Annotated in this window: 213 protein-coding genes, 1 tRNA gene and 2 riboswitches (2 of these 216 running past the window's edge); of the genes, 117 read left to right on the top strand and 97 right to left on the bottom strand. The window is 64.5% G+C overall.

The window, feature by feature from the left end:
* The 5 genes from panC to ML540_RS01310 all read left to right on the top strand — a co-directional run.
* A protein-coding gene (panC, locus tag ML540_RS01330; RefSeq protein WP_243359622.1) for a pantoate--beta-alanine ligase crosses the window boundary here: on the top strand, positions 1-11 show its 3' end. 835 nt of this gene lie to the left of the window's left edge; only the last 11 of its 846 coding nucleotides appear in the window; its start codon lies off the left edge, out of view; its stop codon occupies positions 9-11.
* A gap of 224 nt (positions 12-235) precedes the next feature.
* Positions 236-1408: a methionine adenosyltransferase gene (gene metK, locus ML540_RS01325; RefSeq protein WP_243358027.1), complete on the top strand. Its 1173-nt coding sequence runs from the start codon at positions 236-238 to the stop codon at positions 1406-1408.
* An 89-nt stretch (positions 1409-1497) separates the two neighbouring features.
* Entirely contained in the window at positions 1498-2007 is a 510-nt protein-coding gene (locus ML540_RS01320; protein ID WP_243358025.1) for a nucleoside/nucleotide kinase family protein, read from the top strand.
* Positions 2007-2444: a DciA family protein gene (locus ML540_RS01315; protein WP_243358022.1), complete on the top strand. Its 438-nt coding sequence runs from the start codon at positions 2007-2009 to the stop codon at positions 2442-2444. The genes ML540_RS01320 and ML540_RS01315 overlap by 1 nt, the downstream gene beginning before the upstream one ends.
* 27 nt (positions 2445-2471) lie before the next feature.
* Entirely contained in the window at positions 2472-2810 is a 339-nt protein-coding gene (locus ML540_RS01310) for a hypothetical protein (protein ID WP_243358020.1), read from the top strand.
* A 91-nt stretch (positions 2811-2901) separates the two neighbouring features.
* On the opposite strand, the gene ML540_RS01305 is transcribed toward ML540_RS01310, so the two are convergent.
* The 4 genes from ML540_RS01305 to ML540_RS01290 form a co-directional block, all read right to left on the bottom strand.
* Entirely contained in the window at positions 2902-3687 is a 786-nt protein-coding gene (locus ML540_RS01305) for a substrate-binding periplasmic protein (RefSeq protein WP_243358018.1), read from the bottom strand.
* A 153-nt stretch (positions 3688-3840) separates the two neighbouring features.
* Positions 3841-4659: a class D beta-lactamase gene (gene blaOXA, locus ML540_RS01300; RefSeq protein ID WP_243358016.1), complete on the bottom strand. Its 819-nt coding sequence runs from the start codon at positions 4657-4659 to the stop codon at positions 3841-3843.
* Between the two features lie 196 nt (positions 4660-4855).
* On the bottom strand, positions 4856-7237 hold the full coding sequence (pbpC, locus tag ML540_RS01295) for a penicillin-binding protein 1C (protein ID WP_243358014.1): 2382 nt from the start codon (positions 7235-7237) through the stop codon (positions 4856-4858).
* Between the two features lie 144 nt (positions 7238-7381).
* Positions 7382-12904, bottom strand: a complete 5523-nt coding sequence (locus tag ML540_RS01290) for an alpha-2-macroglobulin family protein (RefSeq protein ID WP_243358011.1) — start codon at positions 12902-12904, stop codon at positions 7382-7384.
* 131 nt (positions 12905-13035) lie between these two features.
* Here ML540_RS01290 and ML540_RS01285 point away from each other — a divergent pair, with 131 nt between their 5' ends.
* The 7 genes from ML540_RS01285 to aroE all read left to right on the top strand — a co-directional run bounded on the left by ML540_RS01285 (position 13036) and on the right by aroE (position 18397).
* On the top strand, positions 13036-13734 hold the full coding sequence (locus ML540_RS01285) for a glycosyltransferase family 2 protein (protein ID WP_243358009.1): 699 nt from the start codon (positions 13036-13038) through the stop codon (positions 13732-13734).
* A 13-nt stretch (positions 13735-13747) separates the two neighbouring features.
* Positions 13748-14830 carry a tRNA preQ1(34) S-adenosylmethionine ribosyltransferase-isomerase QueA gene (gene queA / locus ML540_RS01280; protein WP_243358007.1) on the top strand — a complete coding sequence of 361 codons (1083 nt, stop codon included), beginning with the start codon at positions 13748-13750 and terminating at the stop codon, positions 14828-14830.
* A 33-nt stretch (positions 14831-14863) separates the two neighbouring features.
* The gene (locus ML540_RS01275) at positions 14864-15100 is read left to right on the top strand and encodes a 4Fe-4S binding protein (RefSeq protein ID WP_243358005.1); all 237 of its coding nucleotides are present in this window, start codon (positions 14864-14866) and stop codon (positions 15098-15100) included.
* Positions 15100-16167, top strand: a complete 1068-nt coding sequence (locus ML540_RS01270; protein WP_243358004.1) for a 3-methyl-2-oxobutanoate dehydrogenase subunit VorB — start codon at positions 15100-15102, stop codon at positions 16165-16167. The genes ML540_RS01275 and ML540_RS01270 overlap by 1 nt, the downstream gene beginning before the upstream one ends.
* Positions 16164-16922, top strand: coding sequence for a thiamine pyrophosphate-dependent enzyme (locus ML540_RS01265; protein WP_243358003.1), 759 nt, complete (start codon positions 16164-16166; stop codon positions 16920-16922). The genes ML540_RS01270 and ML540_RS01265 overlap by 4 nt, the downstream gene beginning before the upstream one ends.
* Positions 16916-17458 (top strand): 2-oxoacid:acceptor oxidoreductase family protein, encoded by a 543-nt coding sequence (locus ML540_RS01260; RefSeq protein ID WP_243359621.1) that lies wholly within the window; start codon positions 16916-16918, stop codon positions 17456-17458. The genes ML540_RS01265 and ML540_RS01260 overlap by 7 nt, the downstream gene beginning before the upstream one ends.
* Positions 17459-17527: 69 nt before the next feature.
* Entirely contained in the window at positions 17528-18397 is an 870-nt protein-coding gene (gene aroE / locus ML540_RS01255; protein WP_243358002.1) for a shikimate dehydrogenase, read from the top strand.
* A 13-nt stretch (positions 18398-18410) separates the two neighbouring features.
* On the opposite strand, the gene ML540_RS01250 is transcribed toward aroE, so the two are convergent.
* From ML540_RS01250 to ML540_RS01230, 5 genes are all read right to left on the bottom strand, one after another.
* Complete coding sequence (locus tag ML540_RS01250) at positions 18411-20030, bottom strand: serine hydrolase domain-containing protein (RefSeq protein ID WP_243358001.1); 1620 nt, start codon at positions 20028-20030, stop codon at positions 18411-18413.
* A gap of 229 nt (positions 20031-20259) precedes the next feature.
* The gene (locus ML540_RS01245; protein WP_243358000.1) at positions 20260-21849 is read right to left on the bottom strand and encodes a lytic transglycosylase domain-containing protein; all 1590 of its coding nucleotides are present in this window, start codon (positions 21847-21849) and stop codon (positions 20260-20262) included.
* 180 nt (positions 21850-22029) lie between these two features.
* The gene (locus tag ML540_RS01240) at positions 22030-22716 is read right to left on the bottom strand and encodes a hypothetical protein (RefSeq protein ID WP_243357999.1); all 687 of its coding nucleotides are present in this window, start codon (positions 22714-22716) and stop codon (positions 22030-22032) included.
* Positions 22717-22767: 51 nt separating this feature from the next.
* Positions 22768-24513, bottom strand: coding sequence for an aldehyde ferredoxin oxidoreductase N-terminal domain-containing protein (locus tag ML540_RS01235; RefSeq protein WP_243357998.1), 1746 nt, complete (start codon positions 24511-24513; stop codon positions 22768-22770).
* Entirely contained in the window at positions 24503-24979 is a 477-nt protein-coding gene (locus tag ML540_RS01230; RefSeq protein ID WP_243357997.1) for a 4Fe-4S binding protein, read from the bottom strand. Before ML540_RS01230 ends, ML540_RS01235 begins: the two co-directional genes overlap by 11 nt.
* Positions 24980-25114: 135 nt before the next feature.
* Between ML540_RS01230 and ML540_RS01225 the strand changes: the two genes are divergently transcribed.
* The 3 genes from ML540_RS01225 (at position 25115) to ML540_RS01215 (ending at position 27246) form a co-directional block, all read left to right on the top strand.
* Positions 25115-25354 carry a hypothetical protein gene (locus tag ML540_RS01225; RefSeq protein WP_243357996.1) on the top strand — a complete coding sequence of 80 codons (240 nt, stop codon included), beginning with the start codon at positions 25115-25117 and terminating at the stop codon, positions 25352-25354.
* Positions 25355-25513: 159 nt separating this feature from the next.
* Entirely contained in the window at positions 25514-27154 is a 1641-nt protein-coding gene (gene hflX, locus ML540_RS01220) for a GTPase HflX (protein ID WP_243357994.1), read from the top strand.
* Positions 27155-27170: 16 nt separating this feature from the next.
* A tRNA-Phe gene (locus tag ML540_RS01215) sits at positions 27171-27246 on the top strand.
* A gap of 41 nt (positions 27247-27287) precedes the next feature.
* Here the strand turns inward: ML540_RS01215 and ML540_RS01210 are convergent.
* Complete coding sequence (locus ML540_RS01210) at positions 27288-28361, bottom strand: tyrosine-type recombinase/integrase (RefSeq protein ID WP_243357993.1); 1074 nt, start codon at positions 28359-28361, stop codon at positions 27288-27290.
* A 296-nt stretch (positions 28362-28657) separates the two neighbouring features.
* Here ML540_RS01210 and ML540_RS01205 point away from each other — a divergent pair, with 296 nt between their 5' ends.
* The 5 genes from ML540_RS01205 (at position 28658) to ML540_RS01185 (ending at position 35730) form a co-directional block, all read left to right on the top strand.
* Complete coding sequence (locus tag ML540_RS01205; protein WP_243357992.1) at positions 28658-29872, top strand: hypothetical protein; 1215 nt, start codon at positions 28658-28660, stop codon at positions 29870-29872.
* A 196-nt stretch (positions 29873-30068) separates the two neighbouring features.
* Positions 30069-31124, top strand: coding sequence for a helix-turn-helix transcriptional regulator (locus ML540_RS01200; protein WP_243357991.1), 1056 nt, complete (start codon positions 30069-30071; stop codon positions 31122-31124).
* A gap of 124 nt (positions 31125-31248) precedes the next feature.
* On the top strand, positions 31249-32334 hold the full coding sequence (locus ML540_RS01195; RefSeq protein WP_243357990.1) for an AAA family ATPase: 1086 nt from the start codon (positions 31249-31251) through the stop codon (positions 32332-32334).
* Positions 32335-33003: 669 nt separating this feature from the next.
* A complete protein-coding gene (locus ML540_RS01190) occupies positions 33004-33627 on the top strand; it encodes a bifunctional DNA primase/polymerase (RefSeq protein ID WP_243357989.1) in 624 nt (207 codons plus the stop codon).
* A gap of 171 nt (positions 33628-33798) precedes the next feature.
* Positions 33799-35730: an AAA family ATPase gene (locus tag ML540_RS01185; protein WP_243357988.1), complete on the top strand. Its 1932-nt coding sequence runs from the start codon at positions 33799-33801 to the stop codon at positions 35728-35730.
* Between the two features lie 469 nt (positions 35731-36199).
* On the opposite strand, the gene ML540_RS01180 is transcribed toward ML540_RS01185, so the two are convergent.
* Together ML540_RS01180 and ML540_RS01175 are read right to left on the bottom strand one after the other, a co-directional pair.
* Entirely contained in the window at positions 36200-36571 is a 372-nt protein-coding gene (locus ML540_RS01180) for a DUF423 domain-containing protein (protein ID WP_243357986.1), read from the bottom strand.
* A 67-nt stretch (positions 36572-36638) separates the two neighbouring features.
* Positions 36639-37175, bottom strand: a complete 537-nt coding sequence (locus tag ML540_RS01175; RefSeq protein ID WP_243357983.1) for a plasmid pRiA4b ORF-3 family protein — start codon at positions 37173-37175, stop codon at positions 36639-36641.
* 397 nt (positions 37176-37572) lie between these two features.
* Here ML540_RS01175 and ML540_RS01170 point away from each other — a divergent pair, with 397 nt between their 5' ends.
* The 15 genes from ML540_RS01170 (at position 37573) to ML540_RS01100 (ending at position 56743) form a co-directional block, all read left to right on the top strand.
* A complete protein-coding gene (locus tag ML540_RS01170; protein WP_243357982.1) occupies positions 37573-39006 on the top strand; it encodes an AAA family ATPase in 1434 nt (477 codons plus the stop codon).
* 13 nt (positions 39007-39019) lie between these two features.
* Positions 39020-39442 (top strand): DUF1257 domain-containing protein, encoded by a 423-nt coding sequence (locus ML540_RS01165; protein ID WP_243357980.1) that lies wholly within the window; start codon positions 39020-39022, stop codon positions 39440-39442.
* 105 nt (positions 39443-39547) lie between these two features.
* Positions 39548-39748, top strand: a complete 201-nt coding sequence (locus ML540_RS01160; RefSeq protein WP_243357978.1) for a DUF2997 domain-containing protein — start codon at positions 39548-39550, stop codon at positions 39746-39748.
* A 262-nt stretch (positions 39749-40010) separates the two neighbouring features.
* Entirely contained in the window at positions 40011-40919 is a 909-nt protein-coding gene (locus ML540_RS01155) for a DUF3150 domain-containing protein (RefSeq protein ID WP_243357977.1), read from the top strand.
* Between the two features lie 128 nt (positions 40920-41047).
* A complete protein-coding gene (locus ML540_RS01150) occupies positions 41048-41932 on the top strand; it encodes a PD-(D/E)XK nuclease family protein (protein ID WP_243357976.1) in 885 nt (294 codons plus the stop codon).
* Positions 41933-42011: 79 nt separating this feature from the next.
* Entirely contained in the window at positions 42012-43025 is a 1014-nt protein-coding gene (locus ML540_RS01145; RefSeq protein ID WP_243357975.1) for an ATP-binding protein, read from the top strand.
* A gap of 106 nt (positions 43026-43131) precedes the next feature.
* Positions 43132-45399 carry a site-specific DNA-methyltransferase gene (locus ML540_RS01140; protein ID WP_243357974.1) on the top strand — a complete coding sequence of 756 codons (2268 nt, stop codon included), beginning with the start codon at positions 43132-43134 and terminating at the stop codon, positions 45397-45399.
* Positions 45399-48122, top strand: a complete 2724-nt coding sequence (locus ML540_RS01135; RefSeq protein ID WP_243357973.1) for a DEAD/DEAH box helicase family protein — start codon at positions 45399-45401, stop codon at positions 48120-48122. Before ML540_RS01140 ends, ML540_RS01135 begins: the two co-directional genes overlap by 1 nt.
* Before the next feature lie 112 nt (positions 48123-48234).
* The gene (locus tag ML540_RS01130) at positions 48235-49386 is read left to right on the top strand and encodes an SIR2 family protein (RefSeq protein ID WP_243357972.1); all 1152 of its coding nucleotides are present in this window, start codon (positions 48235-48237) and stop codon (positions 49384-49386) included.
* Positions 49383-51140: an ATP-binding protein gene (locus tag ML540_RS01125; protein WP_243357971.1), complete on the top strand. Its 1758-nt coding sequence runs from the start codon at positions 49383-49385 to the stop codon at positions 51138-51140. The genes ML540_RS01130 and ML540_RS01125 overlap by 4 nt, the downstream gene beginning before the upstream one ends.
* Before the next feature lie 502 nt (positions 51141-51642).
* Positions 51643-53325, top strand: coding sequence for a polysaccharide deacetylase family protein (locus tag ML540_RS01120; protein ID WP_243357970.1), 1683 nt, complete (start codon positions 51643-51645; stop codon positions 53323-53325).
* A gap of 152 nt (positions 53326-53477) precedes the next feature.
* Entirely contained in the window at positions 53478-53744 is a 267-nt protein-coding gene (locus tag ML540_RS01115) for a hypothetical protein (RefSeq protein ID WP_243357969.1), read from the top strand.
* Positions 53745-53864: 120 nt separating this feature from the next.
* Positions 53865-55535, top strand: coding sequence for a PAS domain-containing sensor histidine kinase (locus ML540_RS01110; protein ID WP_243357968.1), 1671 nt, complete (start codon positions 53865-53867; stop codon positions 55533-55535).
* Between the two features lie 153 nt (positions 55536-55688).
* Positions 55689-56054, top strand: a complete 366-nt coding sequence (locus tag ML540_RS01105) for a CidA/LrgA family protein (RefSeq protein WP_243357967.1) — start codon at positions 55689-55691, stop codon at positions 56052-56054.
* Positions 56055-56056: 2 nt separating this feature from the next.
* Complete coding sequence (locus ML540_RS01100) at positions 56057-56743, top strand: LrgB family protein (RefSeq protein ID WP_243357966.1); 687 nt, start codon at positions 56057-56059, stop codon at positions 56741-56743.
* Between the two features lie 18 nt (positions 56744-56761).
* On the opposite strand, the gene ML540_RS01095 is transcribed toward ML540_RS01100, so the two are convergent.
* The 5 genes from ML540_RS01095 to mscL all read right to left on the bottom strand — a co-directional run bounded on the left by ML540_RS01095 (position 56762) and on the right by mscL (position 60853).
* On the bottom strand, positions 56762-56995 hold the full coding sequence (locus ML540_RS01095; protein ID WP_243357965.1) for a hypothetical protein: 234 nt from the start codon (positions 56993-56995) through the stop codon (positions 56762-56764).
* Positions 56996-57029: 34 nt separating this feature from the next.
* Positions 57030-58046, bottom strand: coding sequence for a polysaccharide deacetylase family protein (locus tag ML540_RS01090; protein ID WP_243357964.1), 1017 nt, complete (start codon positions 58044-58046; stop codon positions 57030-57032).
* Between the two features lie 167 nt (positions 58047-58213).
* The gene (locus ML540_RS01085; RefSeq protein WP_243357963.1) at positions 58214-58975 is read right to left on the bottom strand and encodes a hypothetical protein; all 762 of its coding nucleotides are present in this window, start codon (positions 58973-58975) and stop codon (positions 58214-58216) included.
* 222 nt (positions 58976-59197) lie between these two features.
* Positions 59198-60322 carry an adenine nucleotide alpha hydrolase family protein gene (locus tag ML540_RS01080; protein WP_243357962.1) on the bottom strand — a complete coding sequence of 375 codons (1125 nt, stop codon included), beginning with the start codon at positions 60320-60322 and terminating at the stop codon, positions 59198-59200.
* Between the two features lie 117 nt (positions 60323-60439).
* Positions 60440-60853, bottom strand: coding sequence for a large-conductance mechanosensitive channel protein MscL (gene mscL / locus ML540_RS01075; protein WP_243357961.1), 414 nt, complete (start codon positions 60851-60853; stop codon positions 60440-60442).
* A 170-nt stretch (positions 60854-61023) separates the two neighbouring features.
* On the opposite strand from mscL, the gene recA reads away from it, so the two are divergent.
* The 3 genes from recA (at position 61024) to ML540_RS01060 (ending at position 65440) form a co-directional block, all read left to right on the top strand.
* A complete protein-coding gene (recA, locus tag ML540_RS01070) occupies positions 61024-62064 on the top strand; it encodes a recombinase RecA (RefSeq protein WP_243357960.1) in 1041 nt (346 codons plus the stop codon).
* Between the two features lie 107 nt (positions 62065-62171).
* The gene (gene alaS / locus ML540_RS01065; protein WP_243357959.1) at positions 62172-64817 is read left to right on the top strand and encodes an alanine--tRNA ligase; all 2646 of its coding nucleotides are present in this window, start codon (positions 62172-62174) and stop codon (positions 64815-64817) included.
* Positions 64817-65440 (top strand): hypothetical protein, encoded by a 624-nt coding sequence (locus ML540_RS01060; RefSeq protein ID WP_243357957.1) that lies wholly within the window; start codon positions 64817-64819, stop codon positions 65438-65440. Before alaS ends, ML540_RS01060 begins: the two co-directional genes overlap by 1 nt.
* A gap of 78 nt (positions 65441-65518) precedes the next feature.
* On the opposite strand, the gene ML540_RS18000 is transcribed toward ML540_RS01060, so the two are convergent.
* Together ML540_RS18000 and ML540_RS01055 are read right to left on the bottom strand one after the other, a co-directional pair.
* Positions 65519-65821, bottom strand: coding sequence for an HNH endonuclease (locus ML540_RS18000; protein ID WP_423747882.1), 303 nt, complete (start codon positions 65819-65821; stop codon positions 65519-65521).
* Positions 65822-66075: 254 nt separating this feature from the next.
* Positions 66076-66612 carry a hemerythrin domain-containing protein gene (locus ML540_RS01055; protein ID WP_243357955.1) on the bottom strand — a complete coding sequence of 179 codons (537 nt, stop codon included), beginning with the start codon at positions 66610-66612 and terminating at the stop codon, positions 66076-66078.
* Positions 66613-66771: 159 nt separating this feature from the next.
* Here ML540_RS01055 and hemL point away from each other — a divergent pair, with 159 nt between their 5' ends.
* The 6 genes from hemL (at position 66772) to ML540_RS01025 (ending at position 76037) form a co-directional block, all read left to right on the top strand.
* The gene (hemL, locus tag ML540_RS01050; protein ID WP_243357953.1) at positions 66772-68040 is read left to right on the top strand and encodes a glutamate-1-semialdehyde 2,1-aminomutase; all 1269 of its coding nucleotides are present in this window, start codon (positions 66772-66774) and stop codon (positions 68038-68040) included.
* Between the two features lie 34 nt (positions 68041-68074).
* Complete coding sequence (locus tag ML540_RS01045) at positions 68075-69103, top strand: cobalt-precorrin 5A hydrolase (RefSeq protein WP_243357952.1); 1029 nt, start codon at positions 68075-68077, stop codon at positions 69101-69103.
* A 2-nt stretch (positions 69104-69105) separates the two neighbouring features.
* Positions 69106-69846 carry a precorrin-3B C(17)-methyltransferase gene (gene cobJ / locus ML540_RS01040; protein ID WP_423747872.1) on the top strand — a complete coding sequence of 247 codons (741 nt, stop codon included), beginning with the start codon at positions 69106-69108 and terminating at the stop codon, positions 69844-69846.
* 107 nt (positions 69847-69953) lie between these two features.
* The gene (locus ML540_RS01035; protein ID WP_243357950.1) at positions 69954-70352 is read left to right on the top strand and encodes a cytochrome c3 family protein; all 399 of its coding nucleotides are present in this window, start codon (positions 69954-69956) and stop codon (positions 70350-70352) included.
* Between the two features lie 66 nt (positions 70353-70418).
* Positions 70419-71690: a hypothetical protein gene (locus ML540_RS01030; RefSeq protein ID WP_243357949.1), complete on the top strand. Its 1272-nt coding sequence runs from the start codon at positions 70419-70421 to the stop codon at positions 71688-71690.
* Positions 71691-71732: 42 nt separating this feature from the next.
* Entirely contained in the window at positions 71733-76037 is a 4305-nt protein-coding gene (locus tag ML540_RS01025) for a BadF/BadG/BcrA/BcrD ATPase family protein (protein ID WP_243357948.1), read from the top strand.
* Here ML540_RS01025 and ML540_RS01020 read toward each other — a convergent pair.
* Positions 76034-76822, bottom strand: a complete 789-nt coding sequence (locus ML540_RS01020) for an SDR family NAD(P)-dependent oxidoreductase (RefSeq protein ID WP_243357947.1) — start codon at positions 76820-76822, stop codon at positions 76034-76036. The genes ML540_RS01025 and ML540_RS01020 overlap by 4 nt on opposite strands.
* 317 nt (positions 76823-77139) lie before the next feature.
* Between ML540_RS01020 and ML540_RS01015 the strand changes: the two genes are divergently transcribed.
* The 4 genes from ML540_RS01015 (at position 77140) to phoU (ending at position 80779) form a co-directional block, all read left to right on the top strand.
* Positions 77140-77823, top strand: coding sequence for a response regulator (locus ML540_RS01015; protein ID WP_243357945.1), 684 nt, complete (start codon positions 77140-77142; stop codon positions 77821-77823).
* An 11-nt stretch (positions 77824-77834) separates the two neighbouring features.
* The gene (locus ML540_RS01010) at positions 77835-79214 is read left to right on the top strand and encodes a sensor histidine kinase (protein WP_243357944.1); all 1380 of its coding nucleotides are present in this window, start codon (positions 77835-77837) and stop codon (positions 79212-79214) included.
* A gap of 27 nt (positions 79215-79241) precedes the next feature.
* On the top strand, positions 79242-80003 hold the full coding sequence (pstB, locus tag ML540_RS01005; RefSeq protein ID WP_243357943.1) for a phosphate ABC transporter ATP-binding protein PstB: 762 nt from the start codon (positions 79242-79244) through the stop codon (positions 80001-80003).
* Between the two features lie 107 nt (positions 80004-80110).
* Complete coding sequence (phoU, locus tag ML540_RS01000) at positions 80111-80779, top strand: phosphate signaling complex protein PhoU (RefSeq protein ID WP_243357942.1); 669 nt, start codon at positions 80111-80113, stop codon at positions 80777-80779.
* A gap of 6 nt (positions 80780-80785) precedes the next feature.
* On the opposite strand, the gene fumC is transcribed toward phoU, so the two are convergent.
* Positions 80786-82192: a class II fumarate hydratase gene (gene fumC / locus ML540_RS00995; protein ID WP_243357941.1), complete on the bottom strand. Its 1407-nt coding sequence runs from the start codon at positions 82190-82192 to the stop codon at positions 80786-80788.
* A 179-nt stretch (positions 82193-82371) separates the two neighbouring features.
* On the opposite strand from fumC, the gene cls reads away from it, so the two are divergent.
* The 7 genes from cls to ML540_RS00960 all read left to right on the top strand — a co-directional run bounded on the left by cls (position 82372) and on the right by ML540_RS00960 (position 91053).
* Complete coding sequence (cls, locus tag ML540_RS00990) at positions 82372-83829, top strand: cardiolipin synthase (RefSeq protein ID WP_243357940.1); 1458 nt, start codon at positions 82372-82374, stop codon at positions 83827-83829.
* Positions 83830-83938: 109 nt separating this feature from the next.
* A complete protein-coding gene (locus ML540_RS00985; protein ID WP_243357939.1) occupies positions 83939-85090 on the top strand; it encodes an ABC transporter substrate-binding protein in 1152 nt (383 codons plus the stop codon).
* 52 nt (positions 85091-85142) lie between these two features.
* A complete protein-coding gene (locus tag ML540_RS00980; RefSeq protein WP_243357938.1) occupies positions 85143-87725 on the top strand; it encodes an ATP-binding protein in 2583 nt (860 codons plus the stop codon).
* Positions 87726-87834: 109 nt separating this feature from the next.
* Entirely contained in the window at positions 87835-89058 is a 1224-nt protein-coding gene (locus tag ML540_RS00975) for an aminotransferase-like domain-containing protein (protein ID WP_243357936.1), read from the top strand.
* Positions 89059-89148: 90 nt separating this feature from the next.
* A complete protein-coding gene (locus ML540_RS00970; protein ID WP_243357934.1) occupies positions 89149-89793 on the top strand; it encodes a DUF4412 domain-containing protein in 645 nt (214 codons plus the stop codon).
* 196 nt (positions 89794-89989) lie between these two features.
* Positions 89990-90421, top strand: a complete 432-nt coding sequence (locus tag ML540_RS00965) for a MarR family winged helix-turn-helix transcriptional regulator (RefSeq protein ID WP_243357933.1) — start codon at positions 89990-89992, stop codon at positions 90419-90421.
* 62 nt (positions 90422-90483) lie between these two features.
* A complete protein-coding gene (locus ML540_RS00960; RefSeq protein WP_243357932.1) occupies positions 90484-91053 on the top strand; it encodes a flavin reductase family protein in 570 nt (189 codons plus the stop codon).
* Here ML540_RS00960 and ML540_RS00955 read toward each other — a convergent pair.
* Entirely contained in the window at positions 91040-91204 is a 165-nt protein-coding gene (locus ML540_RS00955; protein ID WP_243357931.1) for a hypothetical protein, read from the bottom strand. The two genes, ML540_RS00960 and ML540_RS00955, sit on opposite strands and share 14 nt — an antisense overlap.
* A 9-nt stretch (positions 91205-91213) precedes the next feature.
* Between ML540_RS00955 and ML540_RS00950 the strand changes: the two genes are divergently transcribed.
* Together ML540_RS00950 and ML540_RS00945 are read left to right on the top strand one after the other, a co-directional pair.
* A complete protein-coding gene (locus tag ML540_RS00950; protein WP_243357930.1) occupies positions 91214-91627 on the top strand; it encodes a hypothetical protein in 414 nt (137 codons plus the stop codon).
* 8 nt (positions 91628-91635) lie between these two features.
* Positions 91636-91992, top strand: a complete 357-nt coding sequence (locus ML540_RS00945; RefSeq protein ID WP_243357929.1) for a DUF488 domain-containing protein — start codon at positions 91636-91638, stop codon at positions 91990-91992.
* 17 nt (positions 91993-92009) lie between these two features.
* Here ML540_RS00945 and ML540_RS00940 read toward each other — a convergent pair whose 3' ends face one another.
* A complete protein-coding gene (locus ML540_RS00940; RefSeq protein ID WP_243357928.1) occupies positions 92010-92426 on the bottom strand; it encodes a winged helix-turn-helix transcriptional regulator in 417 nt (138 codons plus the stop codon).
* Positions 92427-92553: 127 nt separating this feature from the next.
* On the opposite strand from ML540_RS00940, the gene ML540_RS00935 reads away from it, so the two are divergent.
* Positions 92554-93171, top strand: coding sequence for a flavodoxin family protein (locus ML540_RS00935; RefSeq protein ID WP_243357927.1), 618 nt, complete (start codon positions 92554-92556; stop codon positions 93169-93171).
* A gap of 15 nt (positions 93172-93186) precedes the next feature.
* A complete protein-coding gene (locus ML540_RS00930) occupies positions 93187-93474 on the top strand; it encodes a putative quinol monooxygenase (RefSeq protein ID WP_243357926.1) in 288 nt (95 codons plus the stop codon).
* A gap of 44 nt (positions 93475-93518) precedes the next feature.
* Here the strand turns inward: ML540_RS00930 and ML540_RS00925 are convergent, their stop codons facing one another.
* Positions 93519-95438 carry a potassium transporter Kup gene (locus ML540_RS00925; RefSeq protein ID WP_243357925.1) on the bottom strand — a complete coding sequence of 640 codons (1920 nt, stop codon included), beginning with the start codon at positions 95436-95438 and terminating at the stop codon, positions 93519-93521.
* A gap of 48 nt (positions 95439-95486) precedes the next feature.
* Positions 95487-95620: riboswitch (cyclic di-AMP (ydaO/yuaA leader) on the bottom strand.
* A gap of 112 nt (positions 95621-95732) precedes the next feature.
* Between ML540_RS00925 and wrbA the strand changes: the two genes are divergently transcribed.
* Positions 95733-96344 carry an NAD(P)H:quinone oxidoreductase gene (gene wrbA, locus ML540_RS00920; RefSeq protein WP_243357923.1) on the top strand — a complete coding sequence of 204 codons (612 nt, stop codon included), beginning with the start codon at positions 95733-95735 and terminating at the stop codon, positions 96342-96344.
* Positions 96345-96435: 91 nt separating this feature from the next.
* Here wrbA and ML540_RS00915 read toward each other — a convergent pair whose 3' ends face one another.
* Positions 96436-96723, bottom strand: coding sequence for a helix-hairpin-helix domain-containing protein (locus ML540_RS00915; RefSeq protein WP_243357921.1), 288 nt, complete (start codon positions 96721-96723; stop codon positions 96436-96438).
* Between the two features lie 30 nt (positions 96724-96753).
* Between ML540_RS00915 and ML540_RS00910 the strand changes: the two genes are divergently transcribed.
* Positions 96754-98121 carry a cobyrinic acid a,c-diamide synthase CobB gene (locus tag ML540_RS00910; protein ID WP_243357919.1) on the top strand — a complete coding sequence of 456 codons (1368 nt, stop codon included), beginning with the start codon at positions 96754-96756 and terminating at the stop codon, positions 98119-98121.
* Positions 98118-99224, top strand: coding sequence for a cobalt-precorrin-5B (C(1))-methyltransferase CbiD (gene cbiD / locus ML540_RS00905; RefSeq protein WP_243357917.1), 1107 nt, complete (start codon positions 98118-98120; stop codon positions 99222-99224). Before ML540_RS00910 ends, cbiD begins: the two co-directional genes overlap by 4 nt.
* Here cbiD and ML540_RS00900 read toward each other — a convergent pair.
* Entirely contained in the window at positions 99212-99517 is a 306-nt protein-coding gene (locus tag ML540_RS00900) for a Dabb family protein (protein WP_243357916.1), read from the bottom strand. The two genes, cbiD and ML540_RS00900, sit on opposite strands and share 13 nt — an antisense overlap.
* 89 nt (positions 99518-99606) lie before the next feature.
* Between ML540_RS00900 and cbiE the strand changes: the two genes are divergently transcribed.
* Genes cbiE through ML540_RS00880 form a run of 4 tightly spaced genes read left to right on the top strand, consistent with a single transcriptional unit; the run spans position 99607 to position 102924 of the window.
* Positions 99607-100845 (top strand): precorrin-6y C5,15-methyltransferase (decarboxylating) subunit CbiE, encoded by a 1239-nt coding sequence (gene cbiE, locus ML540_RS00895; protein ID WP_243357915.1) that lies wholly within the window; start codon positions 99607-99609, stop codon positions 100843-100845.
* A 19-nt stretch (positions 100846-100864) separates the two neighbouring features.
* Complete coding sequence (locus tag ML540_RS00890) at positions 100865-101737, top strand: hypothetical protein (protein WP_243357914.1); 873 nt, start codon at positions 100865-100867, stop codon at positions 101735-101737.
* Entirely contained in the window at positions 101734-102504 is a 771-nt protein-coding gene (gene cobM / locus ML540_RS00885) for a precorrin-4 C(11)-methyltransferase (protein ID WP_243357913.1), read from the top strand. The genes ML540_RS00890 and cobM overlap by 4 nt, the downstream gene beginning before the upstream one ends.
* Positions 102505-102522: 18 nt before the next feature.
* Complete coding sequence (locus tag ML540_RS00880; protein WP_243357912.1) at positions 102523-102924, top strand: secondary thiamine-phosphate synthase enzyme YjbQ; 402 nt, start codon at positions 102523-102525, stop codon at positions 102922-102924.
* A 145-nt stretch (positions 102925-103069) separates the two neighbouring features.
* On the opposite strand, the gene ML540_RS00875 is transcribed toward ML540_RS00880, so the two are convergent.
* Complete coding sequence (locus tag ML540_RS00875; protein WP_243357911.1) at positions 103070-104062, bottom strand: NAD(P)H-dependent glycerol-3-phosphate dehydrogenase; 993 nt, start codon at positions 104060-104062, stop codon at positions 103070-103072.
* A gap of 127 nt (positions 104063-104189) precedes the next feature.
* Here ML540_RS00875 and ahbB point away from each other — a divergent pair, with 127 nt between their 5' ends.
* From ahbB to ML540_RS00855, 4 genes are all read left to right on the top strand, one after another.
* Entirely contained in the window at positions 104190-104669 is a 480-nt protein-coding gene (gene ahbB / locus ML540_RS00870; protein WP_243357910.1) for a siroheme decarboxylase subunit beta, read from the top strand.
* A 2-nt stretch (positions 104670-104671) separates the two neighbouring features.
* Positions 104672-105775 carry an AAA family ATPase gene (locus ML540_RS00865; RefSeq protein ID WP_243357907.1) on the top strand — a complete coding sequence of 368 codons (1104 nt, stop codon included), beginning with the start codon at positions 104672-104674 and terminating at the stop codon, positions 105773-105775.
* Between the two features lie 75 nt (positions 105776-105850).
* The gene (locus ML540_RS00860) at positions 105851-106675 is read left to right on the top strand and encodes an AraC family transcriptional regulator (RefSeq protein ID WP_243357905.1); all 825 of its coding nucleotides are present in this window, start codon (positions 105851-105853) and stop codon (positions 106673-106675) included.
* Positions 106676-106726: 51 nt separating this feature from the next.
* Positions 106727-107686: a DMT family transporter gene (locus ML540_RS00855; protein WP_243357903.1), complete on the top strand. Its 960-nt coding sequence runs from the start codon at positions 106727-106729 to the stop codon at positions 107684-107686.
* A 19-nt stretch (positions 107687-107705) separates the two neighbouring features.
* Here the strand turns inward: ML540_RS00855 and ML540_RS00850 are convergent, their stop codons facing one another.
* Positions 107706-108056 (bottom strand): hypothetical protein, encoded by a 351-nt coding sequence (locus ML540_RS00850; protein ID WP_243357902.1) that lies wholly within the window; start codon positions 108054-108056, stop codon positions 107706-107708.
* A 243-nt stretch (positions 108057-108299) separates the two neighbouring features.
* Here ML540_RS00850 and ML540_RS00845 point away from each other — a divergent pair, with 243 nt between their 5' ends.
* Together ML540_RS00845 and ML540_RS00840 are read left to right on the top strand one after the other, a co-directional pair.
* Positions 108300-109517, top strand: a complete 1218-nt coding sequence (locus ML540_RS00845) for an MFS transporter (RefSeq protein ID WP_243357901.1) — start codon at positions 108300-108302, stop codon at positions 109515-109517.
* A 44-nt stretch (positions 109518-109561) separates the two neighbouring features.
* Positions 109562-111232 (top strand): putative transporter, encoded by a 1671-nt coding sequence (locus ML540_RS00840; protein ID WP_243357898.1) that lies wholly within the window; start codon positions 109562-109564, stop codon positions 111230-111232.
* Positions 111233-111457: 225 nt separating this feature from the next.
* Here ML540_RS00840 and garR read toward each other — a convergent pair whose 3' ends face one another.
* Genes garR through ML540_RS00825 form a run of 3 tightly spaced genes read right to left on the bottom strand, consistent with a single transcriptional unit; the run spans position 111458 to position 113892 of the window.
* Positions 111458-112345: a 2-hydroxy-3-oxopropionate reductase gene (garR, locus tag ML540_RS00835; protein ID WP_243357896.1), complete on the bottom strand. Its 888-nt coding sequence runs from the start codon at positions 112343-112345 to the stop codon at positions 111458-111460.
* A 19-nt stretch (positions 112346-112364) separates the two neighbouring features.
* On the bottom strand, positions 112365-113153 hold the full coding sequence (gene hyi / locus ML540_RS00830) for a hydroxypyruvate isomerase (protein ID WP_243357895.1): 789 nt from the start codon (positions 113151-113153) through the stop codon (positions 112365-112367).
* 4 nt (positions 113154-113157) lie between these two features.
* Positions 113158-113892 (bottom strand): GntR family transcriptional regulator, encoded by a 735-nt coding sequence (locus ML540_RS00825; protein WP_243357893.1) that lies wholly within the window; start codon positions 113890-113892, stop codon positions 113158-113160.
* Between the two features lie 190 nt (positions 113893-114082).
* On the opposite strand from ML540_RS00825, the gene ML540_RS00820 reads away from it, so the two are divergent.
* From ML540_RS00820 to ML540_RS00810, 3 genes are all read left to right on the top strand, one after another.
* Entirely contained in the window at positions 114083-114844 is a 762-nt protein-coding gene (locus tag ML540_RS00820) for a hypothetical protein (protein WP_243357891.1), read from the top strand.
* A gap of 87 nt (positions 114845-114931) precedes the next feature.
* Positions 114932-115699 carry a DUF4198 domain-containing protein gene (locus ML540_RS00815; protein ID WP_243357888.1) on the top strand — a complete coding sequence of 256 codons (768 nt, stop codon included), beginning with the start codon at positions 114932-114934 and terminating at the stop codon, positions 115697-115699.
* A 16-nt stretch (positions 115700-115715) separates the two neighbouring features.
* Positions 115716-116360 (top strand): Ig-like domain-containing protein, encoded by a 645-nt coding sequence (locus ML540_RS00810; RefSeq protein WP_243357887.1) that lies wholly within the window; start codon positions 115716-115718, stop codon positions 116358-116360.
* A 154-nt stretch (positions 116361-116514) separates the two neighbouring features.
* On the opposite strand, the gene ML540_RS00805 is transcribed toward ML540_RS00810, so the two are convergent.
* The 4 genes from ML540_RS00805 to ML540_RS00790 form a co-directional block, all read right to left on the bottom strand.
* On the bottom strand, positions 116515-117699 hold the full coding sequence (locus ML540_RS00805) for a glycosyltransferase family 4 protein (protein WP_243357885.1): 1185 nt from the start codon (positions 117697-117699) through the stop codon (positions 116515-116517).
* A 69-nt stretch (positions 117700-117768) separates the two neighbouring features.
* Positions 117769-118644 carry an EamA family transporter gene (locus ML540_RS00800; RefSeq protein ID WP_243357882.1) on the bottom strand — a complete coding sequence of 292 codons (876 nt, stop codon included), beginning with the start codon at positions 118642-118644 and terminating at the stop codon, positions 117769-117771.
* Between the two features lie 18 nt (positions 118645-118662).
* Positions 118663-119832 carry a glycosyltransferase family 4 protein gene (locus ML540_RS00795; RefSeq protein ID WP_243357880.1) on the bottom strand — a complete coding sequence of 390 codons (1170 nt, stop codon included), beginning with the start codon at positions 119830-119832 and terminating at the stop codon, positions 118663-118665.
* Entirely contained in the window at positions 119832-121994 is a 2163-nt protein-coding gene (locus ML540_RS00790; RefSeq protein ID WP_243357878.1) for an SDR family oxidoreductase, read from the bottom strand. The genes ML540_RS00795 and ML540_RS00790 overlap by 1 nt, the downstream gene beginning before the upstream one ends.
* 281 nt (positions 121995-122275) lie before the next feature.
* On the opposite strand from ML540_RS00790, the gene ML540_RS00785 reads away from it, so the two are divergent.
* Positions 122276-124771 carry an ATP-binding protein gene (locus ML540_RS00785; protein WP_243357875.1) on the top strand — a complete coding sequence of 832 codons (2496 nt, stop codon included), beginning with the start codon at positions 122276-122278 and terminating at the stop codon, positions 124769-124771.
* Between the two features lie 109 nt (positions 124772-124880).
* Here ML540_RS00785 and ML540_RS00780 read toward each other — a convergent pair whose 3' ends face one another.
* The 13 genes from ML540_RS00780 to ML540_RS00720 form a co-directional block, all read right to left on the bottom strand.
* Positions 124881-126014, bottom strand: coding sequence for a DegT/DnrJ/EryC1/StrS family aminotransferase (locus ML540_RS00780; RefSeq protein WP_243357873.1), 1134 nt, complete (start codon positions 126012-126014; stop codon positions 124881-124883).
* Positions 126015-126071: 57 nt separating this feature from the next.
* Positions 126072-126959: a decaprenyl-phosphate phosphoribosyltransferase gene (locus ML540_RS00775; RefSeq protein ID WP_243357871.1), complete on the bottom strand. Its 888-nt coding sequence runs from the start codon at positions 126957-126959 to the stop codon at positions 126072-126074.
* Positions 126960-127013: 54 nt separating this feature from the next.
* Positions 127014-127754, bottom strand: coding sequence for an HAD family hydrolase (locus ML540_RS00770; protein ID WP_243357869.1), 741 nt, complete (start codon positions 127752-127754; stop codon positions 127014-127016).
* On the bottom strand, positions 127751-128755 hold the full coding sequence (locus ML540_RS00765) for a phosphotransferase family protein (protein WP_243357867.1): 1005 nt from the start codon (positions 128753-128755) through the stop codon (positions 127751-127753). The genes ML540_RS00770 and ML540_RS00765 overlap by 4 nt, the downstream gene beginning before the upstream one ends.
* Before the next feature lie 259 nt (positions 128756-129014).
* A complete protein-coding gene (locus tag ML540_RS00760; protein ID WP_243357865.1) occupies positions 129015-130067 on the bottom strand; it encodes a DsbA family protein in 1053 nt (350 codons plus the stop codon).
* A 197-nt stretch (positions 130068-130264) separates the two neighbouring features.
* Positions 130265-132070 (bottom strand): methyl-accepting chemotaxis protein, encoded by a 1806-nt coding sequence (locus tag ML540_RS00755; RefSeq protein ID WP_243357863.1) that lies wholly within the window; start codon positions 132068-132070, stop codon positions 130265-130267.
* Between the two features lie 547 nt (positions 132071-132617).
* Positions 132618-133325: a hypothetical protein gene (locus ML540_RS00750; protein WP_243357860.1), complete on the bottom strand. Its 708-nt coding sequence runs from the start codon at positions 133323-133325 to the stop codon at positions 132618-132620.
* Positions 133326-133392: 67 nt separating this feature from the next.
* Positions 133393-133695: a hypothetical protein gene (locus ML540_RS00745; RefSeq protein WP_243357858.1), complete on the bottom strand. Its 303-nt coding sequence runs from the start codon at positions 133693-133695 to the stop codon at positions 133393-133395.
* A complete protein-coding gene (locus ML540_RS00740; RefSeq protein ID WP_243357856.1) occupies positions 133692-134291 on the bottom strand; it encodes a hypothetical protein in 600 nt (199 codons plus the stop codon). Before ML540_RS00740 ends, ML540_RS00745 begins: the two co-directional genes overlap by 4 nt.
* A 205-nt stretch (positions 134292-134496) precedes the next feature.
* The gene (gene nifB / locus ML540_RS00735; RefSeq protein WP_243357853.1) at positions 134497-135768 is read right to left on the bottom strand and encodes a nitrogenase cofactor biosynthesis protein NifB; all 1272 of its coding nucleotides are present in this window, start codon (positions 135766-135768) and stop codon (positions 134497-134499) included.
* A gap of 10 nt (positions 135769-135778) precedes the next feature.
* Complete coding sequence (locus tag ML540_RS00730; protein ID WP_243357851.1) at positions 135779-137206, bottom strand: nitrogenase component 1; 1428 nt, start codon at positions 137204-137206, stop codon at positions 135779-135781.
* Positions 137203-138600 carry a nitrogenase iron-molybdenum cofactor biosynthesis protein NifE gene (gene nifE / locus ML540_RS00725; protein WP_243357849.1) on the bottom strand — a complete coding sequence of 466 codons (1398 nt, stop codon included), beginning with the start codon at positions 138598-138600 and terminating at the stop codon, positions 137203-137205. The genes ML540_RS00730 and nifE overlap by 4 nt, the downstream gene beginning before the upstream one ends.
* 963 nt (positions 138601-139563) lie before the next feature.
* Positions 139564-140304, bottom strand: a complete 741-nt coding sequence (locus ML540_RS00720) for a diguanylate cyclase (RefSeq protein ID WP_243357847.1) — start codon at positions 140302-140304, stop codon at positions 139564-139566.
* Between the two features lie 443 nt (positions 140305-140747).
* On the opposite strand from ML540_RS00720, the gene ML540_RS00715 reads away from it, so the two are divergent.
* Positions 140748-141095, top strand: coding sequence for a hypothetical protein (locus tag ML540_RS00715; RefSeq protein WP_243357845.1), 348 nt, complete (start codon positions 140748-140750; stop codon positions 141093-141095).
* Between the two features lie 236 nt (positions 141096-141331).
* Here the strand turns inward: ML540_RS00715 and ML540_RS00710 are convergent, their stop codons facing one another.
* The 9 genes from ML540_RS00710 to nifH all read right to left on the bottom strand — a co-directional run bounded on the left by ML540_RS00710 (position 141332) and on the right by nifH (position 148008).
* A complete protein-coding gene (locus tag ML540_RS00710) occupies positions 141332-141562 on the bottom strand; it encodes a helix-turn-helix domain-containing protein (protein ID WP_243357843.1) in 231 nt (76 codons plus the stop codon).
* 8 nt (positions 141563-141570) lie between these two features.
* Positions 141571-142077: a DUF2975 domain-containing protein gene (locus ML540_RS00705; RefSeq protein ID WP_243357841.1), complete on the bottom strand. Its 507-nt coding sequence runs from the start codon at positions 142075-142077 to the stop codon at positions 141571-141573.
* Between the two features lie 48 nt (positions 142078-142125).
* A complete protein-coding gene (locus ML540_RS00700) occupies positions 142126-142740 on the bottom strand; it encodes a hypothetical protein (RefSeq protein ID WP_243357839.1) in 615 nt (204 codons plus the stop codon).
* 208 nt (positions 142741-142948) lie between these two features.
* On the bottom strand, positions 142949-143251 hold the full coding sequence (locus ML540_RS00695) for a (2Fe-2S) ferredoxin domain-containing protein (RefSeq protein ID WP_243357837.1): 303 nt from the start codon (positions 143249-143251) through the stop codon (positions 142949-142951).
* A gap of 69 nt (positions 143252-143320) precedes the next feature.
* Positions 143321-144709, bottom strand: coding sequence for a nitrogenase molybdenum-iron protein subunit beta (nifK, locus tag ML540_RS00690; protein WP_243357835.1), 1389 nt, complete (start codon positions 144707-144709; stop codon positions 143321-143323).
* 12 nt (positions 144710-144721) lie between these two features.
* Positions 144722-146371, bottom strand: a complete 1650-nt coding sequence (gene nifD, locus ML540_RS00685) for a nitrogenase molybdenum-iron protein alpha chain (protein ID WP_243357834.1) — start codon at positions 146369-146371, stop codon at positions 144722-144724.
* A 37-nt stretch (positions 146372-146408) separates the two neighbouring features.
* A complete protein-coding gene (locus ML540_RS00680; RefSeq protein ID WP_243357832.1) occupies positions 146409-146783 on the bottom strand; it encodes a P-II family nitrogen regulator in 375 nt (124 codons plus the stop codon).
* Positions 146780-147142 carry a P-II family nitrogen regulator gene (locus ML540_RS00675; protein WP_243357830.1) on the bottom strand — a complete coding sequence of 121 codons (363 nt, stop codon included), beginning with the start codon at positions 147140-147142 and terminating at the stop codon, positions 146780-146782. Before ML540_RS00675 ends, ML540_RS00680 begins: the two co-directional genes overlap by 4 nt.
* A 41-nt stretch (positions 147143-147183) precedes the next feature.
* Entirely contained in the window at positions 147184-148008 is an 825-nt protein-coding gene (gene nifH, locus ML540_RS00670) for a nitrogenase iron protein (protein WP_243357828.1), read from the bottom strand.
* Positions 148009-148311: 303 nt separating this feature from the next.
* On the opposite strand from nifH, the gene ML540_RS00665 reads away from it, so the two are divergent.
* Genes ML540_RS00665 through ML540_RS00655 form a run of 3 tightly spaced genes read left to right on the top strand, consistent with a single transcriptional unit; the run spans position 148312 to position 151991 of the window.
* Positions 148312-149109 carry a sulfite exporter TauE/SafE family protein gene (locus ML540_RS00665; protein ID WP_243359620.1) on the top strand — a complete coding sequence of 266 codons (798 nt, stop codon included), beginning with the start codon at positions 148312-148314 and terminating at the stop codon, positions 149107-149109.
* Between the two features lie 36 nt (positions 149110-149145).
* On the top strand, positions 149146-150879 hold the full coding sequence (locus tag ML540_RS00660; protein WP_279343189.1) for a putative bifunctional diguanylate cyclase/phosphodiesterase: 1734 nt from the start codon (positions 149146-149148) through the stop codon (positions 150877-150879).
* Positions 150876-151991, top strand: a complete 1116-nt coding sequence (locus tag ML540_RS00655; protein ID WP_243357825.1) for a LeuA family protein — start codon at positions 150876-150878, stop codon at positions 151989-151991. The genes ML540_RS00660 and ML540_RS00655 overlap by 4 nt, the downstream gene beginning before the upstream one ends.
* Before the next feature lie 76 nt (positions 151992-152067).
* On the opposite strand, the gene ML540_RS00650 is transcribed toward ML540_RS00655, so the two are convergent.
* Positions 152068-152739, bottom strand: coding sequence for a phosphatase PAP2 family protein (locus ML540_RS00650; protein ID WP_243357822.1), 672 nt, complete (start codon positions 152737-152739; stop codon positions 152068-152070).
* A 594-nt stretch (positions 152740-153333) separates the two neighbouring features.
* Between ML540_RS00650 and pta the strand changes: the two genes are divergently transcribed.
* From pta to ML540_RS00610, 8 genes are all read left to right on the top strand, one after another.
* On the top strand, positions 153334-155427 hold the full coding sequence (gene pta, locus ML540_RS00645; RefSeq protein WP_243357821.1) for a phosphate acetyltransferase: 2094 nt from the start codon (positions 153334-153336) through the stop codon (positions 155425-155427).
* A gap of 24 nt (positions 155428-155451) precedes the next feature.
* The gene (locus tag ML540_RS00640) at positions 155452-156663 is read left to right on the top strand and encodes an acetate kinase (RefSeq protein ID WP_243357819.1); all 1212 of its coding nucleotides are present in this window, start codon (positions 155452-155454) and stop codon (positions 156661-156663) included.
* 147 nt (positions 156664-156810) lie between these two features.
* On the top strand, positions 156811-157239 hold the full coding sequence (locus tag ML540_RS00635; protein ID WP_243357817.1) for a hypothetical protein: 429 nt from the start codon (positions 156811-156813) through the stop codon (positions 157237-157239).
* A gap of 140 nt (positions 157240-157379) precedes the next feature.
* Positions 157380-157703, top strand: coding sequence for a cupin domain-containing protein (locus ML540_RS00630; RefSeq protein ID WP_243357814.1), 324 nt, complete (start codon positions 157380-157382; stop codon positions 157701-157703).
* 269 nt (positions 157704-157972) lie between these two features.
* Positions 157973-158611, top strand: coding sequence for a DUF2491 family protein (locus ML540_RS00625; RefSeq protein ID WP_243357812.1), 639 nt, complete (start codon positions 157973-157975; stop codon positions 158609-158611).
* Positions 158612-158695: 84 nt separating this feature from the next.
* On the top strand, positions 158696-159679 hold the full coding sequence (locus ML540_RS00620) for a coiled-coil domain-containing protein (protein WP_243357811.1): 984 nt from the start codon (positions 158696-158698) through the stop codon (positions 159677-159679).
* A gap of 20 nt (positions 159680-159699) precedes the next feature.
* Complete coding sequence (locus ML540_RS00615; RefSeq protein WP_243357809.1) at positions 159700-160461, top strand: hypothetical protein; 762 nt, start codon at positions 159700-159702, stop codon at positions 160459-160461.
* 265 nt (positions 160462-160726) lie between these two features.
* Positions 160727-161497 carry a TSUP family transporter gene (locus ML540_RS00610; RefSeq protein WP_243357806.1) on the top strand — a complete coding sequence of 257 codons (771 nt, stop codon included), beginning with the start codon at positions 160727-160729 and terminating at the stop codon, positions 161495-161497.
* Between the two features lie 78 nt (positions 161498-161575).
* Here ML540_RS00610 and hmcD read toward each other — a convergent pair whose 3' ends face one another.
* From hmcD to ML540_RS00545, 13 genes are all read right to left on the bottom strand, one after another.
* A complete protein-coding gene (gene hmcD / locus ML540_RS00605) occupies positions 161576-161716 on the bottom strand; it encodes a sulfate respiration complex protein HmcD (protein WP_243357804.1) in 141 nt (46 codons plus the stop codon).
* Between the two features lie 15 nt (positions 161717-161731).
* On the bottom strand, positions 161732-162973 hold the full coding sequence (gene hmcC, locus ML540_RS00600) for a sulfate respiration complex protein HmcC (RefSeq protein WP_243357802.1): 1242 nt from the start codon (positions 162971-162973) through the stop codon (positions 161732-161734).
* 11 nt (positions 162974-162984) lie between these two features.
* On the bottom strand, positions 162985-163956 hold the full coding sequence (hmcB, locus tag ML540_RS00595; RefSeq protein ID WP_243357800.1) for a sulfate respiration complex iron-sulfur protein HmcB: 972 nt from the start codon (positions 163954-163956) through the stop codon (positions 162985-162987).
* 10 nt (positions 163957-163966) lie between these two features.
* Positions 163967-164815: a cytochrome c3 family protein gene (locus ML540_RS00590; protein ID WP_243357797.1), complete on the bottom strand. Its 849-nt coding sequence runs from the start codon at positions 164813-164815 to the stop codon at positions 163967-163969.
* A 556-nt stretch (positions 164816-165371) separates the two neighbouring features.
* A complete protein-coding gene (locus ML540_RS00585; protein WP_243357796.1) occupies positions 165372-165782 on the bottom strand; it encodes a cytochrome c3 family protein in 411 nt (136 codons plus the stop codon).
* Positions 165782-167077 (bottom strand): (Fe-S)-binding protein, encoded by a 1296-nt coding sequence (locus ML540_RS00580; protein ID WP_243357794.1) that lies wholly within the window; start codon positions 167075-167077, stop codon positions 165782-165784. The genes ML540_RS00585 and ML540_RS00580 overlap by 1 nt, the downstream gene beginning before the upstream one ends.
* A gap of 10 nt (positions 167078-167087) precedes the next feature.
* Positions 167088-167738, bottom strand: a complete 651-nt coding sequence (locus ML540_RS00575) for a respiratory nitrate reductase subunit gamma (protein ID WP_243357793.1) — start codon at positions 167736-167738, stop codon at positions 167088-167090.
* Positions 167739-168492: 754 nt separating this feature from the next.
* On the bottom strand, positions 168493-168942 hold the full coding sequence (locus tag ML540_RS00570; RefSeq protein WP_243357790.1) for an RrF2 family transcriptional regulator: 450 nt from the start codon (positions 168940-168942) through the stop codon (positions 168493-168495).
* Between the two features lie 103 nt (positions 168943-169045).
* Positions 169046-172117: a DEAD/DEAH box helicase gene (locus tag ML540_RS00565; RefSeq protein WP_243357789.1), complete on the bottom strand. Its 3072-nt coding sequence runs from the start codon at positions 172115-172117 to the stop codon at positions 169046-169048.
* Positions 172104-173477, bottom strand: a complete 1374-nt coding sequence (locus ML540_RS00560) for a sigma-54-dependent transcriptional regulator (protein ID WP_243357786.1) — start codon at positions 173475-173477, stop codon at positions 172104-172106. Before ML540_RS00560 ends, ML540_RS00565 begins: the two co-directional genes overlap by 14 nt.
* Before the next feature lie 12 nt (positions 173478-173489).
* A complete protein-coding gene (locus ML540_RS00555; RefSeq protein WP_243357784.1) occupies positions 173490-175190 on the bottom strand; it encodes a sensor histidine kinase in 1701 nt (566 codons plus the stop codon).
* 101 nt (positions 175191-175291) lie between these two features.
* Entirely contained in the window at positions 175292-176641 is a 1350-nt protein-coding gene (locus ML540_RS00550; protein ID WP_243357781.1) for a glucose-6-phosphate isomerase, read from the bottom strand.
* Between the two features lie 117 nt (positions 176642-176758).
* Positions 176759-177931, bottom strand: coding sequence for a pyridoxal phosphate-dependent aminotransferase (locus ML540_RS00545; protein ID WP_243357779.1), 1173 nt, complete (start codon positions 177929-177931; stop codon positions 176759-176761).
* 63 nt (positions 177932-177994) lie between these two features.
* On the opposite strand from ML540_RS00545, the gene sfsA reads away from it, so the two are divergent.
* On the top strand, positions 177995-178759 hold the full coding sequence (gene sfsA, locus ML540_RS00540) for a DNA/RNA nuclease SfsA (RefSeq protein WP_279343188.1): 765 nt from the start codon (positions 177995-177997) through the stop codon (positions 178757-178759).
* Positions 178760-178837: 78 nt separating this feature from the next.
* Here the strand turns inward: sfsA and ML540_RS00535 are convergent, their stop codons facing one another.
* Complete coding sequence (locus tag ML540_RS00535) at positions 178838-179113, bottom strand: hypothetical protein (RefSeq protein WP_243357776.1); 276 nt, start codon at positions 179111-179113, stop codon at positions 178838-178840.
* Between the two features lie 113 nt (positions 179114-179226).
* Between ML540_RS00535 and ML540_RS00530 the strand changes: the two genes are divergently transcribed.
* Together ML540_RS00530 and ML540_RS00525 are read left to right on the top strand one after the other, a co-directional pair.
* Positions 179227-180318 carry an AMIN domain-containing protein gene (locus ML540_RS00530; protein ID WP_243357774.1) on the top strand — a complete coding sequence of 364 codons (1092 nt, stop codon included), beginning with the start codon at positions 179227-179229 and terminating at the stop codon, positions 180316-180318.
* A 26-nt stretch (positions 180319-180344) separates the two neighbouring features.
* Positions 180345-181217, top strand: a complete 873-nt coding sequence (locus ML540_RS00525) for a DUF1134 domain-containing protein (RefSeq protein ID WP_243357771.1) — start codon at positions 180345-180347, stop codon at positions 181215-181217.
* 57 nt (positions 181218-181274) lie between these two features.
* On the opposite strand, the gene ML540_RS00520 is transcribed toward ML540_RS00525, so the two are convergent.
* A complete protein-coding gene (locus ML540_RS00520) occupies positions 181275-183560 on the bottom strand; it encodes a glycosyltransferase family 39 protein (protein WP_243357769.1) in 2286 nt (761 codons plus the stop codon).
* A 169-nt stretch (positions 183561-183729) separates the two neighbouring features.
* Positions 183730-184269 (bottom strand): HD domain-containing protein, encoded by a 540-nt coding sequence (locus ML540_RS00515; RefSeq protein WP_243357766.1) that lies wholly within the window; start codon positions 184267-184269, stop codon positions 183730-183732.
* Positions 184270-184309: 40 nt separating this feature from the next.
* Between ML540_RS00515 and ML540_RS00510 the strand changes: the two genes are divergently transcribed.
* Positions 184310-185137, top strand: coding sequence for a WcbI family polysaccharide biosynthesis putative acetyltransferase (locus ML540_RS00510; RefSeq protein ID WP_243357764.1), 828 nt, complete (start codon positions 184310-184312; stop codon positions 185135-185137).
* A 93-nt stretch (positions 185138-185230) separates the two neighbouring features.
* Entirely contained in the window at positions 185231-185530 is a 300-nt protein-coding gene (locus ML540_RS00505; RefSeq protein WP_243357762.1) for a hypothetical protein, read from the top strand.
* On the opposite strand, the gene ML540_RS00500 is transcribed toward ML540_RS00505, so the two are convergent.
* The 10 genes from ML540_RS00500 to ML540_RS00455 all read right to left on the bottom strand — a co-directional run bounded on the left by ML540_RS00500 (position 185520) and on the right by ML540_RS00455 (position 193123).
* Positions 185520-185798, bottom strand: a complete 279-nt coding sequence (locus ML540_RS00500) for a hypothetical protein (protein WP_243357761.1) — start codon at positions 185796-185798, stop codon at positions 185520-185522. The genes ML540_RS00505 and ML540_RS00500 overlap by 11 nt on opposite strands.
* Positions 185795-186061 carry a hypothetical protein gene (locus tag ML540_RS00495; RefSeq protein ID WP_243357759.1) on the bottom strand — a complete coding sequence of 89 codons (267 nt, stop codon included), beginning with the start codon at positions 186059-186061 and terminating at the stop codon, positions 185795-185797. Before ML540_RS00495 ends, ML540_RS00500 begins: the two co-directional genes overlap by 4 nt.
* 132 nt (positions 186062-186193) lie before the next feature.
* Entirely contained in the window at positions 186194-186511 is a 318-nt protein-coding gene (locus ML540_RS00490; protein WP_243357757.1) for a DUF190 domain-containing protein, read from the bottom strand.
* Positions 186512-186523: 12 nt separating this feature from the next.
* On the bottom strand, positions 186524-186907 hold the full coding sequence (gene crcB / locus ML540_RS00485; RefSeq protein ID WP_243357754.1) for a fluoride efflux transporter CrcB: 384 nt from the start codon (positions 186905-186907) through the stop codon (positions 186524-186526).
* Between the two features lie 66 nt (positions 186908-186973).
* Positions 186974-187041, bottom strand: a riboswitch (Fluoride riboswitch).
* 26 nt (positions 187042-187067) lie between these two features.
* Positions 187068-188759 carry a M99 family carboxypeptidase catalytic domain-containing protein gene (locus ML540_RS00480; protein WP_243357753.1) on the bottom strand — a complete coding sequence of 564 codons (1692 nt, stop codon included), beginning with the start codon at positions 188757-188759 and terminating at the stop codon, positions 187068-187070.
* Positions 188760-188790: 31 nt separating this feature from the next.
* Positions 188791-189570: a hypothetical protein gene (locus ML540_RS00475; protein WP_243357751.1), complete on the bottom strand. Its 780-nt coding sequence runs from the start codon at positions 189568-189570 to the stop codon at positions 188791-188793.
* Complete coding sequence (locus tag ML540_RS00470) at positions 189571-190866, bottom strand: L,D-transpeptidase family protein (protein ID WP_243357750.1); 1296 nt, start codon at positions 190864-190866, stop codon at positions 189571-189573.
* A 40-nt stretch (positions 190867-190906) separates the two neighbouring features.
* Positions 190907-191458, bottom strand: a complete 552-nt coding sequence (gene pyrE, locus ML540_RS00465) for an orotate phosphoribosyltransferase (RefSeq protein ID WP_243357748.1) — start codon at positions 191456-191458, stop codon at positions 190907-190909.
* Positions 191455-192753: an adenylosuccinate lyase gene (gene purB / locus ML540_RS00460; RefSeq protein WP_243357747.1), complete on the bottom strand. Its 1299-nt coding sequence runs from the start codon at positions 192751-192753 to the stop codon at positions 191455-191457. The genes pyrE and purB overlap by 4 nt, the downstream gene beginning before the upstream one ends.
* 85 nt (positions 192754-192838) lie before the next feature.
* Positions 192839-193123 carry an FmdB family zinc ribbon protein gene (locus ML540_RS00455; RefSeq protein WP_243357744.1) on the bottom strand — a complete coding sequence of 95 codons (285 nt, stop codon included), beginning with the start codon at positions 193121-193123 and terminating at the stop codon, positions 192839-192841.
* 291 nt (positions 193124-193414) lie between these two features.
* On the opposite strand from ML540_RS00455, the gene ML540_RS00450 reads away from it, so the two are divergent.
* Both ML540_RS00450 and ML540_RS00445 read left to right on the top strand, forming a co-directional pair.
* A complete protein-coding gene (locus tag ML540_RS00450) occupies positions 193415-196234 on the top strand; it encodes a glycosyltransferase family 39 protein (RefSeq protein WP_243357742.1) in 2820 nt (939 codons plus the stop codon).
* A 185-nt stretch (positions 196235-196419) separates the two neighbouring features.
* Positions 196420-196833 (top strand): tetratricopeptide repeat protein, encoded by a 414-nt coding sequence (locus ML540_RS00445; protein WP_243357739.1) that lies wholly within the window; start codon positions 196420-196422, stop codon positions 196831-196833.
* 22 nt (positions 196834-196855) lie between these two features.
* On the opposite strand, the gene ML540_RS00440 is transcribed toward ML540_RS00445, so the two are convergent.
* Positions 196856-197986, bottom strand: a complete 1131-nt coding sequence (locus ML540_RS00440) for an aminotransferase class V-fold PLP-dependent enzyme (RefSeq protein WP_243357737.1) — start codon at positions 197984-197986, stop codon at positions 196856-196858.
* Positions 197987-198238: 252 nt separating this feature from the next.
* On the opposite strand from ML540_RS00440, the gene ML540_RS00435 reads away from it, so the two are divergent.
* The 3 genes from ML540_RS00435 (at position 198239) to ML540_RS00425 (ending at position 200676) form a co-directional block, all read left to right on the top strand.
* On the top strand, positions 198239-198877 hold the full coding sequence (locus tag ML540_RS00435; RefSeq protein ID WP_243357734.1) for a hypothetical protein: 639 nt from the start codon (positions 198239-198241) through the stop codon (positions 198875-198877).
* Between the two features lie 90 nt (positions 198878-198967).
* The gene (locus ML540_RS00430; RefSeq protein WP_243357732.1) at positions 198968-199486 is read left to right on the top strand and encodes a hypothetical protein; all 519 of its coding nucleotides are present in this window, start codon (positions 198968-198970) and stop codon (positions 199484-199486) included.
* A gap of 641 nt (positions 199487-200127) precedes the next feature.
* The gene (locus ML540_RS00425) at positions 200128-200676 is read left to right on the top strand and encodes a hypothetical protein (RefSeq protein ID WP_243357729.1); all 549 of its coding nucleotides are present in this window, start codon (positions 200128-200130) and stop codon (positions 200674-200676) included.
* 389 nt (positions 200677-201065) lie between these two features.
* Here ML540_RS00425 and ML540_RS00420 read toward each other — a convergent pair whose 3' ends face one another.
* From ML540_RS00420 to era, 5 genes are all read right to left on the bottom strand, one after another.
* Complete coding sequence (locus ML540_RS00420) at positions 201066-202403, bottom strand: glutamine synthetase family protein (protein ID WP_243357727.1); 1338 nt, start codon at positions 202401-202403, stop codon at positions 201066-201068.
* A 168-nt stretch (positions 202404-202571) separates the two neighbouring features.
* Positions 202572-203618, bottom strand: a complete 1047-nt coding sequence (locus tag ML540_RS00415; RefSeq protein ID WP_341482611.1) for a radical SAM protein — start codon at positions 203616-203618, stop codon at positions 202572-202574.
* Between the two features lie 515 nt (positions 203619-204133).
* On the bottom strand, positions 204134-205888 hold the full coding sequence (locus tag ML540_RS00410) for a glycosyltransferase family 39 protein (protein ID WP_243357726.1): 1755 nt from the start codon (positions 205886-205888) through the stop codon (positions 204134-204136).
* Positions 205889-205982: 94 nt separating this feature from the next.
* On the bottom strand, positions 205983-206861 hold the full coding sequence (hisG, locus tag ML540_RS00405) for an ATP phosphoribosyltransferase (RefSeq protein ID WP_243357724.1): 879 nt from the start codon (positions 206859-206861) through the stop codon (positions 205983-205985).
* Between the two features lie 97 nt (positions 206862-206958).
* Positions 206959-207876: a GTPase Era gene (era, locus tag ML540_RS00400; protein WP_243357722.1), complete on the bottom strand. Its 918-nt coding sequence runs from the start codon at positions 207874-207876 to the stop codon at positions 206959-206961.
* An 89-nt stretch (positions 207877-207965) separates the two neighbouring features.
* On the opposite strand from era, the gene topA reads away from it, so the two are divergent.
* From topA to lepB, 4 genes are all read left to right on the top strand, one after another.
* Positions 207966-210215 (top strand): type I DNA topoisomerase, encoded by a 2250-nt coding sequence (topA, locus tag ML540_RS00395; protein WP_243357720.1) that lies wholly within the window; start codon positions 207966-207968, stop codon positions 210213-210215.
* A 289-nt stretch (positions 210216-210504) separates the two neighbouring features.
* Positions 210505-211071 carry an RNA polymerase sigma factor gene (locus tag ML540_RS00390; RefSeq protein WP_243357719.1) on the top strand — a complete coding sequence of 189 codons (567 nt, stop codon included), beginning with the start codon at positions 210505-210507 and terminating at the stop codon, positions 211069-211071.
* Positions 211055-211216 (top strand): hypothetical protein, encoded by a 162-nt coding sequence (locus ML540_RS00385; protein ID WP_243357717.1) that lies wholly within the window; start codon positions 211055-211057, stop codon positions 211214-211216. The genes ML540_RS00390 and ML540_RS00385 overlap by 17 nt, the downstream gene beginning before the upstream one ends.
* Before the next feature lie 149 nt (positions 211217-211365).
* A complete protein-coding gene (lepB, locus tag ML540_RS00380; protein WP_243357714.1) occupies positions 211366-212016 on the top strand; it encodes a signal peptidase I in 651 nt (216 codons plus the stop codon).
* 21 nt (positions 212017-212037) lie between these two features.
* Here the strand turns inward: lepB and ML540_RS00375 are convergent, their stop codons facing one another.
* The gene (locus ML540_RS00375; RefSeq protein WP_243357713.1) at positions 212038-212808 is read right to left on the bottom strand and encodes a dienelactone hydrolase family protein; all 771 of its coding nucleotides are present in this window, start codon (positions 212806-212808) and stop codon (positions 212038-212040) included.
* A 5-nt stretch (positions 212809-212813) separates the two neighbouring features.
* A complete protein-coding gene (locus ML540_RS00370; RefSeq protein ID WP_243357711.1) occupies positions 212814-214580 on the bottom strand; it encodes an ABC transporter ATP-binding protein in 1767 nt (588 codons plus the stop codon).
* A 40-nt stretch (positions 214581-214620) separates the two neighbouring features.
* Here ML540_RS00370 and ML540_RS00365 point away from each other — a divergent pair, with 40 nt between their 5' ends.
* On the top strand, positions 214621-214788 hold the full coding sequence (locus tag ML540_RS00365) for a rubredoxin (protein ID WP_243357710.1): 168 nt from the start codon (positions 214621-214623) through the stop codon (positions 214786-214788).
* A 49-nt stretch (positions 214789-214837) separates the two neighbouring features.
* Here the strand turns inward: ML540_RS00365 and ML540_RS00360 are convergent, their stop codons facing one another.
* Positions 214838-215707 carry a 4Fe-4S ferredoxin gene (locus ML540_RS00360; RefSeq protein ID WP_243357709.1) on the bottom strand — a complete coding sequence of 290 codons (870 nt, stop codon included), beginning with the start codon at positions 215705-215707 and terminating at the stop codon, positions 214838-214840.
* Positions 215708-215903: 196 nt separating this feature from the next.
* Here ML540_RS00360 and ML540_RS00355 point away from each other — a divergent pair, with 196 nt between their 5' ends.
* The 11 genes from ML540_RS00355 (at position 215904) to ML540_RS00305 (ending at position 223965) form a co-directional block, all read left to right on the top strand.
* Positions 215904-216605 carry a YggS family pyridoxal phosphate-dependent enzyme gene (locus ML540_RS00355; protein ID WP_243357707.1) on the top strand — a complete coding sequence of 234 codons (702 nt, stop codon included), beginning with the start codon at positions 215904-215906 and terminating at the stop codon, positions 216603-216605.
* A gap of 25 nt (positions 216606-216630) precedes the next feature.
* A complete protein-coding gene (locus ML540_RS00350) occupies positions 216631-217224 on the top strand; it encodes a flagellar basal body-associated FliL family protein (protein ID WP_243357705.1) in 594 nt (197 codons plus the stop codon).
* 9 nt (positions 217225-217233) lie between these two features.
* The gene (fliM, locus tag ML540_RS00345; RefSeq protein WP_243357703.1) at positions 217234-218211 is read left to right on the top strand and encodes a flagellar motor switch protein FliM; all 978 of its coding nucleotides are present in this window, start codon (positions 217234-217236) and stop codon (positions 218209-218211) included.
* A 75-nt stretch (positions 218212-218286) separates the two neighbouring features.
* Positions 218287-218844 carry a flagellar motor switch protein FliN gene (gene fliN, locus ML540_RS00340; protein ID WP_243357701.1) on the top strand — a complete coding sequence of 186 codons (558 nt, stop codon included), beginning with the start codon at positions 218287-218289 and terminating at the stop codon, positions 218842-218844.
* Positions 218837-219235, top strand: a complete 399-nt coding sequence (gene fliO / locus ML540_RS00335) for a flagellar biosynthetic protein FliO (protein WP_243357699.1) — start codon at positions 218837-218839, stop codon at positions 219233-219235. Before fliN ends, fliO begins: the two co-directional genes overlap by 8 nt.
* Complete coding sequence (gene fliP, locus ML540_RS00330) at positions 219147-219908, top strand: flagellar type III secretion system pore protein FliP (RefSeq protein WP_243357697.1); 762 nt, start codon at positions 219147-219149, stop codon at positions 219906-219908. The genes fliO and fliP overlap by 89 nt, the downstream gene beginning before the upstream one ends.
* Before the next feature lie 18 nt (positions 219909-219926).
* Positions 219927-220196: a flagellar biosynthesis protein FliQ gene (gene fliQ / locus ML540_RS00325; RefSeq protein WP_243357695.1), complete on the top strand. Its 270-nt coding sequence runs from the start codon at positions 219927-219929 to the stop codon at positions 220194-220196.
* Positions 220197-220530: 334 nt separating this feature from the next.
* Positions 220531-221190 (top strand): trimeric intracellular cation channel family protein, encoded by a 660-nt coding sequence (locus ML540_RS00320; protein WP_243357693.1) that lies wholly within the window; start codon positions 220531-220533, stop codon positions 221188-221190.
* Positions 221191-221357: 167 nt separating this feature from the next.
* Complete coding sequence (locus ML540_RS00315; protein WP_243357691.1) at positions 221358-222065, top strand: hypothetical protein; 708 nt, start codon at positions 221358-221360, stop codon at positions 222063-222065.
* 2 nt (positions 222066-222067) lie between these two features.
* Positions 222068-223273: a S1C family serine protease gene (locus tag ML540_RS00310; RefSeq protein ID WP_243357688.1), complete on the top strand. Its 1206-nt coding sequence runs from the start codon at positions 222068-222070 to the stop codon at positions 223271-223273.
* 29 nt (positions 223274-223302) lie between these two features.
* Positions 223303-223965 (top strand): hypothetical protein, encoded by a 663-nt coding sequence (locus ML540_RS00305; RefSeq protein WP_243357686.1) that lies wholly within the window; start codon positions 223303-223305, stop codon positions 223963-223965.
* Positions 223966-224055: 90 nt separating this feature from the next.
* Here ML540_RS00305 and ML540_RS00300 read toward each other — a convergent pair whose 3' ends face one another.
* The gene (locus ML540_RS00300) at positions 224056-224880 is read right to left on the bottom strand and encodes a sugar phosphate isomerase/epimerase family protein (protein WP_243357684.1); all 825 of its coding nucleotides are present in this window, start codon (positions 224878-224880) and stop codon (positions 224056-224058) included.
* 76 nt (positions 224881-224956) lie between these two features.
* Here ML540_RS00300 and trxC point away from each other — a divergent pair, with 76 nt between their 5' ends.
* Complete coding sequence (gene trxC / locus ML540_RS00295; RefSeq protein WP_243357682.1) at positions 224957-225391, top strand: thioredoxin TrxC; 435 nt, start codon at positions 224957-224959, stop codon at positions 225389-225391.
* A gap of 90 nt (positions 225392-225481) precedes the next feature.
* A complete protein-coding gene (locus tag ML540_RS00290; protein WP_243357680.1) occupies positions 225482-225775 on the top strand; it encodes a YciI family protein in 294 nt (97 codons plus the stop codon).
* Between the two features lie 205 nt (positions 225776-225980).
* Here ML540_RS00290 and ML540_RS00285 read toward each other — a convergent pair whose 3' ends face one another.
* Positions 225981-227144, bottom strand: a complete 1164-nt coding sequence (locus ML540_RS00285) for a homocysteine biosynthesis protein (RefSeq protein ID WP_243357678.1) — start codon at positions 227142-227144, stop codon at positions 225981-225983.
* 143 nt (positions 227145-227287) lie between these two features.
* On the opposite strand from ML540_RS00285, the gene ML540_RS00280 reads away from it, so the two are divergent.
* Entirely contained in the window at positions 227288-228598 is a 1311-nt protein-coding gene (locus ML540_RS00280; protein WP_243357676.1) for a helix-turn-helix domain-containing protein, read from the top strand.
* Positions 228599-228823: 225 nt separating this feature from the next.
* Here ML540_RS00280 and ML540_RS00275 read toward each other — a convergent pair whose 3' ends face one another.
* Positions 228824-229891: a BMP family ABC transporter substrate-binding protein gene (locus tag ML540_RS00275; RefSeq protein ID WP_243357673.1), complete on the bottom strand. Its 1068-nt coding sequence runs from the start codon at positions 229889-229891 to the stop codon at positions 228824-228826.
* A protein-coding gene (locus tag ML540_RS00270) for a cache domain-containing protein (RefSeq protein ID WP_243357671.1) crosses the window boundary here: on the bottom strand, positions 229827-230686 show its end. Its footprint extends 1627 nt past the window's final position; the window shows 860 of its 2487 coding nt (coding positions 1628-2487); the start codon falls outside the window, past its right edge; the stop codon is at positions 229827-229829. Before ML540_RS00270 ends, ML540_RS00275 begins: the two co-directional genes overlap by 65 nt.

The following is a 230686-nucleotide window of genomic DNA, read 5'->3' as shown; positions in this document are numbered from 1 at the left end:
TTCTGCACTAACCCGGCGAGGACGGTATTTTTCGGGAGAATCGCAATCGTATCGGTTGTGTGGAAAGCCCTTGCGCGGCTTGCCGGTACACATTTGCTCACAGGCTCAAGAAAAATCCGGGACCGCATTTGACAAGGCTTCCCGTCTTGTGACACATGGCCTAGCGGTCTTCACGGCCGCTCATCACGTTATTCCATCGCCAAACCGGCGAATTTTCTCCCCGGGAGGAACCTTCATGGTCGCTGCTTCCAAAGGCAAGTATCTCTTCACCTCCGAATCCGTCACCGAGGGCCATCCCGACAAGGTCGCGGACCAGATTTCCGACGCCGTCCTGGACACCATCTTCCGCCAGGACCCCGAAGCCCGCGTGGCTTGCGAGACCCTCGTGACCACCGGCGTGGCCTTCATCGCCGGCGAGATCACCACCTCGGCCTTCGCCGATTTCGCGGGCATCGTGCGCGAGACCGTGAAGAACGTGGGCTACAACAGCTCCCAGATGGGCTTCGACTGGGAGACCTGCGCGGTCATCTCCTCCATCGACAAGCAGTCCGCCGACATCGCCCAGGGCGTGGACCGCACCAAGCCCGAAGAGCAGGGCGCCGGCGACCAGGGCATGATGTTCGGGTTCGCGGTCAACGAGACCGACACCCTCATGCCCGCCCCCATCTACTACGCCCACAAGCTGTCGCGCCGCTTGGCCTACGTCCGCAAGGAGAACATCCTCGACTTCCTGCGCCCCGACGGCAAGACCCAGGTCTGCGTGGAGTACGAAGACGGCAAGCCCGTGCGCATCGACAACATCGTCGTCTCCACCCAGCACGACGAGCACGTGGCCTACGACGACCTGGTCGACGCCATCAAGCACGAGGTCATCGGCAAGGCCCTGCCCGAGAACCTGGTGGACAAGAACACCAAGATCTACATCAACCCCACCGGCCGGTTCGTCATCGGCGGCCCCCTGGGCGACTGCGGCCTCACCGGACGCAAGATCATCCAGGACACCTACGGCGGCATGGGCCACCACGGCGGCGGCGCCTTCTCCGGCAAGGACCCCTCCAAGGTGGACCGCTCCGCGGCCTACTTCGCCCGCTACGTGGCCAAGAACGTGGTGGCCTCCGGCGCCGCCCACCGCTGCGAAGTGCAGATCGCCTACGCCATCGGCGTGGCCGAGCCTGTCTCCGTGCTGGTGAGTTCCGCCGGGACCAGCAAGTTCTCCGACGCCGAGTTGACCAAGGCCGTGCGCGCCGTGTTCGACATGCGCCCCTACTTCATCACCAAGCGCCTGGACCTCAAGCGCCCCATCTACGGGCTGACCTCCTGCTACGGCCACTTCGGCCGCGAGCTGCCCGAGTTCACCTGGGAGAAGACCGACGCCGTGGCCGACCTCAAGACCGCGCTGAAGATCTAGCTTCCGCCACACAGACGATCAAAGCCGGGAGGACGTGCGTCCTCCCGGCTTTTTTTTGACATCCGTCCCAAAATGGCTACCCTCCGCCCATGTCGCTGCCACGCCCCCAGAAGATCATCCGCGAACGTTTCGACGTCCTGGAAGAGGACAAGTCCCTGACCTTCCGCCACGAAGACTGCGCCCCCATCGGCGGCGCGTCGGGCAACCTCTTCTTTCTCGGCATGGAGGGATCCGGCATCGAGAGTCTTGCCCGCGACGCGGCCGCCCGCCTGGGACTCGCCCCGGCCGAGGCCGCAAGCGCCGGAGAGATCGAGGCCCTGCTCGCACGATCCGGCCAGGCAGTGGCCGTGACCAACTCCGCCCTGGTGGAGGACGCGGCCCTGGTTTCGGCCATGCGCGCCTCCGGCAAGGTGTTCTACCTCATGAGCATGCCCCACGTCCTGGCCGCGCGCCTGGATGACCCCTCCCGCACCGGGGCGCTCGCCGCCGAGCTCTCCAGGCTCGAGCCCCTGTTCATGAACGCCGCGCACTTCATCCTCTCCGTGGACGCCACCCCCGAGGAGATGCTCGACGACGTGGCCGAGAAGGCCCGGCTCTGATGCGCGCGCTGGGGGAGCTCATCATCGGCTTCGCCAGCCGCCGCGACGCGGGCCTAGGGTTCCGCCTGGCCATGCTCTGGCCCAGGTGGCGCGAGGTGCTGGGCGACGTGGCCCCCTACGCCTTCCCCCTGGGGCACCGCCGCTCCATCCTGCTTTTGGGCGTGGAAGACGCCATGGCCATGCAGGAGAGCATCTACGACGGTCCCGACGTGCTGGACAAGGTCAACGCCTTCCTGGGACAACAACTCTTTGACAAGGTCCAATTCGATCTGCTACAGGGCAAAACCCCTCTGAGCGCCATATCAGGCGAGGCTCCGACCTATTGGCGACTGCCGTCGCCAAGGATCGCACGCCTGGGGGGCCTGAACCTGGACCCGAACACCGCCGTGGGGCGCTCGTATGCGGCCTACGTCCGCCAGTTTGGCCCCGGCAGGTGACACTAATTCCCCTATTGGAGGCGGACCATGGCCGAAGAAATCACTATCGAGCTGAAAAAACCCTTGGAAAAGATGACCGCCAAGGAACTGCGCGACCTCATCATCAACCAGCTGCCCATGATTCAGGGCGCTTCCGGCATGGACAAGGACGCACTGGTCGCAGCGATCAAGGAAGTCCTGGGCATCACCGAGGAGAAGGGCGGCGCGAGCCCCTTCAAGGCCCAGATTCTGAGCATGAAGGCCCAGATGAAGGACATGCGCGCCAAGAAGGCCGCCGAAGGCACCTCCCGCAAGGAGAAGGACATCCTTCGCCGCAAGGTGAACCGCCTGAAGAAGCGCTCCCGCAACCTGGCCAAGTCCGCCTAGTTGCAGATCAAGAGATGCTTTAAAGCCCGGCCGGAGCGCTCCGGCCGGGCTTTTCGCGTTTCGAGGGAAGCGCCTGGGCAAATCCCGTCCGTCATTCCTGACGGGAGAAGCCGTATTTCTCCAGGATGGCGTTCACCGTTCCATCCTGCTGGACGGCCTTGAGGCCGCGGTTGAACGCATCCCTTTTTTCCCTGTATCCATCCTTTTTCCTGGAAAACATGGCGTAGAGCGGCTTGTTGTCCAGTTCCGGACTGAGGAACACGACATCGCTCAGCCCGGCTTCCAGGGTAGGCGACGACTTGAGCAGCTGGATCGCCGTGTATTTGTCGATGACGATGAGATCGACTCTTCCCTGTATGAGCTTCTTGAGATTGGTGATGTCGCTCAGCGTCTCTTCCTTGTTCAGGAATGAAGCGCCGTCGAATTCGGGCGTGTTGACGTATCCGGCGACAACCCCGATCCTGTACGGCTTGAGGCTCTCGAGCGTCCCGTCGTAACGGACGCCGCTTCCGGCTTTGGCGCACACCACCAGCGGGCTGGCCGCATACGGCTCCGACAGGGCGTACCTTCTCGCCCTGTCCTCGGAGTGGTAGGCGTTGAAAAGGGCGTCGAAGTCCCCCGCCTCGGTTTCAGCCAGCACGCGTTTCCACGGCATGAAGGTGAACTGCGCCTCGTACCCGGCCCGCTTACACGCCTCGGCGATAATCTCCGTGGTGAACCCGTTTCCCGGGATGGTCTCGGCCGCGTACGGCTCCCAGTTCAGGCTCACGAAGGTCATGACCTTGGGCGCCGCGGCCAGGGACAGCAACTTGGACGCAAGCACTCCCAGGATCACCGCCAGCGCCGCCACGCCCGCCCATCCTTTGCGCATCCGCATGAGCCTCTCCTTGCGGCCGCCCATCCCGAAACGCCTCAACGAGCCGATGCCGCCACTTCCACGGCACATCTTCCGAAGGTTCGGTCACTTCTTCACCAGCAACGCCACGGATTTTCACCTTCCATACCATGTATCCCCATGCGGGTCACGATGCTAGGGCAACAAACCCTCGGCCCCAAGCACCGCCAGCACCACGTCCTTGCGCGCCTTGGCCTGCTCCGCGCCCTTCAGGTCGATGTTGAGTGCGAAGAACCAGACCTCGCCCTTGCGCTCCAGCCAGCCCACCCACCAGCCGATGTCGGGTCCGCCGCTGGTGTGCTTGGGATAGAACCCCGCCCAGCCGGTCTTGGAGCGGATCACCCAGCCGGCCCCCCTGTCCTGGGCCATGATGTCCTTTACGGTGTCCATGGAGCGTTTGAAGAACGGCAGGTGCTCCTCGTAGAGGCGACGCAGGAAGTCGATCTGCTCCACGGCGCTGATGCGCAGGTTCCCCTCCAGCCAGAAGGTGTCGAGGCCGCCCCCGATGTCTGCGTTGCCGTATTTCACGGCGTCCACGTAGCGGGCCATGCGCTCCTGGCCGATGGCGCGGGCGATGCCCTGGTACACGGGGACGCTTGAGACCGCGAAGGCCTCGCGCATGGTGAGGTCGCGGTTCCAGGCGGGTAGGGGGTGCTCTTTGCCGTCCCAGGGGAAGATGGTGTCGGGCCCGGCGGACACGCCGGTCTCCAGGGCGATCAGGCTGTTCAGCACCTTGAACGTGGACGCGGGCAGGTACTGCGTCCTGGCCCTGGCCGGGTTGTAGACCTGCATCCGGCCGGAGCCTTCCTTCATGAGCACCATGGTGCCCTCGACCCCGGCGGCCTGAAAGTGGCGGCCCCAGTCGGCCCGCTCGGTGGTGGAAGGCTGGCGGTTGGCGGTGGCGGCGCAAGCCTGGAGCAGAAGCACGGCGAACAGGATAAGACGCATACGCATGGACGACCTCCAAGAATAAGTCGCTCCCGAAGGAGCGGCCTAGCCGGGGCAACATCGGTGCCACGGGACAAGTCGTCAATCATTTCGAAATGTTGAAGAATACGGGAAGGCTGCCTTGCGTGCCTAACTGTCTCGATATGCTGGCATTGTTGCGCGATATCGACAGAAGGCCATGGACGGAGGCCTCTTCGCTTTTCTACTCTACCGAGAACCTGACCGAATCCGACCGCCCCCGGCTGTCCACCACCATGAGCCGGTGTTCGCCTCTCTCGAGTTCGAGAAACAGTCCCTCTCCCTGTCCCTGCTCCCGGACCAGGATTCCGTCCTGGAACCAGTGCAGCTCGCCGGCGTCGGTCCCGGCCTGGGCGGCCAGCCCCACCCGCTGGAACGCCTCGGGGCTGCCGGGCCGCAGGCGGTAGACGGCCTGGGCCTTGGGCGAGGTGATGCGGGGCCCTTGCCCGGCCAGGGCTTCGGGGCAGTCGGGGCTGGGCTCGGGGATGGCGGGCACGGGCATGCCTCCGGCGCGCCACCAGGTGGTGAGCTCTGCCGGGTACTGGGTGACGACCTCCTGACGCACGTCGCGGCCGTCGAGGCAGCTTCCGGCCACACGCAGCCCTGTGGCCGCGTCCACCAGCACGCGCTGGTGCACCAGGCAGGGCGTGAGCTTGGTGACGCCGGGGATGACGGTCATGGCGACGCGCTCGCGGCAGTCCGGTCCAGGCAGCTGGCGCGACAGGGCGCAGACCTCCACCTCGGCCAGGTTGAGGCCTTCGGGTCGCGGCAGCCCGGACCCGTCCGGCTCCAGGGCGCGGAATATGTCGAAGAAGAGCGGCGCGGCCTGGCGCATGCCGGAGATGCCCTTCACGGGCCGCCCGTCCACGTTGCCCGTCCAGACGCCCACCACGAAGCGCGACGAGAACCCCACGGCGAAGGCGTCCCTGTGGCCGAAGGAGGTGCCGGTCTTCCAGGCCACGGTGGGCAGCCCGGATGCGCGTTCCGCTCCGCCGGGCAGGTCGGGGCGCTCCAGGCGCGAGAGGATGGATGCCGACAGAGAGCAGGCTTCCGGCGAAAGCAGGCGCTTTTCCGGATGCCGGACGCCCGTGAGGAACGAGGCCGGGGCGTGCATGCCCCCGCGCGCCAGCGTGGCGTAGAGGTTGGTCAGGTCGAGGAGGCTCACCTCTCCTCCGCCGAGGATGAGCGCGAGGCCGTAGTGGGCCGTGGGTCTCGAGAGCCCGGCCAGGCCGCCGTCCAGCAGGAGCTTGTGGAAGCGCTCCGGACCGGCCTGGGCCAGCAGGCGCACGGCCGGGGTGTTGTAGGAGTTGATGAGGGCGTCCTGGGCCTCCACGCGACCCCGGTAGTTTCCGTCGTAGTTGCGCGGGTCGTAGTTTCCGGCGGTGATGGGGATGTCCAGGAGCAGGCTCTGGGGGGAGATATCGCCATCCTGGAAGGCCAGGGCGTAGAGGAACGGCTTGAGGGCCGAGCCCGGCGAGCGCTGGGCCGTGGCCGCGTTGACCTTGCCCCGGCGGGATTCGTCCAGGAAGTCGTCCGAACCCACCAGGGCCAGAACGTCGCGGGTTTTCACGTCCAGCACCACCACGGCGGCGTTGCCCACGCCCTGGGCGCGCAACTCGACCAGGCGCGAGCGGGCGGCCTGGCGGGAAATCTCCTGGATGCGGCTGTCCAGGGTGGTGCGGATGGCGGACGCCCCTGCCGGGGTCTGGAGCGCGGGCAGAGTATCCGAGCCGCCGTGCGTCCGGGCAGGAGGCGCGGCCCCGGCGCGGGCCTGGGCCACGGCCATCTGGGCCAGGTGCGGCGCGATGAGCGGCGGACGCTTGAGCGCCCCGGGCAGGGGCTGCGCAGCCGCCTCGGCGGCCCGTTCGGGGGCGGCCGCGCCGGTGGCGGCCATGGCGGCCAGCACGAGGGTCCTGGCCTTGCGGGCCTCGTGTGGGTGCCGCACCGGCTGGAAGCGGTTGGGCGAACGCGGGATGGCCGCCAGAAGCGCCGCCTCGGAGAGCGAAAGCTTGTCGGGCGACTTGCCGAAATAGAACCAGCTGGCGGCGCCCAGGCCCGTGATGTTGCCGCCGAAGGGGGCCAGGTTGGCATAGCAGCGCAGGATTTCGGGCTTGGAGAAGTGCAGCTCCAGTTGGAACGCCCGGAAGCACTCGATGATTTTCGCTGCGTAGGTGCGCGGCTTGGGTTCGGCCAGGCGAGCCACCTGCATGGTGATGGTGGACCCGCCCCGCACCACGCGCCCGGCCAGGACGTTGGCGGCCAGGGCCTTGGCCAGGGCCGCCGGGTCCACGCCGGGGTGGCGGAAGAACCGGCGGTCCTCGGCGCAGAGCAGCGCGTCCAGGTACACGGCAGGGATGTCGTCAAGAGCCACGGGGAAGCGCCAGGACTGGTCCCGGGCCAGGAAGAAGCGGATGGGCTCGCCGCGCGAGCCCGTAACCACGGTGGAAGCCGGAGGAGCCAGGCGCTCCACGGGAAAGGGGAAGAGCCAGTCCAGGGCGAGGAACACGAAAGAGAGCGAGCACGCGGCCGCAAGCGCCCACGCGAGGGCGCGATACAACCGCTTCACGGGGCGGGACCCGGTGTCCCGCCCCGCTTCGCTTCTTCTAAAGAGGCGTCCACGAAATCCGGTCATATGTCTTCATGGTGCAACACGCTCAAGCTATTAACTCTACTTTTGAAAAACATATTCCTGTTTTCCAAAATCGCGCCTCTAGTCACCGCCTCCCTCCACTTTGAGGGTCCCGAGCCCGGCCGTGGCGAAGATCTCGGGATAGTACATGGCCTCGGCCCGCACCGGCGGCAGGGTGTAGTCGCCGGGGATCACCGCCCGGCACAGGGTGTATATCTCCACGGGCTTGTCCCCCGGGAGGTCCAGGAACACGTTGACCCGGTCGGCCCGGAAGTCGGCGTAGGCCGTGGGCGCGGGTTCCTCGGCCATCCAGGGCAGGCGGTCGGTGCTGGCGAGCCTGGGGTTCTCCACCTCCAGCCCCGAGGGCAGGAGCTGCGACACCACCACGTGGGCCAAGGCCCCGGACAGGGACTTGACCGAGGTCTTGACCACGACCACTGCGCCCTGGGCCAGCCTGGACGCGTCCAGGGGCTTGCCGTCGCGCCCCAGGAACTCCCGCGACACCGCAAGCCCGGCCGAGGCCGCTTTGTAGGAGGCCAGCTCCGGAATGCCCCGGGTGTCCAGGGTGTAGAAGAGCGCGCCGGGCTGGCATTCGGGGCCGAGCGCCAGGGTCAGCGCACCCTGCTCCCCGATGTTTTTCAAGACGAACGTCTTCGAGGTGTCGAAGCGGGCCAGCTGGGTCTGCCCGGCCATGAGCTGCCCGCCGCAGGGCGGCGCGGCCTGCTGCCTTGCGAAGAGCTTGCCCAGGGCCATGAAGGCCATGCCCGACTCCTGGGTGGAGCAGGCCTTGGCCGAATCAAGCATCCTCGTGAGCTCGCGGGCGGCCTTGGCGGTTTCCTGCCCGGCGGGATCGGCGTCGGCCAGGGCGGACAGCATGAGAGCCCGGGCGCGTAGCGGCGAATCGAAGATGTCGTCGGCGCGCGGCGCGGCAACCGGCTCGCCAAGCCCGGCCAGCAGCTTCTCCCCGCCCTTGGCGTTCCCGGCCGCCGTGTAGGCGGCGGCCAACAATGCCTTGGCGTCGGCCGTGAGCTTGGCCGCGAGCTTGTCGCGCATGTGGTCCATCATGCCCCGGTCGGCCTTGCCCGCCCGGGCCAGCACGTAGAGCCCGTAGGCCTGGGTCTTGAGCCCGCCGCCGTGGTGCTCGTTCTTCACCGCGTCGGCAATGAAGGCCAGGGAGCTCTCCAGGGCGCGGGCCTGCACCTGGTAGCCGCCCTTGGACGCCTCCAGCAGGAAGTGCGTTCCGTAGACCGTGGCCCACTCCTGCTCCCGGTCGCTGCCCGGCCACATGCCGAACCCGCCCGAGGGCAGCTGCATGGAGAGCACCCGGGTCACGCCCTGCTGGGCCATAGCCTCGGGCGAGGACTTGGCCAGGGCCTCGGGTTCAAGCTCCCGGGCCAGATTGGCCAGGTAGAGAAGCGGGAAGGCCTTGGACACGGTCTGCTCCATGCAGCCGTAGGGGTAGCCCAGAAGCGCGTCCAGCTTGCCCGCGTAGCGCACCGCCGGGAAACGCCCGGCCCGCAGCGAGCGCGCCACCGTTCCGGACAGAAGCCCCTGGGCGTCGGCTGCCGGGAACTCCACTGTCTGGCCCTGGTTGGTCCCGTCCTGAATGCGGCTCTCGGCGGGCAATGGCGAGCGCACGAAGAACTCCGTTCGCGCGCTCATGGATTCGTTATTGCCGGACGCCTTCACGGCAAGCGCCGCCGTGCCCTCCGAGCCGGACGTCTTCACCCCCAGGAACACCGTGCGCTCCTTGCCCGCCGGGATGTCCACGGCGGCCGGGGCCTTGGCCACGCTCACGGCCCCCGAAGCCTCGAAGGCCAGGGCGAAGGAGCCGTCCGCGCCCGTGTCGTTGCGCAGGGTCACGGGCAGGCGCAGGGTTTCGCCTGTCTGGGCGAAGCGCGGGAAGGTGGGCAGGAGCACCAGCGGGCTCCTCACCCGCGTGATGTGCTGGGCCGAGCCGAAGCGGTTTCCGGAGACGGCCACGGCCATGATGCGCAGCGCCCCCTGGAATCCGGGCACGTCGATGGTCCACTGCACGCGGCCTTGCGCGTCGGCCTTGAGCGGCCCGGACCAGAAGGCCACGGACTTGTCGCCCTGGGGCGATTCGGTGCGCAGGTAGCGGCTCCAGTCGTCGCCGCCGGCCGGGGCCTTGGCTCCGGCGGCCTTCACCTCGGGCAGGAGCATGGCCCAGGTGTCGAAGGAGGCCACCCCCAGGCCGCGCTTGGCGTAGAACGCCCCCCACGGGTCCGGGGTCTTCTGGGCGATGAGCTGCAGGATGCCCTCGTCCACGGCGGCCAGGGTCACGATGGAGCCCGGGTCGGCCTTGGCGGTGATGGTCAGGGGCGTCTGGGGGCGGATCTGCTCGGGGGCCAGCACGGACACCTTCTGGCGTCCGGCCTCGCGGGCCACGCCCAGGCTGATGGTTCCGAAGGCACGTCCGGTCTCGCCCGGGCGCACGTCCGCGCCCTTTCGCACGAGCACCCCGGTGACGTACACGTTGGGGCTGTAGCCCGGCTTGATGGGAACGCTCACCTCGCCGGTGTTGGCGGGCATGTCCACGATCATGGTGTCCATGACCCCGAGCGACTCCACCGTCAGCAGGAGCTTGCCCGCGAAGGGAGCGCGCACCTGGAGCCTGGCCGTCTCGCCGGGCAGGTAATCCTGCTTGGCCGAGGCGAACTCGAGCTTGGCCGGGTTCTCCATGGCCCAGGGGTTGTAGCCCTGGCCCTCGGCCCAGAAGCTGAGCTGGGCCGCCGCGCCCGTGGACGGCTCCTTCACCACCAGGCGGTAGCTGCCGTACTTGGGCGGGGTGAAGCTCACCTGCCCCCTGGAGCCGGGGTCGGCGATCTCGCGGCGCTCCACCAGCCTGGAATCGCGCTTGGTCTCGTACTTGAAGCCCGTGCCCTCCCCGGTGCGCTTGAGCACGGTTTGCCAGCGGTCCTGGTAGAGTTCCGCCACCAGGGACTCGGCCTTGGCCTCCTGGCCCAGGCCGTCCACCACCACGTACTCGAACGCGTGGGGCTCGCCGGGCTTCAGGCCCGAGTCGTTAAGCTTCAGGATGCCCGGATAGCGCGGATAGGCGTCCACCAGCATCTTGACGCGGGCGGCCACGCCGCGCCCGCCCGCCTCGCTCACCCGCCCGGACACCACGGCCACCAGGGCGGCCGGGGGCTTGAGCCCTTCGGGCACGGCGGCCTTGAAGACCATGCGCCCCTCGTCGTCAAGCTGTCCGGTCTCGTGGAAGAGGTCCACCGGATCGAAAGTCCGGTCCGGATCGCCGAAGGTGTAGGTTTCGAATCCCTTGGGGGCGAAGGGAGCGGGGGTCAGCGTCACCTGGGTCTCCACTGCCAGCCCGGCCGCCGGAGCGCCGAAGAGGTAGCGTCCCACCACTGCGTAGGAGAGGTCCTTGCCCGGAGAGGCCCTCTCGGTCTCGGGCTTGACCTCGGTCGCGATGCGGTCGGGTTTGAAGTCCTCCACCTGGAAGCGGTACTGCCCGATGGGCTCGTCGCCCACCAAGGCCTCCAGCAGATAGGGGCCGGTGGGGGAGTGGGCGGGCATGGTCCGGGTGAAGGCGGCCAGGCCCTGGGCGTCGGTCTTCACCGTGTCCACGGCAAGCTCCCTGCCCTGCGGGTCGGACCAGCGCAGCTTGAGCGGCACGGGCTGGGGTGTGCCGAGCTTGGGATCGCGCACGGCCACCATGCCCGAGGCAGTCTCGCCGGGGCGATAGATATCGCGCTCGCCCCAGAGGAACGCCTGATAGCCCGCCTGGGCCACCTCCACGCCGGACACGTCCAGGCCGGTCATGTCCGTGCCCATGCGCGCAAGCTGCAGGAAGGAGTAGTCCGCGTCCTTCTCCGCCGTGATCATGAAGAGTTCCTTGTCCTCGGGCAGCTTGGAGAGCCCCGTGACCCGCCACAACCCCTTGGCGTCGGTGACGCCCTGGTAGAGCACCTGGTTCTTGGTGGAGACGATCTTCACCCGTGCCCCGGCCACCGGGGCGGCGTCCTTGTAGGAGGCCACCCAGACCAGCATGTCGTCCCGCCCGCGCTTGGCCGCGATGCCGAGATCCGTCACCAGCATCCACTTCTGCCCGCTGTTGCCGTTTCTGCCCTCGGCCGAGACCATCACCCGGTAGAGCCCGGGCTCGTGATCCCGCACGTGCTCCTCCAGGTTGAAGGGCGTCTGGCGCGTCTGGTTGCGCGGGGACTTGAGGGCCATGTCGAAGCTGTCCACGGTGTCGCCCAGGTAGGGCAGGACTTCATCCATGTACTCCTGGTCGTTGTAGAAGGAGTAGTCGTAGTAGTTGAGGGCGAAGAAGACGTTGTTGCGGTAGACCCGGTCGATGCGCACCTGTGCGGAATTCACGTTCACCGACTCGATGGCCAGGTTGCGCGCGCCGCTTCTGGGCAGGAACATGCCCTGGTGGGCGAACTTGGCCGAGGGCTCGAGGTCGGGCACCCGGAGGGTGAACTTGGCGTCCTTGTCCAGGGTCGCGCCGGAAAGCGACGTGAGCCCCTTGGGAAGCGTGAGGGAGTAGCTGGCGCCGGGCTTGAACGCTCCCGACACCAGAAGGCCCGAGCCCGGCTCCGCCGTCACCAGGAGGTTCTCCACGGGAGGCTCCACACGGGCAACACGCTTGAATTCCTCGGGATCTGTCCTGGCGGAAAAGGTGAAGAGGAAGCCGGCCGTTTCCAGGTCGCGGTCGCGGTCACGCTTCTTGGAGAGGCGGACGTCCAGCACGGCGGAATGGACCACGGACGCGGTCAGGACCAGGGGCTGATCCAGCCTGGTGCCGTCCACGGCGGCCACCTTGTCCTTGTCGCCCAGGAGCGTGAACGTCCGGGCCTTGGTGTCGGCCTGGACCGGAGCGCTGACGAGGCGCAGGGTGCTCGAACCCTCTTCCGGGTCCTGGCCGGAGGAAAGCGCCACGGGCGCGGCCTCGCCGAGCTTGGGATCAACGAGCCTGAAACCCGCCAGCGCGTCCTGGGGGCGCATGGTCCGGTTGAGGCGCAGCTCCCAGACCACGGTGTACCAGCCGGGCTTGCCGGGCACGGGGTCGAGTTCGGAACTCCAGTCGAACAGGCGAAGCGCCGAGCCCTTGATGTCGAACACGGTGCGGCCGGCCAAGGTCTCACCGGACGGAAGGAAACGCTCGGGGCGCGCGGTGAACGTGTAGGTGAGGGCCGGATCGAAGGCGTTCTTGGCCGAGGTCTTGAAGCGCAGCACATAGGGGCCCATCCAGTTCCACTGGCCGGGCACGGGCGGGTCGGTGTCGAAGGGCGGGCTTACCAGGTCGCCCGAGGATTCCTCCTCGCCGATGGGCCTGTTGAAGGCGATGAATATTTCGTCCCGGCGCTGCTGGAATGACACGGCCTCCACGGCGACGGGCTTTCCGGACGCAGCCTTGGCCGGGACGGCCACGGGCGCGGCCGGACCTGACGGCGTGGATGGCGCGACGGGCGCTTCGACGGACTTGCCCGGGGCGGGGGCCTGGCCCTCATGGGGATGCTCCCGCCAGAGCAGATAGGCCTGGATGCCGACGATGATGAGCAGGATGACGATGATGAGCGACTTGACCGAGGAGGGGTGGCCGTTCTGGCTCATGGGCGACTCCGGAAAATGTGAGGATATGCTCCCGGATAGCACGACCGGGCGCGTTGGCAAAGGGTTCTTGCGCTTCGCCGCCCTCCCCCCGCTTGACGCCCCCCCGGCTTTCGCCCATAACCGCTACCGCCATGAACGATACCCGCATGACCCTCTCCGTGGTGATCCCGGTCTACAACGAGAAAGCCACCATCCTCGAAATTCTCGATGTGGTTCTGGCGCGCCCCGAGGTGGACGAGGTGGTGCTGGTGGACGACTTCTCCACCGACGGCACCCGCGACATCCTGCGCTCGATCGAGGGCCGGGAACGCGTCACCGTGCTCTTCCACCCCCGCAACCGGGGCAAGGGCGCGGCCCTGCGCACCGGGTTCACGGCGGCCTCCAAGGACATCGTCCTCATCCAGGACGCCGACCTGGAATACGACCCCGCCGACTTTCCGGCGCTTCTGGCCCCCATCTACGCCGGCCGGGCCGACGCCGTGTTCGGGTCGCGCTTTTTGGGCGGCACGCACCGGGTGCTCTACTTCTGGCACTACCTGGCCAACCGCTTCCTGACCCTTCTGTCCAACATGTTCACCGGATTGAACCTCACGGACATGGAGGTCTGCTACAAGGCCTTCCGGCGCGAGCTGCTCCAGGGCATGGAGCTGGTCTGCGACCGCTTCGGCATCGAGCCGGAACTCACCGCCAAGGTGGCCAGGCACCGGTCCCGCGTCTACGAGGTGCCGGTGTCCTACTACGGCCGCACTTACGGCGAAGGCAAAAAGATCGGCTGGCGCGACGGCCTGGCCGCCATATACTGGATCGTGCGTTTCGGCGTCTGCCGCTGACCCCCGCAGCCCCTTGATCGACGACACCTCCCTCGAATCCTACAGCTTCGAGCTGCCCGAAGACCTCATCGCCCAGGCCCCGGCGGCGCGACGCGACGCCTCGCGGCTTCTCGTGGTGGATAGGCACCGCGGCGTGGCCCGCGAGGCCCGCTTCATCGAGCTTACGGACCTTCTGCCCGCCGGGGCGCTTCTGGTGGCCAACAACTCCAAGGTGCTACCCGCCAGGCTTCTGACCACCAAGCCCACCGGCGGGGCCGTGGAATTTCTCATGCTCACCCCCATGCCGCTGGTGGAGCCCAGGCCGGGGCTGGAGGGCGGCTGGTCCACGGCCGAGGCCGAAGGCCTCTTGCGCGCATCCAAGAAGCCCAAGCCGGGCGCGGTGATCGATTTCGCCGAGGACCTCTCGCTCACGGTGATCGAACGCGGCGAGTTCGGACGCAGCCGGGTGGTCCTCAACTGGCGCGGTGACCTCAAATCCATCTTCGAGCGCATTGGGCACATGCCCCTGCCCCCCTACATCCACCGCCCGGACTCCGCCGAGGACCGCTCCCGCTACCAGACCCTGCACGCCCGCGACGACAAGCAGGGCTCGGTGGCCGCGCCCACGGCCGGGCTGCACTTCACTCCGGAGCTCCGCGCGGGCCTGGCCGCGAGCGGTTTCGCATGGGCCGAGGTGAGCCTGCACGTGGGCTACGGCACCTTCAGCCCGGTGCGCGCCGCCGACATCCGCGACCACCGCATGCACGCCGAGTTCGTGGAGGTTCCGCAAGAGACGGCCGACGCCGTGGCCCAGGCCAAGGCCGAGGGCCGCCCGGTGTTCGCCGTGGGCACCACCTCTGCCCGCGCCCTGGAGGGAGCCTTCGCCGCCACCGGCTCCTTCGCGCCGTTCACCGGTTGGACGGACATCTTCATCCGCCCAGGACATACGTTCGCCGTCGTGGACGGGATGCTCACCAATTTTCATTTGCCCGGCTCGTCCCTAGTGATTATGGTTGCCGCCCTGGCCGGGAAGGGCGTCATATTGAACGCTTACGCGCATGCCATCCGCGAGCGCTTCCGGTTTTTCTCGTATGGCGACGCCATGCTCATCCGCTGACCAGGCAGGGTTTGCATTCAAGGAGACCATCCTATGTCGCGAATTGTCATCGACGAGGGGCGCTGCAAGGGCTGCCTGCTCTGCACCACCGTCTGCCCCGAAAACATCATCCGCCAGTCCCGGACCATGAACGCCCAGGGCTACAAGATCGTGGAGTGCGACCCGGAACTGGCGAACGCCTGCACCGGCTGCACCGCCTGCGCCCAGATGTGCCCGGACCTGGCCATCGTGGTCTGGCGCACCCGCAAGGGAAAGAAGGAGGCCGCGTGATGGAAGGCGGACGCATCTTCGTGAAGGGGAGCGAGGCCGTGGCCATGGGAGCCCTGGACGCCGGGCTCAAGGGCTACTTCGGCTACCCCATCACCCCCCAGAACGAAATTCCCGAATATATGAGCAAACACCTGCCCGAGGCCGGGGGCGCGTTCGTCCAGGCCGAGAGCGAGGTGGCCTCCATCAACATGGTGCTGGGCGCTGCCGCGGCCGGAAAGCGGGCCATGACGAGCTCGTCGGGCCCGGGCATCTCGCTCATGCAGGAGTGCATCTCCAACATGGCCGGCGGCGAAGTGCCCTGCGTCATCGTGAACATGATGCGCGGCGGCCCGGGCGTGGGCGACATCAACACCGCCCAGGGCGACTATTTCCAGTCCACGCGCGGCGGCGGACACGGCGACTACCGCACCCCCTGCCTGGCCCCGGCCACCTGCCAGGAAGCCTACGACATGACCCGCGAGGCCTTCGACTGGGCCTTCAAGTACCGCACCCCGGTGCTGGTGGTGGGCGACGCGATCCTCGGCCAGATGAAGGAACCCCTCATCCGCCGCGCCCCGCGCCCCGACGACCCGGACGAAGCCTCCGGCTGGAGGCTGGGACAGACCAGCGGACCGAACCGGCGCATCCTGCGCTCTCTGCACCTGGCCGAAGGCAAGCTCGCCGAAGTGAACCTGCGCCTGCAGGAGAAATACCGGGACATGCGCGCCCAGGCCCGGGCCGAAGAGTTCCTGGTTGACGACGCCGAGCTTGTGGTGGTGGCCTTCGGCTCCACCGGGCGCATCGTGAAGTCCGCCGTGCGCAAGCTGCGCGCCAAGGGGCTCAAGGTGGGGCTTTTGCGGCCCATCACCCTGTTCCCCTTCCCGGAGCAGGTGCTGCGCGACCTGGCCTATTCGGGCAAGCGCTTCCTGACCATTGAGCACAACATGGGCCAGATGGTGGAGGACGTGCGCCTGGCCGTGCGCGGCCTTTCCGATTCAGACTTCTTCGGGGCCCTGCCCGGCAACCTGCCCACCCCCGACGAATTCCAGGCCGCCATCGAGCGCGCCTGCGCGGGAGCTTCCTTATGAGTGAGACCGTCGCCTTTGAGCGCACCCCCTCCGTGGCCGACGTGGCCACCCACTACTGCCCCGGCTGCCAGCACGGCGTGGCCCACCGCATCGTGGCCGAGTATCTCGACGGGCAGGGACTGGCCGGGAACACCCTGATGGTTACCTCCATCGGCTGCTCGGTGCTCCTGTACAACTACCTGCTCTTCGACGCCGTGGAGGCCCCCCACGGGCGCGCCCCGGCCACGGCCACGGGGCTCAAGCGCACCAACCCGGACAAGGTGGTCTTCACCTACCAGGGCGACGGCGACTTGGCCTCCATCGGCATGGCCGAGATCATGCACGCGGCCAACCGGGGCGAGCGCATCACCGTGGTGTTCGTCAACAACACCGTCTACGGCATGACCGGCGGCCAGATGGCCCCCACCACCCTGGTGGGCCAGAAGACCACCACCTGCCCTGACGGGCGCTGCGCTTCCCGCGAGGGCCAGCCCTTCCATATGGCCGAGATCATGGCCGGGCTGCCCGGCGTGGCCTACTCCGCCCGGGTGGCGCTCAACTCGCTGAAAAACATCGTCCAGGCCAAGAAGGCCGTGCGCCACGCCTTCGAGGCCCAGCTCGAGGACCGGGGCATGGGCTTCGTGGAGCTTCTGGCCACCTGCCCCACCAACTGGAAGATGACTCCCGTCCAGGCCAACGAGCGCGTCGAAAACGAGCTCATCCCCTGCTTCCCCCTGGGCGTGTTCAAGGACCTCAAAACCTCCGGAGCCTGCTGATGTACGCCGACGTGATCATCGCCGGATTCGGCGGCCAGGGCGTGGTCCTGGCCGGGACGCTCCTGGCCCAGGCGGCCATGGAACACGGCCTGAACGTCACCTTCATGCCCGTGTACGGCCCCGAGATGCGCGGCGGCACGGCCAACTGCACCGTGGTCATCTCCGACGAGGAGATCGGCTCGCCCATCATCTTAAGCCCCGTGGGCCTCATCGCCCTGAACCGGCCGTCGCTGGAGAAGTTCCTGCCCCGCGTGCAGGACGGCGGCGCGGTGGTGGTCAACTCGAGCCTGTGCGGCGACGCCCAGGCCCAGGGCGGGCGGGTGAAAGCCTTCCCCGTGGCCTGCAACGAGATCGCCGAAAAGGTGGGCAACGCCCGCATGGTGAACATGGTGGCCCTGGGGGCCTACGCCAAGGCCTCGGGCGCGCTGCCCCTCAAGTGCCTGCAGGAGGCGCTGTCCCACGTCATCCCGGGCCACTACGCCCACATGATACCCAAGAACGCCGAGGCCCTGCAGGCGGGCTACGACGCAGTCTGAGCAACCGGGGGCCGCGAGGCCCCCTTTTTCTTTCCGGCCCGCGAGCCAGCGGGCGCGCGGGAGTTTTCCATGACCATACCCACCATTTCCCCTTCCACGAGTTCTTCCCCGGTGGACGCCCCCATGGTTCCCGAGCGCGTCTTCGGCATCATCGGCCACCCCCTGGGGCACACCCTGTCGCCGCTTCTGCACAACTGGGGGTTTTCTCGCCTCGGCGTCAGGGCGGCCTACGTGGCCTTCCCCACGCCGCCCGAACGCCTGGAAGCGTTCATCCAGGCGGTGCGGACCCTGCCGGTGTCCGGGCTCTCCGTGACCATTCCCCACAAGGAAGCGGTGATTCCCCTGCTGGACGCCATCTCGCCCCTGTGCTCCTGCACGGGCGCGGTGAACACCCTGGTATGGGAGGACGGCAAGCTCACCGGCCACAACACGGACGTGCCGGGGTTTCTCTCGCCTCTTCTTGAGCGCGAGCACATTCCTTCCTCGGCCCTGGTGCTGGGCGCGGGCGGAGCGGCCAAGGCGGTGATGGCGGGGCTGAGCGAGATCGGCGTGGGCAACGTCACCGTGGCCAACCGGGACTTCGAGCGGGCCAAGGCCCTGGCCGGACAATTCAAGGCCACGGCCGTGACCTGGGAGCGGCGCGACCATGTGGACGCGCACCTGGTGGTGAACACCACGCCCATGGGCATGTCCGGCAAGGCCGTGGACCAGTCGCCCCTGCCCGCCGGATACTGGACGCCGGGACGCCTGGCCTACGATCTGGTCTACAACCCGCGCGAAACGGTGTTCCTGCGGGACGCCCGGCTGGCCGGGTCCGCCGTCATCGACGGGCTCTCCATGTTCGCGGCCCAGGGCGCGGCCCAGTTCAAGCTCTGGACCGGGCTCGAACTGCCCATGGACGAGGCCAAGGAGCTTCTGGCGCGGGCGCTGGGGACGTAGAGACGCGCGCCGCTCAATACGGTGTCACTGCCGCGACGAGCGCCCGGTCGAGCTTGGCGCGGATCACGGCGGACGTGGAGGCGGGGTCGACCGGAACGGACGCGCCGTACCCGCCGGGGGTGGCGGACGCTCCGCCCGCTCCGGCCGGGTCCGTGCAGCCGAGCCAGACCTGGCCGTCCTGCTCCCAGGCCCTGGCCGTGATGCGCACGGTCCTGCCCGGGGCCGCCGGAAAATCGAACACCATCCTCTCCGCGACTTGATGCCCTGGCCCGGACGCCTTGGCCTCCTGGCCCGGCTTCTCCATACCGGCCTTTTCCGCCCCCGGCTTCGCGCTCGCCTTGGATGTCGACGCCTCGCCCGCCTCCTTGGCCCCGAATTCGCGCATGGCGGCCTGGAAGCGCGCGAGCGTCTGCTTCACCGGATAGGGACTTTGCTGCATGCGCATGCCGAGCATGAGCGGCGGCCCGAGCCTGGGGTCGTAGGCCCCGGCGATGCGCCGGGCCAGCTGCGACAGGTCCACCCCCTCCTTGTTGGCCAGCAGGGTGACGCAGACCAGCTCCGAGGGGTCGGTGAAGCGGCTCAGGTATGTCGACTGGCCGTCTGCGTCCCCGGTGACGTACATGAGCCCCGCGCGCCCGGGAAAACGCCACGCGCCCATCACCGGCTCCCTGCGTCCGCCCGCCAGCACGGCCGGGCTGTACAGGAGCGCCCGCATGGCCGGGTCCTTCACCAGTATCCCTCCGGCCAGGCCCACGTCCCACAGGCTCACGTCCATGGCCGAGGCCCAGATGCCCCCGGACCCGAGCCGCGCCCTGGGGTGGGGCGGTGTGGCCTGCGCAAGCCCCCTGAACGTGGCGCGGTACCCCGCTGCCCTCTCCACCGGGTTTATAAGGCCGGGATTGCTGAGAAACTCCTTGTGCCGGTTGCCGTTCTGCTCCACCGCCTCACCGCGCCCCTTCTCCGTCTCGCCAGCGAAGAAGGTCTGGCGAAGCCCCAGGCGCTCGAACTGGTTGACCCGCACGAAATCCTCGAAGCGCTCCTTGCCGGCCGCCTCCACCGCCAGGGCCAGGAGGAAATAATCCGTGGCGCTGCCGGACACGGCCGAGCCCGGGGCAAAGGCCAGGGGCTTGCCCCCGACTGCGGAAACGACGGCGGCGAGGTCCAGGGGGCGCGCCGGATCGGCGCAGGCATCGCGCGCATAGTCCGGGATGCCCGACGCGTGCGACAGGAGCATGCGGATGGTCACGGGACGCCAGGATTCCGGCAGGTTGTCCAGATGCCTGCCCACGGGGTCGTCGAGGCCCAGCCTATCCGTCTCCACCAGCTGCATGACGGCAACGGCGGTGAAGGCCTCGCCCATGCGCCCGAGATCAAAGGCCGTGTTGGAGCCAACCAGCAGCTTCTTTCCGATGTCGGCCAGGCCGTACCCGGTGACGCGCGGGATGTAGGGGGCCTGGACGATGGCCAGGGCCATGCCCGGCACGCCGTTCTCGGCCATGAACGAGGCTGCCATGGCGTCCACGGACTGGCCACCGTACTCCATGCGGGGATTGCCGCGCTGGGCCCAGGCCGGGCACGCGGCCAGAACCAGCGCCGATATGAGAAGCGACGAAACGATTCTTGCGGTTTTCATGGCTCCTCCCGGGAAAGAGCGTCTTCAGACCGGACCGGGCTGGGCCAAACCGGGCCGGTCCAAGGTATCCAACCAATCTGGATACTCCTTTGCGGGAACCGGTCAACCCACGCCGCCGGGAGGAATTCCCGTATCCGCGGATGCTCTTGTCCCTGGCCCGCCCGCAGGCGCAAAAAGCCCCGGACGTTTCCGCCCGGGGCTTTCTCCTCTCCAGCATCGTCCTTAAAAATCACGTCCCGGAACGCTTGATGACCTTGTACTTGGGGTTGGGGTTCAGCTCGGTCTTCTCCACGGGCCTGTCGGCCTGGGCCTCCTGCACCGGCTGAGACTTGGCCGAGGCCACGGCCTGGGCCGGGGCCGGGGCCGGAGCCTGCGCCTTGGCCGGGATCAAGAGCGGCGTGCCCGGGATGAGCGCTTCCTTGGGGTTGGCCTTGTTGAAGCTGGCCAGTTCCTGCACGGCGATTCCGGTCTTTCCGGCCACGGACTCCAGGGTGTCGCCCTTGCGCACGATGTACAGGGCGGGCTGGCCCGAGGCGGCCGGCACAGCCGCAAGCGCCGCACCGGAGGACTGGGACGGCTGCGCGCCCTGGGCGTGGGCCATGGCGACGCCCGTCGAAGCGGGCGCGGCCTTGCCGGGCTTCGCCACCGGATCGTAACCGCCGCCGTTGTCCAGGGAACAGGCGGCCAGCGGGATCAACACGGCCTTGCCGGGCATGGGTGCGCTTACGCCCTTGTTGGCGTCGCACAGAACGTTGGCCGGGATGCCGGTCTCGCGAGAGAGCGTCCACCAGGTCTCGCCGCCGCGCGCCAGGCGCACCGCGCCGCTTTTGCCGTGAGAAGGATTCTCGACGTAGGCCAGGGCGGGCTGGGCCAGGCGCTTGGGCACCCAGGCGGTGGTGGTGCGGTCCGGCGGGCTCACCTGGCGGCGGTAGGCCGGGTTCAGGGCGTGGAACTGCTCCCAGGAGAATCCCAGGTGCGAGGCCAGCCCGGCCAGATCGGTTCCGGCGGGGATGCGCACTTCCTGCAGGTCCTTGGAGGCCCGCATGTCCGGCGCGTTGAAGCCCAGGTGCTTGGCGTTCTGGGTGATCTTGAGCATGGCCAGGAACTTGGGCACGTAGTGCTTGGTCTCCTCCTTGAGGGGAGCCGAGGAGTGGGCCAGGGTCTTGAATGATTGCTTGCCGGTTGCGGTCATGGCCCGGGAGATGGTCCCCTCGCCCGCGTTGTAGGCGGCCAGGGCCAGCTGCCAGTCGCCGAACTGGTCGTGCAGGGCCTTCAGGTACCGGGCGGCGGCCACGGTGGCCAGATAGGGATCGCGGCGCTCGTCCAGCCACCAATCCACGGTGAGGCCGAAACGCCGGGCCGTGGCGGGCATGAACTGCCACATGCCCACGGCGCCGGACCCGGACTGGGCCAGCACGTTGTAGCCGGACTCGATGTAGGGCAGGGCCAGGAGATCCTGGGGCAGGCGCTGGCTGGCCAGCACGGCGCGCACGTACTCCAGGTGCGGCTCGCTTCTGAGCATCCAGCGCTGCACGGTGTCGCGCTTCTCCCGGGTGAAGTACTGCAGGAACTGCTTGACCTCTTCGGACTCCTCGGCGCTCAGGCGGAAGGTGATCCCGGCCTTGGAGTCGAGAGCCTGGCGCTCGGCCTGGGTCAGGGGGCGGCCCCGGCTGTTTTTCAGGGCGTCGAGTTCGGTGATCTCGGTCTCGAGGTTGGAGACCTGCTTGTGTTCGCGGGTGTCGTAGGACGGCCCGGCGCAGCCCGACACAAGGGCCAGCAGGAGCAGGGTGCAGAGCAGGGAGAGAAGCCGCGTGCGCATGGTCGTACCCTCGTCCGTGAGGTTTATTCGCGGGTACTTCTATACAACTGCCGTGCCGTTCCTTATATTCCAAGCTGTTACATGACGCCAGGACTTTTTTCCGAATCATTTTGCGTCAAATCGCTGAAAAACCAACAAAAACCCGTCGCCCCGCCTGCCCCCCGCCAGCGCCTGGCCCAATCAGCCGGCTGACGACACCCGGAGCATCTCGTTGCCGCCCCTTTGAAATTCGTAGCCAACCCGCTCGATCTCGACGGCGTAGCCTTCGGAGGCGAGCCTGGACAGCACCGCCTCGAGATGCCGGGACCGCACCGAGCCGAGTTCGAGCAGGGGGAACACCCTGACCTCGCTTGAGACCCGGCACAATTCGCGCAGCGAGTTCACATGGAAATCCAGGTCCAGATGGGCGCTGTAGAGAAACAGCAGGTGCGAAACAAGGGCCAGGTCGAACCGGGCATCGTCGAACGGCAGCACGGGCAATTCGGCGGAGACGTACCGCCCCTCCTGTTTGCCGCGCTCGAAGTCCTCCAGGAAGCAGCGCATGGCCTGCATGCGGATCCGTCCCAGTTCCTCCACCGAACGAACGTGGGTCCAGACGAATTCCTCCCGGTTCCGGCGGGTCTGCTCCAAGACGACGTCGAACACCTCGTCGAGGCGCCTGGCGATGTCTCCGGCCGGAAAACCGTACACCGGGTCGGCCGAGACCACCGATCCCCCCCGGGCCGTGAGCGTGGCGTTGAAGGCGGCGGGGCCGTCCCCGCAACCGAGAATCCTTTTCTCCAGGTCGCCGGGGCCAAGGGCGAACATGGCGGCGTACTCGTCGAACGAACGCCCCCAGGGGACTATGTCCTCAAGCCGGAAGGCCATGACGGGACTCCACGCGCGCGCCTCTTGCGTTCCCATCGGAAGCGCCCGGCGTCATTGGGCCAGCTTCCTGATCTCCACGGCGTACGCCTGCTTGAGATCGTTCAGGTACTGGGCGTCGATGGGCCCCTTCCAGGTGACCACCTCCAGGTAGCGCTTGGGGATCTTCACCTGGTCCGGATCGAATCCGGTTGCGAACTTGGTCTTCCAGCGCAGCCTGCGCACCGTTTCCGACGCGGCGCTGAGGTTCGCCGCCATCTCCGGATAGCCCAGCACCTCCAGGGCCTTGCCCAGGGCCTCCTCGGTGTAGGCCGAACGCGCGAACAGGCAGGAGACCATGGAGGTCAGCACGCAGCGCTGGCGCTCGTCCTCCAGCATGAAGGCCACGGCCTTGCCCACGTCCTTGTCCTGGGACTTTTGGTCGTAGGAGTAGCCCGCGCTGTCCAGGTGGGAGTGGCGCATCCCCAAGGCCGAGGACACGAAGAACACCTCGCCCGTGGCGTACCCGGCCATCTCCTGGCCCAACACGCAGGCATAGTCCTGGCCGTTGTAGCGTTCGGCGGCGGCCATGGTCCCCTTGGCCAGCAGGGAATAGAACTCGTTGGGCGGCGTGCCCAGGTGGATGAGCGCGTCGCGGTAGGCCTTGGCGTCGCCGAAGGCCAGGGGCGTCAGGGTCTCGGCCTCGGTCACCGCCCCCTTCTCGAAGGCCTCTGTGGCCCAGGCCAGGGCCACGCCGCCGGAGATGGCGTCCAGGCCCTGGCGCTCGATCTCGTCCAGCACCGAAAGCACGTCCGAGGCGCTCCCCATGCCGAGCATTGACCCGGTGGCGAACACCGGCTCGTGGTCGTAGGCCACCTGCCGGTAGAGCACGTCGTTGTCCTTGGCGAACTGCTCGCGCAGTAACCCCACGTGGATGCAGCCCACGGGGCAGCCGGTGCAGGCGGTCTTGCGCAGCAGGAGCTCGCGGGCGAAGGTCTCGCCGGAGATCCTGTCGATGCGCTCGTCGTCATGGGTTGTCTGGAGGTTGCGCCAGGGCAGGGCGCGCATGCGGTTCATCACGGCCATGTTCTCGGCGGTTCCGAGATCGTGGTACTTCTTCATCATGGAGGTGGTGGTGAGCTGCATGTGGATGTCCTTATACAGCGCGGCGTAGTCCTTGCCCTCGGGGGCGGGCATGGCCGAGCCCCCTTCCACCATGATGGCCTTCAGGTTCTTGGACCCCATGACCGCGCCCGCGCCCAGGCGGCCGAAGTGTCGGTAGGAGTCCACGTTGATGCAGGCGAAGCCGGAGAGGCTCTCGCCCGCCGGTCCGATGCGGATGATGCTGCGGTGCCCGGCCCCGCCGGAGAACATCTTGCGCAGCATCTTGCCCGTGGTGAACACGTCCATGCCCTTGAGGTAGTGGACGTCCTTCACCTCGAGCTGCCGGATGCCCGCCCCCAGGCAGGAGAGCGTGGGCGCGCGCCCCACCACCACCAGCGCGTCGATATGGGCGAAGCGCAGGGACAGGGCCAAACGGCCCCCGGCGTGGGATTCGGCGAAGCGTTCGTTGTAGGGCGATTTGAAGCCGCACACGGTCTTGCTCATCATGGGGAAGCATCCCGTGAGCGGGCCGATGGCGAAAATGAGCGGCTGGGAGGGGTCCAGGGCCGGGAGGTCGGGCTTGCCGAACTCGGCGTACAGGGCTGCGGCCAGTCCCGAGCCGCCCAGCACCTCGCGCTTGTCGCCGAAGCGGCGGTACTCGCCCTTGCCGGAGGACAGGTCCGCCACCAGGATGCGGAAGGAGTAATCAGCCTGCATGGGCGGCCTCCTGGGGATCCTGCGGCTCCACAGGCTGGGGCTGGCCGGGCTCGGGCGCTTCGTGCGGCGAGGGGACGAGCTCCAGGCAGCTGTGCGGGCAGAACGGCACGCAGCGGCCGCAATGGATGCACACGTAGGGCAGGTTGGTTTCCGGCTCCATGTAGATGGCGTCCACCGGGCAGGCCTTGGCGCACTCCCCGCAGCGGATGCACAGCGACTTGTCCACCTTCACCCCGCCGGACTTGCGCTGGGTGTAGGAGCCCGTGGGGCACGCCTTGACGCAGGGGGCCGGGTCGCAGGCCAGGCAGAGCTTGGCCTCGTACCCGGTGGAAATGCCCCCGGACGACACGATGCGGATGCCCGCCGTGGACCAGGAAATCCTTTGGTGCACCAGGCGCGCGCAGGCCAGCGAGCAGGACTGGCAGCCTATGCAGCGCTCGATGCGTGTGGGGCGCAGTATCTTCATGGTTTTCTCCGGTTCTGGATACTTGAGCCTTGTAGGCTTCTCGCGGGATACGGTCAATGTATCCGATGTGACACAACGTTGACGCCCGCGGGGCCTTGTCCTAGGGTTCAGGAAGACTCATTCTAGGAGACCGCCATGAGCACCCTGCGTCTAGCCCTCTCGATCGCCGCCCTCGCCGCCCTGTGCGCCTGCAGCCCCCCGTATTCCGCCAAGGGCGTGGAGCGCGAACGGGCCATGGCCGACTACCAGGATTGCTACTCCAAGGGCTGCCTGGCCCACTACACCCCCGAAGACCACGGCAGCATCAACAAGACCACGCGCGCCTGCATGAAGGAGCGCGGCTACCACGAGACCCTCTCCTTCCCCTGGTGGTAGGGCCGGGGCGGCAAATCTCCCGCCCCCTCTTGCTTCCGCCTCCACCCTGTCCTACATGACGGGCCTTGACGATCTCGCCGGTCCGGCACGGACCGGCCCCGGAGGCATCCCATCGCAAGCAAGGTACAAGGAAACACCGAGGGCCTGAAGCCAAGCCAGGTGAAGGCCCTGGAACGTCTCTACACACGGCGCTACCCTTCCCAGGGCGGCTACACCACCGACCAGGCCCGCGAGCTGGCCGCCATCTCCCACGGCATCGGCCGCCAGGTGGGCCTGCTCATCGACCGCAAGGGCCGCCCGGACATGGTGATCGTAGGCGAGCCCCACGCCATCTACATCCCGGAACTGGCCCGCTCCCGCCTGGGGGCGGGGCGCCTGCGCGGCCTTCGCCTGCTGCACACCCACCTGCATGACGGCGGCCTGGACCAGGAAGACCTGACGGACATGCTCTTTTTGCGCCTGGACTCCGTGGCCGCGCTTACCGTGGACGGCATGGCCTCGCCCGCCAGGCTGCACCAGGCGCACCTGGTGCCCAAGGTCGACCTCGAGAGCACGGGCAAGCCCTGGGACATCCTGCCCCCCATCCCCTGGGACCGCTGCGAGACCGATTTCGAGGCCCAGACCCAGGCCCTGGAGGACGAATTCGCCCGCCTGTCCCAGCCCGTGGCAGGGACGGCCGGCGGCACCGAGGAGGGCGTGGCCGGCCGGGCCATCCTGATCGGCGTGGGCAGCGCCCCGCGCATGGACCTGGAAGCCTCCCTGGACGAAATGGAGGCCCTGGCCAAGACGGCCGGGCTCACCATCACCGGCCGGGTGATCCAGCGCGTGCCCCAGGTGAACCCGCGCACCATCATCGGCAAGGGCAAGCTCTCGGAACTGGAGATCATGGCCCTGTCCACGGGCGCGGCGGTGCTCCTGTTCGACGGCGAGCTGACCCCGGCCCAGATGCGCAACCTGGCCGACACCACCGAGCGCAAGATCCTGGACCGCACCCAGCTGATCCTGGACATCTTCGCCCAGCGGGCCACGTCGCGCTCGGGCAAGCTCCAGGTGGAGATGGCCCAGCTCAAGTACACCCTTCCCAGGCTCGTGGGGAAGAACCCGGCCATGAGCCGGCTCATGGGCGGCATCGGCGGGCGCGGCCCCGGCGAGACCAAGCTCGAGATCGACCGCAGGCGCATCCGCGAGCGCATCACCCGGATCAAGCGGGAGCTTGCGGAGCTCCGCAAGCAGCGCGCCCAGGTGCGCGACCGCAGGGCCAAGGCCGGGCTGCCCATCGTCTCGCTGGTGGGCTACACCAACGCGGGCAAGTCCACCCTCCTGAACACGCTTACGCGCTCCGAGGTGCTGGCCGAGGACAAGCTCTTCGCCACCCTGGATCCGGTAAGCCGCCGCCTGCGCTTCCCCGAGGAGCGCGAGCTGGTGCTCACGGACACCGTGGGCTTCATCCGCGAGCTGCCCAAGGAGCTCAAGGAGGCCTTCCGGGCCACCCTGGAAGAGCTGGAAAGCGCGGACCTGCTCATCCAGGTGGCCGACGCCGGGCATCCGGAGCTGGCCGGTCAGGTGGAGGCGGTGGAGTCCATCCTCAGGGAGATGGAGCTGGACACCGTGCCCAGGCTCCTGGCCCTGAACAAATGGGACAGCCTGGACCAGGAACGCGAGTTCTGGGTTTTAAGCCGCTATCCCGAGGGCATACCCATCTCGGCGCGCTCCCGCGAGACCCTGGAACCGCTGGTTTCCGAAATAATTCGCAGGGTGGACTGGGAAAAAGGGGTTGCCAAGTCCGGGGAATCTCGGTAAACGCACTCTTCCTCGAGCCGAGGTAGCTCAGTTGGTAGAGCAGGGGACTGAAAATCCCCGTGTCGGCGGTTCAATTCCGTCCCTCGGCACCACGAAATCAAGGGGTTAGGGCAAAAAGTCCCTAGCCCCTTTTTCAGTGTGTGTGAATCTGTGTGTGAATTTTTCGAGACTGCTCGAACACCGCCATTGCCTCTCGTTCCGTCCTGCCCATGCTGTGCAAGTAAATCTCGGTCGTTTTCCGGTTCTCGTGCCCCAGTATTCGCTGGATGGCTCCGAGCGGAACGTTCTGGTCGTCCATCACACTCGCACCCGAATGGCGGATGGCGTGAAACCGGAAATACCGCACACCGGCCTTCTTGCACAATGTCTTCATAATCTTCTTCCTATCGTCGAAGGGACCGACCAGGAATTTGCTCTCTTTCCTGCTCCAGTAGCGATGCCAGAAAACCCAAGGCTTTGATTCGTCCCTGGACTCGAACCGCCTCCGAAGGATTGCGTAAAGGCAGTCGGTCATGGGAACCTTTCTCGGTGTGCGGTGGCCACCGAGTTTCTTCCGGGTGTACAACACCACGAATCTCCTTGCGAGGTCGACATCTTCCCAGAGCATTCCGTTTACTTCACCCATCCGCGCCAAAGTTTCTTGGATGGTGCGAAGGTAGTCTTGCGTATCCTGATCTGCCACGGAAATGACCTTCTCGATGTCTTCAAGCGGTGGAACATACTTGAGCTTTTTGTTTACTGGAAAAAATTCGAGTTCTTCCGTTGGATTGTACTCAATATATTTTTTCCGCAACCCAAAGTTGATTGTCGCCCTGAGATACCGAAGGTCCTTGTTGGCAACGAAAGGAGATACTTTTTTTCGTTCCAACAAGAAATCTTGGATCATCTTCGGACTGAGTTCCGAACACTTGAAGCTCTCCCATCTTTTGACCCATCTTCGGGCCATGAAGAGATACGCATGGTAGTGCGAATCGGAGTTGTAGGCTTTAACGTGATCCAGACGGCGGTTCACCAGCTCCAAAAAGCCTATGTCGGTTTGGGTCACCTCCTCCGTCGCCATGAAGACCGTCTTTTCCACCTCCTCTCGTCTTTTGGCTTCGGCTTGTTTTGCCTGGAGCTTTGTCTCGAACCAGGCTTCCGTGTGCCGCTTGCCGTTGATCATGAAGTCGTAGCGCCAGCCCCTGCCTTTTTTGAAATAGACGCTCATAAAGGTCCTCTTTGCTTGGGAAAAACAGAGAACCCCCGAGCTTCACACCGCCCAATTCTTGCCAACGCTTGTAGACCCAGCTAGGGCTCTTGCGCAGGAACTGAGCGGCCTCCTCGACAGTGAGTATCTCACAGGTCGGGTTGGAATTGAAGCTTGCGGGTTCGATGTCCTTCATGGGGTGGAACATCGCATCTATTTGAAAAAACAGAAGAATGATGGTTACGGTAGAGGTGGACGTCTACAGCAGAGGTTGACCTTTACGGTAGGACCAGGGATTCGAGAAAAGGAGTTTTGCTGTGAGCGCAGAGTCTGGGAAAAATACAAAAGAAGTAGTGTTAGATTTATTTAAAAAAGGACTCGAAAATTACGAGTTAAATGAAAATGAAAGGGAACTATTGCTGGGTTCGTTCGCCAAATCAATGAACGAGGCAGAAGGAAAACCTGGTGAAGAGGATTTGTCCCCGCATATAAATCGTATTTTGGACGAAGTTGTTTACAATTTTAATTTTGCGAAGAAATCAATTAATTTGATAGGTGAATTTGACAATCTAGACAACAAGGTTACTCGACTAAAGAGTTTTAAAAGAAAATTACTGAAAGGTGAAACAGCAGGGGAATGTTTGAATGCTGTGAAGTCTTGGTTTGAATTGTGTAACCATAAAGACTTTCCGAAAACATTTACAGAACATCTAGATGAACTGCTTGGGCTAGACGTTGAGGGCATTGTTTCCTTGGCAAATCGCCATGGACTGGATTTTCCCGGCGGGAAAAATAAACTTAGAGACTTACTCAAAGAATTTAAAGAGCAAGATTGCAAGGCAGATACGAAGTATTTTGCTCTTCAGTCTTTTTTAACTGAACTTGCTTCTAAAACTAAAAACTGGCCAACGCCCATGTCTGTTCAAGTCGAATACGCACACCATTATTTCAATGCCAAAGAATTAATTCGTCTCGCAGAAGAAGATTTTGCCAAGGAAGAATCAACTGCAAAAATCGCTAAGTATTTTTTTGAATTAGGGGCTTTGTATCAAGCCGTTATGTTCGCTGGGCACTTTTCAGACGATCGAGTGACCAAACCGCTAACCGACAGGATGCGATCTGAAATTTGCACTTCAAGTCAAAAAAAGGAAGCCTCAACAAAATTCGACAAACACTTGTTTGAGTATGCTGACCCAGCATGGAAGAATGGGTGCAAGTTGCTCCACAAACAAATGGCTATACTTATTTGGGCTGCAATTTTTGACAAACAGCCAAAGCTCAAAAAAATTGCATCTGAATTGAAACGAGTTGCACCCAAAGATTTTATTTATGGAGCGACAGGCTGCGTAGGAAGGACGGTCTATGTTTGCCCGTGTCCAGAATATGAAAAAAATTGTTCAATGGTGCAGTACCTGCCTGTAGGGAAATACTTCGACATCAGCGGAATTACTCTCGACGAAAAAGAATTGGAAAAAGAAATTGAATATGATTCATATGATGTTGCTAAGATTGAAGCTACATCAAAAAAATGAGCCACATTTCTTCAGAGTAAAGTCGATTCAGCCGATCGTTTCGCCCCCTCGAAAGGTACCCTCTACGGTAGATGCTAACGTCTGCCGTAGAGGTTGACGCCTACCGTTGAGACATACTTCTAATTATTCCTGCCGGTTGTATCCTCATTTGCAAGTGGTCGTGGTTGTCACGAGCACACAAAGCATGGAGGATATCATGCAAGACACCGACTTCGAAATGACAAAGGCCACCTCCGATTCGACTCCGGTCGAACAGGACAACATGCCCACCACCAACCCGAGCACCACGCTCGGCGAAAACGAGGAGAACGAAGCCTCCAACACCACGACCGTGGAGATCGCCACTCTTTTCGGGGCGTCTGCTCCGAAGCAGGACGAGGAATCGACCCGTGAGGAACCGGTGATCGAAGGCTTCATCAACACCGGTCTCACCATCATGGTGTTCAACACGGCCGTGACCTCGGCGAACACGCTCAACCCGGGAGTGGAAACCTTCCCGCTCATGGGCCAGAGCGTCCACGCCGGTGAGTCCATGTTCAACAAGTTCGATACCATCCAGGGTGGCATTCGCTTCTTGTTTGATAGGGACCGGTGGGTGGAAGTTTTCACCCATCTGCCAAATGACGCGAGCGAAAGCCTGCATGTCGACTTTAGACCCTACGTCGATAGCCCCATGACCCTCAAGGAGGGTGATCCCGCGACCTTCATCGGTAACCAGGCCCAGAACAACCCCAACTTGAAGATGATCTTCTTCGACAACCTGCTCGGCAACCTCCCGGAATGGGAGAAGAGCAAGACCAAGTCGGCTCTTCAGCGTGACATTCTGGCTCTGCACAACGCCGGTGTGAGCAATCACATCGCCTTGGTGGCCATCATGGACACCAACATCCCGAACCAGAATACGTTCCTGAAGGACCTCAAAGGGGTCAGTCTCTGCTCCCCGGTATTCAAGGTCACGGGCACGAGGGACGAGAACAATGTCCCGACCGTGAGCATTTCCTCCGAAGGCTTCTCGCTCGACTTGCATCTGGACAACGGCAAGTGGGTCGAGGTCACGGTGAATCCCACCACGTCTGAGAACGAGGTCCTGACCGTTCTCAAGTCGCGCCCGGGTGGTGCCAAAAAGTCCGACATCATGAACTCGACCGACCTGCTCAAGAGCGAGATCGATAGCGCGCTCAAGTCCTTGAAGGATAAGGGCAAGGTCGTGAGCCTCCGCAAGGGGACCTACGCGGCAAAGGCCAACGCCTAGAACCACAACAACGGGTCGGTTTCGGTTATCCGGGCCGACCCGTTTATCAAATCGCCCGGCAGGTATGAACGTCATGAATGAATGAAGACGTTCGCCGACAAACCCCACAAGGAGGTACGAGGCGATGTTCGGTTCCAAAACCGGATCGTATGACCTTGCCTCAATGTTCTCAAGTTCGACTGAAACGGGTGCTGTAGCGCCCCAAAACCCGTTCTCGCCAAAACCGCTACCCGATATTGCCCACGAAATCCTGGGTGGCTTGGTGACTGCGCAAGCTATCATGGAATCGCAATTATCGCCGTTGGAGTTCGTAATAGACGGGGTTCTTCCAGTAGGGCTTTCGATACTCGGAGGAGCGCCCAAAGCGGGGAAAAGTTACCTCGCATTGGATATCGCTAGCGCTGTTGCCAGCGGGACACCTTTCCTTGGCAGATACGCGGCCAACGCGGGCAAGGTGCTGTACATCACGTATGAGGATACCGAGCGACGGCTCAGGGCTCGCTTGCTCCAGAAAACCAGCGGCGGCGAGGGCGACCTGTCGAACCTGCACTTCCACTACCGGTGGCCTGACTTCGAGCATCGGGGGCTTGAACACCTCGAAAATCTAGTGCCGCAGATCGAGGGTGTAAAGCTCGTGGTCATCGACACCCTCGGGTGCTTCCTGGGCGCGGGCGTCAAACAGAGTTACGCCTTCCAGTACCAAGTTATGGCACAAATGAGCCAGGTCGCGAACAGGTTGGGTGTCTCGCTTCTGGTCATCCACCACACGGTGAAGACCGCCAGATCGAAGAACTGGAAGCAAGCACTGTATGGGACGAACGCCGTCTCCGGCGGTGCTGACGGTCTACTCATGCTGGACCGGACTGGCGATGGAGAAGGTCAGTGTGCAAACCTCATGATCTCCGGGCGTGACGTCGAGGATGACTCATTGTCCCTTCGGCTGGACAAAGGGGTCTGGAGAATCGAGGACTCGCAGATCGCAGGAGTCGATCTTCTAGGTAAACCGGGGCAGGCTGAGGTCTACAGGGTGCTCATGGCGTCTTCCGAACCCTTGGCGTTTAGAGAGATTGTCGCCGCGACCGGAAAATCTGCCTCAAACGTGGGGAATATGCTGAAAACAATGGTGGATCAGGGACTTGTCGTCAAAGCTCCAGGCAAGCGCACCGACAAATACACCGTAACCCAAGGGGCGACGACGACCGAGCAGTAGCCTTCCGCCATCGGGGGGGGGCCGGGGGCCCCTCGGGCATGGGGAGGGGACTGGGCGACCGGTCCCTTTTCTGTTGGTATCCCTCTCGCCAACGCCCACAGACGTACAATGATTCAAGAGTGTTGCCACCAATATGGGGTCGCAATGTCACCCCGCATCGACCATGTTGCTTCGCGTAGCGCTAACCAACTGAAATGCAACAACTAAGCTGTGGCTCATATTCGGGCTGTGTTGCATCCTGACTGGCATAGGCAGGGTTGAACTCGTCTTGAGGTCCTTTAAGGGCTCATGGAGGGTAAGCCTTCTGACGAGAAGCACCCACTGACCACAGAATTTAAAGAACAAGACGTCACGTAAAATCTGAATTGAGCACAACGCAGTCTCGCTAGAGAATGTGCAGAAGTTATTTTTCTCAGGCTATAAAGAGATAAGAGGAGGTGTAGACGAATTTTACTTCGTTGAAAATCTGCGGCTGGTGCACATTCCGCAAAATAAAAACAGGAGATCTGAAGTGCAAAACAAAGTTGAGAAAAAATGTATCCATTGTGAAAAGAATATTAAAGACTGCTGCGGCCAGCAATCCATTAAGAAGAATAAGGGGATAGGTTCACTAGTCTAAAAACTAGAGAATAAGCATCCAAATCTGAAAAGGATGCTTCAAAACTCAATATGGCAAGAAATAAGTTTGTAAAACAACTCGCATTTAATCTTATTAACAGAGGCAATACAAAAAACGATGTGACACGTGAATATGTATTCTGTGAAATGTCAACGCTATTTTCAATGATAGCGTGCGTAAAAAATGACAAGCAAGCAGTTGAACAAGGCTGGAGTGGAAAATGTAATAAAAGAGAAAAGTACGAGCCAGTAAAATTTATGGGGAATAATGCAGGAATTGCCTGCGGTCCCGCTTCAAATGTTATTGTTGTAGACATTGAAGATATTCAAGAATTTGAAAAATATATCGGAATAGAAAAATACAAACAATTTGTGGCGCTAAATACTTTTATAGTCAAAACGCACAAAGGATTTCATTTCTACTTTAAATATCCGAGTGCAGGTCGTATCTGCGGAAACTCAATAGTAAAAAACCATGACAACAAAAATATTTTTGAAGTGATCGGGGCTGGAGGATACGTCATGTGTCCTGGATCGATACACCCAGTCTCAGGTGAACCATACACAATACTAAACAACGTTCGACCTGCTCAGGCTCCAGGCTGGTTGCTAAGTTTGATGAGCGGTGAAAGCACGAGCAGCGACGGTGGAATTAACATCACATCACTCCAATAGTGTTGGCGATAGGACATAAATTAGGGACCGTAACTGTAGTAGAAAACATTCCAAGAGGTATAAATATTTGCCGCAGACAACAGCATACTGTTGTACAAAATCAACTAATCGGAGGTCGACTTCCTGGTTTAGGTGACTGGGGAAAAAGCGGCCGGGCTGGAACTCGGCTGCTTGAAAAGCAAAACAATGCAAAACAACAACTTTATAAAACAAGAAATCGTAGATTTGATTGCAAGCGGAGGAACTGGCAATGACAATAAAAGAGAATCGGTATTCCGTGAATTTTCAGAACACTTTAACTTAGTTTCCTGCGCTAAAAATGGAAAGCAAGCGATCGAACGGGGCTGGAATAAAAGAAGCTTTGACTATGCTCCATATTATTCTGATGAATACCTTGGGGTTAATGCCGGAATTGTTTGCGGTCCTTACTCAAAAGTCATTGTGCTTGACGTTGATAATATTGATAAATTCAAAAAATTTGTGGGGGATGACAACTTTCAAGAGTTGATGGCCACAGAAACATTCGTCGTAAAAACGAACAAAGGGCTACATATATATTTCATGTACCCTGACGACGGCTACATGTATCACAATTCAAGCGCAAAGGGAGAATACTCAGGAGCATACGACATCAGGGGCATAGGTGGCTACGTAATGTGCCCCGGTTCAGTTCATCCAGACACTGGAAAGCCATACACTATCTTAAAAAACTTTCACCCGGCAAAAGCACCTCAATGGTTTCTTGAAATGGCAAGGAATCAAGCGAAGCCGAAGTGGGAAACCAAAGCCACAACAGCACCGAAGAAAATCGCTCCAATTGATACGTCACGTATTAGCGGTGAAACACTTCGCAAAATGTTGAACTTATTTGCAGACGGAGAAAGGTCTGAAAATGAAATGACTGTGATAGATTCGTTGGTGCGGTCCGGATTCTCTCGCGATGAAATATTTGATATATTTGAAAACTATCCGATTGGCGAAAAGCATCGGGAGAAAGGAGAATCAAGATTTAATCGCTTCGACAAGCAATATCAGAAGGCAATTGGTTACATTCACTGCAACATAACAGGTGCCAAGGCAGATATAGGTGATGTTTTCGATACGATGAATCTTGGTGATATTAAGTTAAACGCTGATAACTTTGAGTTTCTGGTTGAAGGGTTCTGGCCGAAGTGTGAGCCTATGATTCTATTCGGTAAGAACGGAATCGGCAAGTCAACGTTCACGCTGGATTTTGCCTGTGAGCTAGCCGCACCAACAGAATTAGGCTTCCTGAATCGGTATAAGGTTGCGAGGCCATCCAAGGTTTTATTCGTCCAGTCAGAAAACAAAGCCGCCGCGATCAAGAATAAAATTCAAACAAACATGCGCCTCAATGATATTGCAGAGCGCCACGTTGAAAATATTCAGTTCATAAAACTGAACGACGACATCATGATAAGTGCAGATATCTTGGACGACGCTTTCTTCTACAAGATGGTTCGCACTGTCAAATCAAATTGTGTGAATGTCGTAATGTTTGACCCCCTCGTAAGTTTTCATTGTCAAGATGAAAACTCAAATACTGCCATGAGAAAGGTCATGGACAGATTCAGTTTGCTCGGATCACTGACAAACACTAACGTTCTTGTTGTACACCATGACGGCAAGGGAGACAATGTAACCGACTACTCTGGTGGCCGTGGGGCAAGTGCCATTGGTGACTGGGCGAGAAACACTCTTGAGTTCAAAGCTGATGGCAAAGACAAGAACTTATTCAAGCTGAGACACATTAAGGCGTCAAATTTTGAAAAGTTTGGCACGATAAGTCTAAAACGCGGCAAAGATTTGAGATGCTACATACATGAAGTAAGCCCTGAAGAACGTCGGCTCCATATTCTAGATAAAGTACTTTCCGCAAATGGAGGTGAAGTGGAAAGCCAGAAAATATTAACAGAAAAATATTCTACGTACTGTCGTGAACATGGGTTGGAAGAAGAGAATGTTAAGGAGTCACAATTAAATGGACTAATTCAAAAAGGCATCAAGCTTGGTAGATTTCAACAGATAAAGGAGGGGCGTTCCAACAAGATCATCCTGGTCGGTTTCAGCCAGGAGGACTGACGATTCTACGATTCAGGATTCTGACCGAATTCAAAAACAGGTGAGAACCTCGGAATCAAAGGAATGGCGCGGCTTCCCAGGCTTTTAGTCTAGTCAATTCAAAAATACTGTCTGAACGTTTAAACCATTGAAAATACAATCGATTCTGGATTCTGAGGCCTCTATATAAGAAGAGACGGGCGAATTGTCGCCCGTCTTTTTACTTGTCACAAATTTTGGATGGTTGGCAGAGCCTACCTTTTTCTATTGTGACAAAAGGTAGATTTATTCGAGCTTTCAAATTTAGAATTCATTTTCAGCGAGAAAGTATTTCAAACTATCAAAATGTGGCATATATTTTAAAGCAGTTCTAGTGCGCGAAATTAACTGCCACTAATTGAGGGGCGCTTAACAGTGAAGTCAAAGGCATTAAAATTTAAACCATATATTCCAGTGAGGCTGCTGATCTTATGGAAAAGTATTTAGGCTGCTAACTTGCGCGCAAAGCAGCGACAGCCGCACATATCCAACCTAACATCAAAAGACTTCCGCCAATGGGCGTGATCATTTCAAGCCACCTTGTTCCTGTCAAACAATGCTGGTAGATGCTGCCGGAAAAAAATACTGTTCCAACGATGAATAACCATCCGCTAGCGGTCATGAGAGTGCTTGGCCATTTCGCGCATGCCAGACCCACCCCGATGAGTGCCAATGCATGGTGCATTTGGTACCGTACTCCTATCTCAAAGATAGGCAGCAAATCTGGAGTAAGCTTCCCCTTCAACGCGTGGGAACCCAAAGCACCTGCGCCGACAGAGATAAAAGCAAAGATTGAACCGATAGCGAAGAATATGCGGGGCATAAAGGCACCTGCTGTTTAAGAGATTAAACCAAAGGGTTTTTATCGCATAAAATAACACTGGTATTGGCTATCTCCGCTGCATCGCTTTAGTCGCCTTGTCCACGTCAAAATTTTCCGGGTCAAACTTCTTGATCCAAGTCTTGTAGTCTGCATGGCTCTCGTGTTTTGGATCGGAGATGGCTTCTAGGAAGTCATCGTATCCGTATATCCCGCCAACGTCTTCAGGTGGACACGCTCGTTCACCGGCAATACACAGAGGATATTTGACTTCATTTTCGCGCGCCAAAATATCCTCGACAACAACTTTGTGTAGCCAATCATCTCCGAAGTCGTATGCGTACAGAAAGCTTTGCCCAGCAGCTGTCACAACTTGAGACAGCTTGAATTTCTTGAATTCGTAAACACCTTCTGCAAAGTGGTCTTGTTCTGTCGCACCGTATTTACGGCTATCTATGTTGAACTCACTCAAGTGAGTATTCTTCCAGCCCATAGCTCGCTGGATGAGCAGATTGAGTCGAAATAGGGAGACTTCTCCCGGCACCTGAATCCTGCGCCAAATCAGCGGGGTTATCCCGAGCAGCTGCACGTGTAGCTGGTAGATCATATCTCTCCCGTCTTTTTGATCCCAGGATGTCCTCCCAAAGGCATCCTACGGTCATTTCCAACACCATGCCAGCTCGACATGGCGTACCGTCTCCAGACGGTCTCGTTTACCCACAACATGGGTGTGTCTCCGGGATCATGTGCCCCGTCAAGACCTGATCGGAAGCTCGCGTTGGCTCCCAAGGAAATCCCTTTCTCTTAGATCTCAGAAGCCTCTGCTCCTGATCTCACGAGCTCAGACATCTTTTCTGTCTCCTGGCGCACCAGGAAATCCTTTGCTGAACACTCGCATGTGCAAGTTACTATTTTGCGCGCGCAATCATTGCTTTGAAGAGTTTTAACATTCTGCCTGCATATATAGAAATTGTATTGTAACTACATATATGGAGGTTTTCAGCATGCTACAGGAATACTTGAAGGCAGGTTTTCCGGCATTGCTTCTGCTCACAACTGAGCCAGCAAGAGCCGAAAAGATCATCCCATTTGACGGTCACTGGCGATTCTTCGCCTGGGACTGCCAGCGTGGCATACGACTCGCTGGTAGTCAAAAGATCCTGGAGGAAGTACGCGACCCTGTTGAGATGCTACGTTGGTTGGACACTGTTCAAGATGCAGTTATGTTAGCTCACAATCTACACTTGTTCACGGATTCCGTTGAGGTGATTCAATGCATACAAAACGGATCTGATACGTGGAAAGCGAAAGGCAACTGCCTCGTCGTGATCTCTCCTCAAATCCAAATGCGTCCAGAACTGAAATCTATATTTACAGTTCTTGACCTTCCACTTCCTGATACTGAAGACCTTTACATACTCCAGAATGAACTCGGCAACCCACTGAATGTCAGACCGAACCGCAAAGCTGCTCGGCTGGCACGTGGACTCACCGAATACGAAGCCGAATGCGCATACGCCCTATCACTCGTCAAACGCCGCTACTTCTCCTCAAACATCATCGCCCAACTGAAAGCGCAACTGATCAGAAAATCAGGGCTTCTCGAAGTCTGGGAACCTGAGCATTTGTCTAATGTCGGAGGCTTGAGTCAGCTCAAAGCCTACATCAAGTCCCGTGCGAAGGCGTTTACGCCTGGTAACGAAAGCTTACCCAGGCCAAAAGGCCTCTTACTCGTCGGGATACCCGGCACAGGAAAGAGTCTCTCTTGCAAAGCCGCCGCGTCAATACTCGGTTGGCCATTGATCCGATTAGATATCGGAGCCTTGAAGGGCTCCCTAGTCGGAGAGAGTGAGAAGAAGATTCGTCAGGCAACACAGATCATCTCGTCATTTGGCGAGTGCGTCGTGTGGCTTGATGAACTCGAAAAAGCCCTGTCAGGAGTCAAAAGCTCTGGCGAGACCGATGCTGGAACTACTTCTGGCATGTTCAGCCATTTGCTCACTTGGCTCCAGGAGAACACCTCACCCGTGTTCGTCATGGCGACTGCCAACGACATCACCAAGCTCCCTCCCGAAACGATACGAGCTGGCCGGTTTGATGCCATATTCATGGTGGACCTGCCAAGCCTCAGAGAGCGACGTGATATCCTCAAGATCATGAACGCTCGATACGGTACAAAGATACCTCTCGAATACGCTGCCAACCTCAACGGTTATTCAGGAGCTGAGATTGAGCAGATATGCCGCGAATCCATGTTCACAGACATGGAAACGGCATTTCACTCAGTGATACCTCTCTCAAGGACAATGCGTGAAGAAATCGAAGCCCTACGCAACTGGGCAAGAACTCGCGCGCGTCCTGCCAATACACCTGATGATGAGCCTGAAGAGACTCGCAGAATACGAACTGGTCCAACTTCAACTCCAACAGTTCAATAACTGGAGGTGCGTTTTGTCACATGTAAGCAAAATAGAAGTCGAGATTAACGATCTGGCCAGTTTGAAGAAAGCTTGCCAAAGACTTGGTCTTGAATTTTGCGCTGGGCAAACAACCTACGTCTGGTATGGACGCCTAGTAAATCCAGAATCTACACCATTGCCAGAAGGCATCACCGAGAAAGACCTCGGCAAATGCCATCACGCGATTCACATCCCAAACGCATCCTATGAGATCGGTGTAGTTCAGCAAGGAACGAAATTCTTGCTGCTCGCCGATTACTGGGACACTCGCTTGAAGATCGCAATTGGCGACAATGGCGGAAAGCTCAAGCAAGCTTACGCGGTCGAAAGAACCATCCTGGAAGCCAGGAGACGCAATTACCGCGTCATCGAAAAGAAAACAGACACGGGCATCCGATTGGTTCTCTCTGCCTAGTCGCTTCCTTCTCTAGCAGTCTCACTGTTCACTCAATTCTGGCGCGCGGCCAAAAACAAACAATCCACAATGCATAGCATATGTGGGATCAGAGGTGCTTTGCCTATGGCTAAACAAATCATCGTCGACATCGACAATACTGGCGAAGTCCGCATCGAAACAACAGGTTTCGCTGGCCCAGTGTGTCTTGAAGAATCTCAATTCCTCAAAGGCCTACTTGGCCACGAAACATCCAGATGCCTTACGCCAATGTTCTATCAAAAGAACGATGTTGAACTGCGCAAGCACATCAACCTATGCGGCTGAGCGGTGCATTTTCACAGGGGCGGGATATTTCCCGCCTATGTTCCAGAAAAGTCAATCATTCCAGGGTGGATGAAATTTCACCCACCCCCCCAATCTCAGGAACCGTTCACCCGTCCAACTCCCAAAAAGTCTATGATTTCAGGGTATACGGAATATCGTGTACCCCAAGGGTTGTAACATTTGAGCCCATTGCATTGTTGCAAGATGCTCTGCGACCCCACCCGCAACTATGGTCTGCAAAGACCATAAAGGAGACTTTCACATGAGCAATGACATCTTCAAAAAGGCTTGTTTAGTCCAGCTCGCTACCTCGTGTTGGACCGGTGCCAAAGACATCAATCAAAGCCTCATGGGCAATCTCGGGAATACCGAGTGGCTCAAGGGTAAGAAACTTTTGGTGAACCCGGAAGTTCTATCCCCATTGAAAGCCACGATACAGATGGCGAGAAAATTGTTGCAACGATATGCGTTGCCGTTTCCCATCTCTGGGCTTCACCTAGTGCCCAAAGAATCGATCGATGAGATCGATAATCGCCTGGAAATGTTCCAGTCCGATTTCATGAACAAGGTGAACTCCTTTGCGGAGTTCTACGTGGACGCCCGCGAAGAAGCCAAGACAGCTCTCGGCGAGCTGTTCAATGACACCGACTATCCCCAGGATATTCGGACCAAATTCAAGTTCGAGTGGCGCTTTATGCTGCTCGACGTGCCCACCAAGGCAACCTTTCTCTCGCCGGAAACTTACCAGCGTGAGAAGGAGAAATTTCAGGACCTTATGGCTGAAACTCGTGAACTGGCTATTGCCGCTCTTCGCGAGGAATTCAGCGAGGTCATTACCCATCTCTCTGACAAGGTTACAGGCGGCGACAAGCCGAAGATTCTCAGGTCAAATATGACTAACAGGATCAATGAATTCTTGGACGGTTTCTCCGAAAGGAACCTGTTCCAGGACGACAAACTCGCCGCGCTGGTCGACGAAGCCCGCACTCTGGTGAAAACCGTGAACGGGAACCCCTATGCCGTCACTTACCAAGACGTGCTCAGGCAAAAGGTCACCAGCGACTTCGCGAACCTCAAAACAGCCATCGACGCTGCCATCGACGAAATGCCCCGACGCCGTATCCACCTGGATGCTGGCGCTGATCGGGGGAATCTTCAAGAAGCAGCCTAGCGATTAGCGATTTGCTACTGAACAAACACGCGAACACGCTTGCGAACTCTCATGGTGGGGAGGTGGCTCGAAATATAGCTGCCTCCCTATTCCATTTTCTGGAACGTCCAAAACATAGGAGCTATCCCATGCTCACCCTCTCGAAAACGAGGATCAATACCTACCTCGGATGCTCGGAGAAATACCGGCTGCATTACGAGCTGGGCCTACGACCTCTCAAACGAGCAAAGAGCTTGGTCGAAGGGTCCGCGATCCATCACCAGGTTCAATGCGGACTTCTCTACCGAGACTCTCCACCCGTTGACGTGCTCGAACACGCTTCGAGAAGTTTCTGGGAAGAGAATACGATTGAATTGTGCGACTACACAGATGAAGGCGAATACCTCAAGGCTCAAGCAAGGTGCTTGGCTGAATCCAAAGCCTTTCTTGAGCAGCTTGGACCTCTGCCTGTGTCACAGGTTGAACTCAAGCTCTCGTCACCGTTGATACATCCAATAACACTGGTTGAGCATCCAGAGATAAACCAACTCGGCTACATCGATCTGCTCATACATACAGATACTAAGGGGTCTTTTTGTATCGCAGATTTGAAGACTGCTGCAAAGACTCCACATGAAGGCCTCGGCAGGCTTGCAATGGAACTGACGTTCTACGCTTACCTGTACAGTCAGCCTTTCACGCCAGAAACATCACAGACAAATTCCCCCGTGGCCCTGATCCATCTGGTCAGAACAAAGGAACCAAAAGTCATCTGGGATGAAGGTCGACGCAGTTTGCCTGATTTCCTGGAACTCTACCGACTTTGCAGAAAAGTTGCTGCTGATATCAAGGCTGGTCATTTCTGGCCATGCCCAGGAGTTCACTGCGGCTGGTGCGAATATGAGTCGTTGTGCTTCATGCACGATGAGAAGGCTGTTCAGACCTTCGGCGAACGACATTGGCTCCTGTATCATCAGGACCTCAAGGAACGCCGCGTAGTTAAGATACCTCTCAAATCCGTTGTAGGTTTCTGAGGCGATGAGATGGTTTGTTGGTATTGCCAAGAAATCATTGAGTCATCGGAAGAGATGACGAAGGTTACAGTAGGTATCAATGCCTACAGCGAAGACCGAATCTTCCACAAAACGTGCTTCAACAAACATCGCGGGCAATGCCTGCGTCCAGATCATGGAGGTCACCATGTTTCAGAAGGCTCAAAGAAGTAGTTCCAAGCTTCGTTTGGCTCTCACTGGCCCAGCTGGAAGCGGTAAAACTTTTAGCTCGCTTCAGATCGCCAAGGGTCTCGGTGGACGGATCGCTATGATCGACACCGAAAGAGGCTCTGGCTCGCTCTACGCGAACATCGTCGATTATGACGTGCTCAAGCTCGATCCGCCCTTTGAACCTCGAAAATATATCGAGGGCATCAAGGCGGCTGAGGAAGCTGGCTACAATGTGCTCATTATCGACAGCCTGTCCCATGCGTGGGCTGGAGAAGGCGGAATACTTACGCTCCATGATCGAACTGCCAAGGCAGTTAGAAACTCATTTGATGCTTGGCGGGAAGTTACCCCTCAACACAATCAGTTGGTAGATGCGATACTCGCAAGCTCATGCCATGTCATCGTGACCATGCGCACCAAGACCGGCTATGAGGTCACTTCTGAGCATGGAAAGACCAAGGTCAGCAAGGTTGGACTCGCGCCAATACAGCGAGAAGGACTCGAATACGAGTTCACTGTGGTCATGGACCTCTCGATTGAAGGCCATGTAGCAACCGCGAGCAAAGACAGGACCGGGATTTTTGACGGAACCCGGTTGACGCCTAGCCCTGCCATGGGTGAAGGTCTTCTCAACTGGTTGAATAACTCGGAAATCTCTACCGAAACAGGGAAGATTTCCGATGCTGACCGACTCGCTGAGATATTCGCTCAGCTAGGTCTCAATGACGACCTCTGGGAAGAATACCGGGGCTACGTGTGCGAGCGGTATGGGGTTTGTGCTATGAAGGAAATGAACGCGCGTCAGGTGGATGAGCAGACCACCCTGCTCAAGCAGTGCCTGGCACTGGAGAAGAAACGGGCGCAGTTTTCTGAAATCCTTCGGGATAGGAAGCTTGCTGCGTAGTTTGAGGAAACATTTTTACCGGGTCGAGAAATCGGCCCATTTTCTTTTGTTATGCGTTCTGATTTGCTAGTAACTTTCGCAGTATTTGTTGAAGGAGCGACGCGTAATGAATTTCACTGACCACGAGAAAGAACAGCTGAAAGCAATGATTGATAGAGGCGAAAAGCTCCCTGCGAAATACAAGTCCCAGTTGTTCGAAAACGTTCCCGAAGTTGAACTTGTCTGGGCTGGCAAGACCAGTGAAGTGACCAACGTAGTGCTGCCATTCCAGTCCATCGAGCAGATAGACGAACCTCGCAAGGACGCCAACATGGTTGTCGGAAAGGACTCGTTCAGTCTTTTTTCTTGCGACACAAACAGCGGCAGACAGCAAAGCGGGTGGTCAAACAAGCTCATCTGGGGCGACAACAAGCTGGTCCTTTCCTCGCTTAAGAACGGTCCCATGCGCGAAGAGATTGAAAAGGCTGGCGGGTTAAAGCTGGTCTACATCGACCCACCGTTTGACGTGGGTGCTGACTTTTCGTTTAACATTGGTGTTGGGCCAGAAACATTAACAAAGGAGCCCAGCATCATTGAAGAGCTTGCATACCGAGACACCTGGGGGAGGGGTGCTGACTCCTACCTTTCGATGGTATATGAAAGATTGTTGCTAATAAAATCTTTGCTTGCCAGCGATGGAAGTATTTTTGTTCATATTGGCCCCAAGGTGTCTCACGTTGTGCGAAGCGTTCTCGATGATGTGTTTGGTTGTTCCAATTTCATAAACCAAATCATTTGGAGAAGGGCATTCGCGCACAATGACCCTTCTCGCTGCGGCATGATCCATGACGTGGTCCTGTATTATTCAAATTCAGACAAAAGGACATGGAATAAAGTTTTGCAAAAGCCAAGCGCTGAATATTTAGAACAGTTTTTTGACCAATATGATGATGACAGAAAAGAAAGATACAATAGAATACCCATGGATGCCCCGAGACATGGAGACGGAGGAAACTTAGTTTACGAATGGAAAGGTGCATGGCCATCGAAAAATAGGACTTGGGCCTGCACTATAGACAAAATGGAAGAGTTCGAAAAAAAAGGAAGAATTCATTACCCCAAAAAAGACGGTGGGATGCCAAGGCTAAAATGTTATGAGAGCGAATACGAGGGGACGGTTCTTCAAGACATTTGGACAGACATCAATAAGATTCATAATCAATCTAATGAGCTTGTTGACTACGCAACCCAAAAACCAGAAGCTCTGCTTGATAGAATAATACGTGCAACATCGAACAAGGATGACCTTGTCGCAGACTTTTTCTGTGGCTCAGGTACAACGCTAGCAGTCGCGGAAAAGCTCGGCAGGAAGTGGATTGGCTGTGATCTTGGCAGGTTTGCCATTCATACAACCAGAAAACGTATGATCGGCGTACAGCGCGAACTCAAGCAATCAGGCAAACCCTACCGCAGCTTTGAAATCCTGAACCTCGGCAAATACGAACGTCAGTACTTCGTGGGCATCGACCCCACCTTGCCCGAGGAGCAGAGGAAGGCCCAGACCCTGCAACGTGAAGAGCACTACCTGACCCTCATCCTTTCCGCCTACAAGGCAGAACGGATATTCCAGCTATCCCCATTCCACGGGAAGAAGGGAAGCACGGTGGTTCTGGTCGGCCCTATTGATGCGCCGGTGACGCTGGCCCAGGTCAATGAAGCCATAGATGCGTGTCGCCAGAACAAGATCAGCAAGGCGGACATCCTTGGCTTCGAGTTCGAGATGGGGCTGGTTCCAGCCATTCAGGACGAAGCCAGACAAAAGGGTGTCACCCTCAGCCTGAAGTACATCCCGAAAGACGTGTTTGATCGGCGCGCCATCGAACGTAATCAAGTCAAGTTCTATGATGTGGCATTCGTTGACATCATGCCCAAGGTCCAAGGGAAGACCATCCAACTTCACCTCAAGGACTTCGGGGTGTTTTACCGCCAGGACGACCTTGATAGCCTGGGGGAATCCCTCAAGGATGGAGGCAGCAAAGTCACCATCGACGGCGGGCAGGTGGTGAAGATCAGCAAGGACAAGAGCGGCGTCGTATCCCGAGAGGTCCTGACCAAGAAGTGGACGGATTGGATCGATTATTGGGCGGTGGACTTCGACTACGAGAGCCGCAAGGAGATCATCACGATCCTCGAAGACGGGGAAGAGCGCCAAGTCTGGACGGGCAACTACATCTTCGAGAACGAATGGCAGTCATTCCGAACCAAGAGTGAACGCCGACTCGAACTTATGAGCGGCAAGTACGACTACCCCGAGAAGGGCAAGTACAAGGTGGCGGTGAAAGTGATCGACATCTTTGGAAACGACACGACCAAGGTGGTGGAGGTGAAAATCTAATGGCTCTGCCGTCGACGTTTCCGAATGACCCTCACGCCATCCTTACCCCCGATATTCGCTGGTATCCAGGTGACGCCATGCTGGACGAAATGGGGTATGAAAAACTCCTCCCTCCGCTGGTCCATAAAATCCGCAAGGGTGTGATCAAGTGGCGTGAAAGAGGTTACGCCGGAGCCAGCGAAACCACCAAGGCCCTGCTCAAGTACTGGTTCGATGAAGAGCACATGATCCCTAAGGCTGATGGGACCATGTTCAGGTTCCAGTACTACTTCTGCCAGCGTGAGGCGGTTGAGTCCGTCATCTGGCTGTACGAGATCGAACAGGCCCGTGATCCGTACTCTCTGATGAAGTACGACTCTTCGGGGCATATCTCTCAGGGGATGTTCGACGAGGACTGGACCCGGTACGTGGTGAAGATGGCCACCGGCGCAGGCAAGACCAAAATCATGAGCCTGCTTGTGGCGTGGTCATACTTCCACAAACGATATGAGGAAGGTTCTGACCTGAGCACGAACTTCCTGCTCATCGCGCCAAACATCATCGTCCTGGACAGGCTCTACGACGACTTCCAAGGGCTAAAGATTTTTCATCAAGACCCCGTCCTGCCCGAGAATGGATATGAAGGGCAGAACTGGAAGGATGACTTCCAAGTAACCTTGCACATCCAGGACGACATCGGCGTCCTATCGGACACAGGAAACATCTTCCTGACCAATATCCATCGTGTGTTCGAGAACGGAAGCACTCCCTCGATCGATGACGACAACACCATGGACTACTTTCTCGGCAAACGTCCGACGGGAAAGACCACCGATTCGAAGACGGACCTTGGGAAGATCATCAGAGAGGTGCCGAACCTCGTGGTGATCAACGACGAAGCTCATCATATCCATGATAAGAACCTGGCTTGGTTCAAAAGTATCGAAGACATTTCAAGCCAGCTACGTCTCAAGGATAGCAAGCTTTCGGCTCAGTTCGATCTTTCAGCCACGCCGAAGCACACGAACGGTGCGATGTTCGTGCAGACGATCAGCGACTATCCCTTGGTTGAAGCCATTAGGCAGGGGGTCGTGAAGACTCCGGTGCTTCCTGACTCGGCGTCCAGGGCGAAGCTCCAAGAAAGAAAAAGCGATCAGTACTCAGAACAGTACAGGGACTATCTCCATCTTGGCTACCTCGAATGGAGGAACGTCAAGAAGGAGCTTTCCTCGACAGGGAAGAAGCCCATCCTGTTCGTCATGACTGACGACACTCAGACTTGCGACGAGGTGGGACAATACTACGAGAAGAACTATCCCGAGTTGGGTGGGAAGGTCCTGGTCATCCATACGAAAGCCAACGGTGAAATCTCCGAGGCTGCTGGAAAGAAGGCCCAGGACGAACTGGACAAGCTGCGCGAAGCCAGCAGGGTTATAGATGATCCAGCAAGCCCCTATGAGGTGATTGTTTCGGTCATGATGCTTCGGGAAGGCTGGGACGTTCAAAACGTAGTATCCATCGTCGGTTTGCGTCCATACAAGGCGAAGAGCAAAATCCTTCCCGAACAGACCCTTGGCAGAGGGTTGAGGAGGATGTTCAGGGGCGAACCCGTTCAAGAGAAAGTGAGCGTGGTTGGAACTGAAGCGTTTATCCAGTTTGTCGAGTCCATCAAGAGCGAAGGCGTTGAACTTGAATACGCCGAGATGGGCGAGAAGACCAAGCCCAAGTCGCCGATGGTCATTGAGGTCGACAAAGAGAACCCGCAAAAAGACCTTGATGAGATGGACATCAAACTGCCCGTTCTCACTCCAAGAATTTACCGAGAATACAAGAACCTCCATGAACTGGACGTTTCAGAGGTCAAAACTCCCAAGCTCAAGATTCATGAATATACCGAGGAGGAGCAGCGGGAGATTATCTTCAAGGATATTGATAGCGACAAGATAAGCCATTCGACGGTTCTCGACATGAGCCTGGAACCTAGTCCCCAGGCGGTCATAGGGTACTTTTGCCAACTCATCATGAGGGACCTCCGCTTGGTTGGTGGGTTCGACATCCTATTTGGAAAGCTCAAGGATTACATCACGGGGTATCTCTTCGAAAAGGAAGTCGACCTGTCGGATTTAAATGTTCTGCGGAACCTCTCAGACCAAGCGGCAACTAAGGCAATCGTGGAGAACTTCAAATCTGCGGTGAATGCCCTCACGGTCCATGACAAGGGGACTACCGAAGTCAGGGACCATATTCAGTTCCGCAAGACACGCCCCTTCCTGGTGAATGACCAAGCCTATGTCGTTCCCAAAAAGTCCATCTTTAACAAGGTGGTGGGTGACAGCCATTTCGAACTTGAATTTGCTGCCTTCCTGGATGGATGTGATGACATCGTTTCGTTCATCAAGAACTCCCAGAGCACCTATTTCAAGGTCGAGTACAGAAACGCGGACGGTGGCATCGCTAACTACTACCCAGACTTCATCGTGAAGGAGTCGGAATTGGATATTTGGGTCATCGAAACCAAGGGGAAGGCCGACCTTGATGTTCCTCTAAAGTGGAAACGTTTAGTCGATTGGTGCAAGGACGCGTCCGCACAATCAGGGAAGAGCATCAAGCCCTTGTACGTTCTGCAAACAGAATGGGATAAGTATCGTCCGAAGAGTTTTAGCCAGCTTTATTCGACGTTTGAGAAGGAGCCTGAATTTCCAGAGCAAGGCAATTTACATGGACATGGGACTGAGGGAGCCTAGTTCGCTGGCTAACATGGTACTAGTCCGCAAACTTGCCACAATCCTTATAGTTGCTCATGGCGCTATTCTCAGTACACATTTATACAATGCTTGTAGTTATTAAGGAGGGCGCATGGCATCTCCAGACGACCTGTCTGTGTTTCGAGGAGCTCAATTTTCTGAGGCCATTGCCAAATTAGACGACCTTCTCATTCAGGGGGGGCGTATATTTCTTGTGGGAGCAGGCTGTAGTCGGTGTGCTGGACTTCCTTTGATCACTGAATTGACAGATTCGGTACTTGGAAGCAGTGAATTAGATGACGCAAGCAAGACAATTTTAAATGAATTTAAAAATCAGTTCGGAGGCTCTAGGTCTGCACACATTGAAGACTATTTAAGCGAGCTAGTTGATATGCTCGCCATTGTGGAGCGTCGAGACGAACGTGGTGCCACCCTGAACAAGATGTCATTAGGAACAGCAGAGTATACAGCCAAGCAACTCAGAAGCGCAGTCAATAAAATTAAAAATGTCATAGCCTTAATTGTCGAAAAAAATATTGTAATTGACACACATAGGTCGTTTGTGGAGGCCGTGCATCGTCCTGTTCGCGTCGGGAAGACATCGCCAGGACAAGTAGTAGATTATCTCGTGCTCAATTACGACACCGCTATTGAAGATGCATTGGCTTTAGAGCGAGTTTCTTACTCGGATGGAATTGATGGTGGTGTTACGGGCTGGTGGAATCCTCAAACCTTTGAGCGTGATGGGTTGGCCGCTCGTGTCCTTAAACTCCATGGATCAATCAATTGGTGTGAACTTACAGACGACCCCCTGCCGCGCAGAGTGGGATCATGTCTCCAAATAAAAGACTCTGGCGATGAGCGTAGAATTCTTATTTGGCCAGCCTCAACAAAACATCGTGAAACACAACTGGACCCGTATGCTCAATTGATGGACAGGGCAAGGCACATTATGAGGCCGAAAATGGGTTCGCAACGCGTGCTGGTCATATGTGGTTACAGTTTTGGGGACACACACATTAACATTGAGATTGACAGGGCTCTTCGCGAGTCAGCAGGTGATCTGACTATTATAGCATTTACAAGCGAAGACGTGCCAACTGGCCAGCTGAAGGCGTGGAATGAAGAAGATGGGATTCGAGACCAGGTATTGATTTATTCGAACCGTGGTTTTTTTCATGGTGAGTTCTCTGTGGAAGTGAAAACAGACCTCCTTTGGTGGAAATTCGAGAACTTAACTCGGTTGCTCCGGGGGGAACGATGAGCATTAAAAAGCGAAATCCAGGTGAGCCAGTTGAAAACTTGGCAATCGGGAAAATTATCGAAGTTGATGGCTCACGCATCATAGCTGAGCTAGACCCGGGCCTTACGGAACTTTCGCGAGTCTACGCTGGTGAGTCATATCCTATCGGGCAATTTGGCTCAATCGTCCGCATACATTTTGGGCGACGTCTTATTTATGCGCTTGTGGGAAGGCTGCGAATGAAAGCGGAGTATGAGGTCGAACGCGGCCTCATCCCTCATGCAGCTCCAGATGAACGAATTGTTGAAGCTGATCTTTTTGGAGAAGGAGAATGGACGCATGATGAGGCCGGGCTGTCGAAACTAAAATTTGAGCGGGGCGTGGCGACCTACCCATTGCCCCAACAAACTGTTTATTTGACACCCAGGTCAGAACTGCGATTTATTTATGGGCACTTCAAGGGTGCTGTTATTCAGCTAGGAGAGCATGTTGGCGCGGGAGGGGCTCCGTGCTATGCTGATTTAAACGAACTTCTTGGTAAACATACTGCGATTCTTGGGTCAACAGGTTCTGGTAAGTCCGGAGCAGTTGCCGCAATTATACACAGTGTCATAGAACATGGTAAGAATGCAGGCAGAGACAATTGGCTTCCGCAAATCATCATACTTGACCCGCACAACGAATATGGAAATGCTTTTGACGGTCACAAAAGGCTTTCAACAGATGAGGGCACACTGTCTCTACCTTACTGGCTTCTTGATCTTGAAGAGACGATCGGTCTTTTAATCGGAAAAACTGAGTATGCTGCGACGTCACAATCGAATATTGTTAAGAACGCTTTGTTAATTGCTCGTTATAAATCTGCAAAAGAAGTTCTTGGCCTCACACCTGGCGATCTTACGGTCGACGCCCCTATACCATATATTCTGGGCGACCCAGTTGGCCTGGATGATTTTGGAGAAATAAATGGATCAAGATATGGTATTGGCCTGGTTGGCGCGATCAACGAACAGAGGCCAAATAACAAAAACAAGAAGGATCACGAGGACTACAACAAGGTACTTCGAAAGCTTGAGTCGTTGATGAAAGATGAGAGACTTTCGTTTATGATGAAGCCATGGGACGGATCAGATGATCCTATGCCATCGGTGCTTGCTCAACTTCTAGGAGAAGATTCTGCTGTAAGGGTTGTTGATCTTTCTGGAGTACCGAATGAAGTAGCGGGCACTGCCAGCGCAGCGATCGCAAGAACTCTTTTTTCACTGAAAATCTGGCAATCTGCTGAGGAGAGAGAAGTCAGCCCTGTCGTTCTCGTTTGTGAGGAAGCACATCGTTACGTCCCGAACAGTGGGGAGGCGCAGTATGCTGCTGCCCAAAATGCAATTAGACGAATTGCCAAGGAAGGCAGAAAGTACGGAATTGGCCTCTTTCTAGTGTCACAGCGGCCTAGCGAAGTAGAGTCTACGGTATTGTCACAGTGTAATTCCTGGGTTGTACTTCGTATAACAAATGATTCAGATCGTGAACATGTTCGAGGCGTTCTACCTGATTCAATGGCGAGTCTGACCAAGATGCTTTCTGGATTGCGGCGTCAAGAGGCGATTTTTGTTGGCCAAGCGGCAATGTTGCCATCACGGATTATGATTAGAAATCTCACATCCGAGCAGTTGCCTAAGTCGCATGACATCAACTTTGACAAAGGTTGGCAGAGCAAGGCCATGTCCATTGAGCAACTCAGGCAGGTTGCGAACAGGTGGAGACATCAAAGGCGCTAAAAAACATTTCACAATAAAGCGATACGACTTTAATGAATGGGTTGCCCAAAGTCGGCCACGTCGAACAAGCACATGAGATTTGAGTTCGGCGGGGCTAGCGCGATGCTCGATGTTGGGCAAGCACGACGAGCCTGACCTTAGAGCCAGTCCCGTGTGTGAATCCGTGTGTGAAACCCCTTCCAAATTCAGCTAAAACTCGAAACAATCTACCAGGGCATGGAGTATTTTCCGTTATCATTCCAGCGAGCTATAGCAATTTGAGGAGGTTGCGAAGCTCAGGGGTAGTGTCTGAAAATCCCCGTGTCGGGAGTTCAATTCTCTCCCTCGGCACCACGAAATCAAGGGCTTACGATGAAAATCGTAGGCCCTTTTTCGTGTTCGCCGCGCCACCCTTCCGCCGCGCCCTCAGTGTCGGGGTTCCCTACCTTGCTTCCCGCGGGTTGCTTTACTATTTTCAATAGTTCAGAGCGAGTTGAGCACGCCGTCTCGTGAGGAGCGAAAAATGCCTACAGGCCCGGACATGCCGCTGAGGGTCGTGTTTCTCGTTGGGAACGACAGTTTGAGCACGGTGGACATGATCCGGGCGATTCGCGAGCTCGGCGGCGTCGAGATAGCCGGAATCATACACGACACCAACCGCCAGCCCCTGGGCAGGCGCATCCGGAACCTGAAAAGGAACATCGGGCGGGACGGCCTGAAATACATTCCGTTCCGTGTGCTTTCGTCCATCCTGGGCTCCCTGGAAGCCCGTGAGCGCTCCTTCGTCAGCGACGCGGACGTGATGGACGTGGCCAAAAAGGCCTTCCCGGACCGCCCCTTTTCCCTCGAGGACATACGCGACCTGTACTCGGTTCCGCTCTTCACCGTGGGGGACATGAACGCCCCGTCCACGGCGTCTACACTGTCGGGCCTGCGGGCCGACCTCGGCATCGTCTGCGGCACCCGCATCCTGAAAGATCATATCTTCTCTCTCCCCAGAATGGGGAGCATCAACATACACAAGGGAAAAGTCCCGGAATACAGGGGGATGCCGCACGGATTCTGGGAGCTTTACGACAAGCGCGAGGAGGCGTCCGTCACGGTGCACCGCGTGGAGAGCGGCCTGGATACCGGCGACGTGCTCTCCGAGAAGACCATCCCGATCCACGGCAACGAAAAGCTGGACACGCTGCGGCTCAAGCTTGACGAGATCGGCATCCTCGCCCTGCGCGACGCCGTGCAGGCAATCCTGGACAACCGGCCGTGCGGGGCCGCCCAATCCGGCAAGGGCATCAGGCCCAACACCTCTCCCGGACTGAAGCAAAGACGCGCCCTCGCGGACAAGACAGGAGAAACGCTCGACCTCCCCGGCTTGTCCGTCCAGATCCTGAAAGCCCTGTGGAGCGTGGTCGCCATCAAGGGCAACCTCCCGGGGCTTCTGCGCTGGATAAGGAAAAAGACAAACGCCCACAGGGGGGTGGTGTTTCTCTACCATAGAATCTCGCCGTGCGACGACAACCTCTCGACGGACATGTTCCAGTTCATCAGGCACATGCTCGCCCTCAAGAGGCATTATTCCCCGGCCAGCCTGGAAGAGGTCGTAGACCACATCGAACGCGCAAGAAGGTTCGAGCGCGACATATTCAGCGTCACGTTCGACGACTGCTACGCCAGCGTCTGCGAATATGCTGTCCCCATCCTGAATCACCTCGGGATTCCCGGCGGCATTTTCGTGTCGTCCGGCTTCATCGACACCGGCCGGGTGTTCGAGCATGACAGCAACCATCCGCTGTCGTTCCCCAACATGACCTCTACGGACATCGAACGGGCAGCGGACGCAGGGCATTCGATCTGCGCCCATACCGTCAACCACGTGAACCTGGGCGAGACACGCTATGAAGAAGCATACGAGGAATGCCTCGAATGCAAGAAGGCGCTGGAAAGCATCACCAAAACGAGTGTCGACATCATATCGTTTCCTTTCGGGGGCAAGCACCACATCAGCGAAAGTTCGACACGCGCCTTCCAGAGCGCCGGCATCAGGGCGAATTTTTCGGCATACGGCGGGACATTGAACAGCTCCGAGTCGCTTTACGACATCAAAAGGCTCGGAATCAGCGGGCGCCACAGCGCAGCCGGCGTGGTGCTCGATTACGAAGGGATTTCCCTGTACGCATTCAAGAGGAACAGGGCGGCCCGTTCCTAGCGGCAGGCCTGCACAACACAAGGCCATCCCCGCAAATCCTCGATTCCGGGGCATTCCCGCCATGATCCTCCGCGCCGGGAAACGGAATATTTCACCCCCCATGGATGAATCGCCCCCCGCTCTCCGTACTCATGGGAAAAGGGGGGTATCCCATGCACGACGCCAATGAGCTCGAGGCGAAACGCACCGCCATCATCACCTATTACCAGGGGGAAAGCCGCCGCCTGGAGCAGCAGGCCATCGGCATCTTCCGCTTCGCCGGGCAGTGCCTCGCCTGGTCGGAGAGCGTGCGCTCGCTGCCGCCCGACGGCGTGGAGTACGTCTTCGGCGTGGTGGAGAGGGCCAAGGCCGAACAGGCCCAGCGCGTTGCCGGCGAAGCCCTGGCCAGCGCCAGGATCGAGGCCTGCAGGCAACCCTAGTCTAGGAAGCGGACTCCCGAGCTTGCGCTTCTCCCGTCGGTTGTGAGAACACTGAACGAACCCCGCGCCGGCGCGCGGGGAAATCGCACGCACAGTGTTCGCGCGCTCCAGGGGTCATCCATGCAGGACACCGGAAATACCGTTGAGCGGCTCACGACGGAACTCGAGACCGCACACAGGCGGATTGCCGCATTGGAATCGGCGCGGCAGGAATGCCTGCACACGGGGAACGCGCTGCAGGAAAGCGAGGAGCGGCTCCGGTTCGCCCTGGAAGGGGCCAACGACGGGCTGTGGGACGCCAACCTGAAAACGGATGAATTCTACATGAGCCGGCGCGGCTGCGCCATCCTGGGGTATACCCAGGAAGAGGTGCGCGAGAACGCCAAGATATGGAAGGATCTCGTCTATCGGGACGACCTGGCCGCCACCACCGAGCGCCTGGCCGACTACCTGGAGGGGCGGGCTGAAATCTTCCAGGTCGAGCAACGCCTGAAGACCAAATCCGGGGGACTCAAGTGGGTGCTCACGCGCGGCAAGGCCGTCGAGTTCGACGAGGCCGGCAATCCGTTGCGCATGACCGGCACCCACACCGACATCTCCGCCCGTAAGGAGGCCGAGGAGGCCCTGAAGCAGAGCGAGGCCCGCTACCGCATGCTCGTCGACTGCGCCGGAGACGCCATCTATCTGGCCGACGGGGAAGGACGCCTCGTGGACGTGAACTCCACCGCCCAGAGCCAGACGCAGTTCACCCGCGAGGAACTGCTCCGGATGCGCATTGCGGACGTGGACGCGGAATACGACCACGAATCCACGCAAAAAATGCTGGCGGGCCTCGACGGAACCGGCGGAGAGGTCTTCCAGACCCGGCACAGGCGAAAGGACGGGAGCACGTTCCCCGTGGAAGTGCGTGTGGTTGCTCTGGAATTGGCTGGGAGGACGGTCTTCATGGGCATCGCCCGGGACATCACCGAGCGCCAGAACATGCAGGAGGTGCTCATCCAGACCGAAAAGATGATCTCCGTCGGCGGCCTGGCCGCGGGCATGGCCCACGAGATCAACAACCCCCTGGGCGGCATCCTGCAGAGCGTCCAGGTGCTCCGGCGCCGCCTGACCGAGGACAGCCCGGCCAATCTCCAGGCCGCCCGCGACGCCGGGTGCTCCCTCCAGGGCATACGGGAGTTCATGGACAACCGGGGAATACTCGCCTTCCTGGACAACGTGCGCGACGCGGGCACGCGGGCCACCCGGATCGTGAGCAGCATGCTGGAATTCAGCCGCAAGAGCGAGCCCGTCCGCACCGCCACCGACGTCAACGGGCTGCTGGACGACACGGTGGCCCTGTGCGCCACCGAGTACAACCTCAAGAAGAAGTACGACTTCCGGAAAATCCCCATGGAGCGCGACTACGCGCCGGACCTGCCCCAGCTGCCCTGTTCCAGGCCGCAGATCCAGCAGGTGGTGATGAACATCCTGGGCAACGCCGCCCACGCCCTGGCGGGCTCCCCCTCCCCCAGGATCACACTGCGCACCAGGCGCGACGACGGCTTCGTCCGCATCGAGATACAAGACAACGGCCCCGGCATGGACGACGCCGTCCGCCGCAAGATATTCGAGCCCTTCTTCACCACCAAACCAGTGGGCGAGGGCACGGGCCTGGGGTTGTCGGTGTCCTACTTCATCGTCACCAGCAACCATCGGGGAACCCTCGAGGTTAACTCCGACCCCGGGCAGGGGAGCACCTTCACCATCCGGCTCCCCCTGGAACCCGGACCGGCCGGCCAGCAGGCCTGACGGCCCCGCCTGAGCCCCGGCTCCGGTCCGGGAAGACGGCCAGGCGTTCAGGCTCGATCCCGGATAGCGGCCCCGGCGGGCTTGCCTTCGCGGAAGCGATCCGCCAAGATGGCCTCCTCGCTCGCGCAATCCCTATCCGGCAAGGCATACCCCATGCGAAAACTTCTGCTGCTCGCCGCCCAGACGGCGCTGCTGTGGGCCATCTACCGGGCCAGCACCTGGTTCGTGGCCGCAACCGGCCTGCCCGTGCCGGGCAACGTGGTCGGCGTGGCCGCGCTGTTCGCGCTTCTGCGGCTTGGCGTGGTCAAGCTCGAATACGTCCAGGAAGCGGCGGACTTCCTGCTCAGGCACCTGGTGTTCTTCTTCATCCCCATCACGGTGGGCCTGATGAACTGGGGCGGCGTCTTCCGCGAGCACGCCTGGACGCTGCTTGCGGCCATCCTGGTCAGCACGCTGCTGCCGCTCTGGACCGTGGGCTTCATCACCCAGCGCATTGACCGGCAAGGGCGGGAGGGCTGACCGTGCAGCACCTGGTGGTCCTCTTCAGCATCGCCGTGACGCTCGCGGCCTACGTCGCCTTCCGGCGGCTGTACCTGCGCTACGTCCATCCGCTGCTCAACGTGGTCATCCTGAGCTCCGCGGCGGTGGTGGCCGTGCTCGTGGCCTGCGGCATCCCCTTCGAGTCCTACGCCGAAGGCCGCGACATCATGACCTTCCCTCTGGGCCCGGCCACGGTCGGCCTGGCCGTGCCGCTCTACCGCTGCCGGAGGCTGATCGGGAAATACGCCCTGCCCATCGCGGCCAGCGTGGCCTGCGGGTCGCTCGCGGCCATGCTGTCGGCCGGCTTCATCGCCAAGGCCGGGGGACTGCCCCGGGAGGTGGTGATGTCCATCGTCCCCAAGGGGGTGTCCATCCCCTTCGCGGTGGAGATCGCCAGGCTGAGCGGCGGCATCCCGCCCCTGGCTGCGGCCTTCGTGGTGGCCACGGGGACGCTGGGGGGGCTCATCGGCGCGCCCCTCCTGACGAGGCTCGGCATAACCGATCCCGTGGCGCGAGGGCTGTCCCTGGGCACGGCCGCCCATGCCCAGGGCACGGCGTCGGCCCTCATGGAGGGGGAGCTGCCGGGGTCCATGGCCGGGCTGGCCATGATTCTGGCGGGGATGTTCACGGCGGCGTGCGCGCCGCTGGCTGTGTGGCTTCTGGGCTGAGGGGGACCTGGCCGCGCCTCAGGCGGAGCGGTCCACCACCCTGCCCGAATCGGGGGAGACGTCGGGGTGCCTGACGGGCTCCTTGTCGTGCTTGATGTGCACCGTGTTGGGCAGCACGTCCGGGGCCACGGCCTGATCCTTGACCATGCCGTCGATGTATTCCCGGATGAGTTCTCCAGCCAGGCTTTTATCCGTGCGCAGCTGCTCCGCCACATGCTGGAGCAGCTCGAGCTGACCTTCCGCGACCTTCATTGCAACGCCTCTCCGATCTATTGGGCCCAGGGCACTACCGGGTTTCGAGCATCAGCCTGCAGCCCTCGCGCACCGTCACCACCGGGATCTTCTGCTCCGCAATCCATGCGCAGACGGAATCGAGGCTCTCCACGGGGTAGGTGCCCCAGCCCAGGTCCTCGCCCACGCCGTGCAGGCAGAACACCACCCAGCTGCCGGCTGCGAGGCTGTGGTCCTTGATGGTGTTCACGAGCGTCTGGGGCGTGTCGCCCTTGCGCACCGTGAAGCGCTTGATGGAATAGGGGTTGAACGTGGCCCGGCGGTTGTCCGAATCGTTCTGGGCGCAGGCGCGGGCGTAATAGCGCTTGCAGAGGTTCTCTTCGTCCTGCGTCCAGTAATTTTTCGGGGCCACGAAGGTGTCCACGGTGAACCCGAGTTCCGTCAGGGACCGCTTGGATTCCTCCATGCCCCGCTGCAGCGATCCGGTCCGGATGTTCAGGGACTCCGGGTCGCCCCCGCGCAGGACGTGCACGTGCAGCTCGGCGATGGTCCGGTCGAGCCAGTAGGTGCCGGGCGTGTCCAGCAGCCGGTTCAGGCTTTCCACCGCCTTGTAGGCCGTTCCGTCCTGAGAGAGGCCGGGCACGTATTCGTAATCGTAGCGGGCCTGGAAATGGGCGGGGTTGTCCTTGTCCGGGCGCCACCCCGAGAGGGGCTCCTGCTCGTAGAGCCTGGGGATGTTCAGGGGGTTCACCCGGCTCATGCCGTGGGAGGCGATCTCCCAGCCGTTGCTCTCCAGTTCGCGCACGGAAGCGAGGTCCATGTAGTCGTTGTCGTCCGAAAGCATCTTGCCCACCACGATGCCCGCGGTGGCCGCCATGCCCCATCTCTTGAGCACCGGCAGGGCGTAGCGGTTGGTCGAGGCGATGCCGTCGTCGAAGGTGAAGGTCACCATTCCCTTGCCCTTGGGCCCCTTGCCGTTGGGCATCGGGGCTCTGAACGCCCGGGCCGTCCCTCCCATGGCGCAGACTGCGGCCGAGGCGCCGAGGACTCCGAGAAAATGGCGTCTGTTCATGAGAGGCTACTCCTTGTGACCCACATGCCCGTGCGGGCAGGACACAAGCATACTCATTAACGAGGGATTTGAGAACCGGTGCGGACGGCGAAAATCCGGCCGAGCCCGGCGGGAGGGACCGTAAGGCAGGGGCGGGAGCGGGCCGCCAGGAAAGGAAAGCGCCGGCCTCAGCCGCCGCCGTGCCCGTCCGCCTCCTGGCTCTTGTACGAGGCGAAGCGGGGATAGTCCCCCTGGTAGACCCGGCTGCCGATGTGGGCGAACCGGCTCAGCATGTCGGCGTGGACCTCCCCGCCGAGCGCCGTCCAGCGCTTGCAGAAGGAGTAGTCCTCGGGGAGGTAGTCGCGGGTGTCGGGGTCGATGAGGGTGTCGAAGAAGGCGTAGTTGTCGAACACGTGGTCGTAGAGCGCGGCGTAGGAGTACTTGTAGCGAAGCTCCGGATGGGCCCTGGCCATCTCCACGAACACCCGGCGCTTTATCAGCATGAACCCCGTGGAGCCGTACTCCACGCTCATGAAGCCGTTGTCGTCAGGCTCCTCGCCGGACTTGAACTTCACGGTGTAGTCCAGGGAGGCGGCCTCGGCCTCCGGGTCCGAGAGCCCCCCGGGCACGGAGCGCACCTTGCCCAGGTCCAGGTACTTCAGCGGGTAGACGCCGCAGACGATGTCCTTGTCCGCGCGCAGGTAGCGCAGGGCGGTGTCCGCCGGGAAGGACAGGTCCGAGTCGATGAAGAGCAGGTGGCTGTATTCCTCGTGGCGCACGAACTCGTTGGCGATGAAGTTGCGGGCCCGGGTGATGAGGCTCTCGTGGGAAGGGGTCATGATGTCGGAGGCGACGCCCTCGTTGCCCAGGGTGCGCACCATGTTGAAGAGCGAGATCATGTACTGGGCGTGGACGGTGCCGTTGTAGCAGGGGGTCGCGATCAGGATCATGGATCGTTCTCCGGGCCGGGCCCGACCGAGGGTTCACGCGGGACGAACGCGCCCAGGCCGACGGGCGGCCCGCACGGAAAAGCGCGAAACGGGCCGGCCCCGGCGGTTGTCTCCCAACGCCCGCCGGGGCCTGACCGCGCCGCCCCTCCCGGAGGCAAGCGCGGCTGCAAGGGAGACGTTGGCGGACGCCCCAAAGTTACGCCAGGAGGGCATTTCGCGCGATCAGTATCCGTCGTCCTCCTGGGATTCGCCGAACATGGCCTTCTTGACCGGGATGAGCGCCTCCCAGTCCACGTCGGCCAGCCCCAGGCGGGTGGCGCGCGAAGGGGCAACGGTCAGCACGCGGTCCTCGCCGTCCGGCCAGGGCATGGTCTCGCCGGGCGAGCCCGCACCGGTGGCCCCGGCGTCCGTCACCAGGCGCGCGAGCACCTGCACGGGCTCGCCCGAGGCCGCGGCCTTGGGCGCGTACGAGGCAAGGAGCGCGGCCGCGTCCGAGAGGGCGGCGTCGTTCCAGTCCACGCCCGGCAGCGCCCGAACAAGGCCCAGCGGGCTCGGGAAGCCCATCACGTCCAGAAGCCGGTCGCCGGGGCGGGCCAAGCGGGCCAGGGTCTCGTTGTCCTCGCGGTTGCGGCCCATGGCCATCCAGTGCGCCCCGGCCCAGAACTGGCGGCCCACGTTGGCCAGGTGGAAATCGGCGTCGGTGGCGGGCCTGGCGTGCATGAACACCGGCACGTAGCGCTTGGCGGACTCGAATTCCGTGAGTTTGCAGCCCCCGGCCGGCTGGGGGAATTTGGTGATGCCCAGTTCCCGGGCCAGCCTGAACTGCGGCTTTCTCGTGCGCCCCCCGAAGGCGTGCAGCCTCTCGCGGTCGACAAGCCCTGACTCCTCCATGGGGGTGGGCTTCATGGTCTTGGCGCACAACGGGCGCAGGAGCACGTCGCGCACCCCGGCGTCGCGGCTGATGATGTCCAGGGCGTCGCGGCGCTGGGACATGGGCCGCTGGCCCTTCACCTCGCCGGTGACGATGAACTTGGCCCCGTACACGCCAAGAAGCTCCCGGCAGCGCGCCAGCATGAGAATCTTGCAGTCCACGCAGGGGTTCAGGCCCTTGCCCACGCCGTGGAGCGGCCGGGCGTCCATCATGGCCACGTACTCGGGCCCCACGTCCACGGCCTCGATGTCCAGGCCGTAGTCGGCGGACCATCCCGCTATCTTGTCCGGATGGCCGAAGAAGGGGCTGGTGAAGTGCAGGCCGAGCACCGCAAGCCCCTGCGCGGCAACTGATTTCGCAGCCAGGATGGAGTCCAGGCCGCCTGAGAACATGGCCAAAACGTCGTATTGTTTCATGGGCGGGGAAATACTCTCCTTGCAGATGGCGGGCACGCCCGGGCGCGCGGCGCCCGGACGGCGGCCTCGCGGCCGCTGCCCGGGCAAGCCTACCAACGAAGGCCGCAAAAGGCGATACTAGGCTTGGCGCGCCTTGAGCAGGTCGCGTATCTCCGTAAGCAGCGCCACGTCGGGCGGAACCGGCGGCGGCGCGGCCGGCTCCTCGGGCTTCTCCCCCCTTCGTTTGAGGGCGTTGATGCCCTTGACCATGAGGAAGATGGCGAAGGCGACGATGGTGAAGTCAACCAGGGTCTGGATGAAGTTGCCGTAGTTCAGGGTGGCGCTCTTCATCCCCTCGATGGGGGCGGCCAGGGTGAGCTTGAGGCTGGTGAAGTCCACTCCCCCGAGCAGCATCCCCACCGGCGGCATGATCACGTCGGCCACCAACGACGATACGATCTTGCCGAAAGAAGCGCCGATGATCACACCCACGGCGAGGTCCATGACGTTGCCGCGCATGGCGAATTCCTTGAACTCTTTAAGAAAGCTCATACGACCTCCTTGTGTGAGTTTGCCGTGAACGTACGCCCCTCGCGGGATTGCGGCAAGCGTTGCGACGCGGACAACGGGCCGGGCACCGGGACAAGATGCCCGTTGCCCCTCGGACTTCGTTTTGCTATGCCCCTTGGGCATTTCCCACATTTCACAAGGATGTCCCTCCCATGGCCAAGAAATCCGCCTCCAACGCCCAGGACGCCCGCCTCGAGGCCCTGACCACCGCCCTGACCACCATCGAGCGCAAATACGGCCAGGGCTCCGTCATGCGCCTGGACGAGGAGACCCACGCGGCCATCCCGTCCATCCCCACGGGCTCCATCGGCGTGGACTTGGCGCTGGGCATCGGGGGAATCCCCAAGGGGCGCGTCACCGAAATTTTCGGCCCGGAATCCTCGGGCAAGACCACCCTGGCCCTGCACATCATCGCCGAATCCCAGAAAAAGGGCGGCACGGCGGCCTTCATCGACGCCGAGCACGCACTCGACGTCAACTACGCCAAGCGCCTGGGCGTGAAGACCGACGAACTGCTCATCTCGCAGCCCGATTACGGCGAGCAGGCCCTGGACATCTGCGACCTGCTGGTGCGCTCCAGCGCCGTGGACGTGATCGTCATCGACTCGGTGGCCGCGCTCATCCCTCAGGCCGAACTGGAAGGCGAGATGGGCGAGACCCAGGTGGGCGGGCAGGCGCGCCTCATGAGCCACGCCATGCGCAAGCTCACCGGCACCATCCACAAGTCCCAGAGCGCGGTCATCTTCATCAACCAGATCCGCATGAAGATCGGCCAGACCGGCTACGGCAACCCCGAGACCACCACGGGCGGCCACGCGCTCAAGTTCTACGCCTCCACCCGCATGGACATCCGCAAGATCCAGACCCTGAAGGACAAGGAAGAAGTCTACGGGTCGCGCTGCCGGGTGAAGGTGGTGAAGAACAAGGTGGCCCCGCCGTTCCGCGAGGCGCAGTTCGACATCCTCTACGGCACGGGCATCTCCCGCGAGGGCGAGCTCATCGACATGGGCGTGGAGATGAATATTGTCGATAAATCCGGCGCGTGGTTCGCCTACGGCTCGGAGCGCCTGGGCCAGGGCAAGGAGAACGTGCGGGAGTTCTTGCGCGAGCACCCCGAGATCAAGCAGCAGATCGAGGACAAGATCTACGAGCACCTGGGGCTCAAGGAAGCCGCCGCCGAAGCCCAAGAGTAATATTTCCGGGCTTAGACGCGAAGCCCGTTAAAAGTTTGTGAAGGAGAGCTCGAGAGGAAACTTTTTTCAAAAAGTTTCCTCTCGAAATTCTTGAGGAGACAACCCCCTTGATCACCGCCACCGAAATCCGCCGCCGCTTCCTGGACTATTACGTCGCCAACGGACACACCGAGGTGTCCAGTTCCTCCCTAGTGCCCCGCGAGGACCCGTCGCTTCTGTTCACCAACGCGGGCATGGTCCAGTTCAAGAAGGTCTTCCTGGGCCAGGAAAAGCGCGACTACTCCCGCGCGGCCACCTCGCAGAAATGCCTGCGCGTGGGCGGCAAGCACAACGACCTGGAGAACGTGGGCCGCACCGCGCGCCACCACACCTTCTTCGAGATGCTGGGCAACTTCTCCTTCGGCGACTACTTCAAGGAAGAGGCCATCCGCCTGGCCTGGGGCTTCCTCACCGAAGAGCTCAAGCTCCCCAAGGAAAAGCTCTACGCCACGGTGTTCCGCGACGACGACGAGGCCATCGAGCTCTGGTTGAAGATCACCGACATCCCGGCCGAGCGGATCTTCCGCCTGGGCGAGAAGGACAACTTCTGGTCCATGGGGGACACCGGCCCTTGCGGCCCCTGCTCCGAGATCCTCATCGACCAGGGCGAACACATGAGTTGCGGCCCCAACTGCGGCATCGGCCAGTGTGACTGCGACCGCTTCCTGGAGATCTGGAACCTCGTGTTCATGCAGTACGACCAGATCGAGCCGGGCAAGCGCGTGCCCCTGCCGCGCCCCTCCATCGACACGGGCATGGGCCTGGAGCGCGTGGCCGGCGTGTGCCAGGGCGTGTACTCCAACTTCGACTCGGACCTGTTCATCCCCATCATCGCGGCCACGGCCGAACTGGCGGGCGTGAAATACAAGACCGACGAGGAGACCGACACCGCGCTTCGCGTCATCGCGGACCACTCGCGCTCCATGGTGTTCCTCATCGCCGACTCCATCCTGCCCTCCAACGAGGGACGGGGCTACGTGCTCAGGCGCCTCATCCGCCGGGCCTTCCGCTTCGGGCGCCTCATGGGCCTGAAGGACCCCTTCCTGCACAAGGTCTGCCCCACCGTGGTCGAGGTCATGGGCGTGCAGTACCCCGAGATCGTGGAAGGCATGGACTTCATGACCCGCGTGGTGCGCGAGGAGGAGGAACGCTTCTCCGTAACGCTCGACAAGGGCCTGGACATCCTCGAGGAGGAGATGGCCGCCGCCACGAAGGCCGGAAGCGCCATCATCTCCGGCGAAGTGGCCTTCAAGCTCTACGACACTTACGGCTTCCCCCTGGACATCATCACCGACGTGGCGGGCAAGCAGGGCTTCTGCGTGGACGAGGCCGGCTACAAGGTCTGCATGGACGAGCAGAAGGCCAGGGCCAAGAAGGCCTGGAAGGGCTCGGGCGAATCGGACATCGCGGGACAGTTCAAGAAACTTCTGGAAACGGGCTTGAAGTCGCGGTTCGTGGGCTACGACACCCTCAAGGCCGAGTCGCGCATCATCGCGCTCCTGGGCGAGGACGGCATCCCGCGCGAGCGTCTCATCCAGGGCGAAGGCGGCTACGCGGTGTTCGCCGTGACCCCCTTCTATGGCGAATCCGGCGGCCAAGCGGGCGACCGGGGCGTGGTGGAAACCATGACCGGCTCCGCCGACGTGCTGGACACCCTCAAGCCCAGCCCCGAGCTGACCACCCACAAGGTATTCGTGGGCGAGGGCGAGCTTTTGCTGGACCAGGAAGCCAAGCTCGACGTCAACGAGGAGCTGCGCCTGGGCTCGGCCCGCAACCACACCACCACCCACCTGCTGCACGCGGCCCTGCGCAAGGTGCTGGGCGAGCACGTGAAGCAGGCCGGATCGCTGGTGACCCCAGAGCGCCTGCGCTTCGACTTCACCCACATCTCCCAGATCACCCCGGACGAGATGGCCCGCATCGAGGAAGAGGTCAACCAGGCCATCCTGGCGGACATCGCCGTCAAGCGCGAGATCATGGGCGTCAAGGAGGCCCAGGCCAAGGGGGCCATGGCCCTCTTCGGCGAGAAGTACGGCGACGAGGTCAGCGTGGTGGAGGTTCCGGGCGTGTCCATGGAACTCTGCGGCGGCACGCACATCAAGGCCACCGGCCAGGCGGGCGGCTTCAGCGTCCTCTCCGAGTCCGGCGTGGCCGCGGGCGTGCGGCGCATCGAGGCGGTCACCGGCTGGAACATGCTGGGACATTTCCAGGCCGTGCGCCGGGAGATGGACGAGGTGGCCGACGTCCTGCGCGCCAAGCCCGGCGAGCTGGCCGAGCGCCTCAAAACCCTCCAGGCCCAGGTGAAGGCCCTGACCAAGGAGAAGGAGCAGCTCCAGGGCAAGCTGGCCTCGGGCCAGGGTCGCGACCTCATGGACGGCGTGGAGGAGATCGGCGGCGTGAAGGTGCTGACGGCCAAGGTGGACGGGGCGACCATGAAGTCGCTGCGCGACACCATGGACGACGTGCGCTCCAAGCTGCCTTCGGGCGTGGCCTGCCTCACGGGCGCGGGCGAGGACGGCAAGGTGGCGCTGATCCTCTACGTGAGCCGAGATCTGCACGGAAAATTCACCGCCCAGACCCTCATCAAGGACGTGTCCGCCCTGGTGGGCGGCTCGGGCGGCGGCCGCCCGGACCTGGCCCAGGCCGGCGGCACGGAAGCCTCGGGCATGGACGCGGCCCTTGCCAAAGTGAAGGAGCTGGTGGGGAAAATGTAATGAGCTATGACGTAAGTGACTGGATTGGCAGGCTTTCGTCACGTTCCGATTTAACACACAGCATCTTTCATTTAACTCGTCCTGCGGGAGATAAATCGGCGGTCGATGTTCTTATTAAAATATTGTGCGAAAAAACAATTATTGCCAGCAAGCCAGCAGAGGCATTTATAATTGGAGATCGAGGCGCGGCATGCTTTCAAAACATTCCCCTTTACTCTATTTGTCAAAATTTAAAATTTGAGCGAGAGTATAAGGAACGAAAAGGATACGATAAAACAAGATACACTGGTGTCGGGCTAGGATTTCAAGTAAATTATGCTTTTGCCTTGGGCTGCCGTCCGGTTATATATGAAGACAAGAACGTAGCAAAAAACATATTACCACCTGAAGAGCATTGGCGAGTAGTTCATTACTCTCCCAACACAACAACTCCTGTTGATTGGTCTCATGAACGTGAATGGCGCTTTCCTGGAAATTTTGTTTTTGCTAGAAAAACTGCACACGTCATTTTAGAATCCGCAGAAAACTACAAGGAGTTCATTGAGAAATCAACACCCTTAAAGGACATTGACTTGGTCAATGAGGTCAGAAGTATTACCTGCCTTGAAGCCTTATTTTATTGATGTACTCTGACAATCACAAGACGCATGATCACCAATATTCATCGTCTAATTCAGCCAATCTTTCCACGGCCTCCTCGATTAAAACATCTGGATTGTAGCATACCATCCAATCCTCTCCGTACTTTGCCCTAAGCCACCCAGCGATTCTGGCATCATCGTAGGCTTCATCTGATCGTTTTTCCCTTCTTCTGCTCGTATATCATCAAGTCTTGAATGACATTTCGCACATACCAGAAGAACATCTTCGGGCTTCTCCCTCCAAAGACTACGATGATGGAGATGATGAAGCTCTAATTTGTTAGAGGGAAAATCCCATCCACAATTTTCACAATAATTTGAAAGTACTTCGTAATCCTCAAAACCATCATTATTGACGAAAATTTTTTTTCCGTATTGCTAATATGTTTGCCCGGAAAGCAGCCCAAACTGGTCCGGAAATGTACTCTTCATATATTTTCCTCAATTCATGTGGAACCTTGGTGCATGCTATGAAAAGGGGCTCCGGGACGTCAACGCTTTGGATCAAAAATGGCAGGCCACCACTAGGACGGCTCGCCATACCTAATGACTGGCCGGATGACCGGCGTAACGGCGGCGGGTTCCGAATTCCGGAACCCGCCTTTTTTGTTCGCCCTCTAGCCCAGGTACTTGACGGCCAACCGGTCCATCATGGCGTGGAAGGCTTCGTGCACGCCCTCGCCCATGTGGTCGCGCTCCATGGCCGCGAAGGCCCGGACCAGTTCCTCCTGCTTTTGCGGGGAGAGCGCCTGGTCGGCCATCTTGAAGAGCACGTTGTCCTCCTTGGCGATGTGGTTCGAGAGGAGTTCGATGTAGCCCCTGGCCGCACCCGCGAATCCGACCATGTCCCCCGAAGCCAGGGAGTCCGACATGCCCTTGATGAAGCCCCGCCCGATGTCGTGCTCATGCAGCATCACCCCCACGGGGCCGCCCTGGCGTGGGATTCCCGCCGCCTCCAGGGCCGGGAAGAGCAGGTCCTCCTCCTTGCTGTGGTGGCACTTGTCGGCAAAGGTTCTCAAAAATTCGATGACATCGGCGGCGTCGGCCTTGTCCAGGCCGCGCCCTGACTGAGCGGCGTCGGCCAGTTGCCCGAGGATGCGCAGCATGATCTCGATGCCCCGGTGTTCGGCTTTGAGTTCGTCTGTGGCGAGCATGGAGGCCCTCCTTGATGGAGCCGGATGGATATTCCGGCATGATCCTCCATAGGCGCGGCCCTGAAGAAGCGCAAGACCGGACATGCCGTCCCGCACTTGCCCGCGTGCCCGCCTGCGGGTATGGACGGGGCTTCCAATTTCCATCAAGGAGCGCCGCCCATGTCCCTGTCCTCCACGCTGTACGCCAAGGCCCAGACCCTGATCCCCGGCGGGGTCAACTCGCCCATCCGCGCCTGCAAGGCCGTGGAGTCCGAGCCCCTGTTCATCGCCCGCGCCGAGGGCTCGAAAATTTACGACGTGGACGGCAACGGGTACGTGGACTACGTCATGAGCTGGGGCCCCATGCTGCTGGGCCACGCCGACCCCGTGGTGCACGCCGCCGCCAAGGCTGCCCTGGACAACGGCTCGAGCTTCGGCGCGCCCTGTCCCGCCGAGGTGGACCTGGCCGAGAAGATCACCAAGCTCATGCCCTCGGTAGAGATGGTGCGCATGGTCAACTCCGGCACCGAAGCCACCATGAGCGCGCTTCGCCTGGCGCGCGGCTTCACCGGGCGCGACTGCGTCATCAAGTTCGACGGCTGCTACCACGGCCACGCCGACGCCTTCCTGGCCGCCGCCGGATCGGGCGTGGCCGTGCAGGCCGCCCCCGGCACCCCGGGCGTCCCGGCCGCCACCGTGGCCCACACCATCGTGCTGCCCTACAACGACCTGGAGGCCGTGAAAGAGGCCTTCAAGGCAAGGGGCAAGGAGATCGCGGCCATCATCGTGGAGCCCGCCCCGGGCAACATGGGCCTGGTGCTGCCCAAGCCCGGCTACCTGGAGGGCCTGCGCGCAATCTGCGACGAATACGGCACCGTGCTCATCTTCGACGAGGTCATCACCGGCTTCCGCTGGAGCCTCCACGGAGCCCAGGGCCGCTACGGCGTGCGCCCGGACCTGACCACGCTCGGCAAGATCATCGGCGCGGGCTTCCCCGTGGGCGCCTACGGCGGCCGCCGCGACATCATGGAGAAGCTCTCCCCCTGCGGCCCGGTGTTCCAGGCCGGGACGCTCTCGGGCAACCCCGTGGCCATGGCCGCCGGCCTGGCCAACCTGCTCGAGCTGGAGAAACGCGACTACGCCGCCCTGGAGAAGCGTACCGGCGAGCTGGCCGACGAGTTCGCGGCCATCATCCGCTCCAAGGGCGTGCCCGTGACCTTGAACAAGGTGGCCTCGGCCTTCACCATGTACTTCACCGACCGCCCCGTTACGGACATGGCCGCCGCCCGCACCTCCGACGGCAAGGTCTACACCGCCATCTACAAGCAGATGCGCGAGCAGGGCGTGTACCTGGCGTCGCTGGGCTACGAGTGCTCCTTCACCTCCTTCGCCCACACCGAGGCGGATTACGATCTGACCCTGGAGGCGGCGAAGCGGGTGAAACTCTGATGACGCCCCCGGCCGCGCACGACCGGATGCGCCCATGACCGGACGTCTGGCCGTCTACGCCCTGACTCCCCAGGGCGCGCGCCTGGCCCGCGGGCTCGCGGGGGAGTTCGGGGCGGACCTGTACCTGCCGCGCAAGCTGGCCGGGCCCGACGAGAAAGCCTTCGACTCTCTCCCGGCCCAGGTGGCGGAGGTCTTCCACTCCTACCAGGGACACCTGTTCGTGGCCGCCTGCGGCATCGTGGTGCGCGCCGTGGCCCCTCTGCTCAAGGGCAAATCCCAGGACCCGGCGGTGGTGGCGCTGGATCAGGCGGGCCGCCACGCCGTGAGCCTGCTGTCCGGGCACCTGGGCGGGGCCAACGACCTGGCCCGGCGCGCGGCGGCCGTCAGCGGCGGCGAGGCCGTGATCACCACGGCCACGGACACCGCCGGGCTGCCCTCCCTGGACCTTCTGGCCCGCGACTCGAATCTCGCCATCGAGAACCTGGGGGCGGTGAAGAACGTGAACGCCGGGCTTCTCGAGGGCCGCATCGTCCAGGTGTTCGACCCCGAGGCCCGGCTGGTGATCCCCCAGGCTCATTGCGGACTTTTCGAATGGGTGGGCGCGCCGCACCTGCTGGAGGCGGACCGCCCCTGCGTGGCCGTGTCCTGGCGCGAGGGGTCCTTCCCCGCCGCGTGCCTGAAGCTTCGTCCGCGCGTGGTGGTTGCCGGGACGGGGTGCCGCAAGGGCACGCCCGCCTCCGAGATCGTCGAAGCCGTGCGCGAGGCCTGCGCCCGGCGCGGCGTGGCCGTGAAAAGCCTGGCCGCCCTGGCCAGCATCGAGGCCAAGCGCGGCGAGCCCGGCCTCCGCGAGGCGGCCGACGTCCTGGGCCTGGATCTGATCTTTTTTCCGGCGTCGCGGCTTGGGGAAGTGGCCGTGCCCAACCCCTCCGCCAACGCCCTCAAACATATGGGAGTCGAAAGCGTATGCGAAGCAGCCGCGCTGCTGGCCACGGGAGCGGACACGCTCCTTTTGCCCAAGATGAAAACGAAAACCGTCACAGTGGCCCTGGCTGCGGCAAGCTGACCGTGGTGGGGCTAGGGCCCGGCGATGCGGCCCTGACCGCGCCCCTGGCCTCGCGCGCCCTGGCCGAAGCCCATGCGGTGGCGGGCTATTCCACCTACCTGGACCTCGTCCCGGCGCAGCTTCTCGAAGGCAAGCGGATCATCTCCACCGGCATGATGGGCGAGGTGGAGCGCTGCTCCATGGCCATTGAAGAGGCCTTGTCCGGCCGGGACACCGTGGTGGTTTCCGGCGGCGACGCCGGGGTCTACGGCATGGCCGGGCTGGTGCTGGAACTCCTTGAGGTGCGAGGGCTCCTGGACACGGTGTCCTGCGAGGTGGTCCCGGGCATCCCGGCGCTCACAGGGGCGGCCGCCCTGCTGGGCGCGCCGCTCACCCACGACTTCGCCTGCGTGAGCCTCTCCGACCTGCTCACCCCCTGGGAACTCATCGAGAAGCGCCTTGAGGCGGCCGCCTCGGCGGACTTCGTCCTGGTTCTGTACAATCCGCGCTCGCGACGCCGCTCCGGGCTTCTGGCGCGCGCATTCGAGATCATTCAGGGACATCGCGGCCCGCAGACCCCTGTGGGGATGGTCCGCCAGGCATGGCGCGAAGGCCAGTCCGTGCGGGTTTCCACCCTGACGGAAGCCGATCCCGAGGCCGCGGACATGCTCACCATCGTGGTGGTGGGCAACAGCCAGACCCGCCTGGCCGGAGGGCGCATGCTCACCCCAAGGGGGTATGCTCAGAAGTACGGAATGGGTTGATTCGACGCGTTTTATTCCCCCCGCGCCTTGACACGTCTGCTTTTCTGCACTTAGAGTCCATGTGAATTTTTTCCTTCAACTTTTTTTTGGTGAGGAGGTGGATGGGAATGAAGAAACCGTTTTTCGTTATGGTGGTGTGTGCCATGCTGGTGGGCGTTTTCTGCCTGCCCTCCCTGTGGGCCGTCGACGCTCCCAAAGGCGCGATGGATCTGAAGGTGCCCGCTGGCGCGACCGCGACCAAGGCCCCGGTGAAGTTCAGCCATGAAACCGCCGGGCACAAGGCCGACTGCAAGTCTTGCCACCACAAGGACGGAGCCAACATGAAGTGCTCCGGCGCCGGCTGCCACGCCAACGTCGACCCGGCCGACAAGACCAGCGACAAGAGCTATTACATGGCCTATCACAAGGGTGACTCCACCAAGAGCTGCGTGGGCTGCCACAAGAAGGCCAAGGAAGGCGGCAAGAACGCGCCCATCGCGTGCAACGCCTGCCATCCCCAACAGTAGCATCAGACCGGATGCGGGCGGCTCCTGGCCGCCCGCGCCTTTTTCAGCGCACGCGCGGAGGCCCTCATGTCCAAGTCCCCCGACGACATCATCGAGCTGACCGACATCATCGAGCACGGCCCCAACGCCTCCAAGCAGGAGGGAGCCGAAGGCGGGGTCGATCTGAGCTTCGAGCGGGAACTTGAAGACCTCTTCGCGGAAGCACCCGACTCCAAGACGGAAGCCCCCGCCCCGGACATCCCGGGGCTGGACGACCTGCACCTGCCCGGCGACGAGCCAAAGGCCGGCGGCGAAGGCGACATCGACCTGGACGGCCTGGACGCCCTGCTGGCCGACGCCGAGAAGAACCAGCCCGGCGGCCTGGACCTGCCGGAGCTTCCCGACGACTTCCTGGGCGAAACCGTGGCCGCCGCGCCGCCTCAGGCTGCCCCCGAGGCCGCCCCGGCCGTGGTCTCGGACCAGGCGGCCGAGGCCCTGAGCGCGCGCCTGGACGCCCTGGAGGACAAGCTCTCCACCATGGGCAACACCCTGGCCGCTTCCTTCAAGGCCATGCTGGACGAGGCCGTGTCCGGCATCAAGGCCGACATTCCCGCCCCTGCCGAGGCCGCCGCCGATCCCGCGCCCCTGATCGCCGAACTGCGCGAGAGCCTGGAAGCCCGCATCGAGGCCCTCCAGGCCGGGCTGCCCGCCGCCATGGACGAAGACGCCCTGGCTTCGCGCATCAAGGACGAAATCCTGGCCGCGCTGCCCGAGCCCGCCGCGCCCGACGAAGAGGCCCTGGCCCAGCGCATCAGGCAGGACATCCTCTCCTCCCTGCCGGAACCCGCCGCCATGGACGAGGAGGCTCTGGCCGCCCGCGTCAAGGACGACGTCCTGGCCGCGCTGCCGCAGCCCGAAATTTCCACCGAAGCCGCTCCCGCCGTGGACGTGGAAGCCCTCGCCGCCCAGGTGGAGGCCCGCCTCGACGAACGCCTGGATGCGCTCAAGGCCGAACTCTCCACCGGAGCCGCCGCCGGAGCCGACCCGGCTCCCATGATCGAGGAAGCCTCGGCCCGCCTCCAGGGCGCCATCGACGCCGTGCAGAACCGCATCGACGCCGTGCCGGCCGACATGTCCTCCATGCTGGATGAAATGGCCGCCCGCACCGGACAGCGCCTGGACGAGCTGGAGGCGCGCATCCCTTCGGGCGACTCCCCGGACGTGTCCGCCCTGGCCTCCAGGGACGAGCTGGCCCAGTTGCGCCAGGACCTTCTGGCCGAGATGAAGAAAGCCGTTCCCGCGGCCGCCGCCCAGATCATCCGCGAGGAGATCCAGGCCCTGCTTCAGGACGCGGACTAACCCTCGCGCAAGGGACCATCCGGGCACGCCGCCTCCACACCCATGCGCCCCGACTCCACGGACGCCCTCGGCCTGTGCCTGGGGGCCTCCTCCATCGGTCTTGTCCGCCTGAGCCGGTCTCCCGGCGAGCCGCGCGTGGTGCGCGCCCGAAGCCGCGCCCACGGCGGCGACCCCGTGCGCACCCTGCTCGAACTGCTCGAGGCCGAACCCGGCTGGCGCTCGCTCCCCGTGGCCGCCACCGGCCGCAGGCTGCGCGAGCTGACCCGCCTGCCCTCCCTTTCCGAACCCGAGGCCGTGGAACTGGCCGCGCGCTTCGTGCTGCCGGAAAACACCCGGGCGGCCACGGTCGTAAGCGCCGGGGGCGAGACCTTCATGGCCTACCGCCTGGACGCCTCCGGGCGGGTGCGCGAGATCCAGTCCGGCAACAAATGCGCCTCCGGCACCGGCGAATTCCTCCTGCAACAGCTCTCGCGCATGGGCCTCGGGCTTTCCGACCTGGCGGCCATGGACCACGGGGCCGAGCCCCACGCCGTATCCGGGCGCTGTTCGGTGTTCTGCAAGTCCGACTGCACCCACGCCCTGAACAAGGGAGCGTCCCGGCCGTCGGTGGCCGCCGGGCTCGGGCGCATGATGGCCTCCAAGTGCCTGGAGCTGATCCAATCCATGCCCCGGGACACGGTGCTGCTCACCGGAGGCTGCGCGGCCAACCCCTATCTGGCGCGCTTCCTGCGCCAGGAGATCGCCGGGCTGGTCGTCCCCGAATCCGCCCCCTGGTTCGAGGCCCTGGGCGCTGCGCTCTGGGCCCTGGACAACGCCCCTCCCCCGCCGGGCGAGGGTTCCGTGCTCACCGGCCGCGCCCACGGCTTCAACATGTTGCCGCCCATCTCGGGCTCGCTCGGCATGGTGGAGTTCAAAGAGAGCCACCGGGCCAGGGCGCACGCCGGAGACGAGGTCATCGTGGGCCTGGACGTGGGCTCCACCACCACCAAGGGGGTGGTGCTGCGCCGCTTGGACCGGGCCGTGCTGGCTGGGGAGTACCTGCGCACCGAGGGCGACCCCATCGGGGCGTCGCGCCGGGTGTACGCGAGCCTGTCCGCCCAGCTCCCGGCACGGGTGCGCGTCGAGGGTCTCGGGGTCACGGGCTCGGGACGGGCCATCGCCGCCCTGCACGCCCAGGCCACGGCGGCCATCAACGAGATCGTGGCCCATGCCGCGGCCGCCGCCCACTACGACCCCGAGGTGGACACCATCTTCGAGATCGGCGGGCAGGACGCCAAGTACACCTTCCTCTGGCGCGGCCATCCCTGCGATTCGGCCATGAACGAGGCCTGCAGCGCGGGCACAGGCTCCTTCCTGGAGGAGTCCGCCCGGGAGACCCTGGGCGTGGACACCCGGGACATCGCGGACCTGGCCCTCTCGGCCTCGGCCACCCCCAACTTCAACGACCAGTGCGCGGCCTTCATCGGCTCGGACATCAAGGCGGCCGTGCAGGAGGGCGTGCCCCTGCCGGACATCCTGGCCGGGCTCGTCCATTCCGTGTGCCTGAACTACGTCAGCCGGGTGAAGGGCAGCCGCCCCGTTGGCGAGCGGGTGTTCATGCAGGGAGGGGTCTGCTACAACCGGGCCGTTCCGGCGGCCATGGCCATGCTCACGGGCAAGCGCGTGGTGGTGCCCCCGGACCCCGGCCTCATGGGGGCCCTGGGCGTGGCCCTGGAGGTGGACTCCCGCATGCGCCGGGGTGAGCTTCCCGAGGGGGATTTCGACCTGGACGGGCTTTCGGCCCGCGAGGCCGGGCAGCGCGAGCCCTTCACCTGCCGCGGCGGCAAGGGGGGCCCGGGCGGACGGGCGGGCTGCGACCGGGGATGCGTAGTCGCCCGCATCGAGGTGGCCGGGAAGGTCCACCCCTTCGGCGGCATCTGCAACCGCTTCGAGAACCTGCGCCAGGGCCGCGCCAGGAAGCTCCGGGACGCGGGCCAGCTGGACCTGGTCCAGGCCCGAAGCCGCCGCGTCTTCAGGGACCACGACCCCGCCCCGTCCGGATTGAGGCCCGTGGTGGGGCTTTCACGCTCCTATCTGGTCAATACCTACTATCCGCTCTTCTCAGCCTTTCTTAAGGAGCTGGGCTTCGACGTGGCCCTGGGCGACAAGGCGGACCCCGAGGGCATGCGGCGCATGGGCTCGGCCCTGTGCCATCCCGGCGAACTGGCCCACGGGTTCATGGCCGATCTTCTCGCCAAGCGCCCGGACGCGGTGTTCCTGCCCCACATCCGGGGCGTTCCCGCACCGGGCGGCCAGGGGGCGTCCTGCACCTGCGTGCTTCTGCAGGGGGAGCCGTTCGCCCTGCGGGCCGCCTTCCCGGAGCTTGCCGCGTACGGCCCCAGGCTCCTGACGCCGACGCTCGATTTCACCCGGGGGCTGGCCCAGGCCGAAGGGGCCTTCCTGCAGGCCGCCAGAAGCCTGGGCGCGGACGAGCGCGCCGCGCGCGCGGCCTTCCAGGCGGGGCTCACGGCGCAGATACTCTGCCGCCGCGACCTGGCCCAGATGGGACGCGAAGCCCTGTCCCGCCTGGAGGACACCCCGGACATGCTCGGCGTGGCGGTCTTCGGGCGCTCCTACAACGCCTTCGCCCCCCAGGCCAACAAGGCCGTGCCCGAGAAGCTGGCCACGCGCGGGGCCCTGGCCATCCCCTGCGACATCCTGCCGCTGCCCCCGGGCGACCTTGGCGAACCGGGCGACCGGGCGGTCTACTGGGGGCAGGGCCGGGCCATCCTGGCCGGGGCGCGCTTCGCGGCCGCGCGGCCCGATCTTTTCGGGGCCTACGTCACCAACTTCTCCTGCGGCCCGGACTCCTTCCTGCTGGGGTATTTCCGCGACATCATGGGACTCAAGCCCTCGCTCACACTGGAGCTGGACAGCCACACGGCCGACGCGGGGCTGGAGACGCGCGTCGAGGCCTTCCTGGACATCGCGGCCAGCCACAGGCGGCGAACCGCCGCTCCGCTCCGGCCCAGCCTCCACCGCCCGGCGCGCATGCTGGGCCGCCATGGGCAGGCGGGCATCGTCACCTCCTCCGGGGAATGGCTGCCCCTGACCCACAGCCGCGTGCGCCTGGCCCTGCCCAGCATGAATCCCTACGGCACGGCCTTCTCGGCCGCGGGGCTCGCCGCGTCCGGCATCCGGGGCGTAGCCTTGCCTCCCGCCGGAGAAGAGGCCCTGAAGCTCGGGCGCGGCAACTCCTCCTGCAAGGAGTGCCTGCCCCTGCAGCTCACCGTGGGCACCCTGCTTCAGCACCTGGCCGACCGGCCGCCGGAAGAGGCCACGGCCTACTTCATGCCCGGAGCGGGCGGCCCCTGCCGGTTCGGCCAATACCAGGAGTTCACCTCCCGGCTCATCGCCCGCCTGGAGATCCCGGACGCGGCCGTGCTCACCCCCAGCGCGGACAACGGCTACTCCGGGCTTCCGGGCAGCGTCACCCTGGCCATCTGGCGCGGCACGGTGGCGGGAGACTTCTTCGAGGAGATGCGCGCGGGGCTTGCGGCCTGCGCCCGCGACCGGGGCGAGGCCCAGGAGGCGCTTGGGGCGGCGGCGCGACGCGTCGGGGAGGCCATGGGCCGCTCCTGGAAGGAGGCGCTGGCGGCCATGCGCCGGGAGTCCGCGACGCTCGCGCGCATTCCCCTGACCGCCAAGGTATCGGAGCTGCCCCGGGTGTCGCTTCTGGGGGAGATCTACGTGCGCCACGATCCCCTCTCGCGCCAGAACCTGATGGAGAACCTGGCCAGGCGGGGCATGGTGGTGCGCACCTCCCCCGTCAGCGAATGGGTGTTCTACACGGACTGGCTCCAGAACGAAGCGATCACGGAGCGCCCGGACATGAAGGGCCGTCTCAAGCAGTGGTTCAAGCGGCGTGTCTACCGGCAGGTGCGCGAGGCGACTTTGCCTTCCGGGCTGGTGGCGAACCACGAGCCGGACGTGCGCGAAGCCCTGCGGGCGGGATCGGCCCTCATGTCGCCCATGCTCACGGGGGAGGCCATCCTCACCGTGGGCGCGGCTTTGCACGACATCCTGAACCCGGCCTGCGGGGTGATGGCCATCGGGCCGTTCGGCTGCATGCCCGCCCGCTTGGCCGAATCGGTGCTGACGAAGAGCTTCACCACCGACACCCTGGCCCGGATCTACCCCTGGCGCGTCAGGCGGCTTCCCCCGCAGGCGCGGGGGCCGCTCCCGCTCGTCACCGTGGAGACCGACGGCAATCCCTTCCCCCAGCTCATAGAGGCCCGCCTGGAGGCCTTCTGCCTGCAGGCCATGCGCCTGCACGAGGCCATGAGGGACGCCTTGCCCAGGCGCTAGAAGCAGGCCCGCACCACGCCGCCGTCCACCCTGAGCGCCGCGCCGTTGGTGGCGGACGAGAGCGGGCTGCACACGTAGGCTATGAGGCTCGCCACCTCCTCCGGGCGGGCGAAGCGCTTGAGGAGCGACGAGGGGCGCACCCGGTCGAAGAACTCCTGCTGAAAATCCTCGAAGCTTTTCCCGCCGCCAAGCGAGGCGACGAACCCGTCCACGCCGGCCGTGCGGGTGGGGCCGGGCAGGATGGCGTTGGAGGTCACCCCGGTTCCGGAGCAGGATTCCGCGATCCCGCGCGACAGTCCGAGCAGGGCGGTCTTGGTCACCCCGTAGTGGACCATCTCCACAGGTATCTGGATGCCGCTCTCGCTGCTCAGGAAGACGATGCGGCCCCAGTCGCGCGCCTTCATCCCCGGCAGGTAGGCCCGGGACAGCCTGACGGCGCTCAGGACGTTCACCTCGAAGAAACGCCGCCAGTCGTCGTCGGGGATGTCCTCGAAGGGCTTGGCCTCGTAGATGCCCAGGTTGTTCACCAGGATGTCCACGGCGGGAAGCCGCGCAAGGAGCCTGTCCGCCGCCTCGGCAGTGGCCAGATCGCCCGCGAAGCCTTCCACGGCGCAGCCGGGCGCGGCCGCCCTGACGTGTTCCAGCGCCGCGGCCACGGAATCCTCGCCGCGACCGTTCACCGTCACATGCGCGCCCTCCCTGGCCAGGGCCACGGCGGCGGCCAGGCCGATCCCCTGCGTGGAACCAGAAATGAAAGCCTGTTTTCCGGCAAGATTCAGATCCATAGGTGTTTCCTCCGGGAGTCGAAAAACAGATGGGTTTTCAGCCGACCGAATACACCCGTGGCAAGGCGGCAGCAACCACAGGCGGCATTTTCTCCGGATCGGACATGCGCCTGACCTGGAGGCATCCCCCGGAAGGAAAGGGAAGCGTCAGCGGGCCACGTTACGGCCGCCCCGTCCCCGGCCGTAACAATTCCCCCTCCCGGCCCGTGCGGCCCGGCTTGCGCTTTCCCTCGGGAAATGTCACCCAATCGTAACATCGTCACCATGGCCCCGTCACAGGCCCGTGATCTTTGGCAGCATCCGGAGGATATACGGCCATGACCAAGGAAAGCGTGCTTATCGTCGAAGACGACGAAGACATACTGCAGCTCCTGGAATACAACTTCCGCAACGCGGGCTTCGAGGTGACCACGGCCGGAGACGGCCTGGACGCCCTGGCCAAGATCCGCCGCCAGCGCCCCGACCTGGTGCTCCTGGACATCATGCTGCCCGGCGCGGACGGCTTCGAGGTCTGCAAGAACATCAAGCGCGACCCCAAGACCGCCCAAGTGCCGGTGATCATGCTCACCGCGCGCGGCGAGGAGGTGGACCGCATCGTGGGCCTGGAGCTGGGCGCCGACGACTACGTGGTCAAGCCCTTCAGCCCCCGCGAGCTGATCCTCAGGGCCCGGGCCGTGCTCAAGCGCCTGGGCTCCGACTCCGCCCCCAAGCAGGTGCTGCGCAGGGACGGCCTGAGCGTGGACCTGGACGCCCACCGCGCCGAATCCCAGGGAACGGAGATCGCGCTGACCGCCACCGAGTTCAAGCTGCTGGCCGAACTCTTCAAGAGCCAGGGCCGCGTGCTCACCCGCGACCAGCTGCTCAACACCGTCTGGGGCTACGAATTCGAGGGCTACGCCCGCACCGTGGACACCCATGTGCGCCGCCTGCGCCAGAAGCTCGGGCCGTACTCCGCGCTGGTCGAGACCGTGCGCGGCGTGGGCTACCGCTTCAAGGAATAGGACCTTCCGTCATGGTCGATTTCGGCCTGCGCATCTTCGCCTCGCACCTCGTGGCCGGCTGCCTGGGGATGTTCGTCTTAAGCCGCGTCCAGACGGACACGGCGGGCGTCACCCTGGCCGTGGGCGTCACCGTGGCCGCGTCCGCCCTGTTCAGCTGGCTTCTGACCGTGCGCCAGGCCCGGTTCCTCCGCCAGGGCGCCGAGGTCATCAAGGCCGTGGGCGACGGCGACTATGGGCGCAGGCTGTGGCCCGGGTCCGGCATGGCCATGGAGGAGCTGGCCCAGAGCGTCAACGCCATGGCCAGCGGCATCGAAGCCCAGATCACCCTGCTGGCCGCCGAGAAGCAGCGCATCGAGACGGTGCTGGGCGGCATGCGCGAGGGGCTCATGGTGCTGGGCGAGGACGGACGCGTGATACTCACCAACAAGGCCCTGGAGGACAACTTCCCCCAGGCGTCCGGGGCAGTGGGCAGGCTGCCCATCGAAGCCTTGCCCTGCCCGGAACTCCAGACCGCCGTCGAAACCGTGCTCAACTGGCAGGACGCCACCCGCCCGGCCGTGGTCTCCATCCAGATCGAACCCGGCCAGGACCGCTACTTCGACGTGAGCCTGGTGCGCCCGAGCCAGCAGCAAACCGGACAAGGGGCCGGACTCGGGGCCGTGCTGGTCTTCCACGACCTCACCGAATTCAGGCGCCTGGACAAGGTTCGCCGCGACTTCGTGGCCAACGTCTCCCACGAGCTGCGCACGCCGCTGACCTCCATCAAGGGCTACGCCGAGACGCTTCTGGGCGAAAAAAAATTCCGCGAGGGCCAGGAGCGTCGCTTCCTGGACGTGATCGTGAAGAACGCCAACCACATGTCCAAGATGGTGGAAGAGCTCTTAAGCCTGGCGCGCATCGAGAACGACCGCCAGCCGCCGGTGAAGACCCGCATCAGGGCCGGCGAGAGCTTCCGCGCGGCCCTTCGCGAATGCGCCACCCTGGCCCGCGACCGGGACGTGACCGTGGAAAGCCTCCTGCCCGGAGACGGCCCGGAAATCATGGCCGACGCCTCCCAGCTGACCCAGGTGTTCCGCAATCTTTTGGAGAACGCCATCAAGTACGGCCCCGAAGGCTCCACGGTCACCGTCTCGCACCGGCCAGGCCAGGCGGACGTCACCTTCTGCGTGTCGGACATGGGGCCCGGGGTTCCCGAGGCGGAACGCCTGCGCGTCTTCGAGCGCTTCTACCGGGTGGACAGGCCGCGCGTGAAGGGCGAGGGCGGCACGGGCCTGGGGCTGGCCATCGCCAAGCACATCGTCGAGCGCCACGGCGGCCGGATCTGGGTGGAGCAGGCCCAGGACCGGGCCACGGGGGCGGCATTCTGTTTCAGCCTGCCCGAGGCGCTGTAAATCCGTATCGTTCACAAGGACCCACGCATGACGACCGCACCGAAAATGTCCGCGCGCAACCTGGACTTCTACTACGGCGAGTTCAAGGCCCTGCACTCGGTGAACATGGATATCCAGACCCATCAGGTCACGGCCCTCATCGGCCCGTCCGGATGCGGCAAATCCACCTACCTGCGGTGCTTAAACCGCATGAACGACCTGATCGACATCGCCCGGGTGGAGGGCAGCCTCACCCTGGACGGCCAGGACATCTACGCGGACGGCATCGACGTGGTGGAGCTGCGCAGGCGCGTGGGCATGGTCTTCCAGAAGCCCAACCCCTTTCCCAAGACCATCTTTGAGAACGTGGCCTACGGGCTTCGAGTCAACGGCATCTCCGACAACGCCTTCATCGCCCGCCAGGTGGAGAAGAGCCTCAAGCAGGCTGCGCTCTGGGGTGAGGTGAAGGACCGCCTGCACGTAAGCGCCCTGGGCCTCTCCGGCGGCCAGCAGCAGCGCCTGTGCATCGCCCGCGCCCTGGCGGTGGAGCCGGAAATCCTGCTCATGGACGAGCCCGCCTCGGCCCTGGACCCCATCGCCACCCAGAAGATCGAGGAGCTCATCCACGAGCTCAAGCAGAACCTGACCATCATCATCGTCACCCACTCCATGCAGCAGGCGGCCCGCGTCTCGGACATGACCGGCTTCTTCTACATGGGCAAGCTCGTCGAGATGGACCAGACCGAAACCATCTTCACCCGTCCGGCCAACAAGCAGACGGAAGACTACATCACCGGCCGTTTCGGCTGATGACCGAGGCCGCGAGCGCGCGGCCCCAAGCCACAATGACCGCCATCCCGGGACCAGCGCCCGGGGAGCAGCGCGCCCGCATGGCGGCGCCATATCAGGAGGGGCGCATGGACCCGAGATTTCAGAAGGAATTGGAGCAGCTCAAGGTCAAGGTACTCCAGATGGCGGCCTACACCGAGCGGGCCCTGGACAAGGCCCTGGCCGCCATCGTCAACCGCGATCCGGAACCGGCCCGCCAGGTGATCGACTCCGACCGCGAGATCAACGCCATGGAGTGCGAGGCGGACACCCTGTCGCTCAGGCTCCTGGCCCTGGACCAGCCCGTGGCCATGGACCTTCGGTTCATCATCTCCTGCATGCGCATGGTGGTGGACCTGGAGCGCATCGGCGACGAAGCCGTCAACGTGGCCGAGCAGGCGGTGCTGCTTTCCCAGGCGGCCCAGGGGCCGGTCATGCCCGATCTGGCCGCTCTGGGCGCTCAGGTGCTTTCGATGTACCGCATGGCCGTGCAGGCCTTCCGCGACCAGGACCCGGACCTGGCCCGGCAGGTGTGCGCCGCGGACTCCCTGGCCGACGAGCTGAACATGAAGGTGCTCAAGTCCTGCATGGACGTCGAATCGAACGTGTGCAACGCGCCCAGCCTGGACCGGGCCATCCGCACGGTCATGATGGCCCGCTCCCTGGAGCGCGTGGGGGACCTCTCCACCAACGTGGCCGAAGCGGCCATCTTCTGGGTGCGCGGGGTGTCCATCAAGCACCACTGCCAGCCGTTCTAGCCCCTCTCACTCCTTCCCGGCCACGTACGGCCGCACCATCCTCGAGGGCACCACCACCCGGTCGTATTCGGCCGCGTCCACGAAACCGAGCTCCAACGCCGCCTCGCGCAGGGTCAGGTCGTGCTCCATGGAGTGGTGGGCGATCTGCGAGGCCTTGTCGTAGCCGATCACCGGGGAAAGCGCCGTCACCAGCATGAGCGAGCGCTCCACGAAGCTTCCTATGCGCCGCTTGTCGGCCTCCAGGCCGTCCACCGCGTACTTGCGGAAGTTGGCCATGCAGTCCGAAAGTATCCGGATGGACTGCATGACGTTGTGGATCATGAGCGGCTTGTAGACGTTCATCTCCAGGTATCCCCCGGCCCCCCCCATGGCCACGGCCACGTCGTTGGCCATGGCCTGGGCCGAGGCCATGGCCAGGGCCTCGCACTGGGTGGGATTGACCTTGCCGGGCATGATGGAGGACCCCGGCTCGTTGGCCGGGAGCTTGAGCTCCGCGAAACCGGCCCGGGGGCCGCAGGCCAGCAGCCGGATGTCGTTGGCGATCTTGTAGAGGGCCACGGCCAGGGCCTTTATGGTCCCGGAGAGGTGGACCAGGGCGTCGTGGGAGCCCTGCACCGTGAACTTGTTGGGCGCGGTGACGAAGGGCAGCCCCGTGAGCTCCGCGAGGCGCGCGGCGGCCAGGCCGTCGAACCCCGGAGGGGCGTTGATGCCCGTGCCCACGGCCGTGCCGCCCAGGGCCAGGCGGCACACCCCGGGCAGGGCCTCAAGCAGGCGCTCCACGGCGTCATCCAGAAGGCCCGCATAGCCCGAGAACTCCTGCCCCAGGGTCAGGGGCGTGGCGTCCTGCAGGTGGGTGCGCCCGATCTTGATGATGTCCGCCCAGGCCTCCGCTTTCGCGGCGATCGCCTCGCGCAGTCCGCGCGCGGCCGGGATGAGCGAGCGGGCCGTGCCCAGGGCGGCGGCCATGTACATGGCCGAGGGGAAGGTGTCGTTGGAGGACTGGGACATGTTCACGTGGTCGTTGGGATGCACGGGCTTCTTGCTGCCGAGCGCCTCCCCGGCCATCTGGGAGCAGCGGTTGGAGATGACCTCGTTGACGTTCATGTTGAACTGGGTGCCGCTGCCGGTCATCCAGACGTGCAGGGGGAACATGCCGTCGTGGCGTCCGGCCAGGATCTCGTCGCAGACGGAGGCGATCATGGAAAGCCTGTCCGCGTCCAGGCGTCCCAGGGCGTGGTTGGCCTGGGCAGAGCCCTTCTTGAGGTAGGCGTACGCCTCGATCATCTCCGGGGGCATGAGTTCGCGCCCGATGCTGAAATGTTCCAGGGAGCGCTGCGTCTGAGCGCCCCAGAGCTTGTCCGAGGCGACCTTGACCTCGCCCATGCTGTCGGTTTCGACGCGGTAGTCCTGCATGTGGGCCTCCTGGCCGGAGCGCTCTGCGCGCTCGCAGGTGGGGATATTTCATGTTCCTGCACAACGGGGGCGGCCGTGTCAACTCCGGGCAGGAGCGGAGCGGATCCGGCCGCGCACGGCCGTGGCTTTCGCGGCCGGGACGTGCTACGCGGTCAATCACGGACTAAGGAGGCCCCGGCGTGATCGAAACGGATTTTGTGCGCACCCTCGAGTACATCCTGGTGTGGGTGCTGGCCGTTTTCCATACCGCGGGCGTGGCCTCCGCCGTGAACGCGCTTTTCTCCACGCGATCCTCCCAGGGGGCCATCGCCTGGGTCATGTCCATGATCACCTTTCCCTACGTGGCCGTGCCGCTCTATTGGGTCTTCGGGCGCGACCGGTTCGTGGGCTACGTGAGCGCGAGAAGAAGCGGCAGCCCGGAGCTGGACGCCCTGCGCCAGGAGCTGGCCCGCAACGCCGCCAACCCCGATCCGGCCGGGCGGCACCCCAGGGACCATCTGGCGGTGCTGGAGCACCTGGCGGGCATGCCCTTCACCAGCGGCAACGGAGTCTCCCTGCTGGTCGGCGGCGAGGCCACCTTCCAGGCCATCCACGAGGCCGTGGACCAGGCCCGGGACTACGTGCTGGTGCAGTTCTTCATCATCCACGACGACCAGGCCGGGCGGGAGCTCAAAAAACGCCTGGAAGCGGCGGCCATGCGCGGGGTGCGGGTCAAGCTCCTCTACGACGAGGTGGGCTGCCACGCCCTGCCCGCGGCGTATCTCACGGACCTGCGCCGCTCCGGCGTGGACGCACGCGCCTTCAACACCACCAAGGGATGGCGAAACCGCCTGCAGGTGAACTTCCGCAACCACCGCAAGATCGTGGTGGCCGACGGGCGCGTGGCCTTCGTGGGCGGCCACAACGTGGGCGACGAGTACATGGGGCGCAGCCGCCGCTTCGGCCCCTGGCGCGACACCCACGTCCGCTGCGAGGGCCCCGCGGCGGCCATGGTCCAGCTGTGCTTCACCGAGGACTGGTACTGGGCGGCGCTTACGCTGCCCGAGCTCGCCTGGGACTTCTCCCCGGCCCAGGGGCTCCCTGGCGACGGCGCGGACGTGCTGGCCCTGCCCAGCGGCCCGGCGGACACCCTGGAGACCTACACCCTGGCCTTCGTCCAGCTCATCGAGAGCGCGCGCAAGCGCCTGTGGATCGCCAGCCCCTATTTCGTGCCCGACCGGGAGGTCACGGCGGCCCTGCAGCTGGCGGCGCTTCGCGGCGTGGACGTGCGGGTCATGCTGCCAAGCAAGCCCGACCACCGCATGGTGTTTCTGGCCTCCTTCTCCTACTTTCCGGAGCTCGAACGCCAGGGGATCAAGTTCTACCGCTACCAACCGGGCTTCCTGCACCAGAAGGTGGTCCTGGTGGACTCGGACCTGGCCTGCGTGGGCACGGCCAACTGCGACACGCGCTCCTTCAGGCTCAATTTCGAGCTCACCATGGTGGTGGCCCAGAGGGAGTTCGCCTCCCAGGTGGAGGGCATGCTCGAGGTGGACTTCGCCCAGTGCTTCAGGGCCACCGCCTTCGACTACGAGGGCCGCTGGTTCGGCTTCAAGGCCGCGGTGCGCCTGGCCAGGCTCCTCTCGCCCATCCTGTGAGCGGCGAATGATCGAGAACCGGATATATTCACGAAAGGCCTTTACGCCCCAGCCTGTCCGGAATATCTTCCCCAACCATGAACGCCCTCTCTACCGGAGGCCCTGCGCCATGGTGATCCGCAGGATGCCCGTTCTGGCCGCCCTGCTTGCCTGGCTGACCTTCTTTCCGGCGCGCGTCGTGCTCGCCGAACCGGTCAGGATAGGGGTGGACATCCCCCTGACCGGGGCGGCCGCCGACATCGGCAACTACCTGCTCTGGGGGGTGGAGATCGCCCTGGAAGAGGCCAACCGCGAAGGCGGCGCGCTCGGCAGGGCGATCGAGGCCACCATCCTCGACGACGAGACCTCCCCGGACAAGGCGGCGGAAAACGCCACCCGCCTGATCGGCCAGGACAAGGTCGCGGCCGTGCTCGGCCCGGCAAACAGCGGCAACGCCCTGGCCATCATCCCCCTCATGCAGCAGGCGAGGAAGCCGCTCATGCTGCTCACGGCATCGGCCACCAAGCTGACTCTCATCTACCGGGACGCTCCCGAAAACTACATCTTCCGGGCCACCCTGCCCGACCGCGAACAGATCCGGGCGCTCATCGCCTGGGCCTCGGGGCAATTCTCGCGCATCGCCATCGCCTGCGACACCACCCCCTACGGCCAGCTGGCCAGGCAGGACATGGTGGACCTCCTGGCCGAGAAGGGCCTCTCCCCCGTGGCCGTGGTCCAGTTCGACCAGGGCGACCTGGACATGACCGCCCAGGCCAGGGAGCTTTCGCGCACTCCGGCCGAGGCCGTGGCCGTGCTGAGCCTTTCCCCCGAGGTGGCCGCCTTCGTGCGCTCGGCCGACGCCGTGGGCTACAGGCCCCGCTTCATCGGCCAGTACCCGTTCTTCCTGCGCTCGGTGAAGGACCTTCCCGTGCGCCTCTCCAACGGGCTCACCGGGGTGCTGGGCTCCGCCCCGGAGGACTCCCCCAAGGCGCGCGAACTGGACCACCTGGTGCGCAGCCGCTACCGCCACGAGGGCTACTACCCCTTCAAGTTCGTGGAAGCGGCCTACGAGGGGGCGAAGATCACCGTCCAGGCCATCCGCGCGGCCGGGTCAGAGGACGGCGAGGCCATCAGGCGGGCCCTGGAATCCCTGGAGCGTTTCGAAGGGGTCAGCCGGGTCTTCGAGCACCCCTACTCCAAGGACCGCCATGAGCTCTACCGGGCCGAGAACCTCTCCATCGGCGTCTGGCAGGACGGCGCCATCCGCAGGCTGGAGAAATGACCCCGCCCCGCCGCCGCAACAAGCGCCGCCTGGACGCCGGAGCGCAAGCGCCATGACCATCCGCCAGAAGGTGGTCCTCATCGCGCTGGCCACCTCGCTCTTCACCATCCTGGCCGGATGGGCGGCCGTGCGCTACCTGAGCCTTGCTGGCGTGGCGCGCATCGACCAGGAGCGCGCCTCCCACGACCTGGGCCGGGCAGCCAGCGCCCTGGACAACGAACTGGCCCACATGGACGCGGCGCTTCGCTTCAAGAGCGCCTCGGACATCACCTACCGCTTCGCCGCCGACCGGGACAAGCGCCTGGCGGCCAACTATTTCTCCTGGGAGGCCCTGTCCGGCGGAGGGCTCAACACGATGCTCCTCTACGACCCGGCAGGGCGGCTGCTGGAAGGGGCGGCCTACGACCTGAGCACCCGCGAGGCCATTCCCCTGGGCGAACTTCTGCGGGACGTGTCCGACGAGATCCGCCTGCCGGGCTCGGGAGGGCGTCCCCCCCGAGGCCGGGGCATCATCATGACCCCGGTCGGCCCCATGCTCATGTGCTGGCAGCCCGTGCTCAACTCCATGGGCATGGGAGCCTCACGCGGCACGCTGGTGGCGGGAAGATTCCTGGACGAGGCCCTGACGGCGGACATCGGCGAACAACTCAAGCTCGACTTCACGGCCATCCCCCTGGCCGCGGCCGACCCGGCCGTGGCCAGCAAGGCCCGGGAAGGGCTCCGCAACGGCGACCTGGACGTGTTCGGGGAGGCCACTCCGGAGAGCCTGACCGTGCACCGCGCCTTTCCCGACTTCCTGGGCGTCCCGGCCTTGCTGCTCACGGTGCGCCATCCCCGCTCGGACATCATCCCCCTGGAGCGGGCCATGTACCTGGCCCTGGTGTTCGTGGCCCTGGCCGGAACATGCTCCTTCGCGCTGAACATGACTCTTCTGCGCCGAGCCGTGCTCACGCCCCTGGAGCGCATCACCCGCCACATCAAGGGCATCCGGGACACCCGCGACCTGGGCAAGGGCCTGCCTCTGGACGGCACGGACGAGATCGCCGTGCTGGCCAGGGCCTTCAACGCCATGGGCACGGAGCTGGCCGGGGCCGAAGAGGGACTGCGCGCGAGCGAGGCCAAGTTCCGGTCGCTGTTCGCCTCCATGACCGAGGGCATGTGCCTGCACGAGCTCGTCCGGGACCAGGAGGGGACGATCCGCGACTACACGATCCTGGACGTGAATCCCGCCTACGAGCGCATCCTGGGCATCAGCCGCGAACAGGCCTTGGGGCGTCCGGCCTCGCGACTCTACGGCAGCGGCGAAGCGCCCCTCCTGGACGTGTATGCCAACGTGGCCTCCACCGGCGAGCCCGTCAGCTTCGAGATATTCTTCGCGCCCATGGAGCGGCACTTCCGCATCTCGGCCTTCCGCCCGGGTCCCGGCCTTTTCGCCACCGTGTTCACCGACACCACGGAAAGCAAGAAAACCCAGGAGGCCCTGGAACAGGCCCGCCAGACCATCCAGCACATCCTGGACTCCATGCCCTCCCCGGTCATCGGCGTGGACCGCGAAGCCCGCGTGGACTACATGAACGCCGCCGCCGAGGCCATCGCCGCCCCGCTGGCCGGCCCCTCGGCCGGAGAACCCCTGGCGCAGGCATTTCCCCAGCTCGAAGCCCACCTTGAATCCATCACCACCGCCCTGGCGGACGCGTCCTACACGCTCGTCCCCAGGCTCAAGCTGCCTTTTGACGGAGAAACGCGGCTGATCGACCTCCAGGTGTTCCCCATGCGCAAGGCGGGACAGGCCACGGGCGCGGTCATCCGCCTGGACGACGTCACCCAGCGCGTGCGCATGGAAGAAGTGGTGCTGCAGACGGAAAAGATGCTCTCCGTAGGCGGACTGGCCGCGGGCATGGCCCACGAGATCAACAACCCCCTGGGCGGCATCCTGCAAAGCGTGCAGATCATCAAGCGCAGGCTGGAAAAGGGCCTGGCCCCCAACGAGAGCGCCGCCCTCGCCGCCGGATGCCCCCTGGACTCGGTCAACGCCTACCTGGAGGAACGCGGCATACCGGCATTCCTCGACGCCATCCAGGACAGCGGTTCCCGGGCGGCGCGCATCGTGTCCAACATCCTGGAGTTCAGCCGCCGCAGCGAATCCAAGATGGCCGCCTGCCACCTCCCGGAACTCATGGATAAAGCCCTCGAGCTGGCCTCCAGCGACTACGACCTGGGCCGGAAGTACGACCTGCGCCTGATAGAGATCGTGCGCGAGTACGGCGACATGCCCCTGGTTCGCTGCACCCAGACGGAAATCGAGCAGGTGGCCTTGAACCTAATCCGCAACGCGGCCCAGGCCTTGGCCGGACGGCCCGGAGCCCGCATCACCCTGCGCCTGGCCCCCGAGGGCGAATACGTCCGTCTGGAAGTGGAAGACAACGGCCCCGGCATGGACGAGACCGTGCGCAAACGAGTGTTCGAGCCCTTCTTCACCACCAAGCCCCCGGGCCTGGGCACTGGGCTCGGGCTCTCCGTGTCCTACTTCATCATCACCCGCAACCACGGGGGATCCCTGAGCGTGGAGTCCGAGCCCGGGAAGGGGTCGCGGTTCATCGCGCGCATCCCTGTGGCCCCGGCCCTGCCCGTCTAGAAAGCCCCGGGGCCGGCCAAATCCTCCCGCCGCCGCGGGTTGTGCCCCGGCCCGAAGTGGCCTAAGAAACAATGCCCATCCGTCTATCCTCGAAATTTGGAGGCTTCCCGTGCGCCTAAGTGCCAGAATGTCCGGCGTCCGCCGCTCCTATATCCGCGAAATCCTTAAAGTCACCCAGAATCCGGAGATCATCTCCTTCGCGGGCGGACTGCCCAGCCCCGACCACTTCCCGGCCGAGGCCTTCGCCCGCGCCGCCGCCGACGTCCTCAGGGAGAACGGCCCCCAGGCCCTGCAATACTCCATCACCGAGGGCCACCCGCCGCTGCGCGAATTCATCTCCCGGCGCTACAAGGAGAAGTGGGGGCTGGACATCCCGGTGGACGAAATCCTGATCACCACCGGTTCCCAGCAGGGCCTGGACCTCATGGCCAAGGTGATGCTGGACGTGGGCGACGACGTGCTCATCGAGCGTCCCGGCTACCTGGGGGCCATCCAGGCGTTCTCGCTCTTCGGGGCCAACTTCCTCACCGCCGACCTGGGCCCCCATGGCGTGGACACGGCCCAGCTGGCCCAGCGCCTCAAGGACCGCCCCAAAATCTTCTACGCCGTGCCCAGCTTCCAGAACCCTTCGGGCATCACCTACGACGCGGCCACCCGCCGTGAAACCGCCCGCCTGATCGAGGACAGCGACACCATCCTTCTGGAGGACAACCCCTACGGCGAGCTGCGCTTCAAGGGCGAGGCCGTGCCCCCCATCCGGGCCTACCTGGACGGCTCGCGCATGGCCCTCATGGGCTCGTTCTCCAAGATCGCCAGCCCCGGCATGCGCATCGGCTGGATCGCCACCGGGCCGGAACTCATGCACACGCTGGTCACGGCCAAGCAGGCGTCGGACCTGCACACCTCCATCTTCGCCCAGCGCGTGCTGCACCGCTTCCTCGAGGACAACGACCTGGACGCCCACATCGCCGTGATCAAGAAGGCCTACGGCGAACGCCGGGACCTCATGGTGGACGCCATCATCCGCCACTTCCCCGAGGAGGTGCGCCGCACCGAGCCCGAAGGCGGCATGTTCCTGTGGGGCGAGCTGCCGCGCGGCGTGAGCGCGCAGGAGGTCTTCGCCAAGGCCATCGAACGCAAGGTGGCTTTCGTGCCGGGACTGCCCTTCTACGTGGACGGCACGGACAACGCCTTCCGCCTGAACTTCTCCAACTCCACGCCGGAGCGCATCGAGGAAGGCATCAAGCGCCTGGGCACCTGCCTCAAGGAAGTGCTGTCCGGCCCCTGCCGCGCGGCCGGAACCTGCGCCCCGGCCGCGGACCCCGGCGTCTGAAGCAAATGAGCGCTGCGCCCCCGCGACCGGCGGTCCGGGGGCGCGCGCAAACCGGCCGCACGCCACGCGGCCGCCATCCAAGGAGCACGCATGAAACCGCTGTGGAGCCTCCTGTCCGCCCTGGCCCTCTGCCTGGGCCTGTCCCTGGCCGCCCAGGCGGCCGAATTCTCCGCCGACATCGTCCGGACCATGGACGGCAAGCCCACGCTGGGCGGTGCCGGGAAGACCTACGTCAAGGACGACAAGATCCGCATGGAGACCACCGCGGAAGGGCATCGCCAGGTGATGATCACCAATCCCGCCGCCGGGAAAGCGTACATGCTCATGCCCTCGACCTTGAGCTACATCGAAATGCCCCTGGACCCCTCGCGGATGGGTCCGGAAGCCCTCAAGGAAGGCCGCGAGGACCTGGGCCAGTGGCGCACCGTAGGGCGTGAGACCGTGGACGGCTGGGACTGCGAAAAACGCGTCTTCGAATTCAAGGACAAATCCAAGGGCGAGATGACCGCCTGGTTCGCCGACAAGCTGGGGCATCCCATCAAGTCCATCGTCAAGGAAGGTTCCACAACCATGACGATGGAATACAAGAACATAAAGACCGGCCCGGTCGACCCCGCGCTGTTCTCAGTTCCCGCCGGATACCAGCGCCTGGCCATACCCGGAATGGGGCCCGGCATGGGCCAGGGCATGGGACAAGGCATGCCCGGCGGCAAGGGCCCGAAGCCCGGCATGTAGCCGCGCCCGCACCTGACAGACCAGGTTCCCGGATTGATCTCCGCGCCCCGGGCCACACGGCTCGGGGCGCGCGACCAGCCTTTTTTTCCCAGGCGACGCACGCCCGGGCCGGGCGTGCGTCGCCTGGGAAAGCTCCCTGCTCTTGACGCCCCCGCCTTCCCCTGATAGTTGCATGCGCAAGCAACAAGGAGCGCCCGTGGCCGATACCAAAACCCTGCTCGAATGCTGCCTCTATTTCACCGCCAACGCGCTGGCCCGCACGGTCACGCGCATGGCCGAGGCCGCCTTCGCTCCCACGGGCCTGTCGCCCTCGCAGGCCTTCCTGCTCATGCTGGCCATGGAGTCGCCGGGCGTGACCCCTTCCGAGCTGGCCGGGCGGCTGCATCTGGCTCCCTCCACCGTGACCCGCCTGGCGGACGGACTGGTCCGCTTGGGGCTCGTGGAGCGCCGCTCCCAGGGAAAGGCGTCCCACATCCACCCCACCGCCAAGGGAGAGTCCATGTCCCAAACCATCGGCGCGGCCTGGAAGACCCTGCACAGCGACTACTCGAAAATCCTGGGCGAACAGGAAGGGGCCGACATCACCAAGGCCATCCACCAGACCTGCCTGCGCCTGGACAACCCCTGACGCCCCTTTTTTTTACCCGTGAAATTTGCATGCACAAGCAACTAAACCAGGAGGACAGCACCATGAAAAAGGATATCGGGCCCGCCACCGCCATGTACCCGTCGCTCACCACCATCGTGGGGACCGTGGTGGACGGCCGCCCCAACTTCCTGGCTGTAGCCCACGTGGGCATCATGAACCACGGGCAGCCGCAGTACATCTCGGTGGGCATCAACAAGGGACACTACAGCCCTCGGGGCATCCACGAGCACGGGCAGTTCAGCGTGAACATCCCGTCGGAGGACCTCATGGTCGAGACCGACTACGTGGGCATCGTCACCGGCAAAAACACGGACAAGTCCCAGGTGTTCAAGCTGTACGCGGGCGAGCTCCCCCACGCGCCGCTCATAAAGCAATGCCCGGTGGCCATGGAATGCCGCCTGCACCAGGTGGTGGACTTCGAAAAACACGAGGTGTTCATCGGCGAGATCGTGAAGACCTGGGCGGACGAGTCCGTGCTCACGGACAAGGGCCATGTGGACCCGGCCAAGGTGCGCCCGCTGCTCTTCGACATGGGCACGGTCTCTTACTACGGCATCGGCCCGGCGCTCGGGGGCTGCTGGAACGTGGGCAAGAAGCTCAAGAAGGGATGACCCTGATCCTGGCCTGCATCAGGCGAAGCGGCGAGGCTCCCCGCATGGCGGGGGCCTCGCAGGCCCACCATTGCCTGCCCGCCCTGGCCCTTCCCGGGGCTTGCCCGCAAGCCCGGAAGTTTCCCTTGATGGCGGCCGGGATCAGGAGCATACGGGCCTCATGATCCGAGCAACCTTCCATTCCCTGCCGCGCCCCCGAAGCGCGGCCCTGGCCGTGGCCCTCCTGGCGGCTCTTCTCGCCGCGTCCGCCCAGGCGCGCGAGATCAAAAAGCCCCTGCGCTTCGAGCGCGGGGCCTCATCGGCCACGGTGCAGGGCGCGGTGGTCCGGGGAGACCGGGACGCATACGAGTTCAAGGCATCCTCCGGGCAGGCCATGGACGCGGCCGTCACCGCCCTGGAGGAGAACGCGGCCTTCGTCATCCGCGCCCCGGGAGGCCGGACGCTGCCCGGCGCGGGAGAAACCGACGACGCGGTGGTCTGGAAGGGCGCGCTGCCGGCAACCGGGACCTACCGGATCGAAGTGGGGGGCACGCGGGGAAACGCCGAGTACACCCTCACCGTGTCCATCCATTGAGGCGCGCCATGCTCGCCGTGAAGCGCATCTACGACCCGGCCTCGCCGGGCGACGGCAAACGCTACCTGGCGGACCGCATCTGGCCCCGGGGCGTGAGCAAGGGCGAGGCCGCCCTGGACGGCTGGCTCAAGGAGCTGGCCCCTTCGGCCATGCTGCGCGCCTGGTTCAACCACGAACCGGACAGGTGGGAGGAATTCAAACGCCGCTACCTGGAAGAGCTGTCCACTTCGGAGGCGGCCCGGGCGGCCGCCGTTCTCAGGGAACAGGCCGCGCGGGAGACGGTGACGCTCCTGTTCGCGGCCAAGGACACGCAGCGCAACAACGCCGTGGCCCTGCGCGGCTTCATCGAGAACGGGGAAATATAGGGCCCCGTGCCCGGCTCCTACTCCCCGGACGCGCGAGCCACTTCCTGTCCGGCATGTTCATAGCCCTCGCCCGAAAAGAGCTCCGCGCCGCCCATGCGCTGTTCGTAGACCGCCCCCCAGTCCCGCAGCTCCCTGAGTATCGGCACCAGCCCCTGGCCCAGGTCCGTGAGCGAATATTCCACGCGCGGGGGCACTTCGCGGTACACCTCGCGGTGCACGATGCCGTCCACTTCCAGCTCGCGTAGCTGCCGGGCCAGCATGCGCTCGGTGACCGCTCCGATACTGCGGCGCAATTCGCTGAAGCGCATCACCCCGTCGGTGGCCAGATGGTAGAGTATCACCGGCTTCCACTTGCCGCCCATCACCTGGAGGGTCAGCTCGAAGAAGCAACGGTAGGTCTTGCCGTTCAATTCCTTGGTCCTGCAGGGCTGCATGCTCGCGTTCTCCACTATACAGCGTGTAAGTATGGCACATTCCGGACAGTACTTGCGTTTGTCGCCGGTTGGCCGCATATGTCGCACATACCAAGGACCGTCAAGGGACCCCAAGGAGGAAAGAAGCATGAAAGTCGTGGCCATAAACGGCAGCCCCCGTAAGGGCGGCAACACGGAAACCCTGTTGCGCGAGGCTTTGAAACCCTTGCAGGCCGCCGGCTGGGAGAGCTCGTTCATCCAGCTGGGCGGGGCCAAGATCAGGGGCTGCATCGCCTGCTACAAGTGTTTCGAGAACAAGGACGCGCGCTGCGCGGTCAAGACCGACGTGGCCAACGACTGCCTGGCCGAGATCTTCGCGGCCGACGCCGTGATCATGGGTTCGCCCACCTACTTCACCGATGTCACCGCCGAGCTCAAGGCGCTCATCGACCGCGCGGGGCTGGTGGCCATCGCCAACGGCGGGCTGCTGTACGGCAAGATCGGCGCGGCGGTGATCGCGGTGCGGCGCGGCGGCGGCACCCACGCCTACGACAGCATCAACCACATGTATTTGATGTCGGGAATGGTCGTGCCGGGCTCGTCGTACTGGAACCTGGGCTACGGGCTCAATCCAGGCGACGTGGGCGGCGACGCCGAAGGTCTTCGCAACATGCACCACCTGGGCCAGTCCATCGCCTGCCTGGGCAAGGCGCTGGCGACCGTCAAGGGCGAATACCCCGGCATGCCCGCCGGGGGCGAAGGCTGATCCGGGGAGGATGCCATGAACCATGTGAACGTGGCGGCGACCATCACCGCCAAGCCCGGCCGAGAGGCCGAGGTGGAGGCCATCCTGACGGGGATGGTTGCGCCCTCGCGCAAGGACCCCGGCTGCGTGTCGTACGTGCTGCACCGTTGCCTGGACAACGCGTGCGTGTTTGTTTTCTTCGAAGAGTGGGAGAGCCGCGAACTGCTCGGACAGCACCTGGAGACCCCGCACCTGCTGGCCTGGAGGGCCAAAGCGCCCGAGCTGACGGTTTCGATGGATGTGAAGGTGCTGGAAAAAATCTGACAAAAACGGGGAGCGCGGCTTTGCGCGCTCCCCCCATCTCTTCTCTACAACTCCACCTGGTTGCCCAGCTCCACCACCCGCCCGGGCGGCAAATTGAAGAACGACGTGGCGTTCCAGGAGTTGCGCGACATGAACACGAAGAGCTTCTTGCGCCACGAGGCCATCTTAGACGGCCCCGAAGTGAGCAGCGTCTCGCGCCCCAGGAAGAACGACGTGGAGTAGACGTCCAGGGAAAGGCCCTGCTGGGTGGCCAGGTCGAGGATCTCGGGCATGCTGGGGGTTTCCATGAAGCCGTAGCGCGCCACGATGCGGTGGAATCCCTGTCCCAGGTCGGTGATGGTCAGGCGCTCCTCGCTTGCCACCTGGGGCACCTCGGCCGAGGCGATGGAGAGCAGGATGATCTGTTCGTGCAGGGTGCCGTTGTGCTTGAAGTGGTGCAGCAGCGTATGGGGCACGCCCACGGGCGAGATGGACATGAACACGGCCGTGCCGGCGTTCCGCTGCGGCTGGTATTCGGCGATGTCCTTGAGGAAGATGTCGAGGGGCATGCGCGCCGCCTCGTAGTGGCGCGAGAGAAGCGCCCGGCCGTCGCGCCAGGTGATCATGACGATGAGGATGGCCAGGGCGATGCTCACGGTGATCCAGCCGCCGTCCACGATCTTGAGCAGGTTGGCCCCCAGGAACGAGCCGTCGAAGGCCAGGAAGATCGCCAGCAGGGGCGCGCTTTTCCACAGGGGCCATTTCCAGTTCACGCGCGTGACCTCGAAGTACATGAACGAGGTGATGGCCATGGTGGCGGTGACGGCGATGCCGTAGGCGGCTGCCAGGCGGCTCGACTCCTTGAAGACCAGCACCAGGGAGATGCAGGCGATCATGAGCATCCAGTTGACCGTGGGCAGGTATATCTGCCCGATGGCCTCCCTGGAGGTGTGGATGATGTGCATGCGCGGGGTGAAGCCCAGCTGGATGGCCTGCTGGGTGAGCGAATACACGCCCGAGATCATGGCCTGGGAGGCGATGATCGTGGCGAAGGTGGACAGGGCCACCATGGGGTAGAGCAACGTCTCCGGCACCAGGGCGTAGAAGGGGTTCACGTTGGCGATGTCCGGATTGTCGAGCAGCAGCGCGCCCTGGCCGTAGTAGTTGAGCACGAGCCCCGGCAGGACGATGCCGTACCAGGTGAGGCGGATGGGGATGCGCCCGAAGTGGCCCATGTCCGCGTAGAGAGCCTCGCCGCCGGTGATGCACAGCACCACCGAGGCCAGGGCCACGATGCCGTGAATGTGGTTCACGGCGAAGAAGTGCACGGCGTGCGCGGGGTTCAGGGCGGTCAGGATCTTGGGCTGGTGGGCGATGGCGGCCACGCCGAGCCCGCCGATGAGCAGGAACCACGCCACCATGACCGGCCCGAACACCTTGCCGATGGTGGCCGTTCCGTGCTTCTGCATGAAGAAGAGGCTTATCAGCACCAGGCAGGTCAGGGGCACAACGTAGTCGGCGGCCGCGTCCGTGGCCATGTTCAGGCCTTCGATGGCCGAGAGCACGGAGATGGCCGGGGTGATCACCCCGTCGCCATACAGGAGGGCCGCTCCGAAAGCCGCGAGCACCGTCAGGAAGGACCACCACTTGCCCTTGCTCACCGGGCTTCCGCGCAGCATGGCCAGCAGGGCGTAAATGCCGCCTTCGCCCTTGTTGTCGGCGCGCATGATGAAGACGACGTACTTGAGCCCCACGACGCACATGAGCGACCAGAACACCAGGGACATGATGCCCAGGATGTTGGCGTGGTTGGGCTCCACGGCGTGCATCCCGGAGAAGCATTCCTTGACGGTGTAGAGGGGGCTGGTGCCGATGTCTCCGTAGACCACGCCCAGCGCGGCCAGGGCCAGCGAGGCGGTCTGGGCGGGGGTGCAGGCGGCGTGGTGCCCGTTGTGGGAATCTTCGGGCAGGGAACAGGGACGCATGCGATAGGCCTCCGGATAATCAAAGGGGGAATTCCCCGGATCGGTCCGGAGCGCTCCCTTCGATGCCTGCGGGGTTAGCTGACGGGCTCGGGCCGAAAGGTGCCCTACGCGGATAAACGCGATTCGCCCCGTTGAAATGGGTCCCCCGTTCCCGCGCAAGCGGGATTCGGCAGTGTGCGATAGGGCCTGACTACCGCCGCCGGAGGCGCCGCGTCAACAACAACCGGTGCTTCACTTTTTGTCGTTTTCGTCTATGCATGTATCCTGAATCTGAAAAAGAAAAAGGAGAACTGCATGAACGTCCTTATTCCCTATTATTCCATGTACGGCCATATCCGAGCCATGGCCAAGGCCGTGGCCGAAGGCGTATCGCAGGTGGCGGGTGCGGTGCCCCTGCTCCGCCGCGTCCCCGAGACCCTGTCCGAGGCGGTGCTGGCCAAGATGGGCGCCCTGGACGCCCAGAAGGCCCAGGCGGACGTCCCGGTATGCACCGTGGACGAGCTGGCCAAGGCCGACGCCATCATCTTCGGCACCCCCACCCGCTTCGGCAACATGTGCGGCCAGATGCGCCAGTTTCTGGACGCCACGGGCGGCCTGTGGATGCAGGGGGCGCTGGTGGGCAAGGTGGGCTCGGTGTTCACATGCTCCGCCACCCAGCACGGCGGGCAGGAATCCACCATACTCTCCTTCCATGTGACGCTCCTGCACCAGGGCATGGTGATCGTGGGCCTACCCTACGCCTACCAGGGGCAGATGGGCGTGGAGGAGGTCAAGGGCGGCTCTCCTTACGGCGCCAGCACCATCGCCGGAGCCGACGGGTCGCGCATGCCCTCCGAGGCCGACCTGGCAGGAGCCAGGTGGCAGGGCAGGCACGTGGCCGCCATCGCGAAGAAATTGGTGGCGTAAGAGAAAGAGAAGAAGAGAAAGGCAGAAGAGAAGATTGGGGGAAACCTTTTGTGAACAAAAGGTTCTCCCCCAAACCCCCTTCCAAAAAACTTTAATGGGGTTTTGGGAGGCGGGCGTCCTTCCAGGTCCACCAGAGGAGCTTTTGCGGGTCGCGCAGGTGCGGCGGGGTCTTGGCGAAGTAGACGGCCGAGCGGAACACGTAGAGCACGCACCGGTCCATCTTGCCCCCGGCCATCACGCGCAGGCGCTCGTACATCTCCTCCGGGTCCTGGGCGGCCAGTCCCTCCAGGGTGCGGATGCCCAGGTCCCACAGGTCGCGGGCCATGGCCGGGCCGACGCCCGGGATGGTCCGCAGGAGCTTTTCGGTCTGCTTGTCCATGCGTGAGTGTTCCCCTATCATCTGCGGGCCATGACCAAAAGCCTGCTCATCTCCGGCACCCATTCGGGCTGCGGCAAGACCTCGCTGACGCTGGGACTTTTGGCGTCCCTGGCCCGCAGGGGCTTTCGTTGCGCGCCCTTCAAGACCGGGCCGGATTTCATCGACCCCGGCCTGCACGCCCTGGCGTGCGGGCGGATCAGCCATAACCTGGATTCCTGGATGCTCCCCGAGGCGGCCAACCGGGAAATATTCGAAAGATATTCGGCGGGCGCGGACGTGGCCGTTGTGGAAGGAGCCATGGGACTCTTCGACGGGGCTTCGGCCACGAATGAAAAAGGCAGCGCCGCGCACATGGCCAAGATGCTGGGGATACCGGTCCTTCTGGTGCTGGACGCCTCGGGCATGGCCCGCAGCGCCGCCGCGTTGGCCTCGGGGTTCGCCCGGTTCGACCCGGAACTGACCCTGGCCGGGGTGGTCTGCAACCGCTCCGGAGGGCCGGGGCACCGGGAAATGTTGCGCGAGGCCATCGAGGACGCGGGGATTTCCGTGCTGGGCTGCCTGCCCAAGGCCTCCGATCTGGCCATGCCCTCGCGCCACCTGGGGCTGGTCACGGCCCAAGATCTGGACGCCCGCCCCGGCTGGATGGAACGCCTGGCCGACTGGGTGGAGGCCGGAGTGGACGTGGATGCGTTACTGGCCTCGCTGCCGGACACCGGAGGCATCGCGCCACAGCCCGAGGGCGAGGCTCGCCCGCGCGTGCGCCTGGGCGTGGCCCGGGACCGGGCCTTCTGCTTCGCCTACGCGGAAAACCTGCGCCTTCTTGAATCGGCCGGGGCCGAACTCGTCTTCTTTTCGCCTCTGGCGGACCAGGGCCTGCCGGCGGACCTGGACGGACTGTACCTGCCGGGAGGCTATCCCGAGCTGCACGCCGGGACGCTCTCCGCCAACGCCGCCATGCTCCAGGATATCCGGAATTTCTGCGCCTCGGGCAGGCCGGTCTACGCCGAATGCGGCGGGTTCATGGCCTTGATGGAGTCCGTGCGGGACGCGCAAGGGCGCGAGTGGCCCATGGCCGGGGTGTTCCCCTGCCGGGCCGCAATGGGCCAGCGCTTCGCCGCCCTGGGCTACCGGGAGGCCCGCTTCACTGCCGACACCCCCCTGGGTCCCGCCGGGACCACGGCTCGCGGCCACGAATTCCACTATTCGAGCCTGGAGGCCGCGCCGGACGCGCCCGCCGTCTATGCGCTCTCGGGCCGCAAGGGGATCATCGAGGCCCAGGAAGGGTTTCTCTCCGGCAACACCCTGGCCAGCTACGTGCACCTGCACTTCGCCTCCAACCCTGACATCGCCGGATTTTTCGTGGCGGCCATGGCCTGCGGCCGGAAGGCACGCCCGTGAAGAAACACCGCGAAACCCCGTGCCTGCGCCAGGGCTTCACCACCGGCTCGGCGGCCGCCGCGGCGGCCAAGGCGGCCCTGGAGTTCCTGCTCACCGGCCGGAAAAAGGCCCACGTGGACATCCCCCTGCCCACGGGCGGGCGGCTTCAGGTCGCGGTGGCGTCGGTAGGCTTCCTGGATGAAGGGCGGGCCAGGGCCGTGGTGGTCAAGGACGCCGGGGACGATCCGGACGCCACCAACAGGGCGCGCATAGCCTGCCTGGCCGAACTCGTCCCCGGCGAGCCCGGCGCGGTGGCGCTGGAAGGCGGCCGGGGCGTTGGGCGCGTCACCAGGCCGGGGCTGCCCGTGCCCGTTGGCCAGGCGGCCATCAACCCGGCCCCGCGCGCCCAGATCGTCCAGGCGGCACGCGAAGCCATGCACGCCGCAGGACACTCCGGCGCCGCGAGCCTGGTGATCGAGGTGGAGGACGGCGAGGCCATGGCCGCACGCACCCTGAACCCGCGCCTGGGAATCCTCGGCGGAATCTCCATCCTTGGCACCCAGGGCATCGTGAAACCCTTCAGCCTGGACGCCTGGAAGGCCACCATCGACTCGGGGCTCGAGGTGGCCCGCGCCAGCGGCGCGGACACGGCCGCGTTCGCGACCGGGCGGCGCAGCGAGCGCATGCTCATGGAGCTTCTGCCCGAGTTGCCGGAGGTATGCTTCGTCCAGGCGGCGGACTTCTTCGCCTACTCCATCGAGCGGGCCGCGCGGCTGGGATTTGCCGGGATTGTCTGGGGATGCTACTTCGGCAAGCTGGTGAAGATGGCCCAGGGGCTTGCCTACACCCACGCCCACGAGGCCCCGACGGATTTCGAGGCCTTGGCACGCCTGGCCGGGCGGGCCGGCGCGGACGAGCACGTCTGTCGGGAGGTGGCCGGGGCCAACACGGCCCGGCACGCCCTGGAGATCGTGCCCGAAGGGGCCGTGCGACGGCGCTTCGCGGCGCTCACGGCGCAAGGGGCGGTGGCGGCGGCCCGCTCCTTCGCCAAGGACGGGCCGCGCCTGCGGATATGTTGTTTCGGATTCGAGGGCGGTCTGCTGGCCGAGGCCTACAGCTCGTAATCGATGACCCGGCGTTCGGCCACCACGCTCTTGACGAACTCCACCACCTTCAGGTGCTCGGGGTGGACGGCGTAGGTCTTGAGGTCTTCCTTGGTCTTGAAGGCCGTGTACAGGACGATGTCCGTTTGCGGCACGGACTCGAACACGCCCGAGGTGGCAACTTCGAGTTCCACCACGCCGGGCACCTTGGAGGGCAGCTCCTCCAGCAGGGCCTTCATTTTGGACAGGTTCTCGGCCTTGGATTTGCCCAGAGCTTCGTCCTTCAAGGTCCACATGACGATGTGCTTGATCATGGCGCGTCCTTCTGTTTGATTTCAATCGGCCCGGGCGGGCCGCGAACCTGAAGATACCGGCGCGGGCCGGGCAAGTAAAGGCGGCGGACATGGGTGGGGACGCATTGAACGGCGGGGCGAAAGCCATCGAGGTGGTGGGCCTGGGCATGGGCGGCGGGCTTGCGCGCTCCGAGATGGAACGCATCGTCACGGCCGACGTGCTGGCCGGAGGAGCGAGGCTTCTGGAGCGCTTCACCCACCTGCGCGGCGAGCGGGTGGTCCTGGGCTCGCCGTTGGAGACGGCGCTTACGCGCATCAGCCGGGCCTTCGAGCACGGGCTTCGCGTGGTGGTGCTGGCCGACGGCGATCCGCTCTACTTCGGCATCGGCGCACGCCTGATCGAGCGCTTCGGCCGGGAGCGCCTTCGCTTCCACCCCGGCGTGTGCGCGGTGCAGGCGGCCTGCGCGCGCATCGGCCTGCCCTGGCAGGACCTGCCCGCCGTGTCCCTGCACGGCCGTAGCGACCCCGGCCCGCTGTTCTCGGCCCTGGCCGCCAAGAGCCGGGCCGCCGTGTACACCGACAACGAGAACACGCCCGACGCCGTGGCCCGGCTGCTCCTGGAGCGCGGCATCGAGGACGCCACCGTGTGGGTGCTTGAGGACCTGGGCTCGCCGGACGAGCGGGCGCGCCGCTTCTCTCCCCAGGAAGCCTCTGGCGAGAGCTTTTCGGCCCTGAACCTCGTGGTGATCGAGGGGGCGCAGGCCCCGGCCGGACCGCCTGTGCTTGGGCGCCCCGACGAGTTCTACCAGCGGCAGGACGGCCTCATCACCAAATGGCCCGCGCGGGCCGCAAGCCTCGCGGCCCTGCGGCTGCCCGCCGGGGGGGTGCTCTGGGACGTGGGCGCCGGGTGCGGGGCGGTGGGCATAGAGGCCTGCGCGCTCATGCCCGGCGGACGGGTCTTTGCCGTGGAGCGCGATCCGGAACGCCACCAGGCGGTCAAGGCCAACATCCGCGCCTGCGGGGCCTGGCAGGTCAAGGCCGTGAAGGGCGAGGCCCCGGAGGCCTTCTCCATCCTGCCCGACCCGGACCGGGTGTTCGTGGGCGGCTCGCTGGGCAAGGGCACGACGGCCCTGGCCGAGGCGTGCCGCAGGCTCGCCCCAGGCGGACGGGTGGTGGTCAACACGGTGCTCCTGGGATCGCTCCAGGCGGCGCTCGAACATTTCCGCCAGCTCGGCTGGGGCGCCGAGACCTGCCAGGTCCAGGCCAGCCTGGCCGCGCCCCTGGCCGGAGACCAGCGCCTGGCCGCGCTGAACCCGGTTTTCATCGTGGCGGCGGACAAACCCGCCTGAACTGTGTTAGGGCAACCCCATGCAATCCATATACGAACTCGCCACCAACATCTTCGAGCCCATGGTCCGCTTCTGGGAGGACCCCAAGACGGAGCGCACCATCTCAGGCTCGCTGGTCGTGATCTTCCTCCTGTCGCTCACGGGAATCGAGCTCAAGCGCTGGGGGCTTTTGCCTCCCTCCCTGGCCTGGTTCACCCCGGACCACCACTTCCACGCCGTGAGCGTGGCCTTCACCCTGGTGCTCATCATGGAGGTGATCGGGCTGATCCTCATCCTACCGTGCTCCTTTTCCAAGGCCATGGGCAAGCAGTTCGAGATCCTGTCGCTGATCCTCCTGCGCAACTCCTTCAAGGAACTGGTCAACCTGCCCGAGCCCATCCACCTGCTGGCCAGCGACTGGTCCCCCATCCTGCACATCGTGGTGGACGGCTCAAGCGCGCTTCTCATCTTCGCGCTGCTCGGCCTCTACGACCACATCCAGGGTCCCGCGCCCAAGCAGGCACGGCCCGGACACGCGCGCTACGCCTTCATCGCCTCCAAGAAGATCGTGGCCCTGATCCTGCTGGCCATCTTCGCGGGGCTCGGCGGCAAGGCCATCTGGGAAGGGCTGATCCACCAGCACACCTTCGACTTCTTCGACACCTTCTACACCGTGCTGGTGTTCGCGGACATCCTGCTGGTGCTCCTGTCGCAGCGCTTCATCCCCGGCTATTTGGCCGTATTCAGGAACTCCGGCTACGCCCTGGCCACCCTGGGCATCCGCCTGGCCCTGGCCTCGCCCCCCTATTTCAACGCCGCCCTGGGCGTTGGGTCAGCCGTGTACGCCGTGGCCCTCACCTGGACGTTCAACAAGCTCTCGGAGCGCCCCGAGAGCCGCGAGAGGCACATATGACCCCCAGGGTCCATTTCGTCGGCGCAGGCCCGGGCGACCCGGACCTGCTCACCCTCAAGGCGGCCCGGATCATCTCCCAGGCCGATCTGGTCATCTATCCCGGCTCGCTCACGCCCAAGGCGGTGACGGACCTGGCCAAGCCCGGCGCAGAGCTTCTGGACAGCGCGGCCCTGACCCTGGAACAGACCCACGAGGCCATCATGGAGACCGTCCGCCGGGGCGGACGCGTGGCCCGGCTCCAGGCCGGGGATCCGGCCCTCTACGGCACCGTGGCCGAGCAGGCCCGGCTGCTGGAAGCCGAAGGGGTGGACTACGGCGTGGTTCCCGGCGTTACGGCGGCCTCGGCCGCGTCTGCGGCTCTCAGGATTCCGGCCACTGCCCCGGAAGTGACCCAGACGCTCGTCCTGACCCGCCTGGCCGGACGCACCCCGGTGCCCGAGGCGGAACGCCTGCGCGAGCTGGCCCGGCACCACAGCGCCCTGGCCGTGTATCTGAGTTCCACCGATCCCGAGGCAGTGCGCGAGGAGCTCCTGGCCGGGGGCTACCCCGAGGACACCTGCGTGGCCGTGGCCCACCGGGTGGGCTGGCCCGAGGAGGAGCTGCACATATCCAGCGTACGGGACTTCCCGGACGTAGTGCGGGCGCGCAACCTCACCAAGCAGACCCTCTTCCTGGTGCTGCCCGGCTACAAGGCGGGCACGCGCTCCAAGCTGTACGACCCGGCGTTCGCGCACGGGTCGCGGGAAGCCTCGGCCGGATCACGCTGACATTTCCGGGAGACACCCATGGAAACCCTGACCATCAAGACCACCCACCGCGAGCAGCTGCTCGCGGTCACCGGCCTTCTTCAGGAGCTCGTGTCGGCCAACGGCTGGCGGGACGGAGTGCTTTCCCTGCACTGCCCGCACACCACGGCGGGGCTTACCATCAACGAGAACGCGGACCCGGACGTGGCCCGGGACATCCTGGCCACGCTCGCGCGGCTGGTGCCCGAAAAGGGCGACTACCGCCACGTGGAGGGCAATTCGGACGCCCACCTGAAGGCCAGCTGCATGGGGCCGGGGCTGTCGCTCATCGTGGAGGGCGGGAGGATTCGCCTGGGCACGTGGCAGGGGGTGTTCTTTTGCGAGTTCGACGGCCCGAGGACCAGGCAGCTCTGGGCGCAGTGGATCGGGACCGGGGCGTAGGAATTTCCGGGTGGGTCTGGGGCTTCATCTTCCCCGAAAAGAGAGCGCCCCTGACCGGCGTGCCGATCAGGGGCGCGAAGCTATACAGGATTCCAAAGGAACGCAGTTCCTTTGGCCGCCGGAGGCATCTTAAACTCTTCTCTTCCTACTCGTCCTTCAACTCCCGCATCATCAGCTCGCGCACGGCTTGGGCCGGGTCCTTGTCCTCGTACAAAATGGCATACACCTGCTCGGTGATGGGCAGCTCCACCTTGAGCTTCTTGGCCAGCCCGTGCACGGCCTGGGTGGTCTTGACGCCTTCGGCCACCATCTTCATTTCGCCCAAAATATCCATGAGCTTCTGGCCCTGGGCCAGGCGCTTGCCCACCTGGCGGTTGCGCGAGAGGTCGCCGGTGCAGGTGAGCACCAGGTCGCCCAGGCCGGACAGGCCCATGAAGGTCTTGGGGTCGGCCCCCATCCTGGTGCCCAGGCGGCTCATTTCGGCCAGGCCCCGGGTGATGAGGGCGGCCCGGGCGTCGGCTCCGAAGCCCAGCTCGTCGGAGACGCCCGCGGCGATGGCGATGATGTTCTTGACCGCGCCGCCGAGCTCCACCCCCCTGACGTCCTTGTTGGTGTAGACGCGGAAGGTGTCGGTGGCGAAAAGTTCCTGCACCTGCCTGGCCAGGTCCTTGTCCTTGCATCCCAGGCTCACGGCGGTGGGCATGCGGCGGATGACCTCGTAGGCGAAGCTCGGGCCGGAGAGCACCGCAAAGCGGTATTTGTGCCCGGCCAGGGCCTCCTCGCAGACCTCGGACATGGTTTTGCCGGTGTCCAGCTCCACGCCCTTGTTAGCGCAGATGATGGCCGCGTTCTTGGGCAGCAGGGGCCGCATGTCGGAAAGCGTCTGGCGCAAGAACTGGCTGGGCACGGTCATGAGGAAGAATTCCGCGCCCTTGCACGCCTGGGCCAGGTCCATGGTGGCCTGCAGGTTGGGCGAGAGCTTCACGCCCGGCATGTACCAGGTGTTTTCGCCTTTGGCCTTGATCTCGGCCAGAAGCTCCATCTCGCGGATCCAGATGGTGACGTCCAGGCCCTTCCCGGCCAGCAGGTCGGCCAGGGTCGTGCCCCAGCTGCCGCCGCCTATGACCGCTATTTTCATTGGATCTCCGTGAATTACGTGGGTGCCGAAGCGGCGGGGGGCGAATCCCCATTGCCGCCGTGATTGCAAGTACCACATGAACCCGGTAGAGATAAAGGCGTTATCAGTACGATTGCAAGGAGCGGCGATGTCCAAGGCCAAGGAATTTACCGAGTCCCAGAAGCGCGTGCTGGCGCTGGTTCAAGGCGATCTGCCCGACGGCCCCGAGCCGTTCGCCGAGATCGCCAAACAGGCCGGGGTGAGCCAGGAAGAGGTTCTGGAGCTTCTCTCCGGCATGAAGGAGCGCGGCGAGATCAGGCGCTTCGGGGCGACGCTTCGCCACCAGAAGGCCGGGTACGGCTCCAACGCCATGGTGGCCTGGTACGTGGACGACGAGGACATGGCGCGCATCGGCGCGTTCATGGCCGCGCGCCCCGAAATATCCCACTGCTACCACCGGGTGAACTGCATGGACTGGCCCTACAACCTCTACACCATGGTCCACGCCAAGACCCCCGAGGAGTGCATGGAAACCGTGGCCGAGCTGGTCAGGCTCTCGGGCGTCGAGGAGTTCGACGTGCTCAGAAGCCGCAAGGAGTTCAAGAAGACCAGCATGCGGTACTTCTAGCCATGCCCATCCTGCCCAAGGACATCTTCGACTACATGGCCAAGCGGGTGCTCGGCCAGCGCGAGGTGCTGCGCCTGATCTCCGTGGCGGTGTACAAGCACGTGTCGGGCATCCGGGCGGGCAACATCCTGCTGGTGGGCAACTCGGGCACGGGCAAGACCACCATCATGAAGACCATCCACCGCTTCTACCTGGAGCACGACGAGATGGCCCCCTTCAGGGTGATGGCGGTCCTGAACGCCAACATCCTGGCCGGAGAGGAGGGCGACATCCGCACGGCGCGCCTGTTCACGGCCCTGGAAGCGGCGGTGAAGAAGCAGCTGGGCGAGAACGTCGACCGCGAGACCATGCGCCTGGGGCTGCAGAACGCCACGGTGTGCTTAGACGAGGTGGACAAGATATCCGCGCGCATCTCCGGCAAGCCCAACCCGGTGGGCATCACCCTGCAGCAGGCCCTGCTGACCATCCTGGAGGGCGAGACCATCATGGTGCCGGTCACGGTGATGGAAAACGGGGCCGAAGTGGCCACCCACGTGCCCGTGGACACGGGCAAGATCCTGTTCGTGTGCGGCGGGGCCTTCGAGGAGCTCTACGACCAGGTCTATTCGCTCATCGTCAACCGCAAGGACGACCGCAGGCTCAAGGAGACCACCGAGCTGCAACGCAGCGCCGACGGCGAGGTGCGCGTCACCGCCGTGACCCGCTTCAAGCTGGTGGACTACCTGCGCCTGTCGGACATGTTCACCTACGGCATGCTGCCGCAGTTTCTGTCGCGGTTTTCGTCCATCGCCATCCTGGACGACCTGGCCCGCGAGGACCTGGTGCAGATCATGCTGGCCGCCGAGGACTCGCCGCTTCGGCACTGCAGGGAGTTCTTCGCCTCCATGGGCATCGACCTGCGCGTCACCCAGGAGGCCCTGGACTCCATCGCCGAGCACGCCCTGCGCAACACCCGCATCGGGGCCAGGGCGCTACGCGAGATTTTCAGCCGCATCATGGCCGACGCCGAGTTCGACCCCTTCGGCCAGCCTAAATTGCAGAAGACCGAAAAAGGGCACTCCCTGACCATCGACCGGGCCATGGTGCAGGAGCGTCTGGCCAGGTAAGAGAAGAGGAAGATGCCTCCGGCGGCCAAAGGAACTTCGTTCCTTTGGAATCCTCCATCGCTTCGCGGGACTCGCGTGAAACACACGGTCAATATCTGGAAGCCCCAGGGGCTTGCGGGAGTGGAATGCCTGCGCGCCGAGCATGTGGGCGTGCGCTTCGCCAGGCACTTTCACGAGGGCTACGCCGTGGGCGTCATCGAATCCGGGGCGCTGGGATTTAAGTACCTGGGCCGCGACTGCGTGGCCCCTGCCGGGGCCGTGAACATGGTGGTGCCCGGCGAGGTCCACGACGGGCACCCCGAGTCGCCCCAGGGCTGGGGCTACCGCATGTTCTACCTGGACGCCCCGGTGGTGGAGAAGCTGGCCGGCGAGATGGACGAACGCGACGCCAAGGTGCCGGACTTCCCGGCCGGGGTGATCCATGATCCGCTGCTGGCGGGGGGGCTTCGCCTGCTGCACGAGGACCTGGAAGCCGGGCGCACCACCTTGCTCGAGCGCCAGAGCCGCCTCGCCGCCATCCTCGCGGCCTGGATATCACGCCACTCGGGCCGCGCGGAGCGGCTCTATCCTGGGGCGGAGCCCAGGGCCGTGAGCCGCGCCAAGGACTACCTGCGCCAGCGCGCCGTCATCCCCGTCAGCCTGGAGGAGCTCTCCCGCGAGGCCGGCCTGTCCGGTTTCCGCCTGAACCGCCTGTTCAGCCTCCATGTGGGCCTGCCCCCCCACGCCTACCAGGTGATGCTGCGCGTGGAGAACGCCCGCGCCCTCATCGCGGCGGGATCGAACCCGGCCCAGGCCGCCCTGGAATCCGGATTCAGCGACCAGAGCCATCTGACCCGCCACTTCCGCCGCATGACCGGGCTCACCCCCGGCGCATACGGCAAGATCGTTCAAGACCGCTGACCCGCCAAGGTGGCAGGACGCCCTCCAGCGTAATGCAGGAGGTGTCAGGCTATGTCTCGCGATATTTCCCCTATCCCGCAGGGCGCGCTGGCCCTTGATCCGCGAGTGGCGGAAGCCCCGCAAGCACGGCGAGGGCGAGGCGAACTGCGCGCCCTGGCCGACATGGCCCTGGCCATGCTGCTGGTGGGGGCCACGGCCCCGCTCGGCGAGATCGCCCTGTCCGGCGTGCCGCTGTTTCCCGCCCTGGCCGTTCGTCTGGCCCTGGCGGGCCTCGCCCTGGCGGCGTTCGGCGGGCGCGCGGGCGAGGCCGAAAGGCTTTCGCCGCGCCACTGGGCCGTGCTCGCTCTGCAGGCCCTGTGCGGGGTGGTGGTGTTCAACGCCGGATTGTGGCTGGGCATGCGCGAGAGCTCCCCGGCGGCGGCCGGGGTGTTCACCAGCGCCACCCCGGCGGTGATGGCCGGGCTCGGGATGATTTTCTTCGGGGAGCGCCCTTCGGCCAGGACCGCTACCGGCATCGGGCTCACGGTGGCCGGCGTGCTCGCCGCGCGCGGCGTGACCGGCCTCGCCTGGAGTCCCGGCCCGAGCGACGCGCTCCTCCTGGCGGCGGTGTGCGGCGAGGCGGTGTTCCTGTTGGCGCTGCGCTGGCTTCCGGACTGGCTTTCGCCCCTGGGCGCGGCCCGCCGCGTGACCTGGATCGGCCTGGCCATGACCGCCCCGCTGGCCATTTTCCAGGGCCTGGATGAGGGACTGGGAAGCGCCGGGATCGGGGGGGTCGGGGCGTGGCTGGCCGTGGCGGCCCTGGGCGTGCTGGTGACGGCCGGGGGCTACGTGTTGTGGTTCAGGGGAGTGGGATCGGTGCGGGCCGGGCAGGCCGCCGCCCTGACCGGGCTCATGCCCGTGAGCGCCGTGCTGTCCAGTTGGGTGCTCCTGGGGGCCGCGCCCACGCCCGGCCAGGCAATGGGATGCGCGGCAGTGGGCGCGGGCATCTGGCTGGCCGCCCGCAAGGGATGAGGAAAGGCCCGCGCGTGGGTCAGTCCCTGGGCAGCTCCTCGGTCTGTATCTTGTGGATGATGGACCATGTGCTGAACATGGCCCGCAGGTAGTCCGCCGACATGCCCGCCTGGGCCATGGCGTCCTTGAAGGAGTTGTAGTCCAGGTCGTTGGCCTCGTCCTGGAGGGCCCTGCCCCAGATCTCCTTGGGAATCTGGATGCGGTAGCGGTAGTCGGCCTCGGGGAAGGTCAAAATCTCGGCCGAGATGCCGTGCCGCTCCATGAGGCTTTCCAGGTGTTCCTTCTTCCTGGCCCGAACGGCGACCTCGCCCGGCTGACAGAACTTGGTGGCGGCGACGGAAAAGAACCCGTCGCGGGAAAATATCCACATGAGGCACCTCCTGAAGGCGCGGTGCATCGAACTGACTACACGGGTTGAAATAGCCGCTTACGCGCTGGAATGATTTCGCTTCTTGTCCAGTGCGCCACGGGGAAACTCCCCGGCCACTGCCCAGCCTGAAAGTAAACCAGCTGGACCGCCGGGGCAAGGGCGCGTATGAATCCAGACCGCGCGAGCCGCCCGGACGGGGCTTCGGGTGGACCCGCCGAAAAGCCTTTCCCACGGACCACGCCCATGTTCAAAGAAGCCATGGCCGACAAGGCCTTCCGCAATTTCTGGTTCTGCCAGATCCAGTCCATGTCCGCCTACCAGATGCTCAACGTGGCCATCGGCTGGCAGATGTACGACATCACCGGCAGCGCCCTGAGCCTCGGCCTGGTCGGCCTGGCCCAGTTCATCCCCCAGCTTCTGCTCACCCTGGTCGCCGGACAGGCGGCCGACCACTTCGACCGTCGGCTTATCGCCCGCGCCTGCCAGATGATCGAGTGCGCCATGACCGCCGTGCTGGCCGCCGGGAGCATCTTCCACTTCACCGACCAGCACCTGCTCTACCTTGGAGCCTTCGTGCTGGGCGCGGCGCGGGCCTTCGAGATGCCCACCCTGCAGGCCCTCCTCCCCGAGCTGGTGGAACCGGGCAAGCTGCCCCGGATGCTGGCCCTGACCGCCTCCGCGCGCCAGAGCGCCTTCATCCTGGGACCGGCCCTGGGCGGCGTGCTCTACATGGCCGGTGCGGGCGCGGTGTACGCCCTGTGCTGCGCGCTCTTCGCCATGGCGGCCAAGGCGGTCTGGGGCATCCCCAAGCCCGCCACGGTCAGGCGTCGCGAGCCGGTGAGCATCGACTCGGTGCTGGGCGGCATCCGCTATGTGCGCAACAAGCCCGAGCTTTTGGGGGCCATCTCCCTGGACCTCTTTTCGGTGCTCCTGGGCGGGGCCACGGCGCTCCTGCCCATCTTCGCCCGCGACATCCTGGGGGCCGGGCCTTGGGGCCTGGGCATCCTGCGCGGCGCGCCGGGCATAGGCGCCTTGGCCATGTCCCTGTGGCTGGCCCATTCGCCCCTGGGCGGCAAGGTGGGGCTCAAGATGTTCGGAGCCGTGGCCATGTTCGGGCTGGCCACCATCGTGTTCGGCTTCTCGCGCAGCTTCCCCCTCTCGCTCGCCGCCCTGATCGTGCTGGGGGCCAGCGACATGATCAGCGTGGTCATCAGGTCGTCGCTGGTGCAGCTCGAGACCCCGGATGAGATGCGCGGGCGCGTCAGCGCGGTCAACTCGGTGTTCATCGGTACCTCCAACCAGCTGGGCGAATTCGAGTCCGGCGTGACCGCCGCCTGGTTCGGCACGGCCCCGTCGGTGGTGATCGGCGGCATGGCCACGCTTCTGGTGGTGGCCCTGTGGATGAAGCTCTTTCCCGCGTTGACCAACCGGGACAGGCTGGCTACGGGTAGGCATGCCTAGTCCGGGCTAGACCGGACTGGAGCGGCCGCGAAAGGACGTCTTCCATGAACTGGTTCACGCAGCTCTTCACCGCCCACACCCCGGCCCAGGCCGTGGTGGTGCTGGGCTTGGCCGTGGCCCTGGGCCTAGCGCTGGGGCACATCCGCTTCTTCGGCATACGCCTGGGCGTGGGGGGAGTGCTCTTTAGCGGCCTGGCCCTGGGGCACTACGGGCTGGCCCTGGACCACGAGGTGCTGGAGTTCGCCCGCGAGTTCGGGCTGATCCTCTTCGTGTACACCATCGGCATGCAGGTGGGGCCGGGCTTCGCGGATTCGCTGCGCAGGCGGGGATTTCGCCTGAACGCCATGGCCACGCTCATCGTGGCCCTTGGCGTGGTCCTCACCATATGCTTCCATCGTTTCGGGGGAATCGGGCTCTCCACCTCGGTTGGGCTCTTCAGCGGAGCCACCACCAACACGCCCTCGCTGGCCTCGGCCTCCCAGGCCTTCAAGGAGCTGGCTCCGCAGGCGGCCGAGCGCCTGGTGGGCGAGGCCGGGCTCGGCTACGCGGTGTCCTATCCCTTCGGCATCTTCGGCATCATCCTGGTGATGCTGGCCGTGCGGGCCATCTTCCGCATCAATCCCGCCGAGGAGCTGCGCCAGATGGAGGAGCAGGCCAAAAGTCTGCACCCGCCGCTTGAAACCATGACCCTGGAAGTGACCAACCCCAATCTGGACGGCATGGCCCTGGGCGCGGTGCCGGGGCTTGCCGAGATGAACGTGGCGGTGTCCCGGGTGATGTCCGGAGGGCAGGTGAGCGCGGCCACGCCGGACACGCGCCTGGCCGCCGGGATGCTGCTGCACGCGGTGGGCCGTCCGGCCGACCTCGAGAAGCTTCGCGTGCTGGCCGGGGTGAAGAGCGAGGTCTTTTTGCCGCGCGTGGCCGGGCCGCTCACCATGCGCCGTCTGGTGGTCACCCGCAAGGGCGTGGTGGGCAAGAGCGTGCCGGAGCTTAACCTGGCCCAGAAGCACGAGGTGAGCGTCACCCGCATCAGCCGCTCGGGCACGGAGTTTTCGCCAGGGCCGGACGTGCACCTGCATTTCGGGGACGTGGTGCAGTGCGTGGGCTCGCCCGCGCAGCTGGCCGAGGTGGAGGCGCTCCTGGGCAACTCGGCCAAGGAGCTGGACCACCCCCACGTGCTGCCCATCTTCGTGGGCATCCTGCTCGGCACCATCGTGGGCAGCATTCCCGTGGCCCTGCCCGGGCTGCCGTCGGGCATCAAGCTGGGCGTGGCGGGAGGACCGCTGCTGGTTTCCATTCTTCTTTCCCGGCTGCACCATTTCGGGGGCATGGTCTGGTACATGCATCCCAGCGCCAACCTGGTGCTGCGCGAGGTTGGCATCAGCCTGTTTTTGGGATGCGTGGGCCTTCAGGCCGGGGGGCGCTTCGTGGACGCGGTGATGAGCGGGGCCGGGCTCTACTGGCTGGCTGCGGGAGCGGCCATCACCTTCATTCCGCTCTTTGTGGCCGGTATCATCGGGCGGGTGTTCCTCAAGTGCAACTACGCCTCCATGTGCGGGCTTCTGGCCGGAAGCATGACCGATCCGCCCGCCCTGGCCTTCGCCGGGCAGATGCTGAACAGCGACGCCCCGGCCTCGGTGTACGCCACGGTCTATCCGTTGGTGATGATTTTACGCATCCTGGCCGGGCAGCTCATGGTGCTGCTGCTCTTCTGACCGTCTTTTCCTGCTCGCAAAAGGGCCGGGTGTTGCGCGCCCGGCCCTTTTTGTCTCATGCGAAAGCCCAAACTTGGGATTCCAAAGGGCGTCAGCCCTTTGGCCGCCGGAGGCTTCCCTTCCTGACCCTCGCGGGCAATACTCAGGGTTCCCTGCCCGCGAAGAAAAACCATGAAGTTAATTCGTTGAAAAATATTTCATATTTTTCAGCAAATTAGGCGTCAACTACCGCCTCGCCTCCACCTTGGCCAGCTTCTCCCAGTACTTGATGAGTGCACCGTGGTCGGCGTCGCCCAGGCCGTCGGCCTTGAGGGCCTGCATCACCTCCATCACCTGAGCGGTCATGGGCAGGGCCACATTGAGCTCGTGGGAGGTTTCCAGCACGTTGTAGAGGTCCTTGGCGTGCAGGTTGATCTTGAAGCCGGGGGTGAACTTGCCGTCCATGACCAGGGGGGCCTTGGCGTCCAGCACGGTGCTTCCGGCCAAGCCGCCCCGGATGGCCTGGTAGACCAGGTCCGGGTTCACGCCCGCCTTGGCGGCCAGCACCAGGGCCTCGGACATGGCCGCGATGTTCAGCGCCACCACGATCTGGTTGGCCAGCTTGGTCACGTTGCCCGCGCCCACGTCGCCCACGCGCACAACCGACGCGGCCATGGCCTTGAGCACCGGCAGGCACTCGTCGAAATCGGCCTGGGCGCCGCCCACCATCACCGAGAGCGTGCCCTCGATGGCCTTGGGCTCGCCGCCGCTCACGGGCGCGTCCAGCATGCGCACGCCCTTCTTTTCGAGTTCGCGGGCGATCTCCTGGCTGGCCAGGGGGGCGATGGAGCTCATGTCCACTACGATCGCGCCGGGCTTTGCCCCCGCGACCACACCGCCGGGGCCGAGCACCACCTCCTTCACCTGGGGCGAGTTGGGCAGCATGGTGATGATGACGTCGGACTTGGCGGCCACGTCCTTGGGAGAGGCCCCGGCCTCAGCGCCGGCGGCCACGACCAAGTCCACGTCCTTTTGGGTACGGCTCGTCACGGTAAGGGAGTATCCGGCCTTGAGGAGGTTCTTGGCCATGGGCTTGCCCATGATGCCGAGGCCGATGAAGCCGATGCGTTTCATAGGGTGCTCCTGTCTGGTTCTAGTGGTGGGTGAGGGCGTATTTCTTGATCCATGCCAGCGACGACAGGGTGTCGGGCTCGGGCACGTATTCCAGGCCCACGTGGCCAGCGTAGCCCAGGCGATCGATCTCCTCGAAGAGGAAGGGGAAGTTGATCTCGCCCGTGCCCGGCTGGTGGCGGCCCGGATTGTCCGCGATCTGGATGTGGCCGATCTTGTCCATGCTCGCGCGCAGGGTGGCGGCCAGTTCGCCTTCCTCGCGCTGGGCATGGTAGACGTCGTACTGCATGAGGAGGTTGGGCCGGCCCACCTCCTCGATGATCCCGAGGGTCTGGTCGGAGCGGTGCAGATAGAAGCCGGGGATGTCCTTGCGGTTGATGAATTCGATGAGGAGCGTCAGCCCCTCCTTGGCCAGGACGTCGGCGGCGAAGCGCAGGTTCGCAACGAAGGTGCGCCGCAGATCCTCCTCGGAGACGCCCTGGGGGACCTTTCCGGCCAGGCAGTTGAGGCGCGGCACGTTAAGGGTCTTGGCGTAGGTGACGGCCTTGGCCACCCCGGCGCGGAACTCCTCGGCCCAGGAGGGGTCCACGGCGATGCCGCGGTCTCCGGCGGCCCAGTCGCCCGCCGGGAGGTTGAAGAGCACCTGGGTGAGGCCGTTGTCCTTGAGAAGCCCCGCCAGCCTGGCCGGGGCGTGCTCGTAGGGGAAGAGGTACTCCACGGCCGAAAAGCCCGTCGCCTTGGCCGCGGCGAAGCGCTCCAGGAAGGGCAGGTCGGTGAACAGCATGGACAGGTTGGCCGAGAACTTGGGCATGGCGTCATCTCCTCGCTGTTTTCTTGGGTGAAATGCCGGTTGCGGCGGCCGGGGCCCCCTGGCTTTCGCCGCGCAGCGCCTCCAGGGACTGGGCGATGTGCGCGCGCATGGCCTCGCCGCAGGCGGCCGCGTCGCCGCGCTCCAGGGCGTCGATGACGGCCAGGTGGTCGGGCACGGTATCCTCCCAGGGGCGGGGAGCGCCGTGCAGGTAGGCGGCGGCCATCATGTTCACCGGGGCCATGGCCGCGCTCAGATAGGGATTGGCGGCAAGCTCGGCCAGCCGCCAGTGGAAGCGGCGGTCCAGGTCCACGAAGGTGCGGTGCGACTCGGGCGTGTCCGGCATGTCGGCCATGGCGGCCCACTGGCGGCGCATCTCACGGGCTTCGCCGGGTTCGATGCGCGCGGCGGCAAGCTCGGCGGCCAGGGGCTCCAGGCGTTCGCGCAGCTCGAAAAGCCAGACAAGCTCCTGAAGGCCCAGCTGGCGCACGTAGATGCCGCGCCGGGGCACCCACTCGAGGAGCCCCTCCTGGGCCAGGCGCTTGAGCGCGTTCACCAGCGGGGTGCGGCTGACCCCAAGGTTCGCGGCCAGGTCCTCCTGCACGATGCGGCTTCCGGGTTCCAGATCGCCGGAGGCGATCATGTCCTTGACGCGCGCGTAGACCTTGTCGTCCAGATTGACGTGGCGGATGGGGGACAGACGGGCGCCCGCTGAGCCTGATGCCGTTTCGCTGGTATGCATTGAACTTGGCTAGACCCGTCGGTGGCCTGCGTCAACGGAATTTTGAATTTTGAATTCAAAATTTACTTCTGAAACCCTCCCGCCGAAACCCGCCTCGACACCTCGCACGGCCATGCGTTATCCCTTGTCCGCGCCGGCGGATCCGTCGCAACGCCCCGTCCCGTGCAACCGCCAACACGAGAGGTCCTCCATGTTCGCGCCCGCCGCCCTGCTTCCTGTCCTGCTCCTGATTTTCGCCGCCAGTGCCGGGTCCGGGGACTGCCTCGCGGCCGATCCCGCCGATCCCAAGGGCCCGCCCCTGGCCGGGCAGTGGCAGCGCATGCCCCGCGACGCCCGCACCTGCTACATGACCGGGGCCGCCGCCGGAGCCCGCGCCTTCGCCGAAACCCAGCCCGGCACGCCCATGCCCGCGCGCATCGACGTGCCCCAGGCCGTCACCAACATGGACCACCTGGCCTCCGACCCCATGTTCGCCCGCAGGCCCATGATGGAAGTGGCCCTCAAGGCCCTCATGGCCGCCCAAGACACCGGTATCCGCTACGTTGAGTCGGGGCCGGTGTTGCGCGATGTCCATTTCGACGCCATGCTCCTCTTCGACGATCCCGGATTCTGGCCCATCAACATGGACAGCTTCGTGCCCACGCCCATCCCCGGCGGCAAGCCCACCTTCGCCCAGGCCTGGCTCAGGACCGCAGAGGTCCAGAAGCAGCTCTTCGCCCAGGGATTCGGCGACATGGCCGCCGCCCAGTGCCTGGGACGCTACGGCGACACCCCGTCGGGCTCCAAGTGCCTGAAGCCCCTGCTGCCCCTGCCCGTGGGCGACGTGATCGCCCAGATGGACACCATCTACCGCGACCAGCGCTTCGCCAACGCCGGATTCGACCTGGCCATCCGGGCCGCCCTGGCCAAGATGGTGGGCGACGACTGGCAGAAGATCCTGGCAGGAAAATAGCGGCCTACCGCGTGGCACATGTTGCCATATCGTGCCTCCTTGAGTTACACGACTTGGCAAATGATGCCACTCGGCAAAGGAGTCCCCATGCGCCGCACGCTTCCGCTCGTCCTGCTCCTCATGTTCGCCCTGGCAGCGCCCGCCAACGCCCATTTCGGCATGGTCGTGCCCGACGTAAACATCGTGACCAAGGACGGCCCGAGATCCGTGGTGCTGGACATCCGCTTCTGGCACCCCATGGACAACCAGGGCATGAACATGGAGAAGCCCAGGCTGGAGGTCTTCGCCAAGGGACAGAAGCAGGACATCTCCGCCGCGCTCGCCCCGGCCGCCATCGACGGCAAGCAGGCCTGGACCGCCCGGCAGCAGTTCAAGGCCCCGGGCGTGAACGTCTTCGCCGCCATCCCCCAGCCTTACTGGGAGCCCGCCGAGAAGAAATTCATCCAGCACCTCTCCAAGACCGTGGTCTGCGTGATGGGCGGCGACGAAGGCTGGGACAAGCCCGTGGGCCTCAAGCTCGAGATCGTGCCCATGGCCAAGCCCTTCGCCCTCTATGCGGGCAACGCCTTCACCGGCAAGGTGCTCTTCAAGGGCAAGCCCCTGGCCAACGCCGAGGTCGAAATCGAATTCTTCAACAAGGACGGCGCGCTCAAGGCCCCGGACGAGGCCTACACCACCCAGGTGGTCAAGACCGACGGGAACGGCGTCTTCACCTACGCCGCGCCCTGGGCGGGCTGGTGGGGATTCGCGGCGCTCACCGACGACGATGCCAGGATCAAGCACGACGGCAAGGACATGCCCGTGGAACTGGGCGGCGTCATCTGGGTGTACTTCCACCCCCTGCCCGGCAAATAACCCGGAAAGCGAGATCATGATGCGATTGATTCCGGCGGCCCTGGCCGCACTGCTCAGCCTCGCCACCCCTGCCCTGGCCCACAAGGTCAACGTCTTCGCCGTGGTCGAAAACGGCGTCGTCACCGGCGAAGGCTACTTTTCCGGCGGGGCCAAGGCCCAGAACTCCACCGTGGAGATCATAAACTCCCGGGGCGAGCTGCTCGCCGAGGCCATGACCGCCCCGGACGGGACGTTTCGCATCCCGCTCCCCCCCAATGCGGGCGCACCCCTCACCGTGGTGCTCAAGGCCGGCGAAGGCCACCAGAACGACTTCACCCTCACCGCCCAGGACCTGGGACAGGCCGCGCCCGCCCAAAGCCTGCCGCCCCCGACCCCCGGAGCGCTGCCCATACCCGGCGTGACCCGGGCCGCTACGCCTGCGGATGCCGCCCCGGCGCAGGCAGCGGGAAGCGTGGCCTCCCTGGACGAACCCCGGCTGACCGCGCTGGTGGAGGCGGCCACGGCCAAGGCCCTGGAGGAGAAGCTCACGCCCATCAAGCTGGAGCTTGCCCGCATGGCCACCCAGGAACAGTCCACCCGCGTGCGGGACATCGTGGGCGGCATCGGCTGGATAGTGGGGCTGGTCGGGATCGCCGCGTGGTTCAAGAGGCCGAAGAAGTAGGAGAAGAGGGAAGAGTTAAGATGCCTCCGGCGGCCAAAGGGACCAGTCCCTTTGGAATCCCCTTTGGCTTCGCGTCGATCGATGCAAAAATAATCAAGGCGGGAAGCGCGGCTTTGCGCGCTTCCCGCCTCATTTTCTCACTGACGTCAACCGATCACTTGCCGATAAGTTCCAGCTCTCCGCGGGCGATGGCCTCCCAGTCGAACCGGGCGGACACCAGCGCGGCCTCGGACACCAGATGCGCACGGCGGGAGGGCTCGTCCATGAGGCGCAGCACCTCGTCCGCGAAGCCCTTCACGTCGCCCTGGGGCAGGCGCACCATGCCTCCGGGGAAGATTTCGTCGTAGATCTTCAGGTTGTAGGCCACCACGGGCAGGCCGCAGGCCATGGCCTCCACGGCCACTTGGCCGAAGCTCTCGTAGTGGCTGGGCATGCAGAAGCATCCGGCGTTTTTCAGGAGCCGGATTTTTTCGGCCCCCTGCTTGAAGCCGATGAGGTCCACGTTGGCGGTGAGCCCGGCCTTCCCGATCTCGGACTGCAGACGCGAGAACCAGGCGTCGGAGCCGCCGCCGATGATGCCGAGCTTGGCCTGCGGCTTGGCGTCGCACACGGCGCGCCAGATCTTCACCAGGTCCAGAAGCCCCTTCTGAGGGTGCAGGCGGCCAAGGAAAATGCCGTCGTAGCGCGGCGTGTCCGGCAGCACTTCGACTGATTCGAACTCGCTCACGTCCACGCCCATGGTGACCACGGTCACGGCCTTGGGATCGATGCCCCGGCCCACCAGGGTGTCGCGGTCCAGGGAGTTGAGCACCAGCATGCGTCCGCCGAACAGGCGCGTGAGCCCCACGGCCAGCATCTGGGTGGTCCAGTACAGGATGCCCCGGATGGTGGGCACGCGCCAGCGCGGCCTGAACACGTTCTCGTAGCCCCGAAAGGGATTGGGCGCGATCAGGAAGACGCATACGGTGAGCTTGGCCTTGGGGTTGCGCAGCTTGGCGAGCAGCGCCGGGATCAGGTCCACCAAGAAGTCGGAGGGGGCGTAGATGGCGTCCATGCCCTTGGGGTAGGGCATGAACAGGCAGCGGAAGAGCCGCCACAGGTAGGTCTTGAGCACGTTGCCCAGCGAGTCGGCTTCACTCTCGAAGGGCTCGGGAAACACCTGGTAGTCCATGCCCAGGACGTTCTGGGATTCGAACACGCCGATCTGGCGCCTCGGCAGCATGACCGCCAGCCGCTCGCCCCAGCACAGCCAGCGCCGGGCGATCTCCGAGAAGCGGACCTCGCTGCCGTCGCGGTTTTTCGTGTTCACGCGGCCCATGGCCGGGATGAAGATGCGCATAAGATGAAGATGCCTCCGGCGGCCAAAGGAACATTCGTTCCTTTGGAATCCTTTATAGCTTCGCGGGGGTCAGCGCCCCGCTTTCGCGGAGCGGACTCCCGGCATGACGATCACGGCCAGCCCGGCCATGATGAGGACCATCCCGAGCAGGCGCTGGGGGCCGAACGTCTCGCCCATCACGAGATAAGCGCAGGCCGCCCCGAACACCGGGATCAAAAGCGAGAACGGGGCCACGGCGCTGGCGGGGTACGTCTTGAGGAGCTTCCCCCAGCCGCCGTAGCCGATGATGGTGGCGCAGACGGTCAGATACAGCACCGAGCCCACGCCGCTTACGTTCATGTGTGTGAGCGCCTGCGTGATGCGCTCGGGCCCCTCGAACACGAAGGACATGGCCAAGAGCGGCAGGGGCGGGATGATGGAGAGCCACGCGATCAGCGGCAGCATGTCCGCCTTGTCCGCGCCGCGCATGAGGATGTTCCCGATAGCCCAGAAGAACGACGCGGCCATCACCAGCGAGAAGCCCAGCACGGACACGCCGTCGCTCCCGGCCGTGAGCGCGATGAACGTCAGCCCGGCCAGGGCCACGCAGGTTCCCATCATCTGCCGCGAGCTCGGGGTCTCGCCCAGCACGGCGGCCGCGAGCACGACGGTGAAGAACACCTGGGTCTGCAGCACCACCGACGCCAATCCCGGCGGCATGCCCACGGCCATGCCCAAAAAGAGCAGGCTGAACTGGGCCACGAACCAGGCCAGGCCCAGCGCGATCATCCGCTTCCAGGATATGTTGGGACGCGGCAGAAAAAACGCCGGAATGGCCGCGAGCACGAACCTCAGCGCCGCCAAGAGGATCGGCGGGAACGACTTGAGCCCGATGGTGATGACCACGAAGTTGCCGCCCCAGAGGGCGGTCACGACGAGGGCCAGAAGGATATGTTTCGGCTTCATGCCTGACCTATGAATCTTTTACGCCCGCGCCTTCTCGTAGATCTTCTCCAGCTTGGCGGCCACGGCGTCCCAATTGAGCTCCGTCTCGATGAGCCTTGCCGCGTTGGCCTGGATCGCCTCCCTCCGGGCCGTATCCGTCAGCGCCTCGGCGATCCGGTCGCCGAAGGCCGCCGCGTCCGTCACGGGGGCCACGTAGCCGCAGTCGTGCTCGGTCAGGAACCGCTCGATCTCGCCCACGGCGTTGGAGACGATGGGCACGCCCGAGGCCAGGTAGTCCCCGAAGCGGATGGGGAAGCGGGCCTTTTCGATGGGGTCGTCGTCCATGGGCAAAAGCAGCGCGTCGGACGCGGCCAGGTAGGCGGGCACGTCCGCGGGCGGCTTCTCGCCCAGGCGGATGATGTCGCCGCCGGCGCGCGCCAGATACGGCTTCAGGCGCTCCTCGAAGCTCGCGGGGATGTGCATCTTGCCGAGGAACGCGAGCTTCAGCCCGGGCACGATGGAGCGGGCGCGCTCATAGGCGTCCAGCAGCAGGAAGAGCGACTCGGTGTAGGTGTGCCCCATGGAGAGCACCAGGGGCGCGCCGGCCGGAAGCCCGGTGACGGCGCGGGCCGCGTCCCGGGACAGCGGCGAGCGGGCCATGGTGGGGCAGTTGGGAATGTAGTGGATGCGCGAGTCGGGCACTCCGGCGGCGCGGAAGCTGTCCATAAGCATGCTGCTGGCTGCGGTGCACTGCCGGGCCATGCGGGGAAGGTTGTCGTTGAACCAGCCCACGAGGCGCTGGTAGGGGCCGGGGTGCTGGTTGGCGAAGCCGCCCTTCCAGAGGTCGTCGTGGTCCAGCACCAGCTTGAGCCCCGGGCGCAGATAGCGCGCGGCCAGGGTGGGCACGGCCATGGGGTGCAGCGGGAAGGCGAAGGTGTGCAGCACGTCGTAGCTGCCGAAGAGCGTGTAGGCCGTGTTGTAGAGCATGCGCAGGGTGTGCAGGGTGTGGAAGCCGCGCAGCTTGTACTTGGGCAGGAGAACCGTGGTGAGGCCGTTGTCCACGCGTTTGGTGGTGGCCAGGGTGTCCTCGCGGTTGGCGCACAAAAGCGTCACCGTGTGGCCGCGCCGGGCCAGCCCGCGCGCCAGATGATGGCAGCGGAAATAGGTGCCGTAGTTCTCGACGTTGTGGTTGAGAAAGAGGATGTCCATTAGAGATTCGTCCGTTTGAAGAGAAATTCCGGCAGGTTGCGGATGATCCACATGATGGGCCGCCACACGGCCAGGGTGTAGACCGAATCCTTTCCGGCGCGCCACGCGGCGTGGACGTCCTTGGCCGCGCGCTCGGGCGAGGCGGTGAGAAAGCCTGGCAGGTCCAGGTGGGCGGTCATCTTGGAGCGCACATAGCCCGGGGTCACGGTGAGCACGGGTACGTTAGATGCGAACAGGCGGTGCCTGAGCCCCGAGAGGTAGGTGGTGAGCCCGGCCTTGGCCGCACCGTAGGCGTAGTTGGACTTGCGCCCGCGCTCGCCCGCCACGGAGGAGAGGCCTATGATGAAGCCCTCGCGGCGCTCCTCGAAGTCGCGGGCCACGGTCTCGAGGATTGAGGCAGCGCCCATGAGGTTCACGTCAAGGACGCGCAGGGGGTCGGCATCCTCCAGCAGGCCGAAGGCCAGCACGGCTCCGTCGGGCTTGTGGGGGAGGCTCTGGTAGAACGAGGCATGGGAGGCGGTGTCCGTGGCGTCGAAGACGGCCACGTCCACCTCGACCCCGTATTGGCGGCGGATCTCGGCGGCCTTGGCTTCGAGGGCCTGGGTGTCGCGCGAGGCCAGGATCAGGTCCGCGCCCTCGCGGGAGGCGAACTCCCGGGCGATGGCCAGGCCGATGTCGGAGTTGGCCCCCAGCACCAGCACGCGCGAAGCCTTGCGGGCTTTCTTGGGCGCGCCGCCCAGGGTGTTCTTGAGCAGGCGCAGGCCGAAGCGGAAATAGTTGGCCAGGATGCGCCTGTCGGACCCGGCCTGGAGGAGCTTGCGCCAGATGTAGCTGGGGCGCAGGTGGAACCCAAGCAGGGTGTCGCGCCTGAACTTCTCGATCTCGGGCATGGACAGGGCCACGGTGCCCACGGTGGGGGCGTTGAAGTAGTCCTTGCCCAGCACCGATTCCTCGATGAGCCCGCAGGCCACGGCCTCGGCGTGCAGCTCGGTGCCGGGATAGGGCACGGCGATGTGCAGCTCCAGGAAGTCGGGGTCCAGCTCGAAGATGTGGCGGCGGGTGGCTTCCAGGTGCTCGCGGGTCTCCCAGGGCATGCCGACGAGGAAGAAGCCGAAGGTGAGAAGGCCCGCTTCCTTGGCCCACCTGGCGGCCTGGACGTTCTCCTCCAGGGTGGTGCCCTTCTTGGTGCGGGCCAGAGTCTCGGCATGGCCGGACTCGTATCCGAAGGCCACCAGCCAGCATCCGGCCCGCTTCATGGCCTGGAGGGTCTCCAGGGACAGGGGCTTCACCTTGGAGTTGGCCACCCAGCGGACCTTGCCCGCCAGATCGGAATCCAGGATGGCCTGGCAGACCTTGAGGGTCCACTTCTGGTCGATGGTGAAGGTGTCGGACTTGAAGAAGAAGTCGCGGATGCCGTGCACGTGGTAGCACTCGCGCATCTCGGCCAGGATGTTCTCGGGCGAGCGCAGCCTGAGCTTTACGCCCGAGATGGTGGGCGTGACGCAGAAGATGCAGCGCGAGGGGCAACCGCGCGAGGTGGCGATGGTGGCCTGGGGCTCGCCGGTGTCCGGCCTCACGTAGAGATGGTTCTCCATGAGGGCGCGGTCCGGGAAGGGGAGCGAATCCAGGTCGGTCTCCCAGGAGTCGAAGAAGGTGCGCTTCCAGGCTCCGCCGGACTTGTAGAGAATGCCCCGGATGGCCGGGATGCCCTCGGGAGCGAAAAAGTGGGCCTGGACGAGCTTGCCCACGATGAAGTCGCTCTCCAGCCCGATGAGATAGTCGGTGCGCGAGAGGTCCAACTGGTCCAGCAGGCCCTCTTCCGGATTGAAGAAGATGGCCCCCTTGAGCATGACCATGAGGTCCGGGCGGCGCTCCTTCAGGGTGGCCACCAGCGAAAGGTCGCGGAAGATGGTGGCGTTGGTGATGGAGACGAACACGGCGTCCGGGGCGAAGCGTTCGAAGTCGGCCAGGAGGTCTTCCAGGGAGCGCAGACTGGTCTGGTAGTCGCGCAGGAACACCTCGAAGCCGTGAGCCTTGAGGGTGGCGGCTGCGTAGCCCAGGTCGTTGGGGGCGCGCATGGTGGTGGCCGTGGAATTCTCCACGTTGCCCTGCGAGCGGTCCTCGCCGCGTTGATAGAAGCGGCCGGGCGGATAGAAGAGCATCACCCGCTTCGGCCGAAGGGATGTATCTGGATTGTGCATGCGCCGGGGAAGTTGGCCGGATTGGAGCGTGACGTCAAGGGATTCGTGGGGCCTTGCGGATGCCCCAGGGCCGGGGCGGCGAGAATCTCTTGGGGGGGTGATCGTAAATTTCGATGGAAATCGTTGCAGCCCATCATGAAACGAGCTAACAATTTGCGTAATATCCGTTGGCTTTTGAAGCACCGAAACCATCTAACGAGCGCTGTGGCTGTTTCGAAGCTCACCTGCCATCGGGGGATCTCGTGCGCGATCTGGAAAAGACCAAGGAACAGCTCCTCGCCGAGTTGGAAGAAGCGCGCCGGTTGATCACGGGCTTCGCGGCCGGCGAAGCCGCGCGCAAACGGTCCGAGGAAAGCGCTCTGCGGAATACCCCCTGGTTCATGAACGTCCTGGATGGGGGGTTGGCCTGGCTCCCCCGCTGGGCCATCTATGCCATCGCGGCGTCGGTCACCCTGGCCACGCTTTGGGTCAGGGCGCAGCTCTCCGAGTTCCTAAATCCCCGGCCGGTGTTCATCCTGTTCGTGCTGCCGGTCATCCTGAGCGCCTTCCTGGGCGGCTGGTGGCCCGGAGTGCTGTCCACGGTCATCGCCGCCCTCGGGGTCAATTATTTGTTCCTCTCCCCGACAGCAAGCCTCCGTATCACTGATCCCGGCGACGTGGTCCTGTGGGTCCTGTTTGTCGCGGGCGGCCTGGTGATCAGCGCCCTGTGCGAGATGCTGCACCGGTCGGTGAACTTCCTCTGGGTCGAAAAGGAGGCCTTGAGAGCGAACGATCAGGCGTTGCGGGAAAGCGTGCAGCTGGCGAAGCAGCGAGCGGCTGAACTGGACTCCACCCTGAACGCCATCGCCGAGGGACTCATCGTCTACGGCATGGACAGACGGATCCTGCGCCTGAACCCGATAGCGGAGCGAATCCTCGGATACACGCAGGATCAAATGGACCTTCCCGCCGAAACGCGGCTTTCCGCCATCGCAATCACCACCGCCGACGGAACGGCCCTGCCCCTGGACGACCTGCCCCCTTTCCGGGCGCTCCGGGGGGAGACGGTCACGCAGATGGAGATGTGCATCCGCCGCAGGGAGGGCCCCCTTCACTGGATATCGGTGAACGCGGCCCCGATCCGCGACGAGGCGGGATCCGTCACCGGCTCGATCCTGACCTTCCAGGAGACGACCGAACGCAAGCGAATCGAGCAGGATCTGCAGCAAAAGGACGACGAGCTCAGCAAGGCCCAGCGCATCGCCCACATCGGGAGCTGGTACTGGGACACGGAAACCGGCGCCCTCACAGGGTCGGACGAATTCTACAGAATCTACGCCCTGGACCCCTCGCAACCCTTCCCCTCGTTCGACGAACAGAAGGGACGGATCTACACCGACGAGAGCTGGGAACGCAAAAACGCGGCCGTCCAGGAAGCGTTGCGCACGGGGGTCGGCTACGAACTGGACCTGGAGGCCTACCACGACGGGGAGCTGATCTGGGTCACCACGCGCAGCGAGGCCGTGCGCGACGCCCACGGCCGGATCATCGCCCTTCGCGGAACGGTCCAGGACATCACCGAGCGCAAGCGCCTCGAGACCGACCTGATACGGACCATGGCGCAGGCCGAGGAGGCGACCCGGGCCAAGAGCCAGTTCCTGGCCAACATGAGCCATGACATACGCACGCCCATGAACGGCATCCTGGGGCTCTCGGAGCTGATCCTCTCGGAGGCCGTTCCGGCCCGCGTCAGCGAATACGTGCAGCTGATCAAGCAGTCGGGGCTCAACCTCCTGTCCATCATCAACGACATCCTCGACCTGGCCAAGATCGAAGCCGGAAGGGCCGAGCTCGAGCACAAGGCCTTCGACCTGCGCGACGTGGTGGAATCCACCCTGGCCCCCCTGGCCCTCACGGCGCAGGACAAGGGCCTGCGCTTCACCTACTACGTGGCCCGGGACGTGCCGGGCCAGCTCGTCGGCGACCAGGGCCGCCTGCGCCAGATCCTCACCAACCTCGCGGGCAATGCCATCAAGTTCACCTCGCAAGGGCAGGTGGGCATCTCGGTGGAGCTTGAAGAAACGCCCTCGCCCGAGTCCGTCCGCCTGCTCTTCAGCGTCTCGGACACGGGCATCGGCATCCCTGCGGACATGCAGGAGAACATTTTCGCCAGCTTCACCCAGGTCGGGTCTTCTTCCCACCGGCAGTACGGCGGCACGGGCCTGGGCCTGGCCATCTCCAAAAGCCTCGTGGAGATGATGGGCGGGACCATTCGGGTCGAGAGCGAGGAGGGCACGGGCTCGACCTTTTCCTTCGACATCACCCTGGAGCTTGCCCTGGGGCATGAGCGGCCCGTCCCCGTGCAACAGCCGGCCGCGCCGACCGCGCCCGGCAATCTCCGCGTCCTGGTGGCCGAAGACGACCCCATCAGCCAGCGCCTGATCGCCGAGCTCCTGAAACAGCGCGGCTGCCGCGTCGAGGTGGCCGGGAACGGGCTCGAGGCGGTGGAGAAGCTTGCCGGGGCGGACTTCGACCTGGTGCTGATGGACGTGAACATGCCGGACATGGACGGCAGGACGGCGGTTGCCGCCATCCGCCGTGGAGAAGCCGGAAAGGACAAGTCTGGCATCAAGGTCGTGGCCCTCACGGCGCACGCCCTCAAGGGCGACAGGGAAAGCCTCCTGGCCGCGGGCATGGACGACTACCTGTCCAAGCCCATCGACATGGATGAGATGGAGCGGGTCCTGACGGGGGTGTGACGGAAAGGGGCGATGGTCGGGCCGGGCGTCACCCTGGCGGCCTGCCGGACCGCGCCCTGCGGCAGAAATAATCCCCGGCGCGGTCCCCTCTCCCCTCTCCCCTCTCCTCTCAGCGCATGGACCCGCCGAAGGAGCGTACCGCGTCGATGACCATGGCGACCTGGTCCGGGGTGAGCTCGGGGCGGATGGGCAACGACAGCGTGGTCAGGGCCAGGGCCTCGGCTTCGGGAAAGTCGCCGCGCCTGAGCCCCAGCCTGCGGAACCTGGGGTGCAGGTGCAGGGGCACGGGATAGTACAGGCCGGTGCCCACGCCCTGCTCGTCCAGGTAGGCCCGCATGTCGTCGCGGTCGGGAATCATGATGGTGTAGATATGGCGGTTGGGCGTGTTGCCGGGCAGCACGGCCAGGGGCTCGGTGTAGCCCGTGCCGGAGAGGGCCTTGTCGTAGACGGCGGCCACGATGCGGCGCCTGGCGTTGTGCTCGTCGAGACGGGGCAGCTTCACCCGCAGGGCCGCCGCCTGCAAGGCGTCCATCTGGGAATCGGCCAGCTCGACCTTGCCGGTGTAGCCGATGCCCAGGCCCTGGGCCCGCACCTGGCGCACCGCGTCAGCCAGTTCCGGATCATTGGTGGTGACGGCTCCGCCCTGCCCCAGGGCTCCGAGGTTCTTTTCCGGCGAGAAGCTGAAGGCCGCCGCGATCCCGAAGGACCCGGCCTTGCGCCCGCGCGCTTGCGAACCGTGCGCCTGGCGGGCGTCCTCCACGATCAGAAATTCGTACTTGCGGGAAAGCTCCTCCAGGCCGTCCATGTCGGCGCACTGCCCGAACAGGTGCACCGGGATGACCACCTTGGGTCGCGCGGCGGCATCGTCCTTGAGGCGGTCCTCCAGACGGTTCAGGTCCATGAGCCCGGTGGAGGCGTCCACGTCCACGAATTCCAGGCGCGGCCCGGTCTGCAGCACGGCGTCCGCCACCACGGGCGAGGCGTTGGGAGTGGTGAGCACCACGTCCTGCCGGGCGGCCCCGACGGCCGCCAGGGCCAGACCCAGCGCGTCCGTGCCCGTGCCCACGGCCACGCAATGGGAAACCCCCACGTAATCCGCGAATTCGTCCTCGAAGGCGGCCACCTCTTCGGCGGCCATGAGCGCGCCGCTGTCGAGAATCCGGGCCAGCGCGCCGAAAAGCTCGCCCCGCTGGGCGAGATTAGCCTCGACGAAATCGAAGTAGGGCACCACCGGTATGACCATGAAGCCTCCCTAACGGATAGCGCACATGATTTCCAGCACTTCCTTACGGATCGACCGCTATTTGAAGGCGTACAGGATCAGGTAGCATGAGGCCACCCACAGAAGAATGCATACCTGGATGAACGGGTCGCGCAAGAGCACCTGAGTGGGCGAACCGGACCGCTGCTCCACGAAGGTGATCTGCATGTAGCGCAGGATGCCCGCCACCACCCACAGCGAGGTCAGGTAGAGCTGCTCGGTGCCGTGCTTGGCCATGACGTCCGGCGAGAGGGTGTAGAGGATGTAGCTCACGATCACCACCCCGGCCATCACCGCCATGCACAGGCTCACGAACTCCAGCGAATAGCCGTCCAGGCACTTGCGCGTGCGCGACCCGCAGGCGGCCAGCAACAGGTCGTCGCGGCGCTTGGCCAGGCCCAGGAACAGGGCCAGCAGGAAGGTCATGATGACGATCCAGTGGCTGGGCGTCACCCCGGAGGCCGCCCCGCCCGCGAAGATGCGCAGCACGAAGCCCAGGGCGATGCACATGAGGTCCACGATGGCCATGTGCTTCACGCCCAGGGAATAGGCCGCGTTGATGGCGAGGTAGCCGAGCACGATAAGCGAGAAGGCGCGTCCCGGCACCAGCGGAGCCAGGGCCAGGGCCGAACCGGCCAGCACGGCCAAAAATCCCCAGGCCAGGGGCGGCGACACCAGTCCCGAGGCGATGGGCCGGTTCTTCTTGGTGGGATGCTCGCGGTCCTGCGGGGCGTCGCGCAGGTCGTTGAAGACGTAGACGCAGCTGGCCGCCAGGCAGAACACCGCGAACGCGACGATGGACGCCCACACGGCGGACGGGTCGGAGAGCTTCCAGCCGAAGAAAAGCGGCAGGAGCACGAACAGGTTCTTCAGGTACTGGTGCGGACGGGCCAGCCGGATGAGGCCCCTGGCGACGGTGATGTTCATGGCTGCCGCCGTTCCTATCCTGTTTGCTCCAGGATGGAAACCGGGCGGGAGCGGTCATTGCGCCTCGAGAAAGGCGATGGCCTGGCGGAGTTCGGCGAACTGGTAGATGATGTAATCCGGCTCGGCCCCGGCGGACGCCTTTCTGCCTTGGTTGGAGGAGAAGAAAATGGTCTTGAGCCCCATTTGCCTGGCCCCGTAGACGTCGCGGTACATGTCGTTGCCCACGAACAGGACGTCCTGCGCCTCCAGGCCGAGCCCGTCCAGGGCCATCTGGAAGATCCGCTTGTCGGGCTTGCGGTATCCGTAATCGCCCGAAACGACGATGGGGTTGAAATAGCCGTCGATCCCGACCGCGCGCATCTCCGGCACGGCCCAGGCGCTCTGCGCGTCGGACAAGGCCGCCAGCTTGTAGCGAAGCATGAGCTCGTCCAGGATGTTCCTGACCTCCGGATAGAGATCCAGGCGGATGCGGGAAATGCCCCGGTACATCTCCGCCAGCACGTGCGGCAGCAGGCGCAGCGTTTCCCGGGGCAAGGCCCGGCAGGCGGCCGGCCTTCGGTCGAGGAATTCCCGCCACACCTTCACCGCGTCGAACTCGGGGTACTCCTCGGTGTTTGCGCGACGCTGCTCGTCCATGATCCGGTAATACTCGTCGCGCAGTTCCCGGCGGCGGATGGAAATCCCCTGGTAGGTCAGGAAGTGGCTGATCCCCCGGTAGATTTCCTCCATCCCCTCATCGGTCAGGATGTCGATGAGCGTGCCGTTGATATCGAAAATTATCCCCTGAAATTTCATGGCAATGCCCTCAGCGTCTGCTTGGCCTCATGAACAAGCCGCCAGCGATAGTGTTGGTCGATCCAGGAATTGCGGGCGATCCGCAGGAGCGTGATGCCGATGTAGAAGGGGGCGCGCCGGGTGATGGCCGAGAAGGCGCTCATCCGATCCGGAAAATGGCGGCAGTATTCCCAGAGAAAATGCCCGATGAAGGGTTCCGCCCCGCCGAAGCCGCCCGTCCCCTGGCAGAAGAAATGCTTGAGTTCGCCGCAGAGCCTGCCCAGGTCGAACACCCTGTCGGCCCATTGCATCCGCTCCAGGTCGATGGCCATGACGTGGTCGCCCCCGCCGAAGAGGAAATTGGACGGAGTGACGTCGCCATGCGCCAGCACCGCGCGGTCTTCCCACATGCAGCCGCGCTCGCGCCAGGCGTCGCGCAGGGCGTAGAGCTCGTCCGAATGGTCGCGCCCCATGCCCCGCTTCGCGACCAGCGAACCGATGAGCCGCCCCGTGTAGGCCCAGGCGTCGGTGAAGACGACCCCCCAGTCCTTCGCCGTCCGGTTGTGCATGGTGGCCAGGAAATGGGCCAGGCTCGCGAGCTTGCGGTACAGCCGGTCGCGCTCGCCCTGGTGGATGGCCTGGTTGATGACCGCCCCCAGCACCTGGCCCCCCAGGTGTTCCATCACCAGGAGCCCGCCGATGTCCGCGTTGTACCCCAGGGGCCGGACCACGTAATGCGGCGGCGAATCGAGGCCCAGGGAGCGCAGGAAGACGAGATTGTTGTATTCCGTCTCGCCCTTCATCACCCGGTCCGGGCCGCGCCGCTCGGGATAGAACTTGCCGACGACCCGCGCCCCGCTGCGCTTTTCCGCGTACAGGTACACGTCGCGGGAACAGACGGACTGGAACACGCGAAATTCCGGGTCATGCCGGGACACCCCCAACTGGGGCAGGATGTCGTGGCGCAGGTAGCCGTAGAGGGGGTCCATGCGGGACACATGGCCGAGATACCTGCCGTTCATGGGCAGACCTCGAGCCGGGGCTTCCCTCCAGCCGGATTCGTTTCCACGGCCCCGAAGAGCCGCCCGGACGCTTCAGGGGCATCGGTCCGGCCGCGACGGCCGGGCATGGTCTGTATTCTTGTTGGAGCCATTGCTCCATGCGTAACAGACTTTCGGCCCAGGTCATACCGATTGTTGCGGTTCCCGCCGTTCGAGGCGCTCTCCCGGGAGCTTCCGGAGGACGTTCGCCTCCGGAGGGCCGGGGCCTAAGCCCCGCTCGTCACTTCCCGGCGCCCGCCAGGGCCTCGTCGATCATGGCCTTCAAGTCTCTCAGGGGCATGGACCCCGAGCTTATCTTGCCGTTGACGATGAACGTGGGCACGGCGTTGATGCCGGCCTGGGCACCCTCGCGCAGCTCGTGCTCCACGGCGTCCTTGCGCGCGCCGGAATCCAGGCAGGCCCGGAAGGCCTTGGCGTCGAGCTTCAGGTCCTCGGCGATCTTGGTGAGCGTCTCCGGGTTGAATTCGCCCTGGAAGCCGAACAGGGCGTCCTGGTAGTCCCAGAAGCGGCCCTGGTCGGCGGTGCACAACGCGGCCTCGGAGGCAATATGCGCGTCCTGGTGCATGGGCAGGGGGAAGTTCTTGAACACCCAGCGGACTTTCGGCCCGTAGAGCTTCATGGCCTCCTCCACCACGGGGTGCACCTTGCGGCAGGCCGGGCAGCGGAAGTCCGAGTATTCGATCACCGTGACGGGCGCGTCGGCCGGTCCCTTGGCCTGGCTGCCGGCCAGGGAGATGGCCCCCACGTTGGGGGACGCCCCGGCGGACGCGGGCGCGCCGCGCACCACCAGGGTCTGCGGCGGGCACATGCGCGCGATCATGCCGTTCTCCCGGCTGATCGCGGCAGCCGAGACAACCAGGGCCAGAAGCGCCAGGGCCAGGGCGCGCCAGGACTCTCCCCCCCCCAAGCCGAACAGGCCCGCCAGCACCAGGACCACTGCGGCGTTGCCCAGGCAGAAGAGGCATGCGGCCCCAAGCGCCCACATGATCGCCACCAGGGTGATCTCCACGCCGATCCCCACGGGGATGAGCCAGGGCACCCACTCGCGCCTGGCGAGCAGGGCGAAGGCCAGCATCACGTAGAACGCGCCGCCCCAGGACCACAGGGGCGCGGCCAGCAGGGAGAAGGAGGCCGTCTCCCGGCAGCCGCCCGTGAAGGCCGCGCACCAGGAGCCAAGCCAGGGGACGTATTCGGCCGCGCCGGAAAGCCCGGACAGGACAAGCCCCGCAAGAGCGGCGCAGAGCATCAGGATATCGCGCTTGGACAACGGCATGGATTCACCTCGCGTTTTCGCGCCGGACGCTCCCGGCGTGACGGGAGGGCCATAGCCCAAGGGGCGGGCCGAAACAAGCGTGGGCCGCGGCGTTCCGGAACCGATCCGGAAACCGCGGCCCAACAGCCTGTAATGACAGGCTGAATCTTCGGGACGCCCCGGGGTTCACGGGAGGGGGGCGCCCGGCCTCACGAGCCTCAGACGGCCAGCGCCCGGCGCCCGGCCTGGGCCACGGCCGTCCCTCCGGCGTCGAGCATCCGTTCGATGATGCCCTGGATGCCTCCGGCCTGCCGCGAGAGCTCCACCACCGCCTGGGCGGACTGGACCATGGCCTGGGAGGTCTCCGAGGATATCTGGTGGATGTCCTCCACGGCGCGCCCGATCTGCTCGCTGGCGGCGGCCTGCTGCTCCGAGGCGGAGGCGATGGCCCGGACCTGGTCCGTGGCCTCGTCCACCAGGCGCACGATCTCCGTGAGCGCAGCGCCGGAGCGGTTGGCCGAAGCCGTGGTCAGGGTGATGGCCTCAACCGAGGCGTCCACCTGCTCGATGTTCTCGCGCGCGCCCTGCTGCACCGAGGTGATGGCCTCGGCCACCTTGGAGGTGGCGGCCATGGTCTTCTCGGCCAGCTTGCGCACTTCGTCGGCCACCACGGCGAAACCGCGCCCGGCCTCTCCGGCCCGGGCGGCCTCGATGGCCGCGTTCAGAGCCAGCAGGTTGGTCTGGTCCGCGATGTCCGCAATGACGTTCAGGATGTCGCCGATGCCCTCGGCCTGCTTGCCGAGCCCGCCCATCTTCTCCTTGAGCGTAAGAGCCCGGGCCTGGACCGCGCTGATGCCGCGCACCACGTCCTCCACCACGGCCGCACCCTCCTGGGCCTTGTTCTTGGCCATGCCGGCGGTTTCGGCGGCCCGGGCGGCGCTCTGGGCCACCTCCCCCACGGTGGCCTGCATCTCAAGCATGGCGGCGGCCGTGTCCTCGGTGCTCTGCTTCTGCTGCTGCGCGCCCTGAGCGGTCTGCTCCACCTGGGCGGCCAGTTCCGTGGAGGAGCTGGTCAGGCGGTCCACCATGCCCTCAAGATGCCCGGCCGCTCCCACGATGGCGTCGCGGCCCTGCTGGGCCTCGTGCCCTGCCTCCTCGGCCACGGCCATGGCCTCGCGGGCCTTCCTGGCCTCGCTTTCGGCCTGTTCGCTCTGCTCCCGGGCCAGGGCGATGTTTCGCTTGAGGGTGTCCACCATGGACTTGAGCCCTCCTGCCAGTTCGCCCATCTCGTCCTTGCGGGCGACGGCCAGGGGGGCGTCGTAGTCGCCCTCCTCCACCAGATGCACGAAGCGCACCGTGGTGCGGAGGGGACGCAGGATGGAGCCCCCGATCATTACCGCCACCGCCACGCCCAGGACCACGGCCAGGCTTCCCCCGCCCAGGATGGCCAGGCGGGTCTGTTCGCGGGCGTCGTTCAGCCTGGCGGTGCGTTCGGCCAGCTGGGCGTTCTCGCCCTGCTCGATATCCTTGAGGATGGCGTTGATCTGGTCCATGCGGACGCGGCCGGTGCCCTGGGCCACCAGGGCCAGCACCTCGTCCATGGACGCCTGCCCTGCGTTCACCCGGCGGCGCAGGGCCACAGCCTGGTCGGCCCCGGCGAAGAGGTCGCGGGCCACGGCGTCCAGGCTTTCCAGGCGCGAGAGCTGGCCGGGGCTGTCCTTGGCCAGGGAGCGGAACTGCCTGGCTGATTCGTCGTAGAGCCTGCGGTTCTCGGCGATGGCCTGGATGTAGTCGTCGTGGCCGGAGAGCAGATATCCCCGCACGCCCGCCATGACCCCGGGGATGCCGGCGGCCAGGGACTCCTGGGCCTGGATCAGCTTGTAGCTCTGGGTGTTTAGGCGGCTGGCTTCCACCTGGTGCTGGTTGTTCACGTAGCTTACGGCCATGATGGCCGCGAAGAGGAAGAGGACGAGCCCGAAGCCCAGGGTGAGCTTGCGGGAGAAATTGATGTCGTCGAGGAACATGGGATGACCTCCGGTGGGCGGGAAGCCCGTGGATGAAGAGAGGGGCGCGGCACGGCGCGCCTTCATACCAGGGGAGAGGGGGGATTGGCGGAGGGGGTTACGTGGGGGAGGGAAAAGGAGGCAGGGGAGACGGGCTGGCAAGCTCGACAAGGGGACCGGTTTCTCTGGGTGCTCCTATTCTATCAAAATTATCATATATTATTATATATTAAATTAATTGATAACGCTTGACGATTTTCCATACGCTTCATACACTCTTCACAAGGAGATGTTATGACGGTGTCGCCTCTGCCAGGGTATACAAAGCGGAAGCTTATCTTCCGAGTGGTCAAATGCCTGATGGTCTGGTGGATTTTCTGGAATATTATTTTTTACCTATCCAGATAGCATAAAAATGCTAAACAACAAAACTGTCCTTGAATTCGTCATTGATGCTACATGCTGCTGCATTTCTTACTTTATTGCACAATCAACATGGGATGTCATTCGCCATGTGCTCGCAATGATAAAGTTATGAGGAGGCTGACTGCGGCCAACCTCCTCATAACTATTGCTTATCCTTATTTTCAAGCTCAGGTATTCGGTGGTCGTAAATCTTGAAGGCCGTTCCAGCTGCCAAGCCAATCCCATCCGCAAGCCAATCTCCCACTACCGGAACTTTGCCCACGAACGGTTTAACAGCATACTTTGTTGTCAACCCCACCAAACCGGCTCGTGCGTCAGGGGGTAAGCGGTTGAAAGCCGAATCGGCTCTTTTCCCTGTGGGATCAACGCGGGGTGCGGCATAGCTGGGATCGTTAGGATCGATTACCCCTCCTGGGACTTGGTCGGTATAGATCGGCCCTTCCTTCTCGGCTTTCTCGCGTTCCGCCTTGGCCGCTATGTCCTTCTCAAGCTGCCCCGTCTGCTCCTCATCCAGCTTCACGTCGCCATTCGGATCGCCCGTGACCAGAACGATGCCGCCGTCCCTGCGCTGGTACAGCTTGTTGTCGTGGGTGAAGTAGTCCCCGTTGGCGAGACCGGCCTTCTGGGCGCTCTGCTGCCAGGTGTAGAGCTTCGTTTCGCCCGTGTCGGTGCCTGAGGGATTGGCGTTCGTGGAACCCGTGTCCGCTCTGCCCGAAGTCGACCCGGTGTCGGTGTTCGTCCCGACTTCGGAGCTGGTCGTGGTATTCCCGCCGGTGTTGTCGGGAAGCCAGCCGTTGTTGACCTCGAAAAGCCGCAGTTGTCCGGGGGAGTTGATGCTGTCGTCGCCCATGGTGAACCTCCTGTGAACGATTGAAATGTTGCTCTGGAAGGCCGTGCGGCACGCACGGCCGGTTGCGCTAGTTGCTCCGCGTCTCGGGCATGCTCAGCTCGATGTAGCGCAGCAGGTCGCCCTCCCTGGCTCCGCCGGATTTCACCCGTTTGACCAGGGATTTGAGCTCGGCCTGCCGGGACGCGCCCGGCAGGCGGTCGTCCATGATCCCGGCGCTCTCCAGCACCGGCGGGCTCATCCGCCCCGCCGTGGCGCGGCGCACAGCCTCGCGCGAATTTGGCGCGCTGAAAGCGTGAAGGGAATGAACCTGCTGCGTGAACACCCGGGCTTGGCCGTGCAGGCCGAACTCCTGGACGAGATGCCTCCTCATATCCACGTACATATCCAGGAACGCGCCCGAAGCGCGTTCGATCTCTTCCAGCAGGGGGCGCCTGAGCCTTTCGGAGAGGGACGGATAAAGCTTTCCACAAAGTGCTTCACGTGGGGGAACAGGGGGTCGTGGGCCTCGAGGTGGGCAAGCAGCACCTTGTTGTTCACGAACTTCCTGAGGGCGGCTTTTTGCGCTCTCTCCCTGGCCATGGCCTGCCAGCGCATCTGCCCGGCATAGTCCATGGGGTGGGGCGCAAAGGAAATGTCGGCGACGCCGTCACCGTCCAGGTCGATGCCCTCCAGATGCTCGACCATGCCGGGACGGGCCTTGAGCTGGCCGAGGACCGCCTCGAACGGCACGCAAGCCATGCCCGGGCCTGACACGACCGTCATAGCGGACTTGAGCCGCTGCACGCCGGAATTCCTTGCGGCGCGCCTGGAGAGGATTTCCTCGTCGGAGAGGTCGGACTCGCCGGGCTCGAAGCCTGCCAGATGTTCGAGATAGCGCTTGTAGCGCAGTTCATTGAGGGCCTGCTGGTCGGCCCTGTCGCTAGATTTCCCGGCCGTGCCGGGATGTTCGGGAGCGGGATAAGGCATGAGGGGTGTCCTCCGGATAGGTGTATTCTCCGGCTTCCCGCGCCGGAGTATCGCCAAGCCTATTCAGGAGGAGAAAATTTTCACCCCATATAGCGCTATGTGGGAAGAAAGATGAAAATAGTTCTCGCACGTGAAAAGCCCCTGCCGGACCATCCGGCAGGGGCTTTCCATCTGTACGCGCTTGGAACCGGATAATTCCTCGGTATCAGCAGCCCTCGCCCGAGCCGCCGGAGCAGCCGCCCATCTTGCACCCGCCGCCGCCCTTGGCCCGCAGCTTGCCGAGATCGCCCGACTTGAACACCGCGTCCAACCCCTGGGTGATGAACCCGGACATGGCCGCCACGGTGACGCCCTCCTCCTCCAGGATGGCCTGGGGCGTGTCGCCAACGCCCGAGACCAGCACGGCCCGGCAGTCGGAGAGGGCCTTGGCCAGGGTGTACCAGCGCTTGGGGCCGCCGCCGGTGGGCGGGGCCGGGCGGTCCTCGACCATCTTGTAGCCGCCGTTGCCGTCCTCTCCCCATATCTGGAAGCTGGCGGCCTCGCCCAGGTGCATGTTGACCAGCATCCCCTCCATGGTGGCCACGGCCACGTACTTGCGCGACTCGTCCATGGCCGGGACCATGGCGGAGCAGGCCTGCATGAGCCCGGAGAAGTCGCGCGAGCAGTCCTTTTCCAGAAGCCCCACGGCGTCGGCGCGGCAGCGCTGGCAGTGGCGCATCTGGGGAAGATAGGTCTCGGCCATGGCCCTGATGGCCTCCACGTCGGCCTTGCTGGGCTCGGGGACCAGCTCGAACTTGGTGTCCTTGTTGGGGATGAGCGCCATGCAGTTGAGCAGGTTCACGCCCATGGACTTCATCTTTTTGGCGATGTCCTCGATGTGGTGGTCGTTCACGCCCGGCATGATGATGGTGTTCACCTTGACGATGATGTCCTTTTCCTTCAGGCGCCGGATGGACTCCTCCTGCTTTTCCAGCAGGATGCGGGCCGCGTCCGCTCCCCGGTAGAGCACCTTGCCCACCCGGGCCCAGGAGTAGACCTTGGCTGCGATCTCGGGGTCCACCGCGTTGACCGTCACCGTGACGTGGGAGACACCGATCTCCGCCAGCTCGTCAACGTGCTCCGGCAGCTCCAGGCCGTTGGAGGACAGGCACAGGATCATGTCCGGCCACTTGGCCTTGATGCGCCGCATGGTTTCGAGCGTCTCCTTGGCGTTGGCCATGGGGTCGCCGGGGCCGGCGATGCCCACCACGGTGATGCGCGGCTCGGCCTTCAGCACCTCTTCCATGTAGGCGATGGCCTGGGGAGGCGTGAGCACCGAGCTTGTGACGCCCGGGCGCGACTCGTTCACGCAGTCGTACTTCCTGTTGCAGTAGTTGCACTGGATGTTGCACTTGGGCGCGACCGGCAGGTGGATGCGGGCGCAGGAGCCCTTGGCGTCCTTATTGAAACAGGGGTGCTTGGAGAGATCCATGGCCATGGGGGACTCCTTAAATGTACCCGTATCCGATGTCGGAGCCGGTCTGTTTCGTTTCGATCATGGCGTTGACCACCCGGTCCAGGAGCTCCTGGGCTCCCTGGTAGCAGAGGTGGCGCAGGCGCTGCCCGCCGAAGCGGTCGTGGATGGGGAAGCCCACCCGCACCAGGGGAACGTTCATCTCCCGGGCCAGGCGGTAGCCCTTGGAGTGGCCCAGGAAGAAATCCGGGGCGAGCTCCCGGGCACGGTCGGCTATGTCGTAGAAATCCACGCCCTCGGCCACCTCGGGCATCTCGGGGACGAGCCCTTCGCAGGCGGCGCGCACGGCCTTCTCGAGCCTGCCGGACCGCCCGCCCCCGGCCACCAGCACCGGGATCACCCCGATCTCGGCCATGAAGCTGGTCAGGCCCACGATCAGGTCCTCCTCGCCGTAGATGACGCAGCGCTTCTGGGACACGTACTTGTGCCCGTCCACGAAGGCGTCCAGCAGGCGGCCGCGCTCAAGCGCCCTGCGGCGCGGGGTGGGCTTGCAGGAGACGGACTCCAGGGACTTGAAGAAGGCGTCGGTCTCGCGCAGCCCGATGGGCAGGCCCAGGCGCTTGAGGGGCACGCCGAAACGCGAGGCCAGAAGGCCTCCGGCCGTGGCCGCCTCGCCGGGCTCGGAGAGGGTGCGCCCGAACTCGAACGTGGCCGGTGCTGCTCCCATGGCCTTGATGGCCTTGACCGGCGTGCCGCCCGAGGGGATTTTCTCGTAGTCCTCCACGGCGGGACCGTCCAGGGTCTCGGAGTAGTCCGGCAGGATGGTGGCCGTGAGCCCGAAAGAGGCGAACACGTCCTTCAGGTGCCGTATGTCCTCGCAGGAGACGAATCCGGGAAAGCAGTTCACGGCGGCGGTCTTGGCGTCGGCCGTGGCCAGCTGGTCGGCCACGGCGCGCACGGCGGCGGTGAAGCCCTCCATGTGGGTGCCGGAATAGCTGGGGGTGGAGACGTTCACCACCGGGGCCACGCCCAGGTCGGCGAATTCGCGCCGAAACTCCATGAGTATCCCGGGCACGTCGTCGCCGATGGTCTCGGTGAGGCAGGTGGTGGCCACGCCGATCATGCCCGCGCCGTACTTGTCCATGACGGTGAGCAGACCCTTCTTCAGGTTGGGGCCGCCGCCGTAGATGGCCTGCTTCTCGCCAAGCGAGCTGGAGGCGATGTCCATGGGCTCGCGGAAGTGGCTGATGATGTAGCGGCGCATGTAGGTGGCGCAGCCCTGGGAGCCGTGCAGGTAGGGCACGCCGCCCTCGATGCCCTTGAACACCAGTGTGGCGCCCAGGGGCTTGCAGAGCTTGCAGGCGTTGGTGGTGGAGACGAAGGGCTCGGGCTTGGGCTTCAATGGCCCGGCCTCGGCGTCCAGAACCGCGGTCGCATCGGCGATGTCGCTCTGGGAACTCATAACGCGCACTCCTTGGGCAGATCGTCCAGGCTTTCGGCCAAGGCCTTGCCCGCCCGGCGGGGCACGAAGCGCCACACCGGGCTCATGACCGTGCGGTGCACCTCCAGGGCGAAGTTGTACATGCCCACGAACCCTTCCAGGGCTTCCTTGCGCTCGTGGTTGTGGTCGCAGAATCCCACGCCCAGCTTGAAGGCGATGGGGCGCTCCTTGACGCCGCCCACGAAGATGTCCACGTCCTTTTCCTTGAGGTAGTGGGAGAGCTCCAGGGGGTTGGCGTCGTCGATGATGATGGTGCCGGGGTCGCAGATGGAGGCCAGTTCCTCGTAGTCCTCGGGGGTGCCGGTCTGGGAGCCCGCGATGGCCACGGACATGCCCAGGTGGCGAAATGCTTTAATCAGCGAGAAGGCCTTAAAGGCGCCGCCCACGTAGATGGCGGCCTTCTTGCCCTCCAGGTCTTTGCGGAACTGGGAGAGCTTCGGGTAGAGCACGGCCAGCTCCTCCTTCACCAGGGCCTGGGTGCGGGCGAGCATGTCCGGGTCCTTGTCCTTGAAGAAGCGGGCCACGGCGTACAGGGCCTCGGCCATGTCCTCGATGCCGAAGTAGGACACCTTGACCACCGGGGTGCCGTAGGCGTCCTTCATCATCTTGGCCAGGTCCATGGTGGAGCCGGAGCACTGCACCACGTTGAGCGCCGCGCCGTGGGCGCGGGCGATGTCGCCCACGCGGCCGTCGCCGGTGATGTTGGCCACCACCTGGATGCCCATGCGCTCGAAATATTCGCGGATGATCCAGATCTCGCCCGCCAGGTTGAAGTCGCCCAGGATATTGAGCGATATCGGTGAGATGTCCGACGTATCGCCCGTACCCATGAGGGTGAACATGGCCTTGCAGGCGGCCAGGTAGCCCTCGCGCTTGTTGCCCTTGAACCCTTCCGACTGCACCGGGATAACCGGGATGCCCTTTTCGGCCGAGACCTTCTTGCACACGGCGGCGAGGTCGTCGCCGATGATGCCCACGATGCAGGTGGAGTAGACGAAAGCCGCCTTGGGCTGGTGGCGGTCGATGAGTTCGGTGAGCGCCGCGTAGAGCTTCTTCTCCCCCCCGAAGATCACGTCCGTCTCCTGCAGGTCCGTGGAGAAGGACAGGCGGTGCAGCTCGGGGCCGGAGGACAGCGCGCCCCGGATGTCCCAGGTGTAGGCCGCGCAGCCGATGGGGCCGTGCACCAGGTGCAGGGCGTCCGCGATGGGATAGAGCACCACCCGCGAGCCGCAGAACACGCAGGCCCGCTGGCTGACCGCCCCCGCCAGGGAATCGCGGTTGCAGGCCAGCTTGAACGGACCCTCACCCTTGACGTGGATCTGGTCCTTGCGTTCCTCGAAGATGATGTCGGACACGGGGTAAGCCTCTCGCTTATGGTTAGCGGACCAGGTTCGTCAGGCAGGCGGCGTAGAATCCGGCCTGGATGGCGAGGCTGACGGTGAGGGTTGTGATCATTTCCAGGTTCCCGCGCAGGGTTGAAGCCGTCATGACCGCCTCCGATCGCTTGGGTTGTTTCCGGAGTGAAACCGTCTCTCTTCGGGCCGCCGTGGAACCGCTTCGGCAGCGCGTCCACGAGCGGTGTTTATCAAGTCCCGTGCCACGAACTATCTATTTGATATTGCTATATAATATTCTTTGGCCAAGCGTGGCTGACGGCCACGGGATACAAAAACGCACACAATTGCACAAAATTGTAAGAACAACGCCATGGAGGGATGTCGATCGGCCAGGGAGGCGCAAAGCCAAGAGGGATGAAAAGCGCATGGCCCGCCACCGTCCTGTACGGTGGCGGGCCATGCTCGAGGAGGAGACCGGGGCGTTCCCGGTTATCAGCTGGCGAGGCTTTCCAGGCAGTAGACGTACAGCCCGCCCTGAATCATCAGGCTCACGGCCAGGGCAAACAGCATCTGAAAGCGTTCGGTCATATTCATATACGAATCTCCGGCGTTGATCGTACGGTTCGCGTCCGGGGGTATCGCGGGACACCCCTGCCCCCCGCTCCCGGGCAACACACTGCTACTCGCATCATGTGACAAAGTGATGATGCCTGCGCGACAGGATAGGTTACGCTGGAGGGCGGCCAGCCCGCCCCGCAGCGATTTCGATTTTCATTATCACCATACACGGGGTTGTAAATCCGCAGGAACGCAATCCCGCACTTGCCCGGAAAAGCGGGAACTGAGCCGCCTTCTCCGCGCCTGGGAACGCAGCGGCATCATGAGCTGCGGGAGCGTCCCGGCACGCGGGCACCCAGCACCGGACAGCGCGGTGCGTTGCGGTCAGCCGGGCGGCCGCACCGGAGCGGCCGGTCCGAAGCCCTACCCGGCTTCGGAATACTGATCGCCGGAGTCCAGGAAAACGGCGTTGCGTCCCGAATCCTTGGCGAGGCCCAGGGCCGCCTGGGCCCGGCGCACCAGCACCATGGGGGCCTCGGCCCGGGTGGGCGTCACCGCGGCCAGCCCCACGCTCACCGTGACCACGCCCCCGTGCGGAGATTCCAGATGGGGGATCTCCAGCGCGGCGGTCTCCGAGGCGATGCGCTCCGCCACCACCAGAGCGCCCTTGGCGTCGGTGCCGGGAAGGAGGGCCGCGAAGGTGTCGCCCTCCAGGCGGGCCACCACGTCCACCTCGCGGTAGAGGCAGCGCAGAAGGACTTGGGTGACGGCCTTCAGGCAATCGTCGCCTTTGAGCGACCCGTAGATGTCGTTGTAGGCCCGGAAATTGTCCACGTTGACCATGACGAGCGACAGCGCCGTGCCCTCCCGCTGGGCCTGGGCCCAGTCGCGCGAGAGAAGCAGCTCGAAGGAGCGGCTGTTCAGGGCCCCGGTGAGCCCGTCCACCTGGGAGAGCTGGGACACCTGCGCCAGGGCCGCGTCCAGGTCCATCTGCACCGAGAGGGCCATCTCGGCCACCCGGCGCGAGCGCTCCATGAGGGACTCATACTCCCGCAGGAGCTCGCCGAAGGGCTCGGCCAGGGCCTGCGGGGCAGCCGCAAGAGCCTGCCTGGCCGATTCGACGACCTGCTGTTCCTTGTCGAAAAGCGGGAGGGGATGGTCCATGGGCTGGGGCTCCTGGCGGTTTCTGCGTGCACCTTACGCATAACGCGCGCGGCCCGCTCCGTCCAGCCGGGCGGCCGGTCCGAGCGGGGTCGGATCAACCGAATCTTCTCATCAAGTGGCGGGGAAAGAGGAATGGGTTTACCGTCTCAAACCTTATTGATAATGAGTCTCAAAATCGCAAAAGGTGACGCGCATGATATCCTCCCCAACCTGCCAATCCCAGGGCCTCAAGAGAAAGAACCGCTACGCCGCGTACGCCAAACTGGATGAAGAGCGCCTGCGCGAACTGGCCGGGCGCTTCGCCGCCGGCGACTCGGCCAGCCTCGCGGCCAAGGCCATGGACGTGAACCGCAACACGGTGAACCGCTACTACCAGATATTCCGCGACACGCTCAGCCGTTGCGCCCCGGCGTCGCTTCGGGCGTCGCCCAGGAAGCCGCCCATTGTGGGCCTGTACCTGTCCTCGCGCGGAGTGGACCCGCGCATCGTGCCGGACGACCACCGCGGCACGGCCCTCGAGTGCCTGCGCCAGCCCCGGCTGGCCCGCCTACGACGCCCTGGGCGACCCGGCCACGGGCTTGTTCACCATCATGCCCGGCTGCCTGGTCGGGGCCTACGGACAGATGCTCCTGCGCACCTACTGGGAGAAGCTGCGCGCCCGCCTGTGCGCCAGCCGGGGCATCCCGCGCGAGGCCTACTGGCAGCACCTGGCGGTCTTCGACCTGCTGGAGCGCCAGGGCGCGCTCCGCCTGCGGGACCATCTGCTGGGAAAGCTCGAGAAGGCCGGATGATGGGGACCTCAGTTCTCCTGCGTCTTCCCCGGGATGGCCCATCGAGGTGGAATCCATCCGCCTCGTCCAGATCCAGGCCCAGGTGCTCTCCGACCTGGTGCTGGCCATGGACTCCGGCAGGACCGGGCAGAAGGCGCTACCCCGGCGGTAGCCCGAAGCCGCCCGGGGAACAGGAACGGCCGCCCGGAGGGAACTCCGGACGGCCGTTTTCGTGCGCTCAGGTTTTCCGTGGGAGGTCAGTCCCCGCCGCCGGGTGAATCTCCGTCCGGCTTGAATTCCAGGATATCCCCGGGCTGGCAGTCCAGGAAACGGCAGACGGCCTCAAGGGTGGAGAACCTGATGGCCTTGGCCTTGCCCGTCTTGAGAATGGACAAGTTCTGGGCGGTTATGCCCACCGCTTCCGCCAGGGCCTTGGAGGACACCTTCCTCTTGGCCAGCATGACGTCCAGGTTCACCAGTATCGCCACTGCGCCGCCTAAATGGTCAAAGCCTGTTCTTCTTCGATATGGCGGCCCTCGTCCATGACCCAGGAGATCACCAGCGCGGCCGCGCCCGCGAACAGGGCGGCCAGTTCGTCAGAACCGAGGCTGACCGTGATGTGCCTTTGCCCGGCGGGCATGCCCGCCGACATCGCCAGGGACAGAAGGGGCGTGTTCAAAAACGCCGCCCCGGCCCAGTAGAGGAGGGCCTTGCCGAGCGCCCGGTAGCAGGACACGTTCCGGCGGGAAAAAATCTCGCCGGCCGCGTACAATCCGAACAGTTCACGGATGGTCCTGAAGCCGTACATGGCCACGACCGCCGGGAGCATGTTGGCCACGAAGCACAGCGCGCGGTTCATGGCCAGCAGGTCCAGTCTACCCGGGACCAGGAATCTCGACTTCATGATGTCCGGAAAGCCGTTGAAGTACGCCCAAAACAGGGCGCAGGCGAACGGCGTGGCCCAGAACAGGACGGTCGAAACCCTCCCGAGGAGCCTGCTCATCCTTTGTATGCGCCGCATGTTGTCCATGACATCACCTTCCTGCAACTGTCAGGAGCCGCTGCCGGTTTTCCCGGCCGTGTCGCCGAGCAGGCCGGCGAAGTCCGCCATGAAGCGCTCGGCCAGCGCTTCCTTGCCGCTCACCGCGTATGCCCGGCTCGACCTCTGGCCGCGATGGGCATCCAGGTATAGCGCGCCGGAGCGGGCGTCAATCACCCTGGCATGGTAGGCGTAGTCCAGGGTCACCAGCCAATATACGGGCGGGAACGCTACGGCCAACTCGCCACCGTAGCCCAACACCTGCAGCACGACCACGGTGTCCGCTCCGGCGGCCCGGGCAGCGGCGGCGAGCTCGGAGTCGCTCGCGCCGACCGGGTCGCGTCCCTGCAAGCTGGAAAGAAGCACCTCCGCCGGGAGGACCTCCACGCCCGGCACACCTTCGAGGGCCTTCCCGGCCAACGAGACGATCCTGCCGCTCTTCTCCATCCGGTCCGTGCTTGCAGGCGGCAGGTCCACCTTGGCCACGAGGATCGTTTTGCCCAGGTTGCCGAGTTCCCCTGCCCCGCCCTTGGCCACCTGGTCGCGGATCGTGGTGGGCGCGCAGCCCGTCGATGTGAGCAGTGAGGCCAGAACGGCCGCCACCAGCGGAATCGTCCTCATCTTCATGACTCGTCCTCCGTCGCGGTTGTTTGCGCCGGGAACCCCGGCGCGGTCGTCCTTAGGGGCGACGGCACCGAACTAAACAATAAAAAATTATTGATCAACAATAATTTTTTATTGTTTATCTCCAACAGCCTGCCCTAAAAATAGGAACGGCCGTCCGGGCTTTCACCGGGCGGCCGTCCAAGACAGGCTAAGGCAGGCAGGAGACAATCTATATCAAAAGGTCCTCGCAGGCTTCGCCGTTCTCCAGCGCGTCGAGGATCTCATCGACCTTCTCTTCCGAATCCACGTGCCCGTACCACCAGGCCTCGGGGTAGACGATCATGATGGGGCCGTCCTCGCACTGCTTGAGGCAGCCCGAGCCGGTGATCAGGATGTCCAGGCCCCGGTCCAGGATCTCGGTCTCCATGTACTGCAGGAGGCTTCCGCCCTGCTTGAAGCACACGCCCTTGGGCTCGCCCTTGGCGCGGAAGCTGTTGCAGACCAGAATATGATGCTTCGGCTTGTTGACCATGGCTCCAACTCCTTGCTGTTGCGAGAGGGGGGAGCGACGCTCCCCCCTCTTCGAATCGTCTCGTGATCCCTAGTACACCAGTTCGAACTCGGTCTCGCTGGCGTCGCGGTCGCGCCTGGTCAGCAGGGCGTCGAGCATCTTCTCGATCATCCTGAGGGCTCCCTTGTACCCCACGGTGGGGAAAAGGGTGTGGCCCATGCGGTCCAGGATGGGGAATCCGTGCCGGATGTGCGGGATGTCCTCATCGCGGGCGATGTACTTGAGGTAGGTGTTGCCGATGAGCAGGTCCACGGGCTCCTGCTTGATCCACTGGTGCAGCATGAACATGTCGCCGGGGCACTTGACCTTGGTGACGTTCTCGGCCGGGGTCCCCTTGATGATCTCGCGGATGGTCCGCTCGAACTTGTTTCCGGGCGTGCCCGAGACCAGGTAGGCCGGGATCATGTCCAGCTCGATCAGGAGCTTGGTAAGCCCGATGAGCTGGTCGGGGTCGCCGGCCAGGGCCACGCGCTTGCCGTAGAGGTACTGGTTGTAGTCGCTGATGACGTCCACCACCTGCCCGCGCTCGAAGTCGATGGAGGCGGGCACGGCCTTGCCGGTCATCTTGGACAGCGCGTAGATATAGGCGTCGGTGTCTTCCAGGCCGATGGGCAGGCCCATGATCTCGCAGGGCACCTTGTGCTCGGAGTCCAGGTACTTGGCGGCGGCCGCGGTGCCCCAGGAGCCCAGGGCGATGGTGCCGATGGCGTCGCCGGAACCCTTGATGTCGGCGATCTTGGCTCCCCCGGCGGGGTACATCTCGTACTTGCCGGTGAGCGGGGCGTTGAGCACGCCGGAGGTGTCCGGGAACACGTTGGCGGCAACTCCCAGCTCCAGGGCCAGGCGCTTGATCTCGGCCATGTCCGAGGGCTCGCAGAACCCGGGGATGACGTTGACCTTGCCGTTCTTGGTCCCGGTGGACTCGGCCAGGTTCTTCACCATGCCGACCACCATGTTGGAGTAGCCCGTGACGTGCGAACCCACGTAGGAGGGGGTGTTGCAGTAGATCACGTGCTTGCCCGGGGGCACCTTGCCTTCGGAGCGGGCCTTCTCCACGATCTGGGTCATGTCGTCGCCGATGGTCTCGGAGAGGCAGGTGGTGTGCACCGCGATCACTTCCGGCTCGTAGACCGAGAAGATGTTCTGGATGGCGGTGAGCAGGTTGGCCTGGCCGCCGAACACCGAGGAACCTTCGGTGAAGGAGCTGGTGGCCGCGCTCACGGGCTCCTTGGTGTGCCGGATGAGGGCGGAGCGGTGGTAGGCGCAGCAGCCCTGGGAGCCGTGGGAGTGCGGCAGGCAGCCGTGGATGCCCAGCGCCGCGTACATCGCGCCCACGGGCTGGCAGGTCTTGGCCGGGTTGATGGTCAGGGCCTTCCTGTCCACCGTTATTTCAGCGGGGGTGTGCCGTAAGAGTGCCATTGTAGAATCCTCCTAGCCAGCCACGTAGCAGGCGGTGAGTTCGGGGCCGTCGGCGTGCCAGGGGGCCTTCACCTTCGACCAGACCTTCGAGTTCACCATCCTGTCGATATCTTTGTAATAGTTCACAGCGCCCTTGAACCCGGCGTAGGGTCCGCCGTAGTCGTAGGAGTGCAGCTGCTTGAGCGGCACGCCCATCTTCTGGACCGCGAACTTCTCCTTGATGCCCGCGCAGAAGATATCCGGCTTGTAGAGCTCGATGAGCTTCTCGGACTCGAACTGGTTCAGGTCGTCGATGATCATGGTCTTCTTGGCCATGTCCGGGATGAGCCCCTCGTACTCCCTGAACTTCCAACCAGCTTCCTCGCGGGCCTTCATGTCCCCTTCGCTCATGCGGGGCTTGTACATCTGCGGATCGGGCTCGACATCGAGCTCCTCGATGTTGCGCGAGTCGGCGTCGACCTTGATGGTGGGGATGACGTGGCGGCCTTCGTAGTCGTCGCGGTGGGCGAACTCGTAGCCGGCGGCCAGGGTGGTCATGCCCAGTTCACGGAACAGCTCCTGGTAGTGGTGGGCGCGCGATCCGCCCACGAAGAGCATGGCCGTCTTGCCGGTGGTGCGGGGCTTGATCTCGGCCAGGGCCGATTCCACCGCGGGCATTTCCTCGGCGATGACCTCTTCCACGCGGGCGATCAGCGCGGCGTCGCCGAAGTAGTTTGCGATGCGCCGGAGCGACTTGGCGGTGGCGTGGGCCCCGATGAAGTTCACCTTGACCCAGGGGATGCCGTACTTGGTCTCCATCATGTCCGCCACGTAGGTGATGGAGCGGTGGCACATGACGGCGTTCAGGCTGGCCATCTGGGCGGAGGCGAAGTCGTTGTAGGTGGAGTTGCCGGAGAAGGTGGCGTTCAAGGTGATGCCGCACTTCTCGAGGATGCGCTCGATCTCGAAAGCGTCGCCGCCGATGTTGTACTCGCCGAGCATGTTGATCATGTACTTGCCCGAGCGCACCGGGGTGTCCGAGGTGCCCACGACCTCGGTGAAGATCTTGTTGTTGGCGATGTGGTGGCCCGCGGACTGGGACACGCCCTTGTAGCCTTCGCAGGAGAAGCCGAAGATGTTGATGCCGAGCTTGGCCTTCATCTCCCGGGCCACGGCGTGCACGTCGTCGCCGATCAGGCCCACGGGGCAGGTGGAGAAGATGGCGATGGCCTTGGGCTTGAAGATGTCGTAGGCCTCCTGGATGGCCTTCTTCAGCTTCTTCTCGCCGCCGAAGATGATGTCTTCGTCCTGCATGTCGGTGGAGAACGAATAGGGGATGAAGTTCTCCACGTCGCCGGAGGCGTCGGTCTGGTTGCGCCTAGTCAGCCAGGAGTAGAACCCGCAGCCGATGGGGCCGTGGGTGATGTTCACGATGTCGCGGGTGGGGCCCAGGATAACGCCCTTGCAGCCCGCGTAGGTGCAGCCGCGCATGGTGATGATGCCGGGAACGGTGCGGACGTTGGCCAGGATCTCGCGGTCCTCTCCGCCGTCGGTTTCCTTGATGTATATCTGCTGGGAGCGCTTGCGGCCGACCTTGGGGGGGTACTTGGCCAGAAGCTCCTTCTTGGCCTCTTCCGGATCGATGCCGGGCGTGACCAGGGGTTCTTTGATCGGGGCGTCCATGGTGTTACCTCTTTAACTGTCGCTGGCTCGGGGCCGGTTACTCGATGGCGCAGGAGCCGGTTTCGCCGGTGCGCACCCTGATGGAATCCGCCACGGGCAGCACGAAGATCTTGCCGTCGCCGGCGTTGCCGGTCTTGTTGGCGGCGGTGATGGCCTCCACCACTGCGGAGACCTTGTCGTCGGGCACCACCACCGTGACCATGCGCTTGGCGAAAAGCTTGCCCTTATTGCCCAGGACCTCGGCGGCCTCCTGGTAGCCCTGGGCCGCCCCGGCGGCCACCGCCATGTTCACCAGGCCCTTGCCCCGGCCCCAGGCCTCGTGGGCGAAGAAGGCGGCGATACCGGCGTCGGTTAAGGCCTTCTTGGTCTGGTTCATCTTGTTCATGCGAACGACTGCGATGACTTCCTTCATGGCCTGGCCTCCCCGATGGACGACAGGTCGGTTTCCTTCACGCCGGAGCTGATGGTGTACATCTCGTCCACGGGGGAAACGAAGATCTTGCCGTCGCCGAAGTTGCCCTTGCCGCCGGTGCGGGCGGCGTCCACGATGGTCTTGACCACGAATTCCTTGTCCTTCTCAGACACCACGGTCATGATCTGGATCTTGGGAATCTCGTCGTAGGTCACTTCGCCGATCTTGATGCCGCGCTGCTTGCCGCGGCCGGCGACGGCCAGTTTGGTCGCGGCCGGGAAACCGGCCTCCATGAGGGCTGCCATGACGTCATCGGCCTTCTCGGGGCGGACGACGGAGCGGATCATGATGAGGGACATGCTGGTATCTCCATCCTAAGTCTTGAGGTTGACCGGGCCGCCTAGTTGGCGATGCCGTACTTCACGAGCAGGGCTTCCAACTCGTCGATGGGCAGCGGAGTCGGGATGACGAAGTTCTGGTTGTCCTGGATCTTGGAGGCCAGGGACAGGTACTCGTTGGCCTGGGGGTGCTCGGGGGAGAAGTCGATGACCGTCTTGCGGTTGAGCTCGGCGCGCTGCACCTGGTTCTCGCGGGGGACGAAGTGGATCATCTTGGTGCCAAGGCGCTCGGCCAGGGCGTTGATCAGGTCCTCTTCGTGGTCGACCTTGCGGGAGTTGCAGATGAGCCCGCCCAGGCGCACGCCGCCGGCTTCCGCGAACTTCACGATGCCCTTGCAGATGTTGTTGGCCGCGTACATGGCCATCATCTCGCCCGAGACGACGATGTAGATTTCCTGGGCCTTGCCTTCACGGATGGGCATGGCGAAGCCGCCGCAGACAACGTCGCCCAGCACGTCGTAGAAGACGTAGTCCAGGCTCTTGTCTTCCTTGTAGGCACCCAGCTGTTCCAGAAGGTTGATGGAGGTGATGATGCCGCGGCCGGCGCAGCCCACGCCAGGCTCGGGACCGCCGGACTCGGTGCACATGGTGCCCTTGAAGCCGGGCTTCAGGATGTCCTCGAGTTCGACGTCCTCGCCTTCCTCGCGCAGGGTGTCCAGAACGGTCTTCTGCTGCAGGCCGCCCAGGAGCAGGCGGGTGGAGTCGGCCTTGGGGTCGCAGCCCACGACCATGACCTTCTTGCCCAGGGTAGCCAAACCGGCCACGGTGTTCTGAGTGGTGGTGGACTTGCCGATGCCGCCTTTGCCGTAGATAGCGATCTTTCTCATGATAAACCTCCGAAAAGGGATTTGGATTCGCCGGGTACGCTGGGCATAGGGCAAGGGCCGTGCCAAATCAGACGGTTTTTTGCAAAATTGCAAAAAATCGCCATCTGGCGCGGATCAGCGGGAGGCGGACTCGCCAGGAAGGCCCGGCGGGGACGGTGGCCTTACACAAAAGTCGCTACAAAAATGTCGACCTTTTTGTAAGTTTTCCGGCACCGTACGTGTAACATCCGTGTGTCGACAACCACAGGGAAAGATTATACTTCGCCAAACACGCGTTCCGAATGCAAGGAGCCAGTCGCCATGATGATCCTGTACTTCCTCCTCTACGCCCTGGCCGGAGCCGTGGCCGGGATCCTGGCCGGACTGCTCGGCGTGGGCGGCGGCATCGTCATCGTGCCGGTCCTGTCGGTGCTGTTCGCCTGGCAGGGCATGACCCCGGAATACATGATGCAGTTGGCCCTGGGCACCAGCCTGGCCTCCATCATGTTCACTTCGGTCTCCAGCATGCGCGCCCATCACAAGCACGGCGCGGTGCGCTGGTACGTGGTCCGCGCCATCGCTCCCGGCATCATCGTGGGCACCCTGGCCGGAAGCTGGATCGCCTCCATGCTCTCCAGCGGTTTTCTCAAGGTCTTCTTTTTGTGCTTCCTCTACTACGTCTCCTTCCAGATGTTTCTGAACATCAAGCCCAAGCCCAGTCGCGAGCTGCCAGGAGCGGGCGGCATGTTCGGGGCCGGATCCTTCATCGGCGCGGTCTCCGCCCTGGTGGGCATCGGCGGCGGCACCATGTCCGTGCCGTTCATGACCTGGTGCAACATCCCCATGCACCAGGCCGTGGGCACCTCGGCGGCCATCGGCTTCCCCATCGCCCTGGCCGGGACCGTGGGCTACATTCTCGGCGGCATGGGCAAGGCCGGGCTGCCCGGAGCCACCCTGGGCTTCATCTACATCCCGGCCCTGGTGGGCCTGGTGGTCTGCAGCATGCTCACCGCGCCGACGGGCGCCCGCATCGCCCACAAGCTGCCCGTGGCCAAGCTCAAGAAGGTCTTCGCGGCGTTTCTTTTTTTCATGGCCACGAGAATGCTTTTCCAGGTGCTCTAAGTTTGCTAGCAGGGGGATGAGAGGTCGAAGCCGTACATGAACCCTCCTCCCCCGTTCCCACTCCCTCCCGGTGATCCCGCGCGTCTGCTCGAAGCGCTCGTGCGGGCCAGCGGCGAAGGCATGATCGTCACCGCCCCCGACGGAAGCATCCTCTGGGTCAACGACGCCTTTACCGACATCACCGGATACGACGCTGACGAAGCGCACGGGCAGAACCCCCGCATGCTCAAGTCCGACCACCACGACGCGGCCTTCTACGAGGCGCTGTGGTCCCGTCTCATCGAGGAAGGCGTCTGGGAGGGCGAAATCTGGAACCGCCGCAAATCCGGCGAGGCCTACCCAGAACGGCTCTCCATCCGGGCCATCCGGGACGCCTCGGGAAGGCTGGCGGGCTACGTAGGGGTCTTCACCGACATCACCGACCAGAAGAGCCACAAGGAAGTCCTGCTCCACGAGGCCTACCACGACCCCCTCACCGGGCTGCCCAACCGCCACCTCTTCCACGACCGCCTGGGCATGGCCCTGCGCAAGTCCCAGCTGGGCGGCAACCCCGTGGGCGTCATCTGCCTGGACCTGGACCGCTTCAAGACCATCAACGACAGCCTGGGCCACGCGACAGGCGACATCATCCTCACCGAGGTGGGCTACCGGCTCTCGAAGCTCTTGCGCCAGGCCGACACCCTCTCGCGCTTCGGCGGCGACGACTTCTACATGCTGCTCACCGAGCTGCGCGACCCCGAGGACGCGGCCCACGTGGCCGGACGCATCCTCACCTGCCTGGCCGACCCCGTGGAGACCCTGGGCGAGGAACTGCACGTCACCGCCAGCATCGGCGTGACCATATCCCCCTCGGACGGCACGGACCCGGCCCAGCTCGTGCGCAACGCCGAGATGGCCATGTACCGCGCCAAGGAGGCCGGGCGAAACAACTTCAATTTCTTCACCGAGGACCTGGGGAACCGGGTGCTCAAGGGGTTGAAGCTGGAGAACGACCTGCGCAAGGCCCTGGCCCGCGAGGAGTTCGTGCTCTACTACCAGCCCCGCGTGGACGTGCTCACGGGCACGGTGCGGGGCATGGAGGCTCTGGTGCGCTGGATTCCTGCCGGGGGCGTCCCCGTATCGCCGGGAGAGTTCATCCCCCTGGCCGAGGAGACCGGGCTCATCCTGGCCCTGGGCGACTGGATCCTGGAGGAGGCTTGCCGCCAGACCAAGCTCTGGCTCGACGAGGGCCTGGGCGACCTGAAGGTGGCGGTGAACCTCTCGCCGCGCCAGATCGAGCAGCCCGGGCTGGCCGCCAAGGTGCTGGCGGTGCTCGAGCGCACCGGCCTGCCCGCCTCGAGGCTGGAGGTGGAAGTCACCGAGACCGTGTTCCTCAAGGGCTTCGCCGAGGCCCGCAAGACCCTCTCCAGCCTGGCCGCCGCCGGGATCACCGTGGCCCTGGACGACTTCGGCACCGGGTATTCCTCCCTGACCTACTTGAAGCAGCTGCCCATCTCCACGCTCAAGATCGACAAATCCTTCGTGGACGGACTGCCCCAGGACAAGGACGACGCGGCCATCGTCACCTCGGTGGTGTCCATCGCGGCCAACCTGGGGCTGGCCGTGGTGGCCGAGGGCGTGGAGACCATGGCCCAGCTGGAGTTTTTGCGCTCGCTCTCCTGCTGCGACGGCTTCCAGGGCTACCTCTACGCCAAACCCCTGCCGCCGCGCGAATTCGCGGCCCTGCTGTCCCGGGGGGACGTGCTCCTCCCCCATGGAGACGCCGCGTGAAGATCATCGACTCCACCCTGCGCGAAGGCGAGCAGTGCTTCGGGGTATACCTGACGCCGGACGCCAAGGCGAACATCCTGACCCGGCTGGCGGCGCTCGGCGTCGACGAGGTGGAGCTGGGCATCGCCGGGCGCGACGCCTCGGTGGCCGGGCTGGTGGAGCTAGCGCGCGGCCTGGGCGGGCGCGGCCACGGCGTGAGGCCCGAGCTGTCGGTGTGGGCCGCCTGCCGCGAGGACACCATCCTGGCCGGGGCCGCCCTGAACACCGACTGGCTGCACCTGGGGCTGCCCGTGTCCGCCGCGCACATGGAAAAACGCCTGGGGCTCTCCCCGGACGCGCTGCTTGCGCACCTGGCGCGCCACGTGGCGCTGGCCTGCGCCTCAGGCCAGGCCCGGGTGTCCCTGGGCCTGGAGGACGCCTCCCGGGCCGATCCGGAGTTCCTGGTCCGGGCGGCGCTGGCCGGGCGCGACGCCGGGGCCTCGCGGGTGCGCCTGTCGGACACGGTGGGGCTGTGGCATCCGCTGGAGGTGGCCGAGGTGGTCGGGCGGCTCAAGGCCGCCGTACCCGGCGTTGCCGTTGGCGTGCACTGCCACAACGATTTCGGCCTGGGCACGGCCAACGCCCTGGCAGGGCTCATGGCCGGAGCCGAATACGCCGACGCCTCGGTGCTGGGCCTGGGAGAGCGGGCAGGGCTGGCCGCCCTGGAAGAACTTACGGCCTACCTGCATTTCCGGTTGGGACTTCCCTACAGGGTGGAGGTGCTTCCCGGGCTGTGCCGCACCGTGGCCGATGCGGCCAAGATCGAGATACCGCCGCGCAAGCCCGTGGCGGGCTCGGCCCAGTTCTCCTGCGAGACGGGGTTGCACGTGCACGGGCTCACGCGCGATCCGTCCCTGTTCGAACCCTACGATCCGGCGAAGCTCGGGCTTTCCCGCCTGGTGGCCCTGGGCAAGAAGAGCGGCCGGGCGGCCGTGGCCGCCAAGATGGCCGAGTTCGGGATGGACCCGGCCGGGCGCGACCTGGAGGGGATCACACGGAAGGTGCGGGCCAAGTCCGAACGGCTGGGCCGCCCGCTCACCGACGACGAGGCGCGGGACCTGCTTTCGCGCTGACTTCCGGCCCTACGCGGGCCACATCATCCTGGTGTGCAAATGGCGCAGGATCTCCATCACGGCAATACCCCTGCCTCTATTTGAGCCCCTGCTGGGCGCGCAATTCCGCCTTGGCGGCGCCTAAGTCGCTCTGGAATTGTGGGCTGGCGTTCAGGTCGAACAGGAGGATGCCCGCCTCCATCTGGCCCGCGCCCACGTCGGTTGGCCAGTGCTGGCCCAGGATCAGGCGGTTCAGGCCGAACTGGACGCCGTAGGTGGTCAGCTGATCCTGCTTTTCCGGGATCATGGCGGAAAGGATCATGCCGTCCACGAATCCGAGCACCGTGTGCGCGCTGGGGTACGACGAGGCCGTGACCGGCCCCTGGCTGTTGTAGATGCGGTCCAGGCTTATGTTCGTGTTTTGCGTGTTGATGGTGACCTTGTTGAAGAAGGAGTTGGTCACCGGCAGGTCCTGGGCGTTGAAGCCCGTCCCCAGCACGGCGGAGAAGTCGAACACCGAGGGCACCGCGTCCGCCTGGGCCTTGGCCACCGCCTGCGGGGAAGCCGCGATCATGACGGAGTTCAAGAGCTGCACGTTGGCGGCCTGGGCGGCGGTGCCCGGCGCGGGCGGAGGCGGCAGGAGCATGAGGGCCTGCTGCACGGCCGCGGCGCTCGAGAAGTAGGCGTCGGGGCCGAGAACCTGCCCGGAGCATATCCGGGGCAGGGCGAACACGACCAGGAGAGCCACGGACACTGCATACGAACGCATGGAATCCTCCTTCCTCGAACGTTGCGCCTGCATACTCGAGAAAGGAGCGTCCCGCAATTCAGACGGGTCCGTTTTTCCGGACTCTTCTTGCGGGCGTTGCCACCCGCCCCGTTCGCTGGTATCCGGGCCCTGACGACGCCTGAAACTCCCCGCCAGCCCTGCACTTTCCTCCCGAAAGCGTGATTTTTCGCCCCCCTGGGGACTCGTGTCTGGTTTTGTCTGGAAAATCAGGTTAAGGTGCGGACAGCGCTTCTTGCAACCGTTCGAAATAACAATCGTTTAACCAAAAGCGTCATATGGCACGGTCCTTGTTAAGGGAATCCATCCAGTCTGCTCAGGGCCCCGGGTTCCTGGCGGACGCGAATTCTTCGTGGACAAACATGACCACCTCCGCCCGCCCGCGCGGTCCAAGGCCCGCCGGATACGCTTCCCCTTTCCTTGATCCCCTGGACCAGGACGCTCACGCGCGCCCCGGCCCATACCTCGTTTCCTCCGGCCGCGAACCGGCCGGCATGTTGGTTCCCACGCTCATCCGGCGGCATCCTTCCCTTCCCGCCGGTTCCCACCCACTTATACCTCACCGAGGAGACCCGCATGGCTAAGAATCTCTATATCATCGCCACCGAGGCCCGCAGCGGCAAGTCCGCCATCTGCCTGGGCGTGATGCAGCTTCTTCTGAAGGATTTCCAGCGCGTCGCCTTCTTCCGCCCCATCATATCCGGCAACGCCCAGGGCAAGAAGGACCACGACATCAACCTGATCCTCTCGCAGTTCTACCTGAACATGCGCTACGAGGAGACCTTCGCCTACACCCTGGACCAGGCCCGGGACATGATCAACCAGGGCAAGCACACAGTGCTGCTGGAAAACATCCTCTCCAAATACAAGGACCTGGAAGCCCGCTACGACTTCGTGCTCTGCGAAGGCACCGACTTCGTGGGCGGCGACTCGGCCTTCGAATTCGACATCAACGCCGAGATCGCGGCCAACCTGGGCTGCCCGGTGATCCTGGTGGCCAACGGCCACGACAAGAACGCCGCCAACCTGGTGGCCACCACCCAGATCGCCATCGACACCTTCTCCGAGAAGGGCCTGGACATCTTCGCCACCATCGTCAACCGCGTGGACCCGGGCATCGAGCAGAAGGTCCTCGAGGGCCTGACCTGCAAGTACATCGGCGGGCAGGACTGCCTGACCTACGCCATCCCCGAGGAGCCCACCCTGGGCAAGCCCACCGTGGGCGACGTGACCAAGTGGCTGGGCGCGCAGGTGCTCTACGGCAAGGACCAATTGGACACCCCCATCGACGACTACATCGTGGCCGCCATGCAGGTGGGCAACTTCCTGGATTACCTGAAGAAGGGAGCCTTGGTCATCACCCCGGGCGACCGCGCCGACGTGGTGCTCGGCTGCTACGCCTCGCGGCTTTCCACCGCCTACCAGGACGTGGCCGGCATCGTGCTCACCGGCGGCATCGAACCCCACCAGAACATCAAGAAGCTCATCGACGGATGGACCGGCGTCCCCCTGCCGGTTCTCCTGGCCGAGGGGCACACCTACAAGGTGGCCCGCATCCTCATGGACCTCTACGGACGCATCGAGTCCGACGACCAGAAGAAGATCGCCACCGCCCTGGGCACCTTCGAGCAGCACGTCAAGGGCGACGACTTCCGCGCCCGCCTGGAGGCCAAGAAATCCTCCAAGATCACGCCCAAGATGTTCGAATACAGCCTGATCGACAAGGCCAAGCACCAGAAGCAGCACATCGTCCTGCCCGAGGGCACTTCCGGGCGCATCCTGCGCGCCGCCGACATCCTGCTTAGGCGCGGCGTGGCCGACCTGACCATCCTGGGCAAGGAAAACGAGGTCCGCCCGCTGATCTCCCAGCTGGGCCTGGACCTCTCCGGCGCCCAGATCATCGATCCCGTGCTCTCGCCCTATTACGAGGAGTACTGGAAGACCTACTACGAGATGCGCAAGACCAAGGGCGTCACCGAGGAGATGGCCCGCGACCAGATGCTCTCCCCCACCTACTTCGGCACCATGATGGTGCAGATGGGCCAGGCCAGCGGCATGGTCTCCGGCTCCATCACCACCACCCAGGAGACCATCCGGCCCGCCCTTCAGATCATCAAGACCAAGCCGGGCATGTCCATCGTGAGCTCCGTGTTCCTGATGTGCCTCTCCGACCGCGTGCTGGTCTTCGGCGACTGCGCCGTGAACCCCAACCCCAACGCCCAGCAGCTGGCGGAAATCGCCCTCCAGTCGGCCCAGACCGCCACGGCCTTCGGGGTCGATCCGCGCATCGCCATGCTCTCCTACTCCACGGGCGCGTCGGGCTCCGGCGCGGAAGTGGACAAGGTGCGCGAGGCCACCAAGATCGCCCACGAGATGTCCCCCGAGCTCAAGCTCGAAGGCCCCCTGCAGTACGACGCGGCCATCGACCCCGAAGTGGCCCAGCTCAAGATGCCGGGCTCCGAGGTTGCGGGCAAGGCCACGGTGTTCATCTTCCCGGACCTGAACACCGGCAACAACACCTACAAGGCCGTGCAGCGCGCCGCCCAGGCCGTGGCCATCGGCCCCGTGCTCCAGGGCCTCAACAAGCCCGTCAACGACCTCTCCCGCGGCTGCACCGTGGAAGACATCGTCAACACCGTCGCAATCACCGCCATCCAGGCGCAACACTAATATAGCTGAAGGAGACGTCTTCTCATGAAAGTTCTCGTGCTCAACTGCGGCAGCTCGTCGCTGAAATACCAGCTCATCGACATGGCCACCGACGCCGTGCTGTGCTCCGGCCTGGCCGAGCGCATCGGCGAGGCCATGGGCAAGATCACCCACAAGGCTTTCCCCGGCCTGGACAACCAGAAGGTCGTCACCGTCGAGGAGCCCTTCAAGGACCACACCGCAGCCCTTGGCCGCTGCGCCGCCCTGATCACCTCGGGCGACGCCGCCGTGGCCGCCCCCTCCGAGATCGGCGCCATCGGGCACCGCGTGGTGCACGGCGGCGAGGCCTTCCGCCAGCCCACGATCATCACCCCCGACGTGGTGGCCACCATCAAGAAATTCTGCGCGCTGGCCCCGCTGCACAACCCGGCCGGACTCATGGGCATCGAGGCGGCCACCGCCCTGTTCCCGGGCGTCAAGCAGGCTGCCGTGTTCGACACCGCCTTCCACGGCACCATCCCGGACTACGCCTACCTCTTCGCCATCCCCTTCAGCCTCTACGAGGAGCTGGGCATCCGCCGCTACGGCTTCCACGGCACCTCGCACGGCTACGTGGCCAAGAAGCTGGCCCAGGTCGCGGGCAAGCCCGCGGGCGAGACCAGCTGCGTCACCGTGCACCTGGGCAACGGCTGCTCCATGGCCGCCGTGAAGAACGGCCAGTGCGTGGACACCTCCATGGGCCTGACCCCGCTCATGGGCCTGATGATGGGCACCCGCTCCGGCGACGTCGACCCCTCCCTGCACGCCTTCCTGTCCGCCAACAAGGGCATGTCCATCGAGCAGGTGGACACCCTGCTCAACAAGGAAAGCGGCCTCAAGGGCATCTGCGGCCTGAATGACATGCGCGACATCCACGCCGCGCGCGAGAAGGGCGACAAGAAGTCCGAACTGGCCCTGAAGATGTTCTGCTACCGCGTGAAGCACTACATCGGCGCCTACCTGGCCGCCCTGGACGGCTGCGACGCCGTGGTGTTCACCGCCGGCATCGGCGAGAACGACCCCGACGTGCGCCAGCTCTGCTGCGACACCCTGGGCTCCATCGGCGTCAAGATCGACCGCGACCGCAACTACGGCTTCAAGCGCGGCCAGATCACCAAGATCTCCACCGACGACTCCCCGGTGGCCATCTACATCATCCCCACCAACGAAGAGCTGGAGATCGCCACCCAGACCTACTCCCTGGCCAACGGGAAATAGCTCTTCCTCCTTCCGCCTTCCTGGCTATACCCGGGGGCCGCGCAACGCGGCCCCCTTTTTTAACGCAAACAAGCGGTTATCATTGACCGGAAGAAATCACCGATGCTACAGAAAAAAGAAAGACTCGGCCATCTGAGGAGGCATGCAATGGAAGAGGCGAAAGAACTGCGCACCCACCTGCGCAATACATTCAAACAGCTTTCCGATTCCGACGTCGAGGATCTTGCCGCCAAGATCGAGACCGTGCGCGAGAACTACAAGTTCCGCTACGGCAAGCTCATGGACTACGCCCAGTTCTTCTCCGGCGTGATCATGAACGTGGAACTGGAAAACCACAGCTCCTTCCCCAGGGCCGTGGAACTTGAGGACCTCGGCTCCGGCAAGGCCCTTGGGCGCATCTTCTTCAATCCCTGGCAGCGCAAGACCGTGGCCGTCACCGCCCTGTGCGGCGGCTTCGGACGCCTGCGCTACAAGACCCCCAAAATGGGCGAGTTCGTGGAAACCCCCTTCCTGCAGGAAGGCGAGGTCTACCGCTTCACCCACGCCCGCGCCGCCATCGCGGGCCCCAGCTCGTAGGGTTGGATGCGTCGCTCCCGCGTATGCCCGGGCGCGACGCACGGACACGAGTCGTTGCAACGGTCCGCGCCGCCGGGGAAGCCTCCCGCCCCGGCGGCGTCAATCTGCGCAGGCCGCGTGAGCGGCCAGGAGGCCGTCCCATGGCCGAGAACAAGCCCGCCTACACCATAGCCGACAAGCTGCCCATCGTGGCCACCCCGGACGTCAAGGTCACGCTCATGACCTACGCGCCCGGCCAGGAGGTTCCCTGGCACAGCCACACCACAGTCACCGACTCCACCTTCTGCCTGGCAGGCGACGTGGAGCTGGCCTTCCGCGACCCCGAGGAGGCCGTGCTCCTGAAACCGGGCGACTTCCGCCAGGTTCCGCCCGGGCGGACACACCGCGTGCGCTGCCTGGGCCCGGACCCTTGCAAGGTGCTGCTGGTGCAGGGCGTGGGCGCATACGATTTCAAGCCCGCCTGAGACGGCCCGAACCTCCGCTTCCGCGTCGCGGCGCCAGGGTGCTCCCGAGGCCCTGGGCCCGTGTCTGCGCGCGCCTGTGCCTTCACGTGCCACGCTCCCCGGGCAGCTCCACTCCGCTACGCCCTCTGCCTCTTCCCCGCTCTTGCCGCGGCCAAGCCGCCCCTTCCCCGAACATGGACGCAATTTCATGGAATCAAGGGCGTTTGCCCCTTGCTAAACGCCCTTGCCATACCTACATGCTTGATCACTTCGATCCCAAAGGAGCCGAAATGTTCTGGAAGTCCAGCAAGGAGACCACGACCTATCCCGGTTTCCCCAAACTGCCCGGTACGCTTCGCATCGGGGCCATCCTGGCCGTGGAGCCGGGCGAGGCGCTGCGCTACGAGGGCCTGAACCTCACCCTGCCCCTCCCCCCGGGCGAGATGGTGGTGGAGGCCGTCTCCGGCATGGAGCTCTTCGGGCTCACGGTCAGCCGGGCCTACGTGAAGACGGATGAACGCCAGTTCCTGTTCCAGTTCCAGCAGCAGAAGGACGGCACGCTCCTGGACGTGAACTGCTTCCAGGTCTACCAGGAGATCTACCCCGCCTCGGAGTCCGACTGGGAGACCTGGCTCGGCGAGGGCGGCCTCATCGGAGGCAAGGACTTAAACGCCCCCAACGGCGCGACCTACTCCCGCGACTGGGGGGACGGGGCTTACTCCGAACCCGTGGAGGCCGAGGAGCGCATCTTCACCGCGCCGGACGCCGCCCCCATCGTGGTGAACCACAAGATGATGCTCTACAGCCGCGAGCTGGGGGGAGACGCCCAGGAATACATGCTCGTCAGCGCCGACGAGGAGCCCGGACAGGCCCTGGTGCGCTGCCTGGCGGGCGTGGTCATGACCCCCCAGGCCCTCAAGATCTACTAACTTGCGCTTCTTGAAACATGCGTCCCCAGGCAGTAAAGAGAAGCATCCGTCATTCTGGAAACGTTTCAAGAGGTGAGTGCTGACATGCGATCCAGATCGATCCTGGCCCTGGCCGTGGCCCTCGTGCTCGTGTTCGGCCCCGCGGCCGCGGCGTTCGCCAAGTCGAGCGGCAGCCGGTCCAGCGGTTCGTTTTCCTCAGGCGGCAGCCGGTCTGGCTCGTCGGGCTGGTCCAGCTCCACGCGGCCGTCCTCGCCGCCGCCCTCGTCGTCCGGAAGTTCGAGTTCGTCGGGCTGGTCCAGCACGTCCAAACCCACCACGCCGTCACAGTCCCCTTCGGCCCCGGCCCAGAGCTCACCGGGCACCGGGGGCACGGGCGGCGGCTGGTCCAACACCGGCGGCGCGTCCTCGTCCGCCACGTCCTCGAGGACGGGCGGCACCTCGGCCTTCTCCTCGGCCGGAGCCGACTCGGTGAAGAAGCAGGCCGCCACCACCTCCTACAAGGGCTACCAGGGGCTCTACTCCAAGCCGGGCAACCCGGTTAACCCCGGCCAGGTGAGCACCTCCAAGCCCATCCTCAACCAGAACCGCACCTTCGGCTCCTACCAGGAGTACAACGGCTACCGGGACAACTACTACGCCGGGCGCGGCTGGTCCGCCCCCAGCTACGCCTTCGGCAGCTATTCGGGCTTCGGCATGTGGGACGCCATGTTCATGTGGTTCATGCTCTCCCACCTCTCCTCCGGCCCGGGTTTCTTCTACAACCACCAAAGCGATCCCGGCGTGCAGGCCTTCCGCCAGGAGGCCCAGAAGCTGTCGGAATCCAACGCCGACCTCAAGAAGCAACTGGACGAGCTCAACGCCAAGCTGGACGACATGAAAAAGAACGGCGTCCCCGTGGATCCCACGGCCATGCCCAAGGACGTGGACCCCAACATCGCCCTGGCCCAGCCCATGATCGCAACAGCCACCGAACCTGAGAACGCCTCCCGGTCCCTCTTCTGGCCCATCGTGGGAATGGTGGGCCTGGGCGGGGCGGCCTGGCTGCTCTTCGCAAGAAAACGCGCCTAACATCCTAAGGAGTCATCCGAATGCTCAGTTTCCTGAAGAACTTCTTCGCGGTCAAAGCCACGGACGTACAGACCAGCTTCGTACAGATGCTCGTCGAGTTTGATCCCGAGACCGCCTCCGAAGCCGAGATCGCCACCCTGGACGAGGCCCTCACCAAGCTCACCCAGCAGATGGTGGCCGCCAAACACGCCTGGGAAAAGGAAGACCGCGAGGCCCAGGAGATCAAGAAGAACTACGACCTGCGCCTGGCCGCCGCCGAACGCCTCCAGGCCAAGGCCGAGAGCGCCCAGGGTGACGAGAAGGCCCAGGTTGAGGCCAGCCTGGCCGCGCTGCTGGCCGATCTCGAAAAGATGGTTCCCGAGATCGACCGCGAGGCCCAGGAGGCCGTGGAGGCCAAAGGATACTACGACGAGCTGGCCCAGGCCGTGAAAAGCGCCTCGGAGCGCCTGAAGACCGCACGCGAGCGCTTAAGCGACGCCAAGCGCCGCATGGACGTGGCCAAGGTGCGCATGGAACGCGCCCAGGAGCAGGAGGACCGCGCCAAGGTGGTCGCCGGCATCAAGAAGCAGGCCGACTCCCTGGGCACGGCCTTCGACGCCATGTCCAAGAAGGCCTCCGAGATGGAGGCCAAGACCGAGGTGCACAACCAGAAGACCCAGCTCCTGGCCCCGCCCAAGGCCGAAGACCCGCTCATCGCCCAGGCCCTCAAGGAGGCCGCCGGTGAGCAAGCCAAGCCCGAACAGAGCCTGGCGGACAGGCTCGCGGCGTTGAAGAAGAAATAGACGAGACGGGGCTCCGCCCCGTACCCCGGCAGGGCGCTGCCCTGCACCCGCCAGGGGGATGATCCCCCTGGACCCTCAATTAAGGCAGGAAGCGTGCAAAGCCACGCTTCCTGCCTTCTTTCATGCCCCATAATGTTCGCATCCCTGGACGCGAAGCTATACAGGATTCCAAAGGAACGAAGTTCCTTTGGCGGGAGAGTGCAGAGAGGGCGGCGCCCTCTTTGCCCGCCGGAGGCCTCCCCCCCATTTTTCAGGAGCCCGCCCCATGCAATACCTGCTCGTCTGCCTCACGGCCCTCGCCGCCTCCGGCCTGACCCTCTTTTCAGGCTTCGGCCTGGGCACCATCCTGTTCCCGGCCTTCGCCCTGTTCTTCCCCGTGGACGTGGCCATCGCCCAGACCGCCCTGGTGCATCTGGCCAACAACATCTTCAAGCTCTCCCTGTTCTGGCGCGACGCGGACCTCAAGACCGCCGTGCGCTTCGGCCTTCCGGCCATGGTCGCGGCCCTGGCCGGTGCAAAACTGCTCGCGCTTCTTTCGGACGTCCCGGCGCTTTTCAGCTACCAGCTGTTCGGCGCACGCCACGACATTTCAACCGTGAAGCTCGTCCTGGCCGTGCTCATGGTCATTTTCGCCCTGGCGGAACTCAAGGGTTCCATCAAGCAGCGTCCCGCCGTCGGCGGGATTGTCCTGGGCGGTCTCCTGAGCGGCTTTTTCGGCGGCCTGTCCGGCAACCAGGGGGCCTTCCGCAGCGCCTACCTGCTCAAGGCCGGGCTTACCAAGGAAGCCTTCATCGCCACGGGGGTGGTGCTGGCCTGCGCCGTGGACACCACCCGGCTGTCGGTCTACGCCGGGCACCTGGTCCGCCCGGAAGTGACCGGAGAACTGGGTCTGGTGACGAGCGCCGCCCTGGCCGCGTTCGCCGGGGCGTATTTCGGCAAGAAGCTGGCCCGGAAAGTGACCATTGAGGGTGTGAAGCGGCTGGTGGCCGGGATGATGATCGCCATCGCCGCCGGGCTGGCCAGCGGGATCGTCTAGGAGTAGAGCGTTTCGGCCTACGCAAAAAAGCCGCGGAGCATTCGCTCCGCGGCTTTCTGATTCAGGTTTCCGCCACGTTTAGTGGTCGTTCTTGTCCTTGGGCTCCTTGCCGGTGACGAAGAGCCACCAGCCGACGAACGTCGCCAGGAAGACGCCCATCAGGATGTAGGCCTCGCCTTTGGCGTGGACCATGAAGTCGTGGTAGACGTGGAATTCCATGTCCTTGCTCCTCGTTTAGTGATGGTCCTTGTAGGCCGGGTGATCGGAGAAGATGGCCATGTACTTCGAGACGAAGCGGAAGCACAGGATGATCAGCGTCACCACGAACACCGACACGATGACTTCCTGGACAGAGGGGAAGTACCTCTGCTCGGGAGCCAGGTGGATGTTGAAGCCGAACCAGGACACGTTGAAGCGGTTGACCACGATGCCCAGCACGCCGAGGGCGGCGGCCACCTTGATGGTGCCGATGCTGCGGGAGCGGTAGCCCACGGCGTACAGGAAGCAGGGCAGCAGCACGAAGCCGAACATCTCCACGAGCCACATCGCGCCGTACTTGCCGTCGAAGATGTAGCCCCACTTGCCCTCGCCCGCCATGGGGACCAGCTTCATGAAGAAGTAGCCCAGCATGATCACGGAGCAGGCCTTGGCGAACATGAACAGCACGCCGTCATGGTCGCGATTGTACTCGGGGCTCATGCGGCTGTGCATGTAGTGGTGGGAGATGGTGCCCTCGAAGATGACCATGGACATGCCCGCGAACATCGAGGACACGAAGAACTGCAGGGGCAGCTGGGCGGAGTACCACAGCGGGTGCAGCTTGTGCGGCGCGATGAGGTAGAGCATGCCCAGGGACGACTGGTGCATGGTGGAGAGCACGATACCCATGATGGTCAGGGGGATAGTGCACTTGTGGATGATGTGGCTGATCTTCTGGAGGCCAACCCAGTCGGTGAAGTTGGGCAGCCATTCGATGGCCAGCACCGTGACGTAGAGCATGACGCACAAGCCCACTTCGAAGAGAACAGAGCTGGTGCCGGGGGACCAGAACACCGGGTAGGGCAGGCGCCACGGCTGGCCCACGTCGTAGAGCAGGGCGTACACGACGAAGGCGTAGCCCAGGAACGCAGTGAGGATGGCGGGCTTCACCGCGGTGCGGAAGCCCTTGATGTTGAAGATCAGCGCGGCGCAGGTGGTGGTGTAGCCACCGGCGGCCAGGGCGACGCCGCAGAGCAGGTCGAAGCTGATCCAGATGCCCCAGGGGTTGTTGTTGTCGAGGTTGGTGGTCTTGGCCAGGCCGCCGATGAAGAAGCGGTTGACCGTGACGCACACGCCCGCGATGAAGATCAAGGAAAGGATCGGATGTTCCTTGATGAACTGGATGTAGGTCTTGGGCTTCAGCAGGCTCCGGATGACCCCCCAGGCTTCGGCGGGCGGCAGAATGACCGGCTGAGCGCCGTGATCGTGATGGCTCATGATCTGCCCCCTTATTTCCCGGCCTTGGCCCGCTCGGCGGCGACGGCTTCGGCAACGGCTGTATTTTTCTCGTCCTCGGCCTTCTTGTCCTTCCACTTGGTGATCTGCCAGATGCCACCCAGGAGGACCGGCCAGAGGCAGGCCACCAGGGGCACCAGGCCCAGGGCGGAAGAGGTCAGCTGGGGAGCGGCGGTGGTGCCCAGGTCCTCACGCAGGCCGATCTGGGCGAAGGGCACGTGGGAGATGTACATCCAGTTGGTGCCGCCCATCTCGGTCTCGCCGTAGACGTGGGGCAGGTACTTGCCGGGCACGGCCTGGATGCGCGCCCAGGCTTCCTTGATCAGGTCTTCGCGCTTGCCCCAGACCAGGGCCTCCATGGGGCAGGCTTTCACGCAGCCGGGGACGGTGGTCTTTCCGGCTTTGATGTGCGGATGGCACATGTGGCACTTCTGCACGTAGGGGATCAGCTTGTCGAAGTCGTAGGCCGGGACGTCCCACGGACAGGCGATCATGCAGTAGCGGCAGCCCACGCAGACGCTGCCGTTGTAGGTCACGGCGCCTTCGGGATTCTTCTTGAAGGCGTTGACGAAGCAGGCCGAGGCGCAGGCCGGCTCCTTGCAGTGCATGCACTGGGCCTTCTTGAACACGGGGGTCTTGCCGCCCAGGGCCTGAGGCTCGAACTTGTTCACGATGGTGTACATCGTATTGTCCGTGCGGGCCTTGGCGTTCATGCCCTTCAGGTCCTCGAACACCTTGGGGTCCTTCGGGGGGAGGGTGGACCAGGGTTCGGTGATGTTTTCGGAGTTGATCTTGTTGCAGCCGATTTCGCACTGGCGGCAGCCAATGCAGCGGCTGGCGTCGAAGAGGACGCCATAGGAGTTGGGATAGCCCTCGAAGGAGTGCCCGCCGGCCGCGTTGGCCTGTCCGGCCAATGCGGTGGCCGTGGCCGCGCCTGCGAGTCCCAGGAAGTGTCTGCGCTTCATAGGTACCTCGTTATTTCTTGGGCGCGTGGCAGCCCTTGCAGTCGGTGGCGGCGACAGGTTCGACGCCCATGGCCTTGTGGCACTGGATGCACTGGATGTGATAGGCGGCCATCAGACCCGGGCGGTTGGGCTCGTCCTTGGCGTAGGGCTTGCCGTGGCAGGTGCCGCACTTGGGCGGAACCGCGCCGACCGGGGTGTGGTGGTGGCAGCCCTGGCACAGGGCGGCATCGCCGGAGTGGAAGCCCTGGGCCAGACCGCTCTTGGCGGCGTCCTTCAGGTAGTCCACGTGGGCGGAGTGGTTGAAGGAGACCGGTCCGTACTGCTTGGAGAGGGCGCCAATATCCACGGTGTCGGGCTGGGCCGGCTTGGCGGCCGGGGCCTGCGCGGCCTTGGGGTCCTTGTGGCAGACAGTGCAGGAATCATCCTTGGGGCCGGCGGAAATGTTCTTGTGGCATCCGGCGCACTTCGGCTTCTGGGTTTCCTTGTAGTGGCAACCCACACAGCTGGACTTGGACTGGGCAGCGTGCATAGCCTGGGAGAGCTGCACATTGCCGCCCTCGGGCGACCCCTGGCTGGTGTGGCAGGAAGAGCAGGGATCCTGGGAACCGGTATGGTGGCAGGTGTCGCAGTCGCCTACCGCTGCTTCGTGTTTTTGGTGGTTGAACACCGCCTTGGACAGGGGGCCCTGTCCCGGCTTTCCGCCGACGGCGGTACCGCTCATAATGATTTGCGGCGACTGAGCATTGGCCTGACTACCTAAACCCACTCCCAGCCCGGCCAGCAGAGCCGAAGCCAGGGAGAGGGTCAGAGTCAGCAGAAAGACCCTGGCCCAGCGTGACCTGGAAACACGTTTCACCATACGCACCCGTCCTTGCCTCTAGGGGTTGAATGCCCGAAACCGCACCACCAGGGACCCACCCCCCCGGACAATGCGGCGCTGCGATAAACAGCTGGCCTGCAACGATTTTGCACAGTGCCTAGACCACGAACAAGAGCTTCGTCAAGTCGTTCGTGAAAGAAGGGACATGGCGGATGCCCAGGCGTCGCCTGGCTGCCCGGCGGGTGTGCCGCGCCAGGCCTTGGCTTCCGGCGTTTTCATCCCCTCCCGGCGAGGATGATATCTGTTGCCCCCTGATCGAATACCATACTATTAAGGTAGTTATTCACCCTCTCGATCAGCCTGGGGAGCCGCTTGACGACTCTCCAGTCCCTCCCGGAGCAGCCCGGCAATGGCTGGGATGCGGCCGGTCCACTGCAGGCGGATACACGGGACAGCCCCATCGGCCTGTGGGCCATGCCGCCGCGGCGGCCGAGCTTGTGAAAATTTGGAACAAAAAGAGCCCCGGGTCCGCAAGCCGAAGCTTGCGGACACCGGGGCAGGCGGGGTGGGGACTCCCGACCTTGATTCGGAAAGCCTACTTCACCGTGTGGCACCCGGCGCAGGAGCGGGGGCCGAAGTCCAGCTTCTTGTTGGTGGGCATCTTTTCATGGCAGCCCCAGCACAGCTTGTGGCTGGCCTGCTGCAGGCCGATCTTGCTCGAAGGCTTGGTTCCGGCGTGGCAGGCCGCGCAGGAGGTCTCGTCGCCCTCGGTCCAGAGGTTCTTGCCAGGCTGCTTGGGGTCGTACTTGTGGTGGCAGGTGGTGCAGTCGTAGCCGAAGCCCACGTGCTTTTCGTGGGTGAAGGTCACGGCCCCGCGCTGCTTGCCGCCCGCGAAGGCCTTGGCGTTGTTCAGGGTCATGGTGGCGTCCTGGGCCTGGCCGGTCAGCGCGAAGGCGCACACAACGAGGGCCGCGAACACGGCGGCGAGAATTTTGGTGCGGCGCATTACTCGTCCTCCTCTCCTTCGGGCTTCATGTGGGGCGGCAGGTCCATGAGTTCGCAGATGAGCTCCTTGAAGCTCATGACCTTGATGCCCAGGTTGTATTCCTTGTTCAGGTCGTTGATCTGGTCCGTGCAGTTGTGGCAGGGCACCAGCACGAACTTGGCCCCGGTCTTCTGGATCTGCTCGGCCTTGACCTTGCCCGCGACCATGCGGGTCTTCTTGTAGTCCGCGCCCATGGGGATGAACCCGCCGCCGCCGCAGCAGCAGTGGCTCCATTCGCGGTGGGGCTCCATGGGGACGTAGTTCTCGCAGAGCATCTCCATGAGCTCGTCGCCGAGCTCGCCCAGGTCGCCCGAACGCGACAGGTTGCAGGGGTGCTGGTAGGTGATGGCGTCCTTGAACTTGTGCTTCAGCTTGATCCGCCCTTCCTTCATGTAGCTGTGGAAGAGGGCCACGGCGTGGGTGACTTCCACGGGGGCCTTCCCGCCGGGCTGCTTGGTCCAGTAGGGACCTTCATATTTGGCGGCGCGGTAGGCGTGGCCGCACTCGGTGATGCAGATCTTCTTGGCGCGCAGCTTGATGGCCGCGTCGTAGAGGGTCTGGGTCACCTGCCCGGCCACCTTCAGGTTGCCCGAGAACATGGAGAGGTTGGTGGCCTCCCAGCCGTGGCTGGGCATGGTCCAGTTCTCGCCGGCCGCGTGCATGACCATGGCCGCTTCCTGGATGTCCTGCGGGTAGTATTTGGGTTCGCGGGAGTTCACCACGAACATGATGTTGGTGTCTTCCTTGTCGATGGGGATTTCCAGGTCCTTCAGGCGGTCCTGGCCTTCCTCGGCCATCCACTCGCAGGTTTCGACGAACTCCTCGTCCGGGATGGACATCTGGTTGCCGAACTCCACGTAGCTCTGGTCGATGGTCATGAGGCGATCGGGGCAGACGTTCTGGGTGCGCATGCACTGGCGCGCCACGTTGATCATCACCGCGATCTCGATGCCGAAGGGGCAGTACTGGGAGCAGCGGCGGCACATGGTGCAGCGGGCCCAGGCGACCTCCTTCATCTCTTCGAGCTGGGCGCGGGTGACCTTGCCCTTGTTCTTCATGAGTTCGCCCAGAGTCTTGCGGGCCTTGTACTGGGGCATGAACTCGGGCTTGTTGTCGTTGGCCAGGTAGAAGAAGCACGACTCGGAGCACAGGCCGCACGAGGTGCAGGTCTTGAGCCAGGCGCGCAGGCGAGCGGAATCGTTGCGCTCGATGACCGCCATGATCTCTTCGGCGTTGACGGGCATTTGATCGGACATGATGTGCCTCCTACCAGGTCTTGGTGCCGCGGCGGGCGAACTCGCTGCCGATGAAGGCGCGCGTCATGAAGAAAAGGAACACGTGGGCCAGCTTGGTGAAGGGGATGCAGATGAGCATCAGGCACCCGGTGAACACGTGCAACATGAGCATGGTGTCGGGGTCGAGCAGCAGCTTGTGGGCGCTCAAGTACCCGGTGAGGAACGGCAGCACGGTGATCACCCAGACCACGATGTCCTTGCATTCGGTGACGATGCGCACCTGGGGCACGGCGAAGCGGCGGATGAGCAGGAACAGGGCCGCAGCCAGGAAGACCAGGGTCATCTTGTCCGCCACGGCGTCGGGCAGGCTCGGCCATGCGATGCCCCGGTTGAACTCCAGGGTGGCGGCGTGTCCCAGGGCGAACAGGGGAACCGCGATCAGGCAGACGTGGAAGGCGAAGGTGCCCACGGTGAGCCCCGGGTGTTCGCGCCAGCTGCGCGAACCGAAGGGCATGAGCCAGGCCCAGACGGACGCGGCCGCCGCGCCCGGGTTGTAGTGGTCGTAGTAGACCTTGTCCGTGCGCTTCGACATCTTGTAGAGCGACACGATCTGCCACAGGCTCCCCAGCACGAGGACAGCGAAGGCGATCCATACCAACGGACCGTTCACGAATGCGTACATGGCCTCTCCTTTGGAAGTGATGGTCCCACGTCACCTGCCGGACACCCCACGGCCCCCGGCCGCCAACAACGTTCCGCCCGAACCGGACGGATGCATCACGTTTTGGCGCATGTTGGGAGGAAGGCCCCGCGCAGGGAGAACCCCTGCGTCGGACGCTCGAACGCGTCATGACGGCCGGCGCTTCAGGATCGCGCCCGCGACGCCATTCGCGGCGATGGCCGTCCGCGACGGCTTTTTCGGCCAGCGCGGACTTGAAGTCCCCCCACCCCATGCATCCCGTGCCTGTCCTGGACCGCCCGATTCGGAAGGCCGAGACGCAAGCACATCGACCCGAGAAGCTTCTCCGGAATGCACCGACCATTTTTGCATTTGCATCAATGCCGGGCGGAGATTCTTTTTAACTCAGGTATATGCGGCCTACGCTTCCGTGTATAAACTGTCAAGCGCATGCTTTTCTACCTTCGTGGAGGGATTAGTACATTGGCGCTTAATTCAATCATACCTTCGTAGTCTGGTAAACACAGAGGGCATAATCCCCTCCAAAGGGGCTTGTGACACTTTTAACAAGCAAGCGCCACCACTCTTCCCCGCACCCCTTCGGGATGCTTCCTGCGCAGGAAATGACTGCATGTGGGAACGTGCCGCAAGACGCGCCTCCGCAGGGAGGCGCCCGGGCCGGTCCATGGAAGGGGCCGAAAACAGGGGGGAGAGAAGGGGCGGACCGGCCTCGCGCGAGACCGGTCCGCCCGTGGTCTTAGAGGGGCTTGCCCGGCTCGCAGGCTCCGGAGGTGCCGTCGAGGGCGCTGCTCTTCAAAAGCTCGTCCAGGCTCATGGAGTCCAGCCGTTCGAGCAAGGCCTTGCTCACTTCCTGCCAGAGCTTGCTGGTGGCGCAGGTCTTGAGGCGGGGGCAGCTGGTGCGTTCGGTCCAGCAGGTGACTAGGTTCAGGTCGCCCTCCAGGGCCCTGACGATTTCGCCCATGGAGATGTCCGCCGGGGGCTTGGCCAGCAGGTGCCCACCCTTGGAGCCGCGCATGCTGCGGATGAGGCCGGCCTTCTTGAGGATGCGCGACAGCTTCTCCAGGTACTTCACGGAAATGCCCTGGCGGTTGGCGATCTCGCTGACACGCACGGGGCCTCCGCCTCCGTTCTGGGCCAGGTCGAGGAGCATCCGGGTGCCGTACCGGCTGCGAGTGGTCAGTTTCATGCCGTATGTCCTTGTCGTTGCCCGTGACAGGAAGAATATCCGTTCGCGGATTGTGACGGAATCATTAGCCGTTGTCCAAGCCCATGACAAGCCGTGATCATTCCTACTTCCAGGAAACCGGGCAGCGCACGATCTTCTTGGCCTTGTTAGTGTACAGGAGATAGCCGGCGCTCCGCCCGAAGAGGTAGAGGTCGCGGGTGATGGCCACGTCGGCCGTGCAATAGCGGGTGATCTCGTCCACGCGCCCCTGCTTCCACCATTCGAGGGCCTTGAGCCCGTCGGCGGTCTTGGACGCGCCCAGGGTGGTGGACGCCAGGGAGTCCAGGGACAGGCGCACCCCGATGCGGTTCTTCACGTGCTCCAGCATGTCCAGGGTGGGGAGCGTGCCGAAGTCGAACTCCGTGTAGCCGCGCAGCACCTCGTAGTCGAAGCGGTTCACGTTGAAGCCCACCACCAGGTCGGCCTGGGCAAGGGTCGCCACGAGTTCGTCCACGCGGTCCTCGGTGAACGCCAGAAACTCGTCCAGGGCCGAATCGTAGACCACGCCCACGGACACGCGCATCTTGCGGGCGTTGTGCCAGCCGCCCACCTCCTGGGCCGAGAGCTGGGTCTCCAGGTCGAACACGGCGAAGCGGCCGGGGGGCGTGTCCGGGAGGAGCGGCGCCGCGCCGCGCACGAAATGGACGCGGTGGTCCGAGGATGGGCCGCCAGGGGAAATGCTCGTGCCGGAACGCTCCCGCGGCGCAGCTGGACTGCTGGAGGTGGCGGACACGGCGGATGATCCGGCAGGACGCCCATGCGCAGGGCGATCTCCGGACGCCCCAACCGGTTCCGGAGGGCGGCCCGACTGGCCGGACTGTTCCGCTACCGTCTCGATGTCGAAGGGTTCCGTGGTCTCGGGCGCGGCCCGGATGATGGACTCCACCACATACCCGGCCGCCACCTTGTCGATGGGCCGGTTGCCGGAGCCGCACTTGGGCGAGTGCACGCAGGAGGGGCAGCCGCTCTCGCAGGCGCAGCCGGTGATGGCCGAAAGCGTGCGCTCAAGAAGCTCGGCCGCGCGCCGGTAGGCCTGTTTGGTGAGTCCCACGCCGCCGGGCACGCCGTCGTAGATGAACACCGCCGCCCGGCCTAGCTGCGGGTGCAGGGGCGTGGAAATGCCGCCCAGGTCGTTGCGGTCGGTCATGACCAGAAGGGGCAGGATGCCGATGGAGGCGTGCTCCATGGCGTGGATGCCGCCCATGAAATGAAACAGCCGTCGCTCGGCCTCGTCCTGCACGGCGCGCGGGATCTCGTACCACAGCCCCTCGGTCTCGAAGGTGAGCGGCGGCAGGTCCAGGGGCACGATGTTCAGAAGCTGCCCGCCGCGCGTCTTGCGCCGCTCGAACCCGGTGACGGTTTCCGTGACCTTGAGCCGCCCGAAGCCCACCCTAGCCCCGAAGGCCGCGCCCTGAGCCTTCACCTCCAGGATCTCCGTGGTCTTCTGGCCTCGGGTGCGGGTGTAGTAGTCCACGTTTTTGGGGGCCACCCGGGCCAGGCGGTCGGCCAGGGACAGCTCCTCCACCACGAAGCTCACGCCCCTGTGCAGGTAGACCGCTCCGGGATGGGCCTCGCGGAAGGCCCGGTGCTCGTCCATGAACCCGATGGAGGCCCCGTCCACGGTTTCGATGTGGTAGCGCCCGCCCGAGCCGCGCAGGTCCACGTCGCGGTGCGGGGCCTTGCGCCCGGAGTGGATGCGCGTGCCGTCCGCGTCCAGGAGGAGCTTGCCCGTGTCCATGAGCCGGGCCACGGTCTTCTGGGCGGCCTCCGAGGCGATGTAGGGTTCGCCGGGGCGCAGGGCGAACTCGGCGGCGGCGCACTCCAGGTGCCGGGCCATGATGGCCGGGTTGTCCGGATTGACCACGGCGTCCTCGGGAGGGCGGTCGAAGAAGTCCTCCGGGTGGCGCATGAAATACTGGTCCAGGGCGTCCTCGCCCGCCACCAGGATCACGGCGGATTCGCGCATGCTTCTCCCCACCCGGCCGCCGCGCTGCCAGGTGGACATCACCGTGCCCGGGTAGCCCGAGAGGATGCACAGGTCCAGGCCGCCGATGTCGATGCCCAGCTCCAGGGCCGAGGTGGAGATCACCGCCAGGAGCTCGCCCGAGGCCATTTTCGCTTCGATCTCGCGGCGCTCCTCGGGCAAAAATCCCGAGCGGTAGGCGCTGATGCGCGAGGCGTAGGGCCCGGCCTTCTCGGCGGCCCACAGGGCGATGAGCTCGGTCATCTTGCGCGACTGGGTGTAGACGATGGTGCGAAGCCCCCGGGCCAGGGCCGCCTTGAGGAGCATGATGGCCGTGTGGGCCGCGCCCTGCAGCGGATTGACGAACAGGAAGTGGCGCTTGCCGCTGGGCGCTCCGGTCGTATCGACCACCTCCACGGGCAGGCCGGTGAGGGCCTGGGCCAGCTCTCCCGGGTTGCCGATGGTCGCCGAGCAGAAGAGGTGCGCGGGCTTTGCCCCGAAGCGCTCGCAGACCCGCGCGAGCCGCCGGAATACGTGGGACATGTGCGAGCCCATGACCCCCCGGTAGGTGTGCACCTCGTCCACAACCACGTGGGTGAGCCCGGCCAGGAAGGTGGCCCAGGTCTCCTGGTGGGGCAGGATGGAGAGGTGGAGCATCTCGGGGTTGGTGATGAGCACGTTGGGCGGGTTCTGCCTGATCTTCTTGCGGAAGTGCGGGGTGGTGTCCCCGTCGTAGACCCCCACCGTGGGGCGCGCGGAGGCGGGCAGCCCGGCGGTGAGCTCGGTGAAGGCCCGCAGCTGGTCCTGGGCCAGGGCCTTCAGGGGAAAAAGGAACAGAGCCCGGCTGGCCGGATCGGCGATGACCTGCTCCAGCACCGGCAGGGTGTAGGTGAGGGTCTTGCCCGAGGCTGTGGGCGTGGCCGCGACGACGTGGCGCCCGGCCCGGGCCAGGGAGCAGCACAAGGCCTGGTGGCTGTAGAGACGATCGATACCACGCGCGGCCAGAAGCTCGCGCACGGCCCGCGACAGGGGCCTGACCGGCTCGCCGTATTCGGCGTCGCGGGCGGGGATCACCCGGTGGTGGCAGATGCGGTCTTTCAGGCGCTCGGAGGCCTTGAGTGCCGAGACGTATTCGGCGACGCCGTCAGAGGTGCGCTCGTCAGTGTCCCGCAATGTTGTACTTCTTGAGCTTGTATTGCAGCAAGCTCTTGGAGACGCCCAGCATCTCGGCGGCCTTCACCTGCACGAAGTCGGTGCGGGCCAGGGCGCGGCGCACCAGGGCGGCCTCGATCTTCTCAAGCGTCTCGCCCAGGTTGATCTGCACGGGCAAAAGGTCCACGGCGGACTTGTACTGGGTCTCCTCGTCGCGCACCTCGGCGGGCAGGTCCTCCACGCCGATGAGCTCGCCCGAAGCCAGCACCACGCAGCGCTCCACCACGTTCTGGAGCTGGCGCACGTTGCCCGGCCACTCGTAGCCCGTGAGGGCGTCCATGGCCTCGGGGGTGAAGCCAGTGACGTTCTTGGAGTTCTCGGCGGCGTACTTGCGCAGGAAGTGCCCGGCCAGAAGCGGGATGTCCTCGCGCCTTTCACGCAGGGCGGGCATGTCGATGCGCACCACGTTCAGGCGGTAGTAGAGGTCTTCCCGGAAGGTTCCGGCGGCCACGGCGGCGGTCAAGTCCTTGTTGGTGGCCGTGACCACCCGGATGTCCACCTCGATGGGCTGGGTGCCGCCCACGCGCTCGAAGGTGCGCTCCTGCAGGACGCGCAGGAGCTTCACCTGGATGTCCGCCGAGAGCTCGCCGATCTCGTCCAAAAAGAGCGTGCCCCCATGGGCCATCTCGAAGCGGCCACGGCGCTTGGCCACGGCCCCGGTGAAGGAGCCCTTCTCGTGGCCGAAGAGCTCGCTCTCCAGCACCCCGGAGCTGAGCGCCATGCAGTTCACCGTGATGAAGGGCTGGTCCTTGCGCGGCGAGGCGTAGTGGATGGCCTTGGCCACCATCTCCTTGCCCGTGCCGGACTCGCCCATGATGAGCACCGTGGAGCGCGACGGCGCGGCCCGGTCCACCATCTCCAGCACCTGGCCCATGGCCTTGGAGCGCCCGATGACCTGGTGCACGGCGTAGCGCTCCTCCAGGCTTTTGCGCAGAAGGATGTTCTCGCGCTGGGTCTTGGCGAACTGGGCGGCCTTGGCCACGGTGAGCATGAGCTCCTCGTTGGAGAAGGGCTTGGTGACGTAGTCGAAAGCCCCCACGCGCATGGCGTCCACCGCGCCCTCGATGGAGCCGAAGGCGGTCATGATGATCACCGGGATGTGGGGATAAGACTTCTTGACCCGCTCGAGCACTTCCTGGCCGGTCATCTTGGGCATCTTCATGTCCGTGATGACCACGTCCACCTCGGACTCCTCCAGATAGGCCATGCCCATCTCCGGGTCGTCCAGGGCGGTTACGGCGTACCCGGCGTCCGACAGCAGGGCTTCCAGGATGAGCAGGTAGTTGCGTTCGTCGTCGAGGATGAGGACTTGAGTTGCCATGGCCCGGACAATCTAGGGCTTGGCGAAGGCGATGTCCACCCTGGCGCCGCCCTCGGGATTTTCGCCGAGCGTGAGCGCGGCCCCGTGGCTGCGCAGGATGTTGGCGGTGATGGCCAGCCCCAGGCCCGTGCCGGTCTGCTTGGTGGTGAAGAACGGGTCCAGGAGCTTGTCGCGGATTTCCTCGGGCATGCCCGGTCCGGTGTCCATGATGGTGAGCTTCGGGCCGTCCTTGTCCTGGGTGACCTGCACGATGATCTGGCCGCGCACGCCTCCCTCTTCCCCGTCCCGGGCCTGGGCGTCCTGCACTTGCCCGGCCATGGCCTCCAGGGCGTTGACCAGGATGTTGTACACCGCCCGGTAGAGGAGGTCCTTGTCCGCCCGGACCATGATCCCCCGGGCGTAGGCGCGCACCACCTCCACGCCCTGGTCGCGGCACTTCTGCTCCAGGAAGGTCAAGGCCTGGTCCAGGATGAGGGCCAGGTCCACGGGTTCCAGGTTCAGGTTGCGGGGGCGGGCGTAGTCCAGGAAGTCGCCCACGGTCTTGGAGAGGCGCACGGCCTCCTCGTTGATGGCCGTGAGGATCTTGGCGGTGAGCGGGTCCTTGTCCTTCTGGCGCGACACCAGCAGCTCGGAGCTGGAGCGGATGATGCCCAGCGGGTTGCGGATCTCGTGGGCGATGCCCGCCACCATGCGGCCCATGCTGGCCAGCTTCTCGTTCTGGAGCATCTCGCGCTCGAACACCTCGCGCTCCTGGAGGCGCTGGGCGCTCAGGCGGTCTGCGCGGTGGATGAGCATGCGCAGGACGAAGAAGAGGATGCAGGCCGAAACCAGGTTGGACAGGATGATGATGCGCTGGAAGGTGATGAGCTTCTGGTAGTCCTCGGTGATGTCCTGGGTGAACTCCAGCGCGCCGATGACCTCGTCCACCTTGACCAGGTTCACTTCGCCCTGGCCTGCCTGCGCCTGTCCGGGGGCGGCGTTTCCCTGTTGCCCCTGTCCGGGGGCGGCGTTCGCGCCCTGTCCCGGCTGTCCGGCCTGGCCGCCCTGCTCCGCCGGCGTCCCCGGAGTTGCCTGAACGCCCGGAGTTCCCGACTCCGCCGCCGGCTCTCCGGTCTCGCCCTGTTTCGGGGCGGACGTGTTGCCCTCCACGAAGGCCACGGGCAGCGACCCCTTGAAGCGAAGCGGAGCCATGGTGCGCATGACCACGGAGCGCGGCACGATCTCGGGGGAGAACATGGCTCCCAGAAGGCTCGTCTGGTACAGGAATTCGTAGTGGAGCTTGCCCTCGCCCACGGCCTGGGCCACGGCCTCGCCCCCCAGGCCCGACTGGCCCACCAGGGACTTGTCCAGGGCATAGACCGTCACGCCGTCCGAGGTGTAGATGCGCAGGTCCTGGACCGGGAAGTCCTCCAGCACCGACTGCACCACGGTGTCGAGCACCTTGAACTGCTCCGGGTTGGCCAGGTTCAGCTCGCCGAACTGGAGTATGGCCGGCAGCGCGAAGCGGCGGGAGATGTTGTGGTTGAGCGTCTCGGCCCAGAGCCTGGCGAACTCGTACTGCTTTTCCAGCAGCACCTGCCGGGCGTAGTTGGCCAGAAAGATGGACAGGAACAGGCTCGACAGCAGGATGAGCACCAGGGTGCCCCAGGAGACGAACTTGATGAGGCCTGCGGAATAGCGGCGGCTGAAGGGCCGCTTGGGGCTCATTTCCATGCGGGCGCGGCCAAAGGACGGCCCGTCCCGCGCTGGCGCGGCGGGCCGGTCATCGTCTGAGGGACTGGGCGGATACAGCGCCGCGAAGCCTCGGGCAAGGGCTAGAACTCCGTGGTCTGGTGCTGCGCGGCCAAAAACTCGGCCAGCTCGGCCTTTTCCTTCACCAGCCCGTCCGCGCCCAGGCGGGCCTTGGCCAGGCGCTTGCCCAGCTCAACGGCGGGCTGGTCCAGGGGGTCGATGGACATGAGCCAGCCCGTGAACAGCGTGGACAGCTCCAAGAGGGCCATGAGCCTGCCGCACTCGTGCTCGCCGCACGTGCCCAGGCGTGCCTCCACCAGGGGGATGCCGCGCTGGGTCATGGCCATGCGGCTGCCCAGGGCTTCGGCGGGCAGGAGGTCGCCCATGGCCTTGCCGCGCAGGAAGCCGAACTCGGCCGGGATGTCGTCGGGGAAGGCCAGGCCGGGATGCGCCTCGTCCGAGGTGAGGAACAGGCAGCCCTTGTCGCGGGGGCCGTCCAAAAACATCTGCTGCAGGGAGTGCTGGTCGGTGACGCCCACGGCCGGAAGCGGCATGGAGCCCTTGCCCTGCTTGCCCAGGCTCTCGGCCCAGAGCTGCCCGAACCAGGCCCCCAGGGTGGCCAGTTTCGGCACGTAGCAGAAGAAGATCAACTGGGTGAACCCGGAGTCCATGATGGACCAGTTCCAGGTGGCCAGCTGCCAGGCAGGGTGCGCGGCCAGCATCTTGGGCGAGAGGATGGTGTCGAAGAGCGGGCGCGACACGCTAAGCGCCCCCTCCACCAGGGCGTCGCAGTCGATGCCCAAAAACGTCGCCGGGACCAGGCCCACGGCCGAGAGCACCGAATAACGGCCGCCCATGTAGGTGGGCACGGGCAACGTGGTGAAGCCGTGCTTCTGGGACTCCTTGTGGAAGAAGCCCTCGCCGCCCGTGACCATGACCAGGTGGTCCTTCCAGTCCTGGCCCAGGCTGTCCTTCAGCCACTGGCAGGCCAGGAAGTATTGGCTGGTGGTCTCGATGGTTCCGCCGGACTTGCTGACGGCCACCACCACGGTGTCCTTGGGGGGCAGCTTGGTGAAGTAGGCGGCCAAGGTGGGCACATCCACGTTGTCGGCGATCCACAACCAGGGGCCAGTGTGGCCGGGCTGGTCCTGCTGCGGGAAGAAGGCCTTCTGCAGGGCGCGCGGCCCGAGAGCCGAACCGCCGATGCCCAGGAGCAACATGTGCTTGAACCCCTTGAGCCGGGGCTTGAGTATCTCCAGGTCCCTCTTCAGGGACGGCCAATGGGGCATGTTGACGAAGGGCAGCCTCCCCCCCTCGGGGCCGGAGAGGTCGGTAGCGAGCTTTTCCACGAAGGCCCCGAGCCGGGCCTGGCCCGCGCTTGGGAAGACGCCCTTGGGGTAGGCGCTGGTCCAATCGAGCACGTTGTCGGACATTGTGGCGGCTCCTTTCCTGTACTGGTTCCTGGCTGCGGCGCACGGGCGCCCGCGCATCAGTACTGCAAAATCGTTCTTCGCGTCATGAAAACGCGTTCATGTTCCGGTCGCGGGCGTCTACCCCTTGAGCACCTTGCCCACGGCCTCAAGCGCCCGGGTCAGGGTGTCGTCGTCCACCGCATAGGAGAAGCGGATGCAGCGGTCGTCGCCGAAGGCGCTCCCCGGCACCAGGGCCACCAGGGCTTCCTCCAGAATGCGGGTGCACAGCGTGGCCGAATCCGGAGTCTTCTCGCTGTAGCAGGCGGAGACGTCCGGGAACAGGTAGAAGGCTCCGCCCGGGTTGGGGCACTTGACCCCCGGCCAGGAGGACACGATCTTCATGGCCAGGTCGCGGCGGCGCTTGAAGTTCCCGCGCATCATCTCCACGTATTCGAAGCCGCCGGTAAGCGCGGCCACCGCGCCCTTCTGGGCGAAGGAGCACACGTTGGACGTGGACTGCCCCTGGATCTTGGACAGGGCCTTCACCAAGTCCGGATGGGCCACGCCGTAGCCGATGCGCCAGCCGGTCATGGCGAAGCTCTTGGCCAGGCCGTTGACCACGGCCACGTTCTCGGGGTGCTTCTCCCACCAGCCGATGCACGAGGCGGGTTCGGCCGGGGCGTACACCAGCTGGTCGTAGATTTCGTCGGAAACCACGAACACGTTTCGCGACACCGCCCATTCCATGATGGCGTCCAGCTGCGCCTTGGAGTAGCAGCAGCCCGTGGGGTTGGAGGGCGAGTTGAGCACCAGGATGCGCGTGCCCGGGGTGCGGGCCTTGTCCAGAGCCTCCACCGACACCAGGAAGTCGTCCTCGGGCTCGGTGGGCACGGGCACGGGAGTGCCGCCGGCCAGGAGCACCATGTCCGGGTAGCTCACCCAGTAGGGCGCGGGGATAAGCACCTCTTCGCCGGGGTTCAAGAGCGCCGTGAACAGGTTGTAGAGCACCTGCTTGCCGCCGTTGGACACGATCACCGCCTCACGCGGAGGGGTCACTCCGTAGAAGCGCCCGAAGTAGCCGCCCACGGCGTCGCGCAGGTCCGGGATGCCGGGCACGGGGGTGTAGCGGGTGAAATTGGCGTCCAGGGCGGCTTTCGCGGCGTCCTTGACGTGCTCGGGCGTGGGGAAGTCGGGTTCGCCCACGGCCAGGCTGATGACCGCCTTGCCCTGGGCTTTAAGCTCCTGGGCCTTGGCGTTCATGGCAAGGGTGGCCGAGGGCTGGATACGGGACAGTTTGAGGGAAGTGCGCATGCGTCTCTCGCTTAGCTTGCGTGTAAATGGGCGGACGAACCGTCTGAACCTGTAGAGGAAAAAATGGAAACAGTAAATTCTTCCCGTCCGCTCGTACCCTTCGGGGGGAAAATACGCCGCGCGCGCCTCATCGGGCGCAGGAAGCGCTTCCTCATGGACGTGGAGGACGCCTCCGGCCCGTTCACGGCCCACACCAACAACACCGGAACCATGCTGGGGCTTTTGCGTCCCGGCAGCGAGGTGCTGCTCTCCGTGAGCGACGCCCCCTCGCGCAAGCACGCCTGCACCGTGGAGGCCGTCAGGCTCCGGACTTCCGGGTTCCCGGGCTCCGGGACCCAGAACTCCGGAAATCCGGGGTTCTGGGTGGGGGTGAACACGGCCATGCCCACGCGCATCCTCAAGGCCGCCTGGGCGGCGGGACTCATGCCCGAGTGCGCCGGATACGAGACGTTCAAGACCGAGCCGCGCTTCGCGGAAGGGAGACTGGACGCGCTCTTCACCGGCCCGGCCGGAGAGCTTTACGTTGAGACCAAGAACGTGACCATGGTGGAGGACTGCCAGGCCCAGTTCCCGGACGCTCCCTCGGAACGCGCCAGCAAGCACATGGGGGAGCTGGCCAGGATCGCCCGAGGCGGCGCGCGGGCGGCGGTGTTTTTCGCGGTGCAGCGCCCGGACGGACAGTGTTTCGGCCCGGCCGAGGCCGTGGACCCGGAGTACGCCCGGGCGTTCAGGCAGGCCCTGGCCGCCGGGGTGGAGGCGTGGGCCTACGTGGTGGACGTGGCAGAGGATGGATACCGGCTTTCGCGGCGGCTGAGGGTGGCCTCGTGAATCCCGCGAAGCCAGACGGGATTCCAAAGGGAGGAACTCCCTTTGGCCGCCGGAGGCATCTTAACTCTTCTCTTCGCCTTACGCTTCTCCCTCGTGGGCTTCCCCCGGCACATCCTTCCTGAGCTTCTCCCCGTACTTCACCCGGGCCTCCCACACTTTCATCCCCACCCTCTTGCCCAAATCGGCCTGGCGGGCCTTGAGCAGGGCCTCAGCGGCCTCGCGGTTGCCCTGGGCTTTCAGCAGCGTGGCGGATTCCAGATCCCGCAGGTATTTGGCGCACTCGGCGATGACCCCGGTGAGGTCCAGCTCGTCGAGCTCGGCGGGGACGCGTACGGACCTGACGCGGCGTGACATGGCGGCCTCCTTGAATTCGTTTCGTATTACATTCGCGCCCGGCGCGCGTCCAGTCAAGCGGGCTCTTGCGGACGGCGCGCCAAGGATGATAGCGCAAGGCCCAAGGAGTCCGCATGGCCCTGACACGCAACGACAAGATGCTCATCCTCGCGGCCGTGGCCCTGGCCGCCGCCGTGGTGGGCGGGCTGGCCTGGTGGAGGATGTCCGTCCGGCAGGCCGAGCCCGTCCAGGCCCAGAACGCCGCCCAACAGGCGGGCCAGCCGATCGCACCGCCTTCCGCTCCCCCTGCGCCGGAGCACAAGGTGCAGGTCCCGGCCGAGACCAAGGCCCCGGTCATGGCCCCGCTGGCACCGGCCGCCCCCGCGGCTCCGCCCTCGGAGCCTCCGGCCGAGCCGGACAAGTCGCTCCAGACCATCTTCACGGAGAAGCCCGCTCCGGAACCGGCTCCCGCGCCCTCAGCCGTTTCGCCTCCAGCAGAGGAAAAACCCGCGCCAGCGCCCGTGGCCGAGCCCGTAAAGCCCAAGAAGCCGGAAACCCCGGCCGAGCGCAAGGCCCGCTTGGCCGCCGAACGCAAGGCCGCCGCCGAGGCCAAGAAGGCCGAGGAAGAGGCCCGCAAGGCCCGCGCCGACACCCTGCGCCGCGCCCAGGAGGAGTTGCGCAAGGCCGAGGCCGAACTCAAGCGCACCCAGGCCCAGGCCAAAGCCCAGCCCCCCAAGGAAGCTCCGGCCCAGGCTCCCGCCGAGCAGGCCAAGCCCGAAGCGGCGAAACCGGAGGCCCCGGCCGGACAGGCCGCCCCCGCCCAGGGTCAGGCCTCTCCCGAGGCTGGCCCGGCCGCAAAACCCGAGGCCAAGGCACCGGCCGAACAGACCAAGGCCAAGACCGGCCCCGAACGCCGCATTATCGACAAGCTGACGGTAACCGACACCGGCTCGGAGCTGGTCATCACACTGCGTGGGGCGTCCACCGCCTCCAAGCCCGAGGCCCTGCTGCTCACCGCCCCGCCCAGGCTGGTGATAGACCTGCCCGGGGCCTGGGCATACCACAACACCGACAAACCCTCCGGCGGCCAGGTCCTGGCCATCCGCGTGGGCACCCATCCGGACAAGCTCCGCCTCGTGCTGGACCTGGCCAACCCGCCCAAGGGCCCCAAGCACCCGGACGTGGAGAAATCCCCCGATGGCCTGGTGATCAAACTCGGCAAGTAAGCCGCCGACAACGACGGAGAATCCCCTTGAAAAAGACCGCCGCGCTCCTTCTGCTGCTGACCCTGGCCTGCGCCGCAACCGCCGCCTACGCCCTGCAGGAGCGCACCATCACCGACGAACCCAGCGTGGACAAGCCCCAGGCCCCGGCCAATCAGAGCGCGCCCGCTCCGGCGGCTCCCGCCGCCCCGGCTCCTGCCGAGAAGGCCCCTGCGCCGTCGGCTCCGGACAAAGCTCCGGCCAAGGCCGAGCCGCCGTCCTACCAGCCCGCGACCAAACCCTTCGGCTCGGACAAACCCGCCTCCAACGGCAGCTGGACTCCCGGCGGCGCGAAAGAACCCGCGCCCGTGGAACCGGCTCCGGCGGCGGGCAGCTCGACCAGGGTCACGGAAATGCCCGAGGCCAAGCAGGTGCAGGTGAGCACCTACTCGCGCAAGGAAGTGGACGAGCAGGTCATGGGCTTTTTCGAGGGCGGGGCCAGGGGCCTTGCCGACCTGATCACGCGGGCCTTCGAGAAGTACGGCGAGCCAACCGGCTTCATCAAGGGCAACGAGGGCGCTGGCGCGTTGGTGGTGGGCCTGCGCTACGGCGAGGGCTGGCTGCACCTGAAGAACGGCCAGAAGGTCTACGTCTACTGGCAGAGCCCGTCCGTGGGCTTCGACCTGGGGGTGAACGCCTCCAAGGTGTTCTGCCTGGTCTACGGCATGACCGACGTCAAGGAGATCTTCCAGCGCTACCCCAGCGTGGACGGCAGCGCCTACGTGGTGGGCGGGTTCGGCATGAACTACCAGCGCTCGGGCAGCGTCACCCTGGCCCCCATCCGCTTCGGCGTGGGCCTGCGCCTGGGAGCCAACGTGGGCTACATGCACTTCACCCGGGAGCGCACCATCAATCCGTTCTAACGGTCGCGCCCAGGATTCGAACGTTCCGGGCACCGGCTTTGCCGCGCGCCCGGCGCGTCAGTTTCCGGACTGGGCCCGCACCAGCCGGAATGCGGTGAAGGACGCAGCAAGAAAACGCGGATCGTCCTTCTCGAAGGTCTCGCCGGGAGCGCCATGTCTCCCCTGGTTCCACAGGGCGTAGCGCACGCTCAGCACGTTGGCGCCCTTGCGGGCCTGAACGGGCACCGCGAGCTTTCGGGACTCCGGGAATAGTCCCGCGTCCGGGACATTCACGGGCGCGCCGTTTACGGCCACCTCCACCCGCTGCCCGGGGATGGGGCTGCGGGCCTCCATCTCCAGGACGAACTTCTCCCCGCCCTCCGCCTCGAAAGTCACGCCCGTCTCGGGACCGCTCCCCCAGCGGAACCGGGTCTGCCCGGCCGTCTCCACCGGTCCGAGCCCCGTGACCGCCACGGGCGCGGCCGAGTCGAAGCCCGGCTCGGGGGCATTGACGACCATATCCATGGAGTCGAAGCGCACCGCTTCCGGATTGTTGTAGAAACTCGGCGACTCGCCCGAACAGAGCATGCGCACGGTCACGTCCAGCACGCGAAACGGCGCGGTGCGGCCCAGGGTGAGCGTGGGCGTGCCGCGCGCCCCCACTTCGCGAATGCTCAGGCCCGCGCGGGGCGTTTCGCCGTCGAAGGCGTAGAGCACCTCGAACAGGTTGCCCGGCGCGGTGTTGGCCATGACCAGGCCGATGTCCACGTTGGGCGCGAGCCGCCCCGAGGAATTCTCCACCCGGAAGGTGAAAGAGGCGGGGCTGTCGAAGCGGGAGGGGTACAGGCAGTTGCCCAGGGGGGAAAAATAGGGCCGCAGGTCGTGGGCCTCGTACACGCGCCGGAAAAAGAACTCCGGGTCCGAGGAGATGGCGAAGCGTCCAGGCAGGGCGTCCAGGGCGAGCGCCGGGGTCCTCGGGATGGCGAATCCCTGCAGGGAGTAGCCGGAGTCCAGGCGTTTATCCATCACCCGGGGGAACCCGGCCTGCTCGATGGCGAACATGGTCCGCGAATCGGTATGTTCGGAGGCCAGGCGCTTGACCAGGTAGAACTCCACGGCGGAGTCACCCGGCCCCACGGCGTTCAGGCGCGGATCGCCCAGCCCGCGCCGCTTGAGCTCCCAGCTGATGAAGTCGATCTGCTCGGCGGGATAGAACCCCGCGACCATCTTTTCGGTGAACGGGTTCGGCAGCGCGAAGGCCAGGAACCGCTGGCTCCAGTTGTGGTTGATGTAGCCTGAGTCCTCTTCGTAGAGCGCCCTGTGCTTGTCCGTGACCAGGAAGTACGCGCCGCCCGCGGTGATGAGCGCCGCGAGAAGGGTGGCGGGGACCGGGATGGCGAGCGCCCCCCTGGCCACGAAGAGCAGCAGGAACGGCAGGATGAAGGCGATGTGCTGCGGCTCGTAGATGATGCCGTAGCGCAGGGCGATCAGGGCGGCCAGGGGCAACGCCGCCATGGCCGTAAGGACGGCGGCCGGTCCGGGCCGCCTGGTCCAGAGCAGCGCGAACCCGGCCAGCAGCAGCACGGTCAGCGCCTGCCACGCGCCGGGGACCGGAACCACGTCCAGCAGCGCGCGCAGGTTCTCAAGGGTGCGGGTGGCGGTCCAGAGCATGGAGTTGCCGCCCAGGGCCACGCCCGGGAACTTCCCCATGCGCGCAAGCATCGGCGCGGCGCTCGCGGCGAGGCATGCGCCAAGGCCCGCCACGGTGAAGAGGCCCATGCGCGCCCCCAACGCCCCCATGAGGATCGCCACGCCCACCACCGCCAGTTCGCTCCCGATCACCAGGCCGCCGTTGAAATGCCACAGCGCCGTCAGAAAGCTCGCCGCGATGAGCAGCCAGGCGTTGCGCGCGGACGGGCGGTCGAGAAAGCCGACCAGGCGTTGCGCCGCCACCAGGGTCAGCAGCAGCACCAGGGCGTGCGGCCGCACGGCGCGCGACAGCGCCACGTGCAGAAGGTCCACCGCCAGCAGGGACGCGGCGACGAGGCCCGCTCCGCGTGAGACCAGACGCGCCCCGAGCCGGTACAGGACGTAGACGGCGGCCGTGCCGCCCACGGCCGAGATGAGGCGCACGGAGAAATCGTCCGAGGCCACCGCGATGACCAGTTTGTTGAGGAAGTAGTAGAACGGCGGATGGGCGTCGGTGTACAGCGAACGGCGCAGGATGTAGCCCCATTCCTGGGCGGCCGCGCCCGTGACCAGGGCCTCGTCGTGCAGCAGCATGGGCACGCCCAGGGCGTACAGACGCAGGAAACCGGCCGCCAGGAGGATGAACGCGAGCACGGCCAGCTCCCATCCGCCCATGGCGCCGGGGGAGCTCTCCCAAAGCCGCGGGCCTTGCGGAGAGCGGAATAAGTCGTTTCTGTCGTCGATTGGCATCGGATTTGGAAGAACGGGTTGTCCGGCGTCCGGGCTGGCCGCTCTTAACCGGGCAAACCCAGCTTCGTCGAGCGCTTGCGCCAGCCAGGCAGCGCTACGCCGCCACCTCTCGCATGGCTCCGATGGCCAGGGTCAGGAACTCGTCCAGGCCCACCCCGGCCTTTTCGCACTCCAGGATGTTCTCGCGGCGCACGGCGCGCGCGAAGGCCTTGTCCTTCATCTTCTTCTTCACGCTCTTGGCTTCCAGGCCGTCGTAGCCCGTGGGGCGCATGAGCGCGGCCGCGTGGATCAAGCCCGTCACCGTCTCGGCGCAGCGCAGGCCGAAATCCAGGGCGCTTTCGGGCATAGCGCCGGTCATCTCTCCATTGTGGGCGGCGATGGCCCGCACGGCCTCCTCGGGCAGCTTGCCCGCGAGCATGGCCGCCGATTCCAGTCCGTGGCGCTCGGGCTGATCCTTGGTCTGGGGATAATCCAGGTCGTGGACGAGCCCGGCGAGGCCCCACACGTCCGGGTCCTGCCCCAGGCGGTCGGCCAGGGCGCGCATGACCGCCTCGGACTGGCGGGCGTGCAGGATCATGTGGGGTTCGGGATTCTGGGCCTCGATGAGTTCAAGCGCCTGGCCGCGTGTGATCATGTGTTCTCCTCCGGGCCCGCCTGTGGTAAAGGCGAGCCCCATGCTTTCCGGGAAAAAACTGTGCATCCTCCATGGCAACTGCCAGGGGGAGACCTTGGCGGCGTTTCTGGCCTCGTCGCCCGGGTTCACCGCCGCGTTCGCGGTGGAGTACTACGTCAACTTCACCCGGCAGGCCATCCCCCAGGAGAGCCTGGACCGCTGCGGTCTTTTCCTGCACCAGCACCTGGGCTCCGAGTGGGGGGAGCTTTCCTCCGACGCGCTCAAGGCGCAGCTGCCGCCGGGCGCGCAGACCTTGTGCTATCCCAACATGCTTTTCAAGGGGTACTGGCCGTTCTGGTCCAACCGGCCCGGGTTCGACTACGCCGACAGCCTGCTGGAGGAGCTTCTGGGACGCGGCCTGGGCAAGTTCGAGGCCCTGCACGTGGCCCTGAAGGCGAGCCTTGACCGCATGTACGACCTGGCCGCCCTTCTGGCGGACACGCTGGCCAGGGAGCGGGAGAAGGAGCTTCAGAGCGACGTGAGGTACGTGGACCTGATCGAGGAGAATTTCCGGCAGGACAAGCTTTTCCAGAGCGTGAACCACCCCGGCAGGCGGCTCATGTTCCACGCGGCGGATTCGCTGCTGGCGCTCCTCGGCCTGGAGCCGTTGCCGGACGCGTTCAGAAATGCCTGCCCCGAGTTGTACCAGGATTTCCAACTGCCCATACACCCGGGCGTGGCCGCCTTTCACGGGCTGGACTTCGGCGGCTGGCAGGAGCGCTACAACGTGTACGGGCGTTCCCTGACCTACCCCGAATACATCGCCCTGTACCTGGAGTGCAGGCTGGCCGGCCGAAGCGATTTCATCACATTTCTGCAGCAGGGTTGAACCAAAGCGCAATATAGGCGATACAGGCGACTTGTACCGGCCTGTTCGCTTCGCGCACCGGGCCGGGCCTGAACCCAGCGAAGGAGGGCAGCCATGAACGCTCCCAAGACCGTTTTCCCGGACATCATCTCTTCCCGTCTGGAGGATCTGTGGGGCGCGCCCCTGCCCGGCGAGGAAGCCCCTCAGTATTTCGACTCCCTGCGCAAGGCCCAGGAAAAGCTCCTGGAGCTTCTGCCCGAGTCCGACCGCACCGAAGCCCAGGACCTGCTCACGGAGATCGAGGGGCTTTCCGAGCGTCTGAGGCACCTGTACGTGCGCTTCGCCTACATCCAGGGGCTCCAGGACGGCGGCAAGCTGCGTGAGGTTCTGGGTGGCGCTCCGGCTAACTGCTGAGCTGTTCCCAGGTCATGTATTGGGGGCAGAAGTGCAGGGGCCCCACCCAGAGGTTGAGGTAGAGGCTGTCCACGTTGCCGCACCGGCCCCGTCCGGCCACCTCGGTTTCCACGCGCTGCTGGGCGTAGGCCTTGCGGGTGCCCGCCCAGTAGTTGCACGTGGCGCAACGGACCTGCTCCCTGTCGAAGGACATGGCCCGGGCCGGGCGCGCGGCCAGCCCGGCGCTTGAGAGAACCGCCAGCGCGGCCAGGACTTGGCGGCGGGTCATGCCCCGGCCGGAGGGTCGCCCGAGGGCTGGGACTTGAGGGAGTCCAGGTCCGCCCGGATGGCCGCCACCACCTTTTCGGCGAAGGCCAGGGCGATCTTCTGGGCGTCCTCCAGGGAGCCGAACTTGTCCTTGAGCGCCCGCTGGCCCACCTGGACCTTCCAGCCCGGCGGCGTCAGGCGGTCGTAGACCGTGGTCACGAGCAGGGATTTGCCCAGGCTCAGGTAGTAGGTTGAGTCGTCGTGTTTGGTCCATTGGACGCTCATGAGGCGCTCCTTGGCGGATAGGTCCGGGACGGGTGTAGCACGCCGGGACAGCGAGTGGAAGAAGCGGCCGGAGCCCGGCCGCGCCCCGCGCCGCCGGCGGAAGACTGCTCGCGAAATGGAACCGGTTGCATGCTAGGGGGTGCCGATTACGCCGAACTCGACGGCTGTCTTGACGTAGAAGAGGTACACGCCCTCCGCGCTCAGCCGATCGAACAGCCGGTCGGCTTCCTCGCTCGTCACCGCCATCACCACCGACAAGGGCTGATCCGCCAACTCGAAGAAATGCGAGGAATGAACCTGATGGTGGTGGTCCATGCCTTCGCTGGCCGGTATCACGGTGGCGCCGCGCAGGCCGAGTTCGCCCGCCAAGTGCACAAGCCAGCTCGCCAAGGGTTTGCCGTGATGACGGCGATCCTGCTGCGTGAAGAAGGTGACCTGGTAGCCGTTCATGCCGATGTCTCCTCAATACGTTTTGAACCACTGCCAGGAAGCGATGCCCGCCACCGTCATCACCAACGACCCGGCAACGTGGATGCCGATGGCTCCCAGCGCCCAAACGAACTGCCCCCGCTGGAGCAACGCGACAATTTCAGCCGAAAACGTCGAGAAGGTGGACAGGCCGCCGCAGAACCCCGTGATGATGAACAACCGCCACTCGGGCGCGATACCGGGAGCCTGGGCGAAATAGGCCACCGCCACGCCGATGATGTAGCCGGCGATCAGGTTGGCCGACAACGTGCCGAACGGCACTGTCGGAAAAAAACCGTTGAGCTTGAGGCCAAGACCCCAGCGGAGGAGCCCGCCGAACACGGAGCCGAGCGCGATGGCAAGGATTGGCTTCCACATTGCACAGTCCTGTGTTGAGAGTTCATCCCAGGACAGGCAAAGCATCGCCTACGCAGCCTGTCCGGCCAACTCGCAGGCATCATCAGCCGCGTGGATGCGGCGGTTAGCGGAGGAATGCCATCTCCGTAGCGCTCCGTCTCGGCCGTTTCGCGCGCGGCCCCTAGTAGCTCTTCTCTTGCCCGGCCATGGACAGGGACACGCGCCCGGAGACGGGCATCTTGCCCATCTCGGCGAAGGTGGTGGCCTGGCGCAGGACGATCTCGTCCTTGTCCGCCACGGAGAAGCTCTGTCCGGCCTTCACGGGCGTCTTGCCCGCGAAGAGCTGCACCATGCCCGCCGGGCCGTTGCCCCGCACGTCCTTGAGGGTGTAGCGGCCGGGCGGAAGCGAGAGCGGCTTGCCCGGGCTCCAGGCAAGGGAGAGTTCCTTGCCGTCGGCGGCCGTGAGCACCAGGGCCTGCACCTCGCGCGGACGCACCCGGATGAAGAACTTCTCGCGGTTCGCCTTGAAGGTCTCCCGCACCACCTCGTAGAGCAGGTCGCCGCCCGGCAGGGTCTTGGCATAGCGGGGCAGGAAGCTCTTGGGGTCCAGGATGATCTCCTGCCCGGCGTCCTGGCCGTCGTTTAAGCCCACGCGGCTCACGTAGCCCTTCAGATTGAGCACTTCCTCGCGCTTGCTCCCCCACATGCCCTCCAGCACAAGCTGGTCGCCCTGCACGGCCTCGAGGGTGCCGCCCGCCGGGACCAGCTTGAGCTCGCCCCGGAGCCAGCAGACGAACTTGGGCGGCCCCGACGCCTCCGGCACGGGCCAGTTGCCCGTCCACTCCAGGGACGCCTTGGCCAGGACCACGCCGTCGGCGCGCACGTCCAGGGTCTGGAAGGGAGACAGCGGCAGGCGCGGGGACTTGGCCAGGTTGTAGCCGGGCCTGTCCGAGGCGAACACGGCCGTCACCGGATTCATGGGGGCGGTGCCCGCCGGGAACTCGCAACGCACGTCCAAGGGAGCGCCCGGGGCCACGGCGATCTTCTGGCCCTTGGACACGATCTCGCGGCCGTTGACCGTGAGCTTCACCTCGCGGGCGGGGTACGCCTTCATGTCCTCGGGCGCGACCGCCGGAACTTCCAGTTCGATGCCGAACTGGCGCAAAAAAAGCGTGGTGGCCTTGAGCTGGTTGGCCACCTTCCAGGACAGGTCCGGGATGTTCTTGCTCACCTCAATGGCCACGGCCGGAATGCCCACGTTGGACAGGGCGTAGTAGGTGAGCGATTTGCGCTGCTCCAGGTATTTGGAGCGGTCGTTGAAGGTGTCCATGTTGAAGAGCTGGAAGGCGTAGTCCTTGGGGGTCACGCCCTCGTTGAGCTTGGCGAGCACCTGCCGGGCCATGCGCTCCAGGTGCACCAGGCGCTTGTAGTCGGCGGAGTCGATGATCACGGACTGGCCGTAGCGCTGGGGGCCGCGCAGGTCGCTCTTGCGCACGGGGTCGTAGAAGCCGGAGCCTTCGTGCAGGTGGATGAGGGCCTGGCTCTGGGACACCAGGAAGCGGATGAGCCGGGCCAGGCGGTCTTCGTAGAACTCGTTGTAGTCCTTGTCGAAGCGGCGGTTCAGGTCCACGTTGATGGCCCGGGCGTGCTCGTGGATGGAGGGGGGGTTGGCCCGGGGCACGATGATGACCGTGCCGCGCGTCACCTTGGCCCGGGTGAGCAGCTGTGCGGTGAGGAAACCGCCCGACTCGTCGCCCTGGATGCCGCCCTGCACCATGACCGTGGGGCCGGGCTTCTCGCCCCTCAGGAAGTGGACGTCCAGGGCGTACTGGGTGCCGGGGAAAAAGGTGTGGACCTCGCCCCAAGCGGGCAAGGCGGAGAGAAGCAGTATGATGATCGCCAGGCTACTGAGCCTGGGCCAGCGGATAGGTCTCGCTGAAGATGGTCTTGCCTGAAGCATTGCTGAGCACCAGCCTGAAGCCGTAAAGATTTCCGGGATCGACGCCCTGGGGAAGCGCAGCCTGCGACGACACCTGCTTGAAGCGCTGGATGGAGAAGCCCAGGTCCTCCTTGCCGGTGGGGACCGGGATCACGCCGCCGTCGCGGCCAACGGCCAGGAGCTGCCCGCTTCCCGACAACGCCTGGGGCATGAGGTTGGAGAGGTCGAAGCCGTAATGGATGCCCTTGGCGTCCACCTTGGCCCGGAAGTTCTCCACGCCCACCTGTCCCAGGTCCACCTTGCCCATGACATCGGCCAGGTCGAAGCCCGGGGGGCGTTCGCGCTCGGGCGTCCCGTTCTTGGCGGCCGGTGCGTCCTTGCCGCCGGACTTGGCGTTAGGGGCGGCCTGCGGGGCCTTGCCCGCCTGGGTGTCCACGTTAAGGCCGCCGAGCAGCTGGGCCATCTCCGAGGCGTCGGAGGTCTGGAGCAGCTTCTCGATGTTCTGGAGCCGCTCGAGCTTGAGAAGCGTCTCGTTCAGGCGCTTCTCCACGTCGCGCTTCTCCGCCTGCATGTCCTGGGAGCGCCGCCAGAATTCGTAGGCCGTGAAAATCCCCCCGCCCGCGCCGAGCACCACCAGCACCAGAAAATAGGTGAAAGCCCGAATCCAGCCGGGCCTCACGCGCAGGCGCTTGGCAGGTTCCTCGTCGCGGAACCAGATGAGGTTCAACTTGCCCGAGCCTGACATTTACATCTTGCTCCAATCCTCATCCAGGATGGACCACCCGTTGCCCACCGGGCCCAAGACCAGCTTCTTCCTGCCCTTGTCCGAGTTGCCGTCCTTGCTGGCGTACTCCTGCACGAACTCGACCTGCACGCCGTCCTGGGCCAGGGAGAACTTCATGTCGCGCAGAGCCACCTTCCTGGGCGCCTTGGACCCGGCCCAGAGCTGCTGCTTCTGCTCGCGGATGGCCGCCTTGCCCTTGCGGTCGCCCTGTACGGCGTTCTCGTCGTAGAACTGCATGTACTCGGCCACCTTGCCACCTTCCCAGGCTTTGCGCCAGGCCTCCACCACCTTGGCCACGTCGTCGCGCACCCGGGAGAGGTACTTGCCCTCGAGCCCAAGCGAAATCTCGTCGTAGTCCATGCCCACGATGACCATGCGCCCCTGCTCGTTGCGCTGCCAGTAGAGGCGCTTGATTCCTTCGCTGGAGAGCGTGGGGGAACGGTAGAGCTGGCCGAAGTAGGTCACCCAGTAGTCCGGCCCCTGCACGGCGCGCACGTCGTCGATGAGCACGTGTATCCAGGGCAGCTTGGCGAAGAGCTGGCGCTTGTGGGACCGGAAGGTGTCGAAGGGCTCGCCCGTGGACACGGAGAACTTGGCCGCGTCGTGGAAGGCGAAGAAATCCTCGGACTTGCGCGACCACGCCTTGGCCCATTCCAGGGTGGCGGCCACCACTTCCTGGCCTTCCTTGGTGGCGGTGGGGTTGTCCTTGGACCAGTGGACCTCATTGGCGATGACCACGGGCAGGATGCGCTTGGTGAGCTGGGGGTCCAGGTCCTTGATGTCGGGGTTGTTCAGGGCCACGCAGCCCTTGCTCTCGTTGGGCGTGATGGGGCGGCCCCGGCCGTGGATCCAGATGCCCGAACCCTTGCGGCCGTTGATGATGTCTATGGGATTGGGATAGTTGAGCGTGAAGGCCAGGTCGCCGTAGAGGCCGAAATCCAGGCCGCCGCCGATGCGTTCCTTGATGAAGTAGACGCCCTCGGGGGTCTTGAGGTCGCCCTCGCGCCACTTGGTGCCCGGCTCCTGCCCCGTGGTGCAGGGAAGCTGCTTCACCGGCTGCAGCGGGCTCTTCTGCTCGAAGATCCAGAACGTCTGCGAGGACTTGTCCACGGCCAGAAAGCGCTGCGGACCGTATGGGTCGGCCTTGAGGTTCACCGTCCAGCCCTCCCCGGCAAGGGCCGGGGCGGCAAGGAACAACGAGACGAGCGCTGCGAGCGCGAGACGGATAACGGTCGATTTGGCGCGTGGTGCGGCCACGGTCTGGCTCCTCCGTGAGTCGACGGTGGTCTCGAAGGTACTACTGCCCTTTGGCGGCGACGAGATCCGCCCTGGTGAAAATGGACGTCAGTTCGTACCCGGCGGCCGCCAGGTTCTCCCTTCCGCCCTCCTGCCTGTCGAGCACGGCCAGCACGGCCACTATCGTAAGGCCCGCGTCGCGCACGCGCTCGCAAGCCTTGAGCAGGGTGCCGCCGGTGGTGACCACGTCTTCGAGCATGGCAACCTTGTCGCCGGGCTTGAAGTTGGCCAGTCCTTCGAGAAACTGGTTGGTGCCGTGGCCCTTGGACTGCTTGCGCACGATGAAGCCCGGCAGGGGGCGCTTGCCGATGAAGGACATGACCGTGACGGCGCTGACCAGGGGATCGGCCCCCAGGGTCATGCCGCCCACGCCCTGCACGTCGAAACCCGAAAGCATGTCGCAGAAAAGGCTGCCGATGAGATAGGAGCCTTCGGGATGCAACGCCGTGGGCTTGCAGTCGAAGTAGTAGTCGCTCTTGCGACCGGAAGTGAGGACGAATTCGCCCTCGCGGTAGGACTTTTCGAGTATGATCTTGGCGAGCCGCTGTTTCACGCGCCGAACACCCTTTTGTAGATGGCCGGTTCCTCCTTGAGGAAGTTGGCCGGATTGAACAGATCGTTCAGCCTGCTTTCGCTAAGCGCGCTGGCGATGGCCGTATCATGGCGCACTTCATCCGGAAAGAGCTTTTTTTCCGTCCAGCAGCGCATGGCCACGGCCTGAACGGCCTCGTAGGCCGCCTGGCGGTCCATTCCGGCCTCGTCGATGAGGGCCAGGAGCACCGCCTGGGAGAAAAACAGGCCGTAGGAGCCCCAAAGGTTGCGCTCCATGTTCTCGGGGATGATGCGAAGCCCCGCGAGAAGGTTGGAGAGCCTGTGCAGCATATAGTCGGCCAGGATGGTGGAGTCGGGCATGATCACCCGCTCCACGGAGGAGTGGGAGATGTCGCGCTCGTGCCACAGGGCCATGTTCTCCATGGCGGCCAGGGAGTTGGTGCGCAGAAGCCGGGAGAGCCCGGCCAGGTTCTCGGCGGAAATGGGGTTCTTCTTGTGGGGCATGGCCGAGGAGCCCTTCTGGCCCTTGCCGAAGCCCTCCTCCACCTCGAGCACCTCGGTGCGCTGCAGGTGCCGAAGCTCCACGCAGATGCGCTCGATGCCGCCGCCCAGAAGCCCAAGCGCGGTGAAGAATTCGGCGTGGCGGTCGCGCTGCACGATCTGGGTGGAGACCGGGTCCGGGGTCAGGCCCAGGATGGCGCAGGCGCGCTCCTCGAGTTCGGGGGAAAGATAGGCGTAGGTGCCCACGGCCCCGGAGATCTTGCCCACGGCTACGTTGTCCACGGCCCGGGCCACGCGCTCGCGGTGGCGCGTGAACTCGGCGTAGAACACCGCCATCTTGAGCCCGAAGCTGGTGGGCTCGGCATGGATGCCGTGGGTGCGGCCCATGCACAGGCGGCCCCGGTTGGCCAGGGCCATGTCCCTCAGCACGCCGAGCAGGCGGTCCAGGCCCTCGAGGATCTTCACGCCCGCGCGCTTGAGGAGCACGCCGTTGGCCGTGTCCACGATGTCGGAGCTGGTGCAGCCCAGGTGGATGAACCGTGCGGACGGCCCCACGAGCTCCTCCACGTTGGTGAGGAAGGCGATGACGTCATGGCGGGTGCGCTCCTCGATCTCGAGGATGCGGTCCACGTTGACGTCGGCCTTGGCGCGAATGGCTTCCATGTCCTTGGCCGGGATGCGGCCCATGGCGTGCCAGCCTTCGCAGACTGCCAGTTCCACTTCCAGCCAGACCCGGAACCTGTTTTCAAGGCTCCAGAGCCTGCCCATTTCCGGGCGGGTGTAGCGTTCTATCATGGTGTATGGCGCGGGGGTTGGCTGTGCCCCCAGGCGGGGGCTTGAAAACAAGCAAGGCAGCCGAAGCTGCCTTGCGGGGCGCCTGTCAGTTGGAGCACCCGCCCGAAGGGCAGGAAGCAGCGCACGCCTTGGTCTCGGTCTTTGTGGACGTGGACGAGGCCGGGGCGCAGGTGTCCGCATTCGATCCGGCGGGCTTGGAGTACAGATCGGAATACCAGCCGCCGCCCTTCAGAACGAAAGACGAGCTGGAAATAAGACGCTCGGCCTTACCCCCGCACACAGGGCAGGGGACTTGACGGTCGGCGAAGTCCTTCTGCCACTCCTCGAAAGTCTGCTGACATTCCTGGCAGCGGTATTCGTAGATGGGCATGGCTTCCTCCTTAAACAACGCAAATCGTAACAGCTCCGGACATAAGACTCGCCGGAGCCGTTGTCAAACAGCCAATTAGGCCTTCTTGGCGGCCTTGGCTTCGCGGACGCGCTCTTTCATGCGCTCGGCGCGACGCTTGCGGCGGCGGTCCAGCTCTTTCTTGCGCTCGTGCTTCTTCTGAGCCATGGGTGTTTCCTCCTGGCGGTATACGCTCGAAAAGAAAGCCCCTAATGATTTCTCCTTGGCCTGTCCAGGTGTTTTTTTCCCCGAAAAGGGCTACCAGTACCTCTCATGAGCAATTCCCGCGTCCGCATCGTCCTGCTGGCGGCCATCCTCGTCGCGGCGGCGATCATCCGCCTGGCCTGGCTCGAATCCACCCCCCTGTGGTGGGACGAGTTCGTCACCCTGGGCCGGGCCAAGCTCGCTTTCGCGGACCTCTGGCGCAGCCTCAGCTTCCAAGGGCCGTCGGACGCCTCGCTCGATTCCTCGCCGCCGCTTCTGCACCTGATCCTGCACCCCGTGCTGGCCCTGGGCGCAGCGTCGGAGACCTGGGTGAAGCTGCCGAGCGTGCTGGCCGGGATTCTCACGGTCCTCGTGCTCTACCCGCTGGGCACCCGCCTCTACGGCGGACGCTCCGGGCTCTTCGCCTCGGCCCTGCTGTCCCTCTCGCTCTACCACCTGCAGTACAGCCGCGAGGCCCGGCCCTATTCGCTCTACCTGTTGCTGGCGGCGACGTCCCTGTGGCTCCTTGTCCGCGCCCTGGAATCCAACCGGCCGCGCCACTGGGCGCTCTACGCCGCGAGCCTGGCCGGGGCGCTCTACGCCTCCTACCTGGGAGGGGCGAACCTCCTGGCCCAGGGACTCTTCCTGGCCGGGCTCGCCGCCGGGCGCGCCCTGCCCGCCGGCCGTCTCGTTCCGGCGGCCCTGGCCCTGGGCGCGGCGGCCCTGGCCTACCTGCCCTGGCTGCCCGGGCACCTCTTCCACATGGAACTCATCTACGCGCCCAGCTCCGGCATGGGCCTGACCTGGGAGTTCCTCACGCGCGCCCTGCTGGAGTTCACCACCCAGAGCGTCCTGCTGCTGGCCTGCGCCGGGCTCGGCGTCTTCACCGGGCTGTGGCGCAACCCGCGCGGCACGGCGCTCGTCCTGTGCTGGCTCCTGCTGCCCGTGGCCACGGCCCTGGCGCTGCGCACGGGCATCAGTGTGAACCCGCGCTACCTGATCAACTTCGTGCCCGGCCTGGCCCTCTTGGCCGGGGCGGGACTGGACGGGCTGGTGAAGGGCCTGTCGCTGGGGCTTCCCAGCCGGGCCGCGGCGCTCCTGGGGCTTTTCGCCGCCGTGGGCCTCTCCTGGCCGAGCCTGACCGCCCTGCCCGACTATTACCGGCGTGACGCCCACTCAATGCGCGACGACCTCCTGGACGCGGCCCGGGCCGCCGCCAACGCCGACACCGTGGCCTTCCCCCGCAACCGCCACCTGAAGGTGTTCACCCGCTGGTACCTGCCCGGCGTGTTCGACGATTTGAGCCAGAGCGGCGACCTGCGCTACCGCCGCGTGCTCCTCTTGTGCGGGCCGGACTTCATCCCGCCGGGATACGGTCGGCCAGAGCGCTTCGGCGACCTCGCAGGATTCCGCCTGGGACTTCTGAACGTGAGCCCCCTGGCCGGCGCCGGCGCCTACCGGGCGGATTTCTCGACCTTGAGCTTCTACCGCGAGGCTGCCCTCTGGGAGAACGCCGGGCCGGACCTGTTCCAGAAAAGTTTGAGCCTCTACGACCCCGAGCGTCCCGGCCGGGCCGTCTGGCGCTTCAAGGCCCCCCAGGGCGGCTTTACGGGGGACGTGGCCTTGCGCTGCCGTCTGCGCCTGACGCGCGGCCTGGCCTCGAAACCGTCGGACGCCTCGGTCGCAATCGCCGCCGGGAGCTCGCCCGAGACCCTGACCGCCCTGAAGAGCGTCGCCCAGGCGGACTTCACCGGCGAGGAGCTGGACGTCCCGCTCACCATCCCCCGCCCCTCCGGCCCCGAGTTGGCCGTGGGCCTGCTCCTCGATCCCGGGACCGTCCACGGGGCGCTGGAGCCCGTCTCCCTGGAGGTCGATTTCCCCGGCGCGTCCCCGGCCTCATCCCCCGTTCCGGCCGTCACGCCGGACACCCTGCGCCGCAGGGCTGATCTGGCGGAGTGGACGCCCGGCCTGACCCTGGCCGGGCGCGCCCCCCTGGTGGCCTTCAAGCCGGGCGACTCGGCCCTGGTTGATTTCCGCGCCAGCCACCCTGGGCTCGCCCCCGTGGCCGAGCTGCCCGGCCCTGGCGGCCTGACGGTCTTCGACCCGGCCCTGGCCGACGCCTTCTTCAACGCGCCCGGCGCCCCGGGCTCCAAGGTTCTCACCGAGCCGGTCCAGGCTGGCGGCCTCCTGGTCAAGGGGCCCATGGCCGGGCAGACAGTGACTCTGGGCGGAGCCGCCGTGCAGCTGCCCCTCGTGGCCCCGGAGGGCTCCACACTGGCCCTGGCTCCCGGCGGACAGGGCAGGATTTGGGCCGCGCTCGATTTCGCCCCGGCCGCGGATGCGGCCGGTAACCCGCCGGGCGTTTTCGGGGGAACCTTCGCCCGGTTCAACACCGCCCTGGTCCCGGGCCAGCCCTGCCTGACCTGCGCGGGCGAGAACGCCTGTTTCGCGGTCTACGCCCTGGCCTCCCGCGCCCCGGTGCGCGCCGTGCGCGTGGCCTTCACCCCGGAGGTCTACGGCGAGCCGGGCATTGAGAACTCCGTGCGCCTGTCCGTTTCCACCGACGGCAACGCCTACCGGAGCGCGGAATCGCTCACCGTGAAGAACAGCGAGCTTTGGGAGGGCAAGCACCGCCGCATCGCCTGGATCAGGCTCGAGCGGCCTTCGGAGCGCGTCTACCTGCGCTTCGAACTCTCCAGCGACAAGGCCCGGCTCTGGTCCGGACCCGAACATCCCCTGCGCATCGACGCGTGGCTGGAGCCAGCCGCGCGGATGCCCCGAGTTCTCGCCGCACAGCCTTTCACGCCGGGATGCGACGGCCGGCCCGTGCGCCTCTACGTCTCGCCCTCCCCCCTGCCGGACCTGGACCGCCTCCTGGCCCCTCACTAGAGACCACAACAATGAACAACAATCTTCATACGCATCCCGCGAAAGACTCGGCCGCCAGAGCGGCCCTCGGTCCCCTCACCGGCGACGGACAGGTTTCCCGCACCTCGCCCGGGCAACGCCCGAGCCGCGCGGAGACAAGCCCGCGCCGCGCGAAGACCTTTTTTCGAGCCGGGCTGCCGGGGCGGATGCTGCGCCTTGTCGCGCTTTTTTCCTGCCTGCTGCCCCTGCTGCCTGTGGCCTCACTCCTCCATGCGGCGGACGTGACGCCCGGCGACCTCTTCGCCGAGGGCTACCGCCATCTGACCGGACAGGGCACGCCCCGCGACGCCACCTGGGCCGCGAAGCTCTTCCTGGAGGCCGCCCAGGCGGGCGAACCCCAGGCGCAGTACCAGCTCGGAGTGATGCACATGGACGGGCTCGGCGTGCCCAAGGATTTGGTGTGGGGCTACTTCTGGCTGACGCGCGCATGCGAGAGCCCGGCGCTCCCGGAGGAGGTCGCGCGGCAGGGCCGGGGGAGGATTGAAGCGCTCAAGCGCGAGCTGACGCCCGACCAGAAGAGACGCCTGGGACTGGCCGGAGACGCGGCCGCGAAAGAGTGACGGGGCGGGGGCCCTCCCCCGCTTACGTCGACAGGCTCCGCGCCAGCACGTCGGAGAACCGCGTCATGTCCGCGTCGTCCGCGAACAGGTGCGGCGCGATGCGAAGCGTCCCCGCCCTGGCGCTCACGAACACGTTCTCCCGGGCCATGGCCGCCGCCACGGGCTTGGCCGGGCCGTGCTTGAGCTTCAGCCCGATCATGTGCGGGGCGCGCTCCGAGGCCTGCGTCGGGGTCAGCCCGAACGCCTCGCCGGTCAGGGCCAGCCTGCCGGTCACCCGCGAAAGCGCGGCCGCGATGTTCTCCACTCCCCAGGACGACACCAGCGTAAGAGCCGCCTCGGCCATGGGCATGAGGATGAAGTTGCTGGCCTCGCCCACGTCGTAGCGCCTGGCTCCGGGCCGGTAGGTGTCGCGGTATTCGGTCAGGCGCGAGAAATCCTCGCTGCCCTCGCGGTTGAGCCAGTTCTCCTCCAGGGGCTCGCCCCCGCGCCAACGCTCGTCCACGTAGCAGAACCCCACCCCGTAGGGCCCGAGCAGCCACTTGTGGCCGGACACGGCCAGCACGTCCGGGCGGATGGCGGCCAGATCGAAGGGCATGGCCCCCAGCGACTGGGTGGCGTCCACCACCAGATGCGCGCCCACCCGGTCGCAGGCGGCGCGGATGGCGGCCAGGTCGAACACCGTGCCGTCGATCCAGTGGCAGTGCGGCAGGGCCACCAGCCCGATCTCCTCGGTGATGAAGGACAGCACATGGTCGGACCAGGTGCCCTCGGCCGGGCGGGGCACGGCGCGCACCCGTCCCGGGGCCGTCTTCAGCCAGGAATAGACGTTGGACGGGAACTGCTCGTCCAGGATGAGCACGCACTTGTCCTGGGCCAGGGGGAGGTTCTTGGCGGCCACGGCCATGGCGTAGGACACGGCGGGGGTGACGGCCACGCCGTCCGCGTCGCAGCCCAAAAGGGAGGCGAACGCCTGCCGGGCGGCCTCCAGGCCGGTGAAGAAGACATCCGTGGTCATGAGCCATGGAGAGCGCTTGAGTTCCAGAGCCTTGCGTCCGGCTTCGAGAACGGGCTCGGGCAGGGGGGAGGTGTAGGCGCAGTTGAAATAGACGACGTTTGCGGGAACGCCGAAAATCTGGCGCTGGTTGGCGATCATGAGTCCTCCTGCTGGTGTGGTGGGCGCAGGATACCCGGATGCGGCCCAAGTTCAAGTGCCGGGAGAAGTTGCCGTCCGTTTCCCGTCCCTCTGTCAAACGAGGTAACTGCCACGCTGAATCAAGCGCCTCATGCCAAACAATTTTCAACTTTCTTCCTACATAGCGCTATATGGGGAGACACGAGACCCTTTTTGAATATCCTGCGTGGTCATCGCCCGGCCGAGCCGGGCAAATCATCCACGGAGGATTTCATGAGGACCGAGCAAGAGCTCAAGGAAAACCAGGCCAGATACTGGCGGCGCTCCAACGCCGCCTTCGGGGTGCCCGCAGGGACCCACCCCGACGACCCCAACCCGCCCGGGGCGGACAACTTCCGGCAATCGGGAAGCGTCCAGCCCGGCGAATACTTCTCTATCCGGCAGCCCATGGGGGATTTCCCCGGCTACGACGACGTGCACGCGGCGCTCCTGCGCGACCCCGAGGCCGTGGCCACGTTGCGCGAGCACTGGGACGACGTGTTCAGGCCCCACGACATGGGGCCGCCTCCCGCCGACCCCACGGGACAACTGCGCTGGTATATCCTGCGCGATCTGAACGAACACCACCACAAGCGCCACAGGCTGGATTTTGAAGACGCCAGGAAACACCGCGTGCGCCAGCGCGTGGAGACGCTGTTCGGCAAGCTGTCCCAGAGCGATCCCCTCTACAAAGGGACCATCCAGATGATGGAGCACCACATCGCGCTTTTGCCGCCTTCGGCCCAACGCTCCGTGAAGGAGATGTTCGCCCGCTGCCCGCACGAGGCCATGGAGTTCTACAAGGAGATGCGCGTGGGAGCCGTGAAGGCGTCCAAGGTATACCACGGCCGCCGCTCGGCCAGGCATCGGTAGGCGCGTCGGAGCAGGTCACGCTTCGATGGCGAAGCCCGGACACCGCGCCGAGGGAGGCCATCCTCCCCGCGCACAACAAGGAGACGACACATGGCGGATGAGTACGCCGACAACCTCGCGGACAGTTACGTCCGCACTCATGACGCCGCTGGCGATACCATGGGCACGAACTTCAATGGTGGAGTTGTGGCCATGCCCCTCGCCGCGGGCGAGGTGCGAGCACCTATTTCGGGGGAGATTCGTGACACTGTTGGCAACAGGCGGTCTGACGAAGACCCGCTTTTCACTTCCATCGCGGGCGACAGCAAGGAGTTCGTTCATGGAATGCCAAAAGCGACATGGGACAGTTTGAGCCCTGAAGACAAACAAAAATGGGAGGTGCCCGAGGAACAATTCTCTCACTACCGAGGGCTCGGAACAGCAGCAGGCGCCGCTCCAGGGCTTGTGATCGCAACCCTCCCTGGAATGCAACTACCAGGTGGATTACTGGGAGCTTATGGCGGCTCGCAAGGTTACGATGCGGCTGACAACTGGCTCAAAAATCAATCGCAAGTTACGACTCGTGAAGAATTGAACCGCCAGTTCGAGGCAACGAGAGGAAAAGATTAAAATTAAGCCGCGTCAAACAAGGCGCGGCTTAATTTCTTGATATTACTAGTGGCACGACTCGTGTCGTGAATATAAAATGAAATTCTAATACTATAAACACCAGAAAACACACTCTTTCAAAGACATTGACTCGCTTCACCTACAACACTCCAAACATATCTGCAAAATGGACGATTTTGTCGAATAAAAACGCCAGTAACAAGAATGCCACTATGACACTGTCAACCACAAATGATTGGATTACATCATACCCTCTATAGTTCAAATACACCGAACTGCTCCTTTCATCGACTCAACTTATTTTCGCGAGGATCACCTACCGCAAGATATTGTACCAAACACAAACAAAATCTTCAGCACAACTATGGCCAATACAAATCCAAACGTAAGAACACATAATTCAAAGCATAAATGCTTCAACAAGCGATACATGTTGATCGACGGCATTCAACCCCTCCTCATCAAGCGCCTCATGAATTTTATTAATCTATTTTTATGGCATCAGTCAATATCGATAAAAATGGCCACCCGTTGCCGGGCGGTCGCGGTAGACGCGCCCGCGACGTGCCACGCTTCGATGGCGAAGCCCGGACACCGCGCCGGGGGCCCTTCCTCCCGGCGCAAGACAAGGAGACGACGACATGGCGGATGATTACGCCGACAATCTCGCGGAGAGCTTCATCCGCACCAATGACGGCAAGGGCGACACAATGGGCGAGAACTTCAACGGCGGCGTGGTGGCCATGCCCCTCGCCGCGGGCGAGGTGCGAGCACCCCTTTCAGGAGAGGTCCGTGACACTGTCACCAACAGGCGGCTCGGCGAAGATCCGCTCTTCACGGCCATGGCGGGCGACAGCAAGGAGTTCGTGGGAGGCATCCCGAAAGAGCTGTGGGACCAGTTTTCTCCGAAACAGAAAGAAAGCTTGGCCCCGACGCCAACCAAAGAGGCTATCAATACCGCAAGAATAATTGGAGCCGGAGTTGGCGGTACAGCAGGCACCATAATTGGAGGCGCAGCCGGTGCTGTGACGGCCAACCCGGTGATCATCAGTGGCTCGGCGGCGTTCGGTGCTGGTGCCGGTGCCGAAATAGGTGTTCAGGCCGCCGAAGAACGCATGACGAGCCCCCCTCCGGCGATGTCGCGTGCTGAATTGTACGACCGGTACAAGTACGCGAAAGAGCACGATTAAGAAAAGGCCAGGCCATCATGGCCTGGCCTTTTCTCTTGCCGTTCACCAAGGATATTAGCATGCTTACAATTATATACGGGCAAACATATTTTCATCAATTTGCAATCAAAGAGGCGTCCATGTGTTCAAAAAACTGTATTCAAAACTGGAATATGAGTTTCAACAGCACCCATGGAGATACATCATCATTATGGGCCTCTTAGGTTGGCTCCAATGGTTTGTGCGAGAGCTCTTCCGCCCATAAACGACTTCTTTCTTTGAATACATTTCTGCTCTCTAGGCAATTCTCGTTGGAAATCACTGCCAATCCGGGATTTATAAACTTCACTTCATAAGAAAAAGGCCGCCCGTCGCCGGGCGGCCTTCCATTCTCGAATCTCCGCGCCATCCTACAGGACGGGCAGGTATTTCTCGATCTCGTATTCGGTGATCTGCATGCGGTACTGGTCCCACTCGTCGTGCTTGTACTGCACCAGGGCGGCGTGCAGGTGATCCCCCAGGATCTCCTTCATGAGCGCCGACTTCTCCAGGTTGACCACGGCCTCGTAGAGCGAGCCCGGCAGCGAGGAAATGCCATGCTTCTTCATCTCCTTCTCGTCCATGTGGAAGATGTTGTCCTCCACGGGCTTGGCCAGCTTGTAGCCGTCCTCGATGCCCTTCATGCCCGCGCCCAGCATCACCGCGAAGGCCAGGTAGGGGTTGGCGGCCGGGTCGGGGCAGCGCAGCTCGATGCGCGTGGCCGACTCCTTGCCGGGCTTGTACATGGGCACGCGGATCAAGGCCGAGCGGTTGCGCTGGGCCCAGGCGATGTACACCGGGGCCTCGTAGCCAGGCACCAGGCGCTTGTAGGAGTTGACCCACTGGTTGGTGACGCAGGCGAACTCGGGCGCGTGCTTAAGGAGCCCCGCGATGTAGGCCTGGGCCTCGGTGGAGAGATGGTTGGGCGAGGAGGCGTCGTAGAAGGCGTTCTTGGAGCCCTTGAACAGCGACTGGTGCACGTGCATGCCCGATCCGTTCTCGCCGAACAGGGGCTTGGGCATGAAGGAGGCGTAGCAGCCGTGCTTGCGGGCCACTTCCTTCACCACCACCCGGTAGGTGATGGCCGTGTCGGCCATGGACAGGCCCTCGTTGTAGCGCAGGTCGATCTCGTGCTGGGAGGGGGCCACCTCGTGGTGGGAGTACTCCACGGCGATGCCCATGGACTCCAGCGCGAAGATGATGTCGCGGCGCACGTCGTTGGCCAGGTCGAGGGGCGGGGCGTCGAAGTAGCCGCCCTTGTCCAGGATGCGCGGCTCGCTGGAATTGGCGAACAGGAAGAACTCCAGCTCCGGCCCCACGTAATAGGTGTAGCCCAGGTCGGCGGCCTTCTTGAGCATCTTTTTCAGCACGTAGCGCGAGTCGGCGGCGAAGGGCGTGCCGTCGGGATTCTTCACGTCGCAGAACAGGCGCGCCACCGGACGGTCGCTGGGACGCCAGGCCACCAGCTGGAAGGTGGTGGGGTCGGGGAAGGCCACCATGTCCGACTCGTGGATCTTGGTGAAGCCGGTGATGGACGAGCCGTCGAAGCCCATGCCCTCGTCGAAGGCCGACTCCAGCTCGCGAGGGGTGATCTGGAAGCTTTTGAGCATGCCCAGGATGTCGATGAACCAGAACTGGACGAAGGAGACGTTGTAGTCCTTGACCGCCTTCAAGACGTCGTCAGCGTTCTTGCACTTGAACACCGCCATGGTTGTCCTCCATGTAAGGTCGAATTCGGATTGAGCGCCTATTTCGGGCGCGAATTTGCGATTTTTACTCCAAACGGGGGGCTGGTTCAAGGCGAAAAGGCGGATAGCGTTAACAAAAATGTCACCCCCTGCCGGGGGCCGGAGAAAAACGAGGCGCAGAGGTGCCGGTCAATCCCCTGCGGGGCCACCCTCCTCGGGGTCTCCGGCCAGCATGCGCGCAAGGATCATCTTCAGATACCCGGCCTTGCGCTCGTCCAGGCGGGTGATGCCCGCGCCCTGCGCCTGCCTGCGGGCGCGGCGGAACTCCTCGGCCGTGAGCGCCCTGCCCAGGCCCGGGTGCTTCCCGGCGTCGGCGCAGGGGCGGTACTGGTCCATGAGGTTCACGTAGGTGCCGGGCGAGACCTCGGAGGCGAGCCAGGTCATCCAGCGCGCGGTGCCGGCCAGGTCCTGCGGCAGCACCAGGTGGCGCACCAGGAGCCCCCGCCGGGCCAGGCCGTCCGGGCCGATCTCGAGGTCCCCCGCCTGGGAGTGCATGGCCTGAACCGCAGCGCGGGCCACCTCGGGGTAGTCCGCCGCGGCGCACAGGCGCGCGGCCACGGCCGGGTCCCAGAACTTCACGTCGGGCATGTACACGTCCACCACACCGTCCAGCAGGGCCAGGGTCTTGAGGTTGTCATAGCCGCCGGTGTTGTAGACCAGGGGGAGCGTGAGGCCGCCCTCCACGGCCAGGGGCAGGGCTTCGAGGATCTGGGCGGCCACGTGGCTGGGGGTGACGAAGTTGATGTTCGCGCAGCCCCGGCCTTGCAGGTCGAGCATGATCGCGGCCAGCTCGGCGGGAGAAACCTCGCCCCCCGATTCCGGATGGCGGCTGATGTCCTCGTTCTGGCAGAACACGCAGCCCAGATTGCACCCGGAGAAGAATATCGTGCCGGAGCCGCCCTCCCCCACCAGGCAGTCCTCCTCGCCGAAGTGCGGCCCGAAGCTCGCCACGCGGGCGTACCGGCCCACGCCGCAGAAGCCCGTCTCGCCCGAGGTTCTGTCCACGCCGCAGCGCCTGGGGCAGAGGCGGCAGGGGTTCAGGAGTTCGAGGGCCTGCCGGGCCCGGGCCGCGAGTTGGCCCCGGGCATGGAGCGAGACGTATCCTGGGAGCATGTGCCGGTCCTTGGGCGCGCGGCGCGCCCGGTTGCGGAACACCCGGGCGGGAGCGTTCGCCACGCCCGGGAAAGGCCACTCTGCCACGCTAAAATATGAAGCCCCCCTCCCGCAAGGGAGGGGGGCTCTGACAGAGCGTCGCATGATGCAACGCCGGAGGTGTTTCTGGTTGGTTGACCGGTTGCCTGCGTCCAGGGCCTAGCCGAAAAACCATGCCGAACCGTTCGTCACTCATCCTCATCCGGGGCCGTCTTGGGGCAGTATCCCGAATGGCTTTAGCCCGGCGTTACGGGGGTCCGGGGCGCCCCCATCCAAGTTGGTTGTCCGGTTGCCTGATTCCAGTGCCTGCCGAAAAACCGGGCCGGGCGGCTGGGACCTTCTCTGGGAACCCTTGCCCGGGAAGCGGTCTTTCATCCGCTGTGTCCCGGGGCTGTTCTCCGCCCGGCATCCTTGGCCTTGCGGCCTCGAGGCGGAAGCGGTGCGTCGATGTCCCTCCTACTTGGGGTTTGTCGTGTCCGCTTCACTGCGCTCGTAAGATACAAAATAACCACGCTTCACGCGCGCGCAAGGGGCAAAGGTCAGTTTTTTTCCGGGTCGGCTTCCACCTTGAAATCGAGCAGGCGCACGGCCTCCAGGTCCACGCCGGTAAAGGTCACGGAGCGCCCGTCGCGCAAAAGCTCGAAGCGCACCGTGAGCACCCGGTAGGGGCGCTCCCGAGACAGCTCGATCTTGTCGTGCCCGCGCGGGTCCGGCCCGAGGCTCTCGAAGGACGCGGCCCACGGCTCGTCGTCGAAGCGGCAGAGCACGGCGAAGCGGTTCCCCGGCAGCCGGTTGGAGAAGCCGAAATGCACCGTGATCCGCTGGGGCCGGGCCTCACGGTTCTCGAAGAGAAACTCGGCGAAGCCCGTGCGGCCTGCTTCGGTGGCGATGACCACGTCCTCCAGCACGGGCTGGCAGGCCAGGTGGTCCAGGCGGTTCACCTGGGCCAGGAAGTTCACCGGGGTCGGCATGATCCGAGACCGGAAGGGCAGGGACTGCATCGGGACAATCGGCGTCCTCGGGATGGTGATTTCGGCGGCCCCGTGTTCGCACGGGGTGACGGCCTGCACCTCGGCCATGTCCGGCTCGACCCGCTGCGCCCGCAAGGGGTTGGCCTCGGAAAACTCGTCCAGATACCAGTTGAGGGGGCCGGCGATGCCGCTTTCCGGATAGATGTAGACCGTGCGCGGGGAATGGGCGGCCAGCAGCCGGGAGGCGCACTGTTTGTAATCGCCGCTGTAACTCTTGGGGCTGTAGTATTGCTCGCCCGCCACGCCCGGATACCACCAGCAGCCCAGCAGGGCGAGCGAAACGGCCAGCCAGGGCAGGGCCCGCTCGCCCACGGCCGCGCGGACGGCCTGGGCCTGCCACAGCAAGAACGGCGGCAGAAGAAAGGTCAGGTGCCAGGGATTGAAATAGGTGCTGTAGCGGACGGCCACCAGGGCCGCGAGCGGGAACAGCACCCAGCCCAGCGAAACGAGCCCCAGCAGCCGGTGGCTCCGGATAAGGCTGGCCAGGCCCACGATCGACATGCAGGCGATGGCGGCGCGCAATGTCGGGTACTGCTCGCGGAATACCAGGGCGCTCAGTCGGTCCGCCATGCCCAGCAGCACGTCGGGGTATCCGGACACACCCGCAATGCCTGACTCGCGTCCGAACAGCGCCGCCAGAAACGGAAAGACGCCCGCCCCGGCCACGGCGCACACCAGGCAGAACACTGTAGCGCCAGCCAGCCTGGCCCGCCTCCAGGCCACGGCGCACAGCACGACCAGCCCCGCGCCCCCCATGGCCAGGAGCCCTGAGAAGTGGAGCAGCATCGGAGGCCAGAGACACAACCCGGCCAAAAGGTAATCCCTGGTCCGGTTGTCCCGGATGGCCCGCCAGAGGTGGAAAAACGCCGCCAGGCTGAAGAAGAAGACGATGCTGTAGGGCCGAAGCTGCCGGGAGAGCAGCAGGTGCCAGGGCTGGACCGCGGTCAGCGCCGCGAGCATGAGCCCGCCGCCCTCGGAGAGCATCTCCCGCCCCGCCCTCCAGGCGTACCACACCCCCGCCAGCCCGAAGGCCACCAGGGGCAGGCGCAGCGCCGCGTCCGACGTGCCCATGACCATGGCCGCCTTGGCCAGCAGGTAGAACGCGGGGGGGTGGAAATCCTCGGCCAGGGAGCGCGCCACGATGGACGCGCAGGGCAGTTTGGCCACCATGGCCACCAGCACCTCGTCGAACCACAGCGACGGCGTCTCCAGCCGCCACAGGCGGAGCGCCGCGGCCGCGGCCAGGATGAGCCACAAAAACAAGCGCCCTCTCCGGTCAGAGGCGGAGAAGGCGCTTGAAGTGGGGTTCATCGTGCGATTTGTACGATCGAGGCCGGTTGCTACGACAAGGCCGGGACTAGACGACTTTGTTGAGCGAATACTCGATGATGCCCTCGGCCCCGGCGTCCTTGAGCTTGGGGATGAGGTCGCGCACCACGGCCTCGGCCACCACGATCTCCACCGACAGCCAGTCGGAGTCCAGCAGGTGGGCCACGGTGGGCGAATTGAGGCTGGGCAGCTCCGCCAGGACCTTGTCCTTGCTGGAGCTCGGCACGTTCATCTTGAGGCCGACGAGCTTCTCGGCCTTGAGCGCGCCCTGGAGCATCATGATCATGTTCTCGATCTTGCGACGCTTCCAGGGGTCGGCCCAGGCGTCCTTGTTGGCGATGAACTGGGTGTTGGTGACCAGCACCTCGGCGATGATGCGCAGCCCGTGGGCCTTGATGGTGGTGCCGGTCTCGGTGACTTCCACGATGGCGTCGGCCAGTCCCTCGACCACCTTGGCCTCGGTGGCGCCCCAGGAGAACTCCACGTCCACCTTGACCCCGGCCTGCTCGAAGTAGCGCTTGGTGTAGCCCACGAGTTCGGTGGAGATGCGCTTGCCGTTCAGATCCTCGGGGCGCTTGAAGGGCGAGTCCCCGGCCACGGCCAGCACCCAGCGGGCCGGGCGCGAGCTGACCTTGGAATAGACCAGGTCGGTGACGATGACCACGTCGGACTGGTTCTCGAGGATCCAGTCCTTGCCGGTGAGGCCGCAGTCAAGCAGCCCGGACTCGACGTAACGGCTCATCTCCTGGGCGCGGCACATGGAGCAGGTGATCTCTTCGTCGTCGATCTCGGGGAAGTAGTTGCGGTGGTGCTCCTTGATCTTCCATCCGGACTTGTCGAACAGCTTGATCGTGGCTTCCTGCAAAGATCCCTTGGGGATTCCCAATTTCAGCTTGGGAGTGGACACGGGCGGCCTCCTATGTGGTCCCGAAATGCGGGATATGTGAAAAAGCGTGGACGGCGTTGGTAGCGTGGTTCGAAACGCTTTGCAAGCGGCGGTCCTGTTACGATCCGTGCTCCTCGCCCAGTTCGTTCATGAAGAATTCGTCCTCGGTCCAGTCCTCGCGCACCTTCACGAAAAGCTCCAGGTGCACGGGCGCGCCGGTGAGCTCCATGATCTCCTGGCGGGCCTGGGTGCCCACATCCTTGAGCACCTTGCCGCCCTTGCCGATGACCATGCCCTTGTGCCGGTCGCGCGAGACGTAGATCACCGCGCTCACCCGGGCGCCCTTGGGGGTCTCCTGCCAGTGCTCGATGGCCACGGCGGTGTTGTAGGGCAGCTCCTGCGTGAGCTTCAAAAAAAGCTTCTCGCGGATGATCTCGGCGGCCAGAAAGCGCATGGGCGCGGTGGTCAGCTCGTCCTCGGGGTAGAGGGCCTCGCCCTCGGGCAGGTGTCCCACCATGGCCTTGACCAGCTGGTCCAGGCCGCGCTCCTTGAGGGCCGACACGGGCACGATCTCGGAGCCGGGCCAGGCTTCGCCCAGGCGCGCCATCACCGGCAGCATGGCCTTCATGTCGGAGAGGGCGTCGGTCTTGTTGAGCGCGATGATCACCGGCAGGCCGGAGCGCTCGACGGGGCGCGAGAGCAGTTTGATGTCCTTCTCCAAGACGTCGGGCTTGCGCGAATAGAACATCGCGTCCAGCACGATGACGATGGCGGCGGCCTCGGCCAGGGCCTGCCAGGCGGCCTCCACCAGACGGCTGTTCAAGCGCGAGCCGCGCGGGATGTGCACGCCGGGGGTGTCCAGCAGCACGATCTGGGCCTCGTCGTTGGTGAAAATGCCCGCCAGCCGGTTGCGGGTGGTCTGGGGCTTGGGGCTGACGATGGCCAGCTTCTGGCCGAGCAGGGCGTTCAGAAGCGTGGACTTGCCCGCATTGGGCGGGCCTATCAGGGCCACGTGGCCGAAACGGTGAGCGCTCATAGGGTGGCCTCCTTAAAATATGAAAATCGGGTGGCGATGGCCGCCATCCCCTTGCCTAACCTCTTGACGATGGCTATAGCCGCCCTGTCATGGCGAAAGACCTCATAATTGTCGAGTCCCCGGCCAAGGTAAAGACCATCAAGAAGTTCCTCGGAGACAAATTCTACGTGGAGGCTTCGGTGGGGCACGTGCGCGACCTGCCCCAGAAGAAGCTCGGCGTGGACGAGGCCAACGGCTTCGAGCCCCAATACGGGGTCATCCCGGGAAAACAGAAGGTGGTGGACCAGCTGGTCAAGGTGGCGGCGAAAGCCAAGACCGTCTATCTGGCCCCCGACCCCGACCGCGAGGGCGAGGCCATCGCCTGGCACATCGCGGAGCTCCTCAAGGAGACCAACTCCAACATCGGGCGCATCCAGTTCAACGAGATCACGTCCAAGGCCGTGAAAGAGGCCCTGGAGCACCCGCACGAGATCGACACCAAGCTCTTCGAGTCCCAGCAGGCCCGGCGCATCCTGGACCGGCTGGTGGGCTACAAGATTTCGCCGCTGCTCTGGAAGAAGGTGCGCAAGGGCATCAGCGCCGGCCGCGTGCAGTCCGTGGCGCTCAAGATCGTAGTGGACCGCGAGAAGGAGCGCCTGGCCTTCAAGCCCGAGGAATACTGGCTCTTCAAGGCCCGCCTGCAAGGCGACGCGCCTCCGCCCTTCGAGGCGGAGCTTGCCAAGCTTTCCGGCAAGAAGGCCCACATCGGAAGCGGCGAAGCAGCCCAGGCCCTGCACGACGAGCTTAACGGGCAGCCCTTTACCGTCACCTCGGTCACGGAGAAAGAGCGCAAGAAGACCCCGCCGCCGCCCTTCATCACCTCCACCCTGCAGCAGGCCGCCAACCAGCGCCTGGGCTACGCCGCCAAGAAGACCATGGGCGCGGCCCAGAAGCTGTACGAGGGCGTCGACCTGGGCGAACGCGGCACCACGGCGCTCATCACCTACATGCGTACCGACTCCACGCGCATCGCCGACGAGGCCCGCGACGCCGCCAAGACCTACATCGTGGAGCAGCTAGGCAAGGACTTCTACCCCGAAAAGGCCCGGGTCTTCAAAACCAAGGCCGGAGCCCAGGACGCCCACGAAGCCATCCGCCCCGTGGACGTGCACATCACCCCCCAGGACGTGGCCGGGCTTCTGCCCAAGGACCAGTTCATGGTCTACAAGCTCGTCTGGGAACGCTTCGTGGCCTCCCAGATGGCGGCGGCCAAGTTCTGGGACACCGCGGCCGTGATCACGGCCGGACGGGCCGAATTCAAGGCCAAGGGCGAGCGCCTGCTCTTCCCCGGGTACCTCAAGGTCTACGGCCAGGACGCCGAGGAGGAGGGCGAGGGCGCGAAAAAGGCCCTGCCGCCCCTCAAGAAGGACCAGGCCCTGGAACTGCTGGACATCCGCAAGGAACAGAAGTTCACCCAGCCGCCCCCGCGCTACACCGAAGCCTCGCTGGTGCGCGAGCTGGAAGAGAAGGGCATCGGACGCCCCTCCACCTACGCGGCTATCATCTCCACTCTTCTCGACCGCGACTACGCCCGGCTGGAGGAGAAGCACTTCGCCCCCACGGCGCTCGGCACCACCGTCTCCGACAAGCTCTCCGAGCACTTCCAGACCATCATGGACGTGGGCTTCACCGCGGGCATGGAAGAGGCCCTGGACCAGGTGGCCGACGGCAGCAAGGACTGGCACGTCCTGCTGGCCGACTTCACCCAGGGGTTCTACCCGGCCCTGGAAAAGGCCGCCAAGGACATGGAGAAGCAGGTCATCGACTCCGGCCTGGCCTGCCCCAAGTGCGGCAAGCCCATGCAGGTGAAGTACGGCCGCACCGGAGAATTCCTGGCCTGCACCGGCTACCCGGAGTGCAAGTCCACCTCCAACTTCACCCTGGACGAGGAAGGCAAGTACCACTTCGCGGAAAAGCCCGCCGAGGCCCCGCCCGAAGTGGTGGGCACCTGCCCCCAGTGCGGCAAGGACCTGCACCTCAAGAAGGCCCGCACCGGCAGCCGCTTCATCGCCTGCTCCGGCTACCCCAAGTGCAAGTACACCATGCCCTTCACCACGGGAGTGGCTTGCCCCCGCGAGGGCTGCGACGGCGAGCTGGTGGAAAAGAGCTCGCGCTTCGGGAAGCTGTTCTATTCGTGCTCCAAGTATCCCAACTGCGACCACGCCGTGTGGGACTGGCCCGTGAAGGAGCCCTGCCCCGAGTGCGGCAATCCCATCCTGGTGAAGAAGCAGTCCAAGCGGTACGGCGAGCATCTGGCCTGCCCGGTGAAGACTTGTAAGTATCGGAAGATACAAGAGTAAGAGAAAAACCGAGGGAAACCTTTTGTGAACAAAAGGTTTCCCTCGGACCCCCTTCCAAAAGACTTTTCAGCGGGCTTCGCGTTCACGGCGGCCAAGTTGCGGCCGCACGGGCGGCTGGCACGGCCTGCGATTTTCCCTTTTTGACGACGTGTTTTCCGGCGTGGCGGCCGTCGATCGATAATCGTAAAGTTATCGGTCATCCGGTAGGGCGCGGCAATATTTCCTCCCGGCCGGGAACCTTTCCCCTCCCCCGGCGTATGAGCCTTCAGGAAACAAACGCGGAGAACGGATGGAAGACGAACAGATCATACGGCTCGTTCAGGCGGGCGACAGCGAGGCGTACGCCGCGCTCGTGCGCAGGCACCACCGGGAGCTGCTCGGCTTCATCCACCGCCTGGTGCGCGACGCCCATCTGGCCGAGGACATCGGCCAGGAGGTGTTCCTTGCCGCCTACAAGGCTCTGCCGCGCTTCGACCCGGACCGTGGCGTGCCCTTCGCGGCCTGGCTGTGCGTGATTGCCCGCAACCGCTGCGTGAGCGCCCTGCGCGCACGCGGCAGGACCCGGCTGGTCCAGGTGGAGGACGCACCCGAGCTGGCTGCGGACGCACCTGGCATGGACGCCCGGCTCATCGCCTCAGAGGAGCGCAAGGCCCTGGCCGAATCGCTCGAGAAGCTGGACGAGCCGTTCAAGTCCACCATCCTCTTAAGCCTCGAGGGAGAGCTGGTGGAGGACATCGCCTGCCGCATGGGCGTGCCCGCGTCCACCATCAAGACGCGCCTATTCCGCGCCAGGGAGAAACTGCGGCGGCTTTTCGCCGCCTCGACCGGAGGAATCTGCCATGAACGCCAACTTTGAGCCTTCGCCCGATTTCGTGGCCAGGGTCATGCGCCAGGTTCGGACCTACGAAGAGAGCAGGGCCAGCCTCGTCCTGGACTGGCTGCGCTACCTGGCCGCCAGCGGGGCGCTTCTGGGCGTGCTGCGCGCCGCCCCCGTGTTCTAACGCCAGACCAGCCAGGAAACCGCGCCCGCTAAGACCATAATACGGGATTCCAAAGGGACGAAGTCCCTTTGGCCGCCGGAGGCTTTCCCCTCCCGACTCTCCGGCACATCACCGTGCCTCCCGACAACCGCAACCACACGAGTCACCCCATGCCCGACCAGACCATCCCCGCTTCCGCATCCCGCAGCGCCGCCAAGACCAAGAGCATCCTGCGCGACTATCTTTCCTCGCTGGGTTGGGCCCTGGCGCTGGCCTTGGTCATCAGGACCTTCGTGGTCCAGACCTTCGAGATACCGTCCTCCTCCATGGAGAACACCCTGGAGGTCGGAGACTACCTGGTGGCCAACAAGTTCCTCTACGGCATCCGCCTGCCCTGGTCGGGCAGCCGCGTGCTGCCGATACGCGAGCCCAAGCGCGGGGACGTGGTCATCTTCAAGTTCCCCGAGGACCGCTCCCAGGACTTCATCAAGCGCCTGGTGGGCGAGCCCGGCGACGAGATCATGGTCCGGGACAAGCGGGTGTACGTCAACGGCAAGCCCTTCACGGACCCGCACGAGGTCCACAAGGACGCATCGGTGATCCCGGCCGGAGCCAGCCCGCGCGACAACTTCGGGCCAGTGCGCGTACCCGAGGACAGCTATTTCATGATGGGCGACAACCGCGACAACTCCTACGACAGCCGCTTCTGGGGCTTCGTGCCCAAGAAGGACATCGTGGGCATGGCGGTGGTGAAGTACTGGTCGTTCGTGCCGGGCAGCTGGAAGGTACGCTGGGGCAATTTGGGCGAGATCATCTCCTGATTCCCGCGGGAGGGGCCGCGCTCACCGCAAGCGCTCGAGCAGGAACGACTCCGTACGCTCCCTGGCGTCGCGGGACGCGGCCGGGCCGAAGCCGTGCCCTTCCCCCGGGTAGGTGACCAGCTCGGCGAAGCCGCCGAGGGATTTCGCGGTGTTGACCAGGGCGGCGCCCTCGGCAAAAGGGACGACCTGGTCCGCCTGGCCGTGGAAGGCCAGAAGCGGCGGCAGCCGTCGGAGGTTTCCCGCCAGCCGCCCCGGGATGCCCCCGTACATCACCACCAGGGCGGACAGGTGTTCATCGGCGGCCGCGCAGGCCACTCCCAGGTAGCCGCCCTGCGAGAAACCCACGATCCCGGCCCGCCCGTTGGACTTCGCTCCCGCCAGAAGCGCACCGGCCACGGCGCGCACGCGCCCGGCCCAGACCGGCGCCCGTTCGGCGAACATCCTTCTGCGGCCGTCCTGGTCCAGGGCGGCCATGGCCTCTGCTTCGCCCGGCCCGTAGTAGGACACGATGCAGGCGTCCAGACCCCGCGCCGCGAGCTTGGAGGCATACCGGCTGTATGCCTCGAACAGGGGATCCGCACCCTGGCGTCCGGGCAGGATAAGCACCGTGGGACGCCTGGCCTCGCCGGGAGCCTGGAACAGCCAGGCCTTCACCGCGCCCTGGGCGGACGCCACGTCCAACTCGCGGCCTTCCATGCCGGACGCCGGCACCGGCGCCCACACGCCGCCCAGCGCCAGGGCGGCTAAAACGGCCCACTCCGCGCCGCGTCGCAAGATTCCCGGTCTTTGCATGGTTCTCAGCCCTCGCGCCCCTCGCCGCTCTGCACGGCCCACAGGCCCGCGTAGACGCCCTTCTGGGCCAGGAGGTCGTCGTGGCGGCCGCGCTCGACGATGACGCCGTCCACCACCACGATGATCTCGTCGCTCTGGCGCACGGTGGAGAGCCGGTGCGCTACGGCCAGGGTCATGCGGTTCTCGCGGAAGAGGTGCAGGTTTCGCTGGATGATCTCCTCGGTGCGGGTGTCCACGGCGGAGGTGGCCTCGTCCAGCACCAGGATGCCGGGATTTCTGAGCACCGCCCGGGCCAGCGATATGCGCTGGCGCTGCCCGCCGGAGAGCTTCACCCCGCCCTCGCCGATCAGGGTGTCGAAGCCCTGGGGCAGCTCCCGGATGAAATCCAGGGCCCCGGCGATGCGCGCGGCCTCCTCCAAGGCCTCCTGCGTGGCCTCGGGCGCGCCCAGGCGGATGTTCTCCGCCGCGCTGCCCGCGAAGAGGAAGGCGTCCTGGGAGACGTAGCCCATGTGCCCGCGCAGGCTCTCCAGGGTGAAATCCGTGATGTCGCGGCCGTTAAGCGCTATGCGCCCCGAGGCCGGGTCCAGGTGGCGCAGCATGAGCTTGACCAGCGTGGACTTGCCCGCGCCGGTGGGGCCCACGACGCCCAGCACCTTGCCGCGCCTAAGTTCGAAGTTCACCCCCCGGATCACGTCCTCCCGGTCGGGGTAGGCGAAACGCACGTCCTCGAAGCGGATGGTCTCGGGCGTTTCGGTGAGCGGCTTGCTTCCGGGCTTGTCGGCGATGGCGGGCTCGAGCGATAAGACGCCCCAGATGCGCGCGGCCGAGGCCTCGGAGCGCTGGAACTGGTTGATGAGCATCCCGAACACGAACAGCGGCAGGATCATGCGCGTGGCCAGCAGGATGAAGGTGGCGTAGTCGCCGAGCGACGGGCCGTTGCCGGTGAGGGTCAGCCAGCCGCCCCCGGCGATGAGCAGGGCGAAGGCCGCGCCCGCCACGGCGTAGAGCACCGGGATGAACCGCGCCCGGGCCAGGGCCGCGCCGATGGCCTCGTCGCGGTACACGGCGGACTTCTCGTCCACGCGCCGTGCCTGGTCCTCCTCGGCGGTGAAGGCCTGGATCACGCCCATGCCGCGCAGGTTGTTGCCGATGATGGCCGCCACCTGCCCCACGGCCTTGCGCGCCTCGCGGTAGCGGGGGCGGATGCGCGTGGAGAAGGTGCGCACCGCCGCGAAGGCGAAGGGCATGGGAGCAAGCAGGAGAAGCGCCAGCCGCCAGTCCATCCAGAAGAGCACGGCGAAGGTGCCCGCGAAGGTGATGACCAGCCGGATGGAGGAGGTGGTGGAGTCCGACAGGAAGGTCTCCAGGGTGTCCACGTCCGAGGAGACCACGTTCAGGAGGTCTCCGGACTGGCGTTCCTCGAAGAAATGCATATCTTGGCGCTGCAGGTGGCGGTAGAGGGCGTTGCGCAGGTCGTGGCGCACGTGCTGGGCCATGGAGTCCAGGGCGTAGTCGGAGACGGACTGGAACGCGGCCAGGGCCACGAAGGCCGCCAGCACCCCGGCCCCATAGAGGATAAGCGCGTCCAGGTGCGGGGCCTCTCCGGCCTTGGCGGCGGTGACGGCGTCCACCACCCTGCCCACCAGGACCATGGGGATCAGGTCGCAGGCGCGGGCCCCGGCGTTGGTCACGAGGCCCACGATGAAGCGGGCGCGGTACGGGGCGACGAACGAAAACAGTTTGGGCAGAACCCAGTTTGAAGCGATGCGCATTCGGGCTTCATAGCGCATCGCCCCAGGGAGGAAAATAGCCATGGACGACAGATACGTTTGCCTTTTGTGCGGCTACACCTACGACCCCAAACGCGGCGACGCCAAGGGCGGCATCGAGCCAGGAACCCCCGGCGACAAGCTCCCGCCGGACTGGCGCTGCCCCAGCTGCGCCACGAGCCAGGACAACTTCGCCAAGCGCGACGATTAGCCCTCGCGCCCGCCCTGCCAGTGAGGACTCAGGGCAGCCGCCGGGGCTCCTAGCCCGCCGCTCCCCGGCCCCCCTTGGGCGCGGTGGGGTTCTTCGCCTCGCAGGGCGTGCCGGTCTGGCACAGGCCGCAGCTGTTCACCTTGAAGCCCAGCTGCTCCTTTTCCACGAAGGGGGCGGTGACGCCCCGGATGTAGTCCTTGCACTTCTGCTTGTCGTGCCCGGCCTCGCTGATGGCCCCGGCCGGGCAGCGCTTCATGCAGGCCTTGCACACCCCCTTGGCCGCCCGCAGGCACCACTCGTCGTGCCGGGTGTAGGGCCTGGGCGTGGGGTCCAGCGCGATGCGCGCCACCACCGACCCCACCCGCACCGCCTTGCCCGCGGGCGTGATGAGCCCGTCCGAGAGCCCGAACGTGCCCAGCCCGCAGGCGTGGGCCGTGTGGCGTTCCGACCAGTTGGAGGCGAACCCGTAGCGCGGCGACAGGGCCCGGCCCCACGCGGGCAGAAGCGCCGGGGCGGCCGCGTGCACGCCGCGCCGCGCGAGATATTCCACCACGAAACGGCGCAATCCCTCGTTGACCATCTCGCCGTAGTGGCGTCCCCGGCTCCACTCGATGCTGGGCATGTCGCGGGCTTTGCGGTGGGCCGCCCGGGTGCTCGCGGTCTGGGGCAGCACCCAAGCGATCACCGAGAGCTCCCCGGGCTCCAGGTCCTCGTCCGGGAAGGCCAGGCGGTAGGCTTCCTGCGGCGTCCAGTAGAACTGGGGACCGATATCCTGTTTGAGCATGCCGAAGAGCGGGTCCGCGCCCGAGGCGCAGCCCAGAAGCGGGGTGTCGAAGGCGGGCAGGTCCGATCCCGGCTCTATTGCGTTGTTGGCCCGGTCGGCCATCCAGACGGACACGCGTTGGGTGAGGTCGCGCATGGGGTGCTCCTTGGTTGCGTGCAGGATACTCAAGCCTCAGGGCCGGATCAAATCCCGGCAGGCAGGCCCGTGCCCCGCGCCCGGGTCTGTTCGCCGGTCCTCCAGGAGAGCCGCTCGCCCCGGGCCTCGCTCTTGCCGTGCGCTTGGGCCTTGCGCCCCATTTTCCATCGGCTCCGATTGTGTTACCGCTTGCGCCATGCAGGACGTGACTTCAGCGAAAAACCGCCTCCAGGCCGTGCGGGAGCGCATCGAACGGGCCTGCGCCCGCTCCGGGCGCGACCCCTCGTCCGTGACCCTGGTGGCCGTCTCCAAGACCCATCCGGCCGAGGCCGTGGCGGCCATGGCACAGGCGGGGCAGACCCTTTTCGGCGAATCCTACGTGCAGGAGGCCCTGCCCAAGCTGGACGCCCTGGCCGGCCTCAAGCTGCGTTGGCACTTCATCGGGCGGTTGCAGAAGAACAAGGCCAAATATGTGGCCGGGCGCTTCGAGCTGATACATTCGGTTGACTCCATTGAATTGGCCCATATGTTGCATAAAAAATGTGATTTTCTCGGCATCGTCCAACCGGTGCTGGTGCAGGTCAATCTGGGGTGCGAATCCCAGAAGGCCGGGTGCTCGCTTGACGACACCCTGCCTCTGGCCGAAGCCGTGGCCGGCATGGACGGACTTGCGCTCAAGGGGGTGATGCTCCTGCCGCCCTGGGACGAGAACCCCGAGGCCAATCGCGGACTTTTCGCCCGGGCCTGCGAGCTTCGGGCCGAGCTGTCGGCGCGCCTCGGACTGCCCATGCCCGAGCTGTCCATGGGCATGTCCCACGACCTGGAGCAGGCTGTGGAGGAAGGCGCGACCCTGGTGCGCGTGGGCACGGACCTGTTCGGAGCCAGAGAGCCCGGATAAAGCCGGGAAACAAAGAGGAGCCGTCATGGCCAAGATCGAGGAAGAAGGCGTCGAGGACGCCCCGAAAAAGAAAAAGAGCAAGCTTCTCATCATCATTCTGCTGGTGGTGATCCTGGCCGCCCTGGGCGGCGGCGGATATTTCGCGTACCTGAAGTTCTTCAAGGCCCCTCCGGCCGAGGGAACCGAGGAACAGGCTCCGGCCGAGCCCGCCAAGAAGGACGAGAAAAAGGAAGAAAAGAAAGAAGAGAAGAAGCCCGAAAAGAAAGAAGAAAAGAAGGAAGAGAAGAAAGAGGGCGGCAAGAAGGACGACAAGAACAAGCCCGTGACGACCATCAACAACATCGTCACCAACCTGGCCGATACCGGCGGCAAGCGCTACGTGCGCCTGTCGGTGGATTTCGACTTCAAGGACGACGCGGCCGCCGCCGAATTCACCGAGAAGTACCAGGCCAGGGTCAAGGACGCCATCCTCACCCTGCTCTGGTCCAAGACCAGCGAGGACCTCTCGAGCGTCGACGGCATGATCGCCTTCCGCACGGAGCTTCAGAACCGCGTGAACCAGATCATGGGGCCGGGAACGGTCAAACAGGTGTTCATCACCGACCGGGTGATCCAGTAGGACAGCGCCATGAGCAAGATCTTAAGCCAGGACGAGGTCGATACCTTACTGCGCGGCCTGACCGGCGGCGAGCTGGAGGCCGAGTCCGAGATATTGGAGGACGATTCGGGCATCGTGCCCTTCGACCTCTCCAACCAGGACCGCATCATCCGCGGCCGCATGCCGGTCCTCGAGATAATAAACGACCGCTTCGCCAGGCTGGCCACCAACGCCATGGCCAACGCCATGCGCAAGCGCGTGGACGTGAACCCCATCTCCATCGACATGTCCAAGTTCGGCGACTTCATGCGGAGCCTGCCGGTGCCCACGTCCATCAACATCTTCAAGCTCGACCCGCTGCGCGGCAACGCCATCCTGGTGGTGGACTCGCGCCTGGTGTTCGCCCTGGTGGAGAACTTCTTCGGCGGCGCGGGCAGCCAGCCCAAGGTGGAAGGCCGCGACTTCACCCCCATCGAGCAGGCCATCATCGCCAAGGTGGTGCGCATCGCCCTGGCCAACCTGGAAGACGCCTGGCGGCCCGTGCACGAGGTGCACGTGGAGCTGATCCGTTCCGAGATCAACCCGCAGTTCGCGGCCATCGTGCCCCCGTCCGACGTGGTGGTGGTGGTCACTTTCGAGGTGGAGCTGGAAAACGCCATCGGCTCCATGATCGCCTGCCTGCCTTACGCCACCATCGAGCCCATCCGCTCCAAGCTGTACGCGTCCTTCCAGTCCGAGCGCCTGGAAGTGGACCACGCCTGGATCAGCCGCTTCAAGGAGCGGCTCATGGAGACCCCGGTGGAGATGGTGGTGGAGTTCGGCAAGACCCAGCTCTCCGGCAGGCAGCTCCTCTCGCTCAAGGAAGGCGACATCATCCTGCTCGACACCGACGTGGAGGACATGCTCAAGGTCGAGGTGCAGGGCGTGAAGAAATTCTGGGGCGTTCCCGGCACGGTGAAGGCCAACAAGGCCTTCCAGGTGCTCAGGGAAGAGGAAACCCGCTTCTAGACGATACCGGCGCGCGCGGCGCGCCGTGAACCAGGCGCTCGCCCATGGGCGCCACACCAAGGGGAGGAGGCTCTCATGGCCCCCGACGACATCGATCAAGACCAACTGGCCGCCGAATGGGCTGCCGCCCTCGAGGACGACAAAGGCGAAGCCGCGCTCGACCCCTTCGAGCAGGCCCTGGGTGCGGCCGCGGCCCAATCCGGAGGCGGCGGCGACGACGCCCTGGCCGAACAGTGGGCCGCCGCCCTGGCCGGCGAGGAGGAATCCTCGGTCAAGCGCGAGCGCGAGCAGGCCCAGCTCTCCGCCAAGAGCAAGGAAGCCCAGTTCAAGGATTTGACGCAGGAATCCAAGGCCCCCAGGCCCGAGACCGGCCGGCGCGACCTGGACTTCATCCTGGACATCCCCCTGGACGTCTCGGCGGAACTGGGGCGCACCAAGCTCCTCATCAACGAGCTTTTGCAGCTGGGCCAGGGTTCGGTCATCGAGCTGAACAAGCTGGCGGGCGAGCCCCTGGAGATCTACGTCAACGGCAAGCTGGTGGCCCGGGGCGAGGCCGTGGTGATCAACGAGAAATTCGGCGTGCGCCTAACCGACATCATAAGCCCCATCGAACGGGTGAAGCAGCTTGGCTGACGTAACCGCCCCCATCGGCCCCCCGGGCCCGCCCTCCCTGGGCCTGGGCGAGGTGTCCATCAAGATGGCCCTGGCGCTGTTTCTTATCCTGGGCGTCATTTTGCTGGCGTACTGGATGCTCAGGCGCTTCGGCCCCCGCTTCGGCCTGGGCGCGCCCGTGAAGACCCACGGGCTGCGCGTCGAGAGCCATCTCACCCTGGGGCCGCGCAAAAACATTATGGTGGTCCGCTTCTTGAATAAGCTGTTGGTGCTCGGGGTCACGGACCAGAGCATCAATCTGCTGACTGAGGTGGACGCATCCGATGAACGCAAGGATTTTCAAGCCGTACTGGAAGACGCTGGCGCTGACGCTGGCGATCCTGGCCCTTCCGGCCCTGGCCCTGGCGGCTGAGCCGACCCTCACGCTCAATCTCGCGGGAGGCCAGCAGCAGCCTGAAAAGGTCAGCATGCTGCTGGAGATCCTGTTCCTTCTGACGGTGCTGTCGCTGGCGCCGTCCATCGTCATGTGCGTCACCTCGTTCACGCGCATCATCGTGGTCTTCTCGTTTTTGCGCCAGGCCATGGGCACCGGCCAGATGCCGCCCAACCAGATCCTGGCCAGCCTGGCCATCTTCATGAGCGTGGTCATCATGTATCCCACGGGCAAGAAGATGTACGACGACGCCATCAATCCCTACATGGAAGAGCGCATGGGCTTCTCCGAGGCCATCAAGAAGGCCGAAATCCCCCTGCGGGAATTCCTCTTCAAGCACACCCGCGAGAAAGACCTCTCCATCTTCTACACCATCACCAAGATGGAGCAGCCCAAGACCAAGGACGACGTGCCCACCATCATGCTGGCCTCCGGCTTCATGATCAGCGAGCTCAAGACCGGGTTCACCATCGGATTTCTGGTCTACATTCCATTCCTGGTGCTGGACATGGTGGTCTCGAGCATCCTTCTGGCCATGGGCATGATGATGCTGCCCCCGGCCATGGTGTCCATGCCCTTCAAGCTCCTGCTCTTCGTCATGGTGGACGGCTGGAGCCTCATGACCGCCTCGCTCGTGAACAGTTTCGCCTAACGCAAGGGAGATACGCACATGACCCCTGAAGCCGTCATAGGATTCGCCCGCACCGCCATCGAGACCACCCTCATGCTGTCGCTGCCCCTCCTGGGCGTGAGCCTGGTGGTCGGCGTGGTGCTGTCCATCGTCCAGGCCGCCACCCAGATCCAGGACCCCACGCTCACCTTCGTGCCAAAGATAGTGGTCATGTTCGGGGCCGCCATCGTCGCCTTCCCATGGCTCATGGACAAGATGGTGGGGTTCACGCACGACCTGATCATGAACATTCCGCAGTATATCCAATGAAGAAGGCAGGAAGCGCGCAAAGCCGCGCTTCCTGCCTTGATGATTGTCACATCGATCGACGCGAAGCCGGAGGGGATTCCAAAGGGACTGGTCCCTTTGGCCGCCGGAGGCTTCCCACTCTTCCCTCTCCAGTCTTCCCGCTTTCACCTCCCGTCTATTCGTCGTATTTCTTCGCGTACTCCGCGTCGTTGTAGAGCGACTCCCCGTACTCGCCCTTCCCGAAGCCCCGGATGATGTCCTGGCCTTCTTTCGAGGCCACGAAGTCGATGAACTCCGCCGCGGTCTGCGCCTTCCGGACTTTGCCTCGAGACGCTTTCGTTGTAGGGATTCAGGCATGGAAGCGCATCCGTTCCAACTGCCCATAGCCATCGACCTGGCGGCGGTGTTCCTGATGGCCCTGACCGGGGCCATCGAGGCCATCCGGCGCGAATACGACATCATCGGCCTGTTCGTGCTCTCCCTGGCCACAGGGGTGGGCGGGGCGCTCATCCGCGACGGGGTGTTCCTGCAGCGCGGCATACCGGCCGTGCTCATGGACGACCGCTACCTGATCGCGGCCGCCGCGGCCGCCGTGCTGGGGCTTGCGTTCGGCACGCGCGCGGTGGTCTCCAACCGGCTGATCGCCCTGGTGGACGCCCTGGCCCTGGGGGCCTACGCGGTGGTGGGCGTCGAGAAGACCCTGCACCTGGGCCTGGGAATGGTTCCGGCGGTGCTGGTGGGCGTGGTGAACGCCTGCGGCGGCGGCGTCTTGCGCGACCTGTTCTCCGGCGAACGGCCCATGGTGTTCAAGCCGGGGCAGTTCTACGCCTTCGCGGCCCTGATAGGCTGCATCATCTACATACCGCTCAGGCGCTACAACGTGATGGAGCCGCTCTACGCGGCGCTCATCTCCATCGCGGTCACGTTCGGGCTGCGCGTGCTGGCCATCAACCTGGACTGGACCACCCGGCCCGTGGGCGAGACGGGAATCCTGCGCCGCCGAAAGCGCCGTTAACCCGCACCCGGATATTCCTTCCTTCATGGCCGGATACCACCGGCATCTTGCTCTCGAACCGGGAATCATTTACGGATTTTCGCATCGCTATTGTCTTGTCGATTTTTCAATGTAGTCAATGATCGGAAGATGAGTTGCGACGAAACCTGGACCGGGAGTTGTTTCGAATGCCCGTCACGAAGTATCCTGTTCTTTCGCTGCCCCCGGTCTTGCCGGCGCTCGCGCTTCTGGCGGCCCTGCTCGTCCTGCCCTGGCCGGCCAGGGCCGAGAACAAGGTGGACAAGACCTTCGACGACTGGAACACCTACACCGCCATGGACGGCGACGACACCGTCTCCGCCACGTACACGCCCGACACCCAGGACAAGAGATGCGCCCTGTACATCGGCAAATTCTCCAGCAAGTGCGGCACGACGCTCGTCTCCATCGGTTTTCCCCTGAACTCCAAGGCGGAAAAGGACGCTGAGCGCCAGAACATCTCCGGCGAGTTGCGCATCGACCAGTTTCCCGTCCACACGACCAACAGCCGCATCGCCAACAAGGCCGGGGCCACCTACGGACATTTCTACGTGGACAGCTTCTCCAGCCCCAAGACGGTCATCGATGAGATGAGCACCGGTCAGATGATCCGCTTCCGCTTCAAGGTGGGCGAGCGGGAATGGTACTACCGTTTCTCGCTCAAGGGCTTCCAGCCCGCTTTGGCGCGTATCGCGCAGCTGTGCTCCCAGGGCGCTCCCGGACAGGAGCGGAAGCCCCATAAGCCCGCATCCGAAGGAGCGTCCAAGCCCAAGAGCGGCAAGAGCGACGCGGATTACTTCGACGACAAGAAACCTGCCGCGCCCAACTCCTCAAAATCCGACAAGGACTTCTTCTAGCCATGCGCACGATCCTCGCCGTACTCGCCGCCCTGCTGATCCTGGGTTCTTCCGCCTTCGCCAAGGAGACAACCCCGTTCCGCAAGTGGACGTACCTGAAGGACAAGACCGAGGACGGCATGGAATTCGTCCGGGTGCACGCGAACTCCGAGTCCCAGGAGGCCCCCGGGGGCATGCTCGTCTACCGCGACGCGGACAAATGCTCCGAGCCGGTCATCGTCTTCATCGCCACCACCAAGAAGAAAGGACAGCCCACCGAGAACCTTCAGGGCATGATTCGCGTGGATGAAAAACCCGTCCACCAATTCAAGTACAAGGTGTCATTTCCCGAGAACAACGGCCTGGCGGTCGTCAACACCGCGGAGCCGGAGAACGCCCAGGGCCTGTTCGACGAGATGCGCCAGGGCGCGAACCTGCGGGTGAAGCTGTCCGTGCACGGGGCCGACTACATCATGCGCATCCCCCTGGCCGGTTACGTCGAGGCCAGCGCCAAGCAGACGGAGGTGTGCTCGGCCCTGCCCGCCTCCGGCAAGAAGCCGTCCCAGGCCGAGGGAGGCAAGGACAAGCCCAAGGAGAAGCAGGGCGGGTTCGGCACCGGATTCTTCGTCAACAACGACGGCTACCTGATCACCAACTTCCATGTGGTCAACGCCGGACGCAAATACCAGTGCGAATACCAGAACAACAAATACGACGCCAAGCTCATCAAGACCGATCCCGTCAACGACCTGGCCCTGCTCAAGGTAGACTTCGCCCCCAAGACCTTCCTCAACTTCCGGGGGGCCAAGACCGTGAAGCCGGGCGAGGAGGTCGTCGCCATCGGCTTCCCCTACTACGGCATGGTCTCCACCCACCCCAACATCACCACCGGCAACGTCAGCTCCGCAGTGGGACTGGGCGACGACTCGCGCCTGCTGCAGACCACCGCCCCCGTGCAGCCCGGCAACTCCGGCGGGCCGTTGCTTGATTCCACCGGCAATGTGGTGGGCGTGGTCGTCTCCAAGCTGGACGCCATGGCCGTGCTCAAGGCCACCGGCGACGTGCCCCAGAACATCAACTTCGCCATCCGCACGCCCATCGTGAAATCGTTCCTGGAGATCAACGAGATTTCCTTCACCACCGACGACTCCGCCCAGGATATGAAGGTCGTGGAGATCGGGGAAAAGAGCCTGCCCGGCGTGGTGCTCGTGGTGGCCCTGCCCCAGTAACCCCGCACGTGCGTTTCAGGAGTTCCCCAATGCGTGGATCGATCCCTTCCGCCCTGTCCCTCGTCCTTGCGCTCGCCCTCGCTCTGCAGGGCTGCCAGACCGTCAAAAACGCCTCCCCCGACCCGAACGTCGTCGTTCACTACCAGGTCTGGACCTACGAGAATTTCTCCGACAAGAACGGCGTGGTCATCCATACCGCCAAGACCAGCGCCAAGGCCGAAAACAGCGCCAAGGCCAACTTCCTCTTCGCCTACAGGCCCTCCAACAACTGTTCCAACGTCCTGGTGAGCATGGGGCTTGAGGACTACGACAAGCCGTTCCCCAACAAGTTCCGTTCGGACCAGCTGCAAGGAGAAGTCCGCGTCGACGACGAAGCGCCGGTGACCGTCCCCTACGACTACGCCGGCGAGGCCGGAAAGACCGAGGTGTTCGTGGATTTCGGGAAGCTTTTCGCCAACCAGACGATCCGCGCCCAGGTGCAGAAGGGCCAGATGATCAGCTTCAAGGTCGAGATAGAGAAGAAAGTCCGCGTACTGAAGTTCTCGTTGCGCAACCTCACTGCGGTCATGAATGCCTCCAACGAGAACTGCAAGGATTCCGCGTCATTCACGGGGTCCGGCTCCGGACCGGCCAAGCAGGCTCCGGCCGGACAGGGCAAGCCGGCCGACGACGACAAGAAATACTTCCAGTAGCCCCGTTCTCCCAGCAGGATAACGAAAATGGCGGACCGGCCGGTCCGCCCTTTCTTCATTCATCGCTCCCGGCCCGGCCCGGGAGCTTGCTCAAGCTCCCGGCGCAACCACGTTGAGCGGCTCGAACCACTCCGGCCTGCCCCGCACGAATTCCATGGCCGCCTCGAAGGCGTCGTCGGAGTGGGGCTCGAAGGTCACCGACGGAGTCAACCCCCGCTTCTGAAGCCCCTCGAAGAACGCCTGCCAGGGTATCTCGCCCTGCCCGAGCCCCTTGTGCTGATCGAAGCTGCCGTCGTTGTCGTGAAGGTGCAGGTGGGAGAGAAGCGGCGCGAAGGCGTCCAGCCAGGCGTCGAGGTTATCCAGCCTGTGGCCCTCCGAAAAGCTGTACCAGTGCCCCACGTCCAGACACAGCCCGGCCCGGCCGGGGCGCTCCTCCAGGAGCTTCTCCACCACCCCGGCCACCGTGGCCGGATCGGGCTCGAAGGTGTTCTCCAGGTAGAGCGGCGGGTGATCCGGCCAGGCGTCCATCATGGCCTGCCAGGTGACAACCGCGCGGTCGCGCCACTGGGGATAGGTGTGCATGTATAACAGATGGTCATACTTTACGTGGCCTATCATGTGCGCCGGTTCGTAAATCATGGCCACTTCCATGGCCCGGCAGAGCCTCTCCCGGCAGGCCCCCAACACCAGACTGTCCGCGCTGCCCGGCTGGAGGTCGAAAAAGGGCAGGTGCAGCGCGGGCGTGAGCCCACGGGCTTTGAGTTCCGCCGCCATGGCCCGGTGCCAGTCCAGGTCCACCATGTCCATGAGGACCGGGTCCAGGCCAAGCTCGGGGTTCACACCGCGCGCGAAAAACGCTTCCAGGACCGTAGGATCCTTGAATGCCTTGCGCAGGTTCAAGTTCACGAAAAACATGGCGTCTCCTGTCGACAAACTTTTAAAAAGAAATATTATGAGGTCTTCACGCCGAATTCAACCAGGGAGACTCATCATGTCCGACACCAGAAAAGTCACCTGCCCCCACTGCCACACCCGCAACCGGGTCATCCCCGGCAAGGAGCTCCAGGCCACCTGCGGCAAATGCGCGAAATCGCTGTTTCCCGGCAGGCCGGTTGACCTGACCGAGGCCAACTTCGCCAAACACGTCCAGGAGACCGACGTGCCCCTCCTGGTGGATTTCTGGGCCCCCTGGTGCGGCCCGTGCCGCGGCATGGCCAACGCCTACGAGGAAGTGGCCCGCCGCCTGGAACCCGAAATCCGCGCCGCCAAGGTCAACACCGAGACCGAACAGGTGCTGGCCGGGCAGATGGGCATACGAAGCGTGCCCACGCTGATCCTGTTCAAGAACGGCAAGGTAGTGGATTCCATTTCAGGCGCGCTGGATGCGAATAATCTGGAGAGCTGGGCCCGTTCACGGGCGATGTGAGAGCAAGATGCCTCCGGCTGCCAGAGAGGGCGCCGTCCGTGCCGAAAACGCCGGATAACAGCTCAAGGAACGAAGAACACTGGAGATTTCATGTTTGTGATCACGCTGACGTACGAGAAGCCGCTCGAGGAAGTGGATCGCTGGCTCGAAGAGCACCGCGTCTTCCTCAGGGACAATTACGCCAAGGGGCGGTTCATCGCCTCCGGGCCGTGCACCCCGCGCACGGGCGGGGTGATCCTGGCGCACGGGTGCTGCCGGGACGAGCTGGACGCCGTTCTGGAAACCGACCCTTTCAAGCGCGAGGGCGTAGCCGCGTACACTGTCCTGGAATTCGACCCCGTCATGACCTGCCCGGAGTTGGCGCCACTGTTGGGGCAGGCGTAATCCGAGGGTCCTGACCTCAAAAAGCGGGTGCTGCCGGTCCTCCGGCAGCAGCCCCGGAATAAACGAGCGCCCGTCGCCGGTTCCTCCGGCGGCGGGCGCTCCAATCTTCCCGATGCCCGCTCACGAATCCCGCGAAGCTAAATGGGATTCCAAAGGGACTTCGTCCCTTTGGCCGCCGGAGGCATCTTAACTCTTTTTCTTACTCTTACTCCGAAACAATCCTGTCCTGCGCTTCGGTCAGCAGGAACTCGCCCTTCTCGATCTTGGCCTTCAGCTCCTGGGCGATCTCCAGCGAAAGGGCGTAGCTGGTCAGGGGCACGGTGCGGATCTTCTGGCCGTTGACGTCGATCTCGCCGCTTTTCAGCTCTTCGAAGGTGGGCTGGGCGAGCACGTTGTTTATGCCGTTGGGATAGTCCTGCCCGTAGTCACGCACGGGCATGGTGATGTCGGCGTCGGAGACTCCGGTGAACCAAGCCATGTCCTCGTCCAGGATGGGGATGGGGATGCCCACGCCCACGGCCAGCGAGCAGCCGTAGCCCAGGATGGAAACGCCGCGCACCCATTTGTAGCTCATGCCCTTCATGTCACCCTTGAGCATGAGAGTGCCCGAGGCGGTGAGGGGGATGCCGCGTTCGTTGCGGGCCGGGCGCGGGTTGTGCTGGGTGCCCGCGCCGATGACCCAGCCGGTGCCGCCGCCGAGCCAGATCTTGGTTCCCATGCCGATGGTGCGCAGGAAGGGGTCGTTGAAGAGGGGCGAGAGCTGCCCGGCGGTGGCGTAGTTGGCGTTTCGCATGCCGGGCTTGAGCGGCCCCATGTAGGTGTAGATCACGCGGCTGCCGGTGGTGACGGCCACGTTGTAGCTCTGGTAGCAGTTGCGGGGGTTTAAGAGCTCCGCGTATTTGAGGTCCGCCAGGGTGACGGACTTGTCCAGTTCGCGCCTGGGGTAGCAGTCGGTGCCGTAGGCGGTGGCCTTGAGGCGCACGGCCTTGCCGCGCAGCAGGTCCTCGATGACGTGTCCGCCGCCGTAGGCGAAGCGGCCGGGGTAGACCTTGTTTAAGGGGTCGTCCTCGCGGGGCTCGGTGCAGCCCAGGTAGGCGTCCACGGCGGCGAGGCCCGCGTAGGCCGGCACGCCGTTCAGCCACACCTGGGAGGCCTTGATGGTGGGCGGCTCCTGGCCGAAGTTGAAGAGCATGCCCGAGGAGCACATGGGCGAGAAGGTGCCGGTGGTGACGACGTCCACGTCCTTGGCCGCGGCGGTCTTGCCCTTGCGGCGGACTTCCTCGACCATCTCCTCGGCGGTGAGGATGACGGCCTTGCCTTTCTTGATGCGCTCGTTGATTTCCTTGATGGTCTTGTGGACCTGAGCCATGGCTTTCAAGCCTCCCTGAAAGAAAAGAGCCCGCATCATGGCCAAAAACACGCGTATTGGCAATACGACCCCCGGGGCTGTTGAACACCGGCGGGTTTTGGACTAGCCTCCTCCATCCCAAGTCGAGCGTTCGCATCACCGACGTGCTCAAGGAACAACTTCGCCGCCACCTCGCCCAGATCACCCCGGAATCGGACCTGGCCCGCTGGTTCGATCCGCTGGATCTGCACCCCCTTCCCGACTCCCTGGAGATCGTGGTGGAGTTTCCGCACGCCTATTTCGGGCAGTGGTTCGATTCCCAGGTCAAGGATCATTTCGAGAAGCAGGTGAGCCTCTACCTGGGGCCGGGCTACGTGCTGCGTTACCGCAACCGGGAGGGCGCCACGGCCGGGGCCCAGCCCTCCCAGCCGGCCTTTTCGGCGGCCAGCATCGACTTCCCCTTCGGCCACGAGTTCACCTTCGAGCAGTTCTTCACCAACCAAAAGAACCTCTTCCCCCTGGCCTCGGCCCGGGAGGTGGCCAAAAGCCGCGAGGTGAAGTTCAACCCCCTGGTGATCCAGGGAGATCCGGGCACGGGCAAGACGCACCTTCTGCGCTGCATGGCCAACGAAATCAGCAAGCAGCTGGACAAGAACTTCATCTTCCTGGGCACCCTGGACGACTTGGCCGAGCTCTACGAGGCCGGGCCGCAGGATTCCCCCATTGCGGTGCGCACGCACCTCACGGGCTACAGCTGCTTCTTCCTGGACGACCTGCACCGCCTGGGCGACTATCCGAACATGGCCCGGGAGGTCCTTATCCTGTTCAACGCGTTTCTGGACTCCAAGCGCCAGATGGCCTTTTCCACGGCCGTGCCGCTGGCCTCGTGCGAGGGGATACCGCTGGACCTCAAGACACGGCTGGACGGCGGGCTCATGGTGCAGCTCTCCAAGCCGGACCTGGACGTGCGCCTGAAGTACGTGCAGGACCACTGCCAGCGCAAGAAGATAGCCCTCAGCAAGTCCCAGATGCTCACCCTGGCCCAGCGCCACCACGATTTCCGGGGACTGCACGGCCTCATGGTGAAATTCCAGGCATTCCGGGAGCTTCTCAAAAGAGACATCTCCGAGGCCATCTTCGAGAACATCATGGGCCGCAGCCTGGACGAGCAGACCGCCCGGACCACGCCCACGGTCATCCTGGAGCAGGTGGGCAGGCGCTTCAACCTGGACGCCAAGACCATCCTGGGCTCCAAGCGCACCAAGGACATCGTCCTGGCCAGGCAGGTGGCCATGCTGCTGTGCCGCGAGGAGCTGGGGCTGTCCTACCCGGCCCTGGGCAAGCTCTTCGGCGGGAAGGACCACTCCACGGTGCTGCACGCCGTCAAAAAGATCAAAAAATTGCAGCAGGATAGCAACGATACGAAAGATTTGGTGCACGCTTTGCGCAAAAGCTGCCGACAAGGCGGCTCATAAGGACCGCACCGGCTCGGGAGCGTTCCAACTGTTCCTCCCGGACGGTCAACTCGTCCTTAATTAACAAAATAAAATTAGCTACTTCACTCGTTAACGAACAAAAGCACCCCCTCTACAAAAACAGCAATCAAGATATACTTGTTTTTTATTGAAAGGCATTAGGAAGAACCTTCCGCCCGAGACCGTGACGCCCTCGCCGGTGCGTCGGGAAACCAGCCTTGGAGGCTAACGGTTCTCGGGCACGGTGTCCGGGTCGTAGGGAACCTGGACGCTTCCGTCCTCGATGGCCCTGGCCAGGGCCTTGATCTCCTGGTTCACCTCCTCGGGCACGTTGGCCACGGGAAAAAGGGTGTACCTGGCCCGGCCTTCGCCCCAGGGCATGGGCACGAACCGTCCTGGCTGGCCGTCCGCGATCCTGCCCAGGATTTCCCGGATGGGGTCCGTGAAATCAAACAGGTCCGAGGTCAGGAACCTGCGGGGGGAAAAGGCCGCCTTGCTGGTGTAGACCGTGGTGAAGAACACCGGGCGTTCCGCGTCGTTCACCGCGTCGATGATGCCGAAGCTGCCCATGTTCACTCCCGAGAGGATCACGTCGCAGCCCTCCAGGATGAATTCCTCGGCCGCCTGGCGGCTGTGCATGGGGTCGTTGAAGTCCCCCACGGTGACGTGCCTGAGAACGGCCTTGGGGTTGTACCGCTTGATGGCGCTCGCTGCCGCGTTGATCTGCGCCCGGGAGAACGGCTGGTGCAGGCCGCCGATGTAGCCGATCAGGCCGGTGCGGGTGATCCTGGCGGCCAGGGCCCCGAGCACGTAGAATCCCTTGTGGTATTCCCGGCCCAGGACGTGCACGTTCTTGCAGGGCGTTTCGACGGGCAGCTCGGCCTCGGTGATGAAGGCGGTGTCCGGACACTGCCCGCATATCTCCAGGATGGACGGGAGAAACTGCCCCCCATGCCCCCAGACCACGGTGTTTCCGTCCGCGATCAGCTTGAGCATGGCTCCGGCAGCCTCCGAGGGCTGTACCCTCTGGGCGAAGGACACGGGGATTCCCAGGGAGTCCCTGGCCTTGAGCACGGCCTGATAGCCCAGTTCGTTGTAATCCTTGTCCGCCACCACCCCGGGGAAGACCACGCCCAGGCGGAGGGGAGTGTCTCGTTCCGCGAGGGCCCAATCCGGCGCGCAGGCGAGCGCGAGAAACGCCAGCAGGACGGCCCGCAGGACGCCGCGCTCACTCCCGGCCGATGGGCAGGCGGATGACGAACAGGGCGCCTTTTCCTGGTTCGGATTCCACATGGATGGTCCCGCCGTGGTTTTTGGTGATGATGAAGAACGATACGGACAGGCCGAGCCCGGTGCCTTCGCCGGGCTGCTTGGTGCTGTAGAACGGTTCGAAGATCCTGCGGCGCAGGGCTTCGTCCATGCCCGGCCCGTTGTCCTGGATGTCGATCCTGGCGAAGTGCGGCTCCCGGCGGGTGCGCACGGCGATCCTCGGGGATGCGTCCGGGCCGAGTGAAGACAGGGCGTGGGCCGCGTTGCGGATGAGATTCACCAGGACCTGCTCGATCTGTGTGGGCGAGCAAAGCACCAGGGGCAGGGAGGCGTCGAAATCGCGCTCGATGCCGATCTTCCTGAAGTCGTAGCGTTTTTCCAGGTTGTAGTCCTTGCCGCAGAGCTCCAGCGACTTGTCCACGATGTCGTTCAGGTTGGCCGGGATCATGCCCGAGTCCGACTTGCGGCTGAATTCCAGCATGTTGGACACGATGGTGGCGGCCCGCTTGGCCGACTGGCGTATGCCGTCCAGGAGCTCCCGGATCGTCCGGGCTTCCAGGAAGGACCTGAGCGTTTCGACCCCGCAGCCCGCTTTCCGGGCGGCCTCGGCGCTGGCCGGATTGTCCATGTCCAGCCGCCTGGACACCACCTGGGCGCTCTGCAGGATGCCGCCCAGGGGGTTGTTGATCTCATGGGCCATGCCCGCCGCCAGGCCGCCCAGGCTCATGACCTTCTCGGTCTGGATGAGCATCTCCTCCATGCTGGTCTTTTCCGTCACGTCGTCCAGGCGGATGACCGCCCCGTGCACGCGTCCGTCCT

Origin of the sequence: Fundidesulfovibrio terrae (assembly GCF_022808915.1) — a bacterium.
Taxonomy (GTDB): domain Bacteria; phylum Desulfobacterota; class Desulfovibrionia; order Desulfovibrionales; family Desulfovibrionaceae; genus Fundidesulfovibrio; species Fundidesulfovibrio terrae.
This window is presented reverse-complemented; position numbering and strand designations above follow the sequence as displayed.

Coding starts and splice junctions, on each gene's coding strand:
- ML540_RS00355 (WP_243357707.1), top strand. CDS start 215,904: ATGCAGGACGTGACTTCAGCGAAAAACCGCCTCCAGGCCGTGCGGGAG.
- ML540_RS00505 (WP_243357762.1), top strand. CDS start 185,231: ATGAACGCTCCCAAGACCGTTTTCCCGGACATCATCTCTTCCCGTCTG.
- mscL (WP_243357961.1), bottom strand. CDS start 60,853: ATGAGCTTTCTTAAAGAGTTCAAGGAATTCGCCATGCGCGGCAACGTC.
- ML540_RS01210 (WP_243357993.1), bottom strand. CDS start 28,361: ATGAGCGTCTATTTCAAAAAAGGCAGGGGCTGGCGCTACGACTTCATG.
- ML540_RS00500 (WP_243357761.1), bottom strand. CDS start 185,798: ATGACCCGCCGCCAAGTCCTGGCCGCGCTGGCGGTTCTCTCAAGCGCC.
- ML540_RS01195 (WP_243357990.1), top strand. CDS start 31,249: ATGTTCGGTTCCAAAACCGGATCGTATGACCTTGCCTCAATGTTCTCA.
- ML540_RS01190 (WP_243357989.1), top strand. CDS start 33,004: ATGGCAAGAAATAAGTTTGTAAAACAACTCGCATTTAATCTTATTAAC.
- fumC (WP_243357941.1), bottom strand. CDS start 82,192: ATGCAGGACTACCGCGTCGAAACCGACAGCATGGGCGAGGTCAAGGTC.
- ML540_RS00550 (WP_243357781.1), bottom strand. CDS start 176,641: ATGTCCGACAACGTGCTCGATTGGACCAGCGCCTACCCCAAGGGCGTC.
- ML540_RS00580 (WP_243357794.1), bottom strand. CDS start 167,077: ATGTCCGATCAAATGCCCGTCAACGCCGAAGAGATCATGGCGGTCATC.
- fliP (WP_243357697.1), top strand. CDS start 219,147: ATGAACGCAAGGATTTTCAAGCCGTACTGGAAGACGCTGGCGCTGACG.
- ML540_RS01225 (WP_243357996.1), top strand. CDS start 25,115: ATGAGCACCCTGCGTCTAGCCCTCTCGATCGCCGCCCTCGCCGCCCTG.
- ML540_RS00635 (WP_243357817.1), top strand. CDS start 156,811: ATGGAAGAGGCGAAAGAACTGCGCACCCACCTGCGCAATACATTCAAA.
- ML540_RS00515 (WP_243357766.1), bottom strand. CDS start 184,269: ATGATCACACGCGGCCAGGCGCTTGAACTCATCGAGGCCCAGAATCCC.
- phoU (WP_243357942.1), top strand. CDS start 80,111: ATGGACCCGAGATTTCAGAAGGAATTGGAGCAGCTCAAGGTCAAGGTA.
- ML540_RS00445 (WP_243357739.1), top strand. CDS start 196,420: ATGCTGCGCCTTGTCGCGCTTTTTTCCTGCCTGCTGCCCCTGCTGCCT.
- recA (WP_243357960.1), top strand. CDS start 61,024: ATGGCCAAGAAATCCGCCTCCAACGCCCAGGACGCCCGCCTCGAGGCC.
- ML540_RS01180 (WP_243357986.1), bottom strand. CDS start 36,571: ATGCCCCGCATATTCTTCGCTATCGGTTCAATCTTTGCTTTTATCTCT.
- ML540_RS00390 (WP_243357719.1), top strand. CDS start 210,505: ATGGAAGACGAACAGATCATACGGCTCGTTCAGGCGGGCGACAGCGAG.
- ML540_RS00960 (WP_243357932.1), top strand. CDS start 90,484: ATGAAAAAGGATATCGGGCCCGCCACCGCCATGTACCCGTCGCTCACC.
- ML540_RS00910 (WP_243357919.1), top strand. CDS start 96,754: ATGACCAAAAGCCTGCTCATCTCCGGCACCCATTCGGGCTGCGGCAAG.
- ML540_RS00650 (WP_243357822.1), bottom strand. CDS start 152,739: ATGCGTTCGTATGCAGTGTCCGTGGCTCTCCTGGTCGTGTTCGCCCTG.
- ML540_RS01030 (WP_243357949.1), top strand. CDS start 70,419: ATGTCCAAGTCCCCCGACGACATCATCGAGCTGACCGACATCATCGAG.
- ML540_RS00615 (WP_243357809.1), top strand. CDS start 159,700: ATGCTCAGTTTCCTGAAGAACTTCTTCGCGGTCAAAGCCACGGACGTA.
- ML540_RS00890 (WP_243357914.1), top strand. CDS start 100,865: ATGCAATCCATATACGAACTCGCCACCAACATCTTCGAGCCCATGGTC.
- blaOXA (WP_243358016.1), bottom strand. CDS start 4,659: ATGCGTATGCGTCTTATCCTGTTCGCCGTGCTTCTGCTCCAGGCTTGC.
- ML540_RS01140 (WP_243357974.1), top strand. CDS start 43,132: ATGAATTTCACTGACCACGAGAAAGAACAGCTGAAAGCAATGATTGAT.
- ML540_RS00425 (WP_243357729.1), top strand. CDS start 200,128: ATGGCGGATGATTACGCCGACAATCTCGCGGAGAGCTTCATCCGCACC.
- ML540_RS00695 (WP_243357837.1), bottom strand. CDS start 143,251: ATGGTCAACAAGCCGAAGCATCATATTCTGGTCTGCAACAGCTTCCGC.
- ML540_RS00530 (WP_243357774.1), top strand. CDS start 179,227: ATGGCCCTGACACGCAACGACAAGATGCTCATCCTCGCGGCCGTGGCC.
- ML540_RS00555 (WP_243357784.1), bottom strand. CDS start 175,190: ATGGAAATGAGCCCCAAGCGGCCCTTCAGCCGCCGCTATTCCGCAGGC.
- ML540_RS00775 (WP_243357871.1), bottom strand. CDS start 126,959: ATGAACATCACCGTCGCCAGGGGCCTCATCCGGCTGGCCCGTCCGCAC.
- ML540_RS00365 (WP_243357710.1), top strand. CDS start 214,621: ATGGACGACAGATACGTTTGCCTTTTGTGCGGCTACACCTACGACCCC.
- ML540_RS00570 (WP_243357790.1), bottom strand. CDS start 168,942: ATGAAACTGACCACTCGCAGCCGGTACGGCACCCGGATGCTCCTCGAC.
- ML540_RS00285 (WP_243357678.1), bottom strand. CDS start 227,144: ATGGCTCAGGTCCACAAGACCATCAAGGAAATCAACGAGCGCATCAAG.
- ML540_RS00625 (WP_243357812.1), top strand. CDS start 157,973: ATGTTCTGGAAGTCCAGCAAGGAGACCACGACCTATCCCGGTTTCCCC.
- ML540_RS01315 (WP_243358022.1), top strand. CDS start 2,007: ATGCGCGCGCTGGGGGAGCTCATCATCGGCTTCGCCAGCCGCCGCGAC.
- ML540_RS00980 (WP_243357938.1), top strand. CDS start 85,143: ATGACCATCCGCCAGAAGGTGGTCCTCATCGCGCTGGCCACCTCGCTC.
- ML540_RS01155 (WP_243357977.1), top strand. CDS start 40,011: ATGAGCAATGACATCTTCAAAAAGGCTTGTTTAGTCCAGCTCGCTACC.
- ML540_RS01265 (WP_243358003.1), top strand. CDS start 16,164: ATGAGTGAGACCGTCGCCTTTGAGCGCACCCCCTCCGTGGCCGACGTG.
- ML540_RS00900 (WP_243357916.1), bottom strand. CDS start 99,517: ATGATCAAGCACATCGTCATGTGGACCTTGAAGGACGAAGCTCTGGGC.
- nifD (WP_243357834.1), bottom strand. CDS start 146,371: ATGGACGCCCCGATCAAAGAACCCCTGGTCACGCCCGGCATCGATCCG.
- ML540_RS01290 (WP_243358011.1), bottom strand. CDS start 12,904: ATGAGCCAGAACGGCCACCCCTCCTCGGTCAAGTCGCTCATCATCGTC.
- ML540_RS01095 (WP_243357965.1), bottom strand. CDS start 56,995: ATGAAGGTCGCGGAAGGTCAGCTCGAGCTGCTCCAGCATGTGGCGGAG.
- ML540_RS01055 (WP_243357955.1), bottom strand. CDS start 66,612: ATGCTCGCCACAGACGAACTCAAAGCCGAACACCGGGGCATCGAGATC.
- ML540_RS01320 (WP_243358025.1), top strand. CDS start 1,498: ATGTCGCTGCCACGCCCCCAGAAGATCATCCGCGAACGTTTCGACGTC.
- hmcC (WP_243357802.1), bottom strand. CDS start 162,973: ATGAGCCATCACGATCACGGCGCTCAGCCGGTCATTCTGCCGCCCGCC.
- ML540_RS00855 (WP_243357903.1), top strand. CDS start 106,727: ATGTCTCGCGATATTTCCCCTATCCCGCAGGGCGCGCTGGCCCTTGAT.
- ML540_RS00940 (WP_243357928.1), bottom strand. CDS start 92,426: ATGCAGCCCTGCAGGACCAAGGAATTGAACGGCAAGACCTACCGTTGC.
- lepB (WP_243357714.1), top strand. CDS start 211,366: ATGCCCGACCAGACCATCCCCGCTTCCGCATCCCGCAGCGCCGCCAAG.
- ML540_RS00700 (WP_243357839.1), bottom strand. CDS start 142,740: ATGAAGATGAGGACGATTCCGCTGGTGGCGGCCGTTCTGGCCTCACTG.
- garR (WP_243357896.1), bottom strand. CDS start 112,345: ATGAAACGCATCGGCTTCATCGGCCTCGGCATCATGGGCAAGCCCATG.
- ML540_RS00935 (WP_243357927.1), top strand. CDS start 92,554: ATGAAAGTCGTGGCCATAAACGGCAGCCCCCGTAAGGGCGGCAACACG.
- ML540_RS01010 (WP_243357944.1), top strand. CDS start 77,835: ATGGTCGATTTCGGCCTGCGCATCTTCGCCTCGCACCTCGTGGCCGGC.
- ML540_RS01305 (WP_243358018.1), bottom strand. CDS start 3,687: ATGCGGATGCGCAAAGGATGGGCGGGCGTGGCGGCGCTGGCGGTGATC.
- ML540_RS00640 (WP_243357819.1), top strand. CDS start 155,452: ATGAAAGTTCTCGTGCTCAACTGCGGCAGCTCGTCGCTGAAATACCAG.
- ML540_RS00495 (WP_243357759.1), bottom strand. CDS start 186,061: ATGAGCGTCCAATGGACCAAACACGACGACTCAACCTACTACCTGAGC.
- ML540_RS00375 (WP_243357713.1), bottom strand. CDS start 212,808: ATGCAAAGACCGGGAATCTTGCGACGCGGCGCGGAGTGGGCCGTTTTA.
- ML540_RS00315 (WP_243357691.1), top strand. CDS start 221,358: ATGCCCGTCACGAAGTATCCTGTTCTTTCGCTGCCCCCGGTCTTGCCG.
- ML540_RS00930 (WP_243357926.1), top strand. CDS start 93,187: ATGAACCATGTGAACGTGGCGGCGACCATCACCGCCAAGCCCGGCCGA.
- ML540_RS01085 (WP_243357963.1), bottom strand. CDS start 58,975: ATGATCCTGATCGCGACCCCCTGCTACAACGGCACCGTCCACGCCCAG.
- ML540_RS00435 (WP_243357734.1), top strand. CDS start 198,239: ATGAGGACCGAGCAAGAGCTCAAGGAAAACCAGGCCAGATACTGGCGG.
- ML540_RS00745 (WP_243357858.1), bottom strand. CDS start 133,695: ATGAGGAGGCATCTCGTCCAGGAGTTCGGCCTGCACGGCCAAGCCCGG.
- ML540_RS00760 (WP_243357865.1), bottom strand. CDS start 130,067: ATGCCGTTGTCCAAGCGCGATATCCTGATGCTCTGCGCCGCTCTTGCG.
- ML540_RS01235 (WP_243357998.1), bottom strand. CDS start 24,513: ATGCAGGCTGATTACTCCTTCCGCATCCTGGTGGCGGACCTGTCCTCC.
- ML540_RS00560 (WP_243357786.1), bottom strand. CDS start 173,477: ATGGCAACTCAAGTCCTCATCCTCGACGACGAACGCAACTACCTGCTC.
- ML540_RS01170 (WP_243357982.1), top strand. CDS start 37,573: ATGCTACAGGAATACTTGAAGGCAGGTTTTCCGGCATTGCTTCTGCTC.
- hmcB (WP_243357800.1), bottom strand. CDS start 163,956: ATGAAGCGCAGACACTTCCTGGGACTCGCAGGCGCGGCCACGGCCACC.
- nifK (WP_243357835.1), bottom strand. CDS start 144,709: ATGGCACTCTTACGGCACACCCCCGCTGAAATAACGGTGGACAGGAAG.
- ML540_RS00825 (WP_243357893.1), bottom strand. CDS start 113,892: ATGCATACCAGCGAAACGGCATCAGGCTCAGCGGGCGCCCGTCTGTCC.
- ML540_RS00490 (WP_243357757.1), bottom strand. CDS start 186,511: ATGAACGGCTACCAGGTCACCTTCTTCACGCAGCAGGATCGCCGTCAT.
- ahbB (WP_243357910.1), top strand. CDS start 104,190: ATGTCCAAGGCCAAGGAATTTACCGAGTCCCAGAAGCGCGTGCTGGCG.
- ML540_RS01020 (WP_243357947.1), bottom strand. CDS start 76,822: ATGGATCTGAATCTTGCCGGAAAACAGGCTTTCATTTCTGGTTCCACG.
- ML540_RS00880 (WP_243357912.1), top strand. CDS start 102,523: ATGGAAACCCTGACCATCAAGACCACCCACCGCGAGCAGCTGCTCGCG.
- ML540_RS01310 (WP_243358020.1), top strand. CDS start 2,472: ATGGCCGAAGAAATCACTATCGAGCTGAAAAAACCCTTGGAAAAGATG.
- purB (WP_243357747.1), bottom strand. CDS start 192,753: ATGATAGAACGCTACACCCGCCCGGAAATGGGCAGGCTCTGGAGCCTT.
- ML540_RS00620 (WP_243357811.1), top strand. CDS start 158,696: ATGCGATCCAGATCGATCCTGGCCCTGGCCGTGGCCCTCGTGCTCGTG.
- ML540_RS01230 (WP_243357997.1), bottom strand. CDS start 24,979: ATGAAGATACTGCGCCCCACACGCATCGAGCGCTGCATAGGCTGCCAG.
- ML540_RS00985 (WP_243357939.1), top strand. CDS start 83,939: ATGGTGATCCGCAGGATGCCCGTTCTGGCCGCCCTGCTTGCCTGGCTG.
- ML540_RS00510 (WP_243357764.1), top strand. CDS start 184,310: ATGCTTTCCGGGAAAAAACTGTGCATCCTCCATGGCAACTGCCAGGGG.
- ML540_RS00865 (WP_243357907.1), top strand. CDS start 104,672: ATGCCCATCCTGCCCAAGGACATCTTCGACTACATGGCCAAGCGGGTG.
- ML540_RS00575 (WP_243357793.1), bottom strand. CDS start 167,738: ATGTACGCATTCGTGAACGGTCCGTTGGTATGGATCGCCTTCGCTGTC.
- ML540_RS00370 (WP_243357711.1), bottom strand. CDS start 214,580: ATGCGCATCGCTTCAAACTGGGTTCTGCCCAAACTGTTTTCGTTCGTC.
- pstB (WP_243357943.1), top strand. CDS start 79,242: ATGACGACCGCACCGAAAATGTCCGCGCGCAACCTGGACTTCTACTAC.
- ML540_RS00730 (WP_243357851.1), bottom strand. CDS start 137,206: ATGAGTTCCCAGAGCGACATCGCCGATGCGACCGCGGTTCTGGACGCC.
- ML540_RS00320 (WP_243357693.1), top strand. CDS start 220,531: ATGGAAGCGCATCCGTTCCAACTGCCCATAGCCATCGACCTGGCGGCG.
- ML540_RS00765 (WP_243357867.1), bottom strand. CDS start 128,755: ATGAACGGCAGGTATCTCGGCCATGTGTCCCGCATGGACCCCCTCTAC.
- ML540_RS00545 (WP_243357779.1), bottom strand. CDS start 177,931: ATGCGCACTTCCCTCAAACTGTCCCGTATCCAGCCCTCGGCCACCCTT.
- hyi (WP_243357895.1), bottom strand. CDS start 113,153: ATGCCCAAGTTCTCGGCCAACCTGTCCATGCTGTTCACCGACCTGCCC.
- ML540_RS01145 (WP_243357975.1), top strand. CDS start 42,012: ATGCCTACAGCGAAGACCGAATCTTCCACAAAACGTGCTTCAACAAAC.
- topA (WP_243357720.1), top strand. CDS start 207,966: ATGGCGAAAGACCTCATAATTGTCGAGTCCCCGGCCAAGGTAAAGACC.
- ML540_RS01025 (WP_243357948.1), top strand. CDS start 71,733: ATGCGCCCCGACTCCACGGACGCCCTCGGCCTGTGCCTGGGGGCCTCC.
- ML540_RS01130 (WP_243357972.1), top strand. CDS start 48,235: ATGGCATCTCCAGACGACCTGTCTGTGTTTCGAGGAGCTCAATTTTCT.
- ML540_RS01160 (WP_243357978.1), top strand. CDS start 39,548: ATGGCTAAACAAATCATCGTCGACATCGACAATACTGGCGAAGTCCGC.
- era (WP_243357722.1), bottom strand. CDS start 207,876: ATGAGCGCTCACCGTTTCGGCCACGTGGCCCTGATAGGCCCGCCCAAT.
- ML540_RS01245 (WP_243358000.1), bottom strand. CDS start 21,849: ATGCGCACGCGGCTTCTCTCCCTGCTCTGCACCCTGCTCCTGCTGGCC.
- ML540_RS00950 (WP_243357930.1), top strand. CDS start 91,214: ATGATCCGAGCAACCTTCCATTCCCTGCCGCGCCCCCGAAGCGCGGCC.
- ML540_RS00680 (WP_243357832.1), bottom strand. CDS start 146,783: ATGAAGGAAGTCATCGCAGTCGTTCGCATGAACAAGATGAACCAGACC.
- sfsA (WP_279343188.1), top strand. CDS start 177,995: ATGGAAACAGTAAATTCTTCCCGTCCGCTCGTACCCTTCGGGGGGAAA.
- hemL (WP_243357953.1), top strand. CDS start 66,772: ATGTCCCTGTCCTCCACGCTGTACGCCAAGGCCCAGACCCTGATCCCC.
- ML540_RS00385 (WP_243357717.1), top strand. CDS start 211,055: ATGAACGCCAACTTTGAGCCTTCGCCCGATTTCGTGGCCAGGGTCATG.
- trxC (WP_243357682.1), top strand. CDS start 224,957: ATGTCCGACACCAGAAAAGTCACCTGCCCCCACTGCCACACCCGCAAC.
- ML540_RS00815 (WP_243357888.1), top strand. CDS start 114,932: ATGCGCCGCACGCTTCCGCTCGTCCTGCTCCTCATGTTCGCCCTGGCA.
- ML540_RS00840 (WP_243357898.1), top strand. CDS start 109,562: ATGAACTGGTTCACGCAGCTCTTCACCGCCCACACCCCGGCCCAGGCC.
- ML540_RS00290 (WP_243357680.1), top strand. CDS start 225,482: ATGTTTGTGATCACGCTGACGTACGAGAAGCCGCTCGAGGAAGTGGAT.
- ML540_RS01275 (WP_243358005.1), top strand. CDS start 14,864: ATGTCGCGAATTGTCATCGACGAGGGGCGCTGCAAGGGCTGCCTGCTC.
- crcB (WP_243357754.1), bottom strand. CDS start 186,907: ATGTGGAAGCCAATCCTTGCCATCGCGCTCGGCTCCGTGTTCGGCGGG.
- ML540_RS00590 (WP_243357797.1), bottom strand. CDS start 164,815: ATGGTGAAACGTGTTTCCAGGTCACGCTGGGCCAGGGTCTTTCTGCTG.
- ML540_RS00945 (WP_243357929.1), top strand. CDS start 91,636: ATGCTCGCCGTGAAGCGCATCTACGACCCGGCCTCGCCGGGCGACGGC.
- ML540_RS01115 (WP_243357969.1), top strand. CDS start 53,478: ATGCACGACGCCAATGAGCTCGAGGCGAAACGCACCGCCATCATCACC.
- ML540_RS01285 (WP_243358009.1), top strand. CDS start 13,036: ATGAACGATACCCGCATGACCCTCTCCGTGGTGATCCCGGTCTACAAC.
- ML540_RS00430 (WP_243357732.1), top strand. CDS start 198,968: ATGGCGGATGAGTACGCCGACAACCTCGCGGACAGTTACGTCCGCACT.
- ML540_RS00755 (WP_243357863.1), bottom strand. CDS start 132,070: ATGTTCCTCGACGACATCAATTTCTCCCGCAAGCTCACCCTGGGCTTC.
- ML540_RS00915 (WP_243357921.1), bottom strand. CDS start 96,723: ATGGACAAGCAGACCGAAAAGCTCCTGCGGACCATCCCGGGCGTCGGC.
- fliN (WP_243357701.1), top strand. CDS start 218,287: ATGGCCCCCGACGACATCGATCAAGACCAACTGGCCGCCGAATGGGCT.
- ML540_RS00275 (WP_243357673.1), bottom strand. CDS start 229,891: ATGTGGAATCCGAACCAGGAAAAGGCGCCCTGTTCGTCATCCGCCTGC.
- ML540_RS00535 (WP_243357776.1), bottom strand. CDS start 179,113: ATGTCACGCCGCGTCAGGTCCGTACGCGTCCCCGCCGAGCTCGACGAG.
- ML540_RS00795 (WP_243357880.1), bottom strand. CDS start 119,832: ATGGACATCCTCTTTCTCAACCACAACGTCGAGAACTACGGCACCTAT.
- ML540_RS00520 (WP_243357769.1), bottom strand. CDS start 183,560: ATGGGCGGATGGGAGCTGGCCGTGCTCGCGTTCATCCTCCTGGCGGCC.
- ML540_RS01045 (WP_243357952.1), top strand. CDS start 68,075: ATGACCGGACGTCTGGCCGTCTACGCCCTGACTCCCCAGGGCGCGCGC.
- aroE (WP_243358002.1), top strand. CDS start 17,528: ATGACCATACCCACCATTTCCCCTTCCACGAGTTCTTCCCCGGTGGAC.
- ML540_RS00970 (WP_243357934.1), top strand. CDS start 89,149: ATGAAACCGCTGTGGAGCCTCCTGTCCGCCCTGGCCCTCTGCCTGGGC.
- ML540_RS00475 (WP_243357751.1), bottom strand. CDS start 189,570: ATGTCAGGCTCGGGCAAGTTGAACCTCATCTGGTTCCGCGACGAGGAA.
- ML540_RS00790 (WP_243357878.1), bottom strand. CDS start 121,994: ATGCTCTTCTATCCGCCCGGCCGCTTCTATCAACGCGGCGAGGACCGC.
- ML540_RS00665 (WP_243359620.1), top strand. CDS start 148,312: ATGATCCTGTACTTCCTCCTCTACGCCCTGGCCGGAGCCGTGGCCGGG.
- ML540_RS01240 (WP_243357999.1), bottom strand. CDS start 22,716: ATGGCCTTCCGGCTTGAGGACATAGTCCCCTGGGGGCGTTCGTTCGAC.
- ML540_RS00810 (WP_243357887.1), top strand. CDS start 115,716: ATGATGCGATTGATTCCGGCGGCCCTGGCCGCACTGCTCAGCCTCGCC.
- nifB (WP_243357853.1), bottom strand. CDS start 135,768: ATGGCCATGGATCTCTCCAAGCACCCCTGTTTCAATAAGGACGCCAAG.
- ML540_RS01125 (WP_243357971.1), top strand. CDS start 49,383: ATGAGCATTAAAAAGCGAAATCCAGGTGAGCCAGTTGAAAACTTGGCA.
- ML540_RS01105 (WP_243357967.1), top strand. CDS start 55,689: ATGCGAAAACTTCTGCTGCTCGCCGCCCAGACGGCGCTGCTGTGGGCC.
- ML540_RS01060 (WP_243357957.1), top strand. CDS start 64,817: ATGAGCTATGACGTAAGTGACTGGATTGGCAGGCTTTCGTCACGTTCC.
- ML540_RS01120 (WP_243357970.1), top strand. CDS start 51,643: ATGCCTACAGGCCCGGACATGCCGCTGAGGGTCGTGTTTCTCGTTGGG.
- ML540_RS01150 (WP_243357976.1), top strand. CDS start 41,048: ATGCTCACCCTCTCGAAAACGAGGATCAATACCTACCTCGGATGCTCG.
- fliM (WP_243357703.1), top strand. CDS start 217,234: ATGAGCAAGATCTTAAGCCAGGACGAGGTCGATACCTTACTGCGCGGC.
- ML540_RS01135 (WP_243357973.1), top strand. CDS start 45,399: ATGGCTCTGCCGTCGACGTTTCCGAATGACCCTCACGCCATCCTTACC.
- fliQ (WP_243357695.1), top strand. CDS start 219,927: ATGACCCCTGAAGCCGTCATAGGATTCGCCCGCACCGCCATCGAGACC.
- ML540_RS00875 (WP_243357911.1), bottom strand. CDS start 104,062: ATGAAAATAGCGGTCATAGGCGGCGGCAGCTGGGGCACGACCCTGGCC.
- ML540_RS00305 (WP_243357686.1), top strand. CDS start 223,303: ATGCGTGGATCGATCCCTTCCGCCCTGTCCCTCGTCCTTGCGCTCGCC.
- ML540_RS00705 (WP_243357841.1), bottom strand. CDS start 142,077: ATGAGCAGGCTCCTCGGGAGGGTTTCGACCGTCCTGTTCTGGGCCACG.
- ML540_RS00675 (WP_243357830.1), bottom strand. CDS start 147,142: ATGTCCCTCATCATGATCCGCTCCGTCGTCCGCCCCGAGAAGGCCGAT.
- ML540_RS00925 (WP_243357925.1), bottom strand. CDS start 95,438: ATGCGTCCCTGTTCCCTGCCCGAAGATTCCCACAACGGGCACCACGCC.
- ML540_RS00450 (WP_243357742.1), top strand. CDS start 193,415: ATGAGCAATTCCCGCGTCCGCATCGTCCTGCTGGCGGCCATCCTCGTC.
- ML540_RS00720 (WP_243357847.1), bottom strand. CDS start 140,304: ATGGACCATCCCCTCCCGCTTTTCGACAAGGAACAGCAGGTCGTCGAA.
- ML540_RS01250 (WP_243358001.1), bottom strand. CDS start 20,030: ATGAAAACCGCAAGAATCGTTTCGTCGCTTCTCATATCGGCGCTGGTT.
- ML540_RS00300 (WP_243357684.1), bottom strand. CDS start 224,880: ATGTTTTTCGTGAACTTGAACCTGCGCAAGGCATTCAAGGATCCTACG.
- ML540_RS01035 (WP_243357950.1), top strand. CDS start 69,954: ATGAAGAAACCGTTTTTCGTTATGGTGGTGTGTGCCATGCTGGTGGGC.
- ML540_RS00770 (WP_243357869.1), bottom strand. CDS start 127,754: ATGAAATTTCAGGGGATAATTTTCGATATCAACGGCACGCTCATCGAC.
- ML540_RS00350 (WP_243357705.1), top strand. CDS start 216,631: ATGGCCAAGATCGAGGAAGAAGGCGTCGAGGACGCCCCGAAAAAGAAA.
- nifH (WP_243357828.1), bottom strand. CDS start 148,008: ATGAGAAAGATCGCTATCTACGGCAAAGGCGGCATCGGCAAGTCCACC.
- cbiE (WP_243357915.1), top strand. CDS start 99,607: ATGGGTGGGGACGCATTGAACGGCGGGGCGAAAGCCATCGAGGTGGTG.
- ML540_RS00750 (WP_243357860.1), bottom strand. CDS start 133,325: ATGGGCGACGACAGCATCAACTCCCCCGGACAACTGCGGCTTTTCGAG.
- ML540_RS00955 (WP_243357931.1), bottom strand. CDS start 91,204: ATGCTCCTGATCCCGGCCGCCATCAAGGGAAACTTCCGGGCTTGCGGG.
- ML540_RS01015 (WP_243357945.1), top strand. CDS start 77,140: ATGACCAAGGAAAGCGTGCTTATCGTCGAAGACGACGAAGACATACTG.
- ML540_RS00610 (WP_243357806.1), top strand. CDS start 160,727: ATGCAATACCTGCTCGTCTGCCTCACGGCCCTCGCCGCCTCCGGCCTG.
- metK (WP_243358027.1), top strand. CDS start 236: ATGGTCGCTGCTTCCAAAGGCAAGTATCTCTTCACCTCCGAATCCGTC.
- ML540_RS00440 (WP_243357737.1), bottom strand. CDS start 197,986: ATGATCGCCAACCAGCGCCAGATTTTCGGCGTTCCCGCAAACGTCGTC.
- ML540_RS01110 (WP_243357968.1), top strand. CDS start 53,865: ATGCAGGACACCGGAAATACCGTTGAGCGGCTCACGACGGAACTCGAG.
- ML540_RS00845 (WP_243357901.1), top strand. CDS start 108,300: ATGTTCAAAGAAGCCATGGCCGACAAGGCCTTCCGCAATTTCTGGTTC.
- ML540_RS00805 (WP_243357885.1), bottom strand. CDS start 117,699: ATGCGCATCTTCATCCCGGCCATGGGCCGCGTGAACACGAAAAACCGC.
- ML540_RS00420 (WP_243357727.1), bottom strand. CDS start 202,403: ATGGCGGTGTTCAAGTGCAAGAACGCTGACGACGTCTTGAAGGCGGTC.
- ML540_RS01270 (WP_243358004.1), top strand. CDS start 15,100: ATGGAAGGCGGACGCATCTTCGTGAAGGGGAGCGAGGCCGTGGCCATG.
- ML540_RS00360 (WP_243357709.1), bottom strand. CDS start 215,707: ATGCGCGACCTCACCCAACGCGTGTCCGTCTGGATGGCCGACCGGGCC.
- ML540_RS01080 (WP_243357962.1), bottom strand. CDS start 60,322: ATGAAACAATACGACGTTTTGGCCATGTTCTCAGGCGGCCTGGACTCC.
- ML540_RS00310 (WP_243357688.1), top strand. CDS start 222,068: ATGCGCACGATCCTCGCCGTACTCGCCGCCCTGCTGATCCTGGGTTCT.
- cobM (WP_243357913.1), top strand. CDS start 101,734: ATGACCCCCAGGGTCCATTTCGTCGGCGCAGGCCCGGGCGACCCGGAC.
- ML540_RS00585 (WP_243357796.1), bottom strand. CDS start 165,782: ATGCGCCGCACCAAAATTCTCGCCGCCGTGTTCGCGGCCCTCGTTGTG.
- ML540_RS00630 (WP_243357814.1), top strand. CDS start 157,380: ATGGCCGAGAACAAGCCCGCCTACACCATAGCCGACAAGCTGCCCATC.
- ML540_RS01090 (WP_243357964.1), bottom strand. CDS start 58,046: ATGAACAGACGCCATTTTCTCGGAGTCCTCGGCGCCTCGGCCGCAGTC.
- pta (WP_243357821.1), top strand. CDS start 153,334: ATGGCTAAGAATCTCTATATCATCGCCACCGAGGCCCGCAGCGGCAAG.
- ML540_RS00455 (WP_243357744.1), bottom strand. CDS start 193,123: ATGCCCATCTACGAATACCGCTGCCAGGAATGTCAGCAGACTTTCGAG.
- ML540_RS00660 (WP_279343189.1), top strand. CDS start 149,146: ATGAACCCTCCTCCCCCGTTCCCACTCCCTCCCGGTGATCCCGCGCGT.
- ML540_RS00780 (WP_243357873.1), bottom strand. CDS start 126,014: ATGGTCATACCGGTGGTGCCCTACTTCGATTTCGTCGAGGCTAATCTC.
- wrbA (WP_243357923.1), top strand. CDS start 95,733: ATGAACGTCCTTATTCCCTATTATTCCATGTACGGCCATATCCGAGCC.
- ML540_RS00740 (WP_243357856.1), bottom strand. CDS start 134,291: ATGCCTTATCCCGCTCCCGAACATCCCGGCACGGCCGGGAAATCTAGC.
- ML540_RS00800 (WP_243357882.1), bottom strand. CDS start 118,644: ATGAAGCCGAAACATATCCTTCTGGCCCTCGTCGTGACCGCCCTCTGG.
- ML540_RS00850 (WP_243357902.1), bottom strand. CDS start 108,056: ATGTGGATATTTTCCCGCGACGGGTTCTTTTCCGTCGCCGCCACCAAG.
- hmcD (WP_243357804.1), bottom strand. CDS start 161,716: ATGGAATTCCACGTCTACCACGACTTCATGGTCCACGCCAAAGGCGAG.
- ML540_RS00820 (WP_243357891.1), top strand. CDS start 114,083: ATGTTCGCGCCCGCCGCCCTGCTTCCTGTCCTGCTCCTGATTTTCGCC.
- ML540_RS01175 (WP_243357983.1), bottom strand. CDS start 37,175: ATGATCTACCAGCTACACGTGCAGCTGCTCGGGATAACCCCGCTGATT.
- ML540_RS01200 (WP_243357991.1), top strand. CDS start 30,069: ATGCAAGACACCGACTTCGAAATGACAAAGGCCACCTCCGATTCGACT.